General features: G+C 65.0%; 213 protein-coding genes, 3 tRNA genes and 1 pseudogene (2 of these 217 cut by a window edge). 112 read left to right on the top strand and 105 right to left on the bottom strand.

The annotated features are described in order from the left end of the window. Positions 1-329 carry the 3' portion of a YbfB/YjiJ family MFS transporter gene (locus ACVW17_RS08525; protein WP_456751468.1) on the top strand. It extends 850 nt beyond the left edge of the window, so only the last 329 of its 1,179 coding nucleotides appear in the window; the start codon falls outside the window, past its left edge; its stop codon occupies positions 327-329. Positions 330-453: 124 nt separating this feature from the next. Here the strand turns inward: ACVW17_RS08525 and ACVW17_RS08520 are convergent, their stop codons facing one another. The 3 genes from ACVW17_RS08520 to ACVW17_RS08510 all read right to left on the bottom strand — a co-directional run bounded on the left by ACVW17_RS08520 (position 454) and on the right by ACVW17_RS08510 (position 2,711). Continuing rightward, on the bottom strand, positions 454-1,239 hold the full coding sequence (locus tag ACVW17_RS08520; RefSeq protein WP_456751467.1) for a molybdopterin-binding protein: 786 nt from the start codon (positions 1,237-1,239) through the stop codon (positions 454-456). A 103-nt stretch (positions 1,240-1,342) separates the two neighbouring features. Beyond that, complete coding sequence (locus ACVW17_RS08515) at positions 1,343-1,975, bottom strand: cytochrome b/b6 domain-containing protein (RefSeq protein WP_456751466.1); 633 nt, start codon at positions 1,973-1,975, stop codon at positions 1,343-1,345. A 181-nt stretch (positions 1,976-2,156) separates the two neighbouring features. Further along, positions 2,157-2,711: a fasciclin domain-containing protein gene (locus tag ACVW17_RS08510; protein WP_456751465.1), complete on the bottom strand. Its 555-nt coding sequence runs from the start codon at positions 2,709-2,711 to the stop codon at positions 2,157-2,159. A 316-nt stretch (positions 2,712-3,027) separates the two neighbouring features. Here ACVW17_RS08510 and ACVW17_RS08505 point away from each other — a divergent pair, with 316 nt between their 5' ends. Next, entirely contained in the window at positions 3,028-4,428 is a 1,401-nt protein-coding gene (locus ACVW17_RS08505; protein ID WP_456751464.1) for an MFS transporter, read from the top strand. A gap of 112 nt (positions 4,429-4,540) precedes the next feature. Here the strand turns inward: ACVW17_RS08505 and ACVW17_RS08500 are convergent, their stop codons facing one another. Then, entirely contained in the window at positions 4,541-5,302 is a 762-nt protein-coding gene (locus tag ACVW17_RS08500; RefSeq protein ID WP_456751463.1) for an SDR family oxidoreductase, read from the bottom strand. An 87-nt stretch (positions 5,303-5,389) separates the two neighbouring features. On the opposite strand from ACVW17_RS08500, the gene ACVW17_RS08495 reads away from it, so the two are divergent. After that, complete coding sequence (locus ACVW17_RS08495) at positions 5,390-6,916, top strand: malonate--CoA ligase (RefSeq protein ID WP_456751462.1); 1,527 nt, start codon at positions 5,390-5,392, stop codon at positions 6,914-6,916. Between the two features lie 86 nt (positions 6,917-7,002). Here the strand turns inward: ACVW17_RS08495 and ACVW17_RS08490 are convergent, their stop codons facing one another. Beyond that, entirely contained in the window at positions 7,003-7,863 is an 861-nt protein-coding gene (locus ACVW17_RS08490) for a sulfite exporter TauE/SafE family protein (RefSeq protein WP_456756375.1), read from the bottom strand. Between the two features lie 152 nt (positions 7,864-8,015). Here ACVW17_RS08490 and ACVW17_RS08485 point away from each other — a divergent pair, with 152 nt between their 5' ends. The 5 genes from ACVW17_RS08485 (at position 8,016) to ACVW17_RS08465 (ending at position 12,598) form a co-directional block, all read left to right on the top strand. Continuing rightward, complete coding sequence (locus tag ACVW17_RS08485; protein ID WP_456751461.1) at positions 8,016-8,918, top strand: LysR family transcriptional regulator; 903 nt, start codon at positions 8,016-8,018, stop codon at positions 8,916-8,918. A 228-nt stretch (positions 8,919-9,146) separates the two neighbouring features. Beyond that, positions 9,147-9,545 (top strand): succinate dehydrogenase, cytochrome b556 subunit, encoded by a 399-nt coding sequence (sdhC, locus tag ACVW17_RS08480; protein WP_050402512.1) that lies wholly within the window; start codon positions 9,147-9,149, stop codon positions 9,543-9,545. Between the two features lie 14 nt (positions 9,546-9,559). Then, positions 9,560-9,934: a succinate dehydrogenase, hydrophobic membrane anchor protein gene (gene sdhD / locus ACVW17_RS08475; RefSeq protein ID WP_456756374.1), complete on the top strand. Its 375-nt coding sequence runs from the start codon at positions 9,560-9,562 to the stop codon at positions 9,932-9,934. A gap of 18 nt (positions 9,935-9,952) precedes the next feature. After that, the gene (gene sdhA / locus ACVW17_RS08470) at positions 9,953-11,794 is read left to right on the top strand and encodes a succinate dehydrogenase flavoprotein subunit (protein ID WP_456756373.1); all 1,842 of its coding nucleotides are present in this window, start codon (positions 9,953-9,955) and stop codon (positions 11,792-11,794) included. Between the two features lie 18 nt (positions 11,795-11,812). After that, complete coding sequence (locus ACVW17_RS08465; RefSeq protein ID WP_021078861.1) at positions 11,813-12,598, top strand: succinate dehydrogenase iron-sulfur subunit; 786 nt, start codon at positions 11,813-11,815, stop codon at positions 12,596-12,598. A 28-nt stretch (positions 12,599-12,626) separates the two neighbouring features. Here the strand turns inward: ACVW17_RS08465 and ACVW17_RS08460 are convergent, their stop codons facing one another. The 3 genes from ACVW17_RS08460 to ACVW17_RS08450 all read right to left on the bottom strand — a co-directional run bounded on the left by ACVW17_RS08460 (position 12,627) and on the right by ACVW17_RS08450 (position 17,645). Then, positions 12,627-15,374 (bottom strand): bifunctional acetate--CoA ligase family protein/GNAT family N-acetyltransferase, encoded by a 2,748-nt coding sequence (locus ACVW17_RS08460; protein ID WP_456797021.1) that lies wholly within the window; start codon positions 15,372-15,374, stop codon positions 12,627-12,629. A 112-nt stretch (positions 15,375-15,486) separates the two neighbouring features. Next, complete coding sequence (feoB, locus tag ACVW17_RS08455; RefSeq protein ID WP_456751460.1) at positions 15,487-17,361, bottom strand: ferrous iron transporter B; 1,875 nt, start codon at positions 17,359-17,361, stop codon at positions 15,487-15,489. Beyond that, positions 17,358-17,645 carry a FeoA family protein gene (locus ACVW17_RS08450; protein ID WP_456751459.1) on the bottom strand — a complete coding sequence of 96 codons (288 nt, stop codon included), beginning with the start codon at positions 17,643-17,645 and terminating at the stop codon, positions 17,358-17,360. Before ACVW17_RS08450 ends, feoB begins: the two co-directional genes overlap by 4 nt. A gap of 330 nt (positions 17,646-17,975) precedes the next feature. Between ACVW17_RS08450 and ACVW17_RS08445 the strand changes: the two genes are divergently transcribed. The 6 genes from ACVW17_RS08445 to ACVW17_RS08420 all read left to right on the top strand — a co-directional run bounded on the left by ACVW17_RS08445 (position 17,976) and on the right by ACVW17_RS08420 (position 26,781). Further along, positions 17,976-20,120, top strand: a complete 2,145-nt coding sequence (locus ACVW17_RS08445; RefSeq protein ID WP_456751458.1) for an ATP-binding protein — start codon at positions 17,976-17,978, stop codon at positions 20,118-20,120. A gap of 276 nt (positions 20,121-20,396) precedes the next feature. After that, positions 20,397-22,463 (top strand): ABC transporter ATP-binding protein/permease, encoded by a 2,067-nt coding sequence (locus ACVW17_RS08440; RefSeq protein ID WP_456751457.1) that lies wholly within the window; start codon positions 20,397-20,399, stop codon positions 22,461-22,463. 61 nt (positions 22,464-22,524) lie between these two features. Continuing rightward, positions 22,525-23,352, top strand: a complete 828-nt coding sequence (locus ACVW17_RS08435) for an FkbM family methyltransferase (protein ID WP_456751456.1) — start codon at positions 22,525-22,527, stop codon at positions 23,350-23,352. Positions 23,353-23,573: 221 nt separating this feature from the next. Next, entirely contained in the window at positions 23,574-23,960 is a 387-nt protein-coding gene (locus tag ACVW17_RS08430) for a VOC family protein (RefSeq protein ID WP_456751455.1), read from the top strand. A 106-nt stretch (positions 23,961-24,066) separates the two neighbouring features. Then, the gene (locus tag ACVW17_RS08425; RefSeq protein ID WP_456751454.1) at positions 24,067-24,318 is read left to right on the top strand and encodes a hypothetical protein; all 252 of its coding nucleotides are present in this window, start codon (positions 24,067-24,069) and stop codon (positions 24,316-24,318) included. A 213-nt stretch (positions 24,319-24,531) separates the two neighbouring features. Further along, positions 24,532-26,781 carry an OmpA family protein gene (locus ACVW17_RS08420; RefSeq protein ID WP_456751453.1) on the top strand — a complete coding sequence of 750 codons (2,250 nt, stop codon included), beginning with the start codon at positions 24,532-24,534 and terminating at the stop codon, positions 26,779-26,781. 291 nt (positions 26,782-27,072) lie between these two features. On the opposite strand, the gene ACVW17_RS08415 is transcribed toward ACVW17_RS08420, so the two are convergent. Then, positions 27,073-27,438 carry a nuclear transport factor 2 family protein gene (locus tag ACVW17_RS08415; protein WP_456751452.1) on the bottom strand — a complete coding sequence of 122 codons (366 nt, stop codon included), beginning with the start codon at positions 27,436-27,438 and terminating at the stop codon, positions 27,073-27,075. 151 nt (positions 27,439-27,589) lie between these two features. On the opposite strand from ACVW17_RS08415, the gene ACVW17_RS08410 reads away from it, so the two are divergent. After that, a complete protein-coding gene (locus tag ACVW17_RS08410; RefSeq protein WP_456751451.1) occupies positions 27,590-28,177 on the top strand; it encodes a TetR/AcrR family transcriptional regulator in 588 nt (195 codons plus the stop codon). Between the two features lie 159 nt (positions 28,178-28,336). Here the strand turns inward: ACVW17_RS08410 and argG are convergent, their stop codons facing one another. The 6 genes from argG to ACVW17_RS08380 all read right to left on the bottom strand — a co-directional run bounded on the left by argG (position 28,337) and on the right by ACVW17_RS08380 (position 34,107). After that, on the bottom strand, positions 28,337-29,674 hold the full coding sequence (argG, locus tag ACVW17_RS08405; RefSeq protein WP_456751450.1) for an argininosuccinate synthase: 1,338 nt from the start codon (positions 29,672-29,674) through the stop codon (positions 28,337-28,339). A 90-nt stretch (positions 29,675-29,764) separates the two neighbouring features. Next, entirely contained in the window at positions 29,765-30,547 is a 783-nt protein-coding gene (locus ACVW17_RS08400) for a phosphatase PAP2 family protein (protein ID WP_456751449.1), read from the bottom strand. Positions 30,548-30,586: 39 nt separating this feature from the next. Next, positions 30,587-31,072: a hypothetical protein gene (locus ACVW17_RS08395; RefSeq protein ID WP_456751448.1), complete on the bottom strand. Its 486-nt coding sequence runs from the start codon at positions 31,070-31,072 to the stop codon at positions 30,587-30,589. Between the two features lie 116 nt (positions 31,073-31,188). Then, the gene (rlmN, locus tag ACVW17_RS08390; RefSeq protein WP_456751447.1) at positions 31,189-32,403 is read right to left on the bottom strand and encodes a 23S rRNA (adenine(2503)-C(2))-methyltransferase RlmN; all 1,215 of its coding nucleotides are present in this window, start codon (positions 32,401-32,403) and stop codon (positions 31,189-31,191) included. A gap of 75 nt (positions 32,404-32,478) precedes the next feature. Continuing rightward, positions 32,479-33,060: an invasion associated locus B family protein gene (locus tag ACVW17_RS08385; RefSeq protein ID WP_456751446.1), complete on the bottom strand. Its 582-nt coding sequence runs from the start codon at positions 33,058-33,060 to the stop codon at positions 32,479-32,481. 207 nt (positions 33,061-33,267) lie between these two features. Further along, positions 33,268-34,107, bottom strand: coding sequence for an SDR family oxidoreductase (locus tag ACVW17_RS08380; protein ID WP_456751445.1), 840 nt, complete (start codon positions 34,105-34,107; stop codon positions 33,268-33,270). Positions 34,108-34,197: 90 nt separating this feature from the next. Between ACVW17_RS08380 and ACVW17_RS08375 the strand changes: the two genes are divergently transcribed. Then, the gene (locus ACVW17_RS08375; protein WP_456751444.1) at positions 34,198-35,178 is read left to right on the top strand and encodes an NADPH:quinone oxidoreductase family protein; all 981 of its coding nucleotides are present in this window, start codon (positions 34,198-34,200) and stop codon (positions 35,176-35,178) included. A gap of 254 nt (positions 35,179-35,432) precedes the next feature. Continuing rightward, the gene (locus ACVW17_RS08370; protein ID WP_456756372.1) at positions 35,433-36,764 is read left to right on the top strand and encodes an IS1182 family transposase; all 1,332 of its coding nucleotides are present in this window, start codon (positions 35,433-35,435) and stop codon (positions 36,762-36,764) included. A 217-nt stretch (positions 36,765-36,981) separates the two neighbouring features. On the opposite strand, the gene ACVW17_RS08365 is transcribed toward ACVW17_RS08370, so the two are convergent. Next, positions 36,982-37,359 carry a YkvA family protein gene (locus tag ACVW17_RS08365; RefSeq protein WP_456751443.1) on the bottom strand — a complete coding sequence of 126 codons (378 nt, stop codon included), beginning with the start codon at positions 37,357-37,359 and terminating at the stop codon, positions 36,982-36,984. A gap of 94 nt (positions 37,360-37,453) precedes the next feature. After that, positions 37,454-37,759: a 4a-hydroxytetrahydrobiopterin dehydratase gene (locus tag ACVW17_RS08360; protein WP_456751442.1), complete on the bottom strand. Its 306-nt coding sequence runs from the start codon at positions 37,757-37,759 to the stop codon at positions 37,454-37,456. Between the two features lie 211 nt (positions 37,760-37,970). Between ACVW17_RS08360 and ACVW17_RS08355 the strand changes: the two genes are divergently transcribed. The 3 genes from ACVW17_RS08355 to ACVW17_RS08345 all read left to right on the top strand — a co-directional run bounded on the left by ACVW17_RS08355 (position 37,971) and on the right by ACVW17_RS08345 (position 42,298). After that, positions 37,971-39,374 (top strand): TAXI family TRAP transporter solute-binding subunit, encoded by a 1,404-nt coding sequence (locus ACVW17_RS08355; RefSeq protein WP_456751441.1) that lies wholly within the window; start codon positions 37,971-37,973, stop codon positions 39,372-39,374. A gap of 214 nt (positions 39,375-39,588) precedes the next feature. Further along, entirely contained in the window at positions 39,589-41,151 is a 1,563-nt protein-coding gene (locus tag ACVW17_RS08350) for an alkaline phosphatase D family protein (protein ID WP_456751440.1), read from the top strand. 79 nt (positions 41,152-41,230) lie between these two features. Beyond that, positions 41,231-42,298, top strand: coding sequence for an N-acetylmuramoyl-L-alanine amidase (locus tag ACVW17_RS08345; protein WP_456751439.1), 1,068 nt, complete (start codon positions 41,231-41,233; stop codon positions 42,296-42,298). Positions 42,299-42,311: 13 nt separating this feature from the next. Here the strand turns inward: ACVW17_RS08345 and ACVW17_RS08340 are convergent, their stop codons facing one another. After that, positions 42,312-43,424 carry a hypothetical protein gene (locus tag ACVW17_RS08340; protein WP_456797020.1) on the bottom strand — a complete coding sequence of 371 codons (1,113 nt, stop codon included), beginning with the start codon at positions 43,422-43,424 and terminating at the stop codon, positions 42,312-42,314. An 87-nt stretch (positions 43,425-43,511) separates the two neighbouring features. After that, positions 43,512-43,883 (bottom strand): response regulator, encoded by a 372-nt coding sequence (locus ACVW17_RS08335; RefSeq protein ID WP_456751437.1) that lies wholly within the window; start codon positions 43,881-43,883, stop codon positions 43,512-43,514. Positions 43,884-44,082: 199 nt separating this feature from the next. On the opposite strand from ACVW17_RS08335, the gene ACVW17_RS08330 reads away from it, so the two are divergent. The 7 genes from ACVW17_RS08330 to ACVW17_RS08300 all read left to right on the top strand — a co-directional run bounded on the left by ACVW17_RS08330 (position 44,083) and on the right by ACVW17_RS08300 (position 51,236). Continuing rightward, the gene (locus ACVW17_RS08330) at positions 44,083-44,847 is read left to right on the top strand and encodes a Crp/Fnr family transcriptional regulator (RefSeq protein ID WP_456751436.1); all 765 of its coding nucleotides are present in this window, start codon (positions 44,083-44,085) and stop codon (positions 44,845-44,847) included. Positions 44,848-45,044: 197 nt separating this feature from the next. After that, complete coding sequence (locus ACVW17_RS08325; protein WP_456751435.1) at positions 45,045-45,764, top strand: prolipoprotein diacylglyceryl transferase; 720 nt, start codon at positions 45,045-45,047, stop codon at positions 45,762-45,764. Further along, positions 45,745-47,190: a radical SAM protein gene (locus ACVW17_RS08320; protein ID WP_456751434.1), complete on the top strand. Its 1,446-nt coding sequence runs from the start codon at positions 45,745-45,747 to the stop codon at positions 47,188-47,190. The genes ACVW17_RS08325 and ACVW17_RS08320 overlap by 20 nt, the downstream gene beginning before the upstream one ends. Next, the gene (locus tag ACVW17_RS08315; RefSeq protein WP_456751433.1) at positions 47,187-47,468 is read left to right on the top strand and encodes a hypothetical protein; all 282 of its coding nucleotides are present in this window, start codon (positions 47,187-47,189) and stop codon (positions 47,466-47,468) included. Before ACVW17_RS08320 ends, ACVW17_RS08315 begins: the two co-directional genes overlap by 4 nt. After that, entirely contained in the window at positions 47,465-47,704 is a 240-nt protein-coding gene (locus ACVW17_RS08310; protein WP_456751432.1) for a hypothetical protein, read from the top strand. The genes ACVW17_RS08315 and ACVW17_RS08310 overlap by 4 nt, the downstream gene beginning before the upstream one ends. Before the next feature lie 283 nt (positions 47,705-47,987). Next, positions 47,988-49,814: a translational GTPase TypA gene (typA, locus tag ACVW17_RS08305; RefSeq protein ID WP_456751431.1), complete on the top strand. Its 1,827-nt coding sequence runs from the start codon at positions 47,988-47,990 to the stop codon at positions 49,812-49,814. Between the two features lie 174 nt (positions 49,815-49,988). Continuing rightward, positions 49,989-51,236 carry a flavin monoamine oxidase family protein gene (locus ACVW17_RS08300; protein ID WP_456797019.1) on the top strand — a complete coding sequence of 416 codons (1,248 nt, stop codon included), beginning with the start codon at positions 49,989-49,991 and terminating at the stop codon, positions 51,234-51,236. A gap of 98 nt (positions 51,237-51,334) precedes the next feature. Here the strand turns inward: ACVW17_RS08300 and ACVW17_RS08295 are convergent, their stop codons facing one another. Genes ACVW17_RS08295 through ACVW17_RS08285 form a run of 3 tightly spaced genes read right to left on the bottom strand, consistent with a single transcriptional unit; the run spans position 51,335 to position 53,552 of the window. Beyond that, entirely contained in the window at positions 51,335-51,742 is a 408-nt protein-coding gene (locus ACVW17_RS08295; RefSeq protein ID WP_456751429.1) for a thiol-disulfide oxidoreductase DCC family protein, read from the bottom strand. Next, the gene (locus ACVW17_RS08290) at positions 51,739-53,067 is read right to left on the bottom strand and encodes an SDR family oxidoreductase (protein ID WP_456751428.1); all 1,329 of its coding nucleotides are present in this window, start codon (positions 53,065-53,067) and stop codon (positions 51,739-51,741) included. Before ACVW17_RS08290 ends, ACVW17_RS08295 begins: the two co-directional genes overlap by 4 nt. A 17-nt stretch (positions 53,068-53,084) precedes the next feature. Continuing rightward, positions 53,085-53,552, bottom strand: a complete 468-nt coding sequence (locus ACVW17_RS08285) for a DUF2269 family protein (RefSeq protein ID WP_456751427.1) — start codon at positions 53,550-53,552, stop codon at positions 53,085-53,087. Between the two features lie 355 nt (positions 53,553-53,907). Between ACVW17_RS08285 and ACVW17_RS08280 the strand changes: the two genes are divergently transcribed. Then, positions 53,908-54,417 (top strand): GNAT family N-acetyltransferase, encoded by a 510-nt coding sequence (locus ACVW17_RS08280; protein ID WP_106326641.1) that lies wholly within the window; start codon positions 53,908-53,910, stop codon positions 54,415-54,417. A 165-nt stretch (positions 54,418-54,582) separates the two neighbouring features. Then, positions 54,583-55,113, top strand: coding sequence for an inorganic diphosphatase (ppa, locus tag ACVW17_RS08275; RefSeq protein ID WP_021078233.1), 531 nt, complete (start codon positions 54,583-54,585; stop codon positions 55,111-55,113). A 148-nt stretch (positions 55,114-55,261) separates the two neighbouring features. Here the strand turns inward: ppa and folD are convergent, their stop codons facing one another. The 3 genes from folD to ACVW17_RS08260 are packed head-to-tail and all read right to left on the bottom strand — an operon-like array spanning position 55,262 to position 56,811. Next, the gene (gene folD, locus ACVW17_RS08270; RefSeq protein WP_456751426.1) at positions 55,262-56,146 is read right to left on the bottom strand and encodes a bifunctional methylenetetrahydrofolate dehydrogenase/methenyltetrahydrofolate cyclohydrolase FolD; all 885 of its coding nucleotides are present in this window, start codon (positions 56,144-56,146) and stop codon (positions 55,262-55,264) included. Between the two features lies 1 nt (position 56,147). After that, positions 56,148-56,483 (bottom strand): DUF167 domain-containing protein, encoded by a 336-nt coding sequence (locus ACVW17_RS08265; protein ID WP_456751425.1) that lies wholly within the window; start codon positions 56,481-56,483, stop codon positions 56,148-56,150. Between the two features lie 37 nt (positions 56,484-56,520). After that, positions 56,521-56,811: a YggT family protein gene (locus ACVW17_RS08260; RefSeq protein WP_021078230.1), complete on the bottom strand. Its 291-nt coding sequence runs from the start codon at positions 56,809-56,811 to the stop codon at positions 56,521-56,523. A gap of 297 nt (positions 56,812-57,108) precedes the next feature. Here ACVW17_RS08260 and ACVW17_RS08255 point away from each other — a divergent pair. Further along, positions 57,109-57,184 (top strand) — tRNA-Ala (locus tag ACVW17_RS08255). A 143-nt stretch (positions 57,185-57,327) separates the two neighbouring features. On the opposite strand, the gene ACVW17_RS08250 is transcribed toward ACVW17_RS08255, so the two are convergent. The 7 genes from ACVW17_RS08250 to ACVW17_RS08220 all read right to left on the bottom strand — a co-directional run bounded on the left by ACVW17_RS08250 (position 57,328) and on the right by ACVW17_RS08220 (position 65,392). Further along, on the bottom strand, positions 57,328-58,137 hold the full coding sequence (locus ACVW17_RS08250) for an enoyl-CoA hydratase (RefSeq protein WP_456751424.1): 810 nt from the start codon (positions 58,135-58,137) through the stop codon (positions 57,328-57,330). Positions 58,138-58,253: 116 nt separating this feature from the next. Beyond that, entirely contained in the window at positions 58,254-59,069 is an 816-nt protein-coding gene (locus ACVW17_RS08245; RefSeq protein ID WP_456756371.1) for a glutamine amidotransferase, read from the bottom strand. A gap of 165 nt (positions 59,070-59,234) precedes the next feature. Next, positions 59,235-60,026, bottom strand: coding sequence for an SDR family NAD(P)-dependent oxidoreductase (locus ACVW17_RS08240; RefSeq protein ID WP_456751423.1), 792 nt, complete (start codon positions 60,024-60,026; stop codon positions 59,235-59,237). Between the two features lie 237 nt (positions 60,027-60,263). Beyond that, positions 60,264-60,767, bottom strand: coding sequence for a tellurite resistance TerB family protein (locus ACVW17_RS08235; protein ID WP_456751422.1), 504 nt, complete (start codon positions 60,765-60,767; stop codon positions 60,264-60,266). 273 nt (positions 60,768-61,040) lie between these two features. Further along, positions 61,041-62,450: a DUF5939 domain-containing protein gene (locus ACVW17_RS08230; protein ID WP_456751421.1), complete on the bottom strand. Its 1,410-nt coding sequence runs from the start codon at positions 62,448-62,450 to the stop codon at positions 61,041-61,043. Between the two features lie 97 nt (positions 62,451-62,547). Next, positions 62,548-63,933 (bottom strand): cytochrome P450, encoded by a 1,386-nt coding sequence (locus ACVW17_RS08225; RefSeq protein ID WP_456751420.1) that lies wholly within the window; start codon positions 63,931-63,933, stop codon positions 62,548-62,550. A 94-nt stretch (positions 63,934-64,027) separates the two neighbouring features. Further along, the gene (locus ACVW17_RS08220; RefSeq protein WP_456751419.1) at positions 64,028-65,392 is read right to left on the bottom strand and encodes a hydrolase; all 1,365 of its coding nucleotides are present in this window, start codon (positions 65,390-65,392) and stop codon (positions 64,028-64,030) included. Positions 65,393-65,554: 162 nt separating this feature from the next. Between ACVW17_RS08220 and ACVW17_RS08215 the strand changes: the two genes are divergently transcribed. Beyond that, on the top strand, positions 65,555-67,234 hold the full coding sequence (locus ACVW17_RS08215; RefSeq protein ID WP_456751418.1) for an MFS transporter: 1,680 nt from the start codon (positions 65,555-65,557) through the stop codon (positions 67,232-67,234). Positions 67,235-67,353: 119 nt separating this feature from the next. Here ACVW17_RS08215 and ACVW17_RS08210 read toward each other — a convergent pair whose 3' ends face one another. Next, the gene (locus ACVW17_RS08210; RefSeq protein WP_456751417.1) at positions 67,354-67,569 is read right to left on the bottom strand and encodes a cysteine rich repeat-containing protein; all 216 of its coding nucleotides are present in this window, start codon (positions 67,567-67,569) and stop codon (positions 67,354-67,356) included. Positions 67,570-67,670: 101 nt separating this feature from the next. Further along, complete coding sequence (locus ACVW17_RS08205) at positions 67,671-67,952, bottom strand: hypothetical protein (protein ID WP_456751416.1); 282 nt, start codon at positions 67,950-67,952, stop codon at positions 67,671-67,673. Between the two features lie 220 nt (positions 67,953-68,172). Between ACVW17_RS08205 and ACVW17_RS08200 the strand changes: the two genes are divergently transcribed. Beyond that, positions 68,173-69,237, top strand: a complete 1,065-nt coding sequence (locus tag ACVW17_RS08200) for a polysaccharide deacetylase family protein (protein ID WP_456751415.1) — start codon at positions 68,173-68,175, stop codon at positions 69,235-69,237. A gap of 277 nt (positions 69,238-69,514) precedes the next feature. On the opposite strand, the gene ACVW17_RS08195 is transcribed toward ACVW17_RS08200, so the two are convergent. From ACVW17_RS08195 to ACVW17_RS08175, 5 genes are all read right to left on the bottom strand, one after another. Further along, positions 69,515-70,633: a hypothetical protein gene (locus tag ACVW17_RS08195; RefSeq protein WP_456797018.1), complete on the bottom strand. Its 1,119-nt coding sequence runs from the start codon at positions 70,631-70,633 to the stop codon at positions 69,515-69,517. A 272-nt stretch (positions 70,634-70,905) separates the two neighbouring features. After that, a tRNA-Thr gene (locus ACVW17_RS08190) sits at positions 70,906-70,981 on the bottom strand. A gap of 105 nt (positions 70,982-71,086) precedes the next feature. Then, the gene (locus tag ACVW17_RS08185; RefSeq protein WP_456797017.1) at positions 71,087-72,871 is read right to left on the bottom strand and encodes a heme biosynthesis HemY N-terminal domain-containing protein; all 1,785 of its coding nucleotides are present in this window, start codon (positions 72,869-72,871) and stop codon (positions 71,087-71,089) included. A gap of 21 nt (positions 72,872-72,892) precedes the next feature. Next, positions 72,893-74,152, bottom strand: a complete 1,260-nt coding sequence (locus tag ACVW17_RS08180) for a COG4223 family protein (protein ID WP_456751411.1) — start codon at positions 74,150-74,152, stop codon at positions 72,893-72,895. 121 nt (positions 74,153-74,273) lie between these two features. Continuing rightward, positions 74,274-75,002, bottom strand: coding sequence for a uroporphyrinogen-III synthase (locus tag ACVW17_RS08175; RefSeq protein ID WP_456751410.1), 729 nt, complete (start codon positions 75,000-75,002; stop codon positions 74,274-74,276). A 202-nt stretch (positions 75,003-75,204) separates the two neighbouring features. Here ACVW17_RS08175 and tsaD point away from each other — a divergent pair, with 202 nt between their 5' ends. The 4 genes from tsaD to ACVW17_RS08155 all read left to right on the top strand — a co-directional run bounded on the left by tsaD (position 75,205) and on the right by ACVW17_RS08155 (position 78,993). Then, the gene (gene tsaD / locus ACVW17_RS08170) at positions 75,205-76,278 is read left to right on the top strand and encodes a tRNA (adenosine(37)-N6)-threonylcarbamoyltransferase complex transferase subunit TsaD (protein ID WP_456751409.1); all 1,074 of its coding nucleotides are present in this window, start codon (positions 75,205-75,207) and stop codon (positions 76,276-76,278) included. Between the two features lie 13 nt (positions 76,279-76,291). After that, complete coding sequence (locus tag ACVW17_RS08165; protein WP_456751408.1) at positions 76,292-77,269, top strand: NAD(P)H-dependent glycerol-3-phosphate dehydrogenase; 978 nt, start codon at positions 76,292-76,294, stop codon at positions 77,267-77,269. A 117-nt stretch (positions 77,270-77,386) separates the two neighbouring features. Beyond that, entirely contained in the window at positions 77,387-78,496 is a 1,110-nt protein-coding gene (locus ACVW17_RS08160; protein WP_456751407.1) for an alpha/beta hydrolase, read from the top strand. An 83-nt stretch (positions 78,497-78,579) separates the two neighbouring features. Next, positions 78,580-78,993, top strand: a complete 414-nt coding sequence (locus tag ACVW17_RS08155) for an EVE domain-containing protein (protein WP_456751406.1) — start codon at positions 78,580-78,582, stop codon at positions 78,991-78,993. A 142-nt stretch (positions 78,994-79,135) separates the two neighbouring features. Here the strand turns inward: ACVW17_RS08155 and ACVW17_RS08150 are convergent, their stop codons facing one another. Then, on the bottom strand, positions 79,136-80,302 hold the full coding sequence (locus tag ACVW17_RS08150; RefSeq protein WP_456751405.1) for a DNA topoisomerase IB: 1,167 nt from the start codon (positions 80,300-80,302) through the stop codon (positions 79,136-79,138). A gap of 816 nt (positions 80,303-81,118) precedes the next feature. Between ACVW17_RS08150 and acs the strand changes: the two genes are divergently transcribed. Continuing rightward, on the top strand, positions 81,119-83,059 hold the full coding sequence (acs, locus tag ACVW17_RS08145; protein WP_456751404.1) for an acetate--CoA ligase: 1,941 nt from the start codon (positions 81,119-81,121) through the stop codon (positions 83,057-83,059). A 370-nt stretch (positions 83,060-83,429) separates the two neighbouring features. Further along, positions 83,430-83,945 (top strand): L,D-transpeptidase, encoded by a 516-nt coding sequence (locus tag ACVW17_RS08140; protein ID WP_456751403.1) that lies wholly within the window; start codon positions 83,430-83,432, stop codon positions 83,943-83,945. 77 nt (positions 83,946-84,022) lie between these two features. Here the strand turns inward: ACVW17_RS08140 and ACVW17_RS08135 are convergent, their stop codons facing one another. Further along, a complete protein-coding gene (locus tag ACVW17_RS08135; protein ID WP_456751402.1) occupies positions 84,023-84,631 on the bottom strand; it encodes a thermonuclease family protein in 609 nt (202 codons plus the stop codon). Between the two features lie 52 nt (positions 84,632-84,683). Beyond that, the gene (locus tag ACVW17_RS08130) at positions 84,684-84,911 is read right to left on the bottom strand and encodes a DUF1674 domain-containing protein (RefSeq protein WP_456751401.1); all 228 of its coding nucleotides are present in this window, start codon (positions 84,909-84,911) and stop codon (positions 84,684-84,686) included. A 186-nt stretch (positions 84,912-85,097) separates the two neighbouring features. Here ACVW17_RS08130 and ACVW17_RS08125 point away from each other — a divergent pair, with 186 nt between their 5' ends. From ACVW17_RS08125 to purH, 3 genes are all read left to right on the top strand, one after another. Further along, positions 85,098-86,444 (top strand): RsmB/NOP family class I SAM-dependent RNA methyltransferase, encoded by a 1,347-nt coding sequence (locus ACVW17_RS08125; protein ID WP_456797016.1) that lies wholly within the window; start codon positions 85,098-85,100, stop codon positions 86,442-86,444. Positions 86,445-86,593: 149 nt separating this feature from the next. After that, positions 86,594-88,345, top strand: a complete 1,752-nt coding sequence (locus ACVW17_RS08120; RefSeq protein ID WP_456751399.1) for a heparinase II/III family protein — start codon at positions 86,594-86,596, stop codon at positions 88,343-88,345. A 281-nt stretch (positions 88,346-88,626) separates the two neighbouring features. Next, entirely contained in the window at positions 88,627-90,219 is a 1,593-nt protein-coding gene (gene purH, locus ACVW17_RS08115; RefSeq protein WP_456797015.1) for a bifunctional phosphoribosylaminoimidazolecarboxamide formyltransferase/IMP cyclohydrolase, read from the top strand. A 117-nt stretch (positions 90,220-90,336) separates the two neighbouring features. Here the strand turns inward: purH and ACVW17_RS08110 are convergent, their stop codons facing one another. Continuing rightward, positions 90,337-91,728 (bottom strand): MFS transporter, encoded by a 1,392-nt coding sequence (locus tag ACVW17_RS08110; protein WP_456797014.1) that lies wholly within the window; start codon positions 91,726-91,728, stop codon positions 90,337-90,339. A 114-nt stretch (positions 91,729-91,842) separates the two neighbouring features. Here ACVW17_RS08110 and ggt point away from each other — a divergent pair, with 114 nt between their 5' ends. The 3 genes from ggt (at position 91,843) to ACVW17_RS08095 (ending at position 96,079) form a co-directional block, all read left to right on the top strand. After that, positions 91,843-93,588: a gamma-glutamyltransferase gene (gene ggt / locus ACVW17_RS08105; protein ID WP_456797013.1), complete on the top strand. Its 1,746-nt coding sequence runs from the start codon at positions 91,843-91,845 to the stop codon at positions 93,586-93,588. A 106-nt stretch (positions 93,589-93,694) separates the two neighbouring features. Continuing rightward, positions 93,695-94,993 carry an MFS transporter gene (locus ACVW17_RS08100; protein WP_456797012.1) on the top strand — a complete coding sequence of 433 codons (1,299 nt, stop codon included), beginning with the start codon at positions 93,695-93,697 and terminating at the stop codon, positions 94,991-94,993. Between the two features lie 210 nt (positions 94,994-95,203). Beyond that, the gene (locus ACVW17_RS08095) at positions 95,204-96,079 is read left to right on the top strand and encodes an SDR family oxidoreductase (protein WP_456751394.1); all 876 of its coding nucleotides are present in this window, start codon (positions 95,204-95,206) and stop codon (positions 96,077-96,079) included. Between the two features lie 66 nt (positions 96,080-96,145). On the opposite strand, the gene ACVW17_RS08090 is transcribed toward ACVW17_RS08095, so the two are convergent. Together ACVW17_RS08090 and ACVW17_RS08085 are read right to left on the bottom strand one after the other, a co-directional pair. Next, positions 96,146-96,481, bottom strand: a complete 336-nt coding sequence (locus ACVW17_RS08090; protein ID WP_456797011.1) for a GIY-YIG nuclease family protein — start codon at positions 96,479-96,481, stop codon at positions 96,146-96,148. Positions 96,482-96,596: 115 nt separating this feature from the next. Next, a complete protein-coding gene (locus ACVW17_RS08085; RefSeq protein ID WP_456797010.1) occupies positions 96,597-97,262 on the bottom strand; it encodes a glutathione S-transferase family protein in 666 nt (221 codons plus the stop codon). Positions 97,263-97,393: 131 nt separating this feature from the next. On the opposite strand from ACVW17_RS08085, the gene ACVW17_RS08080 reads away from it, so the two are divergent. From ACVW17_RS08080 to panE, 4 genes are all read left to right on the top strand, one after another. Continuing rightward, complete coding sequence (locus ACVW17_RS08080) at positions 97,394-97,981, top strand: DUF2239 family protein (RefSeq protein ID WP_456797009.1); 588 nt, start codon at positions 97,394-97,396, stop codon at positions 97,979-97,981. 134 nt (positions 97,982-98,115) lie between these two features. Continuing rightward, the gene (locus ACVW17_RS08075) at positions 98,116-99,414 is read left to right on the top strand and encodes an MATE family efflux transporter (protein WP_456798936.1); all 1,299 of its coding nucleotides are present in this window, start codon (positions 98,116-98,118) and stop codon (positions 99,412-99,414) included. 106 nt (positions 99,415-99,520) lie between these two features. After that, entirely contained in the window at positions 99,521-100,135 is a 615-nt protein-coding gene (locus tag ACVW17_RS08070) for a DsbA family protein (RefSeq protein WP_456751390.1), read from the top strand. A 96-nt stretch (positions 100,136-100,231) separates the two neighbouring features. Then, positions 100,232-101,152 (top strand): 2-dehydropantoate 2-reductase, encoded by a 921-nt coding sequence (panE, locus tag ACVW17_RS08065; RefSeq protein WP_456751389.1) that lies wholly within the window; start codon positions 100,232-100,234, stop codon positions 101,150-101,152. A gap of 113 nt (positions 101,153-101,265) precedes the next feature. Here panE and ACVW17_RS08060 read toward each other — a convergent pair whose 3' ends face one another. From ACVW17_RS08060 to ACVW17_RS08045, 4 genes are all read right to left on the bottom strand, one after another. Further along, positions 101,266-101,844 (bottom strand): c-type cytochrome, encoded by a 579-nt coding sequence (locus ACVW17_RS08060; protein WP_456751388.1) that lies wholly within the window; start codon positions 101,842-101,844, stop codon positions 101,266-101,268. Between the two features lie 203 nt (positions 101,845-102,047). After that, positions 102,048-103,325 (bottom strand): PQQ-dependent sugar dehydrogenase, encoded by a 1,278-nt coding sequence (locus ACVW17_RS08055; protein WP_456751387.1) that lies wholly within the window; start codon positions 103,323-103,325, stop codon positions 102,048-102,050. A gap of 268 nt (positions 103,326-103,593) precedes the next feature. Next, a complete protein-coding gene (locus tag ACVW17_RS08050; RefSeq protein ID WP_456751386.1) occupies positions 103,594-104,106 on the bottom strand; it encodes a DUF2865 domain-containing protein in 513 nt (170 codons plus the stop codon). A 401-nt stretch (positions 104,107-104,507) separates the two neighbouring features. Continuing rightward, positions 104,508-104,582, bottom strand: a tRNA-Gly gene (locus tag ACVW17_RS08045). 439 nt (positions 104,583-105,021) lie between these two features. Here ACVW17_RS08045 and trxA point away from each other — a divergent pair. Continuing rightward, a complete protein-coding gene (gene trxA / locus ACVW17_RS08040) occupies positions 105,022-105,942 on the top strand; it encodes a thioredoxin (protein ID WP_456751385.1) in 921 nt (306 codons plus the stop codon). 30 nt (positions 105,943-105,972) lie between these two features. Further along, the gene (locus tag ACVW17_RS08035) at positions 105,973-106,647 is read left to right on the top strand and encodes an LON peptidase substrate-binding domain-containing protein (RefSeq protein WP_456751384.1); all 675 of its coding nucleotides are present in this window, start codon (positions 105,973-105,975) and stop codon (positions 106,645-106,647) included. 99 nt (positions 106,648-106,746) lie between these two features. Here the strand turns inward: ACVW17_RS08035 and ACVW17_RS08030 are convergent, their stop codons facing one another. The 4 genes from ACVW17_RS08030 to ACVW17_RS08015 form a co-directional block, all read right to left on the bottom strand. Continuing rightward, positions 106,747-107,304 carry a cytochrome b/b6 domain-containing protein gene (locus tag ACVW17_RS08030; protein WP_456751383.1) on the bottom strand — a complete coding sequence of 186 codons (558 nt, stop codon included), beginning with the start codon at positions 107,302-107,304 and terminating at the stop codon, positions 106,747-106,749. A 10-nt stretch (positions 107,305-107,314) separates the two neighbouring features. Then, on the bottom strand, positions 107,315-107,605 hold the full coding sequence (locus ACVW17_RS08025; RefSeq protein ID WP_456751382.1) for a PepSY domain-containing protein: 291 nt from the start codon (positions 107,603-107,605) through the stop codon (positions 107,315-107,317). Positions 107,606-107,920: 315 nt separating this feature from the next. Beyond that, the gene (locus ACVW17_RS08020; protein WP_456751381.1) at positions 107,921-110,455 is read right to left on the bottom strand and encodes a bifunctional diguanylate cyclase/phosphodiesterase; all 2,535 of its coding nucleotides are present in this window, start codon (positions 110,453-110,455) and stop codon (positions 107,921-107,923) included. A gap of 184 nt (positions 110,456-110,639) precedes the next feature. Next, positions 110,640-110,990 (bottom strand): hypothetical protein, encoded by a 351-nt coding sequence (locus ACVW17_RS08015; RefSeq protein WP_456751380.1) that lies wholly within the window; start codon positions 110,988-110,990, stop codon positions 110,640-110,642. Between the two features lie 92 nt (positions 110,991-111,082). On the opposite strand from ACVW17_RS08015, the gene ACVW17_RS08010 reads away from it, so the two are divergent. From ACVW17_RS08010 to ACVW17_RS08000, 3 genes are all read left to right on the top strand, one after another. Further along, entirely contained in the window at positions 111,083-111,619 is a 537-nt protein-coding gene (locus tag ACVW17_RS08010) for a TetR/AcrR family transcriptional regulator (protein WP_456751379.1), read from the top strand. A 46-nt stretch (positions 111,620-111,665) separates the two neighbouring features. Continuing rightward, the gene (locus ACVW17_RS08005; RefSeq protein ID WP_018269337.1) at positions 111,666-111,863 is read left to right on the top strand and encodes a Trm112 family protein; all 198 of its coding nucleotides are present in this window, start codon (positions 111,666-111,668) and stop codon (positions 111,861-111,863) included. Between the two features lie 224 nt (positions 111,864-112,087). Next, positions 112,088-113,002 carry an alpha/beta hydrolase family protein gene (locus tag ACVW17_RS08000; protein ID WP_456751378.1) on the top strand — a complete coding sequence of 305 codons (915 nt, stop codon included), beginning with the start codon at positions 112,088-112,090 and terminating at the stop codon, positions 113,000-113,002. A gap of 116 nt (positions 113,003-113,118) precedes the next feature. Here ACVW17_RS08000 and ACVW17_RS07995 read toward each other — a convergent pair whose 3' ends face one another. Continuing rightward, positions 113,119-114,339 (bottom strand): ubiquinone biosynthesis hydroxylase, encoded by a 1,221-nt coding sequence (locus ACVW17_RS07995; protein ID WP_456751377.1) that lies wholly within the window; start codon positions 114,337-114,339, stop codon positions 113,119-113,121. A gap of 206 nt (positions 114,340-114,545) precedes the next feature. Between ACVW17_RS07995 and tesB the strand changes: the two genes are divergently transcribed. Beyond that, complete coding sequence (tesB, locus tag ACVW17_RS07990) at positions 114,546-115,406, top strand: acyl-CoA thioesterase II (RefSeq protein WP_456797008.1); 861 nt, start codon at positions 114,546-114,548, stop codon at positions 115,404-115,406. A gap of 30 nt (positions 115,407-115,436) precedes the next feature. On the opposite strand, the gene ACVW17_RS07985 is transcribed toward tesB, so the two are convergent. Together ACVW17_RS07985 and ACVW17_RS07980 are read right to left on the bottom strand one after the other, a co-directional pair. Further along, complete coding sequence (locus ACVW17_RS07985; protein ID WP_456797007.1) at positions 115,437-115,997, bottom strand: GYF domain-containing protein; 561 nt, start codon at positions 115,995-115,997, stop codon at positions 115,437-115,439. 147 nt (positions 115,998-116,144) lie between these two features. After that, positions 116,145-117,056: a DUF4339 domain-containing protein gene (locus ACVW17_RS07980; protein WP_456797006.1), complete on the bottom strand. Its 912-nt coding sequence runs from the start codon at positions 117,054-117,056 to the stop codon at positions 116,145-116,147. 282 nt (positions 117,057-117,338) lie between these two features. Between ACVW17_RS07980 and ACVW17_RS07975 the strand changes: the two genes are divergently transcribed. The 13 genes from ACVW17_RS07975 to ACVW17_RS07915 all read left to right on the top strand — a co-directional run bounded on the left by ACVW17_RS07975 (position 117,339) and on the right by ACVW17_RS07915 (position 130,890). Beyond that, a complete protein-coding gene (locus ACVW17_RS07975) occupies positions 117,339-117,677 on the top strand; it encodes a P-II family nitrogen regulator (RefSeq protein WP_456797005.1) in 339 nt (112 codons plus the stop codon). A gap of 75 nt (positions 117,678-117,752) precedes the next feature. After that, positions 117,753-119,069, top strand: coding sequence for an ammonium transporter (locus tag ACVW17_RS07970; protein ID WP_456797004.1), 1,317 nt, complete (start codon positions 117,753-117,755; stop codon positions 119,067-119,069). 130 nt (positions 119,070-119,199) lie between these two features. Further along, positions 119,200-119,514 carry an ArsR/SmtB family transcription factor gene (locus tag ACVW17_RS07965; protein ID WP_456751372.1) on the top strand — a complete coding sequence of 105 codons (315 nt, stop codon included), beginning with the start codon at positions 119,200-119,202 and terminating at the stop codon, positions 119,512-119,514. Beyond that, the gene (locus ACVW17_RS07960) at positions 119,511-119,861 is read left to right on the top strand and encodes an SRPBCC family protein (RefSeq protein ID WP_456797003.1); all 351 of its coding nucleotides are present in this window, start codon (positions 119,511-119,513) and stop codon (positions 119,859-119,861) included. Before ACVW17_RS07965 ends, ACVW17_RS07960 begins: the two co-directional genes overlap by 4 nt. A gap of 50 nt (positions 119,862-119,911) precedes the next feature. Beyond that, entirely contained in the window at positions 119,912-120,514 is a 603-nt protein-coding gene (locus tag ACVW17_RS07955) for an ATP-dependent Clp protease proteolytic subunit (protein ID WP_456797002.1), read from the top strand. A 317-nt stretch (positions 120,515-120,831) separates the two neighbouring features. Then, positions 120,832-121,170, top strand: a complete 339-nt coding sequence (locus ACVW17_RS07950) for a P-II family nitrogen regulator (RefSeq protein ID WP_024583097.1) — start codon at positions 120,832-120,834, stop codon at positions 121,168-121,170. A gap of 39 nt (positions 121,171-121,209) precedes the next feature. Next, on the top strand, positions 121,210-122,658 hold the full coding sequence (locus ACVW17_RS07945; protein ID WP_456751369.1) for an ammonium transporter: 1,449 nt from the start codon (positions 121,210-121,212) through the stop codon (positions 122,656-122,658). Between the two features lie 244 nt (positions 122,659-122,902). After that, a complete protein-coding gene (locus ACVW17_RS07940) occupies positions 122,903-123,307 on the top strand; it encodes a GFA family protein (protein WP_456751368.1) in 405 nt (134 codons plus the stop codon). Between the two features lie 364 nt (positions 123,308-123,671). Continuing rightward, entirely contained in the window at positions 123,672-124,898 is a 1,227-nt protein-coding gene (locus tag ACVW17_RS07935) for an aminotransferase class I/II-fold pyridoxal phosphate-dependent enzyme (protein ID WP_456797001.1), read from the top strand. 16 nt (positions 124,899-124,914) lie between these two features. Continuing rightward, entirely contained in the window at positions 124,915-127,398 is a 2,484-nt protein-coding gene (locus ACVW17_RS07930; RefSeq protein WP_456797000.1) for a DNA translocase FtsK, read from the top strand. 100 nt (positions 127,399-127,498) lie between these two features. Beyond that, positions 127,499-128,308 (top strand): outer membrane lipoprotein carrier protein LolA, encoded by an 810-nt coding sequence (locus tag ACVW17_RS07925; protein WP_456751365.1) that lies wholly within the window; start codon positions 127,499-127,501, stop codon positions 128,306-128,308. A 219-nt stretch (positions 128,309-128,527) separates the two neighbouring features. Then, positions 128,528-129,343 carry an exodeoxyribonuclease III gene (locus ACVW17_RS07920; RefSeq protein WP_456751364.1) on the top strand — a complete coding sequence of 272 codons (816 nt, stop codon included), beginning with the start codon at positions 128,528-128,530 and terminating at the stop codon, positions 129,341-129,343. Positions 129,344-129,558: 215 nt separating this feature from the next. Next, positions 129,559-130,890, top strand: a complete 1,332-nt coding sequence (locus tag ACVW17_RS07915) for an IS1182 family transposase (protein WP_456756305.1) — start codon at positions 129,559-129,561, stop codon at positions 130,888-130,890. A gap of 122 nt (positions 130,891-131,012) precedes the next feature. Here the strand turns inward: ACVW17_RS07915 and ACVW17_RS07910 are convergent, their stop codons facing one another. After that, entirely contained in the window at positions 131,013-131,453 is a 441-nt protein-coding gene (locus ACVW17_RS07910) for a Crp/Fnr family transcriptional regulator (protein ID WP_050627983.1), read from the bottom strand. Positions 131,454-131,510: 57 nt separating this feature from the next. Next, a complete protein-coding gene (locus ACVW17_RS07905; RefSeq protein ID WP_016841446.1) occupies positions 131,511-132,197 on the bottom strand; it encodes a response regulator transcription factor in 687 nt (228 codons plus the stop codon). A 242-nt stretch (positions 132,198-132,439) separates the two neighbouring features. Here ACVW17_RS07905 and ACVW17_RS07900 point away from each other — a divergent pair, with 242 nt between their 5' ends. Both ACVW17_RS07900 and ACVW17_RS07895 read left to right on the top strand, forming a co-directional pair. After that, on the top strand, positions 132,440-132,979 hold the full coding sequence (locus ACVW17_RS07900; RefSeq protein WP_456751363.1) for a L,D-transpeptidase family protein: 540 nt from the start codon (positions 132,440-132,442) through the stop codon (positions 132,977-132,979). A gap of 151 nt (positions 132,980-133,130) precedes the next feature. Continuing rightward, positions 133,131-133,916, top strand: a complete 786-nt coding sequence (locus ACVW17_RS07895) for a 2-keto-4-pentenoate hydratase (protein ID WP_456751362.1) — start codon at positions 133,131-133,133, stop codon at positions 133,914-133,916. Positions 133,917-134,177: 261 nt separating this feature from the next. Here the strand turns inward: ACVW17_RS07895 and ACVW17_RS07890 are convergent, their stop codons facing one another. Beyond that, a complete protein-coding gene (locus ACVW17_RS07890; protein ID WP_456751361.1) occupies positions 134,178-134,882 on the bottom strand; it encodes a YggS family pyridoxal phosphate-dependent enzyme in 705 nt (234 codons plus the stop codon). A gap of 109 nt (positions 134,883-134,991) precedes the next feature. Between ACVW17_RS07890 and ACVW17_RS07885 the strand changes: the two genes are divergently transcribed. From ACVW17_RS07885 to holA, 5 genes are all read left to right on the top strand, one after another. Next, positions 134,992-136,683: a sensor domain-containing diguanylate cyclase gene (locus ACVW17_RS07885; RefSeq protein ID WP_456751360.1), complete on the top strand. Its 1,692-nt coding sequence runs from the start codon at positions 134,992-134,994 to the stop codon at positions 136,681-136,683. 357 nt (positions 136,684-137,040) lie between these two features. Then, entirely contained in the window at positions 137,041-139,644 is a 2,604-nt protein-coding gene (locus ACVW17_RS07880) for an MASE1 domain-containing protein (protein WP_456796999.1), read from the top strand. A gap of 306 nt (positions 139,645-139,950) precedes the next feature. Then, positions 139,951-142,575 carry a leucine--tRNA ligase gene (leuS, locus tag ACVW17_RS07875; protein WP_456751358.1) on the top strand — a complete coding sequence of 875 codons (2,625 nt, stop codon included), beginning with the start codon at positions 139,951-139,953 and terminating at the stop codon, positions 142,573-142,575. Next, positions 142,562-143,119, top strand: coding sequence for an LPS assembly lipoprotein LptE (gene lptE, locus ACVW17_RS07870; protein WP_456751357.1), 558 nt, complete (start codon positions 142,562-142,564; stop codon positions 143,117-143,119). Before leuS ends, lptE begins: the two co-directional genes overlap by 14 nt. Positions 143,120-143,235: 116 nt before the next feature. Continuing rightward, complete coding sequence (gene holA / locus ACVW17_RS07865; protein ID WP_456751356.1) at positions 143,236-144,267, top strand: DNA polymerase III subunit delta; 1,032 nt, start codon at positions 143,236-143,238, stop codon at positions 144,265-144,267. Between the two features lie 119 nt (positions 144,268-144,386). On the opposite strand, the gene ACVW17_RS07860 is transcribed toward holA, so the two are convergent. The 7 genes from ACVW17_RS07860 to hemJ all read right to left on the bottom strand — a co-directional run bounded on the left by ACVW17_RS07860 (position 144,387) and on the right by hemJ (position 152,761). Beyond that, a complete protein-coding gene (locus tag ACVW17_RS07860) occupies positions 144,387-145,277 on the bottom strand; it encodes a ParB/RepB/Spo0J family partition protein (RefSeq protein WP_456751355.1) in 891 nt (296 codons plus the stop codon). A 144-nt stretch (positions 145,278-145,421) separates the two neighbouring features. After that, a complete protein-coding gene (locus ACVW17_RS07855; protein WP_456751354.1) occupies positions 145,422-146,273 on the bottom strand; it encodes a ParA family protein in 852 nt (283 codons plus the stop codon). Positions 146,274-146,306: 33 nt separating this feature from the next. Beyond that, the gene (gene rsmG / locus ACVW17_RS07850; protein WP_456751353.1) at positions 146,307-146,972 is read right to left on the bottom strand and encodes a 16S rRNA (guanine(527)-N(7))-methyltransferase RsmG; all 666 of its coding nucleotides are present in this window, start codon (positions 146,970-146,972) and stop codon (positions 146,307-146,309) included. A gap of 132 nt (positions 146,973-147,104) precedes the next feature. Continuing rightward, positions 147,105-148,988: a tRNA uridine-5-carboxymethylaminomethyl(34) synthesis enzyme MnmG gene (mnmG, locus tag ACVW17_RS07845; protein ID WP_456751352.1), complete on the bottom strand. Its 1,884-nt coding sequence runs from the start codon at positions 148,986-148,988 to the stop codon at positions 147,105-147,107. A gap of 197 nt (positions 148,989-149,185) precedes the next feature. Then, positions 149,186-150,511: a tRNA uridine-5-carboxymethylaminomethyl(34) synthesis GTPase MnmE gene (mnmE, locus tag ACVW17_RS07840; RefSeq protein WP_456751351.1), complete on the bottom strand. Its 1,326-nt coding sequence runs from the start codon at positions 150,509-150,511 to the stop codon at positions 149,186-149,188. A gap of 310 nt (positions 150,512-150,821) precedes the next feature. Continuing rightward, entirely contained in the window at positions 150,822-152,087 is a 1,266-nt protein-coding gene (gene rho, locus ACVW17_RS07835; protein WP_021078151.1) for a transcription termination factor Rho, read from the bottom strand. 251 nt (positions 152,088-152,338) lie between these two features. Further along, positions 152,339-152,761 (bottom strand): protoporphyrinogen oxidase HemJ, encoded by a 423-nt coding sequence (gene hemJ / locus ACVW17_RS07830; RefSeq protein ID WP_456756368.1) that lies wholly within the window; start codon positions 152,759-152,761, stop codon positions 152,339-152,341. A 463-nt stretch (positions 152,762-153,224) separates the two neighbouring features. On the opposite strand from hemJ, the gene ACVW17_RS07825 reads away from it, so the two are divergent. Genes ACVW17_RS07825 through dnaQ form a run of 4 tightly spaced genes read left to right on the top strand, consistent with a single transcriptional unit; the run spans position 153,225 to position 156,075 of the window. Then, positions 153,225-154,061 carry a pyruvate, water dikinase regulatory protein gene (locus tag ACVW17_RS07825; RefSeq protein ID WP_456751350.1) on the top strand — a complete coding sequence of 279 codons (837 nt, stop codon included), beginning with the start codon at positions 153,225-153,227 and terminating at the stop codon, positions 154,059-154,061. Between the two features lie 10 nt (positions 154,062-154,071). Then, entirely contained in the window at positions 154,072-154,680 is a 609-nt protein-coding gene (locus ACVW17_RS07820; protein ID WP_456751349.1) for a Maf family protein, read from the top strand. Positions 154,681-154,724: 44 nt separating this feature from the next. Continuing rightward, positions 154,725-155,324, top strand: coding sequence for a dephospho-CoA kinase (gene coaE, locus ACVW17_RS07815; RefSeq protein ID WP_456751348.1), 600 nt, complete (start codon positions 154,725-154,727; stop codon positions 155,322-155,324). Positions 155,325-155,352: 28 nt separating this feature from the next. After that, a complete protein-coding gene (gene dnaQ / locus ACVW17_RS07810) occupies positions 155,353-156,075 on the top strand; it encodes a DNA polymerase III subunit epsilon (protein ID WP_456751347.1) in 723 nt (240 codons plus the stop codon). Between the two features lie 150 nt (positions 156,076-156,225). Here the strand turns inward: dnaQ and secB are convergent, their stop codons facing one another. Further along, on the bottom strand, positions 156,226-156,714 hold the full coding sequence (gene secB / locus ACVW17_RS07805) for a protein-export chaperone SecB (RefSeq protein WP_456751346.1): 489 nt from the start codon (positions 156,712-156,714) through the stop codon (positions 156,226-156,228). 421 nt (positions 156,715-157,135) lie between these two features. On the opposite strand from secB, the gene ACVW17_RS07800 reads away from it, so the two are divergent. The 3 genes from ACVW17_RS07800 to ACVW17_RS07790 are packed head-to-tail and all read left to right on the top strand — an operon-like array spanning position 157,136 to position 160,024. Further along, positions 157,136-157,840 carry a Tim44/TimA family putative adaptor protein gene (locus ACVW17_RS07800; protein ID WP_456751345.1) on the top strand — a complete coding sequence of 235 codons (705 nt, stop codon included), beginning with the start codon at positions 157,136-157,138 and terminating at the stop codon, positions 157,838-157,840. Next, the gene (gene mltA / locus ACVW17_RS07795) at positions 157,818-159,437 is read left to right on the top strand and encodes a murein transglycosylase A (RefSeq protein WP_456796998.1); all 1,620 of its coding nucleotides are present in this window, start codon (positions 157,818-157,820) and stop codon (positions 159,435-159,437) included. Before ACVW17_RS07800 ends, mltA begins: the two co-directional genes overlap by 23 nt. After that, entirely contained in the window at positions 159,434-160,024 is a 591-nt protein-coding gene (locus ACVW17_RS07790) for a Smr/MutS family protein (RefSeq protein WP_456796997.1), read from the top strand. The genes mltA and ACVW17_RS07790 overlap by 4 nt, the downstream gene beginning before the upstream one ends. 52 nt (positions 160,025-160,076) lie before the next feature. On the opposite strand, the gene ACVW17_RS07785 is transcribed toward ACVW17_RS07790, so the two are convergent. From ACVW17_RS07785 to hslV, 5 genes are all read right to left on the bottom strand, one after another. Further along, positions 160,077-161,201: a hypothetical protein gene (locus ACVW17_RS07785; RefSeq protein ID WP_456751342.1), complete on the bottom strand. Its 1,125-nt coding sequence runs from the start codon at positions 161,199-161,201 to the stop codon at positions 160,077-160,079. A 162-nt stretch (positions 161,202-161,363) separates the two neighbouring features. Continuing rightward, complete coding sequence (gene hslU / locus ACVW17_RS07780; RefSeq protein ID WP_456751341.1) at positions 161,364-162,668, bottom strand: ATP-dependent protease ATPase subunit HslU; 1,305 nt, start codon at positions 162,666-162,668, stop codon at positions 161,364-161,366. Positions 162,669-162,766: 98 nt separating this feature from the next. Continuing rightward, positions 162,767-163,363 carry a DUF2585 domain-containing protein gene (locus ACVW17_RS07775; RefSeq protein WP_456751340.1) on the bottom strand — a complete coding sequence of 199 codons (597 nt, stop codon included), beginning with the start codon at positions 163,361-163,363 and terminating at the stop codon, positions 162,767-162,769. After that, entirely contained in the window at positions 163,360-163,845 is a 486-nt protein-coding gene (locus tag ACVW17_RS07770) for a GNAT family N-acetyltransferase (RefSeq protein ID WP_456751339.1), read from the bottom strand. Before ACVW17_RS07770 ends, ACVW17_RS07775 begins: the two co-directional genes overlap by 4 nt. A gap of 2 nt (positions 163,846-163,847) precedes the next feature. Then, on the bottom strand, positions 163,848-164,405 hold the full coding sequence (gene hslV, locus ACVW17_RS07765; protein ID WP_244068959.1) for an ATP-dependent protease subunit HslV: 558 nt from the start codon (positions 164,403-164,405) through the stop codon (positions 163,848-163,850). A 182-nt stretch (positions 164,406-164,587) separates the two neighbouring features. Here hslV and hisB point away from each other — a divergent pair, with 182 nt between their 5' ends. The 7 genes from hisB (at position 164,588) to coaA (ending at position 169,385) form a co-directional block, all read left to right on the top strand. Further along, positions 164,588-165,181, top strand: a complete 594-nt coding sequence (hisB, locus tag ACVW17_RS07760) for an imidazoleglycerol-phosphate dehydratase HisB (RefSeq protein WP_456751338.1) — start codon at positions 164,588-164,590, stop codon at positions 165,179-165,181. An 87-nt stretch (positions 165,182-165,268) separates the two neighbouring features. Further along, positions 165,269-165,799, top strand: a complete 531-nt coding sequence (locus tag ACVW17_RS07755) for a DUF2628 domain-containing protein (protein ID WP_456751337.1) — start codon at positions 165,269-165,271, stop codon at positions 165,797-165,799. Next, entirely contained in the window at positions 165,796-166,446 is a 651-nt protein-coding gene (hisH, locus tag ACVW17_RS07750; protein ID WP_456751336.1) for an imidazole glycerol phosphate synthase subunit HisH, read from the top strand. The genes ACVW17_RS07755 and hisH overlap by 4 nt, the downstream gene beginning before the upstream one ends. Further along, complete coding sequence (hisA, locus tag ACVW17_RS07745) at positions 166,443-167,174, top strand: 1-(5-phosphoribosyl)-5-[(5-phosphoribosylamino)methylideneamino]imidazole-4-carboxamide isomerase (RefSeq protein ID WP_456751335.1); 732 nt, start codon at positions 166,443-166,445, stop codon at positions 167,172-167,174. Before hisH ends, hisA begins: the two co-directional genes overlap by 4 nt. 9 nt (positions 167,175-167,183) lie before the next feature. Then, positions 167,184-167,960, top strand: coding sequence for an imidazole glycerol phosphate synthase subunit HisF (gene hisF, locus ACVW17_RS07740; protein ID WP_456751334.1), 777 nt, complete (start codon positions 167,184-167,186; stop codon positions 167,958-167,960). Positions 167,961-168,069: 109 nt separating this feature from the next. Then, positions 168,070-168,393 (top strand): phosphoribosyl-ATP diphosphatase, encoded by a 324-nt coding sequence (locus tag ACVW17_RS07735; protein ID WP_456751333.1) that lies wholly within the window; start codon positions 168,070-168,072, stop codon positions 168,391-168,393. A gap of 35 nt (positions 168,394-168,428) precedes the next feature. Continuing rightward, entirely contained in the window at positions 168,429-169,385 is a 957-nt protein-coding gene (coaA, locus tag ACVW17_RS07730; protein ID WP_456756367.1) for a type I pantothenate kinase, read from the top strand. Between the two features lie 175 nt (positions 169,386-169,560). Here the strand turns inward: coaA and ACVW17_RS07725 are convergent, their stop codons facing one another. The 3 genes from ACVW17_RS07725 to ACVW17_RS07715 all read right to left on the bottom strand — a co-directional run bounded on the left by ACVW17_RS07725 (position 169,561) and on the right by ACVW17_RS07715 (position 174,126). Continuing rightward, positions 169,561-171,831 (bottom strand): response regulator, encoded by a 2,271-nt coding sequence (locus tag ACVW17_RS07725; protein ID WP_456751332.1) that lies wholly within the window; start codon positions 171,829-171,831, stop codon positions 169,561-169,563. A 104-nt stretch (positions 171,832-171,935) separates the two neighbouring features. Then, the gene (locus ACVW17_RS07720) at positions 171,936-172,457 is read right to left on the bottom strand and encodes a hypothetical protein (protein WP_456751331.1); all 522 of its coding nucleotides are present in this window, start codon (positions 172,455-172,457) and stop codon (positions 171,936-171,938) included. 118 nt (positions 172,458-172,575) lie between these two features. Continuing rightward, on the bottom strand, positions 172,576-174,126 hold the full coding sequence (locus tag ACVW17_RS07715; RefSeq protein WP_456796996.1) for a YifB family Mg chelatase-like AAA ATPase: 1,551 nt from the start codon (positions 174,124-174,126) through the stop codon (positions 172,576-172,578). Positions 174,127-174,248: 122 nt separating this feature from the next. Here ACVW17_RS07715 and ACVW17_RS07710 point away from each other — a divergent pair, with 122 nt between their 5' ends. After that, positions 174,249-175,253, top strand: a complete 1,005-nt coding sequence (locus ACVW17_RS07710; RefSeq protein ID WP_456796995.1) for an IS1595 family transposase — start codon at positions 174,249-174,251, stop codon at positions 175,251-175,253. 251 nt (positions 175,254-175,504) lie between these two features. Here ACVW17_RS07710 and ACVW17_RS07705 read toward each other — a convergent pair whose 3' ends face one another. After that, positions 175,505-176,218 carry a DUF3800 domain-containing protein gene (locus ACVW17_RS07705; RefSeq protein ID WP_456796994.1) on the bottom strand — a complete coding sequence of 238 codons (714 nt, stop codon included), beginning with the start codon at positions 176,216-176,218 and terminating at the stop codon, positions 175,505-175,507. On the opposite strand from ACVW17_RS07705, the gene ACVW17_RS07700 reads away from it, so the two are divergent. Next, a complete protein-coding gene (locus tag ACVW17_RS07700; protein WP_456796993.1) occupies positions 176,217-176,378 on the top strand; it encodes a hypothetical protein in 162 nt (53 codons plus the stop codon). The genes ACVW17_RS07705 and ACVW17_RS07700 overlap by 2 nt on opposite strands. 111 nt (positions 176,379-176,489) lie before the next feature. On the opposite strand, the gene ACVW17_RS07695 is transcribed toward ACVW17_RS07700, so the two are convergent. From ACVW17_RS07695 to rsmI, 5 genes and pseudogenes are all read right to left on the bottom strand, one after another. Next, on the bottom strand, positions 176,490-176,690 hold the full coding sequence (locus ACVW17_RS07695; protein WP_456796992.1) for a hypothetical protein: 201 nt from the start codon (positions 176,688-176,690) through the stop codon (positions 176,490-176,492). A 215-nt stretch (positions 176,691-176,905) separates the two neighbouring features. Further along, complete coding sequence (locus ACVW17_RS07690; RefSeq protein ID WP_456751330.1) at positions 176,906-177,877, bottom strand: MBL fold metallo-hydrolase; 972 nt, start codon at positions 177,875-177,877, stop codon at positions 176,906-176,908. A gap of 292 nt (positions 177,878-178,169) precedes the next feature. Further along, positions 178,170-179,117, bottom strand: coding sequence for a glutathione synthase (gene gshB, locus ACVW17_RS07685; protein ID WP_456751329.1), 948 nt, complete (start codon positions 179,115-179,117; stop codon positions 178,170-178,172). A gap of 32 nt (positions 179,118-179,149) precedes the next feature. Continuing rightward, the gene (locus tag ACVW17_RS07680; protein WP_456751328.1) at positions 179,150-179,575 is read right to left on the bottom strand and encodes a YraN family protein; all 426 of its coding nucleotides are present in this window, start codon (positions 179,573-179,575) and stop codon (positions 179,150-179,152) included. Next, positions 179,562-180,516 (bottom strand): annotated as a pseudogene (gene rsmI, locus ACVW17_RS07675) (16S rRNA (cytidine(1402)-2'-O)-methyltransferase). Before rsmI ends, ACVW17_RS07680 begins: the two are co-directional and overlap by 14 nt. Positions 180,517-180,734: 218 nt before the next feature. Here rsmI and ACVW17_RS07670 point away from each other — a divergent pair. Beyond that, entirely contained in the window at positions 180,735-181,940 is a 1,206-nt protein-coding gene (locus tag ACVW17_RS07670; RefSeq protein ID WP_456751326.1) for a penicillin-binding protein activator, read from the top strand. A gap of 72 nt (positions 181,941-182,012) precedes the next feature. On the opposite strand, the gene hemW is transcribed toward ACVW17_RS07670, so the two are convergent. The 3 genes from hemW to rph are packed head-to-tail and all read right to left on the bottom strand — an operon-like array spanning position 182,013 to position 184,517. After that, positions 182,013-183,170 (bottom strand): radical SAM family heme chaperone HemW, encoded by a 1,158-nt coding sequence (gene hemW / locus ACVW17_RS07665; protein WP_456751325.1) that lies wholly within the window; start codon positions 183,168-183,170, stop codon positions 182,013-182,015. Beyond that, positions 183,157-183,792: an RdgB/HAM1 family non-canonical purine NTP pyrophosphatase gene (gene rdgB, locus ACVW17_RS07660; protein ID WP_456751324.1), complete on the bottom strand. Its 636-nt coding sequence runs from the start codon at positions 183,790-183,792 to the stop codon at positions 183,157-183,159. Before rdgB ends, hemW begins: the two co-directional genes overlap by 14 nt. A gap of 11 nt (positions 183,793-183,803) precedes the next feature. After that, complete coding sequence (gene rph, locus ACVW17_RS07655; RefSeq protein ID WP_456751323.1) at positions 183,804-184,517, bottom strand: ribonuclease PH; 714 nt, start codon at positions 184,515-184,517, stop codon at positions 183,804-183,806. Positions 184,518-184,697: 180 nt separating this feature from the next. Here rph and hrcA point away from each other — a divergent pair, with 180 nt between their 5' ends. Beyond that, positions 184,698-185,786, top strand: a complete 1,089-nt coding sequence (gene hrcA, locus ACVW17_RS07650) for a heat-inducible transcriptional repressor HrcA (RefSeq protein WP_021078184.1) — start codon at positions 184,698-184,700, stop codon at positions 185,784-185,786. 164 nt (positions 185,787-185,950) lie between these two features. Beyond that, positions 185,951-186,556, top strand: a complete 606-nt coding sequence (gene grpE, locus ACVW17_RS07645; RefSeq protein ID WP_456751322.1) for a nucleotide exchange factor GrpE — start codon at positions 185,951-185,953, stop codon at positions 186,554-186,556. A 19-nt stretch (positions 186,557-186,575) separates the two neighbouring features. Here grpE and pncA read toward each other — a convergent pair whose 3' ends face one another. Together pncA and ACVW17_RS07635 are read right to left on the bottom strand one after the other, a co-directional pair. Then, positions 186,576-187,286, bottom strand: a complete 711-nt coding sequence (gene pncA / locus ACVW17_RS07640; RefSeq protein WP_456751321.1) for a bifunctional nicotinamidase/pyrazinamidase — start codon at positions 187,284-187,286, stop codon at positions 186,576-186,578. Between the two features lie 90 nt (positions 187,287-187,376). Continuing rightward, positions 187,377-188,312 (bottom strand): hypothetical protein, encoded by a 936-nt coding sequence (locus ACVW17_RS07635; protein ID WP_456751320.1) that lies wholly within the window; start codon positions 188,310-188,312, stop codon positions 187,377-187,379. A 577-nt stretch (positions 188,313-188,889) separates the two neighbouring features. Between ACVW17_RS07635 and dnaK the strand changes: the two genes are divergently transcribed. The 8 genes from dnaK to ACVW17_RS07595 all read left to right on the top strand — a co-directional run bounded on the left by dnaK (position 188,890) and on the right by ACVW17_RS07595 (position 196,098). Next, a complete protein-coding gene (gene dnaK, locus ACVW17_RS07630) occupies positions 188,890-190,791 on the top strand; it encodes a molecular chaperone DnaK (protein WP_456751319.1) in 1,902 nt (633 codons plus the stop codon). Positions 190,792-190,967: 176 nt separating this feature from the next. Beyond that, positions 190,968-192,095 carry a molecular chaperone DnaJ gene (gene dnaJ / locus ACVW17_RS07625; protein ID WP_456751318.1) on the top strand — a complete coding sequence of 376 codons (1,128 nt, stop codon included), beginning with the start codon at positions 190,968-190,970 and terminating at the stop codon, positions 192,093-192,095. A 99-nt stretch (positions 192,096-192,194) separates the two neighbouring features. Further along, positions 192,195-192,797: a class I SAM-dependent methyltransferase gene (locus ACVW17_RS07620; RefSeq protein WP_021078192.1), complete on the top strand. Its 603-nt coding sequence runs from the start codon at positions 192,195-192,197 to the stop codon at positions 192,795-192,797. A 130-nt stretch (positions 192,798-192,927) separates the two neighbouring features. Further along, on the top strand, positions 192,928-193,506 hold the full coding sequence (locus tag ACVW17_RS07615; RefSeq protein ID WP_456751317.1) for an NADPH-dependent FMN reductase: 579 nt from the start codon (positions 192,928-192,930) through the stop codon (positions 193,504-193,506). Positions 193,507-193,512: 6 nt separating this feature from the next. Then, positions 193,513-194,223 (top strand): orotidine-5'-phosphate decarboxylase, encoded by a 711-nt coding sequence (gene pyrF / locus ACVW17_RS07610; protein ID WP_456751316.1) that lies wholly within the window; start codon positions 193,513-193,515, stop codon positions 194,221-194,223. 23 nt (positions 194,224-194,246) lie between these two features. After that, entirely contained in the window at positions 194,247-194,549 is a 303-nt protein-coding gene (locus ACVW17_RS07605) for a DUF1330 domain-containing protein (RefSeq protein WP_456751315.1), read from the top strand. A gap of 65 nt (positions 194,550-194,614) precedes the next feature. Further along, positions 194,615-195,427, top strand: coding sequence for a 4-hydroxy-tetrahydrodipicolinate reductase (dapB, locus tag ACVW17_RS07600; protein WP_456751314.1), 813 nt, complete (start codon positions 194,615-194,617; stop codon positions 195,425-195,427). A 47-nt stretch (positions 195,428-195,474) separates the two neighbouring features. Next, on the top strand, positions 195,475-196,098 hold the full coding sequence (locus ACVW17_RS07595) for a 2,3-bisphosphoglycerate-dependent phosphoglycerate mutase (RefSeq protein ID WP_456751313.1): 624 nt from the start codon (positions 195,475-195,477) through the stop codon (positions 196,096-196,098). Between the two features lie 136 nt (positions 196,099-196,234). Here the strand turns inward: ACVW17_RS07595 and ACVW17_RS07590 are convergent, their stop codons facing one another. Further along, positions 196,235-197,131, bottom strand: coding sequence for a methylated-DNA--[protein]-cysteine S-methyltransferase (locus ACVW17_RS07590; RefSeq protein ID WP_456756366.1), 897 nt, complete (start codon positions 197,129-197,131; stop codon positions 196,235-196,237). Between ACVW17_RS07590 and ACVW17_RS07585 the strand changes: the two genes are divergently transcribed. Next, positions 197,130-197,261, top strand: a complete 132-nt coding sequence (locus ACVW17_RS07585) for a hypothetical protein (protein WP_456756605.1) — start codon at positions 197,130-197,132, stop codon at positions 197,259-197,261. The genes ACVW17_RS07590 and ACVW17_RS07585 overlap by 2 nt on opposite strands. On the opposite strand, the gene ACVW17_RS07580 is transcribed toward ACVW17_RS07585, so the two are convergent. After that, positions 197,243-197,803 (bottom strand): DUF2244 domain-containing protein, encoded by a 561-nt coding sequence (locus ACVW17_RS07580; RefSeq protein ID WP_456751312.1) that lies wholly within the window; start codon positions 197,801-197,803, stop codon positions 197,243-197,245. The two genes, ACVW17_RS07585 and ACVW17_RS07580, sit on opposite strands and share 19 nt — an antisense overlap. A 22-nt stretch (positions 197,804-197,825) precedes the next feature. On the opposite strand from ACVW17_RS07580, the gene nth reads away from it, so the two are divergent. Then, positions 197,826-198,611, top strand: a complete 786-nt coding sequence (gene nth / locus ACVW17_RS07575; protein ID WP_456751311.1) for an endonuclease III — start codon at positions 197,826-197,828, stop codon at positions 198,609-198,611. Positions 198,612-198,716: 105 nt separating this feature from the next. Here the strand turns inward: nth and ACVW17_RS07570 are convergent, their stop codons facing one another. The 3 genes from ACVW17_RS07570 to ACVW17_RS07560 form a co-directional block, all read right to left on the bottom strand. Then, positions 198,717-199,469: a sulfate transporter family protein gene (locus tag ACVW17_RS07570; protein ID WP_456751310.1), complete on the bottom strand. Its 753-nt coding sequence runs from the start codon at positions 199,467-199,469 to the stop codon at positions 198,717-198,719. Positions 199,470-199,543: 74 nt separating this feature from the next. Further along, positions 199,544-200,956, bottom strand: coding sequence for an MFS transporter (locus ACVW17_RS07565; RefSeq protein WP_456796991.1), 1,413 nt, complete (start codon positions 200,954-200,956; stop codon positions 199,544-199,546). A 149-nt stretch (positions 200,957-201,105) separates the two neighbouring features. Continuing rightward, positions 201,106-202,029, bottom strand: coding sequence for a LysR family transcriptional regulator (locus tag ACVW17_RS07560; RefSeq protein WP_456751308.1), 924 nt, complete (start codon positions 202,027-202,029; stop codon positions 201,106-201,108). Between the two features lie 122 nt (positions 202,030-202,151). Between ACVW17_RS07560 and ACVW17_RS07555 the strand changes: the two genes are divergently transcribed. Then, positions 202,152-203,321: a CaiB/BaiF CoA transferase family protein gene (locus tag ACVW17_RS07555; RefSeq protein WP_456751307.1), complete on the top strand. Its 1,170-nt coding sequence runs from the start codon at positions 202,152-202,154 to the stop codon at positions 203,319-203,321. Positions 203,322-203,328: 7 nt separating this feature from the next. Continuing rightward, positions 203,329-204,270, top strand: coding sequence for a hydroxymethylglutaryl-CoA lyase (locus ACVW17_RS07550; RefSeq protein ID WP_456751306.1), 942 nt, complete (start codon positions 203,329-203,331; stop codon positions 204,268-204,270). 108 nt (positions 204,271-204,378) lie between these two features. Here the strand turns inward: ACVW17_RS07550 and nikR are convergent, their stop codons facing one another. Then, a complete protein-coding gene (nikR, locus tag ACVW17_RS07545) occupies positions 204,379-204,822 on the bottom strand; it encodes a nickel-responsive transcriptional regulator NikR (RefSeq protein WP_456751305.1) in 444 nt (147 codons plus the stop codon). Between the two features lie 141 nt (positions 204,823-204,963). Between nikR and ACVW17_RS07540 the strand changes: the two genes are divergently transcribed. Further along, a complete protein-coding gene (locus ACVW17_RS07540; protein WP_456751304.1) occupies positions 204,964-207,165 on the top strand; it encodes a TonB-dependent receptor domain-containing protein in 2,202 nt (733 codons plus the stop codon). On the opposite strand, the gene ACVW17_RS07535 is transcribed toward ACVW17_RS07540, so the two are convergent. Further along, a complete protein-coding gene (locus ACVW17_RS07535) occupies positions 207,166-208,764 on the bottom strand; it encodes a glycosyltransferase family 39 protein (protein ID WP_456751303.1) in 1,599 nt (532 codons plus the stop codon). It lies immediately after the preceding gene. Between the two features lie 280 nt (positions 208,765-209,044). Beyond that, the gene (locus tag ACVW17_RS07530) at positions 209,045-209,911 is read right to left on the bottom strand and encodes a YiiX/YebB-like N1pC/P60 family cysteine hydrolase (RefSeq protein WP_456751302.1); all 867 of its coding nucleotides are present in this window, start codon (positions 209,909-209,911) and stop codon (positions 209,045-209,047) included. A gap of 198 nt (positions 209,912-210,109) precedes the next feature. On the opposite strand from ACVW17_RS07530, the gene ACVW17_RS07525 reads away from it, so the two are divergent. Continuing rightward, positions 210,110-211,522 carry a flavin monoamine oxidase family protein gene (locus tag ACVW17_RS07525; RefSeq protein ID WP_456751301.1) on the top strand — a complete coding sequence of 471 codons (1,413 nt, stop codon included), beginning with the start codon at positions 210,110-210,112 and terminating at the stop codon, positions 211,520-211,522. Positions 211,523-211,767: 245 nt separating this feature from the next. Here ACVW17_RS07525 and ACVW17_RS07520 read toward each other — a convergent pair whose 3' ends face one another. From ACVW17_RS07520 to pheS, 4 genes are all read right to left on the bottom strand, one after another. Beyond that, a complete protein-coding gene (locus ACVW17_RS07520) occupies positions 211,768-212,712 on the bottom strand; it encodes an MBL fold metallo-hydrolase (protein WP_456751300.1) in 945 nt (314 codons plus the stop codon). A gap of 30 nt (positions 212,713-212,742) precedes the next feature. Further along, positions 212,743-213,519: a sulfite exporter TauE/SafE family protein gene (locus tag ACVW17_RS07515; protein WP_456751299.1), complete on the bottom strand. Its 777-nt coding sequence runs from the start codon at positions 213,517-213,519 to the stop codon at positions 212,743-212,745. 232 nt (positions 213,520-213,751) lie between these two features. After that, the gene (gene pheT / locus ACVW17_RS07510) at positions 213,752-216,160 is read right to left on the bottom strand and encodes a phenylalanine--tRNA ligase subunit beta (RefSeq protein WP_456751298.1); all 2,409 of its coding nucleotides are present in this window, start codon (positions 216,158-216,160) and stop codon (positions 213,752-213,754) included. A gap of 283 nt (positions 216,161-216,443) precedes the next feature. Continuing rightward, positions 216,444-217,526 carry a phenylalanine--tRNA ligase subunit alpha gene (gene pheS / locus ACVW17_RS07505; protein WP_456751297.1) on the bottom strand — a complete coding sequence of 361 codons (1,083 nt, stop codon included), beginning with the start codon at positions 217,524-217,526 and terminating at the stop codon, positions 216,444-216,446. A 218-nt stretch (positions 217,527-217,744) separates the two neighbouring features. Here pheS and ACVW17_RS07500 point away from each other — a divergent pair, with 218 nt between their 5' ends. Then, a complete protein-coding gene (locus ACVW17_RS07500) occupies positions 217,745-218,155 on the top strand; it encodes a hypothetical protein (protein WP_456751296.1) in 411 nt (136 codons plus the stop codon). 2 nt (positions 218,156-218,157) lie between these two features. On the opposite strand, the gene rplT is transcribed toward ACVW17_RS07500, so the two are convergent. The 3 genes from rplT to infC form a co-directional block, all read right to left on the bottom strand. Further along, entirely contained in the window at positions 218,158-218,517 is a 360-nt protein-coding gene (gene rplT / locus ACVW17_RS07495; RefSeq protein WP_018269297.1) for a 50S ribosomal protein L20, read from the bottom strand. 75 nt (positions 218,518-218,592) lie between these two features. Beyond that, positions 218,593-218,793, bottom strand: a complete 201-nt coding sequence (gene rpmI / locus ACVW17_RS07490; RefSeq protein ID WP_008539890.1) for a 50S ribosomal protein L35 — start codon at positions 218,791-218,793, stop codon at positions 218,593-218,595. 381 nt (positions 218,794-219,174) lie between these two features. Next, entirely contained in the window at positions 219,175-219,714 is a 540-nt protein-coding gene (infC, locus tag ACVW17_RS07485) for a translation initiation factor IF-3 (RefSeq protein WP_024584293.1), read from the bottom strand. 229 nt (positions 219,715-219,943) lie between these two features. On the opposite strand from infC, the gene ACVW17_RS07480 reads away from it, so the two are divergent. After that, positions 219,944-220,774 carry an alpha/beta hydrolase gene (locus ACVW17_RS07480; RefSeq protein ID WP_456751295.1) on the top strand — a complete coding sequence of 277 codons (831 nt, stop codon included), beginning with the start codon at positions 219,944-219,946 and terminating at the stop codon, positions 220,772-220,774. Between the two features lie 141 nt (positions 220,775-220,915). Next, positions 220,916-221,383: a nuclear transport factor 2 family protein gene (locus ACVW17_RS07475; protein ID WP_456751294.1), complete on the top strand. Its 468-nt coding sequence runs from the start codon at positions 220,916-220,918 to the stop codon at positions 221,381-221,383. 139 nt (positions 221,384-221,522) lie between these two features. Here the strand turns inward: ACVW17_RS07475 and ACVW17_RS07470 are convergent, their stop codons facing one another. The 3 genes from ACVW17_RS07470 to ACVW17_RS07460 form a co-directional block, all read right to left on the bottom strand. Then, positions 221,523-222,320, bottom strand: coding sequence for an acyl-CoA thioesterase domain-containing protein (locus ACVW17_RS07470; protein WP_456751293.1), 798 nt, complete (start codon positions 222,318-222,320; stop codon positions 221,523-221,525). Positions 222,321-222,497: 177 nt separating this feature from the next. Then, positions 222,498-223,688, bottom strand: coding sequence for a tRNA epoxyqueuosine(34) reductase QueG (gene queG / locus ACVW17_RS07465; RefSeq protein ID WP_456751292.1), 1,191 nt, complete (start codon positions 223,686-223,688; stop codon positions 222,498-222,500). Next, positions 223,637-224,329, bottom strand: a complete 693-nt coding sequence (locus ACVW17_RS07460; protein ID WP_456751291.1) for a glutathione S-transferase family protein — start codon at positions 224,327-224,329, stop codon at positions 223,637-223,639. The genes queG and ACVW17_RS07460 overlap by 52 nt, the downstream gene beginning before the upstream one ends. Before the next feature lie 263 nt (positions 224,330-224,592). On the opposite strand from ACVW17_RS07460, the gene ACVW17_RS07455 reads away from it, so the two are divergent. Together ACVW17_RS07455 and ACVW17_RS07450 are read left to right on the top strand one after the other, a co-directional pair. After that, positions 224,593-225,399 (top strand): undecaprenyl-diphosphate phosphatase, encoded by an 807-nt coding sequence (locus tag ACVW17_RS07455; RefSeq protein ID WP_456751290.1) that lies wholly within the window; start codon positions 224,593-224,595, stop codon positions 225,397-225,399. A 234-nt stretch (positions 225,400-225,633) separates the two neighbouring features. Continuing rightward, complete coding sequence (locus ACVW17_RS07450) at positions 225,634-226,965, top strand: IS1182 family transposase (protein ID WP_456756347.1); 1,332 nt, start codon at positions 225,634-225,636, stop codon at positions 226,963-226,965. A 127-nt stretch (positions 226,966-227,092) separates the two neighbouring features. Here ACVW17_RS07450 and ACVW17_RS07445 read toward each other — a convergent pair whose 3' ends face one another. Beyond that, positions 227,093-227,679 carry the 3' portion of a complex I NDUFA9 subunit family protein gene (locus ACVW17_RS07445; protein ID WP_456796990.1) on the bottom strand. It continues 382 nt past the right edge of the window, so only the last 587 of its 969 coding nucleotides appear in the window; the start codon falls outside the window, past its right edge; it ends in the stop codon at positions 227,093-227,095.

Raw genomic sequence — 227,679 nt, 5'->3', positions numbered from 1 at the left:
TCGGCGTCAACGCACTCGGCGCGGCGCTGCCGATCTTCGGCCATTCGCCGCTGCTGCTGGCGATCTCGGCGCTGGTGTTCGGCGTCGCGTTCTTCGCCGTGGTCGGCTCGACCACCGCGTTCGTGCGCCTCAACTACCCGGCTGAAGCCTGGCCGACCGCAATCGCGGCGATGACCATTGCCTTCGGCATCGGCCAGACGCTCGGGCCGATCGTGGTCGGCGCGATCACCGACGCGGTGGGCAGCCTGTCATTTGCGTTGAACGTCTCGGCCGCGATGCTTGTGGTGGGGGCGGTGCTGTCGGCGTTTCAGAGGAAGGTGGGGCGGTAGTCCTCCGTCGTCATTCCGGGGCTCGCTAAGCGAGAGCCCGGAATCCATCGTAACGCAACACATGCGGCCAAATGGATTCCAGGCTCGCGCCAAGAGGCGCGCCCCGGAATGACGAGGGGAGAGTTCAGCTTCCACTAAACGAATTATACCCCTGGTCTTCCCAGTAGCCGCCCTTGTAGTCGTTGGTGACTTCCATCGAGAGCACGTATTTCGGGTTCTTGAAGCCGAGTTTCGTGGGCACCCGGATCTTCATCGGGAAGCCGTAGGCGCGCGGCAGGATCTCGTCGCCGAACTTGAACGTCATCTGGGTCTGCGGGTGCAGCGCCGTGCGCATGTCCAGCGGCGAGTTGTAGCCGTCCTTGTCCGCGCACTGGAACCAGACATATTTGGCGCGGGTGTCGGCACCGACCAGCTTGAGGAAGTCGCGCAACGGCGTGCCGGTCCAGCTGCCGATTGCGCTCCAGCCCTCGACGCAGATATGCCGCGTCACCTGCTTGACCTGCGGCAGCTTGTACAATTCGTCGAGCGTCCACGACTTCTTGTTCTCGACCAGCCCGCGCACCTCGAGCTTCCAGTCGGCGCCCGCAATCTCAGGCGCATCGTCGAGATCGTAATAGGCATTGAACGGAAACGGCTTGGTGATCATGCTCTCGGGAAAGGTCGGAGCCAGCGCGTCCGGATTGAACATCCAGGCCTGCACTGCGTCGTTGAACTTGGAGACATGCTTCAGCAGTTCCTCCGCCGACGACGAATCGACCACGTCGCAGCCGGTCAACAGCGTCAGCGCGCCGAGGCTGGTGCCCGCCGTGATGAAGCGGCGGCGCGTCAGCTCCGGCATCGTCTTCACTGCGTCGCGCACGAGCAGCTTCTTGTCGACACCGGGGATCAGGAGCTTGCGGAGACGACCCATGACAATCCTCCTACAGCATGATCCGGAAAAGTGCGAAGCGGTTTTCCGAAAAGATCATGCTCAAACAATAAGAAGCTAAGGCGCGATGACGATTCATCGCGCTTTAGCGCCCGATAATCATGGCGCGCAGGCTCTTCGGCACCAGCAGCGCAAGCGCGACATGGATCACCAGGAAGGCGACGATCAGCGCCATGCAGGTGAAGTGAACATAACGGGCGAAATCGTAGCCGCCGAACAGCGAGACCAGCCAATGCAATTGCACCGGCTTCCACATCGACAGGCCGGACAGCACGATGACGACACCGACGATGATGATGCCGGCATAGAGCAGCTTCTGCACCGAATTGTACTTGCTGAGATCGTCATGCGACAGCTTGAAGGTCAGCGCCGCCCTAGTGTCGGCAATCACGCCGCCGGGAGTGATCGGCAGCAGTTTCTTGCGGAAGCGGCCGGTGGCGAAGCCGAGCGCCAGGTAGACCAGGCCGTTGATCATCAAGAGCCACATCGCGGCGAAATGCCAGAGCAGCGCGCCGCCGAGCCAGCCGCCGAGCGTGATGCTGCGCGAGAAACTGAAGCCAAACAGCGGCGAGGCGTTGTAGATCTGCCAGCCGGACATGATCATCAGGATCATCGCGACAGCGTTGATCCAGTGCACCATGCGGACCCAGACCGGCTGGATCACCTTCGCGGGCGTTGCGGTCTCTGCCTGGTGGTCGCTGACGGCAAGGCTCGTCATGGAAATTCTCTGCTCATGGTCGTTACCGGCTTATACGCCGGGAACCGGGGTTGCGTTACGGGGGCACGCCTCATCAGTTTGATATACGCCACCCGATCTGGTCACAAAAATGCGAGCCGGAGCGAGGCTCCGGCTCGCGATTTTTGAAAGCGCGCAGGGACTAAATCGGGGCCGCCGGGTGTTACGTCGCCGGCATCAGCACGGTGTCGACCACATGGATGACGCCGTTCGACTGGTTGACGTTGGAGATCGTCACCATCGAGGTGCCACCCTTGGCGTCGACGATCCAGACCTTGCCGTCCTGGTGCTTCACGGTCAGTTCCTCGCCCTCGGCAGTCTTCAGCTTCTTGCCGTCGGTGAGGTCGGAGGCCTCGAACTTGCCGGGCACCACATGGTAGGTGAGGATCTTGGTCAGCGTCGCCTTGTTCTCGGGCTTGACCAGATTGTCGACGGTTCCGGGCGGCAGCTTGCCGAACGCCGCATTGGTCGGCGCGAACACCGTGAACGGGCCCTTGCCTTCCAGCGTGCCGACCAGGCCCGCGGCCTTCACCGCAGCGACCAGAGTGGTGTGGTCCTTCGAATTGACGGCGTTCTGGACGATGTTCTTCGACGGGAACATCGCCGCGCCGCCGACCATCACGGTCTTCTCCTCGGCACGGACCGGCGCCACGACGGTGGCGGTGATCGCGATGGCACTGAAGGCGGCGGCAGCGAGAGTGGCAATACGCTTCGACATGGTTTCGTCTCCCGATGGGTAATCGAGCCGACGCATCCGCGCCGGCGATGAAGGGACAACAACGGCACGGATGGGTTTGATGAAAGCGCCGTCGTTGGCCTGAGCTACGGGAGGTTTTCGGCGCGGTTTCCGGAATAATTCTTTGTGATTCCTGAAACCAGCTGCGGCGCGCTGCGTACACGCGACGCGGTCGCGCATTCCATTCAGCGGAATGGACGGGTGCGATGCCGCGAGCAATTTGCTTGCCGCCACCGCGCGATTGGTTCAGCCTGAGCTTGCAGGCTGCTTCGCAGAGAGCGGCTGCGGGGAGTCAATCATGAGCAGCATCACGGCTGACGGCCATGCCATGCCTGCGGTGAACGATGCAGGCACCGACATCGGCCCGCTCGAGCAGCAACACCTGCAATACGCCAACTACCGCGCCGTCGCCGGCGGCACCGAGCTCACCAAAACCCATTGGCACATCGCCACCGCCAACGCGCTCGGCTGGGGCTTTGACGGCATGGACGGCGTGATCTTCGCGCTGATCTCGCCGATGGTGATCAAGGAATTCGCGCTGACCTTGCCGGAATATCGCTCCGGCATGCAGATCGCATTGTTCGTCGGCATCGCCGGGCTTTATTTCTGGCCGTGGCTCGCCGACCGCTACGGCCGCCGCACGCTGCTCGCGGTCAACATCGCGCTGTTCTCGCTGCTGATGCCGGTCGCGGCGATGTCGCCGACCTTCGCGGTGTTCGTGATCGCACGCTCGCTCTTGTTCTTTGCGCTCAACGGCGAATGGTCGCTCGGCTCGATGCTGGTGGCGGAGACCTGGCCGGCGCGGTTGCGTGGACGCGTCATCAGCATCACCCGCTCGGCCTGGTGCCTCGGCGCCACCTCCGCAGGCGCGATCACCGGGCTGATCGCCGCCAACTATGGCTGGCGCATCGCCGTGATGGTGCCCGGCGTGATCGCGCTGCTTGCGATCTATATCCGCTCCACCTGCCCGGAATCGCCCTATTGGGTGCGGTCACAGGACCGCAAGCGGCGCATCGCCGAGACACTGGCGCGCGGCGGCACGGTTAGCGACGACGACCGCACCTGGTTCGGCAAGGCCAAATCGGTCGGCATCCGCCAGGTCTTCATGCCCGACGTGCTGCCCTCGACATTGGTCGCGCTGTTCGTGGCCTGTGCCTCGACCTGCATCTACGGCACGGTCGGCGCCTGGATGCCGCTCTACCTCTCGACCGAGAAGCACTGGTCGACCACCGAATACAGCCTGTTCTATGTGTTCTACGGCCTGTGCGGCTTCGTCGGCCTGTGCCTGGTCGGCTGGCTGATCGACAAGATCGGCCGCCGCCGCACCTTCATCATTGCGTTGATCGAGGGCGCGGTCTTCATGACGCTCTGGGTCTATTCCGAGGACCGCGTGCTGCTGTGGACGTTCGGACTGCTTTGGTGCCTCGGCTTCCTCGGCTTCTGGGGCCCGAGCACGACGCTGACGGCGGAAATCTTCCCGACCCGGATCCGCGGCGCCGCCAACGGCGTGGTCTGGGCGATCGCCTATCTGGTCGGTTTCGTGCTGTTCCCCTTCGTCTCGATCGCGCTGCAGCAGCACACCGGCTCGTTCGCGCTGGCGTTCCTCTGCATCCCCGTGCTGATGCTCGCGATGGCGGTCGGCGTGGTCCTGTTCGTGCCGGAACATTCCGGGAAAGAGCTGAACGAGATCAGCGAGTGATCCGTCACGATTTGTAGCCCGGATGGAGCGCAGCGAAATCCGGGACAGCCTCTCCGCAAGAGACCGCCCCGGATTGCGCTTCGCTCCATCCGGACTACGACGTGACCGCCGCCTAATCCCGGTTCGCCGGCGTCTGGATGAACCCGCGATTATGCGTCGGGCTGATCAGGATCTCGTTCATGCAGACCCGCGCCGGCATGCTGGCGACGAAGGCGATGGTGCGGCCGCAATCCTCGGGCTGCAGCATCTTGGCCTGCTCGGCCTCGCTCGGCACCACCGGCCGCTGCTTCAGGATCGGGGTGGCGACCTCGCCCGGCGACAGGCAGCAGGCGCGCAGGCCGTTGACGCATTCGTCCATGTTGAAGGAATGGGTCAGCGCCAGCACCGCGTGCTTGGTGGTGGTGTAGGCCGGGCCCGGCATCTTCGAGATGTGGCGGCCGGCCCAGGAGGCGACGTTGATGATGCAGCCGTCCTGCTGCTTGCGCATGGTCGGCAGCACCGCGCGCATGCAATACAGCACGCCGTTGAGGTTGACCTCGACGAGCTTGTCCCAGCCTTCCAGTTCCATATCGGCCCAGCTGCGTTTCGGCACGTTGATGCCCGCGCTGTTGACCAAAAGATCGATGCGGCCGTGCCTGGCGACGATCGCCTCTGCCGCCTTGTTGACCTCGGCCTTGTTGCTGACGTCGAGCGGGATCGCCTCGGCCGTGCCGCCCTTTTTTGTGATGTTGGCCACGACGCGGTCGAGCTCTTGCTTGCGGCGGCCGGAGACCACCACCGTCCAGCCGTCCGCGGCCAGGAATTCCGCCCCGGATTCGCCGATTCCGGTGCCGCCGCCTGTGACCCAGGCCACGCGTTTCCCATGATTTGTCATGCAAACTGTCTCCGTTGCTTTCCGAAGGGCGTTTTTGCTAATCCAGCCGGACTCTTACCGGCTCTTTCGCCCCTCAGGGGATGTTGCATGAACACGACCGCCAACGCCAATCTGTTTTCCCGCCTGTTCGACGGCCTCGACGACCCCAACCGGCTCGCGATCGAGCAGCTCGACGACAGCCGCATCACCTATGGCGATTTGATCGCGCGGGCGGGCCAGATCGCGAATGTGCTGGTTGAGCGCGGCGTCAAGCCGGGCGACCGCGTCGCGGCGCAGACCGAGAAATCGGTGTCGGCGCTGGTGCTGTATCTCGCCACCGTGCGCGCCGGCGGTGTCTATTTGCCGCTCAACACCGCCTACACGCTGAACGAACTCGAATACTTCATCACGGACGCCGAGCCGGCGCTGGTGGTCTGCGACCCCGCCAAGCTCGAAGGCATCAGGGCAATCGCGGCCAAGGTCGGCGCCAGGGTCGAGACGCTCGATCCGACCGGCAAGGGCTCGCTGACCGAGGCCGCCGACAAAGCGGCGAAGGAATTCGCGACCGTCCCGCGGGCAAACAACGATCTCGCCGCGATCCTCTACACCTCGGGCACCACCGGCCGCTCCAAGGGGGCGATGCTCTCGCACGACAATCTGGCGTCGAACTCGTATTCGCTGGTCGATTACTGGCGCTTCACCGACAAGGACGTGCTGATCCACGCACTGCCGATCTATCACACCCACGGCCTGTTCGTGGCCAGCAACGTGACGCTGTTCGCGCGCGCCGCGATGATCTTCCTGCCGAAGTTCGATCCGGACCTGATCATCAAGCTGATGGCCCGCGCCACCGTGATGATGGGCGTGCCGACCTTCTACACCCGCCTGTTGCAGAACCCCGGCCTGAACAAGGACGCGACAAAGCACATGCGGCTGTTCATCTCGGGCTCCGCGCCGCTGCTCGCGGACACCCATCGCGAATGGTCTGCCCGCACCGGCCACGCCGTGCTCGAGCGCTACGGCATGACCGAGACCAACATGAACACGAGCAATCCCTATGACGGCGACCGCGTGCCCGGCGCGGTCGGCTTCGCGCTGCCCGGCGTCTCGGTGCGGGTCACCGATCCAGAGAGCGGCAAGGAGCTTCCTCGCGAGACCATCGGCATGATCGAGGTCAAGGGCCCGAACGTATTCCAGGGCTATTGGCGGATGCCGGAGAAGACCAAGGCCGAATTCCGCGGCGACGGCTTCTTCATCACCGGCGACCTCGGCAAGATCGACGACAAGGGCTACGTCCACATCCTCGGCCGCGGCAAGGATCTGGTGATCTCGGGCGGCTTCAACGTCTACCCGAAGGAGATCGAGAGCGAGATCGACGCCATGCCGGGCGTGGTCGAATCCGCCGTGATCGGCGTGCCGCATGCCGATTTCGGCGAAGGCGTCACCGCCGTGCTGGTTTGCAGCAAGGGCGCCGATGTCAGCGAAGCCTCGGTGCTGAAGGCGCTCGACGGCCGGCTGGCCAAGTTCAAGATGCCCAAGCGCGTCTTCGTGGTCGACGAATTGCCGCGCAACGCGATGGGCAAGGTGCAGAAGAATATCTTGCGGGATACGTATAAGGATATTTATTCGAAGTGATTTCCGTAGCCCGGATGAAGCGAAGCGAAATCCGGGAGCGGTCTATCCTCTGCAAGAATCCCGGATTGCGCTTCGCTCCATCCGGGCTACGCACCGCCCGACAGGCTGATCACGAATCGGCCGCCGACGATGAAGAGATAGGCCCCGAACGCCACCTCCAGCGCGCGCTTCGACAGCGCGTGCGCGACCTTGACGCCGAGCGGTGCGGTGACCAGCGTGGTCGGCATCACCAGGAGCGCGCCGATCAGCGAGACATAGCCGAGCGCAAACGGCAATTGCAGCGCGGCGACGTCGGGGAAGCGCGCGGCGGCGGGCCAGCCGGCATAGACGTAACCCAGCGCGCCGGGGATCGAGATCAAGACCGCGAGCGCGGACGAGGTCGCGACCGCCTGATGGATCGGCCGGCCGTAGAAGGTCATCAGCAGATTGGCGAACAGCCCGCCGCCGATGCCCATCAGAGTCGACAGCAGGCCGACGAAGAAGCCATAGATGCGCATCAGAAAACCCCTCGGCACGTCGTCGCCGAACTTCCAGGTCTCGCGCGCCAACAGCAGCCGCGCCGCCGCCGACCAGGCCACCATCACGAACACGATCTTGAACAGCCGCTCCGGCGCGAAGCGCGCGGTGACGCTGCCGGCGGCGACGCCGATCACGATCGGCAGCCACCAGCGCTTCAGGATCTCCATGTCGACCGCACCGCGGCGGTAATGGGCACGGAACGAGCTCAGCGAGGTCGGGATGATGATCGCGAGCGAGGTGCCGATGCAGAGCGGCATCCGAACTTCCAAGGGCACGCCGGCGAGGCGAAAGCATTCGTAGAACACCGGCACCAGGATCGCGCCGCCACCGATGCCGAACAGGCCGGCGAGGAAGCCGGACAGCGCGCCGACCGCGATTAGCAGCAGCGCAAGCTCGAGCAATTCCCTGGGATCGAGGCCGGCCATCATGTCCTTCATCTGTGTTCGGCGCGCGGCCGCAGCCGTGCCGTGGCGCCGCCTCGAGAGAGCAATAGCCGCTTTTCGGATTCGGGAGTATCTATGCTGTTGCGCAGGCTCTGTTGCGAAATGCGGAAGGATCGGGCTTGGACCAGCTTGCGGCAATGGCAGCCTTTGTCCGCGCGGTTGAGACCGGCAGCCTGTCGGCGGCGGCACGGTCGCTGCCGAGCTCGCTGACCTCGGTCAGCCGCCAGATCAGCGCGCTTGAAGAGCATTTCGGTACCCGCCTGTTGCTGCGCACCACCCGCCAGCTCGCGCTGACCGATGACGGCCGGATCCTCTATGAGCGGGCGAAATCGGTTCTCGGCGAGATCAAGGAGATCGAGGCGGCGCTGGCCCGCGATCCGCAGCAGCCGTCGGGCCGGATCAGGCTGAGCTCGCCGAGCCTGATCGGACGGCTCGTGATCGCGCCCTTGCTGGTCGAGTTTCTGCGCCGCTATCCGGCACTGTCGGTCGACCTGCTGTTGATCGATCGCGCCGTCGACATGATCGAGGAGGACATCCATCTGGCCATTCGGATCGGCCGGCTGCGCGACTCGCAGCTCGTCACCCGCAAGCTCACCGATCTGCAGATGATCGTGTGTGCATCACCGAATTATCTGGCCCGGCACGGCGAGCCGCGAACGCCGAGCGATCTTGCGACGCATGACTGCCTGGTGTTTTCCGATTCGCCTGGCAGCGCGGAGTGGCGCTTTGCCGATGGATCGAAGACGGGCCGCAAATTCCGCATATCCGGTCGGCTCTGGATGAATAGCCTCGACGCGCTGGTTGCTGCGGCGCGGGATGGTGCTGGCATCGTCCGTGTGCCGTCGTGGCAGGTACAGTCCGATCTCTTGAACGGCCGGCTGCAACGCCTGCTGATCGACCATGAGCCGGCGCCGACGCCGTTGCATTTGATGCTTCAGCCGGCGCGCCTCGCATCGCCTAAGATCAGGGCATTCGTCGATTATCTGGTGGAACAATGGGGCAGGATCGACGCCTTTCGGACGCCGGAAGGCGGCATCTGACCAGCCGGCGAACGGTCGTGAATATCCATTCACTTCTTAGTTCACTCGACCTTGCATCTGGTATACCACACTGCGGATCAATCAGAATTCGGCAACTCTAACAATGAACTTCGGTTCGAGCGAAGGCTATTTGGCCGTTGCGCGGGGTGAGTCTAGTCCGTAAATAGAACTCCTCTACCGCGTTCCCCGATGGGCCGGGCGCGGTCCCTCACATCATAAAGCCCGCCGATGACCGCCAGGATCGAACGACCGCTTTCACCCCATTTGCAGACCTACCGGTGGACGCTGACGATGGCGCTGTCCATCGTTCACCGTGCCACAGGTGTGGCACTCTATTTCGGCACCCTGCTGCTGGCCTGGTGGCTGATCGCCGCCGCCTCCGGCCCGACCGCCTATGCCAACGTCCAGGCCTTCACCGGCAGCGCGATCGGCAAGCTGATCGTGTTCGGCTATACATGGGCGCTGATGCACCATCTGTGCAGCGGCATCCGGCATTTCGTCTGGGACCTCGGCTACGGCTTCAAGGCCAATGAGCGCGAAGCCCTGACCTGGGGCGCGCTGGTCGCCGGCATCGCGCTGACCGTGCTGGTCTGGATCATTGCCTACGCGGTTGGAGGTGGACGATGAGCGGCCCCTCCTCGATGCGCACGCCGCTGGAACGCGTTCGCGGCCTCGGCTCGGCGCACACCGGCACCGGCGATTTCTGGCGCCAGCGCCTCACCGCGGTCGCGATGACGCTGCTGATCGTCCCCGTCATCGTCGTGATGATCATGCTGGTCGGCCGCAACCACGCCGGCGCGGCGCAGATCCTCGGCTCGATCCCGATCGCCATCATCCTCTTGCTCTTCATCGTCGCCAGCGTCTGGCACATGAAGATCGGCATGCAGGTCGTGATCGAGGACTACATCCACAACGAGAAGCTGAAGATCGCCAGCGTGATGGCGAACAACTTCTTCTGCGTCGCGGTCGCATTGGCCTCGATCTACGCAATCCTCAAATTGTCGTCGGGAGTTTGACCCATGGCCACTCAAGGTTTGGCCGCTGAAAGTAACGGCAAGGCCACCAACGGCAGTGGCCCTGCCAGCAATGGCAAGGCCTACCCGATCCAGGACCACACCTACGACGTCGTCGTGGTCGGCGCCGGCGGCGCCGGCCTGCGCGCGGTGGTCGGCTGCTCGGAAGCGGGCCTGCGCACGGCCTGCATCACCAAGGTATTTCCGACCCGCTCGCACACCGTTGCGGCGCAGGGCGGCATCTCGGCCTCGCTCGGCAACATGCATCCGGACGACTGGCGCTGGCACATGTACGACACCGTGAAGGGATCGGACTGGCTCGGCGACCAGGACGCGATCGAATACATGGTGCGCAACGCGCCCGACGCGGTCTACGAGCTCGAGCATTGGGGCGTGCCGTTCTCGCGCACCGAGGACGGCAAGATCTATCAGCGCCCGTTCGGCGGCATGACCATGGATTACGGCAAGGGCCAGGCGCAGCGCACCTGCGCCGCGGCCGACCGCACCGGCCACGCCATGCTGCACACGATGTATGGCCAGTCGCTGCGCCACTCGGCCGAGTTCTTCATCGAATTCTTCGCCATCGACCTGATCATGGACGACCAGGGCGTCTGCCGCGGCGTGATCGCGCTCAAGCTCGATGACGGCACGCTGCATCGCTTCCGCGCCCAGACCACGATTCTGGCGACCGGCGGCTATGGCCGCGCTTACGCCTCCTGCACCTCGGCGCACACCTGCACCGGCGACGGCGGCGGCATGGTGCTGCGCGCCGGCCTGCCGCTGCAGGATATGGAGTTTGTCCAGTTCCATCCGACCGGCATCTACGGCTCGGGCTGCCTCGTCACCGAAGGCGCCCGCGGCGAAGGCGGCTACCTCGTCAACTCCGAAGGCGAGCGCTTCATGGAGCGCTACGCGCCGTCGGCCAAGGACCTCGCCTCGCGCGACGTCGTCTCGCGTGCGATGACGATCGAGATCCGCGAAGGCCGCGGCGTCGGCAAGAAGAAGGACCACATCTTCCTGCACCTCGACCACCTCGATCCGAAGGTGCTGCATGAGCGGCTGCCGGGCATCTCCGAATCGGCGAGAATCTTCGCCAATGTCGACGTCACCCGCGAGCCGATTCCGATCGTGCCGACCGTGCACTACAACATGGGCGGCATTGCCACGAACTATCACGCCGAGGTGCTGACCAAGCGCAACGGCGACGACAACTCGGTGGTGCCGGGCCTGATGGCGATCGGCGAGGCCGCCTGCGTCTCGGTGCACGGCGCCAACCGCCTCGGCTCCAACTCGCTGATCGACCTCGTGGTGTTCGGCCGCGCCGCGGCGCTGCGCCTCGCCGACAAGCTGACGGCGAACGCCAAGCAGCCGGAACTGCCGAAGGACTCGGCCGACCGCGCGCTCGGCCGGCTCGACCACTTCCGTCACGCCTCCGGCGGCACGCCGACCGCGAAGCTGCGCGACAGCATGCAGCATGTGATGCAGAACAATTGCGCGGTGTTCCGCACCGGCGAGGTGCTGCAGGAAGGCCAGAACCTGATCCACAAGGTCTATGGCGGCGTCGGCGACATCTCGGTCTCGGACCGCTCGCTGGTGTGGAATTCCGACCTGGTCGAGACGCTGGAATTCGACAATCTGATCGTGCAGGCGGTCGTGACGATGGATTCGGCCGCGAACCGCACCGAGAGCCGCGGCGCACATGCGCGCGAGGATTTCTCGGCGCGCGACGACAAGAACTGGATGAAGCACACGCTGACCTGGATCGATCCGGCCGGCAAGACCACGATCGATTACCGTCCCGTCCACGACTACACGATGACCAACGATGTGCAGTACATCCCGCCGAAGGCGCGGGTTTACTGAGAACGAAGGCGAGCAAGCATGGTTGAATTCGCACTTCCGAAGAATTCGAAGATTTCCGGCGGCAAGACCTGGCCGAAGCCGGCCGGCGCCACCGAGACCCGCGAATTCCGGGTGTATCGCTGGAATCCGGACGACGGCAAGAATCCGAGTGTCGACACCTACTATGTCGACACCAATGATTGCGGTCCGATGGTGCTGGACGGTCTGATCTGGATCAAGAACCACATCGACCCGACGCTGACCTTCCGCCGCTCCTGCCGCGAGGGCGTCTGCGGTTCCTGCGCGATGAACATCGACGGCCAGAACACGCTGGCCTGCACCAAGTCGATGCACGATGTCGGCGCCGGCGGCGCGGTGAAAGTCAATCCGCTGCCGCACCAGCCGGTGGTCAAGGACCTGGTCCCCGACCTCACCAATTTCTACGCCCAGTATGCCTCGATCGAGCCGTGGCTGAAGACCACGACGCCGACGCCGCAGAAGGAGTGGAGGCAGAGCCACGAGGACCGCGAGAAGCTCGACGGTCTCTACGAGTGCATCCTGTGCGCCTGCTGCTCGACCTCGTGCCCGAGCTATTGGTGGAACAGCGAACGCTTCCTCGGCCCCGCCGCGCTGCTGCAGGCAACGCGCTGGGTCACCGATTCCCGCGACGAAGCGACCGGCGAGCGGCTCGACAATCTCGAGGATCCGTTCCGCCTCTATCGCTGCCACACCATCATGAACTGCGCCAAGGCGTGCCCGAAGGGTCTCAATCCCTCGGAAGCGATCGCCGAGCTCAAGTTCAAGATGGTCGAACGCCAGATCTGATCCGACACCGCCGCGGCTGGCGCTGGTATCAGTGGCCAGCCGCCGGCCGGATCAGGATATCCGCGCCGACCGCATCGGCGCCGGGCCGATCGAGGTCGAGCACGACGTCGACGATGCTGTGATCCTCCGGATCCATCGTGACGGTGAAGCCGAGATCGCGGCACATCCCGATCATGGTGGTGTTCTCGGTCAAGACCTGGCCGGACAGGCGCTTCAGTCCCTCCGACCGCGCATAGTGGATCAGGAGCTGCATCAGCGCCCAGCCGAGGCCTTTGCCCTTCAGATCGGACTGCAGCAGGATCGCGTATTCGGCGTTCTGGTACAGCGAATCCGAATGCAGCCGGACCGCGCCCATCATCTCGCCGGTCGCCGGATCGAGCGCCACGAAGGCCATCGCGCGCGCATAGTCGAGCTGGGTCAGGCGCGCGATGAAGGCGTGCGAGAATTCCTTCATCGCGTGGAAGAAGCGCAGCCTGAGATCCTCGGCGGTGACGCGCTTGAAGAAATCGGCGACCATCGGCTCGTCCTCGGGACGCATCGGACGCACCGTGACATGCGAGCCGTCGCGCAGCGCCAGCTCACCTTCCCACTGTGACGGATAGGGCCTGACCGCGAGCCTGGTGTGGCCGGCAAACAGCCGCGTCGGCTTGCGAATCGCCACCCGCGCATCGAGCGCCAGCACGCCGCTCTCGTCGGCCAGCATCGGATTGATATCGAGCTCGGCGACCTCGGGAATGTCGGCGGCCATCTGCGCCAGCTTGACCAGAGTGAGCGGCACCACGTCGGCCGGGACGGCCGGCACATCGCCATAGCCGCCGAGCAGCCGCGACACGCGGGTGCGCCCGATCAGTTCACGGGCGAGATTCATGTCGAGCGGCGGCAGCGCCAGCACCTTGTCGTTGATCACCTCGACCGCCGGACCGCCGCGGCCGAACACGATCACCGGGCCGAAGGTCGGATCGTCGGCGATGCCGAGGATCAGCTCGCGCGCCGCACGCCGCACGATCATCGGCTGGATCGTCACGCCTTGCAGCGTCGCGTCCGGCCGCGCGCTGCGTGCCCGTTCCATCACGGTCCTGACGGCCTCGACGACGCTGTCGCTGGTGCGCAGGTCGCGGATCACCCCGCCGACATCGGAGGCGTGCCGGATGTCGCGCGAAAACACCCTGACCACGATCGCGTGCCCCGCGGCGAGGAACGGCGCAGCCTTCGCGGCGGCGTCCTCGGCACTGTCGGCGACGAGGGTCGTCACGATCGGAATGCGATAGGCCTCGAACAGCGCGACGATCTCGGCCGGATCGAGCCAGGCGCGTCCCTCCGACAACGCCTTCACGACGACGTGCCGCGCCGCCGGGGTCTCGGGCGTGAACACCGATGCGACGCCGGGCGGCGTCGCGGCGAGCGCGGTGGAGGCCTCGCGGTAGCGCACCAGATACATGAAGGCGCGAACCGCATCATCCTCGGTCGGGAAATGCGGAATCCGCGCCGCCTCGAAGATCGCGCCGGTGCGCTCGTCGGCGCCGACCCAGGCCGCCAGCACCAGGGCCGCGACGGCGCTGCGCCTGGTCCTGCGGTCGCGCACGCACTGCGCCACCGCTTCGGCAATGCCCACGGCCGGCGCCACCGCGGTCTCGACATTGGCGACCAGCACCGCGTCGCTGTTGGCGTCATCGAGCAGGGCGTTGAGCGCCACCACGTAGCGGGCGGCATCGGCATCGCCGGCGATGTCGACCGGATTGGCGCAGGACCAGCCCGGCGGCAGCATCTGGTCGAGCCGTTCGATGGTCTCCGTCGTCAGCGTCGCCGGAACGCCGCCGAGCTCGGCCAGCCGGTCGGTCGCGAGGATACCAAGGCCGCCGCCATTGGTCAGGATCGCAAGCCGGTTGCCGCGCGGCACGAAACCGCGGCCGAGCAGCTCGGCGCAATCGAACAGCTGGCGCAGGTCGTAGACCCGCAACATGCCCGCGCGGCGGAACGCGGCGTCATAGACCGCATCCGAGCCGGCCAGCGCGCCGGTGTGGGTCGCGGCGGCCTTTGCGCCCGGCGCCATCCGCCCAGATTTGACGACGATGACCGGCTTCATGCGCGCCGCGGCACGCGCTGCCGACATGAACTTGCGCGCGTCCTTGACCGCTTCGAGATAGATCAGGATCGCGCTGGTGTGATCGTCGAGCGCGAAATAATCCAGGAGGTCGGCGACGTCGACGTCGAGCTGGTCGCCGATCGACGCGATGCCGGAGAAGCCAAGCCGCCGCTCCGCCGCCCATTCGATCATCGCCGACGCGACCGCGCCGGACTGCGAGATCAGCGCGACATGTCCGTCGGATGGCTGATGCGAGGCGAAGCTCGCATTGAGCTTGGCGCGCGGCACCATGATGCCGAGGCCATTCGGTCCGATCAGGCGCATGCCGTATCGCCGCGCGGCCTGGCCCGCGATCTCCGCGAGCGAACCCGCGCCGTGGCCGAGACCGGCCGACAGGATCGCCGCGCCGGCAACGCCGGCGTGAGCTGCCTCCGCGACGATCTCCGGGACCGCCGCGGCAGCCGCGCTGATGACAATGAGGTCAGGCACGAACGGCAGTGACGTCAGGTCGGGAACGGTCGGCTGCCCATCGACCTCGGCATAGTGCCGGTTGACGACGCCGAGCTTGCCGGCAAAGCCGCTCGCCTTGATGTTCCTGAGCACCGCCGCGCCGAGCGACGACGGGCGTGGACTGCCGCCGACCACCGCGATGCTTCGCGGCGCAAATACCCGCTCCAGGCCGTAGGTCGACATTGCATGGTCTCGCAGGGAGCGCGTGATGCGCTTCGGATGAACTCTACTTCCTCGTTCGACCCATTGTAACCGCTGCGACCTCTGGCCCGTATGACGGAACCCAATACGCCGTCTAATGGAGGCCCAGCGCCTGCGCCAGATTGAAGGTCAGGAAACTCGCGGCATAGGCCAGCACGAGCATGTAGAGGAACGTCACCACCATCCACTTCGCGCCGCCGGTCTCGCGGCGGATCACCGCGAGCGTCGAGGCGCATTGCGGGGCGAAGATGTACCAGACCAGCATCGACAGCGCGGTCGCCAGCGTCCATTTCTGCGCCAGCACCTGGCCGATCGCATCCGCCGCTTCCTTGCCGCCCTCGATCGAATAGACGGTGCCGAGCGCCGCGACCGCGACCTCGCGCGCCGCCATGCCCGGGATCAGCGCCACCGCGATCTGCCAGTTGAAGCCGATCGGCCGCAGCAGCGGCTCGAGCGTATGGCCGATCATCGCCGCGAAGCTGTAGTTGATCGCGGGCCCCTCGGCGCCGGCCGGCGCCTGCGGGAACGAGGCCAGGAACCAGATCAGCACCATCATCGAGAGGATCGTGGTGCCGGCGCGATACAGGAACATCTTGGCGCGATTGAGCACGCCGATCGCAATGCTCTTCAGCCGCGGCACCTTGTAGTCGGGCAATTCGAGCATGAACGGCGCCGGCGCATGGTCGCGCCACAGGAAGAATTTCGCGATCGCCGACACCGTCAGCGCGCTGATGATGCCCGCGGCATACAGCCCGAACATCACGAGGCCCTGCAGATTGACGAAGCCCCACAGCGTGGTTGCCGGAACGAACGCCGAGATGATCAGGGTGTAGACCGGAATCCGCGCCGAGCAGGTCATCAGCGGCGCGATCAGGATCGTGGTCAGGCGGTCGCGCCGGTTGTCGATCACCCGCGTCGCCATGATGCCGGGAATCGCGCAGGCGAAGCTCGACAGCAGCGGAATGAAGGCGCGGCCGTGCAGTCCGGCGCCGCCCATGATGCGATCCATCAGGAACGCGGCGCGCGCCATGTAGCCGAAGTCTTCCAAGAGCAGGATGAACAGGAAGATGATGATGATCTGCGGCAGGAACACGATGACGCTGCCGACGCCGGAGATCAGGCCGTTCTGCAGGAAGCTCTGCAACAGGCCCCAGCTTTCCGGCAGCAAATCATGGATCAATTGCCCGAGCGCCGAGAAGCCGTCCGACAGCAATTCCATCGCCGGCTGCGCCCAGGTGAACACCGCCTGGAACATCACGAACAGGATCACGGCCAGGACCACGAGACCCCAGACCGGATGCAGCACGACCGAATCGATCCGGCTGGTCAGCGTGTCCGGCTTGGTCGGCAGCGTCACCGCCGCCGCGATGATGCGGTCGGCCTCGCGCTGCGCGGCCTTGAGATCGGCGATCGTCGGCGTCGTCCACTCGCTGGCCGACGCCTCATGCGACCGCGCCAGGAATTCGTCGGTCCGCTTCAACAGCTCGTCGACGCCGCCCTTGCGCACCGCGACCGAGGTCACGATCGGCAAGCCCAGCTCCTGCGACATCCGATCGAGATCGATCGTGACGCCGCGGCGCCTCGCGATGTCGATCATGTTGAGCACCAGCATCATCGGCCGGCCGACGCGCTTCAGCTCGAGCACCAGCCGCAAGGTCAGCCGCAGATTGGTGGCGTCGGCGACGCAGAGCACCAGATCAGGCACCGCCTCGCCGTCGAAGCGACCGAGCACGATGTCGCGGGTGATCTCCTCGTCCGGGCTGCGGCCGCGCAGCGAATAGGTGCCGGGCAGATCGAGCACGGTGACGCTGCGGCCCTCCGGCGTGACGAAGCCGCCGGATTTGCGCTCGACCGTGACGCCCGGATAGTTGGCGACCTTCTGGCGGCTGCCGGTCAGGCTGTTGAACAGCGACGTCTTGCCGGTGTTCGGGGCACCGACCAGCGCCAGGCGCAGGGATGCGGTGGTCATTCGACGATCACGGCCATGGCTTCGCTCCGGCGCAGCGCAATCGTGATGTTGTCGACGCGCACCGCGATCGGATCCCGCCGGATCGTGCCTTCATGCAGGATTTCCACGCGCGCGCCTTCCACAAACCCCATCTCGACCAGGCGCTGCTCCAGCTCCTGCGGTGAAAGCGATGAGCCCGTCACGAGCGCATCGAGCCTGATGATCTTGCCGACAAAACCGCGATCCGCATGTCCGAGCCGGGTATCCGGGAAATTGCCGTGGGAGCTGTTTGGATCGCCTGTCATGCGGCCTGTTTTTCAGCAGGTAGTCACAGGGTCAAGCATTTGCCCGTGAGAGGTTTTAGAACTCCTAAAAACAGCGCCCCGGCACGCCATCCCGCCCGATTTTGCGCTTGACGGGCGGCGGTGTGCTAACGAGGTCGTGATGGCGCCGAGCAGCACCCGCCCTCCGCCGCGGATGTAAGCCGGCACGCACTTGATCGATCCCGGTTGGCCTCCGGTAACCTTGACTTGTCGCCGGGAGGCGAAGCAGCCCCAGCGCCGCGCGCCAGGACAGGGATTCGCTTCCTCCGGCGCAACGGTTTGCGTTAATGTTGCTGCGGAGCCGGAGCGCCCGTGCAGACCGCACACCGCAATTCGCTGAGACTGCTGCAATGGATGATGGCCGCCTCGCTGGCCCTTCCGCTGGCGCTGTTCGCGTTTGCCTCCGCGATGTCCTGGATCTCGACCAGCGACGCCGCCGACCAGGAGATCCAGCGCACGCTCGACGTCGCCCATGAGCACGCGCTCAAGGTGTTCGAGACCATCGACCGCGGCCTCGCCGAAGTCACCGAGGTGATCCGCGGCATGAGCGACGCCGACATCGCCGCACGCGAGAAGAGCCTGCACCAGCGGTTGCGCGCGGTCGCCGAGGCGCTGCCCCAGGTGAAATCGGTCTGGGTGTTCGATGCCAACGGCCGGGCCCTGGTCAACAGCCTGGTGGAGCCAGCCCCCGACGTCGATTTCTCGGACCGGGACTACTTCCGGATCCATGCCGAAGGCGACATCGGCACCTATATCGGCGAGGTGCTGACGCCGCGGCCGCCCTATCTGGGTGCCCGGTTCTTCAGCGTCGGCCGGCGCCGCAACAACGAGGACGGCAGCTTTGGCGGCGTGATCCAGGCCTCCGTGCTGCCGGAATATTTCGAGACTTTCTACGGCAAGATCGGCCGCGAGCCGGGCAGTTTCCTGGCGCTGATCCGGACCGACGGCGCGGTGCTGGCGCACTTTCCCGTCATCGACCACCCCACCCGGTTCGAGCCGAGCGGACCGCTCGGGCAGCAGCTCGTCGCCCATCCGCAGTCCGGGACCATGACGATTCAGTCGCCGGCCGACGGCATTGAGCGGCGCATGCGCTATGAGCGGCTGGCCGAATACCCGATCTATGTCAGTGCCGGCCTCGAAACCGCGGCGATCCGCTCGCGCTGGGTGTCGACCATGGCCCAGCACCTGGTCTTCGGCATTCCGGCCACCGCCCTGCTGTTCGGCCTGCTCGCGCTCGCCTACCGGCGCACCCAGCGCCTGGAGGAAGAGGCCAACCGGCGCATCGAGGCCGAGGAGGCGCTGCGCCATGGCCAGCGGCTGGAGGCGCTCGGGCAGCTCACCGGCGGCGTCGCGCATGACTTCAACAACCTGCTCACCGTGATCCGCGCCTCGGTCGACATGCTGCGGCGGCCGGACTTGCCGGAGCCGCGGCGGCAGCGCTACATCGATGCGATCTCCAATACCGTGAACCGCGCCGCCAAGCTGACCAACCAGCTGCTGGCATTCGCGCGCCGGCAAACCCTCAAGCCCGAGGTGTTCGACGCCAGCCAGAACGTCCGCACCCTGAGCGAGATGATCACCACCCTGATCGGCTCGCGGGTCGAGATCACCGCCCAGGTGCCGGACGAGACCTGCCTGGTCAATGCCGATGCCGGCCAGTTCGAGACCGCCATCATCAACATGGCAGTGAACGCGCGCGACGCCATGGACGGCGTCGGTCGGCTCACGATCGCAGTCCGCGTCGTGGACAAGCTGCCATCCACGACGAGCACTCCACCGGGCTCGCACGGCCATGTCGCCGTCACGGTAGCCGATACCGGCGTCGGCATTCCGCAGGAACTGTTCGGCCGTATCTTCGAGCCGTTCTACACCACCAAGGAGGTCGGCCACGGCACCGGCCTCGGCCTGTCGCAGGTGTTCGGCTTCGCCAAGCAATCCGGCGGCGAGGTCACCGTGACCAGCGAGGTCGGCAAGGGCTCGACGTTCACCTTGTATCTGCCGCGCGTCGTCGGCGGACCCGGCGCGCAATCGCCGCTCACCGAGGATGCGCCGTCGGTCGATCCGACCAGTGCGTCGGTGCTGATCGTCGAGGACAATGCCGAGGTCGGAAAATTCGCCGCCGATACGCTGACCCAGCTCGGCTGCACCTGCGTGCTGGTGGAGAACGCCACCCACGCGCTGGAGGAGCTCGCGGTCGACCCTGATCGCTTCGACCTGGTGTTCACCGATGTCGTGATGCCCGGCATGAGCGGCATCGAGCTTGCGGAGGAGATCCGCCGGCAGGGCCTCGATCTGCCGATCGTGCTCGCCTCCGGCTACAGCCAGGTGCTGTCGCAGCAGGGCAGCGGCGGCTTCGAGCTGCTGCAGAAGCCCTATTCGGCCGAGCAGCTCGCCCGCGTGCTGCACAAAGCCGCGCGCTCGCGCCGGCTGAAGCGGGACCAAGCGCCGGCGGGGTGAGGTGGTGACGTATCCCACAAACGCCGTCGTCCTGGCGAGGGCCAGAAGGCCATAACCACCGAACTCCGTGATGGACGGGACCGTGGCCCCAGCGTCGGACAACAATTGAAATTTGAGCTCATGGGTCCAGGCTTGCGCCAGGACGACGATGACTGTTCCCGATTCAAGGCGTCAAACGCACGGCTCAGCGTCGCATTCTCGCAACATCCGTCGGGTCAATCGGCTGCCCCTCGGAACCGCAATGGAACCTTCTGATTTCGCTCCCGTTGTCACGCGATGGCCAAGGCTAAGGCAAAATCCAGATCGTCGAAGGGGGCCTCGCCGGCCAAGGCCACCTCGCCCCGGAAAGCGAGCACAAGGCGTGCCGGCGCCGCAGACGGCAACGCCGCACCGAGCGGAGCGGACGACAAGGAGGCCGACGACAAATCGGAGCTCGTCGAGGTCGTCGCCGAAGACGGCGACCATGTCGAACCGCCGCCGCCGGAAATTCTCGAGCCCGATCCCGAATTGTCGCCCGAAGAGGCCGAACAGGCGCGCAAGGATTATCTGCTGACGCGGTTCTGGATCAGCGCGCGCGGCTATTGGGGCCGCAACGGCGATCGGCTGGCGTGGCTGTTCACGATCGGCCTGCTGCTGCTGATCGTCGCCAACGTCGCCGTGCAGTACGGCATCAATGTCTGGAATCGCGCGATCTTCGATGCGATCGAGAAGCGCGACTCGGCGTCAGTGTTCCATCTGACGGCCATCTTCTTCCCGCTTGCGATCGGCAGCGTGCTGTTGGGTGTCGCCCAGGTGTTCGGCCGCATGAGCATTCAGCGGCGCTGGCGCGCCTGGCTGACCAATGCCGTCGTGTCGCGCTGGCTGGCCAATGGGCGTTACTACCAGCTCAACCTCGTCGACGGCGATCACAAGAATCCGGAATACCGCATCGCCGAGGATCTGCGGATCGCAACCGACTCGCCGGTCGACTTCGTCGCGGGTGTGACGTCGGCGCTGCTGTCCGCCGTTACCTTCATCATCGTGCTCTGGACGATCGGCGGCGCGCTGACGGTGACGCTCGGCGGCTCGTCGATCAGCATCCCGGGCTTCCTGGTGATTGCCGCCATCATCTACGCCGCGATCGCGTCCGGCTCGATCACCGCGATCGGCCGCCGCTTCGTGCAGATATCCGAGGACAAGAACCAGGCGGAAGCCGAATTCCGCTACACGTTGACGCGCGTGCGCGAGAATGGCGAAAGCATCGCGCTGCTCGGCGGCGAAGCCGAAGAACGCGACGGCATCGACAGGACGTTCTCGAACGTATTGCGGCAATGGGCACGGCTCGCCGGACAGCACATGCGGACGACGCTGGTGTCGCAGGGATCGAATCTCATTGCGCCGGTAGTCCCCCTCTTGCTGTGCGCGCCGAAATTCCTCGATGGCAGCATGACGCTCGGCCAGGTGATGCAGGCGGCGTCCGCCTTCACCATCGTGCAGACTGCGTTCGGCTGGCTGGTCGACAATTATCCGCGGCTCGCCGACTGGAACGCATGCGCGCGCCGCATCGCCTCGCTGATGATGTCGCTCGACGGGCTCGAGCGCGCCGAGACCGGCGACGGCTTCGGTCGCATCAAGCGCGGCGAGACCGCGGGCGAGGCCATGCTGAGTCTCAACGATCTCTCGGTCACGCTCGACGACGGCACGGCCGTGGTCGGCGAAACCGAGGTCGACGTCGAGGCGGGCGAGCGGCTGCTGGTTGCCGGCGAATCCGGGACCGGAAAGAGCACGCTGGTGCGCGCCATCGCCGGCTTGTGGCCGTGGGGCGGCGGCAGTGTCGGCGTGCACGCGGACCGCCGCCTGTTCATGCTGCCGCAAAAACCCTACGTGCCGTCGGGCACGCTGCGGCGCGCGGTGGCCTATCCCGGTGCGGCGGAAGACTGGAATGTCGAAGAGATCGGCGAGGCCCTGCACAAGGTCGGCCTCGACCATCTCAAGGACAAGATCGAAGAGGATGCGCCGTGGGACCAGACGCTGTCCGGCGGCGAGAAGCAACGGCTCGCCTTTGCGCGCCTGCTGCTGCACAACCCCGACATCGTCGTGCTCGACGAGGCGACGTCGGCGCTCGACGAGAAGAGCCAGGACAAGATGATGGAGATGGTGACGACGGAGTTGCCAAAAGCGACCATCGTCAGCGTCGCCCATCGGGTCGAGCTCGAAGCGTTCCATAGCCGCAAGATCGTGCTGGAGCGCCGCAAGGGCGGCGCCAGACTGGTCAGCGACGTCGACCTGATTCCGCGCAAGGGCAAGCGACGGCTGCTGGGACGCTTCCTGCGGCAGCGCCAGGCATCGAGCAAGGCCGCATAACGGACGTTGGCGCTCCCGCCAAAACCGGCTATGCATGCCGCGCTTTTGACGAGGACCAGGCTTGATCCCCAGCAACGACATTTCGCCGGCGCCATTCGGCGCCTTTGCGCCCAATGCGGCGCAGGCCGCCATCATCCGGCTGGCGCACGGCTCTGGATTGAAGCGCGGCGCGTTCCGGCCCTGGCTGTCGCGGCTGGTCGATCTGTTCGGCGCAGGACCGCTCGATGTGAGCTATCAGGGCGCCTCGTTCCGCTTCTATCACCAGGCCAGCGCGACCGAGCGCGGCGCGCTGTTCAATCCCGATTACAATCTTGAAGAGCTCGCCTTCCTGCGCCGGCATGTCGGCGCCGGCGGCACCTTCGTCGATCTCGGCGCCAATGTCGGCACCTATGCGTTGGCGCTGGCGCGCGATGTCGGCGCCGATGGCAAGGTGATCGCGATCGAGCCGCATCCGGTGACGCATGCGCGGCTCAAATTCAACACGCAGGCCTCCAACTATCCGCAGGTGCGGCTGGTTGCGGCGGCCGCGGGTCCGAGCGACGGCGAGCTGATGATCGAGACCGACGGCGACAATCTCGGCGCCAGCCACATCGTCACCGGCACGCCGACCGGCAAGGCATACAAGGTGCCGTCGCTGCGGCTGCAACGCATCCTCGAGGAGGCCGGCGCAAGCAAAGTCGATGCGCTGAAGATCGACGTCGAGGGCTTCGAGGACCGCGTGCTGACCGGCTTCTTCCGCGACGCGCCGGAGCAGTTGTGGCCGCGCGCGGTGGTGATTGAGCATCTGTCGAAAGACGAATGGACTGACGACTGCATCGCCGACATGCACAGCCGCGGTTACGTCGATCAGGGCCGGACCCGCAGCAACACGCTGCTGGTGCGCGGTTGAGAAGCCGCTAGTTGCTCGCGGTGAGAAACGGGGAGATGGTGCGCGCAGCTCCATCCACGTCATTGCGAGCGACGCGAAGCAATCCATCGCACGGCAAGCTGAGGAATGGATTGCTCGTCGCTATCGCTTCTCGCAATGACGTCGGCGCCGAAGCGTCAATCCGCTCGGGGAGAGCGAATATCGAATCGACTACCTGACCGCCACAACAAGCGAGGCTCGCGATGATCGACCATATCGGCTTTTCGGTTTCCGACTATGAGCGCGCGAAAGCATTCTACCAGACCGCGCTGGCGCCGCTCGGCTACGGCTTGATCATGGAGGTGCCCGCTGAAGCGACCGGGCACGCGCCGGCGGCGGGCTTCGGCGCCAACGGCAAGCCGGACTTCTGGATCGGCGGCGAAGGCGCGATGAACAAGCCGGTGCATATCGCGATCACCGCCAAGGACCGCGCCACCGTCGACGCCTTCTACAAGGCTGCGATGGCGGCGGGCGGCCGCGACAACGGCGCGCCCGGCATTCGCGCGCATTATCACCCGACCTATTATGGCGCGTTCGTGCTCGATCCCGACGGCCATAATATCGAGGCGGTCTGCCACACGCCCGAATAGCGCCGCACAGGAACGGCTTGGCGCGCGTTCCGTTATCGCTTCGAACTGCGATGGAGCGATCAATGCGCGCGACGCGAGCCGGCATCGGCCACGACACCTCGATCTGATGCCGATCGAGCCTCCCGAGATTCCGCCGACGACGCCCGGCAATCCGAGCGAACCGCCGCCCGGAATTCCCCCCGGCAATCCGCAGCCGGAGGTTCCAGCACCGGTGCGCGAACCCGGCGAACCGCCGCGACCGGACGAGTTGCCGGGCAATACGCCCGACGAATCGCCGGTGCGCGGGCCACCCGGACCGACGGGCCCGCCGCCCGCGACAGATCGACCTGTCGGCCGATCAATCACGCGCGCGCCTTAGTTCCCAATCGCTGACAATCGTGTCCGGGCGTTTCTTATGAATGTCCAGTGAACAAGGGCACATGCAACCCGTTATAATGTCGAAATAAACTTCGCCGATGATTCGGTGCTCGCCACAATCCGGCCCAACGGCTGGCAATTCATCGTGTCGCCGAATTGTTCGGCTCTCACTTTCGCTCCTGCCCAGACTTTCCGCCCCGGGGACTCCGATACCATGACAAAGCTTCGTCTCGTGCTGCTCGCCACGACCGCGCTGACGGTGATGCAATTCGCAATCTCAGCGTCGCACGCACAAACTTCGCCGCTGGTCGTCGCACAGGCGCAGCCAAAGGAAGAGCTCGGCCCCGACGGAAAGCCGAAGCCAAAACCGGCGCCGGGCGCTCCCGCACATCCGGCACCGCCGGCCGCCGCGCCGCATCCGCAGGCGCCTCCCGCAGCCGCGCCGCCCGCCCATCCAGCTCCGCCGCCGGCCGCAGCGCCCGCGAGGCCGACCCCGCCCGCAGCGCCTGCGCGGCCCGAACCGCCCGCTGCCGCACCGGCAAAGCCGACACCGCCTCCGGCAGCCGCACCGCATCCCGCGCCGCCTCCGGCTCCCGCACGGCCGGAACCGCCCGCCGCGCGTCCGGCACCGCCGCCGGCAGCCGCGCCCGCACGGCCCGAACCACCTGCCGCAAAGCCGGCGACACCACCGCCTGCGGCCGCGCCCGGACGCCCCGAACCCCCTGCTGCGAAGCCGGCGACGCCGCCGCCCGCGGCTGCACCCGCGCATCCCACACCGACCCCGCCGCCGCCCGCCGCAGCACCGCAGCGGCCAGGCACGCCGTCGACGCCCGCACCGGGTGCAGCGCATACAACGCCAAGCCCGACGCCGGGGGCCGCAACGCCGGCACCGGGCGGCGCTGCTCCGGCAGCACGCCCCGGCACGCCGCCCGTAGCCGCAACACCGACGCCCGCAACGCCCCAAGCTCCGACAATGGCGCCTGCCGAACGCCGGCCCGGCGATCGCCCGGGCGGCGAACGTCCGGGTGGCACCAAGCAACCGCCGGGCACGACGTCGCCGGCAACGCCCGCACCGGGCGCGACACCGGCAGCACCGGGTGCCGCTGCTCCGGCAGCACGCCCCGGCACGCCGCCGGCAGCTGCAACGCCAACGCCGGCTGCACCTGCAACGCCGGGAGCTGCAACACCGACTCCGGGTCAGCAGGGACGTCCCGCCACACCGCCCGGAACGCCTGCGACCCCGGGAGCAGCGATGGGCGCCCCCGGCGCAGCGCCGGCACCCGCGCAGCAGGCCCGTCCGGGCGCTGCGCCCGGCTTGCCGCCGGCCCAGGGGGCCGCCATGGGCGCGCCCGCGGCACCGACCGTGGTGCCCGGCTCGGCCGCCGCAACGCCGCCGCCCGGCAAGGCGCAATACGCCCCGCCGACGGTTGCGCCGGCATTCCGGGCCGCACCTGCAGTCGCGGCACCGCTGCCGCCGCCGCCGCGCCATGACAACATCACACCGCTCGCGATCGGCGCCGCAGTCGGTGCAGGCGTGGTGGCCGGTGCCATCATCGGCGGGAGCATCGCGGACCTGCGCGGCCAGCGGCAGGAAGTCGTCGAAGACGGCCGCACCATCTACACCGAGCCGGACCGCGTCATCATCCGCGACCCGAGCGGCCAGGCCTATGTACGCGGCGACGACATCTATCGTTTCCGCTATGGCGCGCGCGACATCCGCACCGAGACGATCGGCGGCGAGACCCGCACCATCGTGGTCCGTCCCGACGGCAGCGAGATCATCACCGTGGTCGGCGCCGACGGCCAGATGCTGCGCCGAATCCGCAGGGATCCCGGCGGGCGCGAGCTCGTCATCATCGACAACAGCTATCGCGATCCGCGTGCGGTCGGCGGCTTCTATGTCGACGTACCGCCGCCCGTGGTCAACATTCCCTACGATCGCTACATCGTCGACGCTCAGGACGCGTCGCCCGACGTGATCTACGAGACCATGGAGGCACCGCCGGTGCAGCGGATCGATCGGCGCTACTCGCTCGAGGAGATCCGCTACAGCCCCAATGTCCGCATGCAGATGCCGTCGATCGACCTCAACACGATCAACTTCGATTCCGGATCGTGGACCATCCCGCCCGATCAGGCGGCGCGGCTGCAGGTGATCGCCGACGGCCTCAACCGGGCCATCCAGCGCAACCCGCGCGAGGTGTTCCTGATCGAAGGCCATACGGACGCGACCGGCAACGACACCGACAATCTGTCGCTGTCGGACCGCCGCGCGCAATCGGCCGCCGAGTTGCTGACGCAGCAGTTCGGCGTGCCGGCCGAAAACCTGACCTCGCAGGGTTACGGCTCGCAATATCTGAAGGAGCAGACTGACGGACCGAGCCGCATCAACCGGCGCGTCACGGTCCGCCGCATCACTCCGCTGCTCAACGGCGGCACCGCCTCCGCCGCGCCACCGCGCTGAGCCGGTGCGACATCACGAGACCAAAATGGCCGGGAGCGATCCCGGCCATTTTCGTTTTGGTCGTCGGATGAGCGGGCTCTTGCTTCACCTCGCCCCGCTTGCGGGGAGAGGTCGGAACGCATCGCGAGATGCGTTCCGGGTGAGGGGGTGCAGGTCTATCTACGCACACGACTCGTGGAGGGAGCCCTCACCCAACCCTCTACCCGCATCCGCCTTCGCCCGAAGGCGGGCTTCGGCGGACAAGAGAGCGGGGCGAGGGAGCACACCGTCAGCGCGGTGTTGTCAGTGACCTCACCGCGCCATCTGCGCCGGATCGTAGAAGAAGCGCTCCTCGATCAGCTCCTCGCCACGCCAGGTCTGCCAGGCGACCTCCTCCATGCGGCGGACCTTGCCGTCCTTGGCCGTGAACTCGAACCGCCAGCAGATCGCCGAGTGATCGCCGTCGACGAGCAGCGGCCCGAGCCGCGTGGTCGTCACGCTGCTGACCGCGGCCAGCACGGCGGCCTCGCGCGCCGCGAGAGCTTCACGACCGACGCGCCATTCGCCGTCGTTCTCCTGGGTGCGGGCATCGGCCGAGTAGAAATTCCTGATGGCGCCGACATGGTCGTTGGACTCGACCGCGTCAGCGAAGGCTTGCAGCGTCTTGAGCGAGGGCATGTGCCATCTCCATTTACCGACTGATGGTCGGTATTTATCGACTGCCAGTCGGTAAGTCAATTGGCTTGCGGCTGGAACTGGGTTAGACAGCATGATCCGGAAAAGTGTGACGCGGTTTTTCCGATAGATCATGCTCAGACAATAACGAACCATGGCAACCCAGGCCGAGCGGCGCGAGAAGACCAGAGCCTCGATCGTCAAGGCAGCGCGCCGCATTTTTGGCGAGCGCGGCTTTGCCGCGACGACGATGGACGACATCGCTGCCAGCGCGCGCGTCGCCAAGGGTGCGGTCTATCACCACTTCGCAACGAAAGAGGCGGTGTTCGAGGCGGTGTTCGAGCAAGTGTCGATCGACCTCGTCGCCGATCTCGACCGCATCTCGCGCGCCGAGAACGATCCACTCGCGGCGGTGGCGGCGGGCACGCAGGGCTATTTCGCGGCGTGCGCGAAGGGCCCGACCGGCCAGATCATCCTGCGCGACGGCCCCGCCGTGCTCGGCTGGGAACGCTGGCGCGAGATCGACGCCAAGCATTTCGGCGGAAAATTTCCGCGCGCGCTGGCGGCGGCGATGGAGGCCGGCGTGATCGCGAAGCAGCCGATCGAACCGCTGGCGCGGCTGTTGCTCGGCGCAGTGACGGAGGCGGCAGTCGCGGTGTCAGCGGGGCCCGATATCGGCAAGACCGGCACCGATTACGCGCGGGCGTTTCGTTCGCTCTTGGATGCGCTGAGGGTGAAGTAGCCGAACTCTCTCCCCGTCGTCCCGGCCGCGATCCATAACCACCGGGAGTTATCGTGGAAGCGAGCTGGGGCCACAACATGCTCAATAACCACGGCCTGTGGTTATGGGCCCCGGGTCGCGCTTCGCTTGCCCGGGACGACGAGGTGAGAGAGCGTGGCCTCAATCCTTGTCGCTCTCGAGCTGGAAGATCTGCGCGCCTTCGCCGCTCGAAATCAATCCGGTCTTGTTGTAGAGGCCGAGCTTGGCGCGGGTGTCCGAGATGTCGAGGTTGCGCATGGTCAGCTGGCCGATGCGGTCGGCCGGCGTGAAGGCGGCGTCCTCGACCTTCTCCATGCTGAGCCGCTCCGGCGCATAGGTCAGGTTCGGGCTCTCGGTGTTCATGATCGAATAATCGTTGCCGCGGCGCAGCTCGAGCGTCACCTCGCCGGTGACGGCGCGCGCCACCCAGCGCTGCGCGGTCTCGCGCAGCATCAAGGCCTGCGAATCGAACCAGCGGCCCTGGTACAGCAAGCGGCCGAGTCGCATGCCGCTGATGCGGTACTGCTCGATCGTGTCCTCGTTGTGGATGCCGGTGACCAGCCGTTCGTAGGCGATGTGCAGCAGCGCCATGCCGGGCGCCTCATAGATGCCGCGGCTCTTGGCCTCGATGATGCGGTTCTCGATCTGGTCGCTCATGCCGAGGCCATGGCGGCCACCGATCGCGTTGGCTTCCAGGAACAGCGCGACCGGATCGGCAAACGTCTTGCCGTTGAGCGCGACCGGCTGGCCTTCCTCGAACCGCACCACGACCTTCTCGGCCTTGACGTCGCAATCGGCGCGCCAGAACGGCACGCCCATGATCGGGTTGACGATGGTGATGCCGCTCGCAAGGCTTTCGAGATCCTTCGCCTCATGGGTCGCGCCGAGCAGGTTGCTGTCGGTCGAATAGGCCTTCTCCGCGCTCATCTTGTAGGCGAAGCCCTGCGCGGTCATGAACGCCGACATCTCGGCGCGGCCGCCGAGCTCGTCGATGAACTGCTGGTCGAGCCAGGGCTTGTAGATGCGCAGGCTCGGGTTGGTCAGCAGGCCGTAGCGGTAGAAGCGCTCGATGTCGTTGCCCTTGTAGGTCGAGCCGTCGCCCCAGATGTTGACGCCGTCCTCCTGCATCGCCGCGACCAGCATCGTGCCGGTCACCGCGCGGCCGAGCGGGGTGGTGTTGAAATAGGTAATGCCGCCGGTCGAGATGTGGAACGCACCGGACTGGATCGCGGCGATACCCTCATGGACAAGCTGGGTGCGGCAATCGACCAGGCGGGCCTTCTCGGCGCCGAAATCCATCGCCTTGCGCGGGATCGCGTCGTAGTCGGCCTCGTCGGGCTGGCCGAGATTGGCGGTGTAGGCGAACACCTTGGCGCCCTTCAGCTTCATCCAGAGCAGCGCCGCCGAGGTGTCGAGCCCGCCCGAGAACGCGATGCCGACTTTTTCGCCGGTGGGCAGGCTTTTCAGAATCGTACTCATGGAACGGTCCAATCGGTCGACATGGATCAGGTTTCAGGGCTGGCGATATCAAATTTCCGCAAGCGGAGCACGCCTTTAATCGGGCTCCAATCAGGCTTCGGGCCGGCTGGATGCAGCCTTGCCGCCCCGGCGCCAGCGCTGCATCCACCGGTAGCCGGGCATTGCAAGGCGCGTCAGCGCGGCATCGACCGCCTCGTCCGTCAGCCGGGTCGCTGCCCAGCGGTAGATCAGCGCGTAGAACAGCCAGACGGTGAAGAACGACACCAGGCCCGCGATCGCCACATCGGTGAAAAAGTGCCCGCCAAAGGCCATTCGAAGCCCACTGGTGACGATGCCGAACACGGTCGCCGCGGCAAAGGCCAGCGGCCGCCAGGCTGGCGGCGTCAGCGCCGCCGGCGCATAGGTCCAGAACGCGGTGGCGCCCTCGCCGGAGAAGAACGAGCAGTTGCGCGGGCAGCCGCCGCGCGGATCCCACCACGGCATGAATTGCAGGTCGCCGCCGAACTGCGTCACGACCACCGGGCGCGGCCGGCCCCAATAATTCTTGAAGGTGAAGTTGGTCAGCACGCCGGCCGAGAGCAGCATCGTGGTGAGCAGGAACACCGCGGCGCGGCCGGACATCAGCATCGGCCGATCGGGCCGAATGAATTTCCAGACGATGGTCACGAGCGCCGGTAGCACCAGTGCCCACGCGATCCACATCGCCGCATCGCGCGCAAAAGCGGCGATCGCGTCGAGCTTCAACGGAAAGGTTTTCTGCGCGGCGTCGTAAAACAGCGCGGCGAGCTTCAGATCGAGCTCGGGATAGAGCCCGAACAGGATGCCGATGATGAGCGCGAGCGCCAGGGCGATGAAAAGTCCGGTCCGGTTCATGGCGCGCGGTTTAGCCGAGGCGATGGGGTATGGGAAGCATCACGGCCGCGGCGATTGTGACGGCAATGGCGGGGGCGGCGGTAATGGACGGCGCGGCTCGCGCCAGGCACCGGCGCTGCGGCCGGCGATCAGCCAGTAGACCAGGCCCGCGACGATGCCGGCGCCGGTCATGATCTCCAGGTGCCGGCGTACGATGCCGTGGAACTGGATCGTATCGGGATCGAACGGGACCAGGCCGAGATAGCAGGCCGCGCCGACGATCGCGCCGCCGACCGCGTAAGCCAGCACGCTTCGGATGTAGAACGCCTCGGTGATCAGCACCACGATCAGCGCGGGCAGCAGCGCAAAGCCCGAGATGAAGATGAAGCCGAAGCCGAGCACGATATCGATCGCGCTCTGGTCGATCTGGCCGCCGAAATCGCTGATCTCGGGGTACAGCACCGCGACGACCACGATGATCCCTGCCACGAAGCAGGACATCAGGAAGCCGAACGCGACGACGAACAGGCGGCCGATCAGGGCCATGCTACCTCCCCGTCATTGCGAGCGGAGCGAAGCAATCCATCTCGCCACTTGCCGAGGCATGGATTGCTTCGTCGCTTCGCTCCTCGCAATGACGGATTGCATGGAGGCAGCACTTCTCAATCCGTCATTGCCATCGCGCGCAGCGCCTGGCGCTCGCGGGCGGAGAGCTTTTCGGTCTCCGACTTGAGCTGGCCGCAGGCGGCGAGGATGTCGCGGCCGCGCGGCGTGCGCACCGGCGAGGAATAGCCGGCATTGAAGATGTATTCGGAGAATTTCTCGATTTGCTCCCAGTCCGAGCATTCATAGGCGGTGCCCGGCCACGGATTGAACGGGATCAGGTTGATCTTGGCCGGAATGCCCTTCAGCAGCTTCACCAAGAGCCTGGCGTCATCGAGCGAATCGTTGATGCCCTTGAGCATCACATATTCGAAGGTGATGCGCCGCGCGTTGGACGCGCCGGGATAGTCGCGGCAGGCCTGCAACAATTCCTTGATCGGATATTTGCGATTCAGCGGCACCAGCTCGTTGCGCAATTCGTCGCGCACCGCGTGCAGCGAGATCGCGAGCATCACGCCGATCTCGTCACCCGTCCGCTTGATGTTCGGCACCACGCCCGAGGTCGACAGCGTGATGCGGCGGCGGGAAATGCCGATGCCCTCATTGTCGCCGACGATCAACAGCGCATCGCGCACCGCGTCGAAATTGTACAGCGGCTCGCCCATCCCCATCATCACGATGTTGGTGACGCGGCGGGTGCCGTCCTCGCGGTCGGCCCAGTCGTTGAGCCGGTCGCGCGCCACCATCACCTGGCCGACGATCTCGCCGGCGGTAAGGTTGCGCACCAGCCGCTGCGTGCCGGTGTGGCAGAACGCGCAATTCAGCGTGCAGCCGACCTGCGAGGACACACACAGCGTGCCGCGATCGGTCTCGGGGATATAGACGCACTCGACCTCGTGCGGCCGCTCGAGCTTGTCGCCGCTCGGCAGCCGCAGCAGCCATTTGCGGGTGCCGTCATTGGAGATCTGCTCGGCGACGACCTCGGGACGGTCGACGGTAAAATGCTTCTCGAGCTCGGCGCGCATGTCCTTCGAGACGTTGGTCATCTCGGCAAAGCTTTGAGCGCCGCGGAAATACATCCAGTTCCAGAGCTGCTGGGTGCGCATCTTGCGCTGACCCGCCTGCACGCCGATCTCGCCCAGGCGATCCGATATCTCGGCGCGCGACAGCCCGATCAGCGACGGCTTGGCCGGCGGCACATAGGTCTCGAGCGGAACCTTTTCGACCAGCGCGCTGGCGCCGGAGACTGCCTTGGTGGTCACGGTGTCGGTCATGAAACCTCAAATAGGCCTTCCAGCCGGTGCTGGAAAGCCGCCTAATACCTCAATTTTACGCCTTAAGTCGCGTCTCTAGCGCCGGCAGTCCTGGCCCACCCGGTCGAGCGCCTGCGCCAGGCCCTTCAGCGAGAAGGTATCGATCGTCTCGGTTCCCTTGGCCGAGACGGCTTTGACCGTCAGATCGGCCGATTTGCGCATGGCTTCCACCATCCGCTCCTCTTCGGCCGCATTCTTGATCCAGAGGCCGTCACCCTGCGTGTACATCGCATAGGTCCCGCCGCCGACCTGCAATGTCGATTCCGAGCCCGGCTTCACGGTGTAGCCGATCATGATCGAGACTTCGTTGACGACCTTCTCCGCCGGGCGGGTGGAGATGAAGGCATAGGCCGGATCGCGTGGCCGGTTCGCCGGATTGGTCTTCGACGACGCCGGCTTGGCGAGCGCGAAGCACACCTTCTTGCCGTTGGGCGCGGCGGTGTAGGCGCCCCAGGTCCCGAATTGCCCGATCAGCGTCGGCTCTGCGCCGCCGGCCGCAGCCGCGGCCGCCGAAGGCGACGGCTTGGCCGCGTCTTTCTTGGGCGCAGCCTGCGTCGGTGCGAGGGTGATGATCCCGCACAGACCACAAGCCGCCAATGATGTCAGAATCTGCCGCACAGCCAACTGGTTCCCCCATCATTGTGACTGCAAGATGGCCCGGCGATTCCCCCTCCGCCGGCCGGGATGGATAACCGGGGAAACGCTTTTTTGGGAAGGCAGTTACAGTCGGATGCGCGTGCGGACCCAACGCCACCAGCGCACGTCTACTCTTCTCAGTGCACGCTCATTGTTTGCTGATGCGCATCAGCCCTTAGCAGTCCTTTTTCATCCGTTGGCACGCGCCGCGCGCTGGCTCTCCCACTGCGCATCGGTCCATTGCAGCAGGTCCTCGGCACCGGAACTGCGCAAATGCGAGCCGCCGTCCTGCACCACCATCTCGCCATTGATGTAGCCTGCCTGATCGGAGATCAGGAAGGTCGCGAGATTGGCGAGCTCGAAATGTTCGCCGGCGCGGCCGAGCGGATTGCGATGCGACCAGGTCTCGCCGCGCGCTTCGGGGCGGAGCTGGCCGGTCGCCCCTGGCGTCGGGAACGCACCCGGCGCGATCGCCACGGTGCGGATGCCCTTCGGACCCCATTCGACGGCGAGGCTCTTGGTCATCGCCAGCACCGCGGTCTTGGCCATCGACGACGGCACCGTGAACGCGCGGCCCGTGATGGTCGAGGTCGAGAGGATCGAGAGCACCACGCCCTTGTGCTTGCCGTCGATCCAGCGGCGGCCGGCGGCGAGCGTGCAATACATCGTGCCGTGCAGGGTCGGCGCGAGGATCGCGTCCGCCGCGCGGAATGACAAATGTTCGCTCTGCGCAATAAAGGTTGCGGCCGCATTGTTGACGAGCACGTCGATCGGCGCGTCCTGCCAGATCTGATCCATCATTGCTTCGACCGCACCGCCGTCGCGGATATCGCAGCGCGCGATGGAGACCTTGGCGCCGAGCTCGCTGCGGAATTTCGCGGCGGTTTCCTCCAGCAGCGCCTCGCGCCGGCCGCAGATGATCAATTCGGCGCCGAGTTCGGCAAAGCGTCGACCCATCGCAGCGCCGAGGCCGGAGCCGCCGCCGGTGATCAGGATGCGCTTTTTCGCTAGCAGGCCTTTTTCAAACATAGTTTGATCCCTCCGCACTGTATTGTCGCTCCGCCGCAAATCCGGCATGAAGCTTTCAGTCCTTTTTGCGTCCGAAACTCAGGTGTGTCCATGAAAGCCATCCTCTGCTCGCAATACTGTCAACCCGACGATCTCGTGCTGGCTGACGTGCCCGATCCGGTGGCGGGTCCCGGCGAAGCCGTAATCGCGATCAAGGCGGCGGCGCTGAATTTCTTCGACATCCTGATGATCCAGGGCAGGTACCAGATCAAGCCGCCATTCCCGTTCTCGCCGGCCGCCGAAGTCGCCGGCGAGATCGAGAGCGTCGGCGCCGGTGTCACCGATCTGAAGGTCGGCGACCGTGTCGTCGCATCCTGCGGCCACAACGGCGCGCGCGACAAGATCGCGCTGCCTGCGAATTCGATCGTGAAGATTCCCGACAATCTTGATTACGACCGCGCCGCCGGGATCATCATCATCTACGGCACCGCGCTGCATGCGCTGGAGGATCGCGCGAGCCCGAAACCGGGCGAGACGCTCGCGGTGTTAGGGGCTGCCGGCGGCACCGGCCTCGCCGCGTGCGAGCTCGGCAAGCTGATGGGCCTCAAGGTGATCGCATGCGCGTCGTCGGACGAGAAGCTCGCCTTCGCCAAGCAGCACGGCGCCGAGCTGACGCTGAACTACGCCAAGGAAGATCTGAAAGAGGGCCTGCGCAAGCTGACCGACGGCAAGGGCGCCGACATCGTGTTCGATCCGGTCGGCGGCGCCTATGCCGAAGCCGCGCTGCGCTCGACCGCATGGGAGGGGCGCTTCCTGGTGATCGGCTTTGCCGCCGGCGACATCCCGAAGATTCCGCTCAACCTCGCGCTGCTGAAGGGCTGCGATATCCGTGGCGTGTTCTGGGGCGCGTGGGCGCGGCAGAATCCGGAGAAGAACCGCAAGAACCTCGAGAAGCTCGTGCAGTGGACCGCGGAAGGCAAGATCTCCTCGCATGTCGACCGCACCTTCCCGCTGTCGCAGACCGCGGAAGCGTTGAAGGTGCTGGCCGGCCGCAAGGCAATGGGCAAGGTGATCCTGCATCCGGGCAGCTGAAGGCAACGCTGAACCGCAGGCTCCTAACTATCTCCGTCACCCTGGGGAGCGCCACCGGGTCCGCGCAAAGCGCGGCCCGATGACAGGCTCCGCGCGTCTCGAAGGGTCGACGGCCCGGACCGGGGCTGTCCATCCTTCGAGGCTCGCAAGAGCTCGCACCTCAGAGGGTGTGATTTTTTTGGGGTTTCAGCGAGCATTATAGCCGAAAGCCGGCGCGGTGTGATTCTCTGGCGATGATGGATTCGCGGGAGGTGATGTTGGCTGCCGATGAGTTGTTTGGGGACCTGCCGGAGCAGGCGAAGCCACCAGCCGAAGCGGGCTTGCCCGGCGCTCCGCGGCTGCGTGAGCCCCAGCGCGACCAGATTGCGCTGCGAGCGGTTGATATTGAGAGCCTGATCGGGGAAGACCATCCGGTGCGGCTGATCTGGTCTTATGTCGAAGAGCTTGATCTGAGTGAGTTGGAGGACCGGATCAAGGCTCGCGGCGATCGTCCCGGTCACCCCGCGACCTCGCCCCGGCTTTTGCTGGCGCTGTGGCTCTATGCCGCCAGCGAAGGCGTTGGCAGCGCGCGGGCGTTGGAGCGGCTGTGCGAGAGCCACGATGCCTATCGCTGGCTGTGCGGCGGGGTGTCGGTGAACTATCACCTGCTGGCAGACTTCCGGGTCGGCAACGCCGATCTGCTTGACCGACTGCTCAGTGAGCATCTGGCAGCGTTGGCAAAGGCCGGTCTCGTCGATCTGGAGACCTTGGCGCAGGATGGCATGCGGGTCCGGGCCAGCGCCGGGGCCGCCTCGTTCCGGCGCGAGGCGACGCTGGATAAGCATTTGGCGCAGGCTGAGGCCGTGGTGGAAGACCTCAAGCGCGAGGTCGACACACGCTCGGACGCCAGCAATAAGCGTGCCCGGGCAGCCAAGGAGCGGGCCGCGCGGGAACGCAGCGCGCGGGTGAAGGCGGCGCAGACGGCGCTCGCCGAGATCAAGCAGCAGCGCAAGGAGCGCGAAGAAAGTCGCGGCAACGGCAAGACGCCGAAGGAGCCGCGGGCCTCCACGACGGACGCCTATGCACGGGTCATGAAGATGGCGAACGGCGGCTTCCGCCCCGCCTACAACGTGCAGGTGACGAGCGTGGCCGGCGAGCAGATCGTCGTCGACACCAGAATTTGCAACATCGGATCCGATCGCGGCCTGATGCGCCCCATGCTGGAGCGGCAGCGTGCGCGGCCCGGAGGGTTGCCCAAGGACCATCTCGTCGATGGCGGCTTTGGCAGTGCCGAGGACATCGAATGGGCCTATGCCGAGGGCATCGATATCTTTTGTCCGCCCACTCAATCCAAGCACGGTACCGATCCCTATCTACCGCGGCGCGGCGACGGTCCGGGGGTGTTGGCCTGGCGTGCGCGAATGGCGAGCGAAGAGGGCAAGGCCCGATACAGGTCCCGGTCGATCTGCGAGTGCATCCATGCCCGCTGGCGCAATTGGGACCTGCGGCAATTGACCGTGCGCGGCATCGAAAAGGTCCGTGCCGTCGTGCTCTGGTACGCCCTCGTCAACAACATCCTGCAAGGCAACCGCCTCTCCAGAGCCTAAACAACGGGTCATCGCCGAACTCGAACTCAAACCTGCCAATTGCTGCGACGAACAGCCGCCAAAAACTCCGCAGGAGCCGAATCCGTCACAAGCTCTCAGGATGACGGGTTGAAAGTCTAGTAGCGCGGATGCAGCGAAGCGAAATCCGGGGTTGGACCATCCGCGATTAGAGCGGCCCCGGATTGCGCTTCGCTTCATCCGGGCTACGCCTGCGGCGCTACTCCTCTTCAGGCACGCCGCACTTCAACGCGGCGCGGGCGGCTTCGCGGTGCTCCGGCGTGATGTGGCTTGCCACCATGCGGATTGCGGTTGCAAGAACCGCGGCATCGTCGGTGAAGCCGAGCACCGGCAGCATGTCCGGGATGAAATCGAACGGCAGGATGAAATAGGCGATGGCGCCGAGCAGCGCCGCCTGGACATGGCGCGGCGTCTGCCGGTCGAAGGCGCAGTAATAGGCGGCCAGCAGGTCCTCGGCGAAGGGCAGGCGGGCGACCACTTTCTTGAACTTGATCCAGAAGCGGCGGCGCACGCTTTCGGGGTCCTGCGCCAGCCGGTCGGCAGGCCCAAATCCCACGCCATAGTCGCTCGATGCCATCGCAAGGGTTCCTCGCCGCCGCGAAAGTTCAGCGGCAGACGATTACGAATCTGGGGATGTCGGCCAGCCGGTGCAAGGTGGCCGATCCGCCGGCTCAATTGACCCCGAGCTGCCGTGCGATCGCGTTCATGGCCTTGGCGAGATCGATGTCGCGCTTGGTCACCCCTCCGACATCGTGGGTCGCCAGCACGACCTCGACCGTCTTGTAGACGTTCTTCCATTCAGGGTGATGGTCGCTCTTCTCGGCGACCAAAGCGGCGCGCGCCATGAAGCCGAATGCCTCGTTGAAGTCCTTGAACACGAAGGTCTTTGCGATCGCCTCGCGTCCGGCGGGCTCCGACCAGCCGGCCAGTTCCCAAAGCGCGGCCTTTCTTGCTTCCGCTGACAGCTTTTCGACCATGGGTACCCTCCCGTTTGGCCCGACCTTAGCCTAACGACCGGCCTCCGGGGCGGGATCCACGCCAAAATTAAGGCCGAAATCGCGTCCTATCGCCGCTGGTAACCATGACGCAGATGTAACATCTGTCCGTTCAGGAATTTGCTACAAATACAGGATGTATGCACGTTGGTAGTTTTACGAGATTGAGCCCCGACGTTTGTTTGCGAGATCGATGACAGACGGCTCCGCCAGCATATCGCCCAAGCCGCCGCGTTCGGCCAAGCGCCGGCTGATGTTCGTTTTGATCGCCGGCGCGCTCGCCATCATCGGCGCGACGGCTGCCGGATATTATTTCGCGGTGCGCCCGGTGACGCTGCGGATCGCGGTCGGCCCAGCGAACAGCGATGACGTCAAGGTCGTGCAGGCGCTGGCCCAGGCCTTCAACAACCAGCAGCACACCCAGGTCAAGCTCCGACCAGTGCAGACCGACGGCGCCACCGCCAGCGCGCAGACGCTGGCCGACGGCAAGGCCGATCTCGCCATCATCCGCGGCGACCTCGAAGTGCCGAAGAATGCGCAGGCGGTCGCGACGTTGCGCAAGAACGTCGTGGTGATGTGGGTGCCGCCCGCCAAGGGCAAGGTCCGGAAGTCTGCCAAAATCACCAAGATCGCGCAGCTTTCCGGCCGCAAGATCGGCGTCGTCGGACGCACCCCGGCCAATGTCAATTTGCTCAAGCTGATCCTGACGCAATATGGCGTCGACCCGATGAAGGTCGAGATCGTGCAATTCCCGGCCAATGAAGCGGCCGAGGCGATCAAGAACCTGAAGGCCGACGCCTATCTCGCGGTCGGCCCGGCCAACAGCAAGATCACGATCGACGCGATCACGGCGTCGGTCAAGGACGGCGGCGAGCCCACCTTCCTCGCGATCGACGCGTCGGAAGCGATCGCGCAAAACCATCCGGCCTATGAGGCTGCGGAAATCCCCGCCGGCTCGCTCGGCTCGGCCGACCGGCCGGACGACGAGGTGAAGACGATCAGCTTCTCGCATCACATCGTCGCACGAAAAGGCCTGTCGGACTCGACCGTCGCGGCCTTCACCCGGCAATTGTTCGCGATCCGGCAATCGCTCAAGAACGACTTCCCGCTCGCCGCCAAGATCGAAACCCCCGACACCGACAAGGACGCCACCATCCCGGTACATCCGGGCGCGGCCGCCTTCGTCGACGGCGAGGAGAAGACCTTCCTCGATCGCTACAGCGATTACATCTGGTGGAGCCTGATGGCATTCTCGGCGATGGGCTCCGCCGGCGCGTGGTTCGCCGGCTATCTCAAGCAGGACGAGCGCAACACCAACACCTCGCAGCGCGAACGCCTACTGGAGATGCTGAAGGCCGCGCGGCAAAGCGATTCGACCGAAGAGCTCGACCAGATGCAGGCCGAAGCCGACGACATCCTGCGCCACACGCTCGACTGCTTCGAGCATGGCGCCATCGAGGAAGGCACCCTGACCGCGTTCAACATCGCGCTAGAGCAGTTCCACAACGCGGTCGCCGACCGCAAGGCCCTGCTACTGAGCATGCCGCAGAATTTGCAACGGACTGCGACGCAGTTCAGGGCGGCGGGGACGGCGTAAGCCATCCACGTTCCTCGCGTGAGGGAATCACCGGCGGCAGGGTTCCCTCCCCCCTTGCGGGACCCGCAAGGGGGAGGGAGCCTGACAGGCGTGCTCACCTTACAAAGGCTGACTCCGATATCTTGCGCGCACCCCTGTAATCTCACCGTCATGGAATTTTTCTAGGTCTTGGCACGCCCGCGGCGCAGTGTCGCTGTGACCTTGAGGAGACCCCATGACGATCCGGTTCTCGCGAAATCTCACCCGCCGACGCTTTCTCTCGACGGCGGCTGCGGCCGGTGCCGGCGTGGTCGCGATGCCTTATCTGTCGCGCGCGGCGGATCGTCCCGTCATCACCCATGGCGTGCAGTCCGGCGATGTCGGCGTCGACAGCGGCGTGGTGTGGGCGCGGGCGGACCGGCCGTCGCAGATGATGGTCGAGGTCGCGACCACCGAATCGTTCAAGGACGCTCGCGCGCTGCCGCCGATCACGGCGCTGCCGGAGAGCGACTTCACCGCAAAGATGCTGCTGGAGAACCTGCCCTCCGGCCAGGACATCTTCTACCGCGTCCGCTTCCGCGACCTCGCCCATATCGACGTGGTCGGCGAGCCCGTGGTCGGCCGCTTCCGCACCGCGCCGAGCGACCGCCGCGACGTCTCCTTCGTATGGGGCGGCGACGTTGCCGGCCAGGGCTGGGGCATCAACCCCGACGACGGTGGCATGATCACCTTCGCCGCGATGAAGAAGCACAACCCGGATTTCCTGCTGCATTCCGGCGACACCATCTACGCCGACGGCGTGATCCCGTCCGAGGTGAAGCTCCCGGACGGCAAGATCTGGAAGAACATCACGATCCCGGAGAAGGCCAAGGTCGCCGAGACGCTCGACGAATACCGCGCCGCGCACAAATACAATTTCCTCGACTCCAATGTGCGCGCCTTCAATGCCGAGGTGCCGATCTTCGTGCAATGGGACGATCACGAGGTGACCAACAACTGGTCGCTGTCGAAGCAGCTGCCGGCGGCCTACAAGGAGCGCGACATCACGGTGCTCGCCGCGCGCGCGGCCAAGGCGTTCCACGAGATGTATCCGATGCGCGAGAGCATCGTCGAACCGGGCCGGGTCTATCGCACCCTGAGCTACGGCCCGCATCTCGACGTGTTCATGCTCGATGAGCGCAGCTATCGCGGCCCCAACGGTCCGAACCTGCAGGAGAGCTACGGTCCCGATGCCTATTTCATCGGGCCGGACCAGATGGCCTGGCTGAAGCGCGCGCTGCTCAACTCGCGCGCCACCTGGAAAGTGATCGCCTCCGACATGCCGCTGTCGTTGATCGTCTATGATGATGCGACCAACAAGAAGGGCTCGGAAGCGTTTGCGCAGGGCGACGGTCCGGCGCGCGGCCGCGAGCTCGAGATCGCCGACATCCTGCGCTTCATCAAGACCGCAGGGATCGTCAACACGGTGTGGCTGACCGCCGACGTGCACTACGCGGCCGCGCACTACTACAATCCGAACAAGGCCCAGTTCCAGGAGTTCGATCCGTTCTGGGAATTCGTCTCCGGCCCGCTGCATGCCGGCACGTTCGGCCCGAACGAGCTCGACAACACGTTTGGTCCCGAGGTGAGGTTCGTCAAGGCGCCGGGCGAAGCCAACCAGAACCTGCCGCCGTCGGCCGGCATGCAGTTCTTCGGCCACGTCAAGATCGACGGCAAGAGCGGGCAAATGACGGTGAGCCTGCGCGACCGCGTCGACGCCGAGCTGTGGGCGATCACGCTCGACCCGAAGCCGGTGTAGTCCGGCCGCAGCCGCGACGGAACCGGACACCCTGTCCCGCACGCTTTTGGCCAAACCAAGGGCGTCGCGATTGCCGGGGATGGACGCGACCCGCCCCTTCCGGTACCGATATCAGAGCCGTTATGCTGGGGGCCCGGAGGGGCGGAGCATGAGGCGCTGCGAATTCTTTCGCGTGCTCGGTGGTATCGTCGCGAGGTTTCGGTCTCGCCGCTTGTTGGTCGTTACGATCGCGGTGTTCGCACTGCTGCCGATCGGAGCCGGTGATGCCGGCTGGCTGCCCGATCTCTTCAAGAGCTCACCCAAACATGCCAAGTCGCCAAAGCGCGCGAAGGCAACCAGGCCGGCCAGATTGGCGAGGCACCGCGCCCCGCCCAAACACCGCGCCACGCGACTGGCCGCCCTTGGCCCAGTCACACTGCCGCTTTCAGGGCTCAAGCCGGCCGCACTCACATGCGATCCCGCGACATTCCGGATCGTGCTGGACGTCGGACATACCGCCGAATCGGAAGGTGCGATCAGCGCGCGGAATGTTGCCGAGTTCACCTTCAACCTGCGGCTTGCGAAGCTGATCGAGGAGAGATTGAAGGCCGAAGGTTTTGCCGAAACCAGGCTGCTGCTGACCGAGGGCAAGGCGCGACCCAGCCTGTTCAAGCGGGTCGCGAGCGCCAGCAATTTGCACGCCGATCTGCTGCTGTCGATCCACCATGACTCCGTGCCCAACAAGATGCTTGAGGACTGGGAATTCGAGGGCAAGAAAAGCCATTTCAGCGATCGCTTCAGCGGCTACTCGGTGTTCGTCTCCCGGGAGAATCCGGACTTCAGGACCAGCCTGCGGTTTGCCGAGCTGGTCGCTAAGGAATTGAAGGCTGGGGGGCTGCCCTATGCCGAGCAGTACAGCCTGCCCATCATGGGCAGCAACCAGCACCCGCTGCTGAACAAGGACACCGGCGTCTACAGCTATGACGAGCTGATCGTGCTGCGAAAGACCGCAATGCCCGCCGTGCTGCTGGAGGCCGGCTCGATCATCAACCGCGACGAAGAACTCGCAATGGACTCGCTCGAGCGCCGCAACATCATCGCCGGCGGCGTCGCGTCTGCCGCGAAGCAATTCTGCGAGCCGCGATGGAGCCTGCAAGGCCCACTCTGACGGGCCGCTGACGTCATTCCGGCTTGCCGGCCTTGATCTCCTTGAATTTGGCAAGCGCCTGTTCGAACTTGGCGTTGAACAGCCACATCGCATCGAGGATGTTGCGGAAGGTTGCGGAGGTTCGAGCCCGGTCGGCCCGGCCGAAAGCGAAGACGCTGTTGTTTCGCAGATATCCCATGATCCGGGGATCGGAGATCCTGTAACCTGTGAGGTTTCCCGATTTCAGCGCAGCTCTCGTCGGCGTCGGAATGATCTGGATCAATTCGAACAGCTTCATTTGATCGATCGGATCCGGCAGAGCCTTTGCGATCGCCGGGACCTGCGGGAAAATGTCCGCGTGCGCGTTCATCAGGCCGTCCCGCACCGCGGTCCAGTGATTGAACCTGCGATCGAGGTTGCCGGCCCGCGCCTCTTCCTTGTCGTCGCGGCGGCTCAGCGCCGGATCCAGCGCCGCGATCGATTCCTTGATCGCGGCCCACTTGTTTCGACCGTTGCGATCTTCGGACGGGCCGGTCTGCAGGCTGCCCTTGTAGGTGTTCGACCGCGCATTTCCCACGTTCTGCTTGCCGTTGGTCTCGGCAAAGAACAGCCCGAGGATGATACGGCCGGCGGTCGCGGCGTCAGCGGCATCCAGTCCCCTGGCGCGCGCGATCACGGTCGCCAGATCGACCACGTCCTTGAACGGCGTCTCGGAGCTTTGCGCACCGGCGGGCGGCGCCTCCATGAGGTCGAACAGTTTTCTGTACTCCTCGAGCAGCGGCTCATTGTCGGCGTCGAAATAGGCCGGCGGAATTCCCAGTTTGTTGGGCCTTCCGATCCGCGACGGCAACGCATCGGTGAGATCCTTGTAGGCGCTCATCATCTCGACCCGGGCAAGATAGATCGCCTGGCCCGGCAGGTTGGGCAGCGGCTGCTTCGAGTCGATCTGCGCGCGGCGCTGGCGCAGGATCGAGACGAAGGTCTTCAGGGCATTGTCGTAGGCCTCGCTTGCGGCGGATTGCGCGCTCGACAATGCGGTCGGCTCAGCAACGGCTCGAGATACGAAGCCACCGCCGACGGCCGAGGCGAGCAGCAGGCCGATAGAGAGCGCTGCTGCACGCGCAGCGGCAGATGGGCTGATCGCCATGACGGCTTGCCTGTGCGTCGCCGAATCCTTGCGACCCGGATCGTAGACGACGAACGCTTCGACGGCGAGGCCGAAGCCGGCAATTCGTCAGAGCCCGTTGCGCAGCGCGGCCTCGAGCGTCTCGCTCGAACACGGCTTGGTCAGCCGCGGCTTGCCGGCGAGCGAGTCCGGCAGCCTGACATCGGCGCCATAACCCGTGATGAACGCGAACGGCACCTCCAGCGCATCGAGCCGCTCGGCGATCGCGAACGTCTTCTCGCCCCCGACCAGGCCGACGTCGAGCAGGGCGAAATCCGGCGGACGTTCAGCAATCAGTTCGAGCGCGCGCGCGACATTCGCGGCGGTCCGCACCGTGCGGACGCCGAAGCCCAGGATGGTGTCCTCGAAATAGAGCGCGATGATCGGATCGTCCTCGACGACCAGAACGTCGCCGGGCATGGCATTGGGAGCGCAGTCCATGGCTCGGTGTCCATTTCTTCAATGATGGATGAGAGGCCGGATCGATCCGGCCGGATGGCCCGCGACCGGCGCCCGAAGGCGCGCCGGCTGTTCCCAATATGAAACCCATCACATCGCGCGCGGTCGCGTCTGTTCACTAGTGAACATAAATACGGGAACTTTTTCAGTATGGTCCGCGTTGGGCTGGCAGGATTTTCCAATGATTACAAAACCGACTGATTTGGCCGGGGCGAACGACCGGCCGTTCAATAATCTTTTGCGCCGGCTCAATGCCGTCGACTACGAGCTGATCGCGCCGCATCTTGCGCTGGTCGAAGCTAATGCCGGCGATCTGCTCTATAATCCCGGCGACGATGTCCAGACCGTGCATTTCCCGTGCGGACCGAGCCTTGCGTCCTACATGGTGCCGAACGAAGACGGACGCGATGTCGAGACCATCCTGGTCGGCCGCGAGGGCGCAGTCGGCGGCATCGTCAGCCAGGGATTCCTGCCGGCCTATACCCGCATCACCGTCAAGTTCGGCGGACCCTTCGCGCGGCTGCCGATCAGCAAGCTCGACGCCGCCAAGCTGAAATCGATCTCGGTGCGCAACATCTTCGCGCGCTATGCCGACTGCATGCTGGCGCAGATCTTCCAGTCGACCGCCTGCAACGCGATCCACTCGATCGAGCAGCGCGCCGCGAAATGGATCATCTCGGCGATCGAGCGCACCAACGGCAACGGCGTGGTGCCGCTCACCCATGAGCAGCTCTCGACCCTGCTCGGCGTCGGTCGCAGCTACACCAGCCGGGTGATCCAGAACTTCAAGGCGGAGGGCGTGCTGGACACCCGCCGCGGCGCGATCGTGATCCGCGATCCGGACAAGCTCCGGCTGCGCTCCTGCCAATGCAACGAGGCGGTGAAGGATCACTTCGAGGAAGTGCTGCGCGGGGTCTATCCGAGCGAGGACAACCCGGCGAATTAGTCCCACTTACCTCTCCCCGCTCTTTGCGGGGAGAGGTCGGATCGCTCTGGCGATCCGGGTGAGGGGCGAGGCACACTGCTCAACAAGCTGCGAGGTGCTCGCCGGATGGATGCCCCTCACCCCAACCCTCTCCCCGTAAGAACAGGGAGAGGGAGCATAGCTATCGCAGGCCGCGAAAATCACGCTACACTCGCCTGATGAGCGGGGCTGAACTTCACGCCGTCTTCGACGTCGCTGCATGGTGCGCGGCGGCAGCCGCGATGTGGTGGCTGTCGCGCCAGCGCGGGCTGCAATTCGCCCGGCAATCGTTCGAGCTGCCCTACATCGCGGCGCTGGTGTTCGGTGCCGGCATCGGCGCCTACATCTTCGGCACGCTGAACCTGTGGTTCTCCGGCATGCCCGGCATCGCCCGCTCGGTCGAGGGCGCGCTGGCCGGCGGCATCGTCGCGATCGAGCTCTACAAATGGCTGCACGGCATGACGCTGCGCACCGGGGCGCGCTTCGCGCTGCCGCTTGCGATCGGCGTCGCGGTCGGCCGGCTCGGCTGCTATTTCGCGGGGCTCGAGGACTTCACCTACGGCACGCCGACCACGCTGCCCTGGGGCCATAATTTCGGCGACGGCGTGCTGCGCCATCCGGTGCAGCTCTATGAAAGCCTGGCGATGGCCGCGTTCGCGGTCTTCTATGTGTGGGCCGTATTGAACCGCAACGCCGCTGTCATCACCAATGGATTCTACCTCGTGCTGTTCTACTACGGGCTGCAGCGCTTCCTGTGGGAGTTCATCAAGCCCTATGGCGCACTGATCGGCCCGTTCTCGCTGTTCCACGTGCTATCGCTGTTTGTCATGATTTATGCCGCCGTCATGCTGGCGACGGCACCAGATGTGAGTTTGAAGCATGAACGCGCCGCTGCGTAAGGCACGCCCCTACATCTTCTGGGGCCAGACCCAGTCGCTCTGCGAAACCTGCCTGACCCTGGTGCCGACCAAGATCCAGATATCAGGCAACGAGGTCTGGTATGAGAAGCGTTGCAAGCAGCACGGCGTGCAGTCGACGCTGGTCTCGACTGATTCGGCCTATTGGCGGCTGTGCAAGGACTTCATCAAGCCGGGCGACCGGCCGCTCGCCTTCCAGCGCCACACCGAATTCGGCTGCCCCTATGATTGCGGGCTGTGCCCGGACCACGAGCAGCATTCCTGCCTGGCGCTGATCGAGATCACCGAGCACTGCAACCTGACCTGCCCGGTGTGCTTTGCGAATTCCTCGCCGGCACGCTCAAGCTTCACGCCGCTGGCGAAGATCGAGAAGATGCTGGACGCGCTGGTGGCAAGCGAGGGCGAACCTGATCTGGTGCAGATCTCCGGCGGCGAGCCGACGCTGCACCCGGACTTCTTCGCGATCCTGGATGCGGTGCGCGCCCGCCCGATCCGCCATGTCATGATCAACACCAACGGCCTCAGGATCGCACGCGAGCCCGATTTCGTGGCCAAGCTCGCCGAGAACAAGCGCGGGCTGGAGGTCTATCTGCAATTCGATTCGCTGAAGCGCGAGGCTCTGGTCAATCTGCGCGGCGCGGACTTGCGAAAAATCCGCCAGCAGGCGCTGGAGAATCTCGAGCGCGAAGGCATCTCGACCACGCTGGTCGCCACCATCAAGCGCGGCGTCAATGATGCCGAGATCGGCGACATCGTCCGCCATGCGCTGAGCTGGAAATGCGTCCGCGGCGTCACCTTGCAACCGGTGCAGGACGCCGGCCGCAACGAGGATTTCAACAAGGACACCGACCGCATCATGCTGTCGGAGATCCGAAAGCGGGTGATCGACACCGGGGTGTTCGGCGCCAACGACATGATCCCGCTGCCCTGCAACCCCGAGAGCATCTCGATCGGCTACGGTCTGCGCAACGGCGACAAGGTGCTGCCGCTGACCTCGCTGATCCCGCAGGATCAGCTGATCGCCGTGATGCCCAACACGATCAGTCCGGAGAAATATCCGGTGTTGCGGGAGAAGTTCGTCGATTTGTTCTCGCTGTCGTCGGGACCGCTCAACACAAGCGAGCGTGTTTGCGAGCTGCTGTGCTGCCTGCCGAGCTTCGAGGTGCCTGAGGGCCTCAGCTACGAGAACGTGTTCCGCGTCACCATCGTGCAATTCCTCGATCGCTTCAATTTCTGCGTCGGCAACGTCAAGCGAAGCTGCATCCACTTCGTCACCGAGAGCGGCGCGATCATCCCGTTCGACACCTACAACCTGTTCTACCGCAATGGGCTGATCGACGGCATCCGCGCCGCGCTGGCCGGGCAGACCTATCGCGAAACACGGCAGAGCGAGCAGGTGCCGCGATGAGCGAGGCCAATCCACCGCCGCTCCCGCCTGCGCCGCCGGAGCTGCCCTATCAATACGTCCCGCCGGCGCAGCCGCCACGCAGCGGCTGCGCGACCGCCTTTATGGCGCTGTTCGGGGTGTTCCTGCTGCTGCCCGGGCTCTGTGCCCTGCTGTTCGGGTTCGGCGGCATGAACTGGTCGCGGCCCGATCCCTCGATCTTCTTTCTGATCCTGCTCGGGCTGGCGGTCTGCTTTGCCGGCGTGATGCTGATCCGCGCCGCGATCAAGGGGAGCCCATGAGCAATCTGGACCAACCGTCGTCGACAGAACCGCCGCGGCAGGAACCACGGTTGCCGCCCGGCTGCATGATCTTCATGCTGATCGTGGGGGTGCTGCTGCTGATCCCGGGCGCCCTCTGCGTGGTCCTCAATGTCACTTTGGGTGGGTCAAACGACCCGCTCACGGGGGTCTCGGTGCTGGTTGCGTTTGTTGGACTCGGGCTGATCGTGTTCGCCCGGGCGCAGAAACGGGGCTGAATCGACCCAGAAAAGCCCCTTAAGGCCGGCTTCCGGAACCAAAATCAGCCCTCCAAACCACCAACAAATCATTGTTTTTTGGCGTTTTCTGACTATATTGCGCCGCAACGCGCAAGGTGCCCGGTCCTTAAGACCGGGCTTCCTTTTTGGGGTGATGCGTCCCCGTCAAATTTCTTGGGTATGAGCGTGATCCGGGCCCCGATGGGGCCACGCGAGCGAGCGGCCGGCCAAATCGGTCCGGCGAGATCGCGCATCTGACCATTGCACGACCAGAAGAAGAGCCATGAACCTTCGCAACGTCGCCATCATCGCCCACGTCGACCACGGCAAGACCACCCTCGTCGACCGCCTGCTGCAGCAATCCGGCACTTTCCGCGAGAACCAGAAGGTCACCGAACGCGCCATGGACTCCAACGACCTGGAGCGCGAGCGCGGCATCACCATTCTGGCCAAGGCCGCCTCGGTGCAGTGGAAGGACATTCGCGTCAACATCGTCGACACCCCAGGCCACGCCGATTTCGGCGGTGAGGTCGAGCGCATCCTCAACATGGTTGATGGCGCACTGGTGCTGGTCGACGCCGCCGAGGGTCCGCTGCCGCAGACCAAGTTCGTGGTGTCGAAGGCGCTCAAGATCGGCCTGAAGCCGATCGTCGTGATCAACAAGGTCGACCGTCCGGACGCCCGCCCGACCGAAGTCATCAACGAGGTGTTCGACCTGTTCGCGGCGCTCGATGCCTCTGAGGAGCAGCTCGACTTCCCGATCCTGTACGGGTCGGCCAAGCAGGGCTGGATGGCGGAGAGCCCGGAGGGCCCGAAGGACCTCGGCATGCAGCCGCTGTTCGACTTGATCGTGCGCCATGTCGAGCCGCCGAAGGTCGAGCAAGGTCCGTTCCGCATGATCGGCACCATCCTCGAGGCCAATCCCTATCTCGGCCGCATCATCACCGGGCGGATCTCCTCCGGCTCGATCAAGCCGAACCAGCAGGTCAAGGTGCTGGGCGCCGACGGCAAGCTGATCGAGAGCGGCCGCCTGACCAAGATCCTCGCCTTCCGCGGCCTCGAGCGCACCCCGCTCGAAGAGGCCGAGGCCGGCGACATCGTCGCGATCGCGGGCTTGACCAAGGGCACCGTCGCCGACACCTTCTGCGACCCCTCGGTCGAGACGCCGCTGCCGGCGCAGCCGATCGATCCGCCGACGGTCTCGATGTCGTTCATCGTCAACAACTCGCCGCTCGCCGGCACCGAAGGCGACAAGGTGACCTCGCGCATGATCCGCGACCGCCTGCTGCGCGAGGCCGAAGGCAATGTCGCGCTGCGCGTCGTCGAGGCCGCTGACAAGGATTCCATGGAAGTCTCCGGCCGCGGCGAATTGCAGCTCGCTATCCTGATCGAGACCATGCGCCGCGAGGGTTTCGAGCTCTCGGTGTCGCGCCCGCGCGTCGTGCTGCAGAAGGACGAGGCGACCGGCGGCTGGCAGGAGCCGATCGAGGAGGTCGTGATCGACGTCGACGAGGAGCATTCCGGCGTCGTCGTGCAGAAGATGAGCGAGCGCAAGGCCGAGATGATCGAGATGCGCCCGTCCGGCGGCAACCGCCTGCGGCTGGTGTTCTACGCGCCGACCCGCGGCCTGATCGGCTACCAGGGCGAACTGCTCACCGACACCCGCGGCACCGCGATCATGAACCGCATCTTCCACGGCTATGCCGCCTACAAGGGCGAGATCCAGGGCCGCCGCAACGGCGTCCTGATCTCCAACGACCAGGGCGAAGCGGTGGCCTATGCGATGTTCAAGCTGGAAGACCGCGGCCCGATGATGATCGAGCCGGGCTGGAAGGTCTACAAGGGCATGATCGTCGGCGAGCACACCCGCGACAATGATCTCGAGATCAACGTGCTGAAGGGCAAGCAGCTCACCAACATCCGCACCACCTCGAAGGACGAAGCGGTGCGCCTGACCCCGCCGATCCGCATGACCCTGGAAAAGGCGCTGGCCTATATCGAGGACGACGAGCTCGTCGAGGTGACGCCGAAGTCGATCCGGCTGCGCAAGAAGCACCTCGACCCGAACGACCGCAAGCGCGCCGAGAAGGCCAAGGAAGCGGTGGCGTAAGCGGTCCCACATAGAAACTGTCATGCCCCGGCTCGACCGGGGCATCCAGTACGCCGCGGCTCCTCAGTAAAATCACAGCTGCCTCTGGAATACTGGATCGCTCGCATACGCGGGTGATGACAGTCATGCGCGCGGCGGCTTCAGGCCTGGCGGCGAACGTGCTAGAGCCGGGACATGAGTTCTCTTCCCTCCACGGTCGATGTCGCCATCATCGGCGCCGGCGCTGCGGGCCTCGGCGCCGCGCATGCGCTGCAGGGCACCGGCCTGTCCAGCATCGTGCTGGAAGCCCGCGATCGCCTCGGCGGCCGCGCGCATACCATCCAGGCTGCGCCTGACGTGGTGTTCGACGTCGGCTGCGGCTGGCTGCACTCGGCCGACCAGAACAGCTTTGTCGGCATCGCCCAGCAACTCGGCTTCGAGCTCAACAAGGACCTGCCGCCGTGGCGCGAGCGCGCCTATGGCAAGGCGTTCCCGCAGGCCGACCGCGATGCGTTCACGCTCGCGCTCGACCAGTTCTACGATCGCCTCGAACAAGCCGCGCGCGACGGCAAGGATGGTTCCGCCGATCGCTATCTCGAACCCGGCAACCGCTGGAACCCGATGATCGATGCGATCTCGACCTATGTGAACGGCTGCGAGCTCGATCAGGTCTCGATCCTCGACGTCGACGCCTATGAAGACACCGACATCAATTGGCGGGTGCGGCGCGGCTATGGCGCTTTGGTCGCGGCCTACGGCGAACAGGTGCCGGTCGCACTGAACTGCGAGGTCCGGTTGATCGATCACACAGGCCCGCGCGTCCGCATTGAGACCACGCGCGGCACGCTTGAGGCGGACAAGGTGATCGTCACCGTGCCGACCAATTTGATCGCCGACGAGGCGATCCGCTTCTCGCCCGCGCTCCCGGACAAGCGCGATGCCGCGCGCGGGCTGCCGCTCGGGCTCGCCGACAAGGTGACCTTGGCGCTCGCCGAACCCGAGGCGCTGCCGAAGGAAGGCAATCTGCGCGGCGCCACCATGCGCACAGAGATGGGCACCTATCACATCCGCCCGTTCGGCCAGCCCTGCATCGAAGGCTTCTTCGGCGGCCGCTTTGCGCAAGCGCTCGAAGATGCCGGCAACGGCGCCATCGCCGCGCACAGCATCGACGAGATCGTCTCCTTCCTCGGCAATGATTTCCGCCGCAAGCTGAAGCCGCTCAGCGAATCCCGCTGGGCCCACGACCGGTTCGCCCGCGGCTCCTACTCGCATGCGCTGCCCGGCTACGCCGACAAGCGCGCCGTGCTCGCCGCCCCGGTCGACGGCCGGCTGTTCTTTGCGGGAGAGGCGACGTCGCCGCATTTCTTCTCGACCGCGCATGGCGCACGGGATTCGGGGGAGCGGGCGGCGAAGGAAGTCCTGGCGGCTGTGCCGCGCAAATAGCCGCATCGTCATTGCGAGCGAAGCGAAGCAATCCATCGGGCGGCATAACGGAGGCATGGATTGCTTCGTCGCTTCGCTCCTCGCAATGACGGCAGATGTTACTCCAGCACCCTCGCCCGCATATCGGCGTCGGGGACAAAACACGTCTCGTATTTCCCGAAGATGCGATAGCGGTTGCGCGCGATGGTGCTGTACACTGCGTCGCGCAGCGGCTTGGGCACCGTAAACAGCGCGCGGGTCCAGCTCCAGCCAGGCAGATGGCTCAGTACCGTCAGCGCCGCGTCGGACTTCATCCAGGCGACGCCGCCATGGATCACGGCATTGGTGTCGGGATCGTCGGGGTCGATGCCGAAGGTTTTGGCGAGCCGCGTGCCGTAGGCGGACTGGATCGGCGTGAAGCGGAAGCGCCTCTCGGTATCGCGCGAGACGACGAAGCGGACCCAACGCGAGCAGAAGATGCAGACGCCGTCGTAGAGGATCACGTCGTCGTTGGGCCAGCTCTTCATCGGTTATCCAACGTCAGCAGCGCCACCAGCATCAGCACGATCGCGGGGCCGGTCTTCACCAGTGCGCCGAGCGGCTCGATCCAGAGATCGGGCGTCAGGATCGCCGATCCCGCCATGTAGCCGAGCGAGGCGACGATGCCGGCAACGAGGCCGAATGCCGCGGTGCGGCGGATCGCGATCAGCACGCCGATGCTCATGTCCATCAGGCTGGTCAGCACCGTCACCGGCCCGACCAGAGCGGGTGGAAAATGATGTGCGCTCAAAATCCCGGCGGCGGCGTCATAGGAGATGACAAGCGCGATGAAGCCGGACGCCACCCAGAACAGCACCAGGCTGGCGAAGATCAGCGCCTTGATCAGGAACAGCCGCGCAAACCATTTGTCCTGGATCGTCGCGGGACGCCCGCCGACGGCTTGCGCGATCGTCCTCGGCACGATGCCGGTCGCCTGCATCCAGGCTGAGGGATCGCCGGTGACGCCGCGGCGCAGCTCGGCGATCGCAGTGGTCCGCAGCGGCGGCATCCAGCCGAGGCGGCTGACGAGATCGCCGAGGCGAGCACCGAGATCAATCAAGAAGGACGGCGAGGCGATGCGGACATGCTTCGCCGTGCCGAACGTCCCTCGGAATTGGGCGATGACGCCGCCGAGCGAGACCGGCTGAGGCTGCATCAAGTCCCACGCCACCGATCGCACCGCTTCATCGCCGACGTCGCGCACTGCGAGCCAGGCGATCGTGGCCGCGATATCCTCGACCGCGACCGGCTGGAACGGCGTCGCCGCCTCATCGGCCGGCAACTCGACCGGCAGCGCCGCCAGCGCGCGCAGCATGGCGCTGCCGCCATAGGCCGATGGCGCGATGACAAAGCCCGGTCGCAGGATCGCGTGCGCGATCCCTGATGCCGCAATCAGCCGCTCGGCCTCGCGCTTGGTGGTGCTGAAGGCGGTGCGGTCCTGATCGGCCGTGCCGGGAATCGAAATATGCACGAGACGGATCGCGCGATGGCTGTCGCGGACTGCTTGCAGCAGCCGCGCGACGAAATCGCGATGCACCGCGCGCGTGTCACTGCCCGGCCCGTCCTGCAGCACGCCGAGGCAATTCACGACAACGTCGACCTCATGCGTGCGAACAAGCTGCGTCAGCGCCGCGGCATCCAGCGACATCACAGGCAGCTCGAGATCGGCCGCGCTCATCTTTTGCGCCGGCGTGAAATGCCGCGCGATCCCGATCACGTGAAAGCCGCGCGCCCTCAGATCGTGGGTGATGGCACGTCCGATCAGGCCCGACGCGCCGAGCACGAGGATGTTGTGTGATGCATCGTCACTCATAGAAGACGGATCATGCTTCAAAATGGTTTCGCGATCATCAGCCACAGGATGATCATCACCGAGCCGAAGCCGGGAATGCCGAACAGGAACCAGCGGCGAAACAACGCATGGTAGCGCGGCGGCAGCGGCAGACCTTTTTCGACGGCGGCCTGCGCGAGGTCGCGCATCTCCATCTGCATGAAGATGACGGGAATCCAGAACGCGCCGGCCAGGGCGTAGAGCGCAAGCGATACCAACAGCCAGCGTTCGGTGATCCCGGTTGCCGACAGCAGCATCAGCAGTCCGCCGCTCACCGGCTGCAGCAGCACGGCGCTCAGCGTGAAGATCATGTCTGCGATCACGACGGTCGCCGCCGTGCGTGCGATGAACGCTGCATCCTGCGTGCGATGCGCCGCCAGCATGAAGAAGGCGATGCCGGTCCCGGTGCCGAGGATCACGATGGCGCCGAGCACATGCAGATATTTGATCAGGAAGTAGAGCGTCATCGCAGTCCGCTCGGGCCGATTAATACCGCTGCTGCCTTAAGGCCGGCGCACGCGAAAATCCACTGCGGCGGCGCAGCGACCGCGCACGCGGGGTACCCACCTCGCGCCGGGATCGCGCGCCAAATCCTGCCGGCGAATCAGCCCCGAACGAGCATCTTTCAGCGCGACGGCAGTGTCATACTGCGCGCGCGATTCACGCTTTGCACAGGGCCGGGCCAGCGGTCGACCGCTTGAGCCCGGCATGTGTCCTTTTTCGGAACAAGTTTTCATCACACTGATGCAAAAAATCCACAGCTTAACCGATAATTAACGATGGACCTTGAAGGCGGCCCGCTGACTTGCTTTGATCGGATGCATGAGCACAACGCTGATCGAGGTCCGGCCGGCCAAAGCTGCAGACGCGGCTGCGGTGGCGTCTACCCATGACGAAGCCTGGCGCTCGGCGTATCAGGGAATCATCCCCGGCGCCGAACTCGAAAAGCTGATCAATCGCCGCGGCCCGCAATGGTGGGACAGCGCCATCCGCAAGGGCAGCCGCGTCAGCGTGCTGGTGTTCGGCGACCGCATCGCGGGCTACGCCAATTACGGCCGCAACCGCGCCCGCAGCCTGCACTTCGAAGGCGAGATCTACGAGCTCTATCTGCGGCCGGAATTCCAGGGCCTCGGCTTCGGCCGTCGCCTGTTTGCCTCCGCCCGCCGTGACCTCCTGCAGAGCGGCCTGAAGAGCATGGTGATCTGGGCGCTCTCGGATAACGAGCCGGCGACCGAGTTCTACCGCGCGCTGGGCGGACGGATGGTGGCGCGCTCCTCGGAGCGGTTCGGGCCGAAGTCGCTCGACAAGGTCGCTTTCGCCTGGGCGAACTGAAAATCATGCTTCTCTCGCAGCTGCAGCAAGGCTAAACCAGCCTGAGCGCTTGCGCGCGACGGCCAGCCCGGCTCCCAAGGCCGGGCCTGATGTTGTTCGCGGCCCGGCGGCGCCAACAAAAAATCACATCGTTTCTCAACTTCCAAAGGCCACGCGGAGCAATCCATGCGTATCGACGCCATATCGATCGGAAAAAATCCGCCCCACGACGTCAACGTCATCATCGAGGTTGCCGTCGGCGGCGAGCCCATCAAGTACGAGATGGACAAGGAGGCCGGCACGCTCGTGGTGGACCGCTTCCTGTACACGCCGATGCGCTATCCCGGCAATTACGGCTTCATCCCGCACACCCTGTCCGGCGACGGCGATCCCTGCGACGTGCTGATCGTCAACACCCGCGCGATCGTGCCGGGCGCGGTGATGAGTGTCCGTGTGGTCGGCGTGCTCTTGATGGAGGACGAGGCCGGCGGCGACGAGAAGATCATCGCGGTGCCGTCGTCGAAGCTGACCCAGCGCTACGACAAGGTGCATAATTACAGCGACCTGCCCGACATCACGCTGCAGCAGATCCAGCACTTCTTCGAGCACTACAAGGATCTCGAGAAGGGCAAGTGGGTGAAGGTGCTGCGCTGGGGCGACGCCGACGAAGCCCGCAAGCTGATCCTCGAAGGCATCGAGCGCGCGAAGAAGAAGTGACCTACCTCGCCCCGCTTGCGGGGAGAGGTCGGATCGCATCGACAGATGCGATCCGGGTGAGGGGGTACAGGTCCGTCCACCTTCAACACTCGTAGAGAGAGCCCCTCACCCCAACCCTCTCCCCGCAAGAGCGGGGCGAGGGAGCAACTCACACCGCCGGCGCCGGCAGGCCGGCAATCGCGCAGGCGGCGCGCAGCGTGTTGACCAGGAGGCACGCTACCGTCATCTGCCCGACGCCGCCGGGCACCGGCGTGATGGCACCGGCGACATCAAGCGCTTCCTGGAATGCGACGTCGCCGACCAGCTTCGGCTTGCCGCCGGGAACCGGAATCCGGTTGATGCCGACATCGACCACGGTCGCACCCGGCTTCAGCCAGTCGCCACGCACCATCTCGGGGCGGCCGACCGCGGCATAGACCAGATCGGCCTGGGCGCAGAGCTTTGGCAGATCGCGCGAGCGCGAATGCGCGATCGTCACCGTGGCGTTCTCGTTCAACAGCAGTTGCACCAGCGGACGGCCGACCAGATTGGAGCGGCCGATCACGATCGCGTTCATGCCCTCGAGCGAGGCGTGCACGCTCCTGGTCAGGATGATGCAGCCGAGCGGCGTGCAGGGCGACAGCGCCGCGAGGCCGCCGGCGAGCCGGCCGGCATTGTTCGGATGCAGACCATCGACATCCTTGGCCGGGTCGATCGCATTGATGATGGTCTCGGTGTGCAGTGCTTTCGGCAGCGGCAGCTGCACCAGGATGCCGTGGACCATGGGATCGCGGTTGAGCCGCGCGATCAGCGCCAGCAGATCGGCCTGCGAAACGTCCTCGGGCAGCTTGTGCTCGAACGACGCCATGCCGGCGGCCTGGGTCTGGGTGTGCTTGCTGCGCACATAGACTTCGCTCGCGGGATCGTGGCCGACCAGCACGACGGCGAGGCCCGGCGTGAGCGCATGGTCGCGCTTGACGCGGGCGACCTCGTCGGCGACGCGGGCGCGAAGCTCGGCGGCGATGGCTTTTCCGTCGATGATGCGGGCAGTCATGTCAGTCCTTCGTGTCTCGGTTCGGCCCGGCCGCAGTCAATTTCCTCAAGATGTCGCCGAGCTGCCGCGGATCGCCGTCGACCGCCACCTGCTTCAGCCGCGAGGTGGCGCCCGACAGCAGCTTCACCCTGGCCTTGGGCACGCCGAGCGCCTTGGCCAACAACTCGGTCACCGCCCGGTTGGCCTCGCCGCCCTCGGCGATGGCGCGGACCCGCACCTTCACCACCGAGCGGCCGTTGGCCAGCGTCTCGATCCCGTCGATGCCGTCGCGCCCCCCGCGCGGCGTCACGCGCAAGGCGATGCTGATGCCCTCGGTGGAATAGCGCCAAGGATCCATTGCCAAGGCTCCATCAGCAGAGGTCCATCGCCAAGGATCAGATCACGTTGGGATAGATGTAATAGGCGATCACCCGCTGGATGAACATGATGATCAGGATCACGATGATCGGCGAGATATCGAGACCGCCCAGATTCGGCATCACGTTGCGAATTGGCCGCAGCACCGGCTCGGTGATCCGGTAGAGGAACTCGGCCACCGCGGAGACGAACTGGTTGCGCGTATTGACCACGTTGAAGGCGACCAGCCAGGACAGGATGGCCGAGGCGATCAGGAGCCAGACATAGAGGTCGAGGACGATGATGACGATGTCGAGAACAGCGCGCATATGATGGGAGCTCGCGGGTGGGACGACCAGGTAAAGCGCAAACAAACCGGACTGAACCGCCAGCGCGCTTCTTGTTTGAGCAGGATCTTCTCGGAAAACCGCTACGTACTTTTCGCTAGCGCGGCCGACCGGGTCCGGATCATGCACTAAATATCGGTTCATCCCCCCGCAAACAAGGGAAGTTCCGGGCGGGAAAGGCCGAAAACCGCCGTTTCACCGTTCTTGACTTGGCCTTGGGTGGGACTGTAAATGGCGCCCGACTGACGGTCGGGATACTCAGCAACACCCGGCCGCGATGGGGCCATAGCTCAGCTGGGAGAGCGCGTCGTTCGCAATGACGAGGTCGGCGGTTCGATCCCGCCTGGCTCCACCAGCCTTCGCTCGCTTCGCGAGCTTCGGCTAGGCAAGCCCGGAAAGTCCATCGTAGCGAAGTGAGCGAAGGCTGCCACGCCCATAGCCCGAAGGGCGACGGCGGGCCGGTTTAGCAAACTCCGCCCTCGGTTCGTGCTAACCCCCTCACGTCCCCGTAAACCGCGGCGGCCGCTTCTCCACAAAGCTCGCGACGCCTTCCCGGAAATCATTGCCCTTCAGCGCGATCTGCATCTCGCGGTTGGCGTCGATGGTGGCTTCGGCGAGCGTCTGGAACGGCACGTCGTAGACTTGGCGCTTGATGACAGCGATCGCGCTCGGCGAGACGAAGTCGGCGAGGTCGCGGGCATAGGCATAGGTGTCCTCGCGCAGCTTGTCCGGCGCAGAGAGCCGGTTGACGAGACCGATGCGCAGCGCCTCCGCGGCCGACACCCGCCGCGCCGACATCAACAGGTCGAGCGCGTTGGCGTGACCGACGATGCGCGGCAGCATCCAGCTGATGCCGTGCTCGGCGATCAGGCCACGCCGCGCGAAAGCGGTGGTGAACACGGCGCTGTCGGCCGCGAAGCGCAGATCGCAATACAGCGCGTGGACCAGGCCGATGCCGGCAGTGGCGCCATTGAGCATCGCGATCACGGGCTTCTTGATCGCGGGGTAGTAGGCGTAGCGCGTCTGCCAGTCGGCGCGGCGGTTCATGTCGAACGGGATGCTCTCGCCGCGCCTGACCTCGTTGGGATCGATGCCCTGCAACGCTTCCATGTCGGCGCCGGCGCAGAAGCCTCGGCCCGCGCCGGTCAGTACGATGACGCGAACATTGTCGTCGTTGGCTGCCGCCTCCATCGCGTGGCGCACGTCGCGCTCCATGATCGCGGTCCACGCATTCATGCGGTCGGGACGATTGAGCGTGATGGTCGCGATCCGGTCGCTGACCTCATAGAGGATGTGCTGGTAGCCCACGGCGATCTCCCTGTGCCTTGTTGTTATTGATAGGCGCGGCGCCACGGCCTGCGCGCGGCAGGTAACACTAGCACATCCATCACGATGAAAAGGCGGCGCGAAATTCCGCGCTGCGGCTATTCCGCGGCCTGTAGCATCACCGGCTGCGGCACGCGCGCGATCCAGCCGTCGATGAAATGCGTCAGCCAGGCGCGCTCGGCGGCATCGTGAACGGCGCGCTCGGCGAAGTGCTGATGACGAGGCTGTGCCCCCGGCGAATCCATCCGTGCACACCCGCGCGCGGTCCAGCGATGCATCATCGCGTAGGTGACGTCGGGATGGAATTGCAGGCCGAACGCATTGCCGAACTGGAACGCCTGGACCGGGAAATCATCGCCCGCCGCGAGCAGGTCTGCGCCGGCCGGCAATTGAAAGCCCTCGCCATGCCAGTGATAGACGCGCGCCGGCCAGTCCGGGCAGAGTGCGCGCCCCGCTGCCGTCGGCCTGACCGGGTAATAGCCGACCTCGACACGACCTTGCGGATGCGGTGCGACCTTGGCGCCGAGCTGCCGCGCCAGCATCTGCCCACCGAGGCAGATGCCGAGGAACGGGCGCTGCTCGCGCAAGGGAACGGCGATCCAGTCGATCTCACGCCGCACATAGTCGTCGGGATCGTTGGCGCTCATCGGGCCGCCGAAGATCACGGCGCCGGCATGCGCCTCGAGCGTCTCGGGCAGCGCATCGCCGAAGCGCGGGCGGCGGATGTCGAGGGGGTAGCCCAGCGCACGCAGCGCGTTGCCGATCCGGCCGGGGGTCGACGTCTCCTGATGCAGCACGATCAGCACCGGCCGCAGCGGGGTCCGATCTGCGATCTGATCCTTGAGCGTGACCGCAGCCGGCCTTCGGCTTGCGAAGGGCACCACGACACGGGTTTGGTCAGACCGGAACGACATCGCCTCCGACTTGGCCTCGAACTTGAAGGTTTGGCCTCTGCTCAAAGTTTCGGCACGTAAGGCACGATCATAGCTAAGTGGTCGTTAACATCGTGTGAGTTTGCGCACACCCAGGCGAAGCAAATCGCGGGCCAGAAACAGGCTTAACGGCGATGAATCGGCGCGTTAGCGCTTGCGGAGCTGGAAACCGCCGACCGCGGTCAGGATGAAGGAGCGCGGGAATAGCCGGAGCAGGAACGGCACCAGCTTGATGAAGGCGCCGGGCAGCACCGCGCGCTTGTTGGCCATCAGGCCGCGATAGGCCTGACGGGCGACCTCATCAGGCGCGACGTTGAGGATGGCCGAATCGAAGCCGGGGGCAAAGCCGGCGCGATCCTGGAATTCGGAGGGCACGGGACCCGGGCAAACCACGGTGACGCGCACGCCTTTCGGCGCCAGCTCGCAACGCAGCGCCTCGGAGAACGAGAGCACATAGGCCTTGCTGGCGTAGTACACAGCCATGCCGGGCCCCGGCAGGAATCCGGCGATCGAGCCGAGATTGAGGATGCCGCCGCGGTTGCGGATCAGCTGATCGGCAAAGCGCAGCGTCAGGTCGGTCAGCGCGCGGATATTGACGTTGATCACGTCGAGCTGTTCGGCACGATCGCGCTCGACGGCGAGGCCGAACAGGCCGAAACCGGCATTGTTGACGAGATATTCGACCTCGACCCCAGCCTCGGCCAGGGCCGCGGCGATCTTATCACCCGCATCGGTCTGCTGGAGGTCGCAGGGAATCACGATCGGCGCCGCGCCGGCCGCCGCACCTGGCTTGGCCCCGAGTTCGTCGGCGAGCGCCTTCAGGCGATCGGCGCGCCGTGCCACCAGCGCCACGCGGTGACCATTCGATGCAAACACGCGCGCCAGTTCGGTGCCTATGCCCGCCGATGCCCCGGTTATCAGCGTCACACGCTCAGCCACGTTCAAACTCTTACTGCAAATTCTAGTGAGGTCCCCAACGGCGCGACGAGAGCATAGGCATGCGGTGTGACGCAAGACGCGTATGGGCTTGTGGATAGTTGTGGACCGCCGATTTGGCGATGAAATCGCCAGATTTTCAGTCGTATCGCCCCACAATCGCTGCGGAAATTAAAGTTTCTTAAAGTTTCGTCATCCGCGAGGCCGGCGATGGTGCTTCCGCTTGCGCCTGCGACCGTGTCAGATCGCCGCGTCCGCGGTGCCCCATGGGCCCTTTGGCAGCGCTGCCTGCTTCTCGGCGACCCGGTGCTTGAGGTCGATGCGGTCGCGCGAGGAGATGCCGAGCAGATCGGCCGCGCGCCAGACCACATTGTCCTCGAACTCGCTGACCTGGCCGTCGGCATAGACCAGCTCCCACATCATCTCGACGATGCGCAGCCGTCCCTCCTCGTTCACCGAGCGCATGATCACACTGGTAAAGTGATAGAGATCTACGGCCTCACCCTCGACGCGCATGGCGGAGGTGATCAGCTTGTCGGCGGTGCCGGGATCGAGCTGGAAACGGCTCTCGATCAGGCTGTGCAGCTTGAGCTTTTCGGCAGGCGTCGGCTCGCCGTCGAGCGAGACGACGTGCACCAGTAGCGCTGTCGCCGCCAGGCGATAGTCGCCGTCATTGAACGCGCGATCGGCCTGAGCATCGGGGGAGACGATATCGGCAATGAATTGTCGGAGTCCGTCGAGCATCGCTCTCTCTGCGCAATGAAGAAGTCTTCGATCGGAGCATGATCCGTCCGGAAAACCGCTACATACTTTTCCGGATCGTGCTCCAAAACCTATATGGCGTGGAAACAAAACCGGTGCAATCGCGCAGGTTCCCGCCGCGGCATTACGTTTCGGCAATATGACCGATTCCTCCGTCATTGCGGGGAGCGTAGCGAGGAAGCAATCCATGCCACCGCATATGCTGAGGTATGGATTGCTTCGCTCCGCTCGCAATGACGGTGCGAGATTGAAATACTACGGTATCTCGTACACCACGAGCTTGTCAGCAATGCCGCGCAGCGCCGCTTCCTTCTGGATCGGCTTGATCGCCGCGCGATCGAGGATCCCTGCGACTTCAACCGATTCCATCACCGGCTGGGTCAGATGGATTTCCTGCGACGTCGACAGGCTCTGCACCCTGGCGGCGATATTCACGGTCTGGCCGAAATAATCCTGCCGCTCGTTCAGCGTCACCGCGAGGCACGGCCCCTCATGGATGCCGATCTTGACGATCAGGTCTTCCTTGCCGCGCTCGGTGTTGAGCTGCTTCATCGCCGCCCGCATGCGCAGGCCCGCCGACAGAGCGTGCTCGGGCCGAATGAAGGTCGCCATCACGGCATCGCCGATCGTCTTCACAACGGCGCCGCGCTCGGAGGCGATGATCTCAAGCAGCGCGTGGAAATGCGCGCGCACCAGATCGAATGCGGCGAGATCGCCGACCCGCTCGTAGAGCGCGGTCGAACCCTTCAGATCGGTGAACAGGAAGGTCAGCGCGGTGATCTTCAGCCGCTGATCGCCGGTGAGGTTGTCGGCCTTGAACACATCGCGGAAGGTCTGGTTCGACAGCATCCGCTTCGCGGTGAGGATCGGCTTGCGCTTGCCAAGCAGCTTGTGCAGCGGATCGCCGGCGATCCACACCGAGGGCAGCACGCGGACATCGGCGTGATTCTCCAGCGAAAGCCGCAGGGGCCCCGGCCGCATCGTCGAGGTGCCGGTCGGCGCATGCGACTTGTTGAACGCGATCGAGAACTGCTGACGCTCGGCAGTCGGCTCGCCCTCGACGGCAAAGAAATGCGCCGAATGCGTCACCGGCTCGAACACGATGACGAACTGATTGGGCAGGTTGAGCGACAGGATCGCCTTTTCGCCGGGCGGCAGCTCGAGCCCCTCCAGCGTCACCTCGTTGATCAGCGTCGACACTGAACTCTCGTCGAACTCGATCCCCGAACTCCAGAACATCTGCCGGAAGTATTCCCAGATCGGCAGCGTGTTCGGATCGTGCGCAGCGATGTGGCGAACCCGCGGGCTGACGGTGAAGGCAACCTCGACCAGCTCGTCGACCGAGGCCTCGTAGCCGGCGGCGCACAGCGCGCAATTATAGTCATCGTGACGCAGCGACTTCAGCGTGGTGTGGGCGTCGAGCACGCCGCCGCAGCCCGGGCACAGCACGTTCCAGCTCATGTCGAACAGGCCGAGCCGGGAGGCATGCAGGAAACCGGAGATCACCTTCTCCTCGTCGAGGCCGGTGCGCCGCGAAAAATCCAGAGCGTTGATGCGATTGAGCTCGCGATCGTGACCATCGGCAATCAATTGCTGCATGGCATCGACGACGGCCGGATCGGTCGTCTGCCTGAGGACTGCGAAATGCGCCTGCGTATCGCTCATGGTGAGCCCCTAGAGCAGATCCGGAAAAGTGGAGACCTGTTTTCCGAAAAGATCATGCTGAATCAAGAAATGAGCATTGCGACACTATCGCGCAAGATCAGCGCGGCTTGATCGTAAAGGCCGGCGAGCGGTTCGGCTGCGTCGTCACCACGCCGATCGGCAGCACCGGTTCCTTGTCCGCCAGCGCGACGCGGAACGCGCCGATGATCTTCGCAAGCGCGAGCGTCGCCTCGACCAGCGCAAAATGCGCGCCGATGCAGACCCGCGCGCCGACGCCGAACGGCAGATAGGCGAAGCGATCCGGCGGCGTCCCCGTCATGAAACGCTGCGGCACGAACGCATTCGGATCGCGCCACAGTCTTTCATGCCGGTGCAGCAGCCACGGCGCGATCAGAATTACGTCATGCTTCCTGACCGGCCGGCCCGCAATGATATCGGGACCACCGGCCGCACGCGCGATTAAAAACGCTGGCGGATAAAGCCGCATGGTCTCGTCGACCACCGCGCGGGTGAATTTCAGCCGCTCGATGTCGAGCGCGCCATTCGTCGCCACCCTCCTGACTTCTGCCGCCAGCTGCTCCTGGGTCTCGGGGTCGAGCGCCAGCAGATAGAGCGCCCAGAACAGCGCGGTCGCAGTCGTCTCATGGCCGGCCAGGATCATGGTCGCGACCTGGTCGCCGAGCTGGGCATCGGTGAAGGCCTCACCGGTTTCCGGGTCTCGCGCGGCGCCCATCAGATCGAACAGGTCGCGGGCCGGTGCATTGTCATCCTTGCCGGCGGCACGGCGCTCAGCCATCAGCTGACCGACGAACGCAGTCCAGCGCTTGCGGAAGCGGGCGCGCCGGAAGTCCTGCGGGGTCGGCCAACCCAGCGGGAGTATCAGGTCCAGCATGTGCGGCCGTGCCAGCGTGTCGCCATACTCCATCACGAAATCGCGCAGCGCGGCGCCGTGGCGATCCATGCCGAACGAGAACATGGTGCGGCCGGCGATCTCCAGCGTCATGCGCTGCATTACCTCGCGCAGATCGACCGGGCCACCGCTCGCGGCCGTCAGCTTGGCGATGGTCTCGTCGACCGCCGCGATCATGTAGGGCTCGAGCGTGGTCACCGCGCGCGGCGTGAATGCCGGCGCCAGGGTGCGGCGCTGATGCTTCCACGCGCGGCCTTCGGCGATCAGCAGTCCCTCGCCCAGCATCGGGCGCAGCACGCGAAGGCCGGCCGGCGTGCGGGTGTAATTCTCGTAATTGTCGACCAGCACGTGGCGGATCGCATCAGGGGCGTTGAGGATGAAGCTTGAGCGGCCGAGAAAATGGCCTTGCACGATGTCATCCTGATAGGCGCGCTGGCCCCAGGTCTCGATCGGCGAGTTGCGCATCACCCGCATCCGCTGAAGCCCGGTCATGTCGTCGGGCGCGCGCGGCGGGGCGGGCGGGACCAGGGGGCGCCGCGTGACCGTGATATCGTAGACTTCGGCTATGCTCATGGTCCTCGCTTCCTGCCTCACGCAACAGCCGATCCGGCCATGCGATCCCGGCGCCATGAAGGCGCGCGGACCCTTTATAGGTCTTGCACAAGACCTAATAAGTCAGCTCGGCAACTGCAATCCGGTTCTCCGATGCCGGCCAGGCCCGCATCACAATGCGCTCCATGTTGAAGATTGCGGCGAGCGGACGGCCGATCTCGGCCGCGGTGAGCCGCAATGTCGTCACCGCATCGGTCGGCACGCCCGATTTGATGTCGGCCGGCTCCTTGCCGTCGAACAGCACGACATCGCGCGGTAATCCGAAATAGCCGCGCGGCCGCGACATCAGCACGATCGCGCCCGCACCGGCATCGGCGGGGCCGAGCGGCCGCGCCGCGCGCAGATGCACGATCTCGGAGGAGCGCGGAAACGGCGAACGATAGATGTGGGTCGTCACCGCATCGGGCGAGGTCAGCACGAATTCGAGCGGCCAGGACGGATCGACCTGCGCCGGCCCCCAGCGGCCGTCGGCGCCGGTCTGCGAGCTGTGCAGCGGGCCGCCGATCCGCTCGCCGGTCTCCGCCGCCACATGATAGATGTCGACCGTGGCGCCCGGCACCGGGCGGTTGGTCGGCACGCCGCCGGTTGTGCCGGTGACGAGGCCGCTCAACCTCACCGGCTGCTCCGGTGCGATCTCGATCCGCGACGGCTCGTGCCCCGCGATGAACTTGTAGATTTCGCGAAAGGCGCGCGGATGATAGGCGGTCTCGCGATGATCGACCGCGCCGAGCACCAGATTGGTCGCGCCCTTCAGCGCCGGACCATCTGACGTGACGTTGGTCGGCGTACCCGGCTTGCCGATGAAGCGGCCATCGGCTTGCGCATATTTGTCGAGACCATCGCTGCGCAAGGTCAGGAATGCGGTGCCCGCGGTCACCTCGCTGTCGCCCTCATTCAGCCCGCGCAGGAACGGGCCGCGACCGTTGAACTCGTTGCCGAGGCCGTCGTCCGACCCATAGACGCCGTGATTGGGCGTGCCGCACAGCACCGCGTGGCTGACGTCGCCGCCGCCACCGTTCTTGATGAAGTTGCGGATCGCATTGCCGCCGCGGGAATTGCCGACCAGCGCGATCCGCGCGGCGCCGGTGTTCTGCTTCAGTTCCCTGACCGCCTCGGCGAGCGCGCGGCGCTGATCCTCGGTCGAGGAGCGTCCCGCCTGCTCGACCTTGTCATCGGCGCGCGCCAGCGGATCGGCGAAATTGATCGCGGCCATGCGCTCGCGCGGCACGCCGTTGGTTTCCATCCGCCACAGCGTCGTCAGCCAGAGCGCGGCGTGGTCGCCATTGCCGTGCACGAACAGGATCGGCGGCGGAATCTCGGCGGCGGACGCCGGCTGGGCCAGCGCCGGGGTGGCGAGGCGGCCGGCCATCAGCGACAGCGCGCCGGTCCCTTGCAAAAATCTCCGCCGCGACAGCGCCATCGGTCCCCTTCCCCAATCCTTCCTCAGGTCTTTCAGGGCTTTAGCTGTGACCTACATCAGCGAAATATACCGTAATCGCTGGACAGGACACGCGTTTGCCGGGCATCAGTTGATACAGCCGGAATCATTCAACAATTCATAGCAGGCCAACCGGAACCGGATATGACCGAACCGCGTGATCGCTCCGACAGTATCACTGCACCGTTGCGGCATTCAATCTTCCGGCGCATCTGGCTCGCCAGCCTGCTCTCCAATCTCGGCATCCTGATCCAGGGCGTCGGCGCCGCCTGGGCGATGACCCAGATGACCGCCGAGGCCGACAAGGTGGCGCTGGTGCAGACCGCGCTGATGCTGCCGGTCATGCTGATCTCGATGCCGGCCGGCGCCATCGCCGACATGCATGACCGCCGCGTTGTGGCGCTGGTGTCGCTCATGATCGCGCTGTCCGGCGCCACCACGCTGACGGTGCTGGCCTGGCTCAATCTGGTGACGCCGAACATCCTGCTCGCGCTGTGCTTCGTGGTCGGCAGCGGCATGGCGCTGTTCGGCCCGGCCTGGCAATCCTCGGTCAGCGAGCAGGTGCCGTCCGAGACGCTGCCCGCCGCGGTCGCGCTGAACGGCATCAGCTACAACATCGCGCGCAGCTTCGGTCCTGCGATCGGCGGCATCGTGGTGGCGTCCGCGGGCGCGGTGGCGGCATTCGCGGCCAACGCCGTGCTGTATCTGCCGCTGCTGGTCGTGCTGTTCCTGTGGCGGCGCGTCAGCGAGCCGTCGCGGCTGCCGCGCGAGCGGCTGAACCGCGCGATCGTCTCCGGCGTGCGCTACATCACCAATTCGCCGTCGATCAAGATCGTGCTGACCCGCACCATGGTGACCGGCATCATCGGCGGCTCGGTCTCGGCGCTGATGCCGCTGGTGGCGCGCGACCTGCTGCATGGCGGCGCGCAGACCTACGGCATCATGCTCGGCGCGTTCGGCATGGGCGCGGTGATCGGCGCGCTCAACATCAGCGAGATCCGCAGCCGGCTCAGCGGCGAGGCCGCGATCCGCGTCTGTGCGTTGACGATGGGGGCGGCGATCGCGGCCGTGGCCGTGAGCACGCAGCCGGTGATCACCGCGGCAGCCCTGGTGGTTGCCGGCGCGGTGTGGATGCTGGCGATCGCGCTGTTCAATATCGGCGTGCAGCTGTCGGCGCCGCGCTGGGTCGCCGGCCGGTCGCTGGCGGCCTTCCAGGCCTCGATCGCCGGCGGCATCGCGATCGGCAGCTGGTGCTGGGGCCGCATCACCGATCTCGGCGGCGTCGAGATGGCGCTGTTGATCTCGGCCGGCCTGATGCTGCTGTCGCCGGTGCTCGGCATCTGGCTCAGGATGCCGCCGATCGGCGCCCGCAACGAGGACGCCACCGATATGCTGGCCGATCCCGAGGTGCGGCTGCAACTGAGCGGGCGCAGCGGGCCGCTGGTGGTCGAGATCGAATACCGGGTGGCGCAGGACAAGGCCCGCGCCTTCCACAATGTGATGCAGGACGTGCAGCTGAGCCGCCAGCGCAACGGCGCCTATGGCTGGTCGATCGCGCGCGACATCGCCGATCCCGAATTGTGGACCGAGCGCTACCACTGCCCGACCTGGCTCGATTTCCTGCGCCAGCGCAATCGCGCCACCCAGATCGAGCGCGAATTGCATCAGAAGGCGGCCGACTTCCACATCGGTGCCGAACCGATCCGGGTGCGCCGGATGCTGGAGCGTCCGTTCGGCTCGGTGCGCTGGAAGGACGAGACCCCGGACCGCGCCGCCAAGGAGGTGATCCCGGTGGTGGCGACCGCGGCGGGGAGTAGTACGTAGTCTCGATCGTCGTCGTTCCGGGGCGCGCGAAGCGCGAGCCCGGAATCCATACTCACGATCGTGGTTATGGATTCCGGGCCCATCGCTGACGCGATGTCCCGGAATGACGACGGCTGGCGCTACTGCCCGTTATCGATAAGCGTCTGCTGGCAGGGCTTGCTGAGGCGGCTGCGATGCTCCTTCAGGCAGGCCAGCACGACCTGATCGCCCTCGCTGAGATGCGCACGGCAGAACCGCGACGCATCGCGTGAGCAGGCATCGCGTCCCTGCTGCTGTGCAGAGGCGGCCGACGCCAACAGAACGAATGGCACGACGGCGAGCAGAAATCGGGTCATGTCTCAAAGCCTCTAAAGAATGCACCGCCGGTTCTATAGTGTTTCAGCGCCGGGAAGAAGCTTGAAACGGCGGGCCGACCGGTCGGTTCCACCGCGCAAGATCACTCCGCGGCGGCCCGGCGCTGGGCGGCGAGATCGCGATCCAGCACGACGCGGCAGCCGCTGGTCAGCTGGGAGCGATTCCTGATCATGCAGGCGGTGATTTTGGGGATGTTCGGGATCTCTGCGCTGCACAGGCGGAACGCGTCGCCGGTGCACATCTGCTGCGCCTCGGCGCTGAACGCGAAGCCCGCGGTCGGCGACAACACGGACACGCTGGCCGCAACGGCCAACGCAACGCTGGCCCTGCGGACGGTAACCCGGCTCCTGAAGATGGTGGTCATGATCGGCTCCCATCGGCACCGCGAATGGCGGGGCCCGTTGTTCGATGGGTCCGATACTGCGCGGGCGCGAGCCAGCAGACTGTGATAGTCATCACGCAGGCGTAAGCCGCACTTTTTCTTGCCGTTCCGGCGCCCCGTTGGGATCGCGTTAAGACCTTGTTGGCATTAATCGCTCGTTACGGCTGTGGCGTATCCCTGAGTTCCGAGAGAGTGTGTAGCGATGCGTAGTGCGTTGGGCCTGATGCTGGCCAGTGTTGTAGCGGCGATCGTGATCGCCGGCGTGTGGTTCTGGACCTCCTCTCCGCGTGCCGACGCGGCACCTCCGCAGACCACGGCCGCAAGCCAGGCCGATCCGCTTCCCGCGGCGGCCAAGCAGGCCGCCAGGGACGATGTCGAGACGACCGCCGCGCTGTCGAAGCGCGCCGATGCCACCCAGGCAGCCGCCCCGGCCGCCGCCCCCGCAGCGGCGCCGATGCCGGCCCCGGTCGCAGCCGCGGCCACGCCCAAATGCAACAATCCAGACGCGCTCGGCATCAGCCGCACCGTCGTGGTCGACACCACGGGCGGCCCGGGCTTCGGCTTCCTGCAATACAAGCAGTACGACTTCCTGACCGACCATGAGGTCGTGCTGACCTTCGACGACGGTCCGTGGCCGACCACGCCCGCGGTGCTCAAGGCGCTGGCGGATGAGTGCACCAAGGCGGTGTTCTTCCCGATCGGCCTGCACACCACTTATCACCCGGATATCCTGCGCCAGGTCGCAGCCGCGGGCCACACCATCGGCGCCCACACCTGGTCGCATGCGCATCTGGCGGGCAAGAAGATCACCGAGCAGCAGGCCAAGGACGAGATCGAGAAGGGCTTTAGCGCGGTGAAGCTGGCGCTCGGCGCCAACCCCGCCCCGTTCTTCCGCTTCCCGGCGCTCGCGCATACGCCGGCCACCACGGCCTATCTCGGCACCCGCAACATCGCGATGTTCTCGGTCGACGTCGATTCCAACGACTTCAAGTCCAAGAACTCCGACGAGGTGATCAACAACGTGATGACCAAGCTCGACAAGGAGCACAAGGGCATCATCCTGATGCACGATCTGCAGAAGCACACCGCGCAGGCGCTGCCGACGCTGCTGCGCAAGCTGAAGGCGGGCGGCTACAAGGTGGTCTGGATGAAGGCCAAGACCCAGATCGAGACGCTGCCCGAATACGACGCGATGATGGCGAAGACCGAGAAGCCGGTCGCATCGGGCCGGCCGATCGGCAACGTCGTGCAGACCGTCGCGGACTAACGCAGCCAACGCATTCGACACGCTCAACGCAAGGCGCCCCCGGATCGGATCCGGGGGCGCTTTCGTTTTGCGGCCCTAGCCACCCTTCAAGGGAACGCGTGTCGCGCCCTGCGGTGGCTCCAGCCAAAACAAGCGAAACAACCCCATGCAAAGGAGCTGAAAGGTGCCAAGTTACCAGTAAATCCCGTGGCGACGCAGCTCGCCGATGATCCGGCCCTCGGTCCAGCGCCGGGCGTGGCGATGATGGCTCGACCGGTGCGCTCCTCCCGCTGCTCGCCTACCGCCGGGCGTCGGGCGCCGCTGACGGCTGGACGCTGGCCTGCTGCGCTGGCACTGCTGCACGGTCGGTTGGGCTTGCAGCCGCGTGGCGACCGACGCTGCGCGCTCGACATATCTTGGCGCCTCCGGCGGCTTCGGCGGTGCTTCGACGGCGGGCACCGCCGGCGCCTCGCCCCCTTGAAGCAAACTTTTCGCCGCAATGTTCGCACGCGTGTTCCTTGTGAGGAAAGAATGCCAAATCACCTGTGTCGAAGTGCGGGCTCTCGCAGCGTGGGCACGTCAAGCTGACAACTTTGTCAGATAGATGTGGAAGCGCTTGCTGAGCCATGAAATATTGGACATGCGTTTCGGTAAGCTCGACTCCGTCAACCGCGACATGATCGAAGGTGTCGTCCACGACGATGGTCCCTTGTGAGTCATACAAATGGATATGCAAGCCTTCCTCTTCCGCACGCGTTGAAGTCCAAACCAGTGCGGGATTCGACGCCCAGATTTGCATGCCTCCCGGATACGAGGCCTGCTTTACGTCGAGATTGCGGGGCGCTCTCACGGGCGGGATATCATGCTGCACTCGCTTCAGGAGCGCGACTGGATTGGAAATCGACTTTTCCGAATCGTTGAAATGGCGTCCACAAGCTTGGCACATGTGCCTGCGGTGCGGCCTGAGGGCAAAATAGCCCGCGTCCAAGTGTGCCTCGTCGCAGTGAGGGCACCGCAGAAGTTTGACGTCGCGGTTGAGAAAGCGACTTAGATAAAAGCTTATCGCGGTGTCACCCGTGATAGTTGCCTGCTCGGTTGGCGAGAGCTTCACGATGACAGTGTCGAAGGTATCATCAACTTGCTTGCTGCCCTCCTTGGTTGCGCGGGCGTGAACGTGAATTCCCATCTCCGGTGGCATCGACGACGTATCGTAGACGGCTAGTACCGCTCCCCAAAGGGCAATGCCGCCCGGATGTTCAGATGCATCAAGCTCGATTACCTTGGGTGCCTTAGTCGCCTTGGCAACGCCAACACACTCAGGGAGACGCACGCCATGCGTACCCGTCGCGTTCGATTGGTGCGCTCGACACCAATAACGCGGCTTTCCGTTCCTCTGTTTTCCGACGTGCTCGATCAAGCAGCGGTCATCGCGGAGATGGGGCATGGAAAGGGCCTTGCTTTGTAACCCCTTAGAACATAAAGGGAACAATTTGTCCAGTTCCGCAACTAGAGGAAGAGCGCAACTCCTCAGCACTAAGATCGGTTGATATCGTCAGAGACTATTTGCTAGCGGCAGCGTACGCTTATGCCTTGTTCACTCAGCCTCGCTGAGGCGATATGCGCAAATCACGCGGCCAAAGATCGTCGCCATCAAGCAACATTAAGCTACTGATCTAATGTAGGAAATGCTGGTGCCGCAAGAGGGACTCGAACCCCCGACCCCGTCATTACGAATGACGTGCTCTACCAACTGAGCTATTGCGGCGAACCGTTCGGCAACGGCCTGACAGCGCGCACCTGATATCGGGCATGACCCCGATTGGCAAGATGACGCGGGTATTTAACCGCCCGGCGGTTATCTACCTACGAATTAGCTTCCCAAACGTGACAGAAATCCGCGCCAGCCGCCCGCCTGGGCTTTGGGCGGGCCGATTTGTTCCGCGAATTCGTCGACCGGGCCGTCCTCGTCGACCCCGGGGTCGTCGGGGGCGCGTACGATCGGGATCACGGCCGGGATCGGCGCTGGCGGTGCCTTGGGCAGGTCGGTCCGGGAGCGGAACAGGGGCGCCGGGGCCGGCGGCGCCGGTTCGGCGGCTGCTGGCGGCGGGGCCGGCTCCGGCGCGGCCGGGGCGGGCTCTGCCTCGATGGCCGCTGGCAGCGGGGCGTTATCCTGGGCGGTCGGCGCGGCCGGCTCCACTGGTTTGCTCTCGGCCGGCTTCACCTCGACCGGTTCAACCGGGTTGGCCGGCTCCGGCGGTTTGGCTGTCTCCGGCTCGCTGGCCAGCTCCTTGGCCAGTTCCCTGGGCGGCTCGACCCGGCGCGGCGCCAGCATCGCCTCCTCGAACGGCGAGGGCTCGATCGCATGGCCCTTGTCGGAGGGCAGCGCCGCGACCGGGGTCTGCCACTGGAAGGCATCGAGGCGGCCGGTGACCGGCGAGACCGGACGCCAGCGGTCGGAGACATAGCCGTCGGCGGTCCACACCGGATCATGCAGCGCGCGCACCGCGCGCAAGGTCCAGGCCCGCGCCCGGCCGCTGTCGCCATGCTCGGTGCGCTCGATCTCGGCCATCAGCAGCGCGACGCGCTGCGTCGGCGCTGCTGCGAACGGCTCCAGCGCCGCACGCGCCTTGGCGAACTCGGCCGCATCGATCGCCGCGCGCGCGATCGCCAGCGCGCCTTCGATATGGCCCGGCGTCTTCGCCGCCAACGTCTCGACCCGCACCAGGCGCTGGCGCGCGGAATCGCCGAGCCGAACATGCGAATAGGCGTCGGCGAGATCGGGATGCGGCTGCGTGAGCCACGCGGTCTCGACGATGCGCATCGCGCGGCGCACCTGATGCGCCTCGCTCTCGAACTTCGCGGCGAGCACGGCGGCCGGGATCAGCGTCGCCGCCAGCTTCACCGCCTCCATCGCACTCGCGCGCGACAGATCGCGATCGATGGTCTCGAATTCCAGCGCGCGCGCCGTCAGCAGCACGCCGCGCTGCCGCCGGTAGGTCGCCTTGTCGATCAATCCGGCGCTCTGGTTGTTGTCGATGATCGACAGCGCGCCGGCCCAATCGCCCTTGGCGCAGCAGAAGCCGAGCACCGCATGCGACGCCCATGACGACGACGGCGACAGCTTCAGCGCTTCCTCGGCGATCATCACGGCGGCCACCGGATCGTCGGCGCGCTGCGCTTCGATGAACAGGCCGCGCAGGCCGAGCAGCCGCGTGTCGGCGCGCTCGGCCATGGCGCGGAAGGCGCGCTGCGCGCCGTCGCGGTCGCCATCGAGCTGCGCCGATTGCGCGTGCAGCAGCAGCGCCAGCGGATCGCCTCCGGCATGGCGCCGCGCCAACTCGGCATGCGCACGCGCCGCCGATGAATCGCCATGTCCGACCGCGAGCAGGCCTTGCGTGATGGCGTGACGACCGCGTGCCTGGCGCCGCTCGCGGCTGCCGCGGCGGATGTGGCCCGGGATCTTCCACAGCGCGCGCAGGATCACACCGGCGACCATCGCAACGACAATGAGGAGGCCGAGCAGATACATCGGCTGCTTCGACGTCAGGCGGAAGCCGCCCCAATTCAGCACGAGATCGCCGGGCTGATCGGCCAACCAGGCCGCACCCGCTGCAGCGAGCGCGATCAGCAGCAGAAACAGAATGATCCGGATCATCAAGAACCCAATTGCAAGAAGCTATTGATTGACCGTGGCGAGCGCCGCCATGGCGTTGTCGGCAAATTTCCGCGACGCGTCGAGCGCGGCGCGGCGCGCGTCCACCTTGGCGAGCCAGGCCTGTGCCGCAGTGCGATCAGCCGGCGGCAGCGACTTCAATTCACGCTCGGTCAATGCGAGATCATTATGCACGGCGGCCGATGTCACGCGCGCGACGATGCTGCTGCGATCGGTGCCGGTGCCATCGGCGCGCTCGATGCGGATCAGCTTGGAGGCGCCGGCCTGCAGACGATCGACCAGGCCCGCATTCGCCGCCGCAGCGTCCGGCGCCGGCGGCGCGAGCTGCGGCACGATCTCGATCAGCTCACGGCACAGTGCGGCCGGGCTCGGTACACCTGATGTCGCAAACGTCTCGAGCGGCTTCAACACCCCGGCATCATCCGACATTGCCTTCGCGGCCTCCAGCGCTGACGCATAGGGGTCGCCATGACGAACCGCGCCATCGAGCAGCGATGCCGCGACCACGCGGCGCAGCGGCACATCGTCCGCCTTGGCCTCGGCCTTGGTGTCGGCGATCTTGCCGTCCTGTTTGGCGATCGCCGCACCCTGCGCCTTCAATGCGCCCTCGACCTTGTCGATGCGCGCGGTGATGCCGGAGATGTCGGCCGCAGCGCCGTCGCGCGGCGCGGCCGTGGCGTCATTGACCGCAGCGGCAAGCTTGTCGGATTGCGCTCGCGTTGCGGCGAGCTCGGAGCGCAGCGCGGCGATCGATTTGTCGAGCGCCTCGAGCCGCGCCGTTGTCGCGGGATCGGCGGCCGCAGCAGGCGGCCGGCTCGCCTTCGATTCCAACGCGCTGACGCGGGCGCCGAGTTCGTCGACCGCGGCGGCATTGGGCTGCGCCACCGGGAGCTGCTGCACCGTGGGCCAGCCGAGCAGCCAGCCGACCCCGATCACAAGGGCTGCCGCGACCGCGCCGGACAGCGGCGCCACCACCCAGGGCGATACCGGCCGCGCCGGCTCGGCATCCGGCGCCGCGGAAGCCGTCCCATGCTGCGGCTCCGTTTGAGGCGCGGCGTCGGCCTGGGGCTCCACCCCAAGGGCCGCGGCGTCCACGGACGGCCTTTCAGCTTCCTTGCCGGTGTCCTTGCCGGCTTCCTCGGCGCCCTCGGCATTCGGCGGTTCACTGGAGATATCGGTCGCCTGAAGATCGATGGTCGGCGGCGCGCGCTTGGGCCGGGAATCCGGCGAAGGTCCTGTGTCGTCGGGCCTTTCTTCAGCCATCGCAGAGGGTCCTCAAAACTATTGGCCGCACATTGTAGCAGAATCGGCGCCAGTTCTTAGAGCACGATCCGAAAAACCGAGCATTGCCTAACATCATGGTCAGACGAAAGAATTAATCCGGTCAGGGCCGCATCGTTCGCACCAGCGCCTCCAGCAGGGCAGCCTCATCCGGCCGTGCCGCCACCACCACCTTGGTCGCGCCGGCGTCATGCAGCACGGAGGCGACCGCCGCCGAGATGCAGCATTGCGGCAGAGCCAGCGCCGAGATCTCGATGCCGTCGGCCCTGACGGCGTCGAGGAACGCCTGCGCGCTGCGGCGGGAATAATGCAGCACCGCCGTGATCCGGTTCGCCATGAAGGCGTCGCTGACCTCCCTCGGGAAGGCGGCCACCGGCGCCATCCGGTAGGTGGTGTGGGTCACGATACTCAGCCCCTGTTCGCTGAGTTCGCCGGCGAGATCGCGCGACAGGTCGGCGCCGGCAAGATAGAGCAGCACGGCCGACGCCGCGAGTTCGCCGGCCTTGACCCGCGCCAGCACGAGATCGCGCAAGCTTGCCGCCTCGCCCTTGGCGACGATCACCTTGGCAAAACCCGTGGCGCGCGCGGCATCGGCGGTGTGCGCCCCGACCGCGAACAGCGGCAGACGCAACAACCGGCTGGCCGCGAGATCGAGCGCGCGCAGCGCATTGGCGCTGGTCAGGACGACGGCATCGTAATCCGCCTCATCGTCATGGAACGGCAGCGGCTCGAAGCGCAGCACCGGCGCCGCGACGGCCTCGAAGCCGCGCTGGCGCAGCGCCGCGAGCGTGGCGTCACTATCCGGATGCGGTCGTGTGACAAGGATGGTCACGGGGTCAGGTCTCCAGCCTCAGAAATTGGACCTTGCAAATTGGACCTTTGCAAATGGGCTTGGCCGACCAATTGCACTTTCAGACCTCGCAATGCTACCCCGGAGGGGACATTTTGATGGATATGATCCTGCCGGAAACCGGTTCCGGCCTGTCCGGATCATGCTGGTAGCACAAGGGCCGAAATTGGAACACGAACCACCGATGCTGGTGCTGGGGATCGAGACCACCTGCGATGAAACCGCAGCCGCCGTGGTCGAGCGCCAGGCTGACGGGCAGGCAAGGATCCTCTCCAACGTGGTGCGCTCGCAGACCGACGAGCACGCCCGCTTCGGCGGCGTGGTGCCGGAGATCGCGGCGCGCGCCCATGTCGACCTGCTCGACGGGATCGTCGACAGCGCGATGAAGCAGGCCGGCGTCGGCTACGGACAATTGTCGGCGGTCGCGGCCGCCGCCGGCCCCGGCCTGATCGGCGGCGTCATCGTCGGCCTCACCACCGCGAAGGCGATCGCGATGGTGCACGACACGCCGCTGATCGCGGTCAACCATCTCGAGGCGCACGCGCTGACGCCGCGGCTGACCTGCGCGCTGGCGTTTCCCTACTGCCTGTTCCTGGCATCCGGCGGCCACACCCAGATCGTCGCCGTGGTCGGCGTCGGCGACTATGTGCGGCTCGGCACCACGGTCGACGACGCGATGGGCGAGGCATTCGACAAGGTGGCGAAGATGCTGTCGCTGCCCTATCCCGGCGGACCGGAGGTCGAGCGTGCAGCGGCCGGCGGCGACCCGACGCGGTTTGCCTTTCCGCGCCCGATGCTCGGCCGGCCCGATGCCAATTTCTCGCTGTCGGGATTGAAGACCGCGGTGCGCAATGAAGCGAGCCGGCTGGAGCCATTGGAGCCGCAGGACGTCAGCGATCTCTGCGCGAGCTTCCAGGCTGCGGTGCTGGACGCGACCGCGGATCGGCTGACTGTCGGACTAAAACTGTTCCAGGAGCGGTTCGGCACGCCGCGCGCGCTGGTCGCGGCCGGTGGCGTTGCCGCCAACCATGCGATCCGCAGCGCGCTGCAGGAGGTCGCGGCGAAAGCGCAGACCACGCTGATCATCCCGCCGCCGGCGCTGTGCACCGACAACGGCGCGATGATCGCCTGGGCCGGCGCCGAGCGGATGGCGCTCGGCCTCACCGACACGATGGAAGCGCCGCCGCGCGCCCGCTGGCTGCTCGATGCCAACGCCAAGGCGCCGGCCGGCCACGCCAACAGCCGCGCCGGATATTGAACCGGGGGTTTTGATGCCCGCGCATAGCTCAGTCAGCGTGATCGGTGCCGGCGCCTGGGGCACGGCATTGGCCGAGGTCGCGGCACGCGCCGGCCGCAAGGTGACGCTGTATGCGCGCAATGCCGAACATGCCGCGCAGATCGAGGCGACGCGAGTCAATCCAAAGCTGGCCGGTGTCCCGCTTCATCCCGGCATCGTCGCGACGCCGGATATCGCTGCGGCGGCACGCGCGGACATCATCCTGGCCGTCACCCCGGCGCAGCATTTGCGCGCGGCAGTCGGGCACCTTGCGCCGCACCTCGCGCCTGAGACGCCGGTCATCGCCTGCGCCAAGGGCATCGAGCACGGCACGCATAAGTTCATGACCGAGGTGATCGCGGAGGCTGCGCCGCGGGCGGTGCCGGCGATCCTGTCGGGGCCGAGCTTTGCCGACGACGTCGCGCGCGGATTGCCGACGGCGGTGACGCTGGCCACAAAGGACGAAGCGCTCGCACGCGCGCTCGTCCAGGCGCTCGGCTCGGCGACCTTCCGGCCCTATCACACGACGGACGTGCGCGGCGTCGAGATCGGCGGCGCGGCCAAGAACGTGCTGGCGATCGCCGCCGGCATCGTCGTCGGCCGGAATCTCGGCGCCTCCGCGCTCGCCGCGCTGACCACGCGCGGCTTCAGCGAGCTCACGCGACTGGGCCGCGCCTGCGGCGCGCGCACCGAAACCCTCGCCGGCCTGTCCGGGCTCGGCGATCTCTTGCTCAGCTGCTCGACCGCGCAGTCGCGCAATTTCGCGCTCGGCCTTGCGCTCGGTCGCGGCGAGGCCGCGCCGGTCGGCAAGCTCGCCGAAGGCGCGTTCACCGCACCGGTGCTGTGCGAGCTCGCCGCGGCGCAGACGGTCGACATGCCGGTGTCGAACGCGGTCGCCGCGATCCTCGGCGAGCGGCTGACCATCGACGCCGCGATCGAGGGCCTGCTGACCCGACCATTCAAGGCCGAGTGACGCACGACACGGGTGCGCGAGGCGGTGCTTCACGATCCGCGCGCGCCGTACTAGCGTGGCGGCGAACCGTCGGATCCCGGTCTTAGCAGTCGAGCAATGGATCCCAAGGGAAAACACATGCGTCAACCGCAACGCGCCATCGTTCCGATCTGCATCGCATTCGCCCTCGCCGTCTCATCCGCCGCCCACGCCCAAACCGCCACCTCCTATGACGAGCTCGCCAAGAGCGAGGCGGCTGCCAATGCCGACAACGGCAAGCGGGTCGTGCCGCTCAAGTCGATCGGAAATCCCTCCGCCGACGTCTCTGCCGAAATGCAGGCGATGATCGGCACGCCCTACCCGCCGCATTTCAACGCCGACCCGAAGACATCAGCGGAATGGAAGGAGCTGATCGATCGCCGCGCCAAGCAGGCCATCGCGGGCATTCCGGCGATGAAGGCGAAGCTCGGCGTCAAGGTCGAGGAAACAAGGATCGCCGGCGTGCACTGCTACATCGTGACGCCGAACAAGATCGCGCTCGAGAACCGGCGGCGCCTGCTGATCCACGTCCATGGCGGCGGCTATGTGTTCGGCCCCGGCGAAGCGGCGCTGCCGGAAGCGATCATGATGGCCGGCTTCGGCGGCTACAAGGTGATCTCGGTCGACTACCGGATGCCGCCGGACTTCCCCTATCCGGCCGCGATGGACGACGCGATGGCGGTCTGGAAGGAGGTTTTGAAATCGCACGAGCGCCACCGGCTGGCGATCTTCGGCACCTCGACTGGCGGCGCGATGACGCTTGCGATGGTGCTGCGGGCGAGGGATGAGAAGCTGCCGCTGCCGGCCGCGATCGCGCCGGGCACGCCATGGTCCGACATCGACAAGATCGGCGACAGCTACGCGAGCAATGAGTGGGTCGACAATGTGCTGGTGACCTGGGACGGCTGGCTCGGCCGCGCGGCCAAGCTCTATGCCAACGGGGCCAGCCTGAAGAATCCCTACATCTCGCCGATCTATGGCGACTTCAGGGGCTTTCCGCCGACCATCCTGACCTCGGGCACGCGCGACCTGTTCCTCAGCAACACGGTTCGCACCCATCGCAAATTGCGACGCGCCGGCGTGATCGCCGATCTCAACGTCTATGAGGGGCAGTCCCACGCCCAGTACCAGATGAACATCGACGCGCCCGAGACCAGGGAGGCGTTCACCGACATCGCCAAATTCTTCGATCGGTATCTGAAGCAGTGAGTGCAGATGCCCGCGCTTGTCGCGGGCATCTGGCTGACTGTAGATTGCCGCGCGATGGGCGCTCGAGAACGGGATGAGTTGCGATGAATTACTGGCTGGTGAAATCCGAACCGTCGGTCTGGTCGTGGGACCAGCAGGTCGCCAAGGGCGCCAAGGGCGAGGCCTGGACCGGCGTGCGCAACTTCACGGCGCGGCAGAACCTGGTCAATATGAAGAAGGGCGACAAGGCGTTCTTCTATCATTCCAACGAGGGCAAGGAGATCGTCGGCATCGCCGAGGTCGTCAAGGAAGCCTATCCCGATCCGACCGACAAGACCGGCAAGTTCGTCTGCGTCGACATCAAGGCCGACAAGCCGCTGAAGACACCGGTGACGATGGCCGCGATCAAGGCCGACAAGAAGCTCGCCGATATGGCGCTGGTGAAATATTCGCGGCTCTCGGTGCAGCCGGTGACCGCGGAGGAGTGGAAGTACGTCTGCAAGATGGGCGGGCTGTGATCAACCCTCTCCCCTTGTGGGAGAGGGTGCGCTCGCGAAGCGAGTGCGGGTGAGGGGTCTGTCTCCGCGGAGAGAACCCCTCATCCGTCGCGGACTGCGTCCGCGCCACCTTCTCCCACAAGGGGAGAAGGGAAGTAGGACCTTACGCCCCCGCCGCCATCACCACCTGCGCCAGCAATTGCTCGCGCTTACTCTGGGTGCGGTAGCCGCCCATCGTCGCGGCGAAACGTTCGAGGATGCCGTCCTCGAAGGCGGTGACGATGGTGTCGTGGACGTAGCTCTTGCGGCAGATCGCCGGCGTGTTGGAAAGCTGGTCGGCAGCGGCGCGGATCGCATCCAGCACCTGGCGCTTGCGGCCGCGCTGGCTGGCGGCCGGCGTGATCCGCGACAGCGACTCCACCACGACGGCCGACGCCATCAGGGTGCGGAAATCCTTCAGCGAGATCTTGATGCCGGCGAGCTCGCGCAGGAACGCGTTCACCGCGGTGGTCGAGGCGGCGCGGACGACGCCGGAGCGGTCGTAATATTGGAACATGCGCTTGCCGGGAACGTCGCGCAGAATGCCGATGGCGCGCACCAGCTTGGCCGCGTCGCATTCCTTGCGCACCGCCTTGCCGCCCTTGGCCTTGAAGGTCAGCACCAGGCTGTCATCTTCCAGCGTGACGTTGGATTTCAGCAGCGTGGTGGCGCCACGGGTGCCGTTGAGACGGGCATAGGATTCGTTGCCGGGCCGGATCGCGGTGCGCGCGATCAGTTCGATCACCGCCGACAGCGCGAACTCGCGGGTCGGCTCGTCGCCGGACAGGAAAGCCGAAACCTTGCGCCGGATCTTCGGCAACGCCGCCACCAGCTTGCCCAGGCGATGCGCCTTGCGCTGCTCGCGGACCTTCTCCCAATCGGCGTGATAGCGATATTGCAGCCGGCCGGCCGCATCGAGGCCGACCGCCTGCAGATGCGTATTCGGATCGGTGGAGTAGCGCACCTGGCGATAGGCCGGCGGCATCGCCATCGCATGCAGCCGGCGGATGGTGCGGGCATCGCGGACGCGCGAGCCGTTGGCGCGAACGAACGAATAGGTCTTGCCGCGCTTGACGCGGCGGATCGTCAGCTCGTTCTGGTCGCCGAGCCGCAGGCCGAGATCGCGGGCCAGATCCTCAACCGAGGTCTTGATGGCGGCGGGGGCGTCGAGCTTGATCCTGGACGGCTTTGCCTGCGCCGGCTTGGGCCATTGGCCCAGCGCCTTCGCCAGGGCGACAGCGGGATCGGCGGACATGGGCCGCACAGCCGCGATGTTCTGCTGATCCATCATCTCAGTTAGACGCCTTGTTCCGTTGTTCTCCCGGTAATGCCGTTGCTTCGGGCTTCGTTCCGGTGGGGCCGTCCGGCCTCGGTTTCGCGATTTAGGGCGTCAGGGCTGACATTGCGAGTCGCGAATCGGTTATTTGAGGTCTCTAAATACCTTTCATGGGTGCCATTCGCCCGCTAACCTTGATTTTGGCCCCTCCGGATTGGGTCAAAATGGCGGGACCGCGGGCCGGGAACCCATCGGGACGGGCCCACCACGGACGATCTGCCGCGGCCGAACAGGTCAGAGATCGTACAACTTCTCGCGACGCTGCCGGATGCCGGGGGCATCGACCGACCGAACGGCTTACCCGCCGGCAGGCATGCCAGCCTTGCGACATGCGTCACCTCGACGCGTTCAGGCCGAGGGGGCCGGCATCGAAGCAACCAATTGTTGGTGCAGATCATCGCGGCGGCGGCCGATCGTTCGCTTCATCGCGCGTTATCAAGATCGGCACCGGCCCACTCGTCGTCGGACCCGGCATCGTTGCGATGGCTGAACCACGGTGCACAGAGCAACGTCACTACGACCAAGAGACCGGTGACCGGGAACGAACGATGGCGCATAGGTTTCCATCGTCAATGAGGCACGGTAAATCGGCCCATCACATGCAGAAGCTGGCGGCTTCGACCCATGGCTTCTGCGCGACGAAAGTGACAGTCCTTTTTCCTTGCCGGGCCGGAATGCGCCAACGCATAATCGCGGCAATGATCAAGACGGCTTGAACTTAAAAGACTTGCCGCCGCGTCGTTTGCGATCGGCAATGAGTGGAGGAAAGCGATGTCCGAGAAGATCTATGACGTGTCGGCCGACTGGGCCAAGCGCGCTTATGTCAACGACGCCAAATATCGCGAGATGTACGCGCAGTCGGTCAAGGACCCCAACGGCTTCTGGGGCGAGCACGGCAAGCGGATCGACTGGATCAAGCCCTTCAGCAAGGTCGAGAACGTCTCCTACGCGCCCGGCAACATCTCGATCAAATGGTTCGAGGACGGCGAGCTGAACGTCGCCTGGAATTGCATCGACCGCCATCTGGACAAGCGCGGCAACCAGACCGCGATCATCTGGGAAGGCGACGACCCTTCCGAATCCAAGCACATCACCTACCGCGAGCTGCACGACGAAGTCTGCAAGATGGCCAACATCCTGCGCACGCGGAACGTCGGCAAGGGCGACCGCGTCACGATCTATCTGCCGATGATTCCGGAGGCGGCCTACGCCATGCTGGCCTGCGCGCGGATCGGCGCCATCCACTCGGTGGTGTTCGGCGGCTTCTCGCCGGACAGCCTCGCCCAGCGCATCAAGGACTGCGACTCCAAGGTCGTGATCACCGCAGACGAAGGCCTGCGCGGCGGCAAGAAGGTGCCGCTGAAGGCCAATGTCGATGCCGCGATCGCCAAGACCGGCGGCGTCGACTGGGTCGTGGTGGTGAAGCGCACCGGCGGCAAGATCGAGATGAACCCGACGCGCGACCTCTGGTACCACGAGGCCGCCGAGATGGTGACCGACGAATGCCCGTGCGAGCCGATGAATGCGGAAGATCCGCTGTTCATCCTCTACACGTCAGGCTCGACCGGCACCCCGAAGGGCGTGCTGCACACCTCGGCCGGCTATCTCGTGTTCGCGTCGATGACGCATCAATACGTGTTCGACTATCACGACGGCGACATCTACTGGTGCACCGCCGACGTCGGCTGGGTCACCGGCCACAGCTACATCCTCTATGGGCCGCTCGCCAATGGCGCGACCACGCTGATGTTCGAGGGCGTGCCGAACTACCCGGACAATTCGCGGTTCTGGAACGTGGTCGACAAGCACAAGGTCAATATATTCTACACCGCGCCGACCGCGATCCGCGCGCTGATGCAGGGCGGCGACGAGCCGGTGACGAAGACCTCGCGCAAGTCGCTGCGCCTGCTCGGATCGGTCGGCGAGCCGATCAACCCGGAAGCCTGGGAGTGGTACTATCGCGTGGTCGGCGAGGAGCGCTGCCCGATCGTCGACACCTGGTGGCAGACCGAGACCGGCGGCATCCTGATCACGCCGCTGCCGGGCGCGACCAAGCTGAAGCCGGGATCCGCGACGCGGCCGTTCTTCGGCGTGGTGCCTGAAATCGTCGATGCCGACGGCAAGACGCTGGACGGCGAGACCTCGGGCAATCTCTGCATTGCCAAGTCGTGGCCGGGCCAGATGCGCACCGTCTATGGCGACCACGCCCGCTTCGAGCAGACCTACTTCTCGACCTACAAGAACAAGTATTTCACCGGCGACGGCTGCCGGCGCGATGCCGACGGCTATTACTGGATCACCGGCCGCGTCGACGACGTCATCAACGTGTCCGGCCACCGCATGGGCACCGCCGAGGTCGAGAGCTCGCTGGTCGCGCACGAGGCGGTCTCGGAAGCCGCCGTGGTCGGCTATCCGCACGACATCAAGGGCCAGGGCATCTACGCCTATGTCACGCTGATGAAGGGCACCGAGCCGACCGAGGCGCTGCGCAAGGAGCTCGTCGCCTGGGTCCGCAAGGATATCGGCCCGATCGCCTCGCCGGACCTCATTCAATTCGCCCCCGGCCTGCCGAAGACCCGCTCCGGCAAGATCATGCGCCGCATCCTGCGCAAGATCGCCGAGGACGAGCCGTCGAGCCTCGGCGACACCTCGACCCTGGCCGATCCGGCCGTGGTCGACGACCTCGTGCAGAACCGGCAGAACAAGAAGTAATCCGGCGACGACAATCTCGGGACATGGTGCAAGGGCCGCGCGCGATCACCGCCGCGGCCCTTCGCTTTTCATGCGATCGGGCGTCGATGGCCCTTCAAACGCTCTGGGATTGGGCATTTCACGGGATTGTCAGAGACGCGGCGCCATTGCGGCGCGTTTGTGGCCGGGTGTTGTTTTCAAGTCATTTACTTTGATCCGAAGTTTTCCTTTTCTCCCGCCATCTGGACGTGTCTCGCGGCCGGCGTGAAACCACCCGGTTAAGACACGCGGTTAATATTGCGTGCGTGAGACCGGCGGGCCCGGTTTTTTCAGGGCTCTGCATCTTCGTTTTTGGCTTCCTTGCGGGAGCTGTTGGGAAGTGGAGAGATTGATGTCGATGAAGTTTGCGGTGGCGCTGGCTGCCACCCTTGGTGCTGTTGTCGTGATGTCGCAGGCGGCCGAAGCGCGGCCGGAAATGGTCGGAATCCACGCCGACAATTATGAGCCGGGCACCATCGTGGTGAAGACCAACGAACGGCGGCTCTATCTCATTCTCGATTCCGGCCACGCGATGCGTTACCCGGTCGGCGTCGGCAAGTCCGGCAAGCAGTGGGCCGGCACCACCAAGATCGACGGCAAGTATCGCAACCCGGCCTGGTCGCCGCCCGCCGAAGTGAAGCGCGACAAGCCGAGCATCCCAGACGTGATCGCCGGCGGCTCGCCGCGTAACCCGATGGGCGTCGCCGCGATGACGCTCGCCGGCGGCGAATACGCGATCCACGGCACCAACGTGCCGGGCTCGGTCGGCGGCTTCGTCTCCTACGGCTGCATCCGCATGCTGAACACCGACATCACCGACCTCTATTCGCGCGTCTCGGTCGGCACCACGGTCGTCGTCACCCGCTGATCGCGAACAGTCCTTCGCTTGAAGAAAGCCGCGCATCTGCGCGGCTTTTGTTTTCTGCGCTGTGGCGTCCACGACGCTTAGCGCGCAAAATATCCGCACCAGCCGAAGCGGTGCCCGCCATTGTAGGCGCGGGCGTGACCGGCCGCGAGCATCGCGGCTGAGACGTTGTCGGTCTTCTTGGTTGCGACGTCAGCGACGACGCGCCCCTGATATTTGTCGGGACCGACATTGTAGATCGCAACATCGCCCTGGCCGAGCAGATCGCGCAGCGCCACCGTCGCGGCCTGCGCCATTTGCAGTTCGCGCGCACACGACGCCTTCAGCTCCGGCGCATCGATGCCGCGCAGGCGGACCCGGGTATAGAGATCGGGGCCCGGTGTGAGATGCACCCGCGCCTCGAACGTGTCGCCATCGATCGTCCGGATGACATCGACGGCATGGCGCGCATCAGGTGCGCCGGCGCGCTGCCGGATCATTTCGGCATCCCGCGACCGGTTCAACGACCAGTGCGACGGTAGCGGCATCCATTGAGGCACATATTGGCGGATCGGCAGCGTGCTGCCGACGGCGATGCCGAGCACGAAAACCCAAGGCAGCGCCGCCGAGACACGGCGGCCCCAAGGTGAGCGGCGGAAGGGCGGACGTCCCGTCCCACGATAAGGATTTATTCTCTCGTATGGGGACATATTCCCAGACTGGCCCGAGTCGGACCGTCAGGCAAGACCGCGCGAAAGACCCTCAAAAATCCGAGGCGATTCCCTTGGTCTCCCAATCGCCGTAACGCGTCGGTTCCGGTCCCTTCGGGCCCTGGAATTCCTTCGGCCGCGCGGCTGCGTTCTGCGCGGCTAACTCCTCGGCAGCCTTGCGCCGCGCCGCGGCCTCGGCGAGCGCACGCTGCGCGGCCGGCGTCAGCGGCTTGCGCGGCGCGGGTTCCGGCGGCGTCGGCATTGGCGATTTCTCAGACATGACAAGCCTTCTTGGCAAAACTCTCGGCCTGCGTACTTCGTATCTCCGTGCCGGCTCAGTGACGACATCACGATCAAGAAATCCGCAAGGCGATTCTTACATTTGGCATATTCGCATGCCAGAGGTGTCTTCGAGTTGATGGCATGAGCCGAACGTAACTCAGCACCTTCGAGATAACTCCGCTCCATGCCTCCTTCAAGATTTGCAGTTCCTGCCGAAGTCCCCGGTCTCGCGGCGCGCCGCATCGCAGCCGACATCCTCGACGGCGTGCTGCACAAGCACCGCACGCTGGACGATCAGCTCGACGGCGCCGGCGCGCATCCCGGCCTGAAATCGCTCGCCGATCGCGACCGCGCGTTGATGCGCCGGCTGGTCTCGACCATCCTGCGCAAGCTCGGCACGCTCGGCCATCTGCTGTCGCGCCTGCTCGACCGCGGCATCCCGACCGATGCGCCGCGCGCACAGAGCGCGCTGTTGATCGGCGCCGCACAGATCCTCTGGATGGACGTGCCCGATCACGCCGCGGTCGATCTGTCGGTGCGGCTGGTGCAGTCGGACCGGCGCGCTGCGAAATATGCCGGGCTGGTCAATGCCGTGCTGCGCCGCTGCGCACGCGAGGGCCAGGGGCTGATCGACGAGATCAGCACGCAGACGCTGGACCTGCCGCCATGGATGCTGGCGCGCTGGAACGCGCATTACGGCGAAGCCACCGCGCGCGAGATGGCGCTGGCGCTCGGCCACGAGCCGTCGCTCGACCTCACCGTGAAGTCGGACGCGCCGCAATGGGCGAGCCGCCTGCACGGCGAGACGCTGCCGACGGGAACCGTGCGCACCTTGTTGCAGGGTTCCGTCACCATGCTGCCCGGCTTTGCCGAAGGCCAATGGTGGGTGCAGGACGCCGCCGCGGCACTTCCGGTGCGGCTGTTCGGTGACATCAAGGACAAGGCAGTCGCCGATCTCTGCGCGGCGCCCGGCGGCAAGACCGCCCAGCTCGCGCTGGCCGGCGCGCAGGTCACTGCGATCGATCGTTCGCCGGCGCGCGTCGCCCGGCTGCGCGACAATCTCACTCGGCTGGCCTTGCAGGCCGAGACCGTCGTCGCCGACGCCGTCGAATGGGCCGCGGACGCGGCAAGCTTCGACGGTATCCTGGTCGATGCGCCCTGCACCTCGACGGGAACCATCCGCCGCCATCCCGACGTCGCCTGGCTGCGCCAGGAAGCCGACATCGCCGCGCTGTCATCGCTACAGCAGCGGCTGCTGCAAAAGGCGATCCATCTGCTGAAGCCCGGCGGCACGCTGGTCTACTGCACCTGCTCGCTGGAGCCGGAGGAAGGCGAGCACGCGATTGCCGCGCTGCTGGCCGGCGAATCAGGTTTGCGCCGCGCGCCGGTCGAGACAAGCGAGGTCGCCGGCCTCGACGATATCATTACCGCCGAGGGCGATCTGCGCACTTTGCCGAGCCATTTGCCCAACGCCGACCCGCGGCTGGGCGGCCTGGACGGCTTTTACGCGGCCCGGCTGGTTAAGGCCTGATTTTAAACGTCGGTCTTCTAAGCTCCAGATGCTTCGTGAAGTGATTCGTGCGGTATCAAGAGGGTGTCTTGTCGATCAAGATGGTGTCTTGGCCGCGTTTCCGGATTAAATAAGGATTCGTTGAAAATTCCCTCCCCGCAAGGTTAGGCGTGTCGGTCGCTCAAAGCAGACGCATCTCGACGCTGATTGCTGGCCGCTTCGCCCGCAGCATGCTCGCGCGCGCCAGCGGCAGCACGGTCGCGCTGTCGCGGCTGTGGCCCGGCCGCACCGACCGGCTGATCATCGCCCCGCACGATCTGCGAACCGCCGACGCCACCCGCGCCGCCGAGATCTATGCCGGGCGATTCGTGTTCGCTGGCAAGATCGTCACCTGCCATGGCCGCTCGATCTTCGATCTCGAACCGCCGTCGGAGGATTGGGAAGCCGCCCTGCTCGGCTTCGGCTGGCTGCGCCATCTGCGCGCCGCCGACACCGCGCTGACCCGCGCCAATGCCCGCTCGCTGGTCGACGACTGGATCTCCAACCAGGCCCGCCGACGGCCGCTGGAGCGCCGCGCCGACGTGCGCGCGCGGCGGGTGATCTCGCTGCTGTCGCAGGCGCCCCTGGTGCTTGGCGACACCGATGGAAAATTCTACCGCAAATATCTGCGCGGGCTGGCGCGCGAGATTCGCTATCTGCGTCACGCCACGCTCGACAATGACGGCGTGCCGCGCCTGCAGGTTTTGATCGCGCTGTGCTACGCCTCGCTCTGCCTCGCCAACCAGGCGCGCAACATCAAATCCGCGACGCGCAGGCTGTCCGACGAATTGCAGCGCCAGATCCTGCCCGATGGCGGCCACATCTCGCGCAATCCCGGTGCGCTGGTCGAGCTGCTCAGCGATCTCCTGCCGCTGCGGCAGACCTTTGCCGCGCGGAACATCGCGCCGCCGCCGGCGCTGCTCAACGCGATCGACCGCATGATGCCGATGCTGCGCTTCTTCCGGCACGGCGACGGCAGCTTCGCGCTGTTCAACGGCATGTCGACCGCGCCGTCCGATCTGGTCGCAACGCTGCTCGCCTATGACGACACCCGCGGCGTGCCGATGGCGAGCATGCCGCATACCGGCTTCCAGCGACTCGACGCCGGCAACACCACGTTGATCATCGACACCGGGCCGCCGCCGCCGGCGAGCGTCAGCCAGGATGCGCATGCCGGCTGCCTGTCGTTCGAGCTGTCCTCCGGGGTCAGCCGCATCGTCGTCAATTGCGGCATGCCCAGCACCGGCCGCGACAATTGGCGGCCGTTCGCACGCTCCACCGCGGCGCATTCGACCCTGACCTATCACGACACCTCGTCGTGCCAGTTCGTCGAGCTGTCGGCGATGAAGCGGCTGCTGCGCGGCGCGCCGATCACCAGCGGCCCGAGCAATGTCGAGAACTACCGCGAAGCCGTACCCGACGGCGACGTGCTGACCGCCTCGCATGACGGCTATCTCTCCCGCTTCGGCGTGATCCACCGCCGCGTGCTGATGGTGTCGCAGGACGGCACAAGGCTCGAAGGCGAGGACCAGCTGACGCCGGCGCCGGGCGGCCGCATCAAAGGCAGCGAGGCCGATTTCGCGCTGCGCTTCCATTTGCACCCCTCGGTGAAGGCGAGCCGGCTGTCGGATGCCCGCGGCGTCATGCTGGTGCTGCCCAACCGCGACGTCTGGACCTTCGAGGCGATGGACGACAAGGTCGACCTCGAGGACAGCGTGTTCCTGGCCGGCAATGACGGCCCGCGCCGCACCTCCCAGATCGTGATCCGGCAGGACGCGCGGCACGCCGGCACGATCCGCTGGAGCTTCGTGCGCTCCTCGACCTCGGCCACCGCCACCAACGCCCGCCGCAACGCCCGCCGCGAGCCGGAACTGCCGCTGTAGGGATTGTCGTATCGGCCCGACTTCGGCCGGCGCGCCCATCTCAGTCCCGTCGCCCTGAGGAGGCCGCAACGCGGCCGTCTCGAAGGGTCGACGGCCACCAGCCGGGCCGATTCATTCTTCGAGACGCCGCTGAGCGGCTCCTCAGGATGACGGGGATGGTGTGGCGCGGGAAAATTTGGACTGAATCGCCGCCAATTTGCGGGGATTCGGTCCCACGGACCGGTTTCGTACCGCCCAAAACCATGCTACCCGGCTGCCTTAACAGCCAGGGAATTTCCGATATGACCGAGCAGCTTCGCCGCGTGACCCGCGCTCTGTTGTCCGTTTCCGACAAGACCGGACTGATCGATTTCGCCAGGGCGCTGGCCGACCAGGGCGTGGAGCTGGTCTCGACCGGCGGCACCGCCAAGGCGATCGCCGCGGCCGGGTTGAAGGTCAAGGACGTCTCCGAGCTGACCGGTTTTCCGGAGATGATGGACGGCCGGGTCAAGACGCTGCATCCGAAGGTGCATGGCGGCCTGCTCGCGATCCGCGACAACCAGGAGCATGCCTCCGCGATGGCCGCGCACGGCATCGCGCCGATCGATCTTCTGGTCGTCAACCTCTATCCGTTCGAGGCCACCGTCGACAAAGGCGCCGGCTTCGAGGAGTGCATCGAGAACGTCGACATCGGCGGCCCCGCGATGATCCGCGCCGCGGCCAAGAACCATGACGACGTCGCCGTGGTGGTCGAGGCGAACGATTATCAGGCCGTGCTCGACGAGCTCGCCGCGCACAAGGGCGCGACCTCGCTCGGCCTGCGCCGCCGGCTCGCCGCCAAGGCCTATGCGCGCACCGCGGCCTATGACGCCGCGATCTCGAACTGGTTCGCCGTGCAGCTCGGCACCAAGGCGCCGGACTTCCGCGCCTTCGGCGGCAAGCTGATCCAGTCGCTGCGCTATGGCGAGAACCCGCACCAGACCGCGGCGTTCTACGCCACGCCGGAGAATCGGCCGGGCGTTGCCACGGCACGCCAACTGCAGGGCAAGGAACTGTCCTACAACAACATCAACGACACCGACGCGGCCTATGAATGCGTCGGCGAGTTCGACCCGCAGCGCACCGCGGCCTGCGTGATCGTGAAACACGCCAATCCGTGCGGCGTCGCCGAGGGTCCCGATCTCGCCACCGCCTATGCCCGTGCGCTGGCCTGCGACTCGACCTCGGCCTATGGCGGCATCATCGCGGTCAACCGCACACTGGATGCGGACGCGGCACGCGCGATCATCGGCATCTTCACCGAAGTGATCATCGCGCCCGACGCGACCGAGGAGGCGATTTCGATCATCGCCGGCCGGCGCAATCTGCGTCTGCTGCTCGCCGGCGGGCTGCCGAACGCACGCGCGACAGGCCTCACCGCCAAGACCGTTGCCGGCGGCCTCCTGGTGCAGAGCCGCGACAATGCCGTGATCGAGGACATGAACCTGAAGGTCGCGACCAAGCGTGCGCCGACCGACGCCGAGCTGCGCGACCTCAAATTCGCCTTCCGGGTGGCAAAACACGTCAAGTCGAACACCATCATCTACGCCAAGGATCTTGCGACCGTCGGCATCGGCGCCGGCCAGATGAGCCGGGTCGATTCCGCACGCATCGCCGCGCGCAAGGCGCTGGATGCGGCAGCCGAGTTGAAGCTCGCTGAACCCTTGACCAAGGGTTCGGTGGTCGCCTCGGACGCGTTCTTCCCGTTCGCCGACGGCATGCTGGCCTGCATCGAGGCCGGCGCCACCGCCGTGATCCAGCCCGGCGGCTCGATGCGCGACGACGAGGTGATCAAGGCCGCCGACGAGCACGGCATCGCCATGGTGTTCACCGGCGTGCGGCATTTTAGGCATTGATCTCGTAGCCCGGATGGAGCGAAGCGCAATCCGGGGTCTTTGATCCGCTGAGAGACCGTCCCGGATTTCGCTTCGCTCCATCCGGGCTACGAGCTTCGCCGGGACGACGGCGGTGATTTACTCCCGCACCTTCGCCAGCAGCGCCAGCCCCACCACGAAGAACGCCACCAGCACTGCCATGCCGGCCTTCTGGCTCGCGGTCGCCGCGGTGATGACGCCGATCAAGAGCGGCCCGATGAACGACGTCACCTTCCCGGTCAACGCGAACAAGCCGAAATACTGCGCGATGCGATCCCTGGGCGCGAGGCGGATCAGGAGCGAGCGCGAGGCCGCCTGCAACGGCGCGCCGGTGGCGCCGATCAGGCAACCCAGCACGATATAGGCGCGCTCGGCGGCGCCCCCGAACAAAGCACCGCCGGGCACCGGCGGCGCGACCGGGATGAACAGGATGGAATCCTTGTTCACGGTGAGGATCACGACGATCGCAAACAGCAGGATCACGAGACTGCCGGTGATCACGCGCTTCGGCCCGAACCGATCGTCGAGCTTGCCGCCGATCCAGCCGCCGAAGGTGCCAGCCACCGCCAGGATGATGCCGAAGGTGCCGATCCGGATCGTGTCCCAGCCGAACGTGCCGGCGGCATAGATGCCACCGAACGCGAACAGCGAGACCAGCCCGTCGGTGTAGATCATGTTGGCCAGCAGGAAGCGCGCCAGCGATGTCTGCTTCGGCAGCCCCGCAAATGATTCCCCGAGCTCGCGCAGGCCTTCACCGAGTGCCTCGCGCAGCGGGCGCTTCGCCGGATAGTCCGGTGTGAACAGGAACATCGGCGTCACGAAAATGATGAACCACAGCCCGGTCAGCGGTCCGGTGATGCGGTCGCCCTCATGCATGACCGGATCGAGACCGAACAGCGGCGTGAAGCCGAACAGCGTCTTGCCGGTCTCGGCATTGGCGGCGAGGAAGCCGAGCACCAGCACGAGGCTGAGGATGCCGCCGACGTAGCCGGTGGCCCAGCCGGTGCCTGACAGGCGCCCGATCCTGTCGGGCGGCACGAGGGTCGGCATCATCGCATTGTTGAACACGGTCGCGAACTCGACGCCGACGCTCGCGATCGCATAGGCAAGCAGCAGCATCGGGACGATGTCCGGATTGCCGGGCTTGCCGATCCACATCGCGCTCGATCCGATCACGAGCAGCGCGCCGAAGGCCGCGATCCACGGCTTGCGCCGGCCGCTGGCGTCGGCGATCGCGCCCAACACCGGCGACAGCAACGCGATCGCCAATCCCGCGGCCGCGGTGGCAAAGCCCCACAACGCCTGCCCGCTCGCCGCATCCGACGCGACGAAGCTTGCGAAATAGGGCGCGAACACGAAGGTCGTGATCAGCGTGAAATAAGGCTGCGCGGCCCAGTCGAAGAAGATCCAGCTGACGACGGCGGCGCGGCCCGGATAGACTTTTGTGGTGGCCTTCGTATCGCCGGCGCCCGTCTGCAATGTTGTCGTCATCGCGAAAGATATTCCCCAACTCGAACCACAGGCAGGCTTTTGCTGCTTCAATCCGCTCCCATATAGCATGAGCCGGTTTGACTGATACGGCGATGAACAGGGCAGGACATTTCGATGGCGCGGACAGCAATGATGTCGCGGCGGCTGTTTGCCGCTCTCCTGGTGACCGGCATCGCGACATCAGCCCTCGGCCAGGTTGAGCGCCGCGCCTACGAGCCGTCAGCCACTGACACTGCCCGCAGCATTCGCGCCGAACACGGCATGGTGGTGGCGCAGGAGAAACTCGCGGCGCGGGTTGGCGCCGACATATTGCGGCAGGGCGGCAATGCGATCGATGCCGCGGTCGCCACCGGATTTGCGATGGCGGTGACCTATCCACGCGCCGGCAATATCGGCGGCGGTGGCTTCATGGTGATCCATCTCGCCGCAAGAAAAGAAGACGTCGCGATCGACTACCGCGAGACCGCGCCGCAGGCCGCAACGCGCGACATGTTCCTCAACGCCGAGGCCAAGCCCGATCCCGACAAGTCGCGCAACTCCGCGCTCGCGATCGGCGTGCCCGGCACGGTCGCAGGCCTCGCGCTGGCGCTGGAGAAATACGGCTCCGGCAATTTCACGCTGGCGCAGATCCTCAAGCCTGCGATCGATCTCGCGCGCGACGGCTTCGTGGTCACCGACGACACGTCGGACACGCTGAACGACATGTATCGCCGCATGTCGCGCTGGCCGAAGTCGGCCAAGACGTTCTCGCACGCCGACGGCACGCCGCTGCGCGAGGGCGACCGCCTGATCCAGGGCGACCTCGCCGGCGTCTTGACCGCGATTGCCGAACAGGGCCCGCGCGTCTTCTACGAAGGTGCCGTCGCCGAGAAGCTCGTCAGCGGGATCAAGAACGCCGGCGGTATCTTCAGTGTCGAGGACCTGAAGTCCTATCAGCCTATCATCCGCACGCCGATCCGCGGCACCTATCGCGGCTACGACATCGTCTCGATGCCGCAGCCGTCCTCCGGCGGCGTCGTGCTGCTCGAGATCCTCAACATCCTCGAAGGCTTTCCGATGTCCGACATGAAGCAGGGCTCGGCGGCCTCGCTGCATGTGATGATCGAGGCGATGAAGCGGGCCTATGCCGATCGCGCCCGCTATCTCGGCGATCCCGCCTTCGTCGACGCGCCGACGCAATTGCTGGTCGACAAGGACTATGCCGCCAGGCAGCGCGCGACCATTGACCTCGCCCGCGCCACGCCCTGGACCGACGTACGCAACGCGAAGCAGCCGCACGAGGGCGACAACACCACGCATTATTCGGTGATCGATGCCAGCGGCAACGCCGTCAGCAACACCTACACGCTGAACTTCCCTTACGGCGTCGGCCTCGTCGCCGACGGCACCGGCGTGCTGCTCAACAACGAGCTCGACGATTTCACCGCCGCGCCCGGCGCCTCCAATGCGTTCGGCCTGGTCGGCTTCGAGGCCAATCTGCCGGGACCCGGCAAGCGCCCGCTGTCGTCGATGTCGCCGACCATCGTGCTGAAGGACGGCAAGCCTGTGCTGGTGACGGGTTCGCCCGGCGGCAGCCGCATCATCTCCGCGGTGACGCAGATCATCGTCGACGTAATCGACTACAAGATGGAGATCGCGGCCGCGGTCGCCGCGCCCCGCATGCATCATCAATGGCTGCCCGACGAGGTCCGGATCGAGCGCGGCTTTCCCGATGAGGTGCTGACCGAGCTGCGCGCCAAGGGCCACAAGACGGTCGAACCGCTCGGCTACTCCTCCGCGAACTCGATCGCCGTCACGACCAGCGGTCTGCTCGGCGCGCCCGATCCGCGCACGCGCGGCGCGGAGGCCGCGGGATACTAAAACGCGGGGCTTTGCCCGGCCTGCTACATCGCGATAGATTGGCGGTCCGCGCAACTCCGGCCGCGGATCGCAAAGAGCCGGTGAATGATTTCTCCGGGGAACGCGCATGAGCACGGCTGAATCCAAATCAATCGAAGTCGCAGAGATCGAGGACACCAGCCTCCTCGCTTTCTATCGCGACATGAATTTGCAGGAGCGGCGCACGTTCTGGGCCTGCGCGTCCGGCTGGACGCTCGACGGCATGGATTTCATGATCTATCCGCTTGTCATCGGCACCATCATCACGCTGTGGAAGGTCGATGCCGGCACCGCCGGCCTCGCGGGCACCGTGACGCTGCTTGCCTCCGCCGTCGGCGGCTGGCTCGGCGGCTATCTGTCCGACCGGATCGGCCGGGTGAAGACGCTGCAGCTCACCATTATCTGGTTCTCGTTCTTCTCGCTGGTCTGCGCCGTGGTGCAGAATTTCGACCAGCTCCTGATCGCCCGCGCGCTGCTGGGCTTGGGCTTCGGCGGCGAATGGGCGGCCGGCGCGGTGCTGATCGGCGAGGCGATCCGGCCGCAATATCGCGGCCGCGCGGTCGGCTCGGTGCAGTCGGGCTGGGCGATCGGCTGGGGCCTTGCGGTGCTGGCGCAGGCGATCCTGTTCTCGGTGTTGCCTGCGGAAAACGCCTGGCGCTGGATGTTCGTGATCGGCGCGCTGCCAGCGCTGCTGGTGTTCTATCTGCGCCGCTATGTCACCGAGCCCGAAATCTCGGCTGCGACCATGGCACAGCAGCAGGCTTCCGGCAGCGGACCGGCGGCGCTGTGGGAAATCTTCCACGGACCGATCCTGAAGACCACGCTGCTGGCCTCGCTGGTCGGCACCGGCATGCAGGGCGGCTATTACGCCATCACCTTCTGGGTGCCGCGCTTCCTCACCACCGAGCGCAAGCTTTCGGTCGTCGGCTCGACCGGCTATCTTGCGACCCTGATCATCGGCTCGTTCATCGGCTATCTCGTCGGCGCCTGGCTCGCCGACCGGATCGGCCGGCGCAACCTGTTCCTGATCTTCTCGATCGGCGCCATCGCGGTGGTGCTGCTCTACACCCAGCTGCCGCTTTCGAATGAGGTGCTGTGGGTACTGGGCTTCCCGCTTGGCTTCTTCGCCTCAGGCTATTTCTCCGGCATGGGCGCGTTCCTGACTGAGCTCTATCCGACCCGGCTGCGCGGCTCCGGACAAGGCTTTTGCTACAATTTCGGCCGCGGCGTCGGCGCGCTGTTCCCGTTCCTGGTCGGCGCGCTCTCGACCACGACCACGCTCGCCAACGCGATTGCGATCTTCGCGGTGGCGGCCTACGGCGTGTTCTTCATCGCCGCCTACGCGCTGCCGGAAACGCGCGGGCGCGTGTTGCATGCGGGTGGGTAGGACGTGAGGTGATGTGATGGCCATCCCGCTTGCTCCGCTTCGCCTCTCCCCTTGTGGGAGAGGCCCGATTGCATCGGCAGATGCAATCCGGGTGAGGGGGCGCGGTCTGTCCACGCAGTATGCCGTACGGAGAGATACCCCTCACCCCCAACCCTCTCCCACAAGGGGAGAGGGAGCCGTCGGTCCGTGCTTCCCTCACAGGAGGTTCTCATGACATCGCTCAAAGGCAGGACGCTGTTCATCTCGGGTGCGAGCCGCGGCATTGGGCTCGCGATCGCGCTGCGGGCGGCGCGTGACGGCGCCAATGTTGCGATTGCGGCGAAGACTGCGGAGCCGCATCCGAAGCTGAAGGGCACGATCTACACCGCCGCCGACGAGGTCCGCGCCGCCGGCGGCAAGGCGCTGCCGGTGATTTGCGACATCAGGGACGAGGCGCAGGTGATGACGGCGATCGAGCAGACCGTCGCCGAATTCGGCGGCATCGACGTCTGCGTCAACAACGCCAGCGCGATCAGCCTGACCAATTCGCAGGCGACCGACATGAAGCGCTACGATCTCATGATGGGGATCAACACCCGCGGCACGTTCATGGTGTCGAAATACTGCATTCCGCATCTGAAGAAGGCGGAGAATCCGCATATCCTGATGCTGTCGCCGCCGCTCGACATGAAGACGAAATGGTTCGAGCACTCGACCGCCTACACGATGGCGAAGTTCGGCATGAGCATGTGCGTGCTCGGGCTCGCCGGCGAATTGAAATCCGCCGCCGTCGCCGTCAATGCGCTGTGGCCGCGCACCACGATCGCGACCGCCGCGGTCGGCAATCTGCTCGGCGGCGATGCCATGATGCGCGCGAGTCGCACGCCGGAGATCATGGGCGATGCGGCCCATGCGATCATCACCCGGCCGTCGCGCGAATTCACCGGGCATTTCTGCATCGACGACAAGGTGCTCTACGCCAATGGCGTGCGCGACTTCGAGCGCTATCGCGTCGATCCCTCTGTGCCGCTGATGTCGGACTTCTTCGTGCCCGACGACGATGTGCCGCCGCCCGGGGTCACCGTGCAGGCACTGCCCGCGCGCTAGAGCTTCTTGTCTTGGCGCGTTTTCTTCACGCGAACCGGTATCCACTTCGCTCGAAAACGCTCTAAGCTACACCGCAGCCGCGTTCAGCTGCATCCGCCAATGCTGCACGCGTTCTTTGAGCAGCGCATCGCGCACATAGCCGAGCTCCTCGTCCTCGATCCGCTCCAGCGTGTCGAGCGTGAGATTGTCCGCGCCATGCGCCGCCCAGGCGCGCTGCAGCTCGGCATTCCGATGACCGCCGATTCGCAGCGTGAACCAGATCCGGTTCTGGATTTTTTGCAGATCGAGCGTTTGCCCGACCCAGACCTCGCCGGTCGCGCGGCAGCGGATCGCGAACACGCCGGCCATGCTCGCACGCTTCTTGTAGTCGGCGATGGCCTGCTTGCGGTGCTCGGTCTTCATGGCCGCTCCTGTCGATTCGACACGCCATTTATACCCGGGCATTATTGACACCGCAATAATACCCGGATATAAATGGCGACATCGAAACCCGAGGCCGCCGGCTATGACTGCGAATCTACCGGCCGACCCGGTACGGCCCACCCTTCTCCAGCGCCCGCGCATAGGCCGGGCGGGCGTGGATGCGTTCGAGGAACGCAACGCACCGGGGATGGCCGTCCTCGAGCCCGCCGCGCGCGGCGGCCGCTTCGAGCGGAAAGCTCATCTGGATGTCGGCGCCGGAGAAGTCTTGGCCGGCGAACCATTCGCTCTTGCCAAGTTCGCCTTCCCAATAGGCCATGTGCTGCTTGAGCTGCGGATTGACCAGCGTCGACAGCGCCGTATTGGATACCTTGCGCACCAAGGGCCGCAGCAGCGCCGGCGCGCGCTTCGGCATCAGCGTGAACAACAGCTTGAGGAGCAGCGGCGTCATCGCCGAGCCCTCGGCATAGTGCAGCCAATAGGTGTAGCGCAGCCGCTCCGGCGTATCGGCCGGCGGGATCAGGCGGCCCTTGCCGTAGCTCGCGATGATGTATTCGAGGATCGCGCCGGATTCCGCGATGGTGTTGCCGTTGTCGGTGACGACGGGCGACTTGCCGAGCGGATGGATCGCGCGCAGCTCCTTCGGCGCCCGCATGTCCGGCTGCCGCTGGTAGCGCACGATTTCGTAGGGCACGCCCAATTCCTCGAGCAGCCACAGCACGCGCTGCGAACGGGAATTGTTGAGGTGATGAACCGTCAGCATGGGCGTCCTCTCGGGTGTCAGCGCAGTCGGGCCGCGCTTGGTGCCAGCCTGACACAGGAAAGTCGAGATGAATGCACGCGGATGGTCCCAAATTACCCGGGCAATATGTCGCGCAACCGAAGAGATCAGTTATGAACCCAGCCTATGTCGCCTTCGAAAACGAGCACTGCATCGCAGCCGGCGACCTCAGCGACGTTGCCCGCGCCGCCAAGCAGTTAATCGACCGGCGCAAGGACGCCGCGATCCTGGTGTTCAACGGCCGCACCTCGGCGCTGGTCGACATCGACTACCGGGGCTCGGTCGACGACGTGTTGGCCCGGCTGCCGAAGCTCGCGCCGCCGCCCAGCGAGGAGCCGGCGGCGCCGGCCGCGCCGCGCGGCCCGGGACGTCCCAAGCTTGGCGTCGTGGCGCGCGAGATCACGCTGCTGCCGCGGCACTGGGACTGGCTCGCGCAGCAGAAGGGCGGCGCCTCGGTTGCGATCCGCAAATTGATCGACGAGGCCCGGCGCTCGAGCGGCGACAAGGACCGCACGCGCGCAGCACAGGATGCCTCCTATCGCTTCATGACCACGATGGCCGGCAACCGGCCGAACTACGAAGAGGCGATCCGCGCCCTGTTCGCGCATGACCGGCGTCGCTTTGCGACGCTGATCGCGGACTGGCCGGCCGACATCCGCGATCACGCGATCAGGCTCGCCCATAGCGATCAAGCGGACTAGCCCGCTCTCGCGCGACATGGTGGCCGCGCGGGTCGTGATTCGACCTGCGCGCCGTCCTGGCAACTCAGATCTGGAAGTTCAACGTGTCCAAGCCCCCGTCCTTGCGCAAAGCCTTCCTGTCGTTCCTGGCGCCGATGCTGCTCAGCAACGTGCTGCAGTCGCTGTTCGGAACCATCAACGGCATCTATCTCGGCCAGATGATCGGCGTCGACGCGCTCGCGGCGGCGTCGGTGTTCTTCCCGGTCATGTTCTTCTTCATCTCCTTCGTGATCGGGCTGAGCGCCGGCGCCTCGGTCATGATCGGCCAGGCCTGGGGCGCCGGCGAGCCCGACCGCGTGAAGGCGGTCGCCGGCACCACCATGACCGTGACGCTGCTGCTGGCGCTGGCGATCGCGATATCAGGCGGCCTGTTCACCCGTCCGCTGCTGATCGCGCTGGCGACGCCGCCTGACGTCCTCGACGCCGCGGTGTCCTATGCGCGGATCATGATGATCGCGATGCCGGTGACGTTCGCATTCCTGCTGCTCACCGCGATGATGCGCGGCGTCGGCGACACCGTGACGCCGCTGGTGGCGTTGACGGTCTCGACCATCGTCGGCCTCGTCGTCACGCCGGCGTTGATCCACGGCTGGCTCGGCCTGCCCAGGCTCGGCGTCGCCAGCGCGGCGGTCGCCTCCGCGGTTTCGGGCGTGGTCACGCTGCTGTGGTTGCATGTCCATATGCTCAGGCACAAGCATGCGCTCGCCTTCGACGCCGCATTCCTGCGCGCGATGCGGCCGAACGGCGGCCTGCTGCGCATCGTGCTGCGGCTCGGCATTCCCACGGCGATCGGCATGGTTGTGGTCTCGCTCGCCGAATTGGTGCTGCTCGGCCTCGTCAACGGCTTCGGCTCCGACGCCACCGCGGCCTATGGCGCGGTCAACCAGGTGATCGGCTATGTGCAGTTTCCGGCAATCTCGATCGCGATATCGGTCTCGATCTTCGGCGCGCAGGCGATCGGCCGCGGCGAGCCCGCCCGCGTCGGCGCCATCGTCAGGACCGGCATCGAGATGAATCTCGCGCTGACCGGCGGACTCGTCCTGCTCGGCTATCTCTTTGCACGGCCGCTGATGGGCTTCTTCATCGTCGACGGCGCGGTGCTCGCACTGGCGCAGCAGCTTTTGTACATCGTGCTCTGGAGCATGGTGCTGTTCGGCATGGCGACCGTGTTCTCGGGCGCGATGCGCGCCGGCGGCACGGTGTGGATGCCGCTATTCATCTCGATCCTGGCGATCGCGCTGGTCGAGGTGCCGGTCGCGATCCTGCTCAGCCGCACCATCGGCATCAGCGGCATCTGGATCGCCTATCCCGCCACCTTCGCAACCATGTTCGTGCTGCAGATGGCCTATTACGCTCTGGTATGGCGCAAGCAGACCATCGAGCGGCTGATTTGACATCGCGCGCCGCGGCTCACATGATGAGTATCATATTCTCCGGATGGCGCCTGCCGCAGCAGGCTCATCCTGGAGAAATGCCCAACAAGCCGAGGGAGAGAGCGCCGTGAGCCAGAAACCGCAATTCCTGTTCGATTTCGGCAGCCCCAACGCCTTCCTCAGCCATGAGGCGATCCCCGCGATCGAACAGCGCACCGGCGTCAAGTTCGAGTATGTCCCGGTCCTGCTCGGCGGCATCTTCAAGGCCACCAACAACAAGTCGCCGGCCGAGACGCTGGCGGGCGTCAAGAACAAGCCCGAGTTCATGAAGATCGAGACCGAGCGCTTCCTCAAGCGCTTCAACGTCAAGCCCTACACCTGGAACCCGTTCTTTCCGGTCAACACACTGAACCTGATGCGCGCGGCGGTCGCGGCCCAGTTCGAGGGCGTGTTCGAGAAGTATGTCGAGGCCGCCTTCCATCACATGTGGGTCGAACCGAAGAAGATGGACGACCCGGAAGTCGCCGGCAAAGCGCTGGCGTCCTCCGGCCTCGATGCGGCAAAGCTGTTCGCCCGGGCGCAGGACGCCGACGTCAAGGGCAAGCTGATCGAATACACCCAATCCGCCGTCGAGCGTGGCGCGTTCGGCTCGCCGACCTTCTTCGTCGGCAAGGAGATCTTCTTCGGCAAGGAGCAGCTGCGCGAGGTCGAGGAAATGATCAAGGGAGCGAATGGCGAATAGCCAGTAGCGAATGGTGCGCCGGCATCTATATCTATTCGCTACTCCCCATTCGCTATTCGCCCGCGGGCAGCGAACAACAAAGAAGGACAAATTCCCATGCGCGTTCTCGTGGTCGGCGCCGGTGCGATCGGCGGTTATTTCGGCGGCCGGATGCTTCAGGCCGGCCGTGACGTCACCTTCCTGGTGCGCCCCCGCCGCGCCTCCGAGCTCGCCTCGGCCGGGCTTGTGATCAAAAGCCCGAACGGCGACGTCACGCTGACCAATCCGCCGACCGTGCAGGCCGACAAGCTCTCGGACAAGTTCGACGTCGTGCTGTTGAGCTGCAAGGCGTTCGATCTCGATGACGCGATCAAGTCGTTTGCGCCAGCGGTCGGCGACAACACCGCGATCATCCCGCTGCTCAACGGCATGCTGCATCTCGATGCGCTCGACAAGGCATTCGGCGCCCGGCATGTGCTCGGCGGCCTCTGCGCCATCGCGGCGACCCTGAACGAGAGGCGCGAGGTGGTGCAATTGCAGCCGATGCAGTCGCTGGGTTTCGGCGAACGCGCCGGCGGCATCTCGGATCGGGTGCGCGCGATTGCCGAGACGTTCTCCGCGATCAACGGTGCCAACGCCAGCGAGCACGTGATGCAGGACATGTGGGAGAAGTGGGTGTTCCTGGCGTCGCTCGCCGCCTCTACCAGCCTGATGCGGACCTCGGTCGGCAACATCCTGGCCGCGCCCGGCGGCAAGGAATTCCTGCTCGGCATCCTCGACGAATGCAGCGCGATCGCCGCCGACGCCGGCCATGAGCCGGGCGGTCCGTTCTTCCAGCGCACCCGTGGGCTGCTCACCACCGAGGGCTCGCCGATGACCGCATCGATGTTCCGCGACATCAAGGCGGGGCTTCCGGTCGAAGCCGACCACGTGATCGGCGACCTGATCGTGCGCGCCGACGCCGCCAAGATCCCGGTGCCGAAGCTGCGCACGGCGTATACGCATCTCAAGGCGTATGAGAAGCAGCGGAGCGCTTAAGTCCTGTAGCCCGGATGAAGCGAAGCGAAATCCGGGTACGGTCGTTCAACTGAGACAGCGGCCCCGGATTGCGCTTCGCTGCATCCGGGCTACGCACGTCCCCGTCGTTGCCGCTACAAATGCGCCAGGTAATGCGCGAGCGCGGTGATCTCTTCATCGCTCAGCGGATAGGCCACGTCGGCCATCACGGCTTGCGCACCGCCGGAGCGTTGTCCGGACTTGTAGTCGTGCAGCGCCTTGACGAGATATTCCTCGCGCTGGCCGGCGATGCGGGCGACCGCCTTGGTACCGGCAAAGGTATCGCCGTGACATGAGGCGCAGCGGCGGCCGGCGGCGGCCTGCTTGCCCTTCTCGGACAAGTCCGGATTGTCGTCCTTGCCGCCCTTGGGCGGCGTCAGCGAGGCGAAATAGGCGCCGAGATTGCGGATGTCCTCATTGCTGAGCTGCTCGACGATCGGCTGCATCTGCTCGTTCTTGCGCGCGCCGGCGCGGAAGAACACCAGCTGCCATTGAATATACTGGTCGAGCTGGCCGGCCAGCGAGGGAATGTTCTCGGTCTGCGAGATGCCGTTGTCGCCGTGGCAGCCGGCGCACATCTCGGCCTTCTCCTTGACGGCGGCATTGTCCGCGCCTTGGGCGGACGACGCCAGCAGGATGGCCGCTGACAGAATTCCAAGCGACGCATGACGCATTGTCAGTTTCTCCGGCTGTCATTGCCGGGCGCCTGTCCTCGACCCGATCGAGGATGCTCCGACAATCCATCTGGTTTGAAAGGGTTTCTTGTTTGGATGGCTGCCCGAACCAAGTCCGGGCATGACGGCTGGTTCCGTCATTTGATCGCAAGCGAGGCTGCGATTGCCTCATCGGCCACCGCAGCCCCGCATTGGCTCGACCGTTACTTCTTGTTGTAGCTGATGCGATAGATCGCACCGGCCCAATCGTCGGCGACGAGGATGGAGCCGTCCTTGTCGAGCAGGATATCGGCGGGACGGCCGAGATAGCCTTGGTCACCCTCGATCCAGCCGGAGGCGAAGATCTCCTGCTTGGCATTCTTGCCATCGGGGCTCGCAGTGATCTTCACGATGCGGCCACCCTGGTACTTGTGCCGGTTCCAGGAACCGTGCTCGGCGATCAGGATCGCGTTCTTGTAGTCGGCCGGGAATTGGCTGCCGGTATAGAACTTCATGCCGAGCGGAGCCACGTGTGCACCGAGATTGTACACCGGCGGGGTGAACTCCGAGCACTTGTGACCCATCGCAAACTTGGTGTCTGGCAAATTGCCCTGGTGGCAGTAGGGATAGCCGAAGTGCTCGCCGATCTTCGAGATCATGTTGAGCTTGTCGCTCGGCAGATCGTCGCTGATCCAGTCGCGGGCATTTTCGGTGAACCAGTACTTGCCGGTGCGCGGATCGACGTCGCCGCCGACCGAGTTGCGCACGCCAAGCGCCCAGATCTCCGCATTGCCGGTCTTCGGATCGACACGGCGGATCTGCGACACCGAGGTCGGCGGGATGCCGATGTTGAAGGGCGGTCCGAACGGAATGTAGAACCAGCCGTCCTTGTCGACGGCGATGTATTTCCAGCCATGCGCCGCGTAGGACGGCATGTCGTCATACACCACCTTGCCGCTGCCGAGATTGTCGAGATTGGCTTCGGCATTGTCGTACTTGATCAGCTTGTCGACCGCGATGACGTAGAGTGCGCCGTCCTTGAAGGCGAGGCCCGTCGGCATGTTGAGGCCCTTGAGGATGGTCTTGACCTCTTTCTTGCCGTTGTTGTCCTTGATCGCATAGACATTGCCGAGGCCGAACGAGCCGACGAACAGCGTGCCCTTGTCGCCCCATGCCATCTGGCGCGCCGCGAGCACGTTCGAGGCATAGACCTCGATCTTGAAGCCCGGCGGCAGCTTGATCTTCTTCATCATGCTGGCGAGTTCGGCGTCGGAGGCGCCGGTCGGCGGACCGGACGGCGGGGCAAGGCCCTTCTGCGCCTCGGTCTCATCGCCGAGGAACCAATCGTCCGGCGGATGGGTCCAGAATTCCTTGGTGCCCGATTCGTACTTCTTCAGCGCACGGTTCTTGTCTGTTTGTTGCTGCGCACTGGCGAAGGTGGTCCCCGCCAGCAGCGCTATCGCCGCGAACGCAAGTATTGATCGATTGAAAGCGGACTTCATCGCGTCACTCCCCTACGCAAGCCGTTGCAGCTTGCCTGTTATTGATTTTGAACGCCCTGAGAGATGATGGTGGCGGTCTGTGAGGTAGGTCAGACGGCAAAATGGTAGCACATCCATCGACGCTGAAAAGCGCATGCCGCGGTGTGCGCTGCGTCAAAACAAGGTGAGGCGAAAATTGAGACGAAATTTTCCCGCGCGCCCTGCCTGATAACAAGGCATTCTGCACCGCAACGTAATATCCGAATGAAGCTAACGCTCGCGATCGCCGCTAACGTGATGAAAGGCGCGCCAGGCCGAGCGCTTGCGCCTTGGCCTTCGACAGCGGCCTGAATAACACGCTGCGACTTTGTCCGCCGGAGATCGCCGCGACCTTGAAGCCGTCATCGGCGGCGATGATGTCGCCGGTCCGCAGCGTTATGTCGTCCTCGATCGGGATCGGCGACAGGCCGGTGGATGCGCTGGCGCTGCACGCGCATTGCGGCACGATCTCGCGCTGGAATCGGAATGCATTGGCGAGCTCCTTGTAGGTGTCGCCCGCTTCCGTCCTGGCGCTGTCGATATCGGAGCCGGAATACAGCTTCACCTCGGCGGCGGGACAGGCCGCCTCGCATGCCCTGAGATCCGCCGCCTCGCTGACGCGCGGCAGCGGGAAGAACCGGCCGTCGCAGGTCCGGACGCAGAACTGCTGTCGACCGCCCCAGTGCGACCGCGTCGTGATGTAGACCCGGGGCCGCGGCCGCCGTTCGGGCTCGAAGTCAGGCGCCGGCGTAAAGCCGGGCATGGCGGGAAAACTGGGTGCGGGCGTATATGCCGAATCGCTCGGCAACATCTGTGCCGGGGCCGGCGCGCATATCCAATTGCCGGCGAGCACGGCCAGCGCTGCAACAGATGCGCGCGCCACGCGGCGGTTCAACCCGGGATCTGGCGTCCAATTGATCGACATCATTCACTTGCGTGCCGCATCGGAGGACGACCGGCAGCCATTCCGACACCGACACAACCACAGATTTCTTTCAGTTTTGAGAATGCACCGTTCGGTCATTGACGAAGCCGGAACGGCCGTCGCCGGCCGCGGCATCTTGACCCCGAGACCGCGGCAATCACCAGAACCGCCGAGCAGCAAAAAGCCCGCACCAATGGGCGGGCCTTCATCAGACTGTCAGCTCGGACAGCGAGATATTTTGGAGCGGGCGAAGGGGCTCGAACCCTCGACCCCGACCTTGGCAAGGTCGTGCTCTACCACTGAGCTACACCCGCATCCGAAATGGCGGCGATCGCTCGCCGGCAACGGCAGACCTATGCCAAAAGCCGTCTGTGAATGCAACACAAGAGCGCGGTCCGAACCTCACGAAATCGTCCGGTTTCCCTAAAAATTGACCCCAAATCGGCCGAAACCGACCGTGGCGACGATTTCTTTTTATGTTTCGGTCAGAACCGGCCCCAAAGCCATCTCATCGCGGAGCGATTCGAGCCGGCTCCCGACCGGCCAGCAGGCGCCAGGTCGCCGCGGCAAGCGGCGGCGTTCGATTTGGGCCGGGTCGTCAGGCTCACCCGATCGCCGATGGAACGGGACGGGCGGCAAGCGATTGAATTTTGTCTTCCGACCGCCATTTAGCCTGACAGAACGGCTGAACGTGCCGACCGGAGCGTGCTAGAACGCCCCGGATTTCCGACCTCAGAAGCAGGCGAGGACAACGTGACGATAATGGAGCAGGGCGGCCCCACGCCCCAGGCAGCGCCCGATCTGATCAAGGAGACGACGACCCAGACCTTCGTCAAGGACGTCATCGAGGAATCGCGCCGGCAGCCGGTGATGATCGACTTCTGGGCGCCGTGGTGCGGGCCCTGCCGTCAGCTGACGCCGATCCTGGAAAAGGCGGTCAAGAACGCCAAGGGCCGGGTCAAGCTGGTCAAGATGAACATCGACGAGCATCCGCAGATTCCGGGCCAGATGGGCATCCAGTCGATCCCGGCCGTGATCGCATTCGTCAACGGCCAGCCGGCCGATGGCTTCATGGGCGCGGTGCCGGAGAGCCAGGTCAACGCCTTCATCGAGAAGATCACCAAGGGCGTGCCCGCCGCCGGCGAGCCCAATCTCACCGATATCCTGGCCGAGGCCGAGGCCGTGCTGGCCGAGGGCGACGCCGCCCAGGCCGCTCAGATCTATGCCGAGGTGCTGGCGCACGACGCCACCAACATCGCGGCGCTGGCGGGTCTCGCCAAATGCTACATCACGTCGGGCGCGGTCGAGCAGGCCAAGCAGACGCTGGCGATGGTGCCGGAAACCAAGCGCAACGACGCCGCGGTGAAGGCGGTGCAGGCCGCGATCGATCTCGCCGAGCAGGCGCAGTCGGTCGGTCCGATCGCCGAGCTGGAACAGAAAGTCGCCGCAAACCCGCTCGATCATCAGGCCCGTTTCGATCTTGCGACCGCGCTCAATGCGATGAACAGGCGCACGGAGGCGACCGAGCAACTGCTCGCGATCGTCAAGCGCGACCGCAAGTGGAACGACGACGGCGCGCGCAAGCAGCTGGTGCAGTTCTTCGAGGCGTGGGGCGGCACCGATGAGGCAACCGTCGAGGGGCGCCGGCGATTGTCGACGATCCTGTTCTCGTAACGCACGCCCGTCACAGCAGCGGGACCGCAGATGCCGATCAATGCCGAATATCGCGGGCCCGGCGAGCTCCCGGAGATCATCCCGGTGTTCCCGCTGCCCGGTGCGCTGCTGTTGCCGCGCGGCCAGATGCCGCTCAACATCTTCGAGCCGCGCTATCTGGCGATGGTCGACGACGCGCTGCGCGACGGCCATCGCCTGATCGGGATGATCCAGCCCGATGTGGCGCATTCGCAGAAAGAGGCCAAGCCGGTGCTGTTCCGCATCGGCTGCGTCGGCCGCATCACCCAGCTCGCCGAATCCGGCGACGGCCGCTACATCCTCGAACTGACCGGCGTCGCACGCTTCAAGGTGGTCGAGGAATTGAACGTGCAGACGCCGTATCGGCAGTGCAAGGTCGACTTCTTCTCGTTCACCGGCGACTTCACCGCGCGCAAGGGCGAGGACGCGGTCGACCGCAAGGCACTGCTCGAGGTACTCGCCGATTTCCTGGAGGCCAACAATCTGAAGGTCGATTGGGAAGGCATCGAATCCGCGCCCAACGAGGCGCTGGTCAACGCGCTGGCGATGATGTCGCCCTATGGCCCGGCCGAGAAGCAGGCGATGCTCGAAGCCCCCGACCTGAAGACCCGCGCCGAGATCCTGATCGCGGTCACCGAGATGGACCTCGCCAAGAAGCGCACCTCGGGCGACCCGCCGGTGCAATAGCTACCGACCGGGATCAGACGTTTGTCGTTTGGATCGGTTCGGCCCGCGATCGCCTACCTCTACCAGCCGGGGCGAGGTGAACTTCCGTTGCCGCTTCAGTTAAGAGCGATTGCGAAGCTGCTTGCGTCCGGTGAACATCGCACGCACCAGGTTCTGCCGCTGCAGCAATCCCACCACGATGACGCCGAGCACGTGCAAGGCGACGAGGATGATGACCGCGTCGGAAGCATAGGCGTGGGTGTCTTCGACCCACCAGACGCCGAAGAAGGTCACGGTGACTTCCATTGCGCCGGTGATCGCGGATACCGCGAGCGTGAGCAGCAGCGCCACCAGCATCACGGTGCCCGCGGGATTGAGCCCGATATAGCGCCCGGTGATGCCGCGCCGGAGATTCCAGATGTAGCGTGGCGCCGCGCGCAGGCGAACGATGAGCTTGCCGAAACGCGCATAGCGCGTGCCGGCAAAGCCCCAGACCAGGCGAAACGCCAGCAGGCCGATCACGGCATAGCCCGCCAGCCGGTGCAGCCGGTCATGGACGTTGGGCGTCACCCACGCGACCAGGACGAGGATGGCGAGCGCCCAGTGCCAGAGCCGCAGCGGCAGGTCCCAGACCTGCACATGGGTCGCGCCGCGGGCGCCCGGCGCCGCCTCCGTCATCGCACTGGCGTCACTTCGCGATGGTGTGCTTCAGGCTGAGATCCTCCGGGCTGTAGAACAGCTCGTAGAGCTTGCCTTCCTTGACGCCGTACACTTCGTAGCAGGAGCCCTCGACCTTCGAGCGGCGCACCTCATATCCGGCCTCCTTGGCCTTGGCTTCGGCATCGGTTGCCGGCTTCCACGACGCCTTGTCGAGCTTGGTGCAGGTCTTGTAGCCGTCGGCGAACGCCGCCGATCCGGTCAGCCCAACAGCGCCCCCAAGCACACCGGCTGCCAGTGCAGCGCTCAAAATCGTTCGCACGCGCAATCTCCCCTCCGTTGACGATGATGCCCACGACGTCATCGCGCAGGGCACATCCGTGAACAATGCTGAGGCGATTGCCAAGTCAAGCAAGCGCGGCAGAGACCGGCTTTAGAGAAATTCTAACGATGGCGAAAACCGCTTTGCGCTCCAGCAATTTCGCTTTGACCGCGCGCTGCGGCCTAAAGCCTCATCCGCGCGTTTTCGAGCGACGTGGACACCGGTTCGCGTGAAGAAAACGCGCCAAAGCAAACATCTGGAGCCTCGTTCCGGTTCAATCGGGAAGGAAAGGCTCTGGCCCGCGCGAGCCATCGGTCAGGACGCGGCGCCCGCCATGGCGCGACGAACCGCGGGGCGTTCGGCTGCAGCCTGGGCCCGCCCACCGATCATCTGCGCGACCTTCTCGCTCTGCACCGGCGGGCTGAAGTGGAAGCCCTGCACTTCCACGCAGGCATCGGCGCGCAGGATGTCGAGCTGCTCCCTGGTTTCGACGCCTTCGGCCGTCGTCGTCTTGCCGAGGCTGACCGCGAAGCGAACGATCGCGCGCGCGATCCGGCGCGACTCGTCGGTTGCGCTTGAGAGTTCGGACACGAAGCTGCGGTCGATCTTGACCTTGTCGAACGGAAACTTCTGCAAAAAGCTCAGCGACGAATAGCCGGTGCCGAAATCATCGAGCGCAATCCGCACCCCGAGGTCGTGCAGCTGGCTCAGCGCCGCGAACACCGCTTCGGCGTCCTGGATGATGGCGGTTTCGGTGACTTCGAGCTCGAGCCGGTCGGGCGATATTCCCGCGCTCGCCAGCGCGTGGACGATCACCGGCACCAGCTCCGGGCTCCTGAACTGCACCGGCGACAGATTGATCGCGATCTTGAGATGGTCGGGCCATTTGGCGGCTTCCGCGCACGCGGTGCGCAGCACCCATTCGCCGAGCGGCACGATCAGGCCGGTCTCTTCCGCCAGCGGAATGAACTGCACCGGCGACACCATGCCGCGCTGCGGATGATGCCAGCGCAACAGCGCCTCGAAGCCGCAGGTCTCCCCGCTGGCGACATGGATGAACGGCTGATAGTGCAACTCGAACTCGCCGTTGGCGAGCGCACTGCGCATGTCGCGCTCGAGGCTGCGCCGGGCCTGCAGCAGCCGATCGAGCTCCGGCTCGAAGAAGCGGAACGAGCCGCGCCCGCCGCTCTTGGCCGAATAGAGCGCAAGGTCGGCGCTGCGCAGCACCTCGTCCGAATCGGTGCCGTCGCGCGGCGCGATCGCAATCCCGATGCTGGTGGTGGTGGTCACCCGATGATGGCCGAGATCGATCGGCTCGCTGAGCGCCTTTTTGATCTTCTCGGCGAGCAGGCCCGCTTCCGTAACCGGATCGGTGACATAGTCGATGACGGCGAACTCGTCACCGCCGAGCCGCGCGACCAGCGTGGTTTCGGCAACGCACCTGCGCAGCCGTCCGGCCACCAGTTTGAGCAGCGCGTCGCCTGCCGGATGCCCGAGCGTGTCATTGACTTCCTTGAAGCGATCGAGATCGAGCATCAGCACCGCAAGACTCGGTCCGCCGCACCGCGCGCCGGACAGCGCCTGCTCCATCCACTCCCTGAGCAGCACGCGGTTCGGCAGATCGGTCAGCGCGTCATGTTGCGCCATATGGGTGATCTTGGCCTCGGAGCGCCGCTGCTCGGTGACGTCGCGATGCGTCGCCACCCAGCCACCGCCGGGCATCGGCTGCCGCGTCACGCAGATCAGGCGGCCGTCGGCAAGCTCGTCGACCCGGCTGCTGATCTCGTCAGCCGGCAGTGCATTCAATGTCGCGAGCACCTGCGTCGCGGCACGGTCGCTGGTCTCGCCCTTGAGAATGCCGTTGGCGATCCGATGCGTGATGATCGCGCGATGCGCGGTGCCGGGCAGCAGCAGTTCGGGCGGCAGCCGGTACATCTTGGCATAGCGCTCGTTGCACACCACGAGGCGTTTCTCCGCATCGAACATGCAGAGGCCCTCGCCCATGTGGTTGATCGCCGTATCCAGCCGCAGCCGTTGTTCCTCCAGCTCCTTCTGCGACGCCTCGACCTGCTGGCGTGCCAGCGACAACTGGCTGATGATCTCCTCGAAGCGGCGGGTGCGAAGCGCGAGGCGCCGGTCCGCGAGCACGCCGACCAGGCTCATCCCGAGCACCGAGAGCGCGACGCCGGCGATCACGATGGCGAGGAAGGCAGGCGAGAGCGACAGCGCCGCCGGCGCCTGCAGCGGGTCTGGAACGATCCCGACCGCGCCCATCGCGGTGAAATGATGCGACACGATCGCAAGCGTCAGCAGCAGCGCCGCGACCAGCGTCATCCAGCGATCCTGATGGCGGACCGCGACCCCCAGTGCAGCGTAGCCGAACAACATGCCGAGCACGATGGATGCCGCCACGAGGTCAAGCGACCAGACCACGTGGCCCGGCACTTCCAGCGCCCACATTCCGAGATAGTGCATGCTGGCAATGCCGGCACCGATCACCGCGCCGCCGACCGGTGCGCGCCATGGACTGGTATCGCTGGCGGCGAGGCCGAGGCCGCCGGACGTCAGCGTCATCGCCGCGGCGAGCGAGAGCGCCGTCAGGACGATGCCGTAGCCGGTCGGCACGCCCGGCTCGTAGGCCAGCATGGCGATGAAATGCGTTGCCCAGATGCCGTAGCCGATCGCAGCGCCCGCGATCGCGATCCAGATCAGCCGCGTCCGCGCTTGCGACGCGATCGCGCGGTGGAAGATGTTGACGGCAACGATGCTGGCGACGAAGCACACCAGCCCGGCGAGCAGAACGAGCCGCCAGTCATGCTCACCTGAAAGACACGTCAAAACACGAAACATGCATCGGTCCATGGTTGTCCGCGCGGACAAGCTAGGCCGATTGAATTGTCTTCTCGATAATTTTCTGCAACTTTCAGTGGCATGGTTATCCGCGCGTAAGCCGATTCCGCACGGAAATTGATGGCTCCATAAATTTCGCACACGGCTGCAAATGCACGTCTGCAGGCATTGAGGGCAGCGCGCACTAGTAGCCGGCGGCGGCAAGCGCGACCACCGCGCTCATCGCCATCCAGCCGACATGGCGGAAGCGGGTCGCGATTGCATTTGCGAGCGCGGCGAAGCCGAACACGATGGCGAGCGTCGCCACGATCCAGTGCCGTGCCGCATCGGAGGCCATCGCGGGCGCGGCGATCAGCAACACGCCGCCGCCGATCCAGGCGACGGTGCCGGCCTGGTAGACCAGACGAAGCAGCAGGCGCAGCCGCGGCGGCTCGACGGTGGCGCGCGCGAAGATCTTGGTCTCGCCAAGGACTCCATGGATCAGGCTGACCAGGATGGCGATGACACCGGCGCCTTGCAGCAGAAGATCACGCATCGCGAAGGTCTCCATACAGCGCTGTATGGATGAGACACCGGACGCTGGCGCCTGTCAATACACTTGTGTATGGTTGTCGCCGACGGGGAACCATGACGGAACAGCTTTCAGCCAAGGATTGGCTCGACCAGGGCCTGAAGACGCTGGCGCGGCGCGGCTTCACGGCGCTGAAGGCCGAGCCGTTGGCTAAGGCGATGGGCGTCTCGCGCGGCAGCTTCTACTGGCATTTCGCCGACATCGGCGCCTACCAGGCGGCGATCCTCACTTATTGGCGCGAGGTCGCTGCCGAACGGGTGATCGCCGAGCTCGACACCATCCCGGAAGGCGGCGATGCGCTGGCACTGCTGCTGCGCCGGAGCTTCTCGGCGCGGCTGGCGCTGGAGCGCGCGGTGCGCAGCTGGGCCACCGCCGATGCCGCAGCACGCGCCGCCGTGCTCGCGGTCGACCAGCGCCGGATCGGCTATATCGAGACCCTGCTGCGGCAGGCCGGATTCCCCGACGAGGCGGCAGGCGGCCGCGCACAGATCCTCTATTGGGCCTTCATCGGCTACGCGGTGTCCGAGCAGACGCTGCCGAAAGCACGGCAGCAGGCCGCAATCGACCAGCTGTTGCGCATCGCCAGGCGCTGACAGCGCGCGCCGGGATGTGCTACAGGACGGCGAGCCGGAGACCACAATGAATTCGACTACTGACCATCTCGAGAGCACCGCCGACCCAAAACTGCTCGAAATCCTGGTGTGCCCGATCACCAAGGGGCCGCTGGAGTTCGATGCCGCGCGGCAGGAGCTGATCTCGCGCTCCGCCAAGCTCGCCTATCCGATCCGCGACGGCATCCCGATCATGCTGCCTGAAGAGGCCCGCAAGATCGACTAGTGTGCTGAATGCGAAGTTCGTGCGATCTCGCGGCAGCCACCTTCACGAACTTCGCATTCATAAAGCACACTAGAATCATAAGTCTGCTAGTGTCCTTATCGAATCTGAAGTTCGCTCCGAAGGTGCGGCAAATGATGCGAACTTCAGATTCGGGATACTAGATCATGATCCGGAAAAGTGTGAAGCGGTTTTCCAAAAAGCTCATGCTCCAGTAAGAGGACTGCATGCGCGCCCTCGTCACATGGCTGCTGCTGCTCGTCGCGCTGACGAGTGCGGCAGCCGACGAGAGCAGGCTGCGCGTCGGCCCGATCGATGCGGTGCTGACGGTCCCGCTCGACATCGCTAAGCCACCGGTGGCACTCTTGATCGCCGGCTCCGGCTCGACCGATCATGACGGCAACGGACCGCAGCTCAAGCCGGCGACCTTGAAGAAACTCTCCGAGCAGCTGGTCGCGCACGGCATCGCGACGCTGCGCTACGACAAGCGCGGTGCCGGCGAGTGGAAGAAGGAATTCGGCCGACCCGAGGATTTTCGCTTCAAGGACTTCGTCGGCGATGCCGCGGCGCTGATCGACTATCTGCGCGGCAGCGGTCGGTTCGCGCATGTCGCGGTGGTCGGCCACAGCGAAGGCGGCCTGGTCGCGATCCTCGCGGCGCAGCGCGTGCCGGTCGACCGGCTGGTGCTGCTCGCAACGGCGGCGCGCAAGCAGGGCGACCTGTTGAAGGCGCAGCTTGAGAAGCAGCTGCCGCCGGACAGATTCGCGCCGATCGGAAAAGCCATCGACGATATCATGGCCGGGCAGATCGTCGATCCGCCGCCGGCCGGGCTTGCGATCTCGCCGGCGCTGCAGCCCGCCATCGCATCGGCTTTTACCGAGGATCCGATCGAGCCGATGCGCAAGATCACCGGGCCGACGCTGATCATCGCAGGCGGCCGCGACCATCAGCTGGCACGGCTCGACTTCCTCGCGCTCACCACCGCCGACATCGCCGCCAAATCCTTGTGGCTGCCGGACATGAATCACGTGTTGGTCGACGTCACCGACGCGGCGGATGATGTGGCGAGCTACAATGAGCCGGAACGGCCGCTCGACCCCGACCTGATCGACGCGGTGGCTACTTTCATTGCACCGAAGTGAGGCGATGCGCGCATCCGTAGCCGGGATGGAGCGCAGCGCAATCCGGGACGGTTCATCCGCGGAAAAATTCCCCGGATTTCGCTTCGCTGCATCCGGGCTACAGCGTCGAGCAATCGCTATAACGCCTCGCCCTTCAACAGCCGCGGCACCTCGCCTGACAGTCCCGCCGCCTGGCGGATGAACATGCTCTTCAGCGGCGGTGTCCGATCGACCAGGCTCAGCCCGATATCGCGCACGGTGCGCAGCAAGGTCGATTCATTGGAGAACAGGAAGTTCAGCGAGTTGGTCGCAACGCCCATCGCCATGGTGTCGAAGCGCCGCCAGCGCTGGTAGCGCTCGAGCACGTCGGCCTGACCGAGATCCATGCCGAGCCGCGCCGCGTCAACCACGACCTCGGCCAACGCGGCGACATCCTTCAGGCCCATGTTGAGGCCCTGCCCCGCGATCGGATGGATCACATGTGCGGCGTCGCCGATCAGCGCGAGGCGTTCGGCGATGAACGAGCGCGCGACGAAATAGCCGAGCGGGAAAGCGCGCGGCTTGTCGAGCGCCTTGATCTCGCCGAGATGCAAACCAAAACGCTGCTCGAGCTCGGCGTGGAATTCCTCTTCGCTCAGTGCCGTGATGCGCGCGGCATCCTTGCGCGTCTCGGTCCACACCAGCGACGAGCGGTTGCCGGTCAGCGGCAGGATCGCGAACGGGCCGGCGGGCAGGAAATGCTCCTCGGCGCGGCCATGATGCTCGCGCTCGTGCCCGACGGTGACGACGATGCCGGATTGGTCATAGTCCCAGCCATGGGTCGCAATGCCGGCGTGCTCGCGCAGCTTCGAGCGAGCGCCGTCGGCGGCGACCAGGAGGCTCGCATCGATCACGCCCCCATCGGCAAACGTGACGCTGACGCCGTCGGGCCGCGAGGCGAAGCTCGACACCGCAGTCGCGCGCAGCTCGACGCCCTCGGCCTCGGCACGCGCAGCCAGCGCATCGATCAGATAGCGGTTCTCGACCATATGGGCGAACGGCTCGCCGGGCTCGACATTGCCGGCGAAGGTCAGGAACACCGGGCGCGTCGCGTCCTCCAGCTTGGAGTCGGTCACCACCATGTCGGATATCGGCTGCGCGGTCGGCGCGACCTGGCCCCAGACCCCGAGGGTCTCGAACAGCCGCCGGCAGGCCGCCACGATGGCGGTGGCGCGCGGATCGCGGCTTGGACGCTGGCTCAGCGCCGGATCGGCCACGATGACCGGGACGTCCGGCCCGAGCCCCTGGCGCAGCGCCACCGCCAGCGCCAGCCCCGCAAACGCGCCCCCGCAGATCACGATACTTCGTTGTGCCGGCATGCCTTTTCCTTACGCGCCCGACGCCATCAGACTGTGCTTGCTACCTGATAATAGCTGGGCGAAACAGGGGGCAGAAACAAGCCCGATCGTCATTCCGGGGCTCGCGCAGCGAGAACCCGAAATCCATTAAGCCGCATCTTCGTGGACGAATGGATTCCGGGCTCTCGCTTCGCGAGCCCCGGAATGACGGATAGAGAGCATCACCGATGTCCAAAAGCCTGATCGACCTGCTGTCCATCCTCGATCTCGAGCAGCTCGAAGTGAATCTGTTCCGCGGCAACAGTCCGAAGACGAGCTGGCAGCGCGTGTTCGGCGGCCAGGTGATCGGCCAGGCGATGGTCGCGGCCTGCCGCACCGTCGAGGGGCGGCTGCCGCACTCGATCCATTGCTATTTCATCCTGCCCGGCGACCCGCAGATCCCGATCATCTACCAGGTCGAGCGGCTGCGCGACGGCAAGAGCTACTCGACCCGGCGCGTCACCGCGATCCAGCACGGCAACGCGATCTTCTCCATCATGGTCTCGTTCCATGCCGATGAAGCGACCAACTTCAATCACCAGGAGAAGATGCCCGACGTGCCGCCGCCGGAGAAGCTGACCGCGGAGGAAGTGTCGAAGCAGCCGATGTTCAAGGAGATGCCGGAGTTCATCCGCCGCTACTACGAGAGCGACCGGCCGATCGAGTTGCGCCCGGTCGAGCTCGGCCGCTATTTCGGCCAGCAGATCGACGACGGCCGCATCCATGTCTGGATCCGCACCGCGGCGAAATTGCCCGACGATCCGGCGCTGCATCTGTGCGCGCTGGCCTATGCCTCGGATTTCTCGCTGCTCGATGCTGTCATGGCGCGCTACGGCCGCACGCTGTTCGACAAGCGCATGATGCCGGCGAGCCTCGATCACGCGATGTGGTTTCACCGCCCGTTCCGCGCCGACGAATGGCTGCTCTACGCGCAGGATTCGCCAAGCGCACAGTCAGGCCGCGGCCTGACCCGTGGCCTGATCTTCAAGCCCGACGGCACGCTGGTGGCGTCCGTCGCGCAAGAGGGGTCGGTGCGCGAACGCAAATAGCAATCGCGTCCCGCCGCGTCGCCGGCGCGCTCAGTCGCGCCCGGTCTCGCGCGGCAGCAGCGCGATCCTGAAGCCGCTGTATTTCTTTTCCAGCGCCATCCGCAGGCAGACGATCGACCAGATCAGGCCGACAACGGCGCCAGCCAGTCCTGTTGTGGATTGCAGCAGGGGTTTCGGCGCGCCGAGCACACCCATCACAAGGCCGATGACGAACCCGATCGCCGCGCCGATCAGGACCGATCCGAGCAGCGACCGCCAGATAAACAGCCAGTAGATCCTCAGCAATCTCCCGAGCGTGATGTCCAGCTCCTGGATATGTCCAGCCGCCAACGCTTGACGCTGCGGAGCGCCGCCGGTGGCCAATGATGGACCGAACCCCGCCTCACCTTGAGCGAAGGAATTCACCGGCTGCTGCGCGTTGGTCAGGAGACCGGGAACGTCGCCGGCTTTGGCCCAGCCCGCCATGCCTTCGCTCCAGACCAGCGTATCCGCGGTCACCTTTCGCCTGGCGATGAGGTCGCGAAACTCGGCATCTGAGCACGGACCCTTTTGCTGGCCGTCGGATCCATAGAACCAGGACCTGTCAAACATGTCGGAGCCTCGAGGCGGACGCTATGGCGGGACATCACCTAAGGAAAGCGGTGGCGAGAAAGTCGGCGTTGCGCGAGCGCTTCCGGCTTCAATGAGGTGGCGGCCCCTCTCCCTGCGACGTGAAGGGAGAGGGAGCGCCGCAGGAGCTTACACGTTCGCGACGGCACCGCGCTCGGTCAGCGCGAATTGCGAGATGAACCAGTTGGCGTACCAGCGCAGCACCCACGGAATCGGGATCAGGAAGGCGAAGCCGACCGTGAACACGATGGTTCGCCACAGCACCTCGAGCCCCGTCGCATTGAAGCTGACCTCTCGGCGCGTGCCGTCGATGTTGCGGCAGATCCAGCGCATCCATGCGGTCATCACCCAGGCCCAGCCGATGATGGTGATGGTCGAGATCACGATCGCGACGTACCAGCCGACATAGGCAAGCGGGCTGCCCGTGAACGAGATCGGCAGATCCTGGCCGCGCGAGGAGAGATGGCCGATGATCCAGCGGACGATCATCCAGCTCAGGAAGCCCTGCAGCAGCAGCGACAGCAGCGTGACGATATTGCTGTTGGCCGCACCGGCATAGGTCAGCAGGCCGAGCACGATGAAGGCGTACCAGATGTCGAGCGGCTGCCCGGTGAAGGCGAGATGCGGCCGGCCCGGCACGCGGATATAGGGAATCGCAAAACGATACAGCCCGGTCGCGGTCCACGGCGCGGGGATGACGAAGATCTGGCCGATGAACATCAGCAGGCTGCGGCCGAACAGGCCCCAGATCGGGAAGTCGGCCGACAGCGCCCCGCCGCTATAGTCTCCGGATGCGGTCACCTGGGACGCCGCCACCTGCGGCGGTCCGCCGGCTTGCGGGAATGCCGGCGGTGCGGCGACGGCGGCGCTCGGGACGAGGCCCGGAATCTCCCCGGCCTTCTGCCAGCCGGCCATGCCCTCGGTCCACACCAGGGTATCGGCCCCCACCATGCCACGGGTGATCAGGTCGCGGAGCTGGGCTTCAGGCAGGGGGCCCTTTTGCTGGCCTTCGGATGCATAAAACCAGTTTCGGTTGGACATTATCTTGGTTCCTCGGGGGCGCGCGCACGCACACGCGGTAGCAAAGCAAGCCAGCGGGGGGCGCCGGCCGGGCGGAAAAGCCACATTGTGGCGGACGGTTGTCGTCCCGTACAGTGACGGAGTTCACCCGTTGCGTACGTTTTCCGCTTCAACCTGCAACTTTTTTATGCCATTTGCCCAGAAAGCTGCCAGATTTGGCGGGCGCGAAATGCCGGGGACGGCAAATTGCCGGGCCGGGGACAGGCGCACACGGAAAACCTCAAGGGAATGAAGGCCTGAACCATGAAACTCGTCGTCGCGATCATCAAACCGTTCAAGCTCGATGAGGTGCGCCAGGCGCTGACCGCGATCGGCGTCCACGGCATGACGGTGACCGAGGTGAAGGGCTATGGCCGCCAGAAGGGCCACACCGAGATCTATCGCGGCGCCGAATATGTCGTGAACTTCCTGCCCAAGCTTCGGATCGAGATCGCGGTCGATTCCAGCCTCGCCGAACAGGCGGTCAACGTCATCACCCAGCACGCCCGCACCGGCCAGATCGGCGACGGCAAGATCTTCGTGACGCCGATCGACCACGCCTTGCGCATCCGCACCGGCGAGACCGACAACGACGCGCTCTGAATTTCACCGCCGGCAACGATGCCGGCGCACGCCAGACATCCACACCAAGAAACGACCACACGCCGGGGAATGATGATGGGGGCACGGGCTCTTCGTGCAGCGATATCAGCTGCGCCGATCACTGCTGCAATGCTGCTCGCGTGGGCCACGCCGGCGTCAGCACAAGACTCTGCCAATTCCGGCATCAACGCCGCCGACACCGCCTGGATGATCGTCGCCACCGCGCTGGTGCTGATGATGACGATCCCGGGGCTCGCGCTGTTCTACTCCGGCATGGTGCGCAAGAAGAACGTGCTGGCGACGATGGCGCAGAGCCTCACGGCGGTCGCGATCATTTCGATTCTCTGGGTCGCGTTCGGCTATTCGCTGACCTTCGTCGGCAATGGCCCATGGCTCGGCTCGCTCGACAGCGGGTTCCTGGCGGGCATCACGATGGACAGCGTCAACCCGGCGGCGAAGACCATCCCGGAGGCGCTGTTCATGCTGTACCAGATGACGTTTGCGATCATCACGGTGGCGCTGGTCGCAGGCTCGGTCGCCGACCGCATGCGGTTCTCCGCCTATGTGCTGTTCTCGATCGGCTGGTTCATCTTCGCCTATGTGCCGCTGGCGCATTGGGTGTGGGGCGGCGGCTTCCTCGCCCAGGCGGGCGTGCTGGATTTCGCCGGCGGCCTCGTCGTGCATCTCTCCGCCGGCATCAGCGGCCTGGTGGCGGCCAAGGTGATGGGCAACCGGCACGGCTATGGCCATGATAATCTGTCGCCGTTCGACCTGTCGCTCGCCGTGGTCGGCACCGGCCTGCTCTGGGTCGGCTGGTTCGGCTTCAACGGCGGCTCGGCACTGGCGGCCAATTCGCGCGCGGTGTTGGCGATCACCGCGACCCATCTCGCGGCCTGCGCCGGCGCGCTGACCTGGGGCGCGATCGAATGGGCAACGCGGCGCAAGCCGTCGGTGCTCGGCATGATCTCTGGTGCGGTCGCAGGGCTCGGCACCATCACCCCGGCATCCGGTTTCGTGGCGCCGTGGCACGGCATCATCATCGGCATCATCGCCGGTCTGGTCTGCTTCTGGGCCTGCACCTGGCTGAAGCATCGCTTCCAGTATGACGATTCGCTCGATGTGTTCGGCGTCCACGGCATCGGCGGCCTGACCGGCACGCTGCTCGCCGGCATTTTCGCCACCGCGGCGATCGGCGGCACTTCCGGCCTGCTCGAAGGCAACCCGCAGCAGCTGCTGATCCAGCTCTACGGCGTCGCCGTCACGCTGGTCTGGTGCGGCGGCGTCACCTTCGCGCTGCTCAAGCTGGTCTCTGCCTTCGTCCCGCTGCGGGTGTCGATGCAGCAGGAGCTCGAAGGTCTCGACATCTCGCAGCATGGCGAGGCGTTGCAGTAGCAGCCCAGCTCGGCTCATGGGGCGCGAGGGCAAACTCGCAAAACAACCCCATGCAAAGGATCCGCGCGCCGCGACAGCACGCGGATAGTTCGGGCTTGCGCGACACATAAGTATATGCTTATGTGTCGGCATGATCGAAGTTGACATCTTCAAGGCGCTGGCCGATCCGACCCGGCGCAAGGTCTTCGAGAAGCTGGCCGGCGGCAGCCTGAACGCCAGCGCCTTGCGCGACGGATTGGAGATCAGCCAGCCGGCGATGTCGCAGCATCTGGCGGTGCTGCGCGCGGCCGGGCTGGTGCGCGAGCAGCGGCAGGGCCGCTTCGTGAACTACGAGGTCGACCCGGACGGCATCGCCAGCATCGGGACCTGGCTGGCGCGCTACCGCGCCTATTGGCCGAAGCGCATCGAAGCGCTCGCCGACCTGCTGAAGGACATGGATCAATGAGCGACGCAGTGAATCCTGATCACGCCGACGCAGCTCTGGTGATGGAATACGAACTCGATGCGCCGCCCGAAAAGGTCTGGCGTGCCGTCACGATTCCGGCGCTACGCGAGCGCTGGCTGCCGGATTCCGATCTCGCCGGCGCCGAGCCTGAATCAACGATCACTGGCGAAGAGGTGCGTTACCGGCTGCGCGAGTCCGAGCCGCCGTTTCGCGAAAGCCATGTCACGTTCCGGATCGAGCCGAACGAGGCCGGCGGCACGACGTTTCGTATCATTCAGGAAGCCTGCGAGAGCAAACAGCCGCGCGCGGCCAATAGCAACAACCGCGCCCTGATGCGCGCGGCCTGATCCCAACTTCAACCGCTGAACGTCATCACCTGCAGACATGGAGGTCGCCGATGCGCGACATGATGCAACTCGTCCCCATGGTCGTCGAACAGTCGAGCCGCGGCGAACGATCCTTCGACATCTATTCCAGGCTGCTGCGCGAGCGCATCATCTTCCTCAACGGCGAGGTCAATGATGCGATGTCCGGACTGGTCTGCGCCCAGCTGCTGTTCCTCGAGGCGGAGAACCCGCACAAGCCGATCAACCTCTACATCAACTCCTATGGCGGCGTGATCACCAGCGGGCTGGCGATGTACGACACCATGCAATTCATCAAGGCACCGGTGCATACGCTCTGCATGGGCACCGCGCGCTCGATGGGATCGTTCCTGCTGATGGCCGGCGAGCCCGGTCACCGCGCCGCGCTGCCCAACGCCAGCCTCCACGTGCATCAGCCGCTCGGCGGCTTCCAGGGCCAGGCCTCCGATATCCTGATCCACGCCACCGAGATGCAGGAGACCAAGCGGCGCATCACCCGGCTCTATGCGCAGCATTGCAAGCGCGCCGAGGCGGACGTGGAGCGGACCCTGGATCGCGATCACTTCATGTCGGCGCAGCAGGCGCTCGAATGGGGGCTGATCGACAAGGTGTTTTCCGAACGCGAGGCCGCCTAATCCCCCGGCAGCACCTTATTTAAATACCTGCGCCTGCACCACTGCTGGGCAGAATTGTGTTCGGACCCTGTCTTGCTCACGAATTGAGCCGGCCTGATTAGATTTTAGGCGCGACGGAATAGCGCAGCGGCACACCATTCCCGCAATGCGGGAAAATATCCGGATTCATAATCCATTAGCGAACTCCGGCCGGTTGGCACGGCATTTGATTCTAAGGGTCCCGGCTGTGCCCGCGTAGTGGAAGTCCTCCGCGTGGTGAACCTCAGTCGAAACTCCCGGTGTCCGTTCGCACCGGGCCCAAGCGGGGATTAGGACTCATGAAAATTGTTATGGCGATCATTAAGCCATTCAAGCTGGAAGAGGTCCGTGACGCCCTGACCGCCATTGGCGTTCACGGTCTCACGGTGACGGAAGTCAAAGGCTACGGCCGTCAGAAGGGCCACACGGAAATCTATCGCGGCGCCGAATATGCCGTGAGCTTCCTGCCCAAGATCAAGATCGAAGTCGCAGTCAACTCCGATCAGGTCGACAAGACCATCGACGCCATCACCTCCGCCGCCAAGACCGGACAGATCGGCGACGGCAAGATCTTCGTCATCAGCCTCGAGCACGCCGTGCGCATCCGCACCGGCGAGGCCGATGCCGCGGCCCTTTGATTTCGCGCTCAAACCTTAAGACCTCAGGAGTGAAATAACATGACGTTCAAGCGTCCCTATGGCGCGGGACTGGCGGCCCTTGCAGTCGGCCTGTTCGCCGCGACCGCCGCCTACGCCGAGCCAACCGTCAACAAGGGCGACAACGCCTGGATGCTGACCTCGACGGTGCTGGTGCTGTTGATGACCATCCCGGGCCTCGCGCTGTTCTATGGCGGCCTCGTCCGCTCAAAGAACATGCTCTCGGTGCTGGCGCAGGTTTTCTACACGGTCTGCCTCGTCACCGTGCTCTGGGCTCTCTACGGCTACAGCCTCGCTTTCACCGGCGGCTCCGACTTCATCGGCGGCTTCTCCAAGGCCTTCCTGATGGGCGTCACGCCGGACTCGAAGGCTGCGACCTTCTCGGTCGACGCCAACATCTCCGAACTCGTCTATATGTGCTTCCAGATGACCTTTGCGGCGATCACGCCGGCCCTCATCGTCGGCGCCTTCGCCGAGCGCATGAAGTTCGCGGCGATCGCGCTGTTCATCCCGCTCTGGGTGACGCTGATCTACTTCCCGATCGCGCACATGGTCTGGTACTGGCCGGGCCCGGACGCGATCCAGGATGCCGCCAAGGCGCTTGCCGCTGCGGCTGACGGTGCGGCGAAGACCGCGGCACAGGCCAAGCTCGACGAGATCAACGCCGATGCCGGCTGGATCTTCAAGAAGGGTGCAATCGACTTCGCCGGCGGCACCGTCGTGCACATCAACGCGGGCATCGCCGGCCTGGTCGGCGCGCTCCTGATCGGCAAGCGCACCGGCTACGGCAAGGAGCTGATGGCTCCGCACTCGCTGACCATGACCATGATCGGCGCCTCGCTGCTCTGGGTCGGCTGGTTCGGCTTCAACGCCGGTTCGAACCTCGAAGCCAATGGCGGCGCTGCGCTCGCCATGACCAACTCCTTCGTGGCGACGGCCGCGGCGGCGCTGGCCTGGATGTTCGCGGAATGGATCATCAAGGGCCATCCCTCGCTGCTTGGCGCGCTCTCGGGCGCGGTCGCGGGCCTCGTCGCGGTGACGCCGGCGGCCGGCTATGCCGGTCCGATGGGCGCCATCGTGCTCGGCCTCGTGGTCGGCGTGGTCTGCCTGTTCTTCTGCACGGTCGTGAAGAACGCGCTCGGCTATGACGACTCGCTCGACGTGTTCGGCGTCCACTGCGTTGGCGGCATCGTCGGCGCGCTCGGCACCGGCATCCTGGTCAACCCGGCGCTCGGTGGCGCCGGCATCATCGACTACACCGCGATCCCGCCGAAGGTCGCCGATTACGACTTCGCGGCGCAGATGATCTCGCAAGTTTGGGGCGTCTGCACCACGCTGGTGTGGTCGGGCATCGGTTCGGCGATCCTCTACAAGATCGTCGACGTGATCGTCGGCCTGCGCGCCAACGTCGAGACCGAGCGTGAAGGCCTCGACATCACCGAGCACACGGAGCGCGCCTACAACATGTAGAATTAACGGCCCTTGAGGGCCGTTAATTCGGGGGTTCTCCCGGGGCGCGACCTCCCCAAGCGGTCGTTCCCAGAACTACGGTCCGGGCACATACCCGGCAATGTCCGGGCCGTTGAGGGGCTCCAGCGCAAGTTGGAGCCCCTTTCTTTTTTCTCCGGCTTGAGAAAATAATGTCGGAATTACCTGCCATTGTGGAATGACAGGCTACGAACAACGAAACTGACAACAAAAGCGGGAGGACGTCATGAAGGTGCAGGGCAGGTGCTACTGCGGCAACGTGCGCTACGAGGCCGAGGGCGAACCGATGATGGCGGCGCAATGCCTGTGCCGCGAATGCCAGTACATCACCGGCGGCGGCCCGAACATGTTCATGGCGATGCCGACCACCGGCTTCAAATACACCGCAAGCCAGCCCAAGCAGTTCACCCGCAAGGATCTCGAGCGCGCGGTGACGCGCGAGTTCTGCCCGGAATGCGGCACCCATCTGGTGACCAAGGTGCCGGGCCTGCCCGCCACCATCCTGAAGGTCGGCACCTTCGACGATCCCAGCGTGTTCACCCCGCAGATGACGATCTACACCTGCGACAAGCAGACCTTCCACCACATTCCCGACGGCAAGCCGTCGTTCGAGAAGCTGCCGGCGCGGTAGTCGTCACACATCGGGTGCGTAGCCCGGATCAAGCGCGGCGCAATCCGGGAGAGCCTCCCCGCGTAAAGACCGGCCCCGGATTTCGCTTCGCTTCATCCGGGCTACGCCGTCGCGCAAATAGCGTTTGAGGATTTCGGCAAGCGACAGCGACGTGAGGCTCTCCTGACGGCGCGGCGGTGGATCATGTCTCGGTGCAATTTTGGGTTCGATTTTTTGCGGTCGACGCTGATATCACGCGCCTGCCCATCGCGGGCGCCGCCGATGGTTAATCGCGTCTTAACCTCGCCCTATCTATGGTGATTTGATCGGTTTACGGTCGGCGCCCCACTCCTCCGACCGCAGTGAAAGTGCTGGCATTTCAATCATGGCAATGACCGCCTCATCCGGCTTGGCGCAGGGCGCCGCCGATGCCGCATCCGCCGGCCAGGCCGAGCGTTCTCCATTCGTGCGTACCACCGAGCTGCTGGCGCCGTACCAACCGGCTAAGCCATTGATTGCGCTATCGGTCGGCGAGCCGCAGCACCCGGTGCCCGATTTCGTCGGGCCGGTGCTCGCCAAGCACACCGCCGAGTTCGGCCGCTACCCGATGGCCAAGGGCATCGAGCCGTTCCGCCGCGCGGCCGCGACCTGGCTCTCCAGCCGGTTCCAATTGCCGCGTCCGATCGATCCGGAGAGCGAGGTGCTGGTGCTGAACGGCAGCCGCGAGGGGCTGTTCTTTGCCGCGATCACGGCGGCACGCTACGTCTCGCCGCGCAAGGGCCGCCCCGCGGTCCTGATGCCGAACCCGTTCTATCCGGCCTACGGCGCCGGCGCGCGCGCCGCCGGTTGCGAGCAGATCCATCTGCCGACCACGCTCGCCAACGGTTTCCTGCCCGATCTCGATGCGATCGACGAGGCGACGTGGGCGCGCACAGTGGCGTTCTTCATTGCCTCGCCGGCCAATCCGCAGGGCTCGGTCGCCTCACGCGCCTATTTCACGCGGCTGAAGCAGCTCGCCGATCGCCACGGCTTCATGATCCTCTCCGACGAGTGCTATTCGGAGATCTACACCCGCGAGGCACCGGGCAGCATGCTGGAATGCGCCGGCCCCGACTTCACCAACGTGGTCGCGTTCCAGTCGCTGTCGAAACGCTCGAACCTGCCGGGCATGCGCGTCGGCTTCGCCGCGGGCGACCGGAGATTTCTCGCCACATTCCTCGAGCTGCGCAATGTCGCCGCACCGCAGGTGCCGGTGCCGCTGCAACATGTCGCGGTCGCCGCCTACAGCGACGAGGCGCATGTCGAGGAGAACCGCAGGCTCTATCGCATCAAGTTCGATTTCGCCGACCAGATCCTCGGCAACCGCTACGGCTACAAGCGTCCCGCCGGCGGCTTCTGCGTCTGGCTCGACGTCTCCGATCGCGGCGGCGACGAGGAGACGACGGTCAGACTGTATCGCGACGCCGGCGTTCGCGTGATTCCCGGCAGCTATCTGGCGCGCGAGCAGAGCGACGGTTCCAATCCGGGCGCGGGCTATATCCGCCTTGCGCTGGTCTCCGACAGTGAATCGACGGCCGAGGCGATGCATCGCCTGGTCGAAACCCTGGGTTAATCGCCAAGCGCGAAGATTGAGTATGCCAGCGATCGAACGTGTCATCCCCCTGGTCGGCCATCTGCCGCTCTCGTTGCGCGAGGCGCTGGCGCGGCGGCTGCGCGAACTCACCGGGCTCGGCCTGATCGCGCTGTCGGGTGCGGTCGCCGCGGCGCTGATGACCTGGTCGGTGCAGGATCCGTCGCTGAGCCACGCCACCTCGCGCGCGATCCGCAACGTGCTCGGCTATCCCGGCGCGATCGGCGCCGACCTCCTGATGCAGATCCTCGGGCTCGGCGCCATCATGCTGCTGCTGCCGGTCGCAGTGTGGGGCTGGCGGATGTTGACGCATCGGCCGTTCGACCGCGAGGCACTGCGGCTTGGCTGCTGGATCCTGTGCACGGTGATCGCGGCCGGCTTTGCCAGCTGCTGGCCGCACAACACCGCATGGCCGCTGCCGACCGGGCTCGGCGGCGTGGTTGGCGACGCCTTGCTGCGCGCGCCGGCCGTGGTGTTCGGGCCGCCCGGCTTCATCTACCGCGTCGTGCTCGGCTTGATGCTGTTCGTCGCTATGGCGGCCTGCTTCCTGTTCGCCTGCGGCTGGGGCGCCAAGGAGCAGGACGAGGAGCTGACGCCGATCTCCGACGACGACGAGCCGTTCGTCGAGGAGGAAGACAACGACCGCAGCTCGGTCTCGCTGGGCTGGCTGTTCCACGCGCTGATGAGCGCGAAAGCGCGGCTCGGCTGGCTGTTCGCCACCGCCTATAAATCGCTGGTGTCGAGCGGCGCGCAGGGCCGCAGCGCGGCGTTCGAGCGCCAGGAGCCCAATATCGGCGGCGGCCGCGCGGCGCCCTCGATCGCACCGGCGCGTGGCGATCACGGCGAGGACGAAGACGAGGCCGAGGCTTTCGACGACGAGGAAGAAGAGGACGACGAGGAGGAAGCTCCCGCCGCCCGTGCGCCGCGCAAGAAGGCCGAGCCGAAGCCGAAAAAGAAGAATTCCGACAAGTTCGAGCTGCCGTCGGTCTCGGTACTCAGCGCGCCCAAGGCGAGCGACCGCCAGCCGCTGAGCAAGGCCGAGCTGGAGAACAATTCGCGCGCGCTGGAAGGCGTGCTGCAGGATTTCGGCGTGCGCGGCGAGATCGTCAAGGCCAATCCGGGCCCGGTGGTCACGCTGTACGAGCTCGAGCCCGCGCCCGGCATCAAATCGTCACGCGTAATCGGATTGTCCGACGACATCGCCCGCTCGATGAGCGCGCTGTCGGCCCGCGTCGCCGTGGTCGCCGGTCGCAACGCGATCGGCATCGAGCTGCCGAACGCGCATCGCGAGAAGGTCTATCTGCGCGAGCTTCTGGTCGCGAAGGAGAGCACCGAGTCGGTGGCGAAACTGCCGCTGTGCCTCGGCAAGACGATCGGCGGCGATCCCGTCATCATCGACCTCGCGCGGACGCCGCATATGCTGATCGCCGGCACCACCGGCTCCGGCAAATCGGTCGCGATCAACACCATGATCCTGAGCCTGGTCTACCGGCTGCGGCCGGACCAGTGCCGCCTGATCATGGTCGATCCGAAGATGCTCGAACTCTCCGTCTATGACGGCATCCCGCATCTCTTGACGCCCGTCGTCACCGACCCGAAGAAGGCGGTGGTCGCGCTGAAATGGGCCGTGCGCGAGATGGAAGAGCGCTACAAGCGGATGGCCAAGCTCGGCGTCCGCAACATCGACGGCTACAATGCACGCCTGGTCGAAGCCAAGGCCAAGGGCGAAGAGCTGACGCGCACCGTGCATACCGGCTTCGACAAGGAGACCGGCAAGGCGATCTACGAGGAAGAAAAGCTCGACCTCGAGCCGCTGCCCTACATCGTCATCATCGTCGACGAGATGGCCGACCTGATGATGGTCGCCGGCAAGGACATCGAAGGCGCGGTCCAGCGCCTGGCGCAGATGGCGCGCGCCGCCGGCCTGCATGTGATCCTCGCCACACAGCGCCCGTCGGTCGACGTCATCACCGGCACGATCAAGGCCAACTTCCCGACCCGCATCGCCTTCCAGGTGACGTCGAAGATCGACAGCCGCACCATCCTCGGCGAGATGGGCGCCGAGCAGCTGCTCGGCCAAGGCGACATGCTCTACATGGCAGGCGGCGGCCGCATCAGCCGCGTGCACGGCCCGTTCGCCTCCGACGAGGAAGTCGAGAAGGTGGTGCGTCACCTCAAGACGCAAGGCGCCCCGGAATATCTCGAAGCCGTCACCGCGGAAGAGCCGACCGACGAGGACGGCGCCGTGTTCGATGCCACCGGCATGGGTGGCGACGGCGGCGGCGATCTGTTCACGCAGGCGGTTGCGATCGTCAAGCGCGACCGCAAGGCATCGACCTCCTACATCCAGCGCCGGCTGCAAATCGGCTATAACCGCGCCGCCTCGCTGATGGAGCGGATGGAACTTGAGGGCATCGTGGGACCGGCGAATCACGCCGGAAAGCGCGAAATCCTGGTCGGGGAGGAAGAAGGCCAGTTCTGATCGGGGATGATCATCACGGAAAAACCATATCTCCCTCGGAAGAGGCGGGATAAAATCCGGCCAAGCGGGACGAGCGTCGAACAGAGACCTGACATATCTGATGGCAAAACACCTCATTGACCGCGGCAGGCGCACTGCGCTGGCTGTTCTCGTCACCGCCGCGATCGCCGGCGCCGCGACGGCGCAGAATGCGCCGACGACGCCGAAACCCGCACCCAAGTCAGCGGCGAAGAAGGACGCCGGCGCGCAGAGCAATGCGGACAAGGGCCCGACCACCACGGGCGCAACCCAGCCGCCGCCGGATCCGGTGATTCCCGATCCGCGTCGCAACGTGCCCGCGAACATCTTCCAGACCTTCGACGCCAACCAGAAGGCGCAGGCCGCCAAGGTCTCGGCCTATCTGTCGTCGCTGCAGACGCTGGTCGGGAATTTCGTCCAGGTCGGCCCCGACGGCACCAAGACCAAGGGCGATTTCTACATCCAGAAGCCCGGCAAGCTGCGCTTCGAATATGACAATCCGAGCACCATCGAGGTGATCGCCGACGGCTCGTCGGTCGCGGTGCGCGACCGCAGGCTCGCCACCCAGGACGTCTATCCGCTGTCGCAGACCCCGCTGCGCTATCTGCTGTCGGACCGCATCGATCTGATGAAGGACACCAACGTCATCAGCGTCACCGCCGACGACGTGTTCATCAGCATCACGATCGAGGAGAAGCAGGCGCTGGTCGGCACCAGCCGCTTCCTGCTGATGATCGGCGCCAAGGACGGCAAGCTCAAGCAGTGGACCGTCACCGACCCGCAGGGCTACGACACGACCGTTGCGGTCTACAATCTCGACGCGACACAGAAGCCCGATCCGGGCCTGTTCAAGATCGACTTCACGACCTATCCGGGGTCTTCGCCGGGGTAGCCATCCTTCTCCCTCGCCCGCTCTTGCGGGGAGAGGGTTGGGGTGAGGGGCTGTCTTAGCATGTTCGAAAGACGTGAGTACGTGGTGAGTCCCTCTCACCCGGATCACATTGCGCTTCGCTCCATGCGATCCGACCTCTGCCCGCAAGCGGGGCGAGGTAAGAGTCCTCCTGTGGACAATTGAAATCCGCATCGAGAACCGTGCTAAGACGCCGTTCTCATGCGGTTCTCCATCACCACCTGGAACATCAACTCGGTGCGCCTGCGCATCGACATCGTCGCCAAATTCCTGAAAAGCGCGCGGCCGGATGTGCTGTGCCTGCAGGAGACCAAGTGCATCGACGATGCGTTTCCGCTGAAGCGCTTCAAGCGGCTCGGCTATGAGCACGTCGCGCTGAACGGGCAGAAGGGCTATCACGGCGTCGCCATCGTGTCGCGGCTGCCGTTCGAGACGACCGACATCCGGACGTTCTGCGACAAGATCGATTCGCGGCACATCTCAGTTTCCTTCGGGGAGAAGGCGCAGCTCGCAAAGCCGCTGGTGCTGCATAATTTCTACGTGCCGGCCGGCGGCGACATTCCCGATCCCGCGCTCAATCCGAAGTTCGAGCACAAGCTGCAATTCCTCGACGAGATGAAGGCGTGCGAGCCGCTGCATCCGCGCGGCGACGACCGCCACATCCTGGTCGGCGACCTCAACGTCGCGCCGCACGAGAATGACGTTTGGTCGCACAAGCAGTTGCTGAAGGTGGTTTCGCACACGCCGGTCGAGACCGAGAAGCTGCTCGCAGCCCAAGCGCATGGCGAATGGTTCGACATCGCGCGCGAACGAATCCCGCTGTCGGAAAAGGTCTACACCTGGTGGAGCTACCGCGCCGCGGACTGGACCGTCGGCGACCGCGGTCGCCGGCTCGACCACATCTGGGTCTCGCGCGCGCTGAAGGATCAGGTCAGCGATTTCAAGATCACCCGCGACGCCCGCAGCTGGGAGCGTCCGTCGGATCATGTGCCGGTGACCGCGGTGATGGAGGTTTGACGCCGCATCAACGCGAAGCTTGTCCTCCGTCATCCTGAGGAGCCGCGAAGCGGCGTCTCGAAGGATGCACGGCCCGGCTCGTGGCCGTCGACCCTTCGAGACGCGCGCAAGAGCGCGCTCCTCAGAGGGTGTGATTTTTTTGGGGTTTCAGCGAGCATTATAGCCGAAAGCCGGCGCGGTGTGATTCTCTGGCGATGATGGATTCGCGGGAGGTGATGTTGGCTGCCGATGAGTTGTTTGGGGACCTGCCGGAGCAGGCGAAGCCACCAGTCGAAGCGGGCTTGCCCGGCGCTCCGCGGCTGCGTGAGCCCCAGCGCGACCAGATTGCGCTGCGAGCGGTTGATATTGAGAGCCTGATCGGGGAAGACCATCCGGTGCGGCTGATCTGGTCTTATGTCGAAGAGCTTGATCTGAGTGAGTTGGAGGACCGGATCAAGGCTCGCGGCGATCGTCCCGGTCACCCCGCGACCTCGCCCCGGCTTTTGCTGGCGCTGTGGCTCTATGCCGCCAGCGAAGGCGTTGGCAGCGCGCGGGCGTTGGAGCGGCTGTGCGAGAGCCACGATGCCTATCGCTGGCTGTGCGGCGGGGTGTCGGTGAACTATCACCTGCTGGCGGACTTCCGGGTCGGCAACGCCGATCTGCTTGACCGACTGCTCAGTGAGCATCTGGCAGCGTTGGCAAAGGCCGGTCTCGTCGATCTGGAGACCTTGGCGCAGGATGGCATGCGGGTCCGGGCCAGCGCCGGGGCCGCCTCGTTCCGGCGCGAGGCGACGCTGGATAAGCATTTGGCGCAGGCTGAGGCCGTGGTGGAAGACCTCAAGCGCGAGGTCGACACACGCTCGGACGCCAGCAATAAGCGTGCCCGGGCAGCCAAGGAGCGGGCCGCGCGGGAACGCAGCGCGCGGGTGAAGGCGGCGCAGACGGCGCTCGCCGAGATCAAGCAGCAGCGCAAGGAGCGCGAAGAAAGTCGCGGCAACGGCAAGACGCCGAAGGAGCCGCGGGCCTCCACGACGGACGCCTATGCACGGGTCATGAAGATGGCGAACGGCGGCTTCCGCCCCGCCTACAACGTGCAGGTGACGAGCGTGGCCGGGGAGCAGATCGTCGTCGACACCAGAATTTGCAACATCGGATCCGATCGCGGCCTGATGCGTCCCATGCTGGAGCGGCAGCGTGCGCGGCCCGGAGGGTTGCCCAAGGACCATCTCGTCGATGGCGGCTTTGGCAGTGCCGAGGACATCGAATGGGCCTATGCCGAGGGCATCGATATCTTTTGTCCGCCCACTCAATCCAAGCACGGTACCGATCCCTATCTACCGCGGCGCGGCGACGGTCCGGGGGTGTTGGCCTGGCGTGCGCGAATGGCGAGCGAAGAGGGCAAGGCCCGATACAGGTCCCGGTCGATCTGCGAGTGCATCCATGCCCGCTGGCGCAATTGGGACCTGCGGCAATTGACCGTGCGCGGCATCGAAAAGGTCCGTGCCGTCGTGCTCTGGTACGCCCTCGTCAACAACATCCTGCAAGGCAACCGCCTCTCCAGAGCCTAAACAACGGGTCATCGCCGAACTCGAACTCAAACCTGCCAATTGCTGCGACGAACAGCCGCCAAAAACTCCGCAGGAGCCGAATCCGTCACAAGCTCTCAGGGTGACGGGTCAATGAGCGGCAGCTACGTACTCAGCTTCCCGCCTGCCATCAGAATATCGCTGGCGAGCTGGCTGGTGCGCAGCGCGAGTTCGTCGCGCAGGCGGCGGGCGGCGGCGGGATCGCTTTCCAGCACGCGCTGGAACAGGCTGCGCGCGACGCGGATCACCGAGCCGCGCTCCAGCGCGGTCGCGGTCGACGGCCGCTTCATCGCGACGATCAATGCGAGCTCGCCGATCAGTGCGCCGGGACCGGCGATGATCTCGGCGCCGCCTTCCTCGACGCGGAAGGTGCCGCGCTGCACGACATAGCCGGCGTCCGCCGTGTCGCCGGTCTTGAACAGCACTTCGCCTGCGTTGAAGTCGCGTTGCTCGGAGCCGATCGCCAGCATGCGCAAGGAACTGTCGCCCAACAGACGCATCGTCGGGACCCGCTCGAGCAGGGCTACGTCATCATCGATCGACATTCAGGTCCGGTAACCGCGGTGCGCCTCGATTTCACGAATCGTTGAGCGCGAAGCGTATCACGGCACCAGCTTGTAGCCACCGGCTTCCGTGACCAGGATTTCCGGGTTGGCGGCGTCCTTCTCGATCTTCTGGCGGAGGCGGTAAATGTGGGTTTCCAGCGTGTGGGTGGTGACGCCGGAATTGTAGCCCCAGACTTCCTGGAGCAGGGTCTCGCGCGACACCGGCATCTGGCCGGCGCGGTAGAGGAAGCGCAGGATCGCGGTTTCCTTCTCGGTCAGCCGCACCTTGCGGGCATTGGCGCCGGTCAGCATCTTCGAGCCGGGCCGGAACGAGTAGGGGCCGACCGAGAACACCGCGTCCTCGCTGGCCTCGTGCTGGCGCAGCTGGGCTCGGATCCGGGCCAGCAGCACCGCGAAGCGGAACGGTTTTGCCACGTAGTCGTTGGCGCCGCTTTCCAGCCCCAGGATGGTGTCGGAATCAGTGTCATGGCCGGTCAGCATGATGATCGGGGCCTTGAAGCCGCCCTTGCGCAGGCTGCGGACCACTTCGCGGCCGTCGGTGTCGGGCAGGCCGACATCCATCAGGACCAGATCGGGGGAATTGGCTTTGGCGGCAGTGGCGCCCTTGGCGCCGGTGTCGACCGCGGAGGCTTCGAATTCCTCGTGCAGGGACAGCTGCTCGACCAGCGTATCGCGCAGATCGGTATCGTCATCCACGATCAAGATCTTGCGGGCATTGGCCATTGGTACAATCCTTCGGGGGCGGGGCGGTCAGAAGCGGAGGGCGCTTAGGGCCGTAACATCGGCTAGATATGTGCTCAGGTAGGCGATTGTTACCGATTCACAAGGCAACGCAGTCTACCTCAAATCCGGCGGGGCAGGACGTGAATGTCCTGTAATGCCGGGAGATAGAATGTCTGGGGCGTTCAAGGCAAGTTCATTTTTGAACGATTCTTAAGGGAAGGTCAGCCATTTCAATCACTTATATGACAGCCAAACGTGATCGCCCGCTCTCCGCCATCGAGGTCCGGGCGGCCGCCGGCGATCCGCGCCGCGGCTGGCTGACGGCCGATGGCTGGACGATTCCCGTGGCGCTTGGACGCGGCGGAATCCTCGCCAACAAGCGCGAGGGCGACGGCGGCACGCCGCGCGGCATCTTCCATCCAAGGCAATTGTGGTGGCGCGCCGATCGGCACCGGCGCCCGTTGACCTTGCTGCCGACGCGGCCGATCCGCCGCGAGGACGCCTGGTGCGAGGATCCCGCCGACCGCCATTACAACCAGCCGATCCGGCTCGACCGCGAGCAGGCCGGCGACCGCCTGACCCGCGAGGATCATCTTTACGACTTCATCGTCGAGATCGATCACAACGCCGCGCCGCGTATCGCCGGCCGCGGCAGCGCCGTGTTCCTGCATCTGGCGCGGCCGAATTTTTCGCCGACCGCGGGCTGCGTCTCGATGACCAAGGCGTCGATGCTGCGGCTGTTGCGGCGGATGTCGCCAAAGACAAAGATCGTGATCGGGTAGATCCACCCTCTCCTGTCATTGCGAGCGAAGCGAAGCAATCCATCGCCCCGCAAATGCGGAAGCATGGATTGCTTCGTCGCTATCGCTCCTCGCAATGACGGGGCTGAGAGCTTTATGATATGGCAAGACCAATGCAGTTGGGACTTCAACCATGCTCGACAACAACCAGATCGCCGCCGCCGCAAAAGTCCTGAGCGAGCACTGGCGCGCGGGAACGAAACTCGGCGCGCTCGATAGCGCCATACGGCCGCGCGATCGCGCCGAGGGCTATGCGGTGCAGGCCCAGCTGGGAAAGACCTCGCGCGAAAAACTGTTCGGCTGGAAGATCGCGGCGACCAGCGCGGCCGGCCAGAAGCACATCAATGTCGCGGGGCCGCTGGCCGGACGCATCCTCGCCGAGACGGTGCTACCGGATGGCGGCACCGCGTCGATGACCGGCAACGAGATGCGGGTCGGCGAGCCGGAATACGCCTTCCGCATGGCGCACGATCTCGCGCCGCGCGCGACGCCCTACGGCGTGCAGGACGTTTTGGACGCAGTCGGCACGCTGCATCCGGCGATCGAGATTCCGGATTCGCGGTTCGCCGATTTCGTCTCCGCCGGCGAGGCCCAGCTGATCGCCGACAATGCCTGCGCGCATCTGTTCGTGCTCGGAGCAGCAACGTCAGCCGACTGGCGTGCGATCGACCTGGTCGAAGAGCGCCCGACCATCACGCTGCGCGGCGAGCGTTACATCGGTCACGGCAGGAACGTGCTCGGCGATCCCCGTGTCGCGCTCACCTGGTGCGCCAACGAGCTGCGCGCACTTGGGCTGACGTTGCGGGCAGGGGAGGTGGTCACCACAGGCACCTGCCATCCGCCACTGCCGATCGCCGCGGGTGATGCGTTCGCTGCCGATTTCGGCGCGATCGGCAAGGTGTCGGTGAAGTTCGCGTAGGCAGCGCACGCGCCGCACATACCGCTGTCGTCCCTGCCTGGTGCGCAATTGCGTACCAGGCAGGGACAACATCTCATTTGGGGTCACCATCGGGCTGAGACCGCTGGTCAGTGATGATCGCCAACACCGTCATCCTGAGGTGCGAGCGGAGCGAGCCTCGAAGGATGCACGGCCCGGCCGGTGGCCGTCGATCCTTCGAGACGCAGCTTCGCGGCTCCTCAGGATGACGAGTTTACGGACCAAGCGAACGCCGCAACGCCACTACGCGTGCGGCACCGTACGCGTGCCGAAGATCGCTGAGCCCACCCGCACATGGGTCGCACCCATCGCGATCGCCACCGCGAAATCGGCGCTCATGCCCATCGAGAGATTCTTCAAGCCGTTGCGCGCGGCGATCTTGGCGCAGAGTGCGAAATGCGGCGCCGGCGCCTGGTCGACCGGCGGGATGCACATCAGTCCTGAAATCTGCAGGCCATATGTCTCGCGACACGCCGCGATGAAGGTATCCGCGTCCTGCGGCGAGACGCCGGCTTTCTGCGGCTCCTCGCCGGTGTTGATCTGGACGAACAGGTCCGGGTGTTTCCCTTGATTTTTGATTTCCTTGGCTAACGCTTCGCAAATGCTGGCGCGGTCGACCGAATGGATCGCATCGAACAGCGCGACGGCCTCCTTGGCCTTGTTCGACTGCAACGGCCCGATCAGGTGAAGCTTCAGTCCCGGATGAGCCTGGATTAACTTCGGCCATTTGCCCTTGGCTTCCTGCACGCGATTTTCGCCAAATACGCGCTGTCCGGCGCCGACAATCGGTAAAATTGCGTCGGCCGCGAATGTCTTCGACACCGCGATCAAGGTCACCGAGGCGCGGTCGCGCCGCGCTTCCTTGCAGGCGTGCGCGATCTCCTGCTCCACGGCGGCGAGACCATGTGGTGAATCAGCCGATAACGGCGCGGTCGGGCTTTGGGTCATGCTTGTGCCGTTCTCTGACAGATGCCGGGGTTGGCTCGAATTTTACCAAATTCGGGAAAGGCTTTTTGAAGCCCTGCATTCTACCTTGGCGCACGGGCAAGGGACTAGAATGTCGGGCGTCACTTTCAACCGCAACCGGATCAAACTCAAGAAGGTTCTGGGCATTCGCGCCCGGCTGGCCTTGCTTGCGCTGATGCTGGTCGCGCCCCTGATGCTCGATCGGATCCGCACGCTGGAGAATTTCCGCACCTCGCAGATCGCGCAGGCCGCGGCCGGCTACGCCAACCTCACCGCGCACGCCGCCGAAACCCAGCGCGAAGTGGTCTCCTCGGTCGAGACCATGCTGAAATCCGCCGCCTATATCCGCGCCTCCGGCGGCATCGCGCAGAGCTGTGAGGTGCTGCGCGCCAGCCTGCCGACCGTGCTGCCCTGGATCCGCAGCATCATGTTCGTCTCGAGGGACGGGCTGGTGCAGTGCTCGACCCTCAACGTCCAGGTCGGCCTCAATGTCGGCGACCGCGAATATTTCAAGAAAGCGCAGGACAATCGTGGCTTCGTGTTCAGCGATTACCTGCGCGGTCGGACCAACGGCCGTCCCATGATGATGGCGGCCTATCCGGTGGCCGCGATCAATCCGGAGCAGGATGCCGTCGTCGTCGCCGGCATCAACATCGACTGGCTGTCGCAGATCATGGCCAATCTCGGCGGCCAGCCCGGCATGTCGGCGGTCCTCGTCGACTCGACCGGCGTCGTGATCGCAGCACCCGCGGATCATGCCAGCCTGATCGGCCGCTCGCTCGACACCATCCCGTTGATGGCGGCGATTGCCGAGAAGGCGCTGAGCTACGACGAACCATCAGGCTCGGTGTCATTCACCGCATCCGACGGCGCCCAGCGCACGCTGAGCTTTGCGCGCATCGCCGGCACGCAGTCACGGCTGATCGTCAGCATGGACGAGGCCAAGGTGACGGCGGCGATCAACCGCGAGATCCGCACCGCCTATCTGCAGCTCGGCTTCGTCTGCCTGTTCGTGCTGTTGGGTGCGCTGGTCGGCGCGGAGCGGCTTGTCATCCATCCGATCGAGCTGATGACCAGCATGGCGCGACGGTTCGGCGAAGGCGACTGGTCGGCGCGCGTCGCCAAGCATAAGCTGCCGGCGGAATTCGTGCCGCTGGCGCGCGCCTTCAACGCGATGGCGGCACAGCTCAGCCAGCGCGAGCGCGAGCTCGTCGCCTCCAACGACCGTCTCACCGTGATGGCCTCGATCGACGCGCTGTCCGGCCTCGCCAACCGCCGTGGCTTCCAAAGCCGGCTCGATTTCGAGTGGATGCGGGCACAGCAATATGAGTGCGAGCTGTCGCTGATGATGATCGATGTCGATCACTTCAAGCTCTACAACGACACCTACGGCCATCCCGAAGGCGACGCCTGCCTGACCCGGATCGGCGAAACGCTGGCCGGAATCGCCGCCGACACGATGGGCTTTGCCGGCCGCTATGGCGGCGAGGAATTCTGCCTGCTGCTGCCGAATACCGACGCCGCGCATGCGCTCGCGATCGGCGAGACGGTGCGTACCGCGGTCCTTGGCCTCGCCGTACCGCATGCGCCGTCGAGCCATTGCGTCGTCACCGTCAGCGTCGGCGTCGCGACCACAAAGCCGAACGAGACCCAGCGCCCCGGCGATCTGATCGAAGCCGCCGACGCCGCCCTCTACGCCGCCAAGCGCCGCGGCCGCAACGCCGTGATCGAGCACGGCTTCCTGCAGACGCTCGATGAAGCCGGGATGGCGCTGGCGAGCTAGCGCATCGCCCCGTGCAGGCGGGGCAGCATCACGAGTTCATCCCTCCCGCAGCCAAGAAAATGACGCTCGTGCTCTCATCGACACGCAGCGCGATCGTACCCATTTTGTAGTCCGGATGCCGCCCGTGACCCGTTCCCGGTGCGTCACTGCTATTAGGTCAATGATGCTGCCCGATAGCCCCAATTTGCGAAGTTGCCCGCGCACTTCTACTCACCATCGTGCGGCCATGCTTTGGTCAAAACTGCGTTGAGTGCTTGGCGGGAACATCGACGTCATGACAACGCGATTCTTTGGTGACACTGGATCAGGGGACAGGTCACCACAGCATTCTTGAGGCGCCCTCGGCAAAGGCTTGCGATGGAAAGGGCAACGTTCGACAAAGCCAGGGTCCTCGCTTTTGGCGACGCGCGGAGCATTGCGACCTACGCGGTCGAAATCCTGCTCATTGCCGCGATTTATGGCGGCCTCGCCGAGGCCGCGCGGTTGCTTCCCGCGATCAATCCAACCGCGACACCGCTGTGGCCACCGACCGGGCTTGCGCTCGCGCTGGTCCTGCTGCGCGGCTACCGGGTCTGGCCGGCAATCCCGCTGGGGGCCGTTTCTCCTTACCTTATGGCCGACCGATCGCTCCTGGAGTTTGCCGCCGCCGGGATCGGCAGCCTGCTTGCGGCATGTGCCGGAACTTGGCTGATCGACCGTTGGTCGAACGGCCGCCAGACCTTTGCCACGCCTGTCGGTGTCGTGAAGTTTGCAATCATTTGCTTCGCGCCGACCGCGATCATCAGTTCGACCATCGCGTTGACCGGCTTCGCACTCGCCAACGAATCGAGCTTTTCCGATTCCGTCGTTGCCGGGGTGACCTGGTGGCTTGCCGACGCTGCCGCAGCCTTGGCGATTGCTCCGGTCATCGTGCTCTGGGCGACGATGCCCTTACGCATTCCTTCCAAATGGAGGCTGCTGGAATCGATCGTTGTCCCGGCTCTCGCTGCTATCATCGGGATCGTTGCTTACAGCCCGCTCATTGGTAGCGACCTCGTCAGCACCGACCTCGACGTGTCGCTGCCGCACCGGAGCCTGCTGGGCTTTCTGGTCGTACTCCCCTTGATCTGGGCCGGCCTGCGCGGTGATCGATGCACCGCGTCGACGGCTGCGTTCTTTTTTATCGGAATGGCCGTGTGGGGGTTCTCGGCGGGAAATGATCCATTTCCGAGAACGGATCCGAGTAGCGCGCTGTTATCCTTGCTCGTGCTCTCGATCACCGTATCGGCAGCTCCCCTTGCCCTGGCAGCGGCAATCGCGACGCGACAGACCACGGAAGCCGATCTGCTTTCTGTTCGGGACCAACTGAACGGTCAGCTTGAACGGAAGGCCCTGGCGCTCGACAGCATCAGGCGGCACTTCCAAACCCTTATCGAAGGCGTCGTCGACTATGCGATCTTTGCGCTTGATCGAGAGGGACACGTCACGAGCTGGAACAGCACAGCTCAAAAGATCATCGGCTACAGCTCGGAAGAAATCATCGGCAAGCATTTTGGAATATTTTATCGGCCGGACGAACGCCGCGCGGGTTCGCCGGCACACGCGCTGGAGACGGCAATCGAAAGGGGCAAGTACGACGTCGAGGGTTGGCGCATCAGAAAGAATGGGACGCCATTCTTCATCACGGGCTCCGTTTCGTCGAGCCATGACGACGCAGGACATCTGATCGGCTTCATCAGCATCCTGCGCGACGCAACCGAGCGTCGCGACGCGGAGGAGAAGCTGGTTCAGGCCCGCGAACAGCTCGCGATGTCGCAGAAGATGGAGGCGATCGGCAAGCTGACCGGCGGCATTGCGCACGACTTCAACAATCTATTGATGATCATCGGCGGCAGCGCCCAGATCTTCACGCGCCTGCTCGATCCGAAACTGCCCAAAGCCATCGAAGCCATCCAGACCGCGGCGAAACGCGGCGAGAGCCTCACGCGCCAATTATTGACCTTCTCCCGTCATCAGCATCTCAGCCCGACGGTCGTTGATCTCAATGCGTCCATCAAGAACATGCGGACCATGATCGAGAGCTCACTGCGTGGCAACATCGTGTACAACGAGAACGTCGGGGAGGGCACAGCGTCGGTCAAGGTGGACCTCGCCGAGCTGGAGCTTGCGATCGTCAACATCGCCGTCAATGCGCGCGATGCAATGCCGAACGGCGGCACGTTCACCCTGTCCGTCCATGCGGTGACCGCGAACCAGGAAACCGGCGGCGATCGCCGCGCAAAGGCGTTCTTTGCGATAGCGCTCAGCGATACCGGCACCGGCATTCCGCCACATCTCCTGTCCAAGATGTTCGATCCGTTCTTCACGACCAAGGAAGTCGGCAAGGGGACCGGGCTCGGTCTGTCCCAGGTCTATGGTTTCGCCCACCAGGCGGGCGGAACGGTGACGGCAGATAGCAAGGTTGGTCAGGGAACGACGATTACAATCTACCTGCCGTCCAGTGCAGACGAGCAAACCGCCAGCAAGGACCTCGCCGCCGCCAGAGCAAGACCGAGGCAGCCGCAGCGGCAGACGGTCCTCGTTGTCGACGACAGCCCCGAAGTGGCTGACGTGACATCCTCGCTGTTCGAGCATCTGGGTTATGAAACGATCTATCGGGATTCGGCCGAAGCGGCGCTAAAACTGCTCGATGCCGGCACAAGAATCGATCTCGTCTTCAGCGATATCGTCATGCCCGGAACCATCGATGGCGTCGGGCTCGCGAGAGAAGTGCGGGCGCGCTACCCGGGTTTGCCGATCGCGCTGACAACCGGCTACAGCGATGCTGCGAATGCGGCTCCGCCAAGCCTGAAAATACTCCGCAAGCCGTTCGACACCGAGGCACTGAGAGATTTCATCCAGGATCTCGCGCCTCCGAGATCGGCGCGCTCATCCGTCGTACCTTTGGCGTCAAACACGACCGACGCGTTGCGCAGACATTGACCGGTCGCGCCCCACATAGCGCTGTCATCGCCCGGCTCGACCGGGCGATCCAATATTCCGGAGGCGGCCGTAACTGAGCCGATGGGCCGCGGCGTACTGGGTCACCCGGTCAAGCCGGGTGACGACACCCAGCAGGTTCCTGACGGGGTGCCCAACCCAGCCAACCCCCAACGCACTCCGACGGCGAGCCATGAGTATTTGCCAGCCCCCAAGCCGTTGACCCCATGGGCGTTTTTGTGGCCTAGTCCGCCGTCCCCGGATGGGACCCGAAAATCACCCGAAGCCACCCCGAATTCCTGCGATTTCATGACCGCCGAACGCTACAACGCCCGTGAATCCGAGCCCCGCTGGCAAGCCATTTGGGACGAAAAGGCGATCTTCGCCTCCAAGAACGACGATCCGCGGCCGAAATACTACGTGCTCGAGATGTTTCCCTACCCGTCGGGGCGCATCCATATCGGCCATGTCCGCAATTACACGCTGGGCGACGTGCTGGCGCGATTCATGCGCGCCAAGGGCTTCAACGTGCTGCACCCGATGGGCTGGGATGCGTTCGGCCTGCCGGCGGAGAATGCCGCGATCGAGCGCAAGGTGGCGCCGAAGGCCTGGACCTACGACAACATCGCCGCGATGAAGAAGCAGCTCAAGTCGATCGGGCTGTCGCTCGACTGGAGCAGAGAGTTCGCGACCTGCGACCCCAGCTACTACAAGCATCAGCAGAAGATGTTTTTGGACATGCTGGCTGCCGGCCTCGCCGAGCGCGAGAAGCGCAAGCTGAACTGGGACCCGGTCGACATGACCGTACTCGCCAACGAGCAGGTGATCGACGGCCGCGGCTGGCGCTCGGGCGCCGTTGTTGAACAACGGGAAATGAGCCAGTGGGTGTTCAAGATCACCAAGTACTCGCAGGAGCTCCTGGACGCGCTGGATGGTCTCGACCGCTGGCCCGACAAGGTGCGTCTGATGCAGCGCAACTGGATCGGACGCTCCGAGGGCCTGTTGATCCGCTTCGCGCTGGATCCGGCGACCACGCCGGCGGGCGAGAGTGAGCTGAAGATCTTCACCACGCGGCCGGACACGCTGTTCGGCGCCAAGTTCATGGCGATCTCGGCGGATCATCCGTTGGCGCAGGCGGCTGCGGCGAAGAACCCCAAGCTCGCCGAGTTCATCGCCGACATCAAGAAGATCGGCACCGCGCAGTCGATCATCGACACCGCCGAGAAGCAGGGTTTCGACACCGGCATCAAGGCGGTGCATCCGTTCGACCCGAACTGGAAGCTGCCGGTCTATGTCGCCAACTTCGTGCTGATGGAATACGGCACCGGTGCGATCTTCGGCTGCCCGGCCCACGACCAGCGCGACCTCGACTTCGTCAACAAGTACAATCTCGGCAACACGCCGGTGGTCTGCCCCGAAGGCCAGGACCCAAAGACGTTCGTCATTACTGACGTCGCCTATGACGGCGACGGCCGGATGATCAATTCGCGCTTCCTCGACGGCATGACGATCGACGAGGCCAAGGAAGACGTCGCGAAACGCCTGGAAAGCGAAGTCCGCGGCAATGCGCCGGTCGGCGAGCGGCAGGTGAATTTCCGGCTGCGCGACTGGGGCATTTCACGGCAGCGCTATTGGGGCTGCCCGATCCCGGTGATCCACTGCCCGACCTGCGACGTGGTGCCGGTGCCCGACGACCAGCTGCCGGTGACGCTGCCGGAGGATGTCTCGTTCGACAGGCCGGGCAACGCGCTCGATCACCATCCGACCTGGAAGCACGTCAGCTGCCCGAAGTGCGGGGCTAAGGCGGTGCGCGAAACCGACACGATGGACACCTTCGTGGACTCGTCCTGGTACTTCGCGCGCTTCACCGATCCCTGGAACAAGGATGCGCCGACCACGCTTGCGGTCGCCAACCGGATGATGCCGGTCGACCAGTACATCGGCGGCGTCGAGCACGCGATCCTGCATCTGCTGTACAGCCGCTTCTTCACCCGCGCGATGAAGGCGACCGGCCACATCGACATGTCGGAGCCGTTCGCCGGCATGTTCACCCAGGGCATGGTGGTGCACGAGACCTACCAGAAGGCCGATGGCGCCTGGGTCACCCCGGCCGAGGTGAAGATCGAGGTTGATGGTAACGCCCGCCGCGCGGTGCTGCTGGCGACCGGCGAGGACATCGAGATCGGCCCGATCGAGAAGATGTCGAAGTCGAAGAAGAACACCGTCGACCCCGACGACATCATCGCAAGCTACGGCGCCGACGTGGCGCGCTGGTTCATGCTGTCGGACTCGCCGCCGGATCGCGACGTGATCTGGAGCGACGAGCGCGTGCAGGGCGCCGCCCGCTTCGTGCAGCGGCTGTGGCGGCTGGTCAACGAATCGGCCGAGATCGCCAAGCTGGCACCGGCGGCGCGACCGGGCACCTTCGGGCCCGAAGCGCTGGCGCTGCGCAAGGCCGCCCATGGCGCGCTCGACAAGGTGTCGTCCGGAATCGAGCGGCTGCATTTCAACGTGTGTCTCGCCCATATCCGCGAATTCGCCAACGCGCTGGCCGAGGTGCTGGCGAAAGGCGACACGCCGGCGCCGGACGTCGCCTGGGCGGTCAAGGAAGCCGCGGCCATCCTGGTCCAGCTGTTCTCGCCGATGATGCCGCATCTGGCGGAGGAGTGCTGGATGGTTCTGGGCCAGCAAGGGCTGGTTTCCGAGGCCGATTGGCCGCAAATCGAACGCGATTTGTTGGTCGAAGACAGCGTGACCCTGGTCGTTCAGGTCAACGGTAAAAAGCGAGGTGATGTTACCGTGCCACGGACGGCGCAAAATGCGGATATAGAGGCTGCCGTTTTGGCGCTCGATGCGGTAAAAGCCGCACTGGGCGGCAAACCCGTCCGCAAGGTGATCGTGGTGCCCATGAGGATCGTCAATGTTGTCGGCTAGGATTGGGATCGCCGCCCGGCTTGTAGCCGTGGCCGCCTTGGCCGCGCTGACGGCCGGATGCTTCCAGCCGATGTATGCCGAGCGCACCCTCGACGGTCAGTCGTCCGCCCTGCGCGAAAAGCTGCTGGGCGTCGAGGTTCCGCCGGTCGACAAGCCGAACGCCTCGCGCGAGGCCCGGGTCGGCGTCGAGGTTCGCAACGCCCTCGCCTTCAAGCTCTACGGCAATGCCACCGGCGCGCCGCCGACGCACCGGCTGGTGTTGCGCTTCACCACCAGCCGCTCCTCGCTGATGATCGACCCGACCACCGCGCTGCCGACCAGCGAGAACTATGGCATCGACGCCCAGTTCAACCTGGTCGAGATCGCATCAAACAAGTCGGTCATGACCGGCACCACGTTCTCGCGCGTGTCCTATGACATGCCGGGCTCCTACCAGCGCTATGCCCGCGCCCGCGCCTTCCGCGATGCCGAGGACCGCGCCGCGCAGGAGATCGCCGACAACATCCAGACCCGGCTCGCCTCGTTCTTCTCCAGCGGAACCTGAGGCACCGACGTCATTCCGGGGCACGCCAGCGGCGCGAACCCGGAATCTCGATCCATCATCTCCAGATTCCGGGTTCGCCTCTGACGAGGCGCCCCGGAATGACAGCACAAGGCTAGATGGTCGCACTTCGCGGAAAAGAGATCGACACCTTCCTCGCCCGGCCTGATGCCGGCCGACCGATCATCCTGCTTTACGGCCCGGACCTGGGCCTGGTGCGCGAGCGCGCCGACGCGCTGATGGCCTCGGCCGTCGACGATCCCAACGATCCGTTTTCGCTGGTGCGGCTCGACGGCGACGAGCTCGCCGCCGAACCGTCGCGGCTGGTCGACGAAGCGATGACGGTGCCGCTGTTCGGCGGCCGCCGCGCCATCCGCGTCCGCGCCGGCTCGCGCAATTTTTCGAGCGGCGTCGAGACGCTGACCGGGACCACAGCCCTGAAGGATTGCCGCATCGTGATCGAGGCCGGCGAGCTCCGGCCGGAATCGCCGCTGCGCAAGATCTGCGAGCGGGCCAAGAACGCGGTGGCGATCGGCTGCTATCCCGACACCGAACGCGACTTGACCAAGCTGATCGAGGATGAGCTGCGGCTGTCGAACCTGCGGCTCGCGAACGATGCCCGCGCGGTGCTGATGTCGCTGCTCGGCGGCGACCGCATGGCTTCGCGCAACGAGCTGCGCAAGCTCGCGCTGTACGCGCACGGTAAGGGCGAGATCACGCTCGACGACGTCATGACCGTGGTCTCCGACGCCTCCGAGCTGAAGCTCGATCCGATCGTCGACGGCGCGTTCGCCGGCAATGCCGCGCTGGTCGAGAGCGAGTTCACCAAGGCGATGGTCGCCGGCACCTATCCCGGCGTGATCATCTCGGCCGCACAGCGCCAGGCCGCATGGCTGCACAAATCGGCGCTGGCGATCGCGGACGGCACGCCGGCATCGGCCGTGCTCGAAGGCGGTTTCCCGCGGCTGCATTTCTCGCGCAAGCCGGCGGTCGAGATCGCGCTGCGCAATTTCACGCCGCCGCGGCTGGTGAACATCATCGACCAGCTCGCCACCGCCGCGCTCGACATGCGCAAGCAGGCCCCCCTCGCCGCCGTGATCGCACAGCGTGCGCTGCTGGCCATCGCGGTGAATGCGAAACGGCGGGGGTAGCCGAATTTTCCCGCCTCGTCATTGCGAGGAGCGAACGCGACGAAGCAATCCATTGCACAGCATATGCCGCACCATGGATTGCTTCGCTTCGCTCGCAATGACGGAAAGAGCCCTACGAACTAACCGCCCTCGAGCCGCCGCACCACCTCGTCGAGCTGCTCGAGGTTGCGGTAGTTGATCTGGACGGTGCCGCCGGGATCGCGGTGGCTGACGGTGACGGCGAGGCCGAGCGCATCGCTGACGCGCTTCTCCAGCGCCAGCGTGTCGGCGTCCTTGTCGACCTTGGGCGCGCTGCCCGCTCGCACCTTCTGCGGCTTGCGCTCCGGCACGCCCTCCTCATGCGCCAGCGCCTCGGCCTGGCGGACGTTGAGACCCTCGGCGACGATGCGCTTCGCGGTGGTGAGCGGATCCGGCACGCCGATCAGCGCGCGGGCGTGGCCGGCGGACAGATCGCCCTTCGAGATCAGCGCCTGCACCTCGGCCGGCAGCTTGGTCAGCCGCATCATGTTGGCGACGTGGCTGCGGCTCTTGCCGACGATCTTGGCGATGTCTTCCTGGCTGCGCTTGAACTCGTCGGCGAGCGAATGGTAGCCCAGAGCCTCTTCCATCGCGTTAAGATCTTCGCGCTGCACGTTCTCGATGATCATGATCTCGAGCGCGTCGGAATCAGAGACCTCGACCGGCACGATCGGCACTTCATGCAGGCCGGCCAGCTGCGAGGCGCGCCAGCGGCGTTCGCCGGCGATGATCTCAAAGCGGTCCTGCGCGCCCTTGATCGCGCGCACCACGATCGGCTGGATAACGCCGCGCGCCTTGATCGAATCGGCGAGCTCGCCGAGCTCGGCATCGGCGAAGCTCCGCCGCGGATTGCGCGGGTTGGGCTTGAGGAATTCGATCGGCACCTTGCGCTGGTTGCGCGGCCGCTCGACATGCGCGGCCGCCTCGCCGCCGACGTCTCCGATCAGGCTTGCCAGCCCGCGCCCCAGTCGCGAACGCGCTTCATCGGCCATTGTTGCGAGCTCCCTTGGATTCACGCGCAGTACTCCAGACTTGAATTTCAGAATCGTAGGATGGGTAGAGCGCAGCGAAACCCATCACTCTCGTTGCGTGCCGCGATGGGTATCGCTTCGCTCCACCCATCCTACGCATCGCTGTCAATGCGCGCGCAGCTCGCGCTCACGCTGGATCACTTCCGTGGCGAGCTTGAGATACGCATCGCTGCCGGCGCATTTCAGATCGTAGACCAAGACCGGCTTGCCGTAGGACGGCGCTTCCGAGATGCGCACATTGCGCGGGATCATGGTGTCGTACACCTTGTTGCCCATGAACTGGCGCACGTCGGCAACCACCTGGTTGGAGAGGTTGTTGCGCGAGTCGAACATGGTCAGCACGATGCCGTGGATCGACAGCGTCGGATTGAGCGTCGAACGCACCTGCTCCACGGTCTGCAGCAATTGCGACAGACCTTCGAGCGCAAAGAACTCGCATTGCAGCGGCACCAGGATCGCGTCCGACGCGGCCATCGCATTCACGGTCAGCAGATTGAGCGAGGGCGGGCAGTCGATCAGCACATAGGTGTAGTCCGAGTCGGGCGAGACGTTGTTGTTCAGCCCGGCGATCGCATCGCGCAGCCGGAAGGCGCGGCCCGGCGTGGTGCCGAGCTCGAGCTCGAGACCGGAGAGATCCATGGTGGAGGCAGCGATATGCAGCCGCGGCACCGCGGTCGCGACCACCGCATCGCGCAGTGGCGCTTCGCCGATCAAGACGTCGTAGGTCGAGCAGTTGCGGCTGCGGCGATCGATGCCGAGGCCGGTCGAGGCGTTGCCCTGCGGATCGAGATCGACGATCAGGACGCGCTCGCCGATCGCGGCGAGTGCGGTACCAAGATTAATCGCTGTGGTTGTTTTGCCGACGCCGCCCTTCTGGTTGGCGAGCGACAGGATGCGCGGCTGGCCGGGCGGCTGCGACGTCCTATCTTCTTGATAAACCTCGTCCATCACAGTCATACCAAAATACCGTTTACTCTCGCGGAGTCCCCTTTAGCGCCGCTCGATTGATCCGAGTTCGACGATCCAGCCTTGTCCGCCGGTCCGGCTGGAGTGTAGCTTTGGCTCAATATTCCAATATTTAGTGGCCTCGGTCAATTCGGCCTCTACATCTTGACCCTTCAAAAACAGCGCCTTGGCGCCCTTTTTGACCCACGGCTCGGCAAAGCCGATCAGTTGATGTAACGGAGCCAGCGCCCGCGCGGTGACGCAATCGATCGGGCCGGCGATTCTATCCACAGTATCCCCGATGTCAGCCAGATGCACCGTCCCGGGAGATGCCGTGACGCGAATCGCCTCGCGCAAGAATGCGGCCTTCTTGGCGATTCGTTCAACCAGATGGATAGATGCGCCCGGCGTCTCGGCCAGAGTGCAGGCGAGCACGACGCCCGGGAAGCCGCCGCCGCTGCCGAGATCGACCCAGGACTTTGCCGCCGGCGCGAGGCTCAGGAGCTGCAGCGAATCGGAGATGTGGCGGGTCCAGAGGTTGGGCAGCGTCGAAGGCGCAACGAGATTGGTCTTGGCCTGCCATTCCAGGAGGAGCGCGACGTAGCGATCGAGCCGCGCCTCTGTTTCACGTGAAACAGGAGTTAGCGAGAGCGCCGCCGCCTTGTCCTTAGGGGAGACGGTAAGTTCGGCGGATTGTGGAGCTGGAGCCATTCTCGGAAACGCCGGTCGAGCTCGCCGTTGCGGGCGAAGCGAAGCAATCCATCGTGCCACCCGCGGAAGCGATGGATTGCTTCGTCGCTTCCGCTCCTCGCCATGACGAGGCCGCCCGTTTCACGTGAAACGTCAGGCGCTCGCCTTGGCTGATTTTCGCCGCGCCTCGCGCCGCAGATAGGCGGCCAGAATGCCCAGCGCCGCTGGCGTCATGCCATCGATCCGGCCCGCCTGCCCGACCGTCCGCGGCTGCGCTTTCTGCAGCTTGGCGCGCGCCTCGTTCGAGAGACCGGGCACGTCGGCATATTCGACATCGGTCAGGACCAGCCCCTCGTCGCGCCGGAAGGCGTCGACATCAGCGGTCTGGCGCTTCAGATAGACGTCGTACTTGGCATCGATCTCGAGATGCACCGCGATTGCGGGGTCAATCGCCGACAGCTCCGGCCAGATCGCCTGGACCATTGACCACTCGATCTCCGGATAAGCCAGCAATTCAAAGGCGGAGCGGCGATGGCCGTCGCGATTGAGCGCGAGGCCGTGCTTGGCGGCTTCATTCGGCGTGATCGCGAGCGACTTCGCCATGGTCTTGGCCGCGTCCAGTGCCGCCATCTTGATCCGGTGGCGCTCCGCGCGGGCCGATCCGACGCCTCCGAGCGCGATGCCCTTGTCGGTCAGCCGCTGATCGGCATTGTCGGCCCGCAGGGTCAGCCGATACTCGGCGCGCGAGGTGAACATGCGGTAGGGCTCGGTGATCCCGCGGGTCACGAGGTCGTCGATCATCACGCCGAGATAGCCGTCAGCGCGGTCGAACACGATCGGATCGGCATCGCCAGCAAGCAGTGCGGCGTTGAGCCCGGCGACGATGCCCTGCCCCGCCGCTTCCTCATAGCCCGTGGTGCCGTTGATCTGACCGGCCAGGAAAAGCCCGCGCAGACGCTTGGTCTGCAAGGTCGGATCCAGCTCCCTGGGATCGACATGGTCATATTCGATCGCATAGCCCGGCCGGACCATCTTCACCCGCTCGAGGCCCGGAATACTGGCCAAGATCGCGAGCTGGACCTCCTCTGGGAGTGAGGTCGAGATACCGTTCGGGTAGACCGTGGTGTCGTCGAGCCCTTCCGGCTCAAGGAAGATTTGGTGGCCGTCGCGGTCACCGAAACGGACGATCTTGTCCTCGATCGAGGGACAATAGCGGGGTCCGGAGCTCTTGATCTGGCCAGAATACATCGGCGAGCGATGCACATTGGCCCGGATCACCTCATGGGTGGCCGGTGTGGTCCGGGTGATGCCGCACTGGATCTGCGGGGTCGTGATCCGGTCGGTCATGACCGAAAACGGCTCCGGAGGCTCGTCTCCGGGCTGCATTTCGACCGCGGACCAGTCGATCGTGCTGCCGTCCAGGCGCGGCGGCGTCCCGGTCTTGAGCCGGCCGAGCACAAAGCCCGCCCGCTCGAACGAGTTGGACAGGCCCATGGCCGGTGCCTCACCGACCCGGCCCGCCGGCCAGTTCTTCTCGCCCAGATGGATCAAACCACGAAGGAAGGTGCCGGTCGTGATCACAACCGCACCGGCAGCTAGCTGACGGCCGTCACCCAGACGAATGCCGGTCACGCGGCCATCGACCACGATCAACTCATCCGCCTCGCCCTCAATGACGCGGAGGTTCGCGGTCTCAGTGATGGCGGCCTGCATTGCCGCCGCATAGAGCTTGCGATCGGCCTGGGCCCGCGGGCCACGGACCGCCGGACCCTTGCGGCGGTTGAGCATGCGGAACTGGATGCCGCCGGCATCGGCGACCCGGCCCATCAAACCATCCAGCGCGTCGACTTCGCGGACCAGATGGCCCTTGCCGAGGCCACCGATGGCGGGATTGCAGGACATTGCGCCGATGGTCGCAAAACGATGGGTCACCAGGGCGGTGTTCGCGCCCATCCGGGCGGACGCGCTCGCGGCCTCGCAGCCGGCGTGGCCGCCGCCGATGACGATGACGTCGAATGAGTCTGCCCTGAAAGTCATGGCGGGACTTCTATCGTGGAGTGATGAAAGGCGGAAGAACGAAGTAGGGTCTGCCTAAAGGGGAGACCGACCATTCAAGACGAATATGGACCGGTTCTTCTCGCTCGCAATGCCGGACTGTGGCTGTTTCACGTGAAACGGGAGAGTTCCTTAAACAGCTCGAAACCATGTTTCACGTGAAACAGCTGCGTGTCGGCTCACTTCCCGACGCAGAACTCGCGGAAGATGACGTCCAAGATGTCCTCGACGTCGACCCGGCCGAGCAGACGGCCGAGTGACATTGCCGCCCTGCGGAGTTCCTCCGCCGCCAGCTCCTCGCCCCGCCCGACCACCTCGATACTGCGCCGAAGCGACTCGACCGTCTCCTCAAGCAATCCGCGTTGCCGGGTCCGGCTGATCAAGCCGCCCTCGCTGGTCGCGAAATAGTCGTGCGCAAAGCCGACCAGCGCGGCAATCAGTTCGGAGAGGCCGTCGCCGCGGGCCGCCGAGATCCGGAATTCGGGATAATTGCCACCTTCGCCCGCCGGAGTCCTGACCAAGTCGATCTTGTTTCGCACCAGCCAGGTCGGCGTGGTGCCACCCTGCCCAATCTTCGCGCCGCCGCTGTCGGCGAGCCACAGCACGAGATCGGCTTCGGCGGCACGAACCCGAGCGCGGCGGACACCCTCCTGCTCCACAGGATCGCTGGTCTCGCGGATCCCGGCGGTGTCGATCACCGTGACGGGATAGCCGTCGAGATCGAGCTGCACCTCGATCACGTCGCGGGTCGTGCCGGCATGCGGTGAAACGATCGCGACCTCGCGCTTCGCGAGCTGATTGATCAGGGTCGATTTGCCGACATTCGGCGGACCGGCGATCGCGACCACCAGGCCGTCGCGCAGCCGTTCGCTTTGCCCCTGCCCCGCAAGCACCTGCTTGATCTCGTCGTGCAACGCCCGGACCTTCTCGAGCGCCGGCGCGATCAGCTCCGCCGGCACATCGCCTTCATCGGAGAAATCGATGCCGGCCTCGATCAGCGCCGACGCCGCGATGATCCGCTCGCGCCAGTCACGCGCACGATCGCCGAGTAACCCCTTCAGCTGGCGCAGCGCCTGGCGCCGCTGGCGGTCGGTGTCGGCGTGAATCAGATCGTCGAGACCTTCGGCCTCGGTCAGGTCGAGCTTGCCGTTCTCGAATGCCCGCCGGGTGAACTCGCCCGGTTCGGCCGGCCGCACATTCTCGAACGCCGCGATGGCGTCGAACATCGCCGACAGCACCGCACGTCCGCCATGGACATGAAACTCGGCCACGTCTTCGCCGGTGGCGCTCGCCGAGCCGGGGAACCACAACACGACAGCATCGTCGATCGGCTGATGGTTTGAATCATGGAGCAACGCGCGGGTCGCCTTCCGCGGCGTCGGCATCTTGCCCGCCAGTCCTTCAATGACCGATGCGGCCATTGGGCCAGACAGCCTGACAATGGCGATCGCACTCGGCGGACGTCCGGAGGACAATGCGAAGATGGTCTGATCGCGCGGATGCATCGCCTATCTTCCAAAGCAAACCGGCAAAGGCAATGCCTTCCACCTCGCACACCTGAGCACAATGCTGCAGTGCAGTATGTCGATAATCAGATACAGCAACCGCGCAGCAATCTTGCTGCAAAAAAGAGTGAGTCTGCCTATGACGCAGGATTATAATTCTGAATTACATCAATAAGTTAAACGAAAATTCCACGAGCGCCGCCAGCCTAATTCGTGTTGCACTTTGCTGCAGCAAATCCGCAGCATGAAAAAGGCGCCCCGTTTGTGCGGAGCGCCCTATTCGTTTCGGCCTCGCTATTTGTCCGCGGCCTCAGGTGTTCATGGAATCGAAGAATTCCGAATTGCTCTTCGTGTTCCGGAGCTTGTCGAGCAGGAAGTCGATCGCGTCCATGGTGCCCATCGGATTGAGGATGCGGCGTAGGACATACATCTTCTTCAGCACCTGCGGATCGGTGATCAGCTCCTCCTTGCGGGTACCGGAGCGGGCGATGTCGATCGCCGGGAAGGTCCGTTTGTCCGAGACCTTGCGGTCGAGGATCAGTTCGGAGTTACCGGTGCCCTTGAACTCTTCGAAGATGACTTCGTCCATGCGGCTGCCGGTATCGACCAGCGCGGTCGCGATGATGGTCAGCGAACCTCCCTCCTCGATGTTACGCGCGGCACCGAAGAAGCGCTTCGGGCGCTGCAACGCGTTGGCGTCGACACCGCCGGTCAGCACCTTGCCGGATGACGGCACGACGGTGTTGTAGGCGCGGCCGAGGCGGGTGATCGAATCCAGCAGGATCACGACGTCGCGGCCGTGCTCGACCAGGCGCTTGGCCTTCTCGATCACCATCTCGGCAACCTGGACGTGACGCACGGCAGGCTCGTCGAAGGTCGACGACACCACCTCACCCTTCACCGAGCGCTGCATGTCCGTGACTTCTTCCGGACGCTCGTCGATCAGCAGCACGATCAGATAGCAGTCGGGATGATTGGCGGTGATCGAGTGCGCGATGTTCTGCATCAGCACCGTCTTGCCGGTGCGCGGCGGCGCCACGATCAGCGCGCGCTGGCCCTTGCCGATGGGCGCGACGATATCGATCACGCGGGCAGACAGGTCTTTCTTGGTGGAATCCTCAAGCTCCATGCGGAAACGCTGATTCGGAAACAGCGGCGTGAGGTTGTCGAAATTGACCTTGTGCTTCGACTTTTCCGGATCTTCGAAATTGAGTGTATTGACCTTCAGCAGCGCGAAATAGCGTTCGCCTTCCTTCGGGCTGCGAATATGGCCTTCGATCGTATCGCCGGTGCGCAGGCCGAAACGGCGGATCTGCGACGGCGAAACGTAGATGTCGTCGGGGCCCGGCAAATAGTTCGCGTCGGGCGAACGAAGAAAGCCGAAGCCGTCGGACAGCACCTCGACAACGCCTTCACCGATAATGTCGGTCTCGGCGATCGCGAGCTGCTTGAGAATTGCGAACATCAGCTCCTGCTTGCGCATGGTGCTGGCATTCTCGACCCCATTCTCTTCCGCGAACGAGACGAGCTCGGCCGGCGTTTTCGATTTGAGGTCCTGGAGTTTGATTTCCCGCATCGGGGTCGTCCTGTGAGGAAGTAAGTAGGGAAGGGTGCGAGGTGGCTCTGGAAAAAGCGGACGCCATAGGAAGGTCCGCAGGTCTCAGCCAGGAAAGTGCCGTTTGGGCTTTCAAACCTGATGCGGCGCCGGCCCGAAAAGAACCGGAACGCGACCACATCCGCCTGCGTGGGGTGGGATAAAACCTATATAGAAAATCGATCCGTCCTTCGCAAGAAGGAGTGAAGCATGCGTCTTGGGCATCGCAAAGTCTAGAACGGCTTCACGACCACCATGATGACGATCAGGATCATCAAAACTGTCGGCACCTCGTTGATAATACGATAAAATTTCTGGCTTCGCTGATTCCGGTCGGCGGCGAAATCCTTCACGCAGCGAGACAAAAAGCCGTGGATACCCGACATGATCAGCACCAGCGTAAATTTGACGTGAAACCAGCCGGAAAGGTACCAGTGTCCGGCCCAGACCAGATAAAGCCCGGCGAGCCAGGTCACGATCATCGCGGGATTGATGATCGCTTTCAAAAGTCGGCGCTCCATGACCTTGAAGGTCTCGGATTGCTTCGAGCCGGCCTCGGCCTCGCAATGATAGACGAACAGCCGCGGCAGATAGAGCATGCCCGCCATCCAGGAGATGACGGCAATGATGTGCAGCGCCTTGATCCAGTCATACAACATCGCAGCGATGCCTTTCAGGGAACAGCTCGGCAGGGAACAGTCGGACCGCCTCGGCGTCGCGGACAAAGCTCCGCAAGCGAGGGACGGATACATATCCGCACACACGGCTCTCCTAAACCTAATTAATTTTAGAATCTAAGGTTTGAGTCTTAATGGCGGTGAATTTGACTCATGCAATGCGGTCCAGCGGCTTTCGCGGGCTTGTTCACATCCCTCAACATTCCGGCAGGCGAGGGCGGATATCCGGAATCCGCCGCTCGGCTCAATCGGTTGCGCAGCTCTGTGGCCAGCTTATGAAGAGACAAATCCACATCGGTTCACTATCATCCTGGCCATGATGCCGACTTATCCTTTCACGGGGTGCTGTGAAGAAAGGGATGAGATATTCACGGGCCGGGCGGCGGACCCGGATTCTTGTCCTCGACCTCCACAGGGATTCACAGGATAGACAGGGGCTCTGGTGCCGACGACTTCCAACTATTTCCACCTCCATCTGGTGTCCGACTCGACCGGCGAGACGCTGATAACAGTGGCGCGCGCGGTCGCCGCGCAATACGCCAACGTGACCGCGGTCGAGCATGTCTATCCGCTGGTGCGCAGCCAGAAGCAGCTCGACCGGGTGCTCGACGAGATCGAGGAATCGCCCGGCATCGTGCTGTTCACGCTGCTGGAGAAGGACCTGGTCGGCCGGCTCGAGGGTAAGTGCAAGGAAATCAACGTGCCGAGCCTGTCGATCATCGGGCCGGTGATGCAATTGTTCGAGGCGTATCTGGGCGCCGCGACGACCGGTCGCGTCGGTGCGCAGCACGTGCTGAACGCGGAATATTTCAGCCGGATCGACGCGCTGAACTACACGATGATCCATGACGACGGTCAGCATGTCGAAGGCCTCGAGGACGCCGATATCGTCCTGGTGGGCGTGTCCCGGACCTCGAAGACGCCGACCTCGATCTATCTTGCCAACCGCGGCATCAGGACTGCGAATGTGCCGCTGGTGCCTGGCATTCCCTTGCCGCACCAGCTCGAGACCTTGAAGAAGCCGCTCGTGGTCAGCCTGCATGCGACGCCGGAACGATTGATCCAGGTCCGGCAGAACCGCCTGCTCACCATGGGCGACCGCGACAACGACACCTACATCGACAAGCAGGCGGTGGCCGACGAGGTCGCGTTTGCCCGGCGCCTCAGCGCGAAGTTCAATTGGGCCCTGCTCGACGTGACGCGTCGCTCGATCGAGGAGACGGCGGCCGCGATCATGAAGCTCTACAACGACCGCCAGCGCGCCCGGCCGTCGGAATGATCGCCGCGTCATGAGCATCTGGCGCGGACCACAGAAACTCATTCTGGCATCGCAAAGCCGGGCGCGAAGGATGCTGCTGGAAAACGCCGGCCTCGATTGCGAGGCGCTGCCGGCGGATATCGACGAGCGCGCGGTGCAGAAGAATTCCGGCCTCTCCGCGCCCGGCGAGATCGCTTCGCTTTTGGCGCGCGAGAAGGCGCTGTTCATATCCAGGCATAAGCCCGCTCAATACGTGGTCGGCGCAGATCAAACGCTGGCGCTTGGCCAGCGGATGTTCAGCAAGCCGGCCGGCCGCGCACAGGCTGCCGAGCAGCTCGGTCTGCTTGCCGGACAAACCCACGAACTGCATTCCGCCGTCGCGGTCGCGCGTGACGGGAAAGTCTTATTCAACGACGTCAGCGTGGCTCGCATGACCATGCGGCGGCTCGCCGCCGGCGAAATCGAGGCCTATCTCGACCAGGCCGGCCAGGCGGTGACGACCAGCGTCGGCGCCTACCAGCTCGAGGGCCTCGGCGTGCACCTGTTCGAGCGGATCGAAGGCGACCATTTCACGATCCTCGGCCTGCCGCTATTGTCACTGCTCGCATTCCTGCGCCGCGAGAAGCTGCTCGCGGTGTGAGATGCGAAGGCGAGGCGACGAGATACTGAACCGATGTTGATGACATGTTGATTGTTGGACTGACCGGCTCGATCGGGATGGGGAAATCCACCACGGCCAAATTGTTCATGGAGGCCGGCGTGCCGGTGTACGATGCCGATGCGGCCGTGCATCAGCTCTACGAGGGTGAAGCCGCACCGGCGATAGAGGCCGCGTTTCCCGGCACCACTACGGGCGGCAAGGTCGATCGCGCCAAGCTGTCGGCGCGCGTGGTTCACGATCCCGCGGCGATGAAGCAGCTTGAGCAGATCGTGCATCCGATGCTCGGCGCATCGCGGCAGAAATTCTTCGCCGACGCGGAAGCCGCAGGCAATCCGATCGTCATTCTCGACATCCCGCTGCTGTTCGAGACCGGCGGCGAGAAGCGTGTCGATGCCGTCGTCGTCGTCACCACCTCGCCGGAACTGCAGCGCGAACGCGTGCTGGCCCGCGGCACCATGGATGCGGCGAAACTCGACGCCATCATCGCCAAGCAGATGCCGGATGCCGAAAAGCGCAAGCGCGCCGATTTCATAGTGGATACCTCGCACGGACTTGATCCGGTGCGGGCGCGCATCCGCGACATTCTGGCCGAGGTTGTTAAGATGCCGAAGCGGCGCGTCTGATTCGCCGTCTTCCGGATTCCCTCACGTCATGCGCGAAATCGTTCTCGATACCGAAACCACTGGCCTCGATCCGCTGCGCGGCGACCGGCTGGTCGAGATCGGCTGCGTCGAGATCTTCAACCGCATGCCGACCGGGCTGACCTACCACGTCTACATCAATCCCGAGCGCGACATGCCGTTGGAAGCGTTCAACGTCCATGGGCTGTCGACCGAGTTCCTGGCGTCCAAGCCGCTGTTCACCGAAGTGGTCGATGAGTTCCTGGCCTTCATCGGCGACACGCCGTTGGTGATCCACAACGCCTCGTTCGACATCAGCTTCATCAATGCCGAGCTCGACCGCATCAAGCGGAAGGCGATCCCGAAGGATCGGCTGGTCGATACGCTGCTGCTGGCGCGGCGCAAGCATCCCGGCGTGTCGAATCGGCTCGATGATCTCTGCTCGCGCTATCAGATCGACAATTCCAGACGCACCAAGCACGGCGCCTTGCTCGACGCCGAGCTGCTGGCCGAGGTCTATATCGATCTGATCGGGGCGCGGCAGTCGCAGCTCATCCTGGCGTCCGAAACATCGGATGCGCGCGCCGGCAGCTATGGTGATACGCCGCGCCGGCAGCGCGAGACGGCCCTGGTGGCGCGGGTCAGCGACGCGGATCGCGAAGCCCACCGGGCGTTCGTCGCCACGCTCGGCGACAAGCCGATCTGGAACGACTATTTGCCGCCGCCGGCGCCTGCCGAAGCCCCGGCGGCTTAAATCTTACCCGTCATCCTGAGGAGCCGCGCAGCGGCGTCTCGAAGGATGAATCGGCCCGGCTGGTGGCCGTCGATCCTTCGAGACGCCTGCTTCGCAGGCTCCTCAGGATGACGGCTCACAGGTCCGGGTGACGCTATCTCGAACTGCGGTTCAGCTCGGCTTGACGCCGGAGGCGGCCTGAGCGGCGGCCTGGCGCTCCATGTTCTGGCGGTAGAGGCCGACGAAATCGACCGGATCGAGCAGCAAGGGCGGGAAGCCGCCGTCGCGGACCGAGGTTGCGACGATCTCGCGCGCGAACGGGAACAGCAGTCGCGGGCACTCGATCATGACCAGCGGGTGCAGGTTCTCCTTCGGCACGTTCACGATCCGGAAGACGCCGGCATAGGCGAGGTCGAAGCTGAACATCACCTTGCCCGCGGTCTCGGCCTTGCCCTCGATCGAGAGGATCACCTCGTACTCGTTCTCCGACAGGTTGTTGGCGGAGACGTTGATCTGGATGTTGATCGCCGGCTGTTGCTGCTGCTGGCCGAGCGAGGCCGGCGCATTCGGGTTCTCGAACGACAGGTCCTTGGTGTACTGCGCCAGAACGTTGAGCTGGGGAGCGGCCTGTTCGACGGGCGCGCCGTTGCCATTGGTCATGAAAATGTCTCCTGGAGCGGCGCTCGGGACAGGATGTCCGACGGCACGCGTTAAGGTGTTGGGAATGCCGATTCCGGGCGAGTGGCTATCATAGGCCCGGCTCGGTCCACAAGGACGACGAGCAAGCGCGAGGCGGTGCGGCTGCGGCCAAAGCTTTGGCGATCGGCGCGCGAGCGCTACTCCGCCCAACCTCTTAACAGCTTCCTAAATTATTGAAGATGCGCGATTTCCGGGAAGGAACGGGTTTCCCCCCGGGGTTAAAACGCGCTACACTTGCCCGTGCCAAAAAGCGCCATTGGCCGGGCATAGTTTCGTGCCTACATGCTGCGGACTCACTCGGCGATGTAATCTCTGCCGTTCCCGACCGGGAACGCTTTGATGCCCGGCCCGTTGCCGGCAGAGACCAGAAAGCGAATTCGACGTGGATATCTACACCATCATCTTCCTGGCGCTGGCCGTGTTTATCTTCCTGCGCCTGCGCAGCGTTCTCGGGCAGCGCACGGGAAGCGAGCGACCGCCATATGATCGTGCAGCACCTAACGTCCTGCAGCGCGGCCAGGATAACAACGTCGTGCCGATCCCGGGATCGGTGATCGATCAGCCGGCCCCGGCCGCAACAGCCGAGCCGGTCGAGCCCACGGAGCGCTGGAAGGGCATCGCCGAGCCCGGGACGCCGCTGGCGCAGGGTCTCGACGCGGTGGCCGCCCAGGACTCCTCGTTCGACCCGCGACATTTCCTCTCAGGCGCCCGCTCGGCCTATGAGATGATCGTGCTGGCTTTCGCCAATGGCGACCGCCGCGCGCTGCGCGACCTGCTGTCGAGCGAGGTCTATGAGAGCTTCGAGGCCGCGATCAAGGATCGCGAGAAGCACGAGCAGAAGACCGAGACCCGGTTTGTCTCGATTGACAAGGCCGAGATCGTCAGCGCGGAGACGCGCGATCGCTCGATCCAGCTCACCGTCCGCTTCGTGTCGCAGATGATCTCGGTCACGCGCGACAAGGCCGGAACCATCGTCGACGGCAGCCCGGACAAGGTCGCCGACATCACCGACATCTGGACATTCGCCCGCGACTCGACTTCCCGCGATCCGAACTGGAAGCTGGTTGGCACTGGAAGCGCTCACTAAACATCTCAGCTACGGGCGCCTCGCGATCGCGTGCTGTGCGCTCGCTGTCCTGTGCTCCACGGCGGCGATCGCCGCGCGCTACAGGACGAGCCGGCACGCTGCGCCACGGCACGAGCAATCCCACCCGATACCCTATCCCAATCTGGAATTGCCGCTGCAGGTCAGCGGCAGCCAGTATGAGCCGCTGACCTGGCCCAATGTCTCCGGCTGGAACGACGACGATCATCTCGCCGCCTACAACGCGTTTCGTGCCAGCTGCAAGCCGATCGCGGCGCAACAGGGGGCGCCCGCAGACTCAAAGGCGCTGGGAAGCTCGCTGCGGGATCCCTGCCGGATCGCCAAGCGGCTCGTGCTCAGCGACGGCGGCAAGGCGAAGGAATTCTTCGAGCAGAATTTCGTGCCGCTGCGCATCTCGCGGCTCGGTGAGGAGGCCGGTTTCGTCACCGGTTATTACGAGCCGGTGCTCGACGGCTCGCGGACCCAGACCGACGTCTACAATGTTCCGGTCTATCGCCGGCCGTCCAACCTGTTCGTGCGCGGCAAGACGCAAGCTTCCGTCGGCCTGCCCAACAGCGGCCCGGTGTATCGCAAGATCGGCCGGCGCAAGCTCGTGCCCTATTACGACCGCGCCCAGATCGAGGACGGCGCGATCGCCGGCCGCGGGCTCGAGATCTGCTGGCTGAAGAGCCAGACCGATCTGTTGTTCGCCCAGATCCAGGGCTCGGCGCGGATCAAGCTCGAGGACGGCACCACGCTGCGCATCAATTACGATGCGCATAATGGCTATCCCTATACGCCGGTCGGACGCGTCCTGATCGACCGCGGCATCATCCCGAAGGAGCAGATGTCGATGCAGAAGATCAGGGAATGGATGGAGCAGAACCCCGACGGCGCCAACGAGGTGCGGCGGCAGAACCGCGCTTACGTGTTCTTCCGCGAGGTGCCGCTGTCCGACAAGGACGAGGCTGTCGGCGCGCAGGGCGTGCCGCTGACGCCGGGCCGCTCGATCGCGGTCGACAAGGCGCTGCATGTCTACGGCACGCCGTTCTTCATCGCCGGCGAACTGCCGATCGACTCGGAACAGTCGAAGACGCCGTTCCACCGGCTGATGATCGCGCAGGATACGGGATCTGCGATCGTCGGCCCGGCGCGCGCCGATCTCTATTTCGGGGCCGGCGCCGATGCCGGAAAGGTCTCGGGCCGGCTGCGGCACAATATGCAGTTCGTGATGCTGGTGCCGAGGGGTCTCGATCCGGTCGCGCGCGGCCACAAGCTGCCGATCCCGGAGGAGCGGCCATCGGCCCGGATCGCAAAGCTGTTTCCGCAGACCGATCCGCTGAAGGACAAGGCGGCGGCGAAGCCTGCGGATGTGCCGACGTCCGGTATTGCCAAGAGCACGGCGAAAGACGCCGGCACTAGCGTCGCCAAGAAGCCGGCCGCGAGGGATGCCGCGCCCGCAGCGCCTCAGGCGTCGACCCCTGTCGCGCAGGCGGCGCCTGTGGCAGAACCGGTGCCGTTGCCGGTCGCCCGGCCCGACATTCCGCAGCAACCGGAGAAGCGGCGCTACAGGCGCTATCGCCATCACCGCGAGCAATGAAACGACCCGCGCCGATCCCCGATCTGTCCGTTCCGTCGCGACGGAAACGTGCGCTGAGCGAGGAGGAGCGTGCGCTCTGGGAGACCGTGGCCAAGCAGGTCAAGCCGCTGCGCAAGAAGCCGGCCGCTCCGAAGGCTCCTGCCGCGACCTCCGAGTCCGCCGCCCATCACGCGCCAGCAAAGCCTATCCCGGTCAAGCCAGTCACGTCAGTCAAGCCCGCGCCGGCGCCGCGTCCGCAGATGCCGCCGCTTGCACCGATCGGCCGCCGCGATCGCACAAAACTGTCGCGCGGCCGGCAGGAGATCGATGCGCGGCTCGATCTGCACGGCATGACGCAGATGCGGGCGCATCGGGTGCTGTTCGCCTTCCTGCAGCGCGCGCACTCCGATGGGCTCACCTTCGTGCTCGTGATTACGGGCAAGGGCAAGGTCGGGGGACTGGATTCCGAACGCGGCGTGTTGCGCCGCCAGGTGCCGGAATGGCTCAGCCTGCCGGAATTCCGTTCGCTGGTCGTCGGCTTCGAGGAAGCGCATATCGGCCATGGCGGCGAGGGCGCACTCTACGTGCGCGTCCGGCGCGCACGCTGAGCATGATCCGGAAAAGTTTGCAGCGGTTTTCCGATAAAGATCATGCTCAAAACTAAAATGGTCGTACGATCCCGACGCGCGGGATCAGCGTGATGATCCAGCCGAGGATTGTCGTCTTGCGATCGTCCGCCGGGACCACCGGCACGTCCTTCGACGCCGGCAGCATCTTCACGGCGTGCAGCATCAGGAACATGCAGACCGCCCAGTTCGAGATCCAGCGCGAATAGTCGAACACGGTCGCGAACATCACGACATAGCCGGTGCTGATCATCATCAGTGCGGCGAACACGATCCGGCGATGCAGCCCACTCGCGAGCGCCTCGATCAGCCGCGCGAAATAGCGCCACAGCGGCGTGTGCAGCCAGATCAGCAGCGCGAACACCGGCACGCCCAGGATATTCGAGGGCATCCGCGCCCAGGTATCGGCGAACTCCTTCGACAGCGGCTGGTACCAGATGTATCCGAACTGAAGCAGATCGGTGCGTGACGGATCGGCCATCCGGCTCTGCAGATGGCGGATGAATTCGTCATAGGGTACGTCGACCGTGCCCGCGAACTGCGCGACCAGAAACAGGATGCCGACGGCCGCGAGCGAGCCGATGCCCAAAATGATGTTTCGCGGCGTCGCGCCTTGCACGAGGTAGAAGCGCAGCACCACGATCGCTGCGATGGTCGGCACATACATCAGGACGAAGATGTGGTGGACCAGGATCAGCACGATCGAGAACAGCGCCGCAATCAGCACGTAGATGACCGAGCGTGCCGGGATCAGCAACAGCACGATCGCCAATGCACAGCCATAAATGTCGAAATGGCCGAGCGTGTGCATGAAGTTCTTCAGGAAGAACGGCGAGCTCGCGATGAAGACGAACAGCGGCCAATGTGTATCGTTAAAGCCGAATGTGCGCTGAAACAGCTTGATGAACAGTCCGAGCGTCAGCAGCCAGATCGCGCCGGCCATCCCGAACACCAGCCACACCGGCACCTTGTCGGTGAACAGCGAAACGATGGCGCCAACCAGCGCGCGCTTGGTGAAGCCGTAGTGATAGTCGACGAGGAGATGGATGTAGGGGACGAAGGGCGGCAGCGCGATCTTGTGCAGGAACACCCCGACCAGCACGGCCGCATTGACGGCCAGCATCAAGCGCCAGGGGTTTTGCCAGATTTGCAGACTCATCGGTCGCCCACTCTCGTCGTTCCGGGCAAGCGAAGCGCGACCCGGGACCCATAACCACCGAAGGAAGTTCTAAGGGGAATGTCGGCCCGAGTCTTGGTCACCGCGGGGATCGGTGGTTATGGGTTCCGGCCTTCGCCGGGACGACGATCTTAGCTGCTACGCCTACAAGATAAACCGGCTCAGATCGGCGTTCTTGGCGAGGTCGCCGACATGCTTGGTCACGTAGTCGGCGTCGACCTGGATGGTCTCGCCATGGCGGTCGGGGGCGGTGAAGGAGATGTCGTCCAGCACCCGCTCCATCACGGTCTGGAGCCGCCGCGCGCCGATGTTCTCGACGGTGGAATTGACCGCGACCGCAACGTCGGCCAGCGCGTCGATCGCGCCGTCGGTGATGTCGAGCGTCACGCCCTCGGTCTTCATCAGCGCCACATATTGCTTGATCAGCGACGCCTCCGGCTCGGTCAGGATCCGGCGCATGTCGTCGCGGGTCAGCGCCTGCAGCTCGACGCGGATCGGCAGGCGGCCTTGCAATTCGGGCAGCAGGTCCGACGGCTTGGCGATATGGAAGGCGCCCGAGGCGATGAACAGAATGTGGTCGGTCTTGACCGCGCCGTGCTTGGTCGAGACCGTGGTGCCTTCGATCAGCGGCAGCAAATCGCGCTGCACGCCCTCGCGGGAGACGTCACCGCCGGCGCGGTTCTCGCGCACGCAGATCTTGTCGATCTCGTCGAGGAAGACGATGCCGTTGTTCTCGACCGCGCTGATCGCCTCCTGCACCAGCTGATCGGTGTCGAGCAGCTTGTCGGATTCCTCGTTGACGAGGATCTCGTGCGAGCCTTCCACGGTCAGCCGGCGCGTCTTGCTGCGGCCGCCCATCTTGCCGAAGATGTCGCCGAGCGAGATCGCGCCCATCTGGGCGCCGGGCATGCCGGGGATTTCGAACATTGGCATGCCGCTATTGCCGGACTGCGTCTCGATCTCGATTTCCTTGTCGTTGAGCTCGCCGGCGCGCAGCTTCTTGCGGAACGACTCGCGCGTCGCGGGGCTCGATCCGGGGCCGACCAGCGCATCCAGCACCCGCTCCTCGGCGGCGAGCTGGGCACGGGCCTGGACGTCCTTGCGCTTGCGCTCGCGGGTCTGCGCGATCGCGACTTCGACGAGATCGCGGACGATCTGCTCGACGTCGCGGCCGACATAGCCGACCTCGGTGAACTTGGTGGCTTCGACCTTGAGGAACGGCGCGCCGGCGAGCTTGGCCAGCCGCCGCGCGATCTCGGTCTTGCCGACGCCGGTCGGCCCGATCATGAGGATGTTCTTGGGCAGAACCTCCTCGCGCAGGGAACCGGCAAGCTGCAGCCGGCGCCAGCGGTTGCGCAGCGCGATTGACACGGCGCGCTTGGCGTCGGCCTGGCCAACGATGAAGCGGTCAAGCTCGGAAACGATTTCACGGGGGGAGAAGTCGGTCATTGGCTCTAGCTAGGTTGAAATCGCGCTCTCGGCAAGCGGCAGGCTGCTGCCAGGCATGATCCGGAAAGGTGGGCACCGGTTTTCCGGCAAATCATGCCCTAAAGGATCGGCGGCCCGGCCTGCCACTGCCTGATCGCCTCGAACGGATGGATCAGCATGATGATATTCAGTGTCAGATTGTCGCGAATGTGGAGCAGCATCACGATTTCGAACACAACGCCGAGCCCGATCGTTGCCGCGATTGCAAGCTTGCGCGCCAGCAGGAAGCCGAGAACCATCGCCAGCGTATCCGACACCGAATTGACGATGGTGTCGCCATAATAATCGAGCGAGATCGTGCCGGCGCGATAGCGCTCGATGATCCAGTTGGAGTTCTCGACGAGCTCCCAGCTGCCCTCGATCAGCATCGCGACAATCAGCCGCCCCGGCCAGGCGAGCCGCGGCAGCAGGAGGAAAGTCAGCCCATAAAGCAGCAGGCCGTGCACGATGTGCGACAGCGTATACCAGTCGGCGATGTGCTGCGAATTCTCCGAGCTCTGAACCGTCCCGTGCCAAAGCTTGACATAGCCGCAGGCGCAGATCGGCAAGCGACCCATCGCGTACAGCAGGGCTGCTTGCAGCGCGAGCAGCGCGGCCGCGATCGCGGACCATTGCCACGCTGAAACGCCGGCTGCGGATTTGGGTGCGGGTGTCATTCGTCACGGATCATCAGCAGCGCCCGCCCGTCGGGCGTATCGACCATTCCGGCCTCTCGAAAGCCTGCTTTCGCATAGGCGCGCACCGCCCGTGCATTGGCCGGATCGGGATCGGTGACGATGCGCGGCGCGCCCTGCGCCAGCCGTTGCTCGGCAAAGGCACGGATCAGCGCCGAGCCGTGGCCGCCAGCCACCATGTCCGGTTCGCCGATGAAGAGATCGATGCCGCGAGTCCCCTCCGGCTGGGCGCCGAAGCCGGCATTCCAGGCCGTCAGGTCGTAGCACTGGATGTAGCCGAAATCGGACGCATCGGTTGCGACGATGAACTGATCCATTGCGGGCTCGTTGAGGTCACCACTCACGAGCGCGTATTGCTCGGCCGGATCGCCCCACCATTCCCGGACATGCGGCAACGCCAGCCAGCGCTTGATCTGCGGCAGATCGGCCGTCGTCATGGCGCGGAAATGATAGGGGGCGGCCACGCTCAGCCGCCGATCGTCTCGATCGTCACGTTGCGGTTGGTGTAGACGCAGATATCGGCGGCGATATCCAGGGCGCGGCGGACGATGGTCTCGGCATCCTTGTCGGTATCGACCAGTGCGCGGGCCGCGGCGAGGGCGTAATTGCCGCCGGAGCCGATCGCCATGACGCCGGATTCGGGCTCAAGCACGTCGCCAGTGCCGGTCAGCACCAGGGAGACGTCCTTGTCGGCTACGATCATCATGGCCTCCAGCCGGCGCAGATAGCGGTCGGTCCGCCAGTCCTTGGCGAGCTCGACGGCCGCCCGGGTCAGCTGCCCCGGATATTGCTCCAGCTTGCTTTCCAGTCGCTCAAACAGGGTGAAGGCGTCGGCGGTGGCGCCGGCGAAACCGCCGATCACGTCGCCCTTGCCGATCCGGCGAACCTTCCTGGCGTTGGCCTTGATCACGGTCTGGCCGATCGAGACCTGGCCGTCGCCGCCGATCACCACCTTGCCGCCCTTGCGGACCGTGCAGATCGTGGTGCCATGCCAAACCGGCAGCTCATTTTGGGATGCTTGCATAGGTTACCTCTCTTCCGGGCAGATTTAGGCGGTCGGGCAGGGGGTTACAATCGGGCGATTTGACAAGGAATTTAGGTCACCATGGCCCGAAGTTGGGCCATTTCGGGGTCATCCCGCAGTAGCGAAGGTGACATCAGCCTGTTAAAAGACCGGCGTTTTCGGCACGGGAAAGCTTAATCTTCATGCGCACGGCAACCATCAAGCGCAAGACCAAGGAGACCGACATCGAGGTGACGGTCAACCTCGACGGAGCGGGCGTATCCACGGTTTCGACCGGGATCGGCTTCTTCGATCATATGCTCGACCTCCTGGCCCGGCATTCGCGCATCGACATCACGGTGAAGGCGGATGGCGACCTCCATGTCGATTACCACCACACCACCGAAGACGTCGGTATCGCGCTCGGGCAGGCCGTCAAGCAGGCGCTCGGCAACATGGCCGGCATCACCCGCTACGCCTCGATCCACATGCCGATGGACGAGACGCTGTCGCGCGTCGTGATCGATATTTCCGGCCGCCCGGTGCTGGTGTTCAAGGTCGATTTCCCGCGCGACAAGATCGGCGAGTTCGACACCGAGCTGGTGCGCGAATGGTTCAACGCCTTCGCGATGAACGCCGGCGTGACTCTCCACGTCGAGACCCTATATGGCGAGAACAGCCATCATATCGCCGAATCCTGCTTCAAGGGCTTGGCGAGGGCGCTGCGGACCGCGATTGCGATCGATCCGCGCGCCCAGGGCGAAGTGCCCTCGACCAAGGGTCAGCTCGGCGGCTGATCCCGGGAGCATGATCCGGAAACGGCCGTAACCGGTTTTCCGAAAGATCGTACTCTCAATAAGATTCCATCGTCGGCGGAGCGTTCGATGCCGGTCTATACAGTGCATGCCCCCGTGGCCAGCGGCGCCGATCTCGCGGCGGCCGACAAGTTCGTCTTCGTGCGCGACGGTTTCCGGTTCTGGGCCGCGGTTGCCGGCGTGGTGTGGCTGGCCTGGAACAGGCTCTGGCTGGCGCTGATCGGCTGGCTCGTCGTCACCTTCGTGATCGACTACGCGCTGACAAGGCTTGGTATCGGCCGCGGCGCGATCTTTCTCGTCGACCTGGTGCTGATGGTGCTGCTCGGGCTCGAGGCCGCGACCCTGCAGCGCTGGACGCTGTCGCGGCGCAAATGGCGCCAGATCGACATCGTGGTCGCTGACAATGCGGATGCCGCCGAGCGCCGCTTCTTCGAGCGCTGGACCGCGCGGCATCGTGGCGTCGTCAATGACCAGCGCTCGGTCGATCGCGGCGGCCCGCCGCCGACCCGGGACGTCCCCGGTCAATCATTCTCAAAGCCCCCACCGATGCCGCAGGGCGGCATCATCGGATTGTTTCCAGAGCCAGGAGGATCACGATGACCGTTGCAATCATCGACTATGGCTCCGGCAATCTGCATTCGGCGGCCAAGGCTTTCGAGCGCGCCGCGCGCAGCATGGAGGATCCGCAAGCCATCAAGGTGACGCGCGATCCCGACGCGGTGTACCGCGCCGATCGGATCGTGCTGCCGGGTGTCGGCGCGTTCGCCGATTGCCGCCGCGGCGTCGACGCGGTCGACGGCATGCTGGAAGCGCTCACCGAGGCGGTGCGGGTCAAGGCGCGGCCGTTCTTCGGCATTTGCGTCGGCATGCAGCTGATGGCGACGCGCGGCAAGGAGCACGTCATCACCGAGGGCTTTGACTGGATCGGCGGCGATGTCGTCAAGATCGAGCCGCGCGACGAGGGCCTGAAGGTCCCGCACATGGGCTGGAATACGCTCGACATGGTGCGCGAGCACCCGGTGCTGGAGCGGCTGCCGCTCGGGCCGAAGGGGCGTCACGCCTATTTCGTGCACTCCTATCACCTCGACGCCGCCAACGAGGCGGACGTGCTGGCGCGCGCCGACTATGGCGGGCCGGTGACCGCGATCGTGGCCAAGGACACCGCTGTCGGTACCCAGTTTCATCCCGAGAAGAGCCAGCGCTTCGGCCTCGCCCTGATCTCCAATTTCTTGAAGTGGAAGCCGTGATCCTTTTTCCAGCGGTTGATCTGAAGAACGGCCAGTGCGTGCGCCTGGAGCAAGGCGACATGGCGCGCGCCACCGTGTTCAATCTCGATCCGGCGGCGCAGGCGGCAAGCTTCGCCGCACAGGGTTTCGAATATCTCCACGTCGTCGATCTCGACGGCGCCTTCGCCGGCAAGCCGATGAATGCGCATGCGGTCGAGGCGATGCTGAAGGCCGTCAACATGCCGGTGCAGCTCGGCGGCGGCATCCGCGACCTCACAACCATCGAGGCCTGGCTCGACAAGGGCATCACGCGCGTCATCATCGGCACCGCGGCGGTGCGCGATCCCGAGCTCGTGAAGGGCGCGGCGAAAAAATTCCCAGGCCGGGTGGCGGTGGGCCTCGATGCGCGCGACGGCAAGGTCGCGGTCGAGGGCTGGGCCGAGACCTCGCATGTGACCGCGCTCGAGATCGCGCAGCGCTTCGAGGACGCCGGCGTCGCCGCGATCATCTTTACCGACATCGCCCGCGATGGCCTGCTCAAGGGCCTCAACCTCGATGCCACCATCGGCCTCGCCGACCGCATCTCGATTCCGGTGATCGCCTCCGGCGGCTTCGCCTCGATCGACGACGTCAAGGCGCTGCTGGAGCCGCGCGCCAAAAAGCTCGCCGGCGCGATCGTCGGCCGCGCGCTCTATGACGGGCGGCTCGATCCCGCCGCCGCCCTCAAGCTGATCCGCAGCGCATCCTAGGAGGAGATCATGTTCAAGGTTCGCGTGATCCCCTGTCTCGACGTCAAGGACGGGCGCGTGGTCAAGGGTGTCAACTTCGTCGATCTGCGCGACGCCGGCGATCCGGTCGAAGCCGCGATCGCCTATGACGCCGCCGGCGCCGACGAGCTCACCTTCCTCGACATCACCGCCACCCATGAAAACCGCGGCATCATGCTCGACGTGGTGCGGCGAACGGCCGAGGCCTGCTTCATGCCGCTGACGGTCGGCGGCGGCGTCCGCACCGTCGACGACATCAAGACGCTGCTGCGCTCCGGCGCCGACAAGGTCTCGATCAATTCGGCGGCGGTCAGCCGGCGCGAATTCGTCAAGGAAGCCGCCGAGAAGTATGGCGAGCAATGCGTCGTGGTCGCGATCGACGCCAAGCGGGTCAAGCGCGCCGGCGGCTCGGACCGCTGGGAGATCTTCACCCATGGTGGACGTAATGCCACCGGCATCGATGCCATCGAATATGCCCAGGAGGTCGTCGCGCTCGGCGCCGGTGAAATCCTGCTGACCTCGATGGACCGGGACGGCACGCGGCAAGGGTTCGACCTGCGGCTGACCCGGGCGATCGCGGACAGTGTCCCCGTACCGGTCGTCGCGTCCGGCGGCGTCGGCAATCTCGATCATCTGGTCGACGGCGTTCGCGAGGGGCACGCCACCGGCGTGCTCGCAGCCTCGATCTTCCACTTCGGGGAATTTACCATCCGCCAGGCCAAGGATCACATGGTGCGTGCCGGCCTGCCGATGCGCCTCGATCCCTAGAGCATGGTCTGGCAACAGAGTGGTCTGGGACTCCTTGTCACAAAAATGCTAAGTCCCCACCTAGGGGATGGCACCGTCTGGTGCTGTTGTGCATGCTTGAGTTGAGTTGATGTCGCGTTTCACGGTCCACGATTTGGCCGCCACCATCGACGCCCGTGCTGCAACGGGCGGCGAGGCGTCCTACACCCGCAAGCTGCTCGACAAGGGCGCAGAGCACTGCGCCAAGAAACTGGGTGAGGAAGCGGTCGAGACCGTGATCGCTGCGGTCGAGAATGATCGCGATCATCTCATCGCGGAAAGTGCTGATCTCGTGTTTCACCTGCTGGTCCTGTTGAAATCACGCGGCGTGAGACTGGAGGACGTCGAGGCCGCGCTGGAGAAGCGCACCGCGATGTCGGGACTGGAAGAGAAGGCGTCGCGCAAGCGCGACTAGCGCAAATGATCGAGCGCATCGAGAAGGGCGGCCTCATGGACATCCGGGCACCAGATCAGCAGTACAACCCCTACCGCGTCTTCACGCGCCAGCAATGGTCGCATCTGCGCGACGATACGCCGATGACGCTCGAGCCGGGCGAATTCGACCGCCTGCGTTCGATGCACGACCGCCTCGATTTGCAGGAGGTCGAGGACATTTACCTTCCGCTGTCGCGGCTGCTCTCCATCTATGTCGATGCGACCCAGCGGCTGTATTACTCGCAGCGCCAGTTCCTTAATATCCGCGATCGCAAGATGCCCTACATTATCGGCGTCGCCGGCTCGGTTGCGGTCGGCAAGTCGACCACCGCCCGCGTGCTGCAGGCGCTGCTGGCGCGCTGGTCTCCGCGGCCGAAGGTCGATCTGATCACGACCGACGGTTTCCTGTTTCCCAATGCCGTGCTCGAGCGGCAGGGCATCATGCAGAAGAAGGGCTTTCCGGAGAGCTACGATCTGCCGACGCTGTTGTCGTTCCTCAGCGACATCAAGGCGGGACGGCGTCGCGTGCGCGCCCCTGTCTATTCGCATCTGACCTATGACATCGTGCCGAACAAATGGGTCGAGATCGATCAGCCCGACATCCTGATTGTCGAGGGTGTCAACGTGCTGCAGACCGGGCGGCTGCCGCGTGACGGCAAGGCGGTGCCGTTCGTCTCCGATTTCTTCGATTTCTCGGTCTATATCGACGCCGATGAGGCTGTGCTGCGGCAGTGGTACATCACGCGCTTCCTGGCGCTGCGAGACACCGCATTCACCGATCCGAGGTCCTACTTCCACCGCTACGCGCCATTGTCGGACGAGGAAGCGACCGCGACCGCGATCGCGATCTGGGAGCGCACCAACCTCGCCAATCTCGAGGACAACATCCTGCCGACCCGCCCGCGCGCGACGCTGATCCTGAAGAAGGGCGCCGACCACGTGGTGCAGACGGTGGCGCTGCGGCGGCTGTAGGTATCGCCGCATCTCAGCGAACGGGCCACATCACGGCTGTCGTCCCCGCGAAAGCGGGGACCCATAACCACAGGTGTACGTCACTTTGCAAGGCTGTGGCCGCAGCGGAACACAAAACCAAGTTCGGTGGTTATGGGTCCCTGCTTTCGCAGGGACGACACTGAGTTTGTGGTGACTACGCCGCGATATGCCGCGCGGCGGCGAGGCCCGCGAGCGCTTCTTCCAGCTTCTCGCGGTCGAGCGGCTTGATCAGGAAGCCATCCATGCCGGCCTCGAAACAGGCATAGCGGTCTTCCACCAGCGTATTGGCGGTCAGCGCCAGGATCGGGGTCCGGCGGATGGACTGCCCGGTCTCATGGCTGCGGATCTGTTTGGTGGTCTCGATGCCGTTGAGGCGCGGCATCTGGATGTCCATCAGCACGAGGTCGTACGGCGTGCCGGCCGACGTCGCCGAGAGCCAGGATTCCATCGCCTGTTCGCCATTGGTGGTGATGACCACGTTGTGGCCGAGCCGGGTGAGCAGCGAACGCATCAGCAGCGCGTTGATCTCATTGTCCTCGGCGACCAGGATGGAGAGAGCCCTGTCCGCCGTCGCGCCTGCCGCCGCAGTGGGTGCGGTTTCCGCGGCCGCCTCGATTGCGGGGCCTGGTGTCGGCATCGCGAGGCTGGGAGCCGCGATTTCGGGCTGCGCGGTCAGGCGTGCGGCGAGCGAGGCTGCGCGCAGCGGCTTGACCAGATAGCCGGTGAACATCGCGGTCTCGGCGGCCGAAAGCTCCTGCCGCGTCGCCGGCGTGAACATCACGATGCGATGGGTTGCATGGATGCGGGCGGCGTTGGCGAACGCCTCCATCGCCGCGGTGCCGAGCGTGTGGTCGATCAGCGCCGCGTGCCAGCTCCGTTCCGGCAGCAACGCCTCGGCGACATCGGCATCCGACACGATGCAGGTCTGCGCGCCCCAGCGCTGCAGCCGCCGCGAAATCAGCGAGACCTCGATGCTCTGCGGTGCCACCAGCATGATCGACTGGCCGGCGAGATCGGGTGCGGTGAAGCTGTTGGCTTCGGCGGTGTCGGCGGCGGCCAGCGGGATCGAGACCTCGAAGGTCGAGCCTGCGCCCGGCGTGCTCGCCAGCGTGATGCGGCCGCCCATGCGCTTGACGATGCGGTCGCTGATCGAAAGCCCGAGGCCGGTGCCGCCATAGCTGCGCGCGATGCGGTCGTCGGCCTGCTCGAACTCCCGGAAGATGCGCTGCTGCGCCTCCGGGGCGATGCCGATGCCGCTGTCGCGGACCAGGAAGCTGATCTCGTGCGGCCAGAGGCCGGGCTCGACGATCAGCGCCACGCCGCCGCTCGCGGTGAACTTGATGGCGTTGCCGGCGAGATTGAGCAGCACCTGGCGCAGCCGCGCGGCATCGCCGGCCACTTGCATCGGCAGCCGCTCGTCGACATAGGCAGCGATCTCGATGCCCTTGGTCTGCGCGCGCGGCGCCAGCAGCTCGGTGATATCCTCGATCAGGCCGGACAGCGCGAAGGGGCGGTGCTCGAGGTCGATCTTGCCGGCCTCGATCTTGGAATAGTCGAGCAGCTCCTCGATCAGCGTGAGCAGCGCGTCGCCGGATGTCTTGACCGCCTTGACGTAGGTCGTCTGCTCCGGCGTCAGCTGGGTATCCATCAGCAGTCCGCTCATGCCGATGATGCCGTTCAGCGGCGTGCGGATCTCGTGGCTGGCCATCGCCAGGAAGCGCGACTTGGCACGGTTGGCGGCGTCGGCCTGATCGCGGGCCTCAGTCAGCGCGCGCTCGCTCTCGGTGCGGTCGGTGACGTCGCGGCCGACGCTCTGCATCTCCGCCGGCGCGCCGGCATCGTTGCGCACGAGGCCCTCGCGCCAGGCGATCCAACGCGGCCCGAGCGGTCCCGCGACCTTCTGGTCGTAGACACGGGTGCCGCTGGGCTCGAGCGCGGTCTCGCCCTGCTCCAGCACTGTCAGCGTGGCGGTGCTGTCGATCAGATTGTCGCGCGAGACCTGCGCCAGTTCGCAATAGGCGTCGTTGGCGTAGGTGATCCGTCCTTCGAGGTCGCGCAGCACGATCAAATCGCCCTGCGCCTCGAACAGCTTGCCGGCCCGCTGTTCGGCCTCTTGGAGTTCCCAGTTGCGGTCGGCCATCGCCTCGTTGTGCATGGCGACGGTGCGCAACCGCTTGCGCATCAGCCTGAGGCGGATGCCGAGCGTCACGATCCACAGACAGGCCAGCGCGAACAGGAAGCTGACCCCGATCGCGAATGAATTGGGATCGTAGCCGCTGTGCGGCGAGAGGGCGCCCGAGATGAACCCGAACGCGCCGCCGAACGCGACCGAGAAGATCGTGAACGAGCGGACGATCGTCGCGACCCAGGAATGGCGGCGCAGGAAGCGGCGAAAGCGTAACTTGATCCGGAAGAAACGCCCCATCAATGGTGGCCCTGAAATAGCTTTGATCCGGCAATGACGATGCGTCGGCCACCTTGCAAAGTGCTTGAGCTTGATGGCCGTTTCGCGTTGCCCTCGGAACAGGGTTAGCGCGAGGTTAACTCCGCCATGACCCGGCCGTGAAAGCGCGTGTCGGGTTTGACCGATGCCGCCTCCAGGCGGCGATGTCCGCCGCGGGCACTGACGATCAGCGCCGCGGCATCGCGCGCCGAAAACGTCCTGGACTGCACGAAGACGCGGTAATCGGACGGCCCATCGTCACGGGACAGATAGATCACCGGACCGTTTGCCGACGGATCGCTCGAAATCCCGATCAGCTGCGGCGTGACGTTGCTCTCGCACGCCCCGGCCTCGGCGTCGTCGATGTCGTCGATCACGGTGAAGTCGGCGGTGTCTGCGCTGTCGGCAATCTGGACCCGGACGGTGGCATGGCTCGGATCGTCGGTGAAGCTGACGTGAAGCTGCGCCTGCCACGGCACCGCTGCGATCTGAATCGTGGCGCCGCCGACATCGATGCAGGGCCGGGGGCCCGGCAGGAATTCAGCGCGGGCAAATATCGCGGCCACGGCAAGCGGCACCACCGAGGCCAGAATCTTCATACGCAACATGACACAACTCGCTCGACCCAAGCGCCCGCGGATCGCGGTGCTTATGGTTTGCGGAGCGTAAATGAGAGTGGTTACTGCGGCGTTGACGCGACGAGCGTCGGTTGCAAAACCCGAGGCGTCACGCCGCGCGCCGCAAATCGTCGGCCAATGCACGATAGGATAGCGCCTCGGCAAGGTGCAGCCGGCCGATCGTATCAGTGCCGTCGAGATCGGCGAGCGTGCGCGCCACGCGCAGCACGCGGTGATAGCCGCGCGCGGTGAGATGCATGGTGTCGGCGGCCTCGCGCAGCAGCTTCTGGCCATGCGCGTCAGGCTGCGCGATGGTTTCGAGCAGCGAGCTCGGCGCTTCCGCATTGGTGCGGACATGTGGCATGCCGGCCGCCGCGTAACGCGCAAGCTGGATGTCGCGGGCTGCCGCAACGCGTCGGGCGACCTCGGCCGATCCCTCCGCCGGCGGCGGCAGGATCAAATCCGCCGCGGTCACGGCCGGCACCTCGATCCTGAGATCGATGCGATCCATCAGCGGGCCGGAGATCCGCATCTGGTAGTCGGCGGTGCAGCGGTCGAGCCGGCCGCGCTTGCAGGAATAGCCGGGCTCATAGGCGTGGCCGCAGCGGCACGGGTTCATCGCGGCGACCAGCATGAAGCGCGCCGGATAGGTGACGCGGTGGTTGGCCCGGCTGACCGAGACCTCGCCGTTCTCGAGCGGCTGGCGCAGCGAATCCAGCACGCGCGGATCGAACTCCGGCAGCTCGTCGAGGAACAGCACGCCTTGATGCGCCAGCGAGATCTCGCCCGGCCTGGCGCGCATGCCGCCGCCGGTCAGCGCGGCCATGCTGGCGGAATGATGCGGGCTGCGGAACGGGCGCCGCGCGGTCAGCGCGCCGTCGCGGATCTCGCCGGCCACCGAGGCGATCATCGAGACTTCGAGCAATTCCGATGGCGACAGCGGCGGCAGGATCGACGGCAGCCGCGCCGCCAGCATCGACTTGCCGGCGCCGGGCGACCCGATCATCAATAAATGATGTCCGCCGGCGGCCGCGATCTCGAGCGCGCGCTTGGCGCTTTCCTGGCCCTTGATGTCGCGCAAATCGAGCAGCGCTTCCTCGCGCGCCTCGTTCTGGTCTTGCACTTTCGGCTGCGGGCGCGACAGAACCTGGGTGCCCTTGAAATGATTGGCGATCTGGATCAGCGACTGCGCCGCGATGATCTGGATGTCCGGGCTCGCCCAAGCGGCTTCCGAGCCGCAGGCGGCCGGGCAGATCAATCCCTCGTCGCGCGAATTGGCGCCGATCGCCGCCGGCAGCACACCCGCAACGGCTGCGATCGAGCCGTCGAGCCCGAGCTCGCCGAGCACGGTGAAGCCGCTCAGTGCGTCCGGCGGAATCGCCCCGATCGCGGCCATCAGGCCGAGCGCGATCGGCAGGTCGTAATGGCTGCCTTCCTTGGGCAGGTCGGCCGGTGCGAGATTGACGGTGATGCGGCGGGCGGGCAGCGCCAGCCCGGAGGCGATCAGCGCCGCACGCACCCGCTCGCGCGCCTCGGACACCGCCTTGTCGGGCAGGCCGACGATCGCGAATGCCGGCAGCCCCGGCGCGACCTGGACCTGCACGTCGACCGCGCGGGCCTCGATCCCCTCGAATGCGACGGTGGAAACCCGCTGAACCATGCTGCCTCTGTCTTCCGCCACCCAAGGTAGCGGAGCGGGCCGCCAAGCGCCAATTATGTACTTTACAAACCCAATGACCTAGGGTAGAATGCCGGCATTAGATAGTTATTTGGGTTGTCGCCATGTCGATCCTTGCAAAGCCTTATTTTCACAACGAAAAATCCGCGTTCCTGCACCTTGAAAAGCTGCTCTGGGCGGACGGCGTTGTGTGCCCGCACTGCGGCGTAGTCGGGAAAGCGGGCCGTTTGGAGGATGTGAAGGGCAAGAACGGCAAATCCCGGCTTGGCCTCTGGAAGTGCTACGAGGGCAAGTGCCGTAAGCAGTTCACCGTCCGGGTCGGCACGGTGTTCGAGCATTGCCGCATTCCGCTGCACAAGTGCTTGCAGGCGGTTCACCTGATCGCGTCCAGCAAGAAGGGCATTTCGAGCCACCAGCTGCACCGCATTCTGGAGGTCCAGTACAAGAGCGCGTGGTTCTTGGCGCACCGTATCCGCGAAGCGATGCGGGACGGCTCCCTGAGCCCTCTGGGCGGCACTGGCAAGGTCGTGGAAGTGGACGAAACCTATATCGGCCGTCTACAGGGTCAGAAGAAAAACAGCCGTGGCGGCGCGGCACATAAGAACATCGTGCTTACGCTGGTTGAGCGCGGCGGTTCTGCGCGCAGCTTCCATATCGACAGCACATCGATTGCGGATATCGCGCCCATCGTTCGCGCGAATATCGCCAAGGAAAGCCAGTTCATGACGGACGAGGCGCGGCACTACATGGAGATCGGTCGTGGCTTTGCCAGTCACGATACGGTCAACCATGGCGAGGATCAGTATGTGCGCTATTGGAACGAGGTGACCGACAAGAAGCGCCCCGATGGCAAGCCTGTTGTCGAGACGACCGTCATCACCACGAACACGGTGGAGGGCTACTATTCGATCTTCAAGCGCGGCATGAAGGGCATCTATCAGCACTGCGGCGAGAAGCACCTGCACCGCTATCTCGCGGAGTTTGATTTTCGCTACAGCAACCGCGTCGCGCTTGGCGTTGACGATCAGGACCGGGCCGAGAAGGCCATTCGTGGGGCTACCGGTAAGCGGCTGACCTATCGACAACCTAACGGCTCCGAAGCCGGGTAAACTGGAAAGGGCTCGGATTCGACGAAGAGAGAAGGGCATCCAGTTGGATTTCTGGGGAAAAAACTCTTCAGATACCTAGTTGGAGTCAAAAAGAGTCCTACTTTCAAAGGCTTGACTAACCCCTTGGATTCGTTGTGTGAATCTGCTATATAGCTATTGCTGAGCTAGGAGGATCGTAACGATCCCACCGGCACGGCTTAGAGGCTGAGCTGATTACAGGGGGCCGACTTCTCAACAAGGAGAAGTCGGCCCTATCTGATTATGCCAAGCCTTTTCGGGCATCTAGAGAACGCCTGTTTGACCATAATCGGCTCAAGAATCATCAACGATTGGTCGAGTCCGAGTGCCGTCTTTGATGGAATTGGGCTTTCACTTCGAAGGACCGCGTATGCGCAAGCATCGGCGGCCTGAATGAACAGAGACTTCTCCGAATCGCGATAGACGATGTCCTCGACGATCCGATCAAGAACCAGGTTTTTTGACATTGCTCCGGTTTCCCATCGCCCGATGCGGCTTGGAATGAAGTTGTGCCGCCGCATTCGGCGGAAGAGTTTGTCGTAGCTCTTGCCCTGATCCGAAAAAATGACAGCCTTGCTACCGGCAATCTCCATGTTTTTGTTGATGCGGTTGAGGAGCCATTCGAAGGCTCTCTCTTCCTCGTGCTGCGGAACGGCTGCGTTGATTAGATCCACATCGGGCAACATGGTGATGCCAGCTAGTAGGTAATTATAGATGCGAACGCGATCGTCCTTTTTGAGATGGCGAACAAGGCGCCCCTTTCCGCCAAGCCAATCGGTCGTATGCATTTCCATTCGCAATGGAACGCCGTCGCTCTGCTTTATAGTCCTTCTGATCGCGATTAGCCTATTGAGGCAATCGTTCCACCACGAATCCACCGGCACCAGCAGTGCTGAAAAGCACGCTAGCCGATTATCTTTAGAATCATCGATGTAGACGAAATGCATGGCTAAACCGAAACAAAGTCAGATCGACAAATTCAAACAGGCCGCCCGCGACCTCGAAGCGGACGACAGCGAAAAGCGGTTCAATGAGAGGCTGGGCAAGATCGCCAAGCAGAAGCCCGCCAGCGCAGCAAGAAAATCTAAAGCCAAGCCGCGTCAGTAATTGCGCAAGCAAACTGAACGGACGCGGCTATGAAGCGGGAAATCCCCGATCTTGATGAATTGATGGAAATGGGGATGCCGCTCTGGCGCGCGCTGGAGGTCTGGGTGGCGGCTATGAACCGCGCTTCTCCAGAATCGCCACCAGCTTCGCCAGATTCCGATTTATCTGCCCAAGCTGATAAGCTGAATACTCGGCTGCACTAGCCAGCCGAAAATCGACCTGCACGTTTATGCCGGGACGCTGGCCCGGATAGTCGCTTTCCATGAACGCCTTGTGCCGCTCAGCAAGCGCCTTCTCTTGGTCTGTAGCCATATCAGAATCTCCGGTTGAGCTGATTCGGTTGTAACAACCTACGGGACTCATAACCGGAACCGTGAATCTGGCACCAGTGGGGCAACTGCTAACTGACTCAAATTATTGAGTTATCCACCCGTTGGGTTTGGAAAGTGCACAATTGCGCCGCCAAGCGCAAGAACATTAAGAGAACATCCGGGGGCGACGCGCGCCGTCCCCGGATGATCAGCTGGTCACAGCGTCATCTGCATCGGCTCGGGATAATAATGGAAGCCCTCGCCGGCCTTGGCGACGTGGCCATAGCCCGGCCAGGCGAAGTGATAGGACATGACGGCCGTCTTGTTCGCGGCCAGCATCTCCAGCATCTTGACCCGCGAGGCCGCCGCCTGCTTCGGATCGGTGTCGTAGGAGAATTCCATCCGCGGCCGCTCCAGCAGCAGCACCGCGTGATGCGAGAGATCGCCGAGGAAGGCGAAGGATTTGCCGCCCGAGCTTACCATGAAGATGGTGTGGCCCACGGTGTGGCCGGGGGCTGCGAGCGCGGTCACGCCGGGCAGGAATTCCTGGCCGTCCTTGAAGAACACGATGCGGTCGCGCACCGGCAGCAGGTTCTTGCGGGCGTGCACGACAAAGTCCTTCAACGGACTTCCCATCTTGCCTTCGTCGGTCCAGAAATCGAGGTCGCTTTGCGCGATGTAGTACTGCGCATTCGGGAATAGCGGCTTGTCGTCGGCGCCGACGATGCCGCCGATATGATCGATATGCGCGTGCGACAGCACGACGGCATCGATGTCTTCCGGCTTGATGCCGGCTTCCTGCATGCTCTTCTGCTGCCGGCCGGTGGTCGGACCGAACGCCTTCGAGGTACCCATGCCGGTATCGAACAGGATCAGCCTGTCGCCCATGTTGACGATCGGCGAATTCTGCTCGAGCACGACATTGTCGGGCGAGAGGAAGTTGTCGGAGAGCATCTTCTTGACTTCTTCCTTCGGCACGCCCGTGAATGTGCCCGAGGGATCGCCGAGCGGAAGGGGCCCGTCGGAGACGACGGTCACTTCGGCGTCGCCGAGTTCGAAGCGGTGCCAATAGGGAGTCTGTGTGCCGAGTTTCGGCGCGCGCGCCTGTGCGGTGCCGCCGAGCAGTGTGCTGGCGCCGAGACCGGCACCGAGCGCGAGCAAGGATCGTCGTGAGACATTGAGCGTCATAACGTCTTCCTCCCAATTTTTATGAATTTGTCGCGTTGTGCCCGCGCGCTGACCCGCCGCTTGACCTGACGCAGGCAAGAGGATGCTGCCCGCGCCCGCGCAAGCTGGCAAGTAGAATAAGGCGAACGCTGGCGCGACCGAGCCCTGGCTAAAGCGCGATGATATCGGGATCAATCGTCAGCGCGCTTTAGCTCATTGTTTGAGCATGATCTTTTTCGGAAAACCGCTTCGCACTTTTCCGGATCATGCTTCTAGATTTCAGCCAACCTGTGCGGCGCACAAAGAAGGACGATTATTTCGCGGCGCGCTTCTTCTCGATGGTATCCCAGATCATCGCCGCGACATCGGGGCCGTTGAGCCGCTGAATGGCGCGGATGCCGGTCGGCGAAGTGACGTTGATCTCGGTCAAATTGCCGTCGATCACGTCGAGGCCGACGAACATCAGACCAAGCTCGCGCAACGCGGGCCCGACAGTGGCGCAGATTTCGCGCTCGCGATCCGACAGCTCGGTCGCCTTGGCCGCGCCGCCGCGCACCATGTTGGAACGCAGATCGTCCGCCGCCGGCACGCGGTTGACGGCGCCGGCGAATTCGCCGTCGACCAGGATGATGCGCTTGTCGCCATGCTTCACCTCGGGAAGGAAGCGCTGGATCACCCAGGGTTCCTTGAAGGTGACCGAGAACATGTCGAACAGCGAACCGAAATTCATGTCCTGCGGCATCACGCGGAACACGGCGGCGCCGCCATGGCCATGCAACGGTTTCATGACGACGGCGCCGTGCTGGTCGCGGAAGGCGTTGATCTCGTCGAGGTCGCGCGAGATCAGGGTCGGCGGCATCAGCTGCGGGAAGTTCATCACGAACATTTTTTCCGGCGCGTTGCGCACGCTGGCCGGATTGTTGACGACCAGCGTCTTCGGATGGATCCGCTCGAGGAAATGCGTCGAGGTGATGTAGGCGAGGTCGAATGGCGGGTCCTGGCGCAGCAACACGACGTCGAAGCCGTTGAGCGCCTCGCGCTTCGGCTCGCCCAGCGTGAAGTGATCGCCGACCTCGTCGCGCACGGTGAGCGGCTGTACCGGTGCCACCAGCTCCTCGCCGCGCAGCGACAACTTGTCGGGCGTGTAGTAGGAAATGCCGTGGCCGCGCTTTTGCGCCTCGAGCAGCAGCGCAAAGGTCGAATCGCCGCGGATATTGATGCGCGCGATGGGATCCATCTGGACGGCGATCTTCAATGTCATAGGTGTGTCCCGCGAGGTCTTGAGGGTAAATTCTATGGGCTTGCGTCGAATGCCGCTAACAGATGGCGCGGCAGGCTCTTCGGCGCAATCAGCACGGCGTCGAATCTGAGGTCAAATTCGGCGTGTTCGGGATGCGCCATCAGCCACGCCTGGGCGGCATTGATGATGCGCAGCTGCTGGCGCGGCGTCACCGCATAGGCGGCGTCGTCGAGGCTGGCGCGGGCCTTGACCTCGACGAAGGCCAGCAAATTGCGCCGGCGCACCACCAGGTCGATCTCGCCATAGGGCGTGCGGAAGCGCCGCGCCAGGATGCGATAGCCCTTGGCGATCAGAAGCGCCGCGGCACGGCTCTCGGCCGAGATGCCGGTGCGGAATGCGGCGACGCGCTCGGGCGAGGCGCTGTCAGTCTTGGCGCTATCAGTCTTGGCCTCAGTCTTGGCGTTATCAGGCTTGGCCATCGCCGTCCCCGATGGTCTTCGCAAGCTCGAGCGCGCGGGCGTAGACCTCGCGGCGCGGCCGGCCCCGACAGCTCGACCGCGTGCGCCACCGCATCCTTGACGCTGCCGCGGGCGAGCTGCGCGCGCAGGAGATCGTCGAGCGAAGTCTCGTCCATCACCCCGGCATCGTCGGCCGGCGGCCCGATCACCAGCACGAACTCGCCCCGGGTCTCCAGCGCATCCACGCCTGCCGCGAGCTCTGCGACCGGCGCGCGCTTGACCTCCTCGTGCAGCTTGGTCAGCTCGCGGCAGATCGCGGCATCACGTCCGGCCATGATTGCAGCCAGGTCGCGCAGCGTGTCCTGCACGCGATTGCCTGACTCGAACATCACCAGCGTGGCGTCGATCCGGGCAAGCTCAGTGAGCCGCGCGCGCCGCGCGTGCTCCTTGGTCGGCAGAAATCCCTCGAAGAAGAACCGGTCGGTCGGCAGCGCCGCCACCGACAGCGCCGTCAGCACCGACGATGGCCCGGGCACCGCGATGACGGCATGGCCGGCGGCGCAGACCTCGCGCACCAGCTTGAAGCCGGGGTCTGAGATCAGCGGCGTGCCGGCGTCGGAGACCAGCGCGATCGCGGCGCCCTGCGCCAGCCGTTCCAGGATCTTGGGCCGGGCCTGGGCCGCATTGTGCTCGTGGTAGAGCGCAAGCTCCGCCGTGATCGCGTAACGCTCGGTCAGCCGGCGCGTAATCCTGGTGTCCTCGCAGGCGATGACGTCGACGCCGGCCAGCGTCTCCAGCGCGCGCAGGGTGATGTCGGCGAGATTGCCGATCGGCGTCGCGACCAGATGGAGCCCGGGCCTGGCCCTGGGCGCGGGCAACTGCTGGCCGCCGATCGAAAAGCTTCTGGCCGCAACGCCTGCCGTGGCATCCGAATGGTGGAGGGAACTGGCTTTTGCGCGCATAATGCCAATCTAGAGGGACGGCGACGCTTCCGCCATCCGCAAACGGCGGCGGAGAGGCCGTTGCCAGGGAAGGAAATGAAGGCCGCGGCAACGGCGCCGCGCGGCCATAATCCTTTTGTTTTAGTTAACTATTCGCCGACAATATGCCCAAATCCCCCCGCCTCATCAGAGTTGGATGGAGTCCTGGCCGATCCTGGTCGGTCAAGAGAAGAGAGACGATGGCAGGCCCGCATCCCCGCAACTCCTCGCCGTCGGGCACGACCCGGCGAACCGCGCTTGGTCTGCTCGTGGGCGCGCCGTTGCTGACGGCCTGTTCCGGTATCCAGCAGAGCTTGAGCCAGTTCTCCAGCGGCAGCCCGGACGCCGGTCCTGCCGGCCCGCAGCAGCAGCCGCAGGCGGTTGGCACCGGCCAGGTCAAAATTGGATTGATTCTGCCACTGTCGGCGGCCGGCAATGCCGGGCTCGCCGCGCAGTCGATGCGCAATGCCGCCGAAATGGCGCTGGCGGAATTCCAGAACCCGAACATCCAGCTTCTGATCAAGGATGATGGCGGCAGCCCGCAGGGCGCGTCGCAGGGTGCCCAGCAGGCGCTGGCCGAAGGCGCCGAGATCATTCTGGGACCGCTGTTCGCGGGCTCGGTGCCGGCCGTCGCGCAACTGACCCGGCCGCGCGGCACTTCGGTGATCGCCTTCTCGACCGATTCGAGCGTGGCCGGCCGCGGCGTCTATCTGCTGAGCTTCCTGCCGGAGTCCGACATCAACCGCATCGTCGACTATTCGGCCGGAATCGGAAAACGCTCGTTCGCCGCGATGGTGCCGGACAACGCCTACGGCAATGTGGTCGAGGCCGCATTCAAGCAGGCGGTCGGCCGCAAGAACGGCCGCGTCGTCGCCTTCGAGAAGTATGGTGCCGACCGCGCAACGCCGGCGCGGACCGTGGCGCAGGCGCTTGGCCAGGCCGATGCGCTGCTGATCGCCGATGACGGCGATTCGGTGGTCGCGACCGCCGATGCGCTGACCGCGGCAGGCGCCAATCTGCGCAACATCCAGCTGCTCGGCACCGGGCTGTGGGACAATCCGCGGGTGTTCGCGAGCCCCGTCCTGCAAGGCGGCCTCTATGCCGCGCCCGATCCGTCCGGCTTCCGCAGCTTCGCCGGCCGTTACCGCACCAAATATGGCGGCGAGCCGGTACGCACTGCAACGCTGGCCTATGACGCCGTGGCGCTGATGGCGGCGCTGGCGCGCACCCAGGGCGCGCAGCGCTTTGCGCCGGAGACGCTGACCAACCCGTCGGGCTTTGCCGGTATCGACGGCCTGTTCCGCTTCCGCTCCGACGGCACCAATGAGCGGGGCCTTGCGGTCATGAAGGTGGCGTCCGGCGGGAGCACGCCGGTCGCAGGCTCGCCGAAGAGCTTTGGCGCCTAGATCGGTCGGGCACTGGCCTGAAATCGCCTTGAAGCGCCCGCCAGCTCCTTTGCATGGGGTTGTTTTCGATATTTAGGCGGCGAGATCCGCCACAACGGCGTCGAGCACCGGGAATCCCGCCTTCGTCACGCGCAGCCGTCCGTCGGCATCGACGGCGATCGCGCCCTCCTCGCGCAGCAGGGCGATCCGGTGCGGATCGAGCTTTCGGCCGGAGAGTTGCGCATAGCGTTTGGGATCGATGCCCTCGGCGAGCCGCAGCCCCATCAGCAGGAATTCGTCGGCGCGTTCTTCGCTGTTGAGGCTGTCGTCGCTGACGACGCCATGCCCGCGCTCCTCGACATTCAATAGCCAGGCCTCGGGACGCCGCTCGGTCGCGGTCGCGTGCCTGATGCCATCGATGTCGAGCCGGCCATGCGCGCCGGGGCCGATGCCGGCATATTCCTCGCCGCGCCAGTAGACGAGGTTGTGCTTGCACTCCGCCCCGGTGCGGGCGTGGTTGGAGATTTCGTAGGCCGGCAATCCCTCGCGGGCGCAGACCTCCTGCGTCACGTCGTAGAGCGCGCGCGCGGTCGCTTCATCCGGGGTCTGCAATTTGCCGGCGGCATGCAGCCCGAAGAACGGCGTGCCTTCCTCGATGGTGAGCTGATACAGCGACAGATGCTCGGCCGCTTCCGAGATCGCCTGCTTCAATTCGTCGGCCCACATCCGCGGCGTCTGGTCGGGGCGGGCATAGATCAGATCGAACGAATAGCGGTCGAATGCGGAGCGCGCGATCGCAACCGCGTCGAGCGCTTCGCGCGCGCTGTGCAGGCGGCCCAATGCTTTGAGCGACGCATCATCCAGCGCCTGCACGCCGAGCGAGACGCGGTTGACGCCGGCTGTGCGATAGCCGCGAAAGCGCGTCGCCTCGACGCTGGTCGGATTGGCCTCCAGCGTGACCTCGACGTCGCGCGAGACCTGCCAGTGCTTGCCGATCGCATCGAGCACGGCACCGACCGTCTGCGGCTGCATCAACGACGGCGTGCCACCGCCGAGGAAGATCGAGCTGACCTCGCGTCCCGGCACCCGCGCGGCCGTGGTCTCGATCTCGCGGGCGAAGGCGCGCACGAAGCGCGCCTCGTCGACCGGCGCATGCCGCACATGGCTGTTGAAATCGCAATACGGGCATTTCGACAGGCAGAACGGCCAGTGCACGTAGACGCCGAAGGCTTCTCGGTCAGCGTGGCTCAAGGCAGATCTCCGCGAGCTTCACGAAGGCGCGGGCGCGGTGCGACAGGCCGAGCCCGAGCGGCGGCAGGCCGTGCTTCTCGATGCTGGTCATCTCGCCAAAGGTTCGCGTGTAGCCGTCCGGCAGGAATGCCGGATCATAGCCGAAGCCGGCGGTGCCGCGCGGCGGCCAAACCAGAGTTCCATCGACGCGGGCCTCGACCTCTTCGAGGTGATTGTCCGGCCAGGCCACGCACAGTGCGGAGACGAAATGCGCTCTTCGGCGCGCGGGCGCGGTGGCGCCGCGCTCCTGCAACAGCCGCTCGATCCGCGTCATCGCCGCCATGAAGTCCTTGCCCTCGCCGGCCCAGCGCGCCGAGTAGATCCCGGGCGCGCCATCGAGCGCATCGACCACGAGGCCGGAATCGTCGGCGAAGGCCGGCAGTCCGGTCGCCTTGGCCGCCGCGATCGACTTGATCGCGGCATTGGCGCGAAAACTGTCGCCGGTCTCCTCGGGCTCGGCGAGGCCGAGCTCGCCGGCCGACACCGCCTCCACGCCGTGCGGTGCCAGCAATTCCCGCATCTCGGCAAGCTTGCCGGGATTATGGGTGGCGATCACGAGCCTTCCGGTGATTCGGCGATGCATGGCCAATCTGACTACGCCACCGCGATCTTTTGCAAGTCGACCAGACGCGCGACACCTTTGCGCGCCAGCGCCATCAGGGCCAGGAATTCGTCCTGGGTGAACGGCGTCTTCTCCGCGGTGCCCTGCACCTCGATGATGCGACCGTCGCCGGTCATGACGAAATTGGCGTCGGTTTCGGCCTCGGAATCCTCGGCATAGTCGAGATCGAGCACCGGCGTGCCTTGGTAGATGCCGCAGGAGATCGCCGCCACATTGTCGCGCAACACGTTGCTCTTCAGCATGTTACGGGTCTTCATCCAGTTGATGCAGTCGGCCAGTGCCACCCAGGCACCGGTGATCGAGGCGGTGCGGGTGCCGCCATCGGCCTGGATGACGTCGCAATCGACCGTGATCTGGCGCTCGCCCAGCGCCTCGAGATCGATGGCGGCGCGCAGCGAGCGGCCGATCAGCCGCTGGATCTCGACGGTGCGGCCGCCCTGCTTGCCGGCGGAGGCCTCGCGGCGGGTGCGTTCCAGGGTGGCGCGCGGCAGCATGCCGTATTCGGCGGTGACCCAGCCACGGCCCTGGCCCTTCAACCACGGCGGCAAGCGCTCTTCCAGAGTGGCGGTCACCAGCACATGGGTGTCGCCGAACTTCACCATGCAGGAACCCTCGGCATATTTGACGACGCCGCGTTCCAGCGACACGGGACGCAGTTCATCGGGCGCACGGCGGCTTGGCCGCATGAAATCCTCCAAAAATCCGAGAGAAATGGCTGCGCTGCTTGTAGGAGGGGGAAGGGGCAGCGGCAAGGGTTTTGGCAGGGGTTTCGGCCCCAAAAGGGTCCGGTACGAGAGGGCCGATTGCATGCTTGTCACCGGCCCTCGGGATCGACAAATTAGGCAGCAATTGTGAGGGACTGGAGTGTGACTCACCACGATCCGATCGGCCTGATCGCGCCGCATGCCGGGCTTGCCCAGCTCAACGAGCGTTCGCGCGACATTTTTCGTCAAATCGTCGAAAGCTACCTCGCGACCGGCGAGCCGGTCGGCTCGCGCAACATCTCGCGCCTGATCGCGTTACCGCTGTCGCCGGCCTCGGTCCGCAATGTGATGTCGGATCTCGAGCAGCTCGGCCTGATCTATGCGCCGCACACCTCGGCGGGCCGGTTGCCGACCGAACTCGGCCTGCGTTTCTTCGTCGACGCCCTGATGCAGGTCGGCGACCTCACCGAGGCCGAGCGCCAATCGATCCAGACCCAGCTGGCCGCGGTCGGCCGGGCGCAGTCCGTCGAGGCCGCGCTTGGCGAAGCGCTGACGCGGCTGTCGGGGCTGACCCGTGCCGCCGCCGTGGTACTGACGCAGAAGTCGAATGCGCGCCTGAAGCACATCGAATTCGTCCGGCTGGAACCGGAGAAGGCGCTGGTCGTGCTGGTCGGCGAAGACGGCCAGGTCGAGAACCGGGTGCTGGCGCTGCCGCCGGGTGTTCCATCCTCGGCACTGACGGAGGCGACCAATTTCCTCAATGCGCGGATCCGCGGCCGCACGCTGGCTGAGGCGCGGCTCGAGCTCGAGACCGCATTGACGCAGAACCGCGCCGAGCTCGATCAGCTCACGCAAAAGGTGGTCGCGGCCGGCATCGCAAGCTGGTCCGGCGGCGAGAGCGAGGACCGTCAGCTGATCGTGCGCGGTCATGCCAATCTGCTCGAGGATCTGCATGCGTTGGACGATCTCGAGCGCATCAAGTCGCTGTTCGACGATCTCGAAACCAAGCGCGGCGTGATCGATCTGCTCGGACGCGCCGAGCGCGGCGAGGGCGTGCGGATCTTCATCGGCTCGGAGAACAAGCTATTCTCGCTGTCAGGTTCCTCGACCATCATCGCGCCCTATGGCGATGCCCAGGGCCGGATCGTCGGCGTGCTCGGCGTGATCGGGCCGACGCGGCTGAACTATGCGCGGGTGATCCCGACCGTCGATTACGCGGCGCGCATCGTCAGCAAGATGCTGGGCGGCTGATCGAAGCGGATTTCGCTTTCATTTGACGGGTTTTGTTCGCCGAGGTCGGAAGTCCCTGTTCCCGAAACCGGTATGTTGCGCTTGATTTTCGCCGCCTAAAGCACGATATCCCGGGCAGCAATCCCCAAGATTTGAACCGACGCGAGTTTTCGAGAAGGCACGCCATGACCGATCCGAACCGGGCCAACGACAACACCGAGAATTCGGCGCCGACGGGTGAGCCCGTGGTCTCGAAGCCCTACATCATGCCGGACGATCCCGAGGTCGGGTCGGCGGAGGCGCTGGCCAAGGAACTCGCCGAGGCGAAGGATCGCACGCTGCGCACGCTGGCCGAGATGGAGAATCTCCGGCAGCGCACGCGACGCGAGGTGGCCGACGCCAAGACCTATGGCATCACTGGCTTTGCCCGCGATGTGCTCGATATCGCCGACAATCTGCAGCGCGCGCTCGATGCGGTGCCGGCCGAGACCAAGGAAACCGCCGATCCCGGCCTGAAGGCACTGCTCGAAGGCGTCGAGCTGACCGAGCGTTCGCTGCTCAACGCGCTGGAAAAGAACGGCGTGAAGAAGTTCGATCCGATCGGCGAGAAGTTCGATCCGAACTTCCAGCAGGCGATGTTCGAGGTGCCTGATGCGTCGGTGCCGTCGGGCACCGTGGTGCAGGTCGTGCAGGCCGGCTACATGATCGGCGAGCGCATCCTGCGTCCGGCGCTGGTCGGCGTCTCCAAGGGCGGTGCCAAGCCCGCCCCGAGCGCCGACATCACGGTCTGAGCCGCAGGACTTCTGCGCCTTACGCGATATCCGACGACTGGATGCGCTTGACGCCGGCCTTGGCCATGTCGTCCCAGGCCTTGGCCAGCGATCCCTGCGTGTCGATGCCGCGGCAGGCGTCCTCCACCACGTAGGTTTCGAAGCCGGCCTTGCGCGCATCGAGCGCGGTCCATGCCACGCAGAAATCGGTGGCAAGCCCGGCCACGAAGAGCCGCTCGACGTTGCGTGCCTTCAGATAGGCGGCGAGCCCCGTTGTGGTCTTGCCGTCAGCCTCGGTGAAGGCGGAGTAGCTGTCGACGTCCTTGTGAAAGCCCTTGCGGATGATCAGCTCGGCCTGCGGGATCGCGAGCTCCTTCGACAGCGAGGCGCCGTCGGTGCCCTGCACGCAGTGGTCGGGCCACAGCACCTGCTTGCCATAGGCGAGGTCGATGACCTCGAACGGTTTCTTGCCTTCATGGACCGAGGCAAACGAGACGTGTCCGGGCGTGTGCCAGTCCTGCGTCATCACCACATTGGCAAAGCTCTTGGCGATCCTGTTGATGACCGGCACCACCTGCTCGCCGTCCTTCACCGCGAGGCTGCCGCCGGGCAGGAAGCAGTTCTGGACGTCGATCACGAGCAGTGCAGAGCCGTCGTCGGGCTTGATCGCAGCCGCCCAGAGGCTCTTGGGAACCAGGCTCGCGAGCGCCATCGCGCCAAGGCCTGCAACGATCCGTCGTCGATCCAACATCGTGCCCCTCCTCGCTTTGTGTGATTACAGCGCGAGGAGGCTAGTTCCGTTCGGCGACCTGCGGAAGTCCGAATCTTCGCGAAGACCGGATCAGCCGCGCGGCTGGATGCCGTCGCGCACCGCGCGGAAGCGCGGGAAGGCGGTCTCCCAGTCGGTGCGCGGCGAGCTGCCGATGACGCGCATCGACGTTTGCGCGCCGAACCGCAGCCACTGCACGATGGTCACCGGGGTGTTGTCCTTGCCGCTGACGGCGTCGATCCGGGTCTCGAAGCCGGGCTGGCCGTCGATCCGGATCGGCTCGGACATGGTGATCCGCCCGTCGCGCACGCCGGGGATCGTGGTGGCGATCTGCTGGGCGAAACGGCCGCGATCGTCTGGCGTGGCCGGGGCCGAGCCGATGATGCCGAGCAGCATGAACGGCTTGGTCTCGAGACCCTTCTCGTCGCCGTCGGCGATCAATAGCGCCGCGCCCGGCGCCAACATGCGGACATTCTTGAAACCTGAGAGTTCGCTGACCTTGAACGGCATCATGCCGAGCTGCTCGTCGACCGGCACCTCATTGCGGATCTGGGCGGTGGCGAACATCTGCCGCACCGCGTCGTCGGTGTAGATCTTGCTCGCATTCTCCGGCACCTGCACCGCGACATAGCCGGAGAAGGTCGGCCCCGGCAGGATCATGGAATAGCGCCGCACATTGCTGGCGCCGTCGCGCGCGCTCTCCACGGTGTAATAGGCGAGGCCGGCCGGCGTCTCGAGGCTTTCGGGCTTGATGTTTCCGGTGCCGGCGGGGTTGGTCTTGAAAGCGGTCACGACCTCGTTGTAGGCGTCCGCGGGCAGGTCGGCGATCAGGACCTTGACGCCCTGGTCTTCGGTCTCGAAGCCGATGAACGACTTGGCGCGGACGAGGCCCACCAGTGGTTTCATCCCGACATGTGCGCCCGGCGGAAACACCACGTCGGCGGCAGAGCCACGACAGGTGGCGGCAATCAGCAAGGCAACCGCAACGAGAACTCGAAAAGGCGTCATGGGGAATCTACCGGTTTTGCTTGAGGGCCGCGCAACGGGGCCGGTGCAGGGCTGGATGGCCTCTTTCAGTCGGACCGCTTTTAGCGGTTTTGATGACCCTGCAACAGGCCACCAAATCTCCGCTCCGGGCCCGCAGGCCCGATTCCATGGGCTTTTCGCCCTGATCGGCAGGCACTTTCCAGTTTCCCGACGTTTCCAAGAATGGAGGCCAGCGGCCAAACGGCGCGCCCTCGACCCGTGCGCGGCTCTCGCATACGACGTTTGTGAGCGTTCACTCAACAGCGCAGACGTCGCGTTACGGAGATTCGCGGCCGATGGCGGGGGCATCATTGCCGATTTGTTAACTTGGCCGGCGGTTGCCTCGGGCCTTGAACCGCCGCCGCAGCCGGGCTGACACAATCTTTCAAACGTCAGTCTTTTCAGGCTTCAACGTTGCGTCCAGTCCTTGCGGGCAGGACCCTCTCTCCTATATCAGGCTCACCGTCGCAATATCGCGAGTATGTGAACGTCTGGGGGTTCGGTACGGAGCGCCGTCAGGGCCCAACCAACCTGCCGTAGCAAAGAGGATATCAAAACCATGGGTAAGGTCATTGGGATCGACCTCGGCACCACGAATTCGTGCGTCGCCGTAATGGATGGCAAGAACGCCAAGGTGATCGAGAATGCCGAGGGCATGCGAACGACGCCGTCGATCGTTGCTTTCACTGACGATGGCGAGCGCCTCGTCGGCCAGCCGGCGAAGCGCCAGGCGGTGACCAATCCCGAGCGTACGTTCTTCGCGGTGAAGCGCCTGATCGGCCGCCGCTACGACGACCCGATGGTCGAGAAGGACAAGAAGCTCGTCCCCTACAAGATCGTCAAGGCATCGAACGGCGACGCCTGGGTCGAAGCCGATGGCAAGACCTATTCGCCCTCGCAGGTCTCGGCCTTCATCCTGCAGAAGATGAAGGAGACCGCTGAGGCGCATCTCGGCCAGAAGGTCGATCAGGCCGTCATCACGGTTCCCGCTTATTTCAACGACGCGCAGCGTCAGGCCACCAAGGATGCCGGCAAGATCGCCGGCCTCGAAGTGCTGCGCATCATCAACGAGCCGACCGCAGCCGCGCTCGCCTACGGTCTCGACAAGTCGAAGTCCGGCACGATCGCCGTGTACGACCTCGGCGGCGGCACCTTCGACGTCTCGATCCTCGAGATCGGCGACGGCGTGTTCGAGGTGAAGTCGACCAACGGCGACACCTTCCTCGGCGGTGAAGATTTCGACATGCGCCTGGTCGGCTATCTCGCCGACGAGTTCCAGAAGGAGCAGGGCATCAACCTGCGCAACGACAAGCTCGCTTTGCAGCGCCTGAAGGAAGCTGCGGAGAAGGCCAAGATCGAGCTGTCGTCGACCACGCAGACCGAAATCAACCTGCCGTTCATCACGGCGGACCAGACCGGTCCGAAGCATCTGACGATGAAGCTGACCCGCGCCAAGTTCGAGGCGCTGGTGGCCGACCTCGTCGAGAAAACCATCGAGCCGTGCCGCAAGGCGCTGAAGGATGCCGGCCTGACCGCCGGTGAGATCGGCGAAGTGGTGCTGGTCGGCGGCATGACCCGCATGCCGAAGATCCAGGAAGTCGTGAAGCAGTTCTTCGGCAAGGAGCCGCACAAGGGCGTCAATCCCGACGAAGTCGTCGCGATCGGTGCTGCGATCCAGGCAGGCGTGCTGCAGGGCGACGTCAAGGACGTGCTGCTGCTCGACGTGACCCCGCTGTCGCTGGGCATCGAGACGCTGGGCGGCGTGTTCACCCGCATCATCGACCGCAACACCACGATCCCGACCAAGAAGAGCCAGGTGTTCTCGACCGCCGAAGACAATCAGGGCGCCGTCACCATCCGGGTCTTCCAGGGCGAGCGCGAGATGGCGGCCGACAACAAGATGCTCGGCCAGTTCGACCTGATGGGCATTCCGCCGGCTCCGCGCGGCATGCCGCAGATCGAGGTGACCTTCGACATCGACGCCAACGGCATCGTCAACGTCTCGGCCAAGGACAAGGCGACCGGCAAGGAACAGCAGATCCGGATCCAGGCATCCGGCGGTCTGTCCGAAGCCGACATCGACAAGATGGTCAAGGACGCCGAGGCCAACGCGGCCGAGGACAAGAAGCGCCGCGAAGCCGTCGACGCCAAGAACCATGCCGACGGCCTGGTTCATTCGACCGAGAAGGCTCTGGCCGAACACGGCTCGAAGATCCCGGACACCGATCGTCGGGCGATCGAGGACGCCGTCAGCGATCTCAAGGAAGCGCTGAAGGGCGATGACGCCGAGGCGATCAAGGCCAAGACCAACACCTTGGCGCAGGCTTCGATGAAGCTCGGCGAAGCCATGTACAAGCAGCAGGCCGAGGCCGATGCGGCCAAGGACGCTGCCAAGGATGACGTTGTCGACGCGGAGTTCACCGAGGTCGACGACGACAAGAACAGCAAGAAGTCTGCCTAAGCGGATTTGCGATCATGACCCTCACACCAATGAGCACGCCAGGCGTCTCGGAGGAGTGGGGGTCATTTTTCTTTAAGGCGATCGCTGCATCTTCGAGACAGCCGCAATCCTTGCAGGCGCAGTTCTTGCAGACCTGGTCCTGGGCGATGGCCACGAACTTCGGACGGAATTGAAGGATGTCGACCAAGCGCTGCTACTACGAGACTCTCGAGGTCGATCGGAACGCGGACGAGACCAAGCTGAAATCGGCTTTCCGCAAGCTCGCAATGAAGTGGCATCCGGACAGGAATCCTGGCGACGCCACCAGCGAGGTCCGGTTCAAGGAAATCAACGAAGCCTACGAGGTGCTGAAGGACGGCGACAAGCGCGCCGCCTATGACCGCTTCGGCCACGCCGCCTTCGAACAGGGCATGGGTGGCGGCGGCCCCGGCTTCGGCGCCGGCTTCGCTTCATCCTTCTCCGACATCTTCGAGGATCTGTTCGGCATGGCCGGGCAGCGCCGCAGCGGCGGCCGCGAACGCGGCGCCGATCTGCGCTACAACATGGAGATCACGCTCGAGGAGGCCTTCCAGGGCAAGACCGCGCAGATCGAGATCCCGGTCTCGGTCACCTGCGAATCCTGCTCGGGCACCGGCGCCAAGGCCGGCACCAAGCCGAAGACCTGCTCGCATTGCGGCGGCGCCGGCCGGATCCGGCAGGCCCAGGGCTTCTTCACGCTGGAGCGGACCTGCCCCGGCTGTCAGGGCCGCGGCCAGATGATCGAGGACGCCTGCGCGTCCTGCGCCGGCTCCGGCCGGGTGACGCGCGAGCGCACGCTGTCGGTCAACATTCCACCGGGAGTCGAAGACGGCACCCGCATCCGTCTCGCCGGCGAAGGCGAAGCCGGCGTCCGCGGCGGACCGCCCGGCGACCTCTACATCTTCCTGTCGCTGACCACGCACCAGTTCTTCCAACGTGATGGCGCCGACCTGCACTGCCGCGTGCCGATCTCGATGGTGACCGCAGCGCTCGGCGGCGAATTCGAGGTGCCGACCATCGACAAGGGCAAGACCAAGGTGAAGGTGCCGGCTGGCACCCAGTCGAGCCGACGATTCCGCATTGCATCAAAAGGCATGCCGGTGCTGCGCTCGCGCCAGACCGGTGACATGTATGTCCAGGTCGTGGTCGAAACCCCGCAGAATCTGACCAAGAAGCAGCAGGAATTGCTGATGGAGTTCGAAAAACTGTCGTCCGGCGCAACCCAGCCGGAGGCTGCGGGTTTCTTCTCTAAGGTCAAGGACTTCTTCGGAAGCCGCTCCGCCTAGCCGCAGTCGTTCTGCTTGACCGTAACGGCTTCGATCTATACGTGTTTATGACTGTTTTCTGACAACCGCTCGATTGTGCGGTCCCCGCCTGGTAGCGACATGCCTTTGCAATCGTCCGTGCGTGCGTCGAAGAAGCCCCTCCGTCTCGACGACGAGGTTCGTTTTCTCCGTTCATGGATCGAGAAGCCGCTGCACATGGGCGCGGTGATGCCGTCCGGCCGGCTGCTTGCGCGCACCATGGCGCAATATGTCGATGCTGATGCGGAAGGGCCGGTTGTCGAGCTTGGACCCGGCACCGGTGCGATCACCAACGCGCTGATCGAGCACGGCGTTGACCAGAAGCGACTCGTGCTGGTCGAATACAATCCCGGCTTCTGCGCGCTGCTGCGCGAACGCTATCCGCAGGCCAAGGTGGTCCAGGGTGACGCCTACAGGCTGCGCGATACGCTGTGGGACGTGATGAAGTCTCCGGCCTCTGCCGTGGTCTCCGGCCTGCCGCTGGTCACCAAGCCGATGCTGACCCGCCTGAAGCTGATCCGTGACGCCTTCCTCGCGCTCGCGCCCGGCGCGCCCTTCGTCCAGTTCACCTATTCGGTGGCGCCCCCGATTCCGAAGTCACTGCCGGGCGTATCCACGGAGGCCTCCGAGCGGATCTGGATGAACCTTCCGCCCGCGCGGGTCTGGGTGTATCGCAAGGGCTGACGCGTAGTCCGCAAAAGTGGGTACCGGTTTTGCGCATGGAATACGCGTAGAATCTTAGCTAAGAGCATTTTCAAGGAAAATGCTCGCCGGCGCCGTCGCGCCGGGTGCACCTTCCACCTGCGATTTCGAAATGTCCGCGCTGAAAATCCTCGTGATCCCGGGATCGCTGCGATCAGGCTCGCTCAATGCGAAGCTGGCGGCTGTGCTGGCGCATGAATTGGCGCAGCTGGGCGCCGACGTCAGTCGCATCTCGCTCGGCGATTTTCCGTTGCCGATCTATGACGGCGACCTGCAGGTCAAATCGGGCGTGCCGCAGCATGCCGTCAATCTGAAGCGGATGATCGGCGCCCATCATGGCGTGCTGATCGTGACGCCCGAATATAATTCCTCGGTGCCGGCGCTGGTGAAGAACACCATCGACTGGGTCAGCCGCGTGCAGGATCCGCAGGAAGCCCGCGGCCAGGTGTTCCACGGCCGGGCCTTCGCGATCGCAGCCGCATCCGGCAACCGGCTCGGCGGCACGCGCGCATTGGCGGCGCTGCGCCTGATCCTGTCGGCGTGCCACGCCACCGTGATCCCGAACCAGCTCGCGCTGTCATTCGCCGAGCAGGCCTATGACGATATGGATCGTCTGAAGCACCAGGGCGATATCGACGCGATGCGCGCGCTGGTGCGGCAGCTGATCGACCATTCTCAACGCATGATGTGAGGTGACATGCAGCCAGCCAAGATCGCACCCAGAGACCGGTTGATTGCGGCGCTCGATTTGCCGTCGGTCGCTGCGGCCGAGACGATGATCGACAGGCTCGGCGACAGCGTCACCTTCTACAAGATCGGCTATCAGCTCGGTTACGCCGGCGGCCTTACGCTCGCAAAGCAGCTTACCGGCAGCGGCAAGAAGGTCTTCCTTGACCTGAAGATGCACGACATCGGCAACACGGTCGCGCGCGGCGTCGAAAGCGTCGCCGGTCTCGGCGCAACCTTCCTCACCGTGCATGCCTATCCGCAGACCATGAAGGCCGCGGTCGAGGCCCGTGCCGGCTCCAGCCTGAAAATCCTCGCGGTGACGGTGCTGACCTCCTACGACGACGCAGACCTTCATGCCGCAGGCTATCGCCTCAGTGTCTCCGAGCTGGTCGAGGCGCGCGCCAGGCAGGCCCAGGCACTCGGCGTCGACGGCCTCGTCAGCTCGCCCGAGGAAGCCGCCGCGCTGCGAAAGATCGTCGGCGCGCAGATGAATCTGGTAACCCCGGGCATCCGCCCGGCGGGCTCGGCGACCGGCGACCAGAAGCGCATCATGACGCCGGCCCGCGCCATTGCCGCCGGTGCCGACTATCTGGTGGTCGGCCGTCCGGTGATGGAAGCCGCCGATCCGAAGGCGGCCGCCGAAGCCATTCACGGCGAGATCGCCCAGGCGCTCGCCTGAACCAACAACAAGGGAGAACAGAGATGGCCAAGGGATACTGGATCGGACGTGTCGACGTTCACAATGACGAGGGCTACAAGCCCTACGCGATCGCCAACCTTGCGATCTTCAAGAAGTTCGGCGGCCGCTACGTGGTGCGCGGCGGCCAGCTCAATTGCGTCGAGGGCCAGAGCCGCTCGCGCAACGTCGTGATCGAATTCCCCGACTATGCGACCGCGATGGCCTGCTACAATTCGCCGGAATACCAGGCCAACATCAAGGTGCGGCAGCCGCATTCGGTTGCCGACCTCATCATCATCGAGGGCTATGACGGCCCGCAGCCCTGATCGGGGCCAGCCGGTTCGGTTGCCGGAACAGCCCTGGCTCGCTATATCGCCTGGAGAGGTGAGCCATGGCTGACATGCGTTTGATTGTTGCGGGAGCTGGCGGTCGAATGGGCCGTACGCTGACGCGGGTGATTTCCGAAACCCCGGGGGCGGTGCTGGTCGGCGCCCTGGAAGCGCCGGGCTCGGAGCTGCTCGGCAAGGATGCCGGGATGCTCGCCGGCCTGCCCGCCAACGACGTCAAGCTGTCGGCCGACCTGTGGTCGATGTCGGCGGCCGCCGACGGCATCCTGGATTTCACCGTGCCGGCCGCGACCATCGCCAATGTCGCGATCGCGGCCGAGCGCGGCCTTGTCCATGTCATCGGTACCACCGGCCTGTCGCCGTCCGACGATGCCGTGATCCGCAGCGTCACCGATCGCGCCATCGTGGTGAAGTCGGGCAATATGAGCCTCGGCGTCAATCTGCTCGCCGCGCTGGTCAAGCGCGTCGCGCAGTCGCTCGACCAGAGCTTTGACATCGAAATTCTCGAACTGCATCACAAATCCAAGATCGACGCGCCGTCGGGCACGGCCCTGATGCTCGGCGAAGCCGCCGCCGCCGGCCGCAAGATCGCGCTCGATCAGCATTCGGCGCGCGGCCGCGATGGCCTGACCGGCGCGCGGCGTGCGGGCGATATCGGCTTTGCCTCGTTGCGCGGCGGCACCGCGGCCGGCGATCACAGCGTGATCTTCGCCGGGCCCTCGGAGCGCATCACGCTGTCACACCATGCCGAGGATCGCGCGCTGTTCGCGCAGGGTGCGCTGAAGGCGGCGCTGTGGGCGCATGGCAAGAAGCCCGCCATGTATTCGATGTCCGATGTCCTCGGCCTGAGCGACTGAGACCGCTCGACGAGATCAAATCCAGCCAAGCGAAAACGGAATCTGAAATGAGTGATCGTCTTCTTGTGCTCGTTCGTCACGGCCAGAGTGAATGGAATCTGAAGAATCTGTTCACCGGATGGAAGGACCCCGATCTCACCGAGCAGGGCATCGCCGAGGCCAACGACGCCGGCCGCAAGCTGAAGGCGCAGGGCCTGTCGTTCGATGTCGCCTTCACCTCCGATCTCACCCGCGCGCAGCACACGCTGAAGCTGATGCTGGAGCAGATCGGCCAGACCGGACTGCCGACGACGAAGAATCTCGCGCTCAACGAACGCGATTACGGCGATCTCTCCGGCCTCAACAAGGACGACGCCCGCAAGAAGTGGGGCGAGGATCAGGTCCTGATCTGGCGCCGTTCCTACGACGTGCCGCCGCCCGGCGGCGAAAGCCTGAAGGACACGCTGGCGCGCACGCTGCCCTATTACGTCCAGGAGATCCTGCCCGGTGTGCTGCGCGGCCAGCGCACCCTGATCGCCGCCCACGGCAATTCGCTGCGCGCGCTGATCATGGTGCTGGAGAAGCTGACCCCGGAGCAGATCCTCAAGCGCGAGCTCGCGACCGGCGCGCCGGTGGTCTATCGGCTCAACGCCGATTCGACCGTTGCATCGAAGGTCGATCTGGCGGGGTAGGCATCGTGTGATCCGTCATCCTGAGGAGCGCGAAGCGCGTCTCGACGGATGAATCGGCCCCGCTCGTGGCCGTCGACCCTTCGAGACGCGCGCAAGAGCGCGCTCTTCAAGGTGACGGTGAAAGAGCGGGTCCGCATTAATGCAATCCGACCTGGCCGGCTTCCCAGCCGAGCATCGCCTGCTTGCGGGTGACGCCCCAGTGATAGCCAGTCAGCGCACCGCTCTTGCCGAGTGCGCGATGGCAGGGCACCACAAACGACACCGGGTTGCGGCCGACCGCGGCGCCGACGGCGCGCGAGGCCTTTGGATTGCTGATCTTGCAAGCAATGTCGGAATAGCTCACCGCGCGGCCCATCGGGATCTTGAGCAGCGTCTCCCAGACCCGCACCTCGAAGTCGGTGCCGATCAGCACGACGCGCAGCGGCTGGTCCGCCCGCCACAGCTTCGTGTCGAACACGCGCTGGGCCAATGCGGTGGTGCCGTCGGTGTCCTCGACATAAGTCGCGTTCGGCCAGCGCCGCTTCATGTCGGCGAACGCGGTCTGCTCGCCGCCGGAATCGGCGAAGGCCAGTCCCGCGAGTCCGCGATCGGTTGCGATCACGATCGCGGTGCCGAACGGCGACGGGTGGAAGCCGTAGCGCAGGGTCATGCCGCCGCCGCCGGTCTTCCATTCGCCCGGCGACATCGCCTCGTGGGTGACGAACAGATCGTGCAGCCGTCCCGGGCCCGAGAGACCGGAGTCGAGTGCCGCGTCGAGCACGCTGGCGGAATCGCGCAACAGGTTCTTGGCGTGATCGAGCGTCAGCGCCTGCATGAAAGCCTTCGGCGTCAGCCCGGCCCAGCGGCGGAACAGATGGTGCAGTTCATCCGGCGTGACGGCGGCGGCATCGGCCATCGCTTCGATGGTCGGCTGCGTGCGCCAATGCTCCGAGATGAACGCGATGGCGCGCCGCACCGAGTCGTAGTCGCGCAGGGCGGCGCTCTGAAAGCCCGGCTTGGCCAGGCGCTGGTCATGTATCGCGAGTGTCATCATGGTGTCTGATTTAGGAGCCATGGCGCGTCCAAACCACCCGATTTCCGACAAGCACGATCCGGAGGAGTGGGACCGGTTTTCCGGCAAGATCATGCTCAAAAATGAGCTCGATCAAGCAATTGGATTGTAGGTGGGCCCGCGTTTCGCGGTATTCAATGCGGCAGTCAAGGCTTTGGAAAAGCTCGCCTTTTCGTCTGGGCTCAAGAAACTGCCGACGCTGACCCGGCGGCCCCGGGACACCAGGTAAAGCCGCTCGATGCCGAACTCCTCATGCGCGATCTGCTCGAACCGGACCCAGAGCGGATTGAGCACCCATTCCGCGACATGGCCGCGGTGGCTGACCCGGCGGATCCTCAGTTCCGACGGCGTCACGGTGATCTCCTCGCTCGCCTTGGCGGTACGAAAATTGACCTTGAACGCCCAGTAGATCACCAGCACGTCGAGGCCGAAGAAACCGAAGATCGGCCAGGCGCCGAGCCACCAGAACACCACACCGGCGATGAAGCTGATCACGGTGACGAGCGACATCAGCACGATGAAGCCGGTGCGGTTCAGCGAGCGGTGCGGCGTCAGCAGCGCCGAGAACAGCTTGGGCTCCCCCTCAAGCGCATCCGCCTCGAGGTCATTGGTCCCGAGGTCATCGCCCGGATCAAAGTCGTTGCCTGCGGTCATGACGTATCAGTATATCCCGTTCATGGCCAAAATCATCCGCTCACAACGCGTCAGCACGCCAAGCGTTCGGTCCGCGCCCAAGAAGAAGGCCGCGAAAGCGGCAAAGCCGCTGTCCAAACGCGCGGCAAAGAAGCCGGCGACCAAGGCCGCCAGGAAGGTCGCCAAGCCAAAGCCATGGACGGCGGAGGAGGTCTACGAGGTCTTCGACCGGTTCCGCAAAGCCAATCCGGAGCCGAAGGGCGAGCTCGAACATCTCAACCCCTACACGCTGCTGGTTGCGGTGGTGCTGTCGGCGCAGGCGACCGATGCCGGCGTCAACAAGGCAACCCGGCCGCTGTTTGAGGTCGCCGACACGCCGGAGAAGATGGTTGAGCTCGGCGAAGACAGGCTGCGCGACTACATCAAGACCATCGGGCTCTATCGCAACAAGGCCAGGAATGTCATCGCGCTGTCCGAAAAGCTGATTGCCGAATTCGGCAGCGAGGTGCCGCGCACCCGCGCCGAAATCGAATCATTGCCCGGTGCCGGCCGCAAGACCGCGAATGTCGTGCTCAACATGGCGTTCGGTGAGCGCACGATGGCGGTCGACACCCATGTCTTTCGCGTCGGCAACCGCACCGGTCTGGCGCCCGGCAAGACGCCGCTCGAGGTCGAGCTCGGGTTGGAGAAGGTGATCCCGACCGAGTTCATGCTGCACGCCCATCACTGGCTGATCCTGCATGGCCGTTATACCTGCCTCGCCCGCGGGCCGCGCTGCGAAGTATGTCTGATCAATGATCTCTGCCGGTGGCCGGAGAAGACCGTCTGAGCATTGACGGCTCCTGGCCGCCTTTGATCACGCGCGCATGTGCCGCCTGGCTTCGTGAAGAATGTGATGCGCAGGATCGGTCTGGAGTCGACCTCACCGCGCCGATCACCGCATCGAGATTCCCTGACGCCGGTCCGGCTCGATCAATTCGCGGCGCGGGCCTGACAGCCGCTTGTACATGTGCACCATGAAGGCCATGCCGAACAATGGCGTCGCCAGATTGACGATCGGGATCGAGACGAAGGCCGCGATGAACAGGCCGGCGGTGAACACGGTCGCCGCATTCTCCTTGCGCATCGCCTTGGCGTCATCAGGCGAGCGGAACCGCATCGCCACGAGCTCGAAATATTCGCGGCCGAGCAGCCACGCGGTCGCGATGAAGAAGATGATGAAGCCCGCGCCCGCGAACAGCACGAACGGCAGGGCGACCAGATAGACCAGGATGGTCAGCAGCGCCGTCTTGATACCCTCGATGGTCGCGAGCGTGACCGGCAGCGCCACGCCGGGATGGTCGGCCGGATAATGCTCGCGCTCGACATGGTCGGCGACATCGTCGACGAACAGGCTGGCCACCAGCGAGGTGATCGCGGGCATCAGGAAGATGCCACCGAGCACGACGCCGAGGCCGGCCGAGATCGAGATGATCCAGGACAGCACATGCAGCGTGGAATGGAAATTGGGGCCGAGCATGCCTTCTGCCCAGACCTCGCCGGCATCGGCAAGCCAGCTCAGCAGCCGCTGCAATCCGATTGCCAGCACGGTGATCAGCACCAGCGCAAGCCCGATCGAGCGCCACAGGATGCTGCGCATCGGCGGCGACAGGATTTGCGAAAGCGCCTTGACGGCGGCGTCGAACACGACCGGGTTACCTCTGGCAAGTGGACGTGCGAGAGGTAGCCACCCATTATGGCTTCGGCAAGTGCCGAAAGGTTCTAGGCGTCGAGCGGCTTGCCGCGGACGTGGGGTCCCCAGACACCAATGGCAATGATCACGATCACCATCGCGGCGGTGATCAGGCCGAACACCCCGATGACGCCGGCCTCCTTCAACATGAACGCCACGATGAAGCCGGAGAAGGTCGCGCTGAGCCGGCTCATCGAATAGACGAGGCCCGCCGCGCGGGCCCGGATCGCGGTCGGGAACACCTCGGTCTGGTAGGCATGATAGGCGTAGGACAGCGTCATGTTGGCGCCGGTCACCAGCACGCCGCTCGCAATCAGCAGCACCGGTTCGGTGAGCTGCGCGAAGGCGAGGCCGAACACCGAGATCGCTGCGGCCGCGCCGCAAATGATCCATTTGCGTTCGAGGCGGTCGGCGAAGGTTGCGGCCAGCAGCGGCGCCAGCGGATAGGCGACCGCGATGATGAAGGAATATTGCAGGCTCTTGGTGACGTTGATGCCCTTCTCGACCAGCAGCGCCGGAACCCAGTTGGAGAAGCCGTAGACGCCGAACGCCTGGCACAGGTTGAAGATCATGAAGAGCACGACGAGCGAAGCATAAGGCGGCCGGAACAGGTCGGCATAGCCGGTTTCGATCGCCGCGCGTGCCGGCATGGTCGTAGCCGTTGAGGCAGGTCGCGGTGTCGTGGTGCCTGATGCGGCCTCGAGGGTCCGCATGATTTTTTCGGCCTCGGCTGCACGGCCGTGGCGGGCAAGCCAGAGTGGGCTTTCCGGCACGTAGAGCCGCAGGACCCAGATGATCATGCTGGCGGCGGCGCCGATCAGCACCACCCAGCGCCAGCCGTCGATGCCGTGGGGCGAGAGCGGCACCAGCCACCACGACAGTGCGGCGACGATCGGGACTGCCGACAGCATCACCGCCTGGTTGATCGCAAACGCCCGGCCGCGCATCCAGCTCGGCACCAGCTCGGTGATGTAGGCATCGATGGTGATGACCTCGATGCCGATCCCGATTCCGGCGATGAAGCGCCATAGCAGCAGGCCGCCCGGTGTGGTCTGGCACGCCATGATCACCGACGCCGCGCTGTAGAACAGCAGCGAATATGTGAAGACGGCCTTGCGCCCGTAGTGATCGGCGAGAAAGCCGAGGCAGAAGGTGCCGATGAACAGGCCGGCAAAGGTCGCCGCGACGAAGGCGCCGATCCCGGAAAAGCCGAAGAAGGCCTGCGTCGTCGTGGTCATCAGCCCGCTGCGGGCGAGGCCCGGCGCGATGTAACCTGTGAAGAACAGGTCGTAGATCTCAAAGCAGCCGCCGAGCGAGAGCAGGATCACCAGCCGCCAGACATAACCGGACGCAGGCAGCGCCTCGAGCCGTCGCGAGATCTCGTCGGGCCTGCTTGTCGTCGTGGCAAGATCGATCGCAGAGCCGACATCGACGGCGCTCATTCCGCTCCTCCCCAGGTGCGCTGGCGGCAGCCTTTCTTGGGAAGGCGTACCGGTTCGGCCATGTTTGGCAGCCGGGAGCCAGAAATCCAGACGAACATATCGAAGGGATCGTTCGATATTTTCGATGGGGCTATCCGACACGCGCGATTCTAGATCAGAAGCGTCGCCTCCCAGTCGCCACGGCCCACCTGGTCTGCGATCAGGGCGCGGATCAGCCGGCACATTTCCTCCATGACGTAGGTCATCGGGCGGTTGCGCAAGCGGCAGAGATAAAGCGTGCGGGTCAGCTTCGGTTCGACCACCTCGCGGGCGACCAGCAGCCGGGCCTTCAACGGCTCCTTGACGAAATGCGTCGTCGCGATCGTGCAGCCGAGGCCCGCGGTCAACGCGCCGATCATACCGCTGGTGGAATTGAGGTGCATGATTGCGTTGGCTTCCAGCCGCTTCAGCGGCACCGGATCGTCCAGCAGCGCACGCGCCGACAGCCCATGCCGCAACAGGATCAGCGGCAGCTGCGCGACCTCCTCGAAGCTGATTGGTGCCTTCTTGCCGATCAGCTTCTCGGTGCCGACGCAGAACATCTGCTCCTCCAGCACGGGCTCGGCGATCAGGTCCTTTTCCGAGGGCGGGTTGTAGACCAGCGCGAGATCGACCTCGGAGCTCATCAGATGCAGCAGCGTCGCACCCGACAGGCTCTCGGTCAGCGACAGCTTCAGGTTGGGATATTTCGTCAGCACGGTCCGCATCAGCGGCACGCCGATCGCCTTCATCGCCGAATTGGCCATGCCGATCGAGATGTCGCCGGCGATCGCGCTGCCGCCGTCCTTGATCTCGCGCTCGGCCGCCGCCATCGCGCGCAGGATGATGCGGGCATGTTCATAGAGCCGCTCGCCCGCCGCGGTCGGTTCCATGCCGCGCGGCTTGCGCTCGAACAGCGGCGTGGCGAATTCCGCTTCCAGATTGGCGATGTGGTGGCTGAGCGCGGATTGCGCGACATTGGCCTGATCTGCGGCCCGCGACAGGTTGCGCTGCTCGTAGACCGCGATGAAGTAACGAAGCTGGCGCGAATCCATGCTGGCTCAGCGTTCTAGAACGACGAATGCACTATTCGACAGATTATATTTTTCAGATAGCGTGCGGAAGCCTAACCTGCGCCAAACCACTCAAAACGAGCGCAACGAGCACGGAGAAACCGATGACCGGGAGCGGACTGCCGCTGGAAGGCGTGAGGGTCGTCGAGATGACCCACATGGTGATGGGGCCGACCTGCGGCATGATCCTGGCGCAGCTCGGCGCCGAGGTGATCAAGGTCGAACCCCCCGCAGGTGACAAGACCCGCTCGCTCGGCGGCATGGGCGTCTCGTTCTTCCCGCTGTTCAACCGTGGCAAGCGCAGCGTCGTGCTCGATCTCGCCAAGGCGGACGATCGCGACACGATGCACCAGCTGCTCGCCGGCGCCGACGTGTTTCTGGAGAATTTTCGCGACGGCCAGCTCGACAAGCAGGGGCTCGGCGCAGATGAGTTGCGTGCGAAATATCCGCACCTGATCATCGCCGGCCACAAGGGCTTTCTCTCCGGACCTTACGATCATCGCCCGGCGCTCGACGAGGTCGTGCAGATGATGTCGGGACTCGCAACGATGACCGGCACGCGCGACAAGCCGCAGCGCGTCGGCTCTTCCGCCAACGACATCATGGGCGGCATGTTCGGGGTGATCTCGATCCTTGCCGCGCTCTACCAGAAGCGGGGCGGCAACGGGAACGGCGCCGACATCCGCATCGGTCTGTTCGAGAACTGCCTGTTCCTGGTCGCCCAGCACATGGTCGAGTACGAGATGACCGGGCGCAAGCCGCGCTCGATGCCGGAGCGCGAGCATGCCTGGCCGATCTACGACATCTTCGACGCCGCCGGCGGCGACCGCATCTTCATCGGCGTCGTCACCGAAGGCCATTGGCAGAACTTCTGCCGCGAGTTCGGTCTGGCGGAGCTCGCCGACGATCCGACGCTGCGCTCCACCACCGACCGCATCATGGCGCGCGACCGGATCCTTCCGCGCGTGGCCGAGGTAATCAAAGGCTGGAACGTGGCCGACCTTTCCGCGCGGCTCGACGCGCTCAATATCTGTTTCTCGCCGATCAACCGGCCCGAGGATCTGCTCAGGGATCCGCATGTGCTGCGGCCCGGCGGACTGGTCAACAATGTCAACGCCGACGGCAAGCCGTTCCGCGTCCCCGCGCTGCCGGTTGAGTGGAACGGCCACAATATCGGCGAAGGCCTGACAGTGCCGGTGCTCGGCGTCGATACCGATGCGGTGCGCGCCGAGCTCGCCCAACGGAAGATCTCATCAACCGGAAACGCCGCGTGAGGCTGACATGACCCGTGTCCACGATATCTATCCCAACGACAGAGTGAGCCTGCGCGAGGTCGGTCTGCGCGACGGCCTGCAACTGGTGAAGACGTTCCCATCGACCGAGGCGAAGCAGCGCTGGGTGCGCGACGAATATGCCGCCGGCGTCCGGCATTTCGAAGTCGGCTCGTTCCTGCCGGCGAAAACCTTCCCGCAATTCGTCGATGTCCGCGACGTCGTCGCCACAATCGCATCGCTGCCCGGCGCGCATGGCGTCGCGCTGGCGCTGAACGAGCGCGGCGTCAACGAGGCGCTGGCGTCTGGCGTCGCCGAGATCGCCTCGGTAGTGTCGGCGACGGAGGAGCATAGCCAGGCCAATGCCAACCGCTCGCGCGAGTCGGCGATCGAGAACATCAAGCGCCTCTGCGAGCTGCGTGACGCATCTGCGCACAAGCCGCTGGTCAATGCCGCGATCTCGATGGGGCTGGGCTGCTCGATCGTCGGCGCGGTCGATCCGAAGGAGGTGCTGCGCCTCACCGAGGAGCTCTACGAGGTCGGGGTCGACATGGTCGCGATCGCCGATACCGTCGGCTATGCCGGGCCGAAGGCGGTCGGCGAATTGACACGCGGCGCGGTGAAGATCGCCGGCTCCAGGCCGGTCTGCGTGCATTTGCACGACACCCGCGGCATGGGCATCGCGAACGCGTCCGCTGCGCTCGATGAAGGTGCCCGCGTGCTCGACGGCTCGCTTGGCGGCCTCGGCGGCTGCCCGTTCGCGCCGGGCGCGACCGGCAATGTCGTGTTCGAAGACCTCGTCTTCCTGTGCGAGAGCAAGGGATTTCCGACCGGCATCGATCTCGATCGCCTGGTCGAGGTGCGCGCGATCCTGAAATCAGAGATGCCGAACGAGCAGCTCTATGGCGGCCTCGCCCGCGCCGGCCTGCCGCGCGGCACCAGGGCGGCGTAAGGAGACCCGTAGCCCGGATGGAGCGAAGCGCAATCCGGGACGCTTCGTTCGCGGGCGCAAGATCCCGGATTGCGCTACGCTTCATCCGGGCTACGAAACAATGCAGCCTCAATCATGCGTGTGCCCATGACCCCGCTTGCGCGGCTTCTTGTCTGGGACGGTCGGGATCATCACGACGCGGCCGTAGCGCACGCCGCGCTCAGCGATGATGTGGTCGGCGAGATGGCGAACCTCGCCGCTCGGGCCTTTCAGCGCCGTCACCTCCATGCAGCTGTCGTCGTCGAGATGGACATGCAGTGTCGCCAGCGACAGGTTGTGATGGCCGTGGAAATTCTGCACCAGCCGCTTCGACAGATCGCGCGCGGCGTGGTCGTAGACATAGACCAGCGCCGCGACGCATTGGCCTGACGGCGCTTCCTCCGTGCTCTGCTGCAGACCGGCGCGCGCGAGGTCGCGGATGATCTCGGAGCGGTTCTGATAGCCGCGCGCCTCGGCGGCGGCGTCGATCTCCGCGAGCAGATCATCCTCGATGGTGATGGTGATGCGTTGCATGGACTATCCGTGTTGCTGAGCATCAGTATGATATTTTTCTTGTAACATCATACTGTGCTTGCTAGCGTTCGCTGGCCGGGATTGGTTGGACTGGTGCGGTCGTCGCGTGACTGTAACAGGTATCATGCGGGGGCATGGGCGTTGCGTCGTACTGCATGGCGGATATTTCCGGCCGCCGCATCCATTGCCGCATTCGCACCGGTCGCCGAGGCGCAGACACTTGCTGCGGCACCCGGGCAACTCCCACCGGTGACGGTGACGCCGCCCGATCAGGCGCCGCCGAAGCGCGCCAAGCCGTCGCAGCGTCCGCGTCATGTCGCCGCGAGCGGCCGCAAGCCCGCCGCGGCGCAGCCGAGCCAGGCCAATTCTGCAAGCAATGGAATCACCGGCGGATCCGCAACGGTGTCTTCCAGCCTGCAACCGACCGCCGCCAGCGCGCGGCAGATCGGCGGCGACGAAGTGAATGCGCGGCCGGTCTCGCGGGTCGGCGAAGTGCTGGAGGTGGTGCCAGGCCTGATCGTCACCCAGCATTCCGGCGAAGGCAAAGCCAACCAGTATTTTCTGCGTGGCTTCAACCTCGACCACGGCACCGATCTCGCGATCACCGTCGACGGCATGCCAGTCAACATGCCGACCCATGGCCACGGCCAGGGCTATGCCGACATCAACTTCCTGATCCCGGAGCTGATCCAGTCGATCGACGTCCGCAAGGGTCCGTACTACGCCGACAAGGGCGACTTCGCGTCCGCCGGCGCGGTCGACATCAATTATCTCGATCGGCTTTCGAAGAACATCGTGGAGCTGACCGCCGGCAGCTTCGGCTACCAGCGCGCGATGGCCGCAGGCTCGACCAAGGTCGGAGACGGCACGCTGCTCGCCGCCTTCGAGGCCAACAAGTACGATGGCCCGTGGGACGTGCCCGACGATATCCGCAAGCTCAACGGCGTCCTGCGCTACAGCCAGGGCACCGCAACCGACGGCTTCTCGCTGACTGCGATGGCCTACTCCAACGGCTGGAATTCGACTGACCAGGTCGCACAGCGCGCCATCGATCAGGGATTGATCGGCCGTTACGGCTCACTCGATCCGACCGATGGCGGCACCTCGAGCCGCTTCAGCCTGTCCGGCAGCTGGGCGCAGTCGAGCGACTACGGGCAGACCAAGCTCAACGCCTATGTGATCCGCTCGTCGCTGCAGCTTTACAACGACTTCACCTATTTTCTCGACGACCCGGTCAATGGCGATCAGTTCAGCCAGATCGACCGACGCACCGTCTATGGCTTCGATGCCAGCCACGCCGCCAATGTCCGCATCGCCGGCATCGAGACCCAGACCCGGTTCGGGGTGCAGGCGCGCTACGACGACATCAATGTCGGTCTGTTCAAGACGGCGCAGCGCGAGATCCTGTCCACCGTGCGCAACGACCAGGTGCAGGAAGGCAGCCTCGCGCTGTGGGCCGATACAACGGCGCGCTGGACCGACTGGCTGCGTACCACGGTCGGCGTCCGAGAGGATTATTTTGCCGGGCATGTGCTGAGTGACACGCCGCAGAATTCCGGCAACGCGCAGGCGGCGATGACGAGCCCGAAGGCAGGAATTGTGCTCGGCCCGTGGGCCAAGACCGAGTTCTACGGCAATGCCGGCTTCGGGCTGCATTCCAATGATATCAGGGGCGCGACCATCACGGTCGATCCCAACGACAAGGTCACGCCGCTCGATCGCGTGCCGTTACTGGTGCGCTCGAAAGGCGCCGAGCTCGGCATCCGCACCCGGGCGATCGACGGTCTCACCTCGTCGCTTGCCGTGTTCGTGCTCGACTTCGATTCCGAGCTGCTGTTCGTCGGCGATGCCGGCACCACCGAGCCGAGCCGGCCGAGCCGGCGGCTCGGCGTCGAGTGGACCACCCAGTACAAACTGTTGCCGTGGATGAGCCTCGATTTCGACCTCGCCTATACCCGCGCCCGCTTCACCGACGATGATCCGGTCGGCAATTTCATTCCGGGCGCACCCAGCTGGGTCGCCAGCGGCGGCGTCAGCTTCGGCCATGACACCGGTTGGTTCGGCAGCCTGCGCGCCCGCTATTTCGGCCCACGTCCGCTGATCGAGGACGACAGCGTCCGTTCGCTGTCATCGTTCATCGTCAACGCCCGTGCCGGCTACAAATTCGACAACGGGATGCGGTTGCAGCTCGATGTGCTCAATCTCTTCGACGCCCAGACCAACCAGATCGAATACTATTATATGTCGCGGCTGCCCGGCGAACCGATCGACGGCGTCGTCGACCGTCATGTGCATCCCGCCGAGCCGCTCGCCGTCCGCCTGACGCTGGCGGCAACGTTCTGATCAGTCGTACACGCGGCGGCTCGAGCTGAAATCCTCGACATCGGGGTGTACGGCGGGTGCTTCGCGATATGGCGGCACAATCAGCATCACCACCCGCCGGGTCTGGCCCGGTCTGTCCAGCAACGTCGCCTGAGCATCGAACTCAGAGCGAATGACGTCCGTTGCGCGCAACGTGGTACGCGCCATCCAGCTCAGGCAATCCGGCTGGTCGACGAAGCACAGCGCGGCCCAGCCGCGGTCGAGCGTGGTCTTGCGCGGCAAGCCCCAGGTGTACTGATAGGCAAACGGCCGGGCATAGAACGGATGATCCGGACTGTAGAAGGCCGCAGCGAAGGCGAGCGCGTCGTCGCCGCTGACGGCGGCGAGCGGCGTCCCGGCCGCATCGTGCCATCGCGCGGTCAGCTCCGCTGCGACCGCGTGATAGAAGCCGCGGCCTTCGCCATAACCGTGGATGTTGCGGTAGAGCGCATGAAGCGGGGCGCCGACGACGGCTGCGAGAACGGCGATCCCTGCCACCATGACCGTCAGGTTGACCGTGTAGAAGTGCTCGATCGGATAGCTCGTCGTGCACACGATCAGGACGATGAACAGGAACAGGCCCTGCACCGCCCAGAGCGAAGGCAGGTCGGTGCCGACCGCGAGCGAAACGATCGCCGGAAACAGGATGGTCCCGATAGCGACCAGCAGCAGCAAACGGAGCCCGGGGCTCATCGTCCTGAAATCCCCCGGCAGCCGCACCAGCCGCCGGCCGGCGATGAACACCCAGGTGATTGCCGCGATCGAGCTGGCCCCGATCAGCCCCATGATGAAGTACGAGACTTCCCACAGCGCGGCGACACGATCGGCGCCGGCGTGCGCGAGCGCATAATCGAACGTGGTCGCGCCGGTCGTGGCGAGCCAGTGCAGATGCGGGCCGAGCACGAGTATTCCGGTCAGCGTCGAGATCCAGGGCGAGGCCGACAGCAGATAGCGGCGGCGACCCGGATGCAGCACGGCAGCGAACGCGAAGCTCGCGATCAGGAAGATCGAATAATATTTGCCGAGCATGGCGAATGCGCAGGCTGCACCGGCCGCAATCGCCCAGCCGGGCTGCCTTGGCGCCTCGAATGCGCGCAGGAAGCAATAGGTCGCCAGCGGCCATGCGGCCAGCAGTACCGTGTTGGCGTTGAAGCGCTGGGCGTGGAATTGATAGACCGGCAGCAACATCGCCAGCAGCAACACGATCACCCGCTTCTCGCCGCGGACGAAGCGGCGCGAGATCAGGTCGACCGCCCACAGCGCCACGGCTGCGTTGACCATCGCCATCAATTGCAACGACCAATCGATCAGCGGGAAGACTGCCGTCCATCCCCGCGCGATCCAGCCCATCAACGGCGGATGCTTGGGGTACCCCCAAGCGAGATGACGGCCGAGCGTCCAGGTCTCGAGCACGTCCGGATGCAGTCCGGCGCCGAGATAGGCGATGACGAGATACGCGGTCCAGATCGCGATAAAGAAGGCGAGCAGCAGCGGGATCGACCATCCGGCCTCGATCCCTTCAAGCCACTTGATGAACGGACGGCGCCACCGCGCCGGGTCTTTCTCCGACGCGACAGCCATCGCCGAGAAATCGATCAACGAAAACACCGTAAAACTACCGAATGAGGCAAAACAGAAGCGCGTGCACTCTAAAGCATGATCCGGAAAAGTGCGAAGCGGTTTTCCGAAAAGATCATGCTCAAACAAGGGCCTAAAGTGCGATGACGATTTGATCCAATCTCATCGCGCTTTTAATGATGCAGCCGCGAGAACTCAACGACGAAGCCGAGTGCCAAGACGGATTCAAGATCATGGTTGACGCGGCCGACGCCCGACAGGTTGAGCCAGCCAGCGGCACGCGTCATGCCGCCGCGGTCGTCATTTCCGCAACCGGAAGCGCCGTCTCTTCGTCAATCGCTTCAGGAACAAGCGGCGGCGATCCTGGAAACACACCGAATGCGCCGGCTACCTCCTGGAGCGGCTTCTGCTTGTCGGCCCAGTGCAGGGCCGTGTAGTCGAAACCGTGCACGATGGTGGGTTTGACGACTTCGAAATAGGGCGAGATGTCGAAGTCGCGCGGCATGTAGAGCGAGGAGTCGCGGATATGCAGGATCTCGCGGCGCGCCTTGCGGCTGGCGGCCCGCGTGATCTTGGGCAGGATCGGATAGCGCACGGCGTCGAACGCCTGTGCGATCAATGCCGAGCAGATGATCTTGGTCGGATCGCCGGAGCCGAACGCGATCATGCGGCGGCGCCAGCGCTGCGGGATCGGCAGCGGAAACAGATAGCGCGCGAGATCGACGATGTTCTTGGTGTCGTAGCCGAAGCCGATGCGATTGATGGCATAGCGGCACACCGTGGTGCGGTCCTCGAACGACAGTCCAACCGGACGGCAGAGGCGGGTATGATAGGCCAGATATTTCGATAGCGGCGCGGAGGTCACGCCTTCGCCGATATTGGCCTCGATCAGCACATGCTGCTCACCGTCAGGCTCGAACGCACCGTCGATCGGTCCGACGAACAGCGCGGCATGGGACCAGGTCGATTGCGTGAGGTACTTGATGATGCCGGAAATGCGGTTGTTGCCTTCGACCAGCAGCACATCGCCGGGCTGCATGATGCTCCGCAGATGGTCCGGATCGCTCGGCGTGAACGGTTCGTAACCGGGGACCTCCTTCTGCAGGTACCCCGCAATCCATTTACCGACGGTATCGAGCATTACGCCCATGGATTCCCCCCAGCGGTTCTACGACCGCTTCGTTCGACTTAATCATGGTCGTAAGCCGTTGCAATTTGGTTCATGCCTGCAACCGATCAATCATGATTGATTTACCATGAGTGTTGCTGCGGTCGGTGAGATGCGGCACAGTTCGCGAAGCGTTCCCATTCCCTGCAAGTCTCCGGAAACCATGCCAGAAGCTAAGTCATGACAGTGACCCGCCGCGATTTCCTGTCGGCGACCGCAGGACTGGCGCTGGTGCCGGTGCTGGGTAGCCGGGCCGTTGCTGCGCCGCCGCCGCGCGAGGCCGACATCGTCGTGATTGGCGCCGGTGCCGCAGGCATCGCCGCAGCGCGGCGGATCGCCGCCGCAAACCGCAAGGTGATCGTGCTGGAGGCGTCCGGCCAGGTCGGTGGTCGCTGCCAGACCGATCCGTCGACCTTCGGCGTGCCGTTCGACCGCGGCGCGCGCTGGATGCACAATCCCGAGACCAATCCGATGATCCGGCTGGCGCGGTCCGCCGGCCTCGACATCGTCACGGCGCCCGCGGGCCAGAAGATTCGCATCGGGCGCCGCTACGCCCGTCCCGGCGAGACCGAGGAATTTCTGGCGGCGCTGGTCCGTGCCAATCGCGCCATCGACGACGCCTCGCGCAAGGCCGATATCGCCTGTGCCGCGGCGATGCCGAAGGATCTCGGCGATTGGGCCGGCACCGCGGAATTCCTGCTCGGCGCCAATTTCAGCGGCAAGGATCTGAAGGACCTCTCCGCCGTCGATAAGGTGCGTGCGCAGGATCGCAACACCGCGATCGCCTGCCGGCAAGGGCTCGGTGCGCTGATCGCAAAGCTCGGCGAGGGACTGCCGCTCGTGTTGTCGACGCCGGCGCAGCGTATCCTGTGGAGCAATCGCGACGTGATGGTCGAGACGCCATCTGGCAAGATCACCGCGCGCGCCGCCATCGTCACGGTGTCGAGCAACGTGCTCGCGGGCGGCAATATCAAGTTCGCGCCCGAACTGCCGAAGCGCGCGCTGGACGCCGCCGCCAAGCTGACCCTCGGCAGCTACGATCGCATCGCATTGCAGATCCCCGGCAATCCGCTCGGGCTGTCGCGCGATGACGTCATCATCGAGCAGAGCAATTCGACCAGGACTGCGCTGCTCTACGGCAATATCGCAGGCTCCTCGCTGTGCACGATCGACGTCGCCGGCTCGTTCGGCCGCGATTTGTCCGCGCAGGGCGAGCAAGCGATGTCGGCGTTCGCGGTGGAATGGCTGACCAGGCTCTACGGCAGCGAGGTCGGCGGTGCCGTGAAGCAGACCAGCGTGACGCGCTGGAATGCACAGCCCTTCATTCAAGGCGCGATGTCGGCGGCGGCACCCGGCGCGCAATTCTCGCGCAAAATCCTCGCCGAGCCGATCGGCGCGATGTATCTCGCGGGAGAAGCCACGCACGAGACCCTGTGGGGCACCGTCGACGGCGCCTGGGAAAGCGGCGAGCGCGCTGCCGACGCCGCGCTACGCAGGATCGGCGGGGCCAGGGATGCGACGCCGGAGCCGGCAGCGCCGGCGGCAAAACAGCGAAAGCGCGCGCCGCACCGGTCCGCGGGACCAATGAATTGATGGTCGGAGAGATCAGGCATCGCGGGCTGCGATGGGTTGATCCTCGATTCAAGATGCCAAGCACGCGGTATCATCACCCGCGAAGGCAGGTGATCCAGTATTCCAGAGACGCCTGTGCTTGAATTGAGGGGCCACGGCGTACTGGATCGCCGGTCAGACCGGGAGCGATGACAGCGTATGTGGGACGCGAGTTCTGCCTCTCGTTGCGCGCCGGCGAATGACGAGTTGAGGGAGTTCGCGCCGCCTCACACCGGCAATCTCAGCTCCATCAAATCCTTCGCCACCACGATTCGGCCCTTGAAATTCGTCTTCACGTCGCGGGTCCAGTCGTCGTCGGTGACTTGAGGATCGTCGCCGGGGACGAAGTGGCTGAGCACCAGCATCTTGACGCCGGCGGCGGCGGCGATGCGTCCGACGTCTTCGGTCGAAGTGTGACTATCGAGCAGATGCTTCTTCAGCGTCGCGCCGTTCTTGGTCTTTGCCACCAGCCGGTCGACCGCGGGGACATAGAGACACTCGTGCACCAGCACGTCGGCACCCCCAGCAAACTCGGCGAGCTTCGGATTGTAGGCGGTGTCGCTGGAGAACACGATCACACCGTCCGGTGTCTCGAACTTGTAGGCGAAATTGTCCGTGATCGGCGGATGCGGCGTGCGGAAGGCGGTGACGGTGACATCAGGCGTCTTCAGCACCACGCCGTCGTCGGTGATGTCCTTCGCGATTAGCAATTTGCGCGGGTCGGGCCGGCCTTCGTCCTCGATCCGGGTCTCGACATCGAACTTGTTCAGCTCCCAATATTCCTTGGTCATCGCCTCGATGCCCTTGGGACCGAACGAATGGATCGGCGTCGAGAGGCCGGCCGCCCAGGCGTTGTAGACCAGATTGCCGTATTCCAGATTGTGATCGGAATGGTGGTGGCTGACGAGAATGTACTTCACTGACGGGATCGGCACGCCGGCGCGGACCAGCTGGCGGCTGACGCCCATGCCGCAATCAATGACAAACGGTGTGTCGTTGACGACGACGAGGTTGGCGGGATTGGAGGCGCCATTGCCGACGCGCGGCCCGCCCTTGGTGCCGAGGAACACGATGCGGGTGAGCGGTTTTGCATCTTGCGCGCGCACGCCGGGCGCCGCGAGCACGGCGGCGCCGCCGAGCGCCAGTTTCAATGCATTGCGCCGATCGATCATCGGTTCCTCCCTGAAGTCTTTGAGGCGACCCTAGCCGCCGCGCAGGATGCCATCAAGCGCCGGCAGGCCGACGATGACGGCGGCGGCGATCAGCGCGTAGCAGATCGCGCGAAACACCTGCTCGCTCGCCTTGCCGAACAGCGAGGCGCCGAACCAAACGCCGATGCCATAAACCGGACCCACGATCAGCGAGAACTTGATCGATTCGATCGTGATCAGCCCGGTGAACCAGTAGCTCACCAGCGAGAAGAAATCCGAGGCCCCGAAGAACAGCACGATGTTGGCGCGCGAGATCACCGACGAGATCGGGCGGCCCAGCCAGTAGGCGACGATCGGTGGGCCGCCAGTCTGCGCGAGACCGCTACAGAAGCCGGAGAGGCCGCCGACGCCGATCGAAAGCGCGGCGTGATCCTTGCCGTGGTAGCGCCAGCCCGACAGCAGCAGCACCAGCAACGCTGCGACGAAACAGGAGATGATCCAGCGCGTGGTCACCGGCTCGAGCACGGTCAGGAAATAGGTGCCGATGGGCACGCCGACCAGCGCGCCGGCGACCATCACCGCGGTGGCCTTGCGGTCGGCGTGAGTCCAGGCGTTCGGCAGCAGCGGCGTGGCGGCCACGAAATCGATCACAAGCAGCAGCGCCGCCACCAGCCGCGGCGCAGCGACGCTGCTCGCGAGCGGCATGAAGATCAGCGCCGAGCCGAAGCCGGAGAAGCCGCGCGCCGTACCCGACACGAACGCGATCGCGCAGATTACGAGGGCGATGCTGCTCGACACGTCGGATGGGATGAGGCTGAAGGAGGTCATGCGGTGGGAATAACGTTCAACTAGCTAGGCGGCGAATGAACTGATGTCTTGATACAAAGCACTCGCAATTCAAACCCGTCATCCTGAGGCGCGAGCGGAGCGAGCCTCGAAGGATGAATCGGCCACAGACGGGGCCGTCGACCCTTCGAGACGGCCGCTACGCGGCCTCCTCAGGGTGACGGTGATGGATTCCCCGCAAGCGGCGAGTCTCAAGGCAGCCGCCGCGCCGGCGTCACGCCCGCAGCGTGCCGCCGGTCTTCTTGGTCACCTCGGTGACGACCTTGGCCGCGACAGCGTCGATCTCCTGGTCGGTCATCGTCTTCTCACGCGGCTGAATCGTCACCGCGATCGCGATCGATTTCTTGCCGGGATCGATGCCCTTGCCTTCATAGACGTCGAACACGGTGACATCCGTGATCAGCTTCTTGTCGACACCCTGCGCCGCGCGGACGATATCGCCGGCCTTGACGCCGCGATCGACGATGAAGGCGAAGTCGCGCGACACCGGCTGGAATGCCGATAGCTCCAGCACCGGCTTGGCGCGCGTCGCCCGCTGCTTGCCTTGCGGGATGCGCTCGAGGATCACCTCGAACACGATCATCGGGCCGTCGGCGCCGAGGGCCTCGGCCGCACGCGGGTGCAGCTCGCCGAAATATCCGAGCACGTTCTGCGGGCCGATCTGGATGGTGCCGGAACGTCCCGGATGCAGCCACGCCGGGCCGCCGGGAACGATCTGCAGCGCCTGCATCGGCGCGCCGGCCGCGGCCAGCACGGCGAAGGCGTCGGCCTTGGCATCCATTGCGTCCGCCGCAGCCGCGCCGGTCCAGTGCCGCCCGATTCCCTTCGACGAGGCATAGCCATGGCGCACGCCGGAAGCGGCCACCAGCTGGTCTTCCGGCTTGTCGCCGCGGAACACCTGGCCGACCTCGAACAGCGCGACATCGGGAGTGCCGCGGTTGATGTTGGCCTGAGTGGCGGCAACCAGGCCAGGCAGCAGGCTCGGCCGCATGTCGGAGAGATCGGCTGCGATCGGGTTGGCGAGCACGAGCTCGCTCTGGCCGCCGCCGAACAGCTTTGCCGCGTCATTGGTGATGAACGACCAGGTCACGGCCTCCACCATGCCGCGGACGCCGAGTGCGCGCTTGGCGCGGCGGGTGCGCAGCTGCATCGGCGTCAGCACCGGCTTGCGCGGCTCCTCGCCGCGATCGAACGGCGTCATCGGTACCTTGTCGACGCCGACGATGCGCACGATCTCCTCGACGATGTCGGCCTTGCCCTGCACGTCGGTGCGCCAGGATGGGATCGCGATCTTCACGACCGGGCCGTTGCCGGCCAGCATGAAGCCGAGCCGGGTCAGGATCAGCTTGACCTCGACCAGCGGCACCTCGATGCCGGCGAGCCGCTTCACCTCGGTGAGCGGGAAGTCGATGACGCGATCCTCGCCGAACTGCTTGCCGACCACGACGTTCTCGGACGGCGTGCCGCCGCAGAGATCCAGCACCAGCTTGGTCGCGAGCTCGAGCCCGGGCACCATGAAGGCCGGATCGACGCCGCGCTCGAATCGGTAGCGCGCATCCGAATTGATGCCGAGCTTGCGGCCGGTCTGCGCGATGTTGATCTCGTTCCACAGCGCCGATTCGATCAGCACATCGGTGGTGTTGTCGTCGCAGCCCGAGGCCTCGCCGCCCATGATGCCGGCGAGCGATTCGACGCCGTGCTCGTCCGCGATCACGCAGATGTTGCTGTCGAGCGTGTAGGTGCGGCCGTCGAGCGCAAGCAGCGTCTCGCCATCCTTGGCGCGGCGGACGGTGAGGTCGCCCTGCACCTTCTTGGCGTCGAACACGTGCAGCGGGCGGGCGCGGTCGTAGGTCATGAAGTTGGTGATGTCGACCAGCGCGTTGATCGGGCGCAGGCCGATCGAGGTCAGCCGCTTCTGCAGCCATTCCGGCGACGGACCGTTCTTGACGCCGCGTACCAGCCGCAGCGCGAAGCCCGGACACAGCGCGGCGTCTTCAACCTTGACCTGAACCGGGCAGGGGAATTCGCCCTTGATCGGCCTGATGCCGGGATCCTTGAATTTGCCCATGTCGGCTGCGGCGAGATCGCGCGCGATGCCGTGCACACCGGTGCAGTCCTGCCGGTTCGGCGTCAGATTGATCTCGATCGTGGGATCGCCGAGGCCGGCCCAGTCGGCATAGCCCTTGCCGAGCGGCGCGTCGGCCGGCAACTCCATGATGCCGTCGTGGTCTTCCGAGATCTGCAACTCGGCCGCCGAGCACAGCATGCCGCGGCTCTCGACGCCGCGGATCGTGCCGACGCCGAGCGTGATGTTCTTGCCGGGAATGTAGGTGCCAGGCGGCGAGAACACGCTGACCAGCCCGGCACGCGCGTTCGGCGCGCCGCACACCACCTGCACCGGCTCAGCCCCGTCGCCGGTATCGACCATGCAGACGCGCAGCCGGTCGGCGTTCGGATGCTGCTCGGCCGAGATCACGCGCGCGATCGTGAACGGCGCGAGCTGTTTCGCCTTGTCCTCGATGTTCTCGACCTCGAGCCCGATCATGGTGAGCTTGTCGGCGAGCTTGTCGAGCGGCTCGTCGGTCTCGAGATGTTCCTTCAGCCAGGAGAGGGTGAACTTCACGGCTGCATGCCTCGGTTCTTGTTGGTGTTGATTAGCGTGCTTGCGACGGCGGTATGGCTCCCTCCCCCCTCGCGGGGGAGGGTTGGGGAGAGGGGTACGCCGCTTGCTCGAAACGATGTTGTGCTGTGGCTAGCGTGAGCGACATCCAAGGAAAAAGGACTCGCGGAGATGTACAGGGCGACGACTGCGTTCAGTGCCCGCGGCCACCCCTCTCCCTGACCCTCCCCCGCAAGGGGGGAGGGAACGGAGAGCGTGTTCGCAATGTCGTTTGCGCTCACCGACATCACGTACTCAATCCCCCCGCGATGGTCGGGATGTCGAGCGGCTTGAAGCCGTAATGGTCGAGCCAGCGGATGTCGTTCTCGAACAACTGGCGGAGATCGGCGATGCCGTATTTCAGCATCGCGATGCGATCGATGCCCATGCCCCAGGCAAAACCCTGGTAGACGTCGGGATCGATGCCGCAGGCGCGCAGCACGTTCGGGTGCACCATGCCGCAGCCAAGGATCTCCATCCAGTCCTCGCCCTCGCCGAAGCGAATCTCGCCCTTGTCGCGGCGACACTGGATGTCGACCTCGAGCGACGGCTCGGTGAACGGGAAGAACGACGGCCGGAACCGCATGTTGATGTGGTCGACCTCGAAGAACGCCTTGCAGAACTCGTGCAGGATCCATTTGAGGTGGCCGAGATGCGAGGCCTTGTCGATCACGAGACCCTCGACCTGGTGGAATTGCGGCGTGTGCGTCGCATCGGAGTCGATGCGATAGGTGCGGCCCGGACAGATCACGCGGATCGGCGGTGTCTTACTCAGCATCGTGCGCACCTGCACCGGCGAGGTGTGGGTCCGCAGCAGCATGCGCGAGCCATCTTCCTTCGGGTTGAAGAAGAAGGTGTCGTGCATTTCGCGGGCGGGATGGCCTTCGGGGAAGTTCAACTTGGTGAAGTTGTAGTCGTCGGTCTCGATGTCGGGACCTTCGGCGACCGCAAAGCCCATGTCGGCGAAGATCGTGGTGAGCTCGTCCCAGACCTGGCTCAGCGGATGGATGCGGCCGGTCTCCGCCGGCGTCTCGCGCAGCGGCAGCGTGACATCGATGGTCTCCGCGGCGAGGCGTGCATCGAGCGCGGCCGCTTTCAGCACGTCGCGCCTGGCCGCGAGTGCCTGCGTCACCGCATCCTTCGCAAGGTTGATCTTGGCGCCTTCGGTCTTGCGCTCCTCCGGCGACATCTTGCCGAGGGTGGCGAGCAAGGCCGAGATCGAGCCCTTCTTGCCGAGCGCTGCGACGCGCACTGCCTCCAGGGCGGCCTCGTCACCGGCCGAGGCGATCTGGTCGAGGATGGATGTTTCGAGCGTTGCGAGGTCGGACACGGTCAATTCCTGCTTGAGCGGAGCATGATCTGGAGGGAAGAACCGGAAGCGGTCCGGGACCCGACTTGCGGACCATGCGGGAAAATTCGGCTGGGTTGTCGCCGCCCGAAGGCCGTAACGTCAAGCAAAAAGCCGGTCATTTCGGGCTTATGGCCGGCTGCATTGAACCCCCCGCGCTGGCCGCGCTACCCAAGGGGGAGTTCAAGGAGACCCACGCGATGTTGCTGCGATCCTGCCTGGCCGTGCCGGCGGTCCTGTTGATGCTCGGAACGGCGCAGGCCGCGACCGAGGAATGCCCCGCCAAATCGACCCAGATGGACGACATCATCGCGGAGCTCGAGAAGGCGCCGAGCTGCAACCGCGCGATGAAGGTCTTCGAGGCGTGCGAATATGGAGCCAGCGGGGACGTCCAGTTCGGCGAGGTGGTCGAGAAGAAATGCGAGGGGGACTTCCTGTCCGGCCTCGGAGCGTCGCAGAAGAAGGCCTATGCCGGCCAGCTCAGGCGCTGCGACCACAAATACGACAACGAAAGCGGCACCATGTACCGCTCGTTCACCGCGTTCTGCCGGGCGATCGTCGCCCAGCGCTATTCGCAGAAGGCGCTGAAAGCGGGCCTCAAGGCCCGCTAGAATCAGGCCGCCAGCGCCGCCTTGGCCTTCTCGGCGATCGCCTGGAACGCAACCGGCTCGTGGATCGCAAGATCCGACAGCACCTTGCGGTCGACCACGACGCCCGACTTGGACAGGCCGTTGATGAACACGCTGTAGGTCATGCCGAACGGACGGACCGCGGCGTTGATGCGCTGGATCCAGAGCGCGCGGAAGGTGCGCTTCTTGCGCTTGCGGTCGCGGAAGGCGTACTGGCCGGCCTTTTCGACGGCCTGCTTGGCGACGCGGATGGTGTTCTTGCGGCGGCCGTAATAGCCCTTGGCGGCCTTGTAGACTTTCTTGTGCTTGGCGTGAGCGGTCACACCGCGTTTGACGCGAGACATGACGGAAATCCTTGATCTGGAAGAGGTGACGGGGCGCCGCGCTGGCGCGGCGAGGGTTCAAGCGGATCGGAGCGATCAGGCGTTCGGCAAGAAGTACTTCTTGACGTTGTCGCCGTCGGTCTTGAACAGCACGCGGGTGCCGCGGAGCTGACGGATCTGCTTCTTCGTCCGCTTGATCATGCCGTGGCGCTTGCCGCGCTGGGCGTGCATCACTTTGCCAGTGGCAGTCACCTTGAAGCGCTTTTTAGCGCCCGACTTGGTCTTCAACTTGGGCATTTAGCTCTCCTGTCGCACAGCACGAAAATCGCCCCGAGAGGCGTCCGGCCGGCTAAAATGCTCGTTAGAGCGTTGAAAGTGCTAGGGTTTTTTCCGAATTGAAAGAACCTGCACTGGACGTCGCCACGGCAGCCCTTGATCAGCCGGGCGGCGAAGGCCCGGCTTATGACAGAGGATCGGCGGTTTTGCAACGTTTGAGACAGCCAAACGGGCGGGAACCGGGTAGCCCGGATGGAGCGAAGCGCAATCCGGGGCAGCTGTCGCCGCGGATCGACTTTCCCGGATTTCGCTGCGCTTCATCCGGGCTACGGGCTTCGAAATAGAAACGGCCCGCCAGGTCGCCTGACGGGCCGTTTCACAGAGCCTACAAACCAATTCGAACTAGCGCGGTGCCAGCACCATCACGACCTGGCGGCCTTCGAACTTCGCGTCCTGCTCGACCTTGGCGAACTCGGCCACGTCGGCCTTCACCTTGTCCAGCAGCTTGGTGCCGATCTCCTGGTGCGCCATCTCACGACCGCGGTAGCGCAAGGTGATCTTGACCTTGTCGCCTTCCTCGAAGAAGCGCTGCATCGCGCGCATCTTCACGTCATAGTCGTGATCGTCGATCATCGGGCGGAGCTTGATCTCCTTGATCTCGACGACCTTCTGCTTCTTGCGGGCCTCGGCGGCCTTCTTCTGCGCGGAATATTTGTACTTGCCGTAGTCCATGATCTTGCAGACCGGAGGACTGACATTCGGCGAAATCTCGACGAGGTCCATGCCGGCTTCCATGGCCATCTTGATGGCAACCATGGTCTCGACGGTGCCCTTGTTGACACCATCGGCATCGATCAGCTGGATCTGCGCGTTGCGAATCTCATCATTGGTGCGCGGCCCGTCTTTGGCGACTGTGGGCGGGGCTCTATTGGGACGGCGAATGGGTAACTCTCCAAAGTTGTGAAAGGGAAGGCGGATATTTTGAAGCAAGACGCTGCACCGGGCAAGCGAACTCGCTCCTTTAAGCGGCAAAACCGCCAATTGCGAGGCATTTTGGCCACGCCCGGCACATATAGCGGGTGCATGCGCTCCGCAAGGCGTCGCGTGCTGCCGTTGACCGCTGCCGCGCGACGATTGAAAACCAGATCTCTGACACGCGAGTGACCGAACCATGAGCCAAACCGCCGCAACCGGACAGGAACCCGCCTTCATCGAGGTCGGCGAGGGCAGTGCGGCGCGCCGGATCGCGGTGCGCGCCCGCGCCGGCCGCGGCCCGGGCAGCACAAATGGTGCGCCAGGCAGCACAAATGGTGCGCCGGGCCTATTCTGGCTCGGCGGCTTCAAGTCCGACATGTCCGGCACCAAGGCGATCGCGCTCGATGCATGGGCCGCCGAGCACGGCCGCAGCTCGGTCCGGTTCGACTATTCCGGCCACGGCGAATCCGGCGGCGAATTCGTCGACGGCACCATTGGCCGCTGGCTCGAGGAGAGTCTGGCTGTGTTCTCGCAGTTCTGCCGCGGGCCGCAGGTCGTGATCGGTTCCTCGATGGGCGGCTGGATGGCGCTGCTGCTGGCGCGCGAGATCGCAAGGCGCGGCAAGGAGAAGCTCGCCGGTCTGGTGCTGATCGCGCCGGCGCCCGATTTCACCGAGGAATTGATGTGGAAGGGCTTCTCGCCGGAGATCCGCGCCGAGATCGAGACCAAGGGCATGTGGCTCAGGCCGTCGGAATATGGCGACGGCTCGCCCTATCCGATCACCCGCAATTTGATCGCGGAGGGCCGCAACCACCTGCTGCTCGGAAGCCAAATCGATGTCGGCTGCCCGGTGCGCATCCTGCAAGGCGCGCTGGACCCCGACGTGCCGTGGAAGCACGCCTTCGCGCTGGTGCACCGGCTGCCCGCCGAGGACGTGGTGCTGACCATGATCCAGGACGGCGACCACCGCCTGTCGCGCCCGCAGGACATCGCGCGCATCATCGCGGCGGTGGCGGAGATCGGCTAAGCGCTTTCATCTTGCACGACGTCATCATCCGCGAAAGCGGATGATCCAGTACGCTGTGGCCTCTCGATCTAAGGCAACCGCTCTGGAATACTGGATGCCCCGCCTGCGCGGGGCATGACAGAGTGGCTGGGAGCAACGCCAATGGACACGACAACGATGCTGCGCGCGTTCTGCGACGCGGTCGAGCAGCGCAACGGCAAGGCCTTTGCCGATCTTTTCACCGAGGACGGCGTCTATCACGACGTGTTCTACGGCGCGTTCGCGGGCCATGCCAAAATCGCCGAGATGATCGACGACTGGTTCTACCGCACCGCGACCGATTTCCGCTGGGTGATGCACGATCCCGTCAGCGACGGCACGACGCTCTACGCGCGCTACACGTTCAGCTACCGCTCGATCCTGCCGGAAGCCAAGGGCGCACGGGCGATGTTCGAGGGTGTCGCGATCATGCGGCTGCGCGACGGCAAGATCATGGAGTATCACGAGGTCGCCAACACCGCGCCCGCCTTCGTCGACCTGAACTTCGCGCCGGAGCGGATTGCGAAGATCGTCGCCAAGCAGGGCGCAGCGCTGAGGGCACGGCCGGAGATGCAACGGCATTTGGCTTGAGCTGCGCGACGGACTTCTCTGTCGTCATTCCGGGATGCGCCGTCAGGCGCAGGCCCGGCATCCATCGGGCCGCAACGCTGGTAGAGGAATGGATTCCGGGCTCGCGCTGCGGGCGCCCCGGAATGACTACGGTGGGAATCTACGGCGGCGGCGGGTTGGTCATCGGCTTGCGCTGGGCGAGCGCCGCCACGGTCGACGTGCCGATCGGACCCTTCTCGTCATAGAGCCAGCATTCGCCGATCGCGATGCCGTCGGTGGCGTGGTGATTGACGACCTCGAAGCCGATCCAGTTGGTCACCGGCAAACGATGCAGATAGATCGTGACGTCGCTGTTGATGTAGCCGAGGCCCTGGTCGCCGGCGTTCGCGAAGGGGCTGGCGAAGTCAGCGCCGGTGGCGACATGGACGAACGGCGTCATCTTCACACCGGCGACGAGCTCGCGCACCTCGCTCATCCAGAGCCTCCGTTCGCCGAGCGAGCCCATATGGCCCGTGATCGGCCGCGTCTCCCATTTGCCGTTCATGCCGAGCCTCGGATCGGCCGGCTTCGGGATGTCAGCCGGCGCCGGCACCTGCCAGTTCGGCGGCGACCACACATTGCCGGGAGCATTTTCCGTCCTACGCAACAATTGGCAGGAGGCGCGCGCCATGATGGTGCCGCCGGAGACAAACTCGGCCTCGACCATCTTGATGCGCATGCCGTCGCGGACGAGCTTTGTCGTCACCTCGATCGGCGTCGTGATGTTGGGCAGCCGGAACATGTCGACGGTCAGTCGCGCGGGCACGAACTCGTCGGAGCCGTGGCGCTCCTCGATGACGAAGCCGAGCAGGCCGATCACGACACGGCCGTGCAGGGATTCCGGACTCCACGGTCCGTTGGCAACTGACGTCGGCATGAAGCCGTCGCCGTGCCGGGTGAAGAAGGGCTGGTTTGTCATGGCGTGCGACCATGACGGGAACGGGTTACGAAAATCAAGGGTTTCTCCCGTCATTGCGAGGAGCGAAAGCGACGAAGCAATCCATGCGTCCGCGTCCGCCGCGCGATGGATTGCTTCGCTTCGCTCGCAATGACGGGGATGGAGCGATGCGCACCGGCCACCGGTGACTGCATGCGTTCACACAACGTTGGCCGCGCGCCACTCCTGCTGCACGGTGATGTCGGGCTCACCGCCGGCCCGTGACGCCAGCGCTGCGAACGCGTCACGCGCGAGCAACTGCGCCAGCGCCCACACCGCGGCACCCCGCACCAGCGGACTGGCATCGTCGAGCAGGCGTCGCGCTTCGCCGGCAAGGTTGGGGTCGCCGGAGTTGCCGATCGCGATCAGCACATTGCGGATGAAGCGGTCGCGGCCGATGCGCTTGACCGGCGATTTCGTGAACAGCGCGCGAAACGCGGCATCGTCGAGCCGCACGAGATCGGCGAGCGCTGGTGCGCGCAACCCATCGCGCGCGGCAAGCTTCTGCTCGCGGCCTTGTTGCGCGAACTTGTTCCACGGGCACACCGCGAGGCAATCGTCGCAGCCATAGATGCGGTTGCCGATGGCCTTGCGGAATTCGTGCGGGATCGGGCCCTTGTTCTCGATCGTCAGATACGAGATGCAGCGCCGCGCATCGAGCCTGTAGGGGGCCGGAAACGCCGCGGTCGGGCAGATGTCCTGGCAGGCACGGCAGCTGCCGCAATGATCGGCTTCGCCTTCGTCACACGGCAGCTCGGTCGCGGAATAGATCGCGCCGAGGAACAGCCAGGAGCCGAATTCGCGCGACACCAGATTGGTGTGCTTGCCCTGCCAGCCGATCCCGGCGGCCTGCGCCAGCGGCTTCTCCATGACGGCGGCGGTGTCGACGAACACCTTCACCTCGTCGCCGGTCTCGGCGGCGAGCCAGCGCGCCAGAATCTTCAGCCGCTTCTTGATGACGTCGTGATAATCGTCGCCCTGCGCATAGACCGAGATCGCACCATGCGAGCGGCGCGCGAGAATATCGAGCGGATCATCAGCGGGCCCGTAATTGACGCCGAGCATGATGATCGAACGCACGCCGCCCCACAGCACGCGCGGGTCGGCGCGCCGTTCCGGATTGGCTGCGAGCCAGTCCATGTCGCCATGGCCGCCGGAGCCGAGGAATTCCAAAAAATATCTTCCGGCTGCACTGGTCGCATCAGGCGCGGTGAAGCCAATGGCATCGAAGCCCAGCGCATGTGCCTCGCGCCGAAGTGCCGCCTTGAGGTCGGGCGGAGAGAGCGTGACTGCCGGGTTCAGAAGTCGAGGTCCACATAGGTGCGCGACGCCGGCACCCCCGCCAGCCATTCGCTGAGCAGCGGGCGGAACGACGGGCGGGACTTCACCCGCGCGTACCACGCCTTTGCCGCGTCGTCCTCGCTCCATGGCACGTCGCCCAGATAGTCGATCGCCGAGAGATGCGCCGCGGCGGCGAGATCCGCGTAGGTCAGGCGGTCGCCGGCGAGATAGTTCCGCGTCTTCGCCAGCCAGCCGATATAGCTCAGATGATAGCGCACATTGACCTTGGCGGCGCGCATGATGTCGGGCGCCGGCGGGCCGCCGCCATTGTCCTCGCTCATGAAGCGCTTGTAGATCCGCTCGGTCACCAGCGGGTTGGAGGCTTCCTCGAAGAATTTCTCGTTGAACCACGCCATCAGCCGGCGCACCTCGACGCGCTCGGCCGACGAGGTCGGCAACAGCCGCCGCTCGCCGGCATCCAGCCCATGCGTCTCGTCGACATATTCGGCGATAACAGGCGCACCCGGAATCGGCGGAAAGCCCTCGGCGATCAGGACCGGCGTGGTGGCCGCCGGATTGAGCGCGAGGTACGCCTCGCGCCGCTCCCACACCCGTTCCTCCACCAGACGCAGATCGAGGCCGTACTCGCCGAGCACGAGGCGAATGAAGCGCGAATGCGGACAGAACGGATGGTGATACAGCGTGTACATGAGGCCCTTGGTAGATTCACGGCGATTAAGAAACCATCAACCTGTGCGGTCCGGACCTGTGCCTTGGCCAGACCGGCTCCGGTCGTCTCTATGTCGCGTCAGCACACGAACCGGTAGCCACCCCCGCAGATGGTGCGGGTCACAAAAACGCTATAGCTCAGCAAATCGGCCGGGTAACCCATTGTTTGACGATTTTTTGCGATTGCGGCCAATGTGCGAATAAGCGAGAAGAATCCCGTTTTCCACACAGGACAGGCCACATCATGATGACGGATATGCTGCGGGCGGTGATTCTCGGCATCGTGGAGGGCGTCACCGAGTTCCTGCCGGTCTCGTCCACGGGCCACCTGCTGCTCGCAGAACGTTTCTTCAATCTCGGCGAAGGCAATTTCTGGAAGAGCTTCGCGATCCTGATTCAGCTCGGCGCGATTCTGGCGATCCTCGTGCTCTACTTCACCAAACTGTGGCGCGTCGCGCTCGGCATGTTCTCCAATCCCGACGACCGCCGCTTCGTGATCGGCGTGCTGGTGGCGTTCCTGCCGGCGGTCGTGATCGGCCTGATCGCCGGCAAGTACATCAAGGAATTCCTGTTCAATCCGTGGGTGGTCTGTTTCACGCTGATCGTCGGCGGCGCCGTGCTGCTCTGGGTCGATCAGCTCGACCTCAAGATCTATGAGGACGATGCGACTCGGTTCCCGCTGCTGATGTATTTCTGGATCGGCGTTGCGCAGTGTCTGGCGATGATCCCCGGCGTGTCGCGCTCCGGCGCCAGCATCGTCGCTGCAATGCTGCTCGGCGCCGACAAGCGCTCGGCCGCCGAGTTCTCGTTCTTCCTTGCGATCCCGACCATGGTCGGTGCGTTCGCCTATGATTTCTACAAGAACCGCGGCGACTTCACCTCCGACAATCTCAGCGTGATCGCGGTCGGCTTCGTGGTGTCGTTCATCACCGCGATGATCGTGGTGCGGGCATTCCTGAATTTCGTCACCCGGCGCGGCTTCTCCTTCTTTGCCTGGTGGCGCGTGATCGTCGGCACGCTCGGCCTGATCGCGCTGGCGATGGGACGGTAAAGACTCCCACAGGCACCATCCATCACCGTCACCCTGATGAGGCCGCAAAGCGGCCGTCTCGAAGGGTCGACGGCCCGACTGTGGCCGATTCATCCTTCGGGGCTTGCCCAGCGGCGCAATTGCGCCGCAAGGGTCGCACCTCAGAGGGTGTGATTTTTTTGGGGTTTCAGCGAGCATTATAGCCGAAAGCCGGCGCGGTGTGATTCTCTGGCGATGATGGATTCGCGGGAGGTGATGTTGGCTGCCGATGAGTTGTTTGGGGACCTGCCGGAGCAGGCGAAGCCATCAGTCGAAGCGGGCTTGCCCGGCGCTCCGCGGCTGCGTGAGCCCCAGCGCGACCAGATTGCGCTGCGAGCGGTTGATATTGAGAGCCTGATCGGGGAAGACCATCCGGTGCGGCTGATCTGGTCTTATGTCGAAGAGCTTGATCTGAGTGAGTTGGAGGACCGGATCAAGGCTCGCGGCGATCGTCCCGGTCACCCCGCGACCTCGCCCCGGCTTTTGCTGGCGCTGTGGCTCTATGCCGCCAGCGAAGGCGTTGGCAGCGCGCGGGCGTTGGAGCGGCTGTGCGAGAGCCACGATGCCTATCGCTGGCTGTGCGGCGGGGTGTCGGTGAACTATCACCTGCTGGCGGACTTCCGGGTCGGCAACGCCGATCTGCTTGACCGACTGCTCAGTGAGCATCTGGCAGCGTTGGCAAAGGCCGGTCTCGTCGATCTGGAGACCTTGGCGCAGGATGGCATGCGGGTCCGGGCCAGCGCCGGGGCCGCCTCGTTCCGGCGCGAGGCGACGCTGGATAAGCATTTGGCGCAGGCTGAGGCCGTGGTGGAAGACCTCAAGCGCGAGGTCGACACACGCTCGGACGCCAGCAATAAGCGTGCCCGGGCAGCCAAGGAGCGGGCCGCGCGGGAACGCAGCGCGCGGGTGAAGGCGGCGCAGACGGCGCTCGCCGAGATCAAGCAGCAGCGCAAGGAGCGCGAAGAAAGTCGCGGCAACGGCAAGACGCCGAAGGAGCCGCGGGCCTCCACGACGGACGCCTATGCACGGGTCATGAAGATGGCGAACGGCGGCTTCCGCCCCGCCTACAACGTGCAGGTGACGAGCGTGGCCGGGGAGCAGATCGTCGTCGACACCAGAATTTGCAACATCGGATCCGATCGCGGCCTGATGCGTCCCATGCTGGAGCGGCAGCGTGCGCGGCCCGGAGGGTTGCCCAAGGACCATCTCGTCGATGGCGGCTTTGGCAGTGCCGAGGACATCGAATGGGCCTATGCCGAGGGCATCGATATCTTTTGTCCGCCCACTCAATCCAAGCACGGTACCGATCCCTATCTACCGCGGCGCGGCGACGGTCCGGGGGTGTTGGCCTGGCGTGCGCGAATGGCGAGCAAAGAGGGCAAGGCCCGATACAGGTCCCGGTCGATCTGCGAGTGCATCCATGCCCGCTGGCGCAATTGGGACCTGCGGCAATTGACCGTGCGCGGCATCGAAAAGGTCCGTGCCGTCGTGCTCTGGTACGCCCTCGTCAACAACATCCTGCAAGGCAACCGCCTCTCCAGAGCCTAAACAACGGGTCATCGCCGAACTCGAACTCAAACCTGCCAATTGCTGCGACGAACAGCCGCCAAAAACTCCGCAGGAGCCGAATCCGTCACAAGCTCTCAGGATGACGGCGAGGGTTTGGGGCGGGCCCCTACGCGCTCTTCTTCTGGAACTGGCCGGTCGCGCGGAAGCGCCAGAGATATTGCGGGGCGACCGCTTCCATCGAATCCGGCGTGATGCCGAGCCCGGCAAATGTGAGCCCGGCGGCCTTGGCGGTGTCTGACACCACATTGTCCGACCGCAGCATCGCGACCTGGTCCGGCGTCAGCGTGAACGGGCCGGGCGCGAATTGCAGGACATAGGATTGCAGCCTGGCGAGGCCGAACGGCAGCGGCGCCAGCATGCGGTCGCGCTGGGTGATCTGGAGGATGATCTCCATCACCTCGCGCATGGTCAGCACTTCCGGCCCGCCGAGCTCGTAAGTGGCGCCGCCCTTCGCCTTGCCGTCCACGGCATCGGCCACCGCGTCGGCGACATCGGCGACATAGGCCGGCTGCAACTTGTTGGCCCCGCCGCCGACCAGCGGCAGCACCGGCGACATCCGGGCCAGCGCCGCAAAGCGGTTGGTGAACTGATCCTCGGGCCCGAACATCAGCGACGGCCGCATGATGGTGGCCTGTGGTGCGGCCGCCAGCACCGCCTGCTCGCCTTCCGCCTTGGCGCGGTAATAGCCGGAGG

This window comes from Bradyrhizobium sp. USDA 4473, from assembly GCF_054063335.1.
This window is presented reverse-complemented; position numbering and strand designations above follow the sequence as displayed.

Coding starts and splice junctions, on each gene's coding strand:
- tsaD (WP_456751409.1), top strand. CDS start 75,205: ATGCTGGTGCTGGGGATCGAGACCACCTGCGATGAAACCGCAGCCGCC.
- mnmE (WP_456751351.1), bottom strand. CDS start 150,511: ATGCATCCGCGCGATCAGACCATCTTCGCATTGTCCTCCGGACGTCCG.
- ACVW17_RS07935 (WP_456797001.1), top strand. CDS start 123,672: ATGGCAATGACCGCCTCATCCGGCTTGGCGCAGGGCGCCGCCGATGCC.
- ACVW17_RS08515 (WP_456751466.1), bottom strand. CDS start 1,975: ATGACGAGCCTTGCCGTCAGCGACCACCAGGCAGAGACCGCAACGCCC.
- ACVW17_RS08230 (WP_456751421.1), bottom strand. CDS start 62,450: ATGAGCGATACGCAGGCGCATTTCGCAGTCCTCAGGCAGACGACCGAT.
- ACVW17_RS07895 (WP_456751362.1), top strand. CDS start 133,131: ATGCTCGACAACAACCAGATCGCCGCCGCCGCAAAAGTCCTGAGCGAG.
- ACVW17_RS07860 (WP_456751355.1), bottom strand. CDS start 145,277: ATGGCCGATGAAGCGCGTTCGCGACTGGGGCGCGGGCTGGCAAGCCTG.
- ACVW17_RS07965 (WP_456751372.1), top strand. CDS start 119,200: ATGATCGAAGTTGACATCTTCAAGGCGCTGGCCGATCCGACCCGGCGC.
- coaA (WP_456756367.1), top strand. CDS start 168,429: ATGGACATCCGGGCACCAGATCAGCAGTACAACCCCTACCGCGTCTTC.
- ACVW17_RS08165 (WP_456751408.1), top strand. CDS start 76,292: ATGCCCGCGCATAGCTCAGTCAGCGTGATCGGTGCCGGCGCCTGGGGC.
- ACVW17_RS08450 (WP_456751459.1), bottom strand. CDS start 17,645: ATGACAGGCGATCCAAACAGCTCCCACGGCAATTTCCCGGATACCCGG.
- purH (WP_456797015.1), top strand. CDS start 88,627: ATGACCGAGCAGCTTCGCCGCGTGACCCGCGCTCTGTTGTCCGTTTCC.
- ACVW17_RS08500 (WP_456751463.1), bottom strand. CDS start 5,302: ATGACAAATCATGGGAAACGCGTGGCCTGGGTCACAGGCGGCGGCACC.
- ACVW17_RS07470 (WP_456751293.1), bottom strand. CDS start 222,320: ATGACAAACCAGCCCTTCTTCACCCGGCACGGCGACGGCTTCATGCCG.
- ACVW17_RS07635 (WP_456751320.1), bottom strand. CDS start 188,312: ATGACGCCTTTTCGAGTTCTCGTTGCGGTTGCCTTGCTGATTGCCGCC.
- dnaQ (WP_456751347.1), top strand. CDS start 155,353: ATGCGCGAAATCGTTCTCGATACCGAAACCACTGGCCTCGATCCGCTG.
- ACVW17_RS07900 (WP_456751363.1), top strand. CDS start 132,440: ATGACAGCCAAACGTGATCGCCCGCTCTCCGCCATCGAGGTCCGGGCG.
- ACVW17_RS07975 (WP_456797005.1), top strand. CDS start 117,339: ATGAAACTCGTCGTCGCGATCATCAAACCGTTCAAGCTCGATGAGGTG.
- ACVW17_RS08035 (WP_456751384.1), top strand. CDS start 105,973: ATGCCGATCAATGCCGAATATCGCGGGCCCGGCGAGCTCCCGGAGATC.
- ACVW17_RS07995 (WP_456751377.1), bottom strand. CDS start 114,339: ATGCCGGCACAACGAAGTATCGTGATCTGCGGGGGCGCGTTTGCGGGG.
- rpmI (WP_008539890.1), bottom strand. CDS start 218,793: ATGCCCAAGTTGAAGACCAAGTCGGGCGCTAAAAAGCGCTTCAAGGTG.
- ACVW17_RS08485 (WP_456751461.1), top strand. CDS start 8,016: ATGGCAGCCTTTGTCCGCGCGGTTGAGACCGGCAGCCTGTCGGCGGCG.
- ACVW17_RS08155 (WP_456751406.1), top strand. CDS start 78,580: ATGAATTACTGGCTGGTGAAATCCGAACCGTCGGTCTGGTCGTGGGAC.
- ACVW17_RS07605 (WP_456751315.1), top strand. CDS start 194,247: ATGGCCAAGGGATACTGGATCGGACGTGTCGACGTTCACAATGACGAG.
- ACVW17_RS07515 (WP_456751299.1), bottom strand. CDS start 213,519: ATGACCTCCTTCAGCCTCATCCCATCCGACGTGTCGAGCAGCATCGCC.
- ACVW17_RS08365 (WP_456751443.1), bottom strand. CDS start 37,359: ATGGCATCGAGCGACTATGGCGTGGGATTTGGGCCTGCCGACCGGCTG.
- gshB (WP_456751329.1), bottom strand. CDS start 179,117: ATGACATTGAAGATCGCCGTCCAGATGGATCCCATCGCGCGCATCAAT.
- ACVW17_RS08080 (WP_456797009.1), top strand. CDS start 97,394: ATGAACCCAGCCTATGTCGCCTTCGAAAACGAGCACTGCATCGCAGCC.
- ACVW17_RS07585 (WP_456756605.1), top strand. CDS start 197,130: ATGGTGTCTGATTTAGGAGCCATGGCGCGTCCAAACCACCCGATTTCC.
- ACVW17_RS08135 (WP_456751402.1), bottom strand. CDS start 84,631: ATGTCCCCATACGAGAGAATAAATCCTTATCGTGGGACGGGACGTCCG.
- ACVW17_RS07920 (WP_456751364.1), top strand. CDS start 128,528: ATGCGGTTCTCCATCACCACCTGGAACATCAACTCGGTGCGCCTGCGC.
- ACVW17_RS07680 (WP_456751328.1), bottom strand. CDS start 179,575: ATGGCCAAGCCTGATAACGCCAAGACTGAGGCCAAGACTGATAGCGCC.
- ACVW17_RS08425 (WP_456751454.1), top strand. CDS start 24,067: ATGCCGATCGAGCCTCCCGAGATTCCGCCGACGACGCCCGGCAATCCG.
- dapB (WP_456751314.1), top strand. CDS start 194,615: ATGGCTGACATGCGTTTGATTGTTGCGGGAGCTGGCGGTCGAATGGGC.
- ACVW17_RS07960 (WP_456797003.1), top strand. CDS start 119,511: ATGAGCGACGCAGTGAATCCTGATCACGCCGACGCAGCTCTGGTGATG.
- feoB (WP_456751460.1), bottom strand. CDS start 17,361: ATGACCACCGCATCCCTGCGCCTGGCGCTGGTCGGTGCCCCGAACACC.
- ggt (WP_456797013.1), top strand. CDS start 91,843: ATGGCGCGGACAGCAATGATGTCGCGGCGGCTGTTTGCCGCTCTCCTG.
- ACVW17_RS08220 (WP_456751419.1), bottom strand. CDS start 65,392: ATGGCGCTGTCGCGGCGGAGATTTTTGCAAGGGACCGGCGCGCTGTCG.
- rplT (WP_018269297.1), bottom strand. CDS start 218,517: ATGTCTCGCGTCAAACGCGGTGTGACCGCTCACGCCAAGCACAAGAAA.
- coaE (WP_456751348.1), top strand. CDS start 154,725: ATGTTGATTGTTGGACTGACCGGCTCGATCGGGATGGGGAAATCCACC.
- ACVW17_RS08325 (WP_456751435.1), top strand. CDS start 45,045: ATGAGCGGGGCTGAACTTCACGCCGTCTTCGACGTCGCTGCATGGTGC.
- ACVW17_RS07970 (WP_456797004.1), top strand. CDS start 117,753: ATGGGGGCACGGGCTCTTCGTGCAGCGATATCAGCTGCGCCGATCACT.
- hslU (WP_456751341.1), bottom strand. CDS start 162,668: ATGACCGACTTCTCCCCCCGTGAAATCGTTTCCGAGCTTGACCGCTTC.
- ACVW17_RS08300 (WP_456797019.1), top strand. CDS start 49,989: ATGAGTTCTCTTCCCTCCACGGTCGATGTCGCCATCATCGGCGCCGGC.
- mnmG (WP_456751352.1), bottom strand. CDS start 148,988: ATGACTTTCAGGGCAGACTCATTCGACGTCATCGTCATCGGCGGCGGC.
- queG (WP_456751292.1), bottom strand. CDS start 223,688: ATGGCTGGCGGGGGTGCCGGCGTCGCGCACCTATGTGGACCTCGACTT.
- pyrF (WP_456751316.1), top strand. CDS start 193,513: ATGCAGCCAGCCAAGATCGCACCCAGAGACCGGTTGATTGCGGCGCTC.
- ACVW17_RS08335 (WP_456751437.1), bottom strand. CDS start 43,883: ATGGACTGCGCTCCCAATGCCATGCCCGGCGACGTTCTGGTCGTCGAG.
- ACVW17_RS07475 (WP_456751294.1), top strand. CDS start 220,916: ATGGACACGACAACGATGCTGCGCGCGTTCTGCGACGCGGTCGAGCAG.
- ACVW17_RS07820 (WP_456751349.1), top strand. CDS start 154,072: ATGAGCATCTGGCGCGGACCACAGAAACTCATTCTGGCATCGCAAAGC.
- ACVW17_RS07720 (WP_456751331.1), bottom strand. CDS start 172,457: ATGTTGCGTATGAAGATTCTGGCCTCGGTGGTGCCGCTTGCCGTGGCC.
- ACVW17_RS08235 (WP_456751422.1), bottom strand. CDS start 60,767: ATGCTCGACGGACTCCGACAATTCATTGCCGATATCGTCTCCCCCGAT.
- ACVW17_RS08395 (WP_456751448.1), bottom strand. CDS start 31,072: ATGGCCCTGATCGGCCGCCTGTTCGTCGTCGCGTTCGGCTTCCTGATG.
- ACVW17_RS08440 (WP_456751457.1), top strand. CDS start 20,397: ATGGCCAAGGCTAAGGCAAAATCCAGATCGTCGAAGGGGGCCTCGCCG.
- ACVW17_RS07695 (WP_456796992.1), bottom strand. CDS start 176,690: ATGGCTACAGACCAAGAGAAGGCGCTTGCTGAGCGGCACAAGGCGTTC.
- hisF (WP_456751334.1), top strand. CDS start 167,184: ATGTTCAAGGTTCGCGTGATCCCCTGTCTCGACGTCAAGGACGGGCGC.
- ACVW17_RS07530 (WP_456751302.1), bottom strand. CDS start 209,911: ATGGGCGTAATGCTCGATACCGTCGGTAAATGGATTGCGGGGTACCTG.
- leuS (WP_456751358.1), top strand. CDS start 139,951: ATGACCGCCGAACGCTACAACGCCCGTGAATCCGAGCCCCGCTGGCAA.
- ACVW17_RS07910 (WP_050627983.1), bottom strand. CDS start 131,453: ATGTCGATCGATGATGACGTAGCCCTGCTCGAGCGGGTCCCGACGATG.
- ACVW17_RS08085 (WP_456797010.1), bottom strand. CDS start 97,262: ATGCTGACGGTTCATCACCTCAACAATTCCCGTTCGCAGCGCGTGCTG.
- ACVW17_RS07450 (WP_456756347.1), top strand. CDS start 225,634: ATGTTGGCTGCCGATGAGTTGTTTGGGGACCTGCCGGAGCAGGCGAAG.
- ACVW17_RS07735 (WP_456751333.1), top strand. CDS start 168,070: ATGTCGCGTTTCACGGTCCACGATTTGGCCGCCACCATCGACGCCCGT.
- ACVW17_RS08100 (WP_456797012.1), top strand. CDS start 93,695: ATGAGCACGGCTGAATCCAAATCAATCGAAGTCGCAGAGATCGAGGAC.
- ACVW17_RS07560 (WP_456751308.1), bottom strand. CDS start 202,029: ATGGATTCGCGCCAGCTTCGTTACTTCATCGCGGTCTACGAGCAGCGC.
- ACVW17_RS08245 (WP_456756371.1), bottom strand. CDS start 59,069: ATGTCGTTCCGGTCTGACCAAACCCGTGTCGTGGTGCCCTTCGCAAGC.
- holA (WP_456751356.1), top strand. CDS start 143,236: ATGGTCGCACTTCGCGGAAAAGAGATCGACACCTTCCTCGCCCGGCCT.
- ACVW17_RS07520 (WP_456751300.1), bottom strand. CDS start 212,712: ATGATCGATCGGCGCAATGCATTGAAACTGGCGCTCGGCGGCGCCGCC.
- ACVW17_RS07700 (WP_456796993.1), top strand. CDS start 176,217: ATGGCTAAACCGAAACAAAGTCAGATCGACAAATTCAAACAGGCCGCC.
- pncA (WP_456751321.1), bottom strand. CDS start 187,286: ATGTTGGATCGACGACGGATCGTTGCAGGCCTTGGCGCGATGGCGCTC.
- lptE (WP_456751357.1), top strand. CDS start 142,562: ATGTTGTCGGCTAGGATTGGGATCGCCGCCCGGCTTGTAGCCGTGGCC.
- ACVW17_RS08345 (WP_456751439.1), top strand. CDS start 41,231: ATGGACGCGACCCGCCCCTTCCGGTACCGATATCAGAGCCGTTATGCT.
- ACVW17_RS07455 (WP_456751290.1), top strand. CDS start 224,593: ATGATGACGGATATGCTGCGGGCGGTGATTCTCGGCATCGTGGAGGGC.
- ACVW17_RS07460 (WP_456751291.1), bottom strand. CDS start 224,329: ATGTACACGCTGTATCACCATCCGTTCTGTCCGCATTCGCGCTTCATT.
- ACVW17_RS07755 (WP_456751337.1), top strand. CDS start 165,269: ATGCCGGTCTATACAGTGCATGCCCCCGTGGCCAGCGGCGCCGATCTC.
- ACVW17_RS07590 (WP_456756366.1), bottom strand. CDS start 197,131: ATGATGACACTCGCGATACATGACCAGCGCCTGGCCAAGCCGGGCTTT.
- ACVW17_RS07980 (WP_456797006.1), bottom strand. CDS start 117,056: ATGTCCAACCGAAACTGGTTTTATGCATCCGAAGGCCAGCAAAAGGGC.
- ACVW17_RS08375 (WP_456751444.1), top strand. CDS start 34,198: ATGAAAGCCATCCTCTGCTCGCAATACTGTCAACCCGACGATCTCGTG.
- ACVW17_RS08095 (WP_456751394.1), top strand. CDS start 95,204: ATGACATCGCTCAAAGGCAGGACGCTGTTCATCTCGGGTGCGAGCCGC.
- ACVW17_RS07880 (WP_456796999.1), top strand. CDS start 137,041: ATGGAAAGGGCAACGTTCGACAAAGCCAGGGTCCTCGCTTTTGGCGAC.
- ACVW17_RS07550 (WP_456751306.1), top strand. CDS start 203,329: ATGACCCGTGTCCACGATATCTATCCCAACGACAGAGTGAGCCTGCGC.
- hisB (WP_456751338.1), top strand. CDS start 164,588: ATGCGCACGGCAACCATCAAGCGCAAGACCAAGGAGACCGACATCGAG.
- ACVW17_RS08420 (WP_456751453.1), top strand. CDS start 24,532: ATGACAAAGCTTCGTCTCGTGCTGCTCGCCACGACCGCGCTGACGGTG.
- nikR (WP_456751305.1), bottom strand. CDS start 204,822: ATGCAACGCATCACCATCACCATCGAGGATGATCTGCTCGCGGAGATC.
- ACVW17_RS08180 (WP_456751411.1), bottom strand. CDS start 74,152: ATGGCTGAAGAAAGGCCCGACGACACAGGACCTTCGCCGGATTCCCGG.
- ACVW17_RS08000 (WP_456751378.1), top strand. CDS start 112,088: ATGCGCGCCCTCGTCACATGGCTGCTGCTGCTCGTCGCGCTGACGAGT.
- ACVW17_RS08075 (WP_456798936.1), top strand. CDS start 98,116: ATGCTGCTCAGCAACGTGCTGCAGTCGCTGTTCGGAACCATCAACGGC.
- ACVW17_RS07670 (WP_456751326.1), top strand. CDS start 180,735: ATGGCAGGCCCGCATCCCCGCAACTCCTCGCCGTCGGGCACGACCCGG.
- sdhC (WP_050402512.1), top strand. CDS start 9,147: ATGACCGCCAGGATCGAACGACCGCTTTCACCCCATTTGCAGACCTAC.
- rlmN (WP_456751447.1), bottom strand. CDS start 32,403: ATGACCGACACCGTGACCACCAAGGCAGTCTCCGGCGCCAGCGCGCTG.
- hisH (WP_456751336.1), top strand. CDS start 165,796: ATGACCGTTGCAATCATCGACTATGGCTCCGGCAATCTGCATTCGGCG.
- ACVW17_RS08290 (WP_456751428.1), bottom strand. CDS start 53,067: ATGAGTGACGATGCATCACACAACATCCTCGTGCTCGGCGCGTCGGGC.
- ACVW17_RS07725 (WP_456751332.1), bottom strand. CDS start 171,831: ATGGGGCGTTTCTTCCGGATCAAGTTACGCTTTCGCCGCTTCCTGCGC.
- ACVW17_RS08130 (WP_456751401.1), bottom strand. CDS start 84,911: ATGTCTGAGAAATCGCCAATGCCGACGCCGCCGGAACCCGCGCCGCGC.
- ACVW17_RS08330 (WP_456751436.1), top strand. CDS start 44,083: ATGATTACAAAACCGACTGATTTGGCCGGGGCGAACGACCGGCCGTTC.
- ACVW17_RS08050 (WP_456751386.1), bottom strand. CDS start 104,106: ATGCCCGGCTTTACGCCGGCGCCTGACTTCGAGCCCGAACGGCGGCCG.
- ACVW17_RS07535 (WP_456751303.1), bottom strand. CDS start 208,764: ATGGCTGTCGCGTCGGAGAAAGACCCGGCGCGGTGGCGCCGTCCGTTC.
- ACVW17_RS08160 (WP_456751407.1), top strand. CDS start 77,387: ATGCGTCAACCGCAACGCGCCATCGTTCCGATCTGCATCGCATTCGCC.
- ACVW17_RS08340 (WP_456797020.1), bottom strand. CDS start 43,424: ATGGCGATCAGCCCATCTGCCGCTGCGCGTGCAGCAGCGCTCTCTATC.
- ACVW17_RS08380 (WP_456751445.1), bottom strand. CDS start 34,107: ATGTTTGAAAAAGGCCTGCTAGCGAAAAAGCGCATCCTGATCACCGGC.
- ACVW17_RS08280 (WP_106326641.1), top strand. CDS start 53,908: ATGAGCACAACGCTGATCGAGGTCCGGCCGGCCAAAGCTGCAGACGCG.
- ACVW17_RS07710 (WP_456796995.1), top strand. CDS start 174,249: ATGTCGATCCTTGCAAAGCCTTATTTTCACAACGAAAAATCCGCGTTC.
- ACVW17_RS08490 (WP_456756375.1), bottom strand. CDS start 7,863: ATGATGGCCGGCCTCGATCCCAGGGAATTGCTCGAGCTTGCGCTGCTG.
- ACVW17_RS08055 (WP_456751387.1), bottom strand. CDS start 103,325: ATGAAGTCCGCTTTCAATCGATCAATACTTGCGTTCGCGGCGATAGCG.
- ACVW17_RS08310 (WP_456751432.1), top strand. CDS start 47,465: ATGAGCAATCTGGACCAACCGTCGTCGACAGAACCGCCGCGGCAGGAA.
- grpE (WP_456751322.1), top strand. CDS start 185,951: ATGACCGATCCGAACCGGGCCAACGACAACACCGAGAATTCGGCGCCG.
- ACVW17_RS08415 (WP_456751452.1), bottom strand. CDS start 27,438: ATGCCCTCGCTCAAGACGCTGCAAGCCTTCGCTGACGCGGTCGAGTCC.
- ACVW17_RS07620 (WP_021078192.1), top strand. CDS start 192,195: ATGCCTTTGCAATCGTCCGTGCGTGCGTCGAAGAAGCCCCTCCGTCTC.
- ACVW17_RS07925 (WP_456751365.1), top strand. CDS start 127,499: ATGGCAAAACACCTCATTGACCGCGGCAGGCGCACTGCGCTGGCTGTT.
- ACVW17_RS07940 (WP_456751368.1), top strand. CDS start 122,903: ATGAAGGTGCAGGGCAGGTGCTACTGCGGCAACGTGCGCTACGAGGCC.
- ACVW17_RS07775 (WP_456751340.1), bottom strand. CDS start 163,363: ATGACACCCGCACCCAAATCCGCAGCCGGCGTTTCAGCGTGGCAATGG.
- ACVW17_RS07565 (WP_456796991.1), bottom strand. CDS start 200,956: ATGAGCGCCGTCGATGTCGGCTCTGCGATCGATCTTGCCACGACGACA.
- ACVW17_RS08030 (WP_456751383.1), bottom strand. CDS start 107,304: ATGACGGAGGCGGCGCCGGGCGCCCGCGGCGCGACCCATGTGCAGGTC.
- ACVW17_RS07580 (WP_456751312.1), bottom strand. CDS start 197,803: ATGACCGCAGGCAACGACTTTGATCCGGGCGATGACCTCGGGACCAAT.
- dnaK (WP_456751319.1), top strand. CDS start 188,890: ATGGGTAAGGTCATTGGGATCGACCTCGGCACCACGAATTCGTGCGTC.
- rdgB (WP_456751324.1), bottom strand. CDS start 183,792: ATGCATCGCCGAATCACCGGAAGGCTCGTGATCGCCACCCATAATCCC.
- ACVW17_RS08200 (WP_456751415.1), top strand. CDS start 68,173: ATGCGTAGTGCGTTGGGCCTGATGCTGGCCAGTGTTGTAGCGGCGATC.
- typA (WP_456751431.1), top strand. CDS start 47,988: ATGAACCTTCGCAACGTCGCCATCATCGCCCACGTCGACCACGGCAAG.
- ACVW17_RS07690 (WP_456751330.1), bottom strand. CDS start 177,877: ATGACGCTCAATGTCTCACGACGATCCTTGCTCGCGCTCGGTGCCGGT.
- ACVW17_RS07855 (WP_456751354.1), bottom strand. CDS start 146,273: ATGACTGTGATGGACGAGGTTTATCAAGAAGATAGGACGTCGCAGCCG.
- secB (WP_456751346.1), bottom strand. CDS start 156,714: ATGACCAATGGCAACGGCGCGCCCGTCGAACAGGCCGCTCCCCAGCTC.
- ACVW17_RS07500 (WP_456751296.1), top strand. CDS start 217,745: ATGTTGCTGCGATCCTGCCTGGCCGTGCCGGCGGTCCTGTTGATGCTC.
- ACVW17_RS08465 (WP_021078861.1), top strand. CDS start 11,813: ATGGTTGAATTCGCACTTCCGAAGAATTCGAAGATTTCCGGCGGCAAG.
- ACVW17_RS07480 (WP_456751295.1), top strand. CDS start 219,944: ATGAGCCAAACCGCCGCAACCGGACAGGAACCCGCCTTCATCGAGGTC.
- ACVW17_RS08140 (WP_456751403.1), top strand. CDS start 83,430: ATGTCGATGAAGTTTGCGGTGGCGCTGGCTGCCACCCTTGGTGCTGTT.
- ACVW17_RS08005 (WP_018269337.1), top strand. CDS start 111,666: ATGAATTCGACTACTGACCATCTCGAGAGCACCGCCGACCCAAAACTG.
- ACVW17_RS08320 (WP_456751434.1), top strand. CDS start 45,745: ATGAACGCGCCGCTGCGTAAGGCACGCCCCTACATCTTCTGGGGCCAG.
- ACVW17_RS08510 (WP_456751465.1), bottom strand. CDS start 2,711: ATGTCGAAGCGTATTGCCACTCTCGCTGCCGCCGCCTTCAGTGCCATC.
- ACVW17_RS08150 (WP_456751405.1), bottom strand. CDS start 80,302: ATGATGGATCAGCAGAACATCGCGGCTGTGCGGCCCATGTCCGCCGAT.
- ACVW17_RS07555 (WP_456751307.1), top strand. CDS start 202,152: ATGACCGGGAGCGGACTGCCGCTGGAAGGCGTGAGGGTCGTCGAGATG.
- ACVW17_RS08315 (WP_456751433.1), top strand. CDS start 47,187: ATGAGCGAGGCCAATCCACCGCCGCTCCCGCCTGCGCCGCCGGAGCTG.
- dnaJ (WP_456751318.1), top strand. CDS start 190,968: ATGTCGACCAAGCGCTGCTACTACGAGACTCTCGAGGTCGATCGGAAC.
- ACVW17_RS07985 (WP_456797007.1), bottom strand. CDS start 115,997: ATGTTTGACAGGTCCTGGTTCTATGGATCCGACGGCCAGCAAAAGGGT.
- ACVW17_RS08205 (WP_456751416.1), bottom strand. CDS start 67,952: ATGACCACCATCTTCAGGAGCCGGGTTACCGTCCGCAGGGCCAGCGTT.
- ACVW17_RS08060 (WP_456751388.1), bottom strand. CDS start 101,844: ATGCGTCATGCGTCGCTTGGAATTCTGTCAGCGGCCATCCTGCTGGCG.
- ACVW17_RS08350 (WP_456751440.1), top strand. CDS start 39,589: ATGACGATCCGGTTCTCGCGAAATCTCACCCGCCGACGCTTTCTCTCG.
- ACVW17_RS08185 (WP_456797017.1), bottom strand. CDS start 72,871: ATGATCCGGATCATTCTGTTTCTGCTGCTGATCGCGCTCGCTGCAGCG.
- ACVW17_RS08495 (WP_456751462.1), top strand. CDS start 5,390: ATGAACACGACCGCCAACGCCAATCTGTTTTCCCGCCTGTTCGACGGC.
- ACVW17_RS08020 (WP_456751381.1), bottom strand. CDS start 110,455: ATGTTTCGTGTTTTGACGTGTCTTTCAGGTGAGCATGACTGGCGGCTC.
- ACVW17_RS08520 (WP_456751467.1), bottom strand. CDS start 1,239: ATGGGTCGTCTCCGCAAGCTCCTGATCCCCGGTGTCGACAAGAAGCTG.
- ACVW17_RS08285 (WP_456751427.1), bottom strand. CDS start 53,552: ATGACGCTCTACTTCCTGATCAAATATCTGCATGTGCTCGGCGCCATC.
- nth (WP_456751311.1), top strand. CDS start 197,826: ATGGCCAAAATCATCCGCTCACAACGCGTCAGCACGCCAAGCGTTCGG.
- hslV (WP_244068959.1), bottom strand. CDS start 164,405: ATGCAAGCATCCCAAAATGAGCTGCCGGTTTGGCATGGCACCACGATC.
- tesB (WP_456797008.1), top strand. CDS start 114,546: ATGTCCAAAAGCCTGATCGACCTGCTGTCCATCCTCGATCTCGAGCAG.
- ACVW17_RS08355 (WP_456751441.1), top strand. CDS start 37,971: ATGACAGACGGCTCCGCCAGCATATCGCCCAAGCCGCCGCGTTCGGCC.
- ACVW17_RS08265 (WP_456751425.1), bottom strand. CDS start 56,483: ATGGATCCTTGGCGCTATTCCACCGAGGGCATCAGCATCGCCTTGCGC.
- ACVW17_RS07595 (WP_456751313.1), top strand. CDS start 195,475: ATGAGTGATCGTCTTCTTGTGCTCGTTCGTCACGGCCAGAGTGAATGG.
- ACVW17_RS08210 (WP_456751417.1), bottom strand. CDS start 67,569: ATGACCCGATTTCTGCTCGCCGTCGTGCCATTCGTTCTGTTGGCGTCG.
- ACVW17_RS07955 (WP_456797002.1), top strand. CDS start 119,912: ATGCGCGACATGATGCAACTCGTCCCCATGGTCGTCGAACAGTCGAGC.
- ACVW17_RS08125 (WP_456797016.1), top strand. CDS start 85,098: ATGCCTCCTTCAAGATTTGCAGTTCCTGCCGAAGTCCCCGGTCTCGCG.
- ACVW17_RS08215 (WP_456751418.1), top strand. CDS start 65,555: ATGACCGAACCGCGTGATCGCTCCGACAGTATCACTGCACCGTTGCGG.
- argG (WP_456751450.1), bottom strand. CDS start 29,674: ATGAGTACGATTCTGAAAAGCCTGCCCACCGGCGAAAAAGTCGGCATC.
- ACVW17_RS08110 (WP_456797014.1), bottom strand. CDS start 91,728: ATGACGACAACATTGCAGACGGGCGCCGGCGATACGAAGGCCACCACA.
- ACVW17_RS08010 (WP_456751379.1), top strand. CDS start 111,083: ATGACGGAACAGCTTTCAGCCAAGGATTGGCTCGACCAGGGCCTGAAG.
- ACVW17_RS08295 (WP_456751429.1), bottom strand. CDS start 51,742: ATGAAGAGCTGGCCCAACGACGACGTGATCCTCTACGACGGCGTCTGC.
- ACVW17_RS08090 (WP_456797011.1), bottom strand. CDS start 96,481: ATGAAGACCGAGCACCGCAAGCAGGCCATCGCCGACTACAAGAAGCGT.
- ACVW17_RS07945 (WP_456751369.1), top strand. CDS start 121,210: ATGACGTTCAAGCGTCCCTATGGCGCGGGACTGGCGGCCCTTGCAGTC.
- ACVW17_RS08505 (WP_456751464.1), top strand. CDS start 3,028: ATGAGCAGCATCACGGCTGACGGCCATGCCATGCCTGCGGTGAACGAT.
- ACVW17_RS07905 (WP_016841446.1), bottom strand. CDS start 132,197: ATGGCCAATGCCCGCAAGATCTTGATCGTGGATGACGATACCGATCTG.
- ACVW17_RS07525 (WP_456751301.1), top strand. CDS start 210,110: ATGACAGTGACCCGCCGCGATTTCCTGTCGGCGACCGCAGGACTGGCG.
- acs (WP_456751404.1), top strand. CDS start 81,119: ATGTCCGAGAAGATCTATGACGTGTCGGCCGACTGGGCCAAGCGCGCT.
- panE (WP_456751389.1), top strand. CDS start 100,232: ATGCGCGTTCTCGTGGTCGGCGCCGGTGCGATCGGCGGTTATTTCGGC.
- ACVW17_RS08430 (WP_456751455.1), top strand. CDS start 23,574: ATGATCGACCATATCGGCTTTTCGGTTTCCGACTATGAGCGCGCGAAA.
- ACVW17_RS07785 (WP_456751342.1), bottom strand. CDS start 161,201: ATGAGTCTGCAAATCTGGCAAAACCCCTGGCGCTTGATGCTGGCCGTC.
- ACVW17_RS07915 (WP_456756305.1), top strand. CDS start 129,559: ATGTTGGCTGCCGATGAGTTGTTTGGGGACCTGCCGGAGCAGGCGAAG.
- rho (WP_021078151.1), bottom strand. CDS start 152,087: ATGCGGGAAATCAAACTCCAGGACCTCAAATCGAAAACGCCGGCCGAG.
- ACVW17_RS08360 (WP_456751442.1), bottom strand. CDS start 37,759: ATGGTCGAAAAGCTGTCAGCGGAAGCAAGAAAGGCCGCGCTTTGGGAA.
- rph (WP_456751323.1), bottom strand. CDS start 184,517: ATGCGGCCAAGCCGCCGTGCGCCCGATGAACTGCGTCCCGTGTCGCTG.
- sdhD (WP_456756374.1), top strand. CDS start 9,560: ATGCGCACGCCGCTGGAACGCGTTCGCGGCCTCGGCTCGGCGCACACC.
- ACVW17_RS07890 (WP_456751361.1), bottom strand. CDS start 134,882: ATGACCCAAAGCCCGACCGCGCCGTTATCGGCTGATTCACCACATGGT.
- ACVW17_RS08460 (WP_456797021.1), bottom strand. CDS start 15,374: ATGTCGACCTACGGCCTGGAGCGGGTATTTGCGCCGCGAAGCATCGCG.
- folD (WP_456751426.1), bottom strand. CDS start 56,146: ATGACTGCCCGCATCATCGACGGAAAAGCCATCGCCGCCGAGCTTCGC.
- ACVW17_RS08225 (WP_456751420.1), bottom strand. CDS start 63,933: ATGAGCATAGCCGAAGTCTACGATATCACGGTCACGCGGCGCCCCCTG.
- ACVW17_RS07705 (WP_456796994.1), bottom strand. CDS start 176,218: ATGCATTTCGTCTACATCGATGATTCTAAAGATAATCGGCTAGCGTGC.
- ppa (WP_021078233.1), top strand. CDS start 54,583: ATGCGTATCGACGCCATATCGATCGGAAAAAATCCGCCCCACGACGTC.
- ACVW17_RS08015 (WP_456751380.1), bottom strand. CDS start 110,990: ATGCGTGATCTTCTGCTGCAAGGCGCCGGTGTCATCGCCATCCTGGTC.
- rsmG (WP_456751353.1), bottom strand. CDS start 146,972: ATGGCTCCAGCTCCACAATCCGCCGAACTTACCGTCTCCCCTAAGGAC.
- ACVW17_RS08370 (WP_456756372.1), top strand. CDS start 35,433: ATGTTGGCTGCCGATGAGTTGTTTGGGGACCTGCCGGAGCAGGCGAAG.
- ACVW17_RS08400 (WP_456751449.1), bottom strand. CDS start 30,547: ATGAACCGGACCGGACTTTTCATCGCCCTGGCGCTCGCGCTCATCATC.
- ACVW17_RS08410 (WP_456751451.1), top strand. CDS start 27,590: ATGGCAACCCAGGCCGAGCGGCGCGAGAAGACCAGAGCCTCGATCGTC.
- ACVW17_RS07615 (WP_456751317.1), top strand. CDS start 192,928: ATGTCCGCGCTGAAAATCCTCGTGATCCCGGGATCGCTGCGATCAGGC.
- ACVW17_RS07885 (WP_456751360.1), top strand. CDS start 134,992: ATGTCGGGCGTCACTTTCAACCGCAACCGGATCAAACTCAAGAAGGTT.
- ACVW17_RS07950 (WP_024583097.1), top strand. CDS start 120,832: ATGAAAATTGTTATGGCGATCATTAAGCCATTCAAGCTGGAAGAGGTC.
- ACVW17_RS07790 (WP_456796997.1), top strand. CDS start 159,434: ATGAAACGACCCGCGCCGATCCCCGATCTGTCCGTTCCGTCGCGACGG.
- ACVW17_RS08260 (WP_021078230.1), bottom strand. CDS start 56,811: ATGCGCGCTGTTCTCGACATCGTCATCATCGTCCTCGACCTCTATGTC.
- ACVW17_RS07715 (WP_456796996.1), bottom strand. CDS start 174,126: ATGGTTCAGCGGGTTTCCACCGTCGCATTCGAGGGGATCGAGGCCCGC.